General features: G+C 59.0%; 209 protein-coding genes and 4 tRNA genes (2 of these 213 only partly in view). 77 read left to right on the top strand and 136 right to left on the bottom strand.

Going from position 1 to position 230,686, the window contains the following annotated elements:
* Together UM93_RS01315 and UM93_RS01310 are read left to right on the top strand one after the other, a co-directional pair.
* Positions 1-189, top strand: the final stretch of a protein-coding gene (locus UM93_RS01315) for a hypothetical protein (RefSeq protein WP_234399354.1). 267 nt of this gene lie to the left of the window's left edge; 189 of the gene's 456 nt are visible here — the last part of the coding sequence; its start codon lies off the left edge, out of view; its stop codon occupies positions 187-189.
* Positions 186-1,685: a sodium/solute symporter gene (locus tag UM93_RS01310; protein WP_045073190.1), complete on the top strand. Its 1,500-nt coding sequence runs from the start codon at positions 186-188 to the stop codon at positions 1,683-1,685. Before UM93_RS01315 ends, UM93_RS01310 begins: the two co-directional genes overlap by 4 nt.
* Here UM93_RS01310 and UM93_RS01305 read toward each other — a convergent pair.
* The 7 genes from UM93_RS01305 to UM93_RS01275 form a co-directional block, all read right to left on the bottom strand.
* The gene (locus tag UM93_RS01305) at positions 1,657-2,232 is read right to left on the bottom strand and encodes a DivIVA domain-containing protein (RefSeq protein ID WP_045076680.1); all 576 of its coding nucleotides are present in this window, start codon (positions 2,230-2,232) and stop codon (positions 1,657-1,659) included. The two genes, UM93_RS01310 and UM93_RS01305, sit on opposite strands and share 29 nt — an antisense overlap.
* Before the next feature lie 31 nt (positions 2,233-2,263).
* A complete protein-coding gene (locus tag UM93_RS01300) occupies positions 2,264-3,172 on the bottom strand; it encodes a phosphatidate cytidylyltransferase (RefSeq protein ID WP_045076679.1) in 909 nt (302 codons plus the stop codon).
* Between the two features lie 389 nt (positions 3,173-3,561).
* Positions 3,562-4,119: a ribosome recycling factor gene (frr, locus tag UM93_RS01295; protein ID WP_045073188.1), complete on the bottom strand. Its 558-nt coding sequence runs from the start codon at positions 4,117-4,119 to the stop codon at positions 3,562-3,564.
* A gap of 44 nt (positions 4,120-4,163) precedes the next feature.
* Positions 4,164-4,904 (bottom strand): UMP kinase, encoded by a 741-nt coding sequence (gene pyrH, locus UM93_RS01290; RefSeq protein ID WP_045073187.1) that lies wholly within the window; start codon positions 4,902-4,904, stop codon positions 4,164-4,166.
* Positions 4,905-5,074: 170 nt separating this feature from the next.
* A complete protein-coding gene (locus UM93_RS01285; protein ID WP_045073185.1) occupies positions 5,075-5,542 on the bottom strand; it encodes an SRPBCC family protein in 468 nt (155 codons plus the stop codon).
* A 2-nt stretch (positions 5,543-5,544) separates the two neighbouring features.
* Complete coding sequence (locus UM93_RS01280) at positions 5,545-5,883, bottom strand: ArsR/SmtB family transcription factor (RefSeq protein ID WP_045073183.1); 339 nt, start codon at positions 5,881-5,883, stop codon at positions 5,545-5,547.
* A 96-nt stretch (positions 5,884-5,979) separates the two neighbouring features.
* Positions 5,980-6,888 (bottom strand): LysR family transcriptional regulator, encoded by a 909-nt coding sequence (locus UM93_RS01275; RefSeq protein WP_045073182.1) that lies wholly within the window; start codon positions 6,886-6,888, stop codon positions 5,980-5,982.
* A gap of 266 nt (positions 6,889-7,154) precedes the next feature.
* Here UM93_RS01275 and UM93_RS01265 point away from each other — a divergent pair, with 266 nt between their 5' ends.
* A complete protein-coding gene (locus UM93_RS01265) occupies positions 7,155-8,021 on the top strand; it encodes a PhzF family phenazine biosynthesis protein (protein ID WP_052663492.1) in 867 nt (288 codons plus the stop codon).
* 99 nt (positions 8,022-8,120) lie between these two features.
* Here the strand turns inward: UM93_RS01265 and tsf are convergent, their stop codons facing one another.
* Positions 8,121-8,969: a translation elongation factor Ts gene (gene tsf / locus UM93_RS01260; protein WP_045073177.1), complete on the bottom strand. Its 849-nt coding sequence runs from the start codon at positions 8,967-8,969 to the stop codon at positions 8,121-8,123.
* 160 nt (positions 8,970-9,129) lie between these two features.
* Positions 9,130-10,038 (bottom strand): 30S ribosomal protein S2, encoded by a 909-nt coding sequence (gene rpsB / locus UM93_RS01255; RefSeq protein ID WP_045073176.1) that lies wholly within the window; start codon positions 10,036-10,038, stop codon positions 9,130-9,132.
* A gap of 577 nt (positions 10,039-10,615) precedes the next feature.
* Here rpsB and UM93_RS01250 point away from each other — a divergent pair.
* Positions 10,616-10,972 carry a M23 family metallopeptidase gene (locus tag UM93_RS01250; RefSeq protein ID WP_234399353.1) on the top strand — a complete coding sequence of 119 codons (357 nt, stop codon included), beginning with the start codon at positions 10,616-10,618 and terminating at the stop codon, positions 10,970-10,972.
* Positions 10,973-11,023: 51 nt separating this feature from the next.
* On the opposite strand, the gene UM93_RS01245 is transcribed toward UM93_RS01250, so the two are convergent.
* Entirely contained in the window at positions 11,024-12,214 is a 1,191-nt protein-coding gene (locus UM93_RS01245; RefSeq protein WP_045073174.1) for an acyl-CoA dehydrogenase family protein, read from the bottom strand.
* 303 nt (positions 12,215-12,517) lie between these two features.
* Here UM93_RS01245 and UM93_RS01240 point away from each other — a divergent pair, with 303 nt between their 5' ends.
* From UM93_RS01240 to UM93_RS01215, 6 genes are all read left to right on the top strand, one after another.
* Positions 12,518-12,949 (top strand): DUF1761 domain-containing protein, encoded by a 432-nt coding sequence (locus UM93_RS01240; protein ID WP_045076677.1) that lies wholly within the window; start codon positions 12,518-12,520, stop codon positions 12,947-12,949.
* A 145-nt stretch (positions 12,950-13,094) separates the two neighbouring features.
* The gene (locus tag UM93_RS01235; RefSeq protein WP_082056963.1) at positions 13,095-14,474 is read left to right on the top strand and encodes a DUF4434 domain-containing protein; all 1,380 of its coding nucleotides are present in this window, start codon (positions 13,095-13,097) and stop codon (positions 14,472-14,474) included.
* Between the two features lie 448 nt (positions 14,475-14,922).
* Positions 14,923-15,507: a TetR/AcrR family transcriptional regulator gene (locus UM93_RS01230; RefSeq protein ID WP_234399352.1), complete on the top strand. Its 585-nt coding sequence runs from the start codon at positions 14,923-14,925 to the stop codon at positions 15,505-15,507.
* Positions 15,504-15,902: a cupin domain-containing protein gene (locus tag UM93_RS01225; RefSeq protein ID WP_045073171.1), complete on the top strand. Its 399-nt coding sequence runs from the start codon at positions 15,504-15,506 to the stop codon at positions 15,900-15,902. The genes UM93_RS01230 and UM93_RS01225 overlap by 4 nt, the downstream gene beginning before the upstream one ends.
* Positions 15,899-16,489: a DUF4865 family protein gene (locus tag UM93_RS01220; RefSeq protein ID WP_045073169.1), complete on the top strand. Its 591-nt coding sequence runs from the start codon at positions 15,899-15,901 to the stop codon at positions 16,487-16,489. Before UM93_RS01225 ends, UM93_RS01220 begins: the two co-directional genes overlap by 4 nt.
* Entirely contained in the window at positions 16,486-17,430 is a 945-nt protein-coding gene (locus UM93_RS01215) for a phosphotriesterase family protein (RefSeq protein ID WP_045073168.1), read from the top strand. Before UM93_RS01220 ends, UM93_RS01215 begins: the two co-directional genes overlap by 4 nt.
* Here the strand turns inward: UM93_RS01215 and UM93_RS18105 are convergent.
* The 9 genes from UM93_RS18105 to UM93_RS01175 all read right to left on the bottom strand — a co-directional run bounded on the left by UM93_RS18105 (position 17,357) and on the right by UM93_RS01175 (position 23,868).
* Positions 17,357-17,539, bottom strand: a complete 183-nt coding sequence (locus tag UM93_RS18105) for a peptidoglycan-binding domain-containing protein (RefSeq protein ID WP_157874068.1) — start codon at positions 17,537-17,539, stop codon at positions 17,357-17,359. The genes UM93_RS01215 and UM93_RS18105 overlap by 74 nt on opposite strands.
* Complete coding sequence (locus UM93_RS01210; protein WP_045073166.1) at positions 17,533-18,048, bottom strand: AAA family ATPase; 516 nt, start codon at positions 18,046-18,048, stop codon at positions 17,533-17,535. The genes UM93_RS18105 and UM93_RS01210 overlap by 7 nt, the downstream gene beginning before the upstream one ends.
* Positions 18,049-18,114: 66 nt before the next feature.
* The gene (locus tag UM93_RS01205) at positions 18,115-18,330 is read right to left on the bottom strand and encodes a hypothetical protein (protein WP_045073164.1); all 216 of its coding nucleotides are present in this window, start codon (positions 18,328-18,330) and stop codon (positions 18,115-18,117) included.
* A 605-nt stretch (positions 18,331-18,935) separates the two neighbouring features.
* Positions 18,936-19,682: a hypothetical protein gene (locus UM93_RS01200; RefSeq protein ID WP_157874067.1), complete on the bottom strand. Its 747-nt coding sequence runs from the start codon at positions 19,680-19,682 to the stop codon at positions 18,936-18,938.
* A gap of 373 nt (positions 19,683-20,055) precedes the next feature.
* Positions 20,056-20,129, bottom strand: a tRNA-Ile gene (locus UM93_RS01195).
* Positions 20,130-20,208: 79 nt separating this feature from the next.
* Positions 20,209-21,393 carry a glycosyltransferase gene (locus tag UM93_RS01190; RefSeq protein ID WP_045076675.1) on the bottom strand — a complete coding sequence of 395 codons (1,185 nt, stop codon included), beginning with the start codon at positions 21,391-21,393 and terminating at the stop codon, positions 20,209-20,211.
* 96 nt (positions 21,394-21,489) lie between these two features.
* Complete coding sequence (locus UM93_RS01185; protein WP_045073162.1) at positions 21,490-22,401, bottom strand: DMT family transporter; 912 nt, start codon at positions 22,399-22,401, stop codon at positions 21,490-21,492.
* On the bottom strand, positions 22,401-23,039 hold the full coding sequence (locus tag UM93_RS01180) for a CDP-alcohol phosphatidyltransferase family protein (protein WP_045073160.1): 639 nt from the start codon (positions 23,037-23,039) through the stop codon (positions 22,401-22,403). The genes UM93_RS01185 and UM93_RS01180 overlap by 1 nt, the downstream gene beginning before the upstream one ends.
* Positions 23,040-23,094: 55 nt before the next feature.
* Positions 23,095-23,868, bottom strand: coding sequence for a phage holin family protein (locus UM93_RS01175; protein ID WP_045076674.1), 774 nt, complete (start codon positions 23,866-23,868; stop codon positions 23,095-23,097).
* A 132-nt stretch (positions 23,869-24,000) separates the two neighbouring features.
* On the opposite strand from UM93_RS01175, the gene UM93_RS01170 reads away from it, so the two are divergent.
* The 4 genes from UM93_RS01170 to UM93_RS17605 all read left to right on the top strand — a co-directional run bounded on the left by UM93_RS01170 (position 24,001) and on the right by UM93_RS17605 (position 27,991).
* Entirely contained in the window at positions 24,001-26,475 is a 2,475-nt protein-coding gene (locus tag UM93_RS01170) for a bifunctional lysylphosphatidylglycerol flippase/synthetase MprF (RefSeq protein WP_045073159.1), read from the top strand.
* 114 nt (positions 26,476-26,589) lie between these two features.
* Positions 26,590-27,081 carry a hypothetical protein gene (locus tag UM93_RS01165; RefSeq protein WP_045073157.1) on the top strand — a complete coding sequence of 164 codons (492 nt, stop codon included), beginning with the start codon at positions 26,590-26,592 and terminating at the stop codon, positions 27,079-27,081.
* An 82-nt stretch (positions 27,082-27,163) separates the two neighbouring features.
* Complete coding sequence (locus tag UM93_RS17610; protein WP_045073156.1) at positions 27,164-27,571, top strand: hypothetical protein; 408 nt, start codon at positions 27,164-27,166, stop codon at positions 27,569-27,571.
* Between the two features lie 12 nt (positions 27,572-27,583).
* The gene (locus UM93_RS17605; RefSeq protein ID WP_045073154.1) at positions 27,584-27,991 is read left to right on the top strand and encodes a DUF488 domain-containing protein; all 408 of its coding nucleotides are present in this window, start codon (positions 27,584-27,586) and stop codon (positions 27,989-27,991) included.
* 138 nt (positions 27,992-28,129) lie between these two features.
* Here the strand turns inward: UM93_RS17605 and UM93_RS01150 are convergent, their stop codons facing one another.
* The 12 genes from UM93_RS01150 to UM93_RS01095 all read right to left on the bottom strand — a co-directional run bounded on the left by UM93_RS01150 (position 28,130) and on the right by UM93_RS01095 (position 39,594).
* Positions 28,130-29,005 carry a trypsin-like serine peptidase gene (locus UM93_RS01150; protein ID WP_082056961.1) on the bottom strand — a complete coding sequence of 292 codons (876 nt, stop codon included), beginning with the start codon at positions 29,003-29,005 and terminating at the stop codon, positions 28,130-28,132.
* 196 nt (positions 29,006-29,201) lie between these two features.
* Positions 29,202-30,032 carry an alpha/beta fold hydrolase gene (locus UM93_RS01145; protein ID WP_045073153.1) on the bottom strand — a complete coding sequence of 277 codons (831 nt, stop codon included), beginning with the start codon at positions 30,030-30,032 and terminating at the stop codon, positions 29,202-29,204.
* 106 nt (positions 30,033-30,138) lie between these two features.
* Positions 30,139-30,211, bottom strand: a tRNA-Asn gene (locus UM93_RS01140).
* 52 nt (positions 30,212-30,263) lie between these two features.
* Positions 30,264-32,162, bottom strand: coding sequence for a DNA primase (gene dnaG, locus UM93_RS01135; protein WP_045073152.1), 1,899 nt, complete (start codon positions 32,160-32,162; stop codon positions 30,264-30,266).
* Between the two features lie 91 nt (positions 32,163-32,253).
* The gene (locus UM93_RS01130; RefSeq protein WP_045073151.1) at positions 32,254-32,796 is read right to left on the bottom strand and encodes a hypothetical protein; all 543 of its coding nucleotides are present in this window, start codon (positions 32,794-32,796) and stop codon (positions 32,254-32,256) included.
* Between the two features lie 55 nt (positions 32,797-32,851).
* Positions 32,852-34,117 (bottom strand): deoxyguanosinetriphosphate triphosphohydrolase, encoded by a 1,266-nt coding sequence (locus UM93_RS01125; protein ID WP_045073150.1) that lies wholly within the window; start codon positions 34,115-34,117, stop codon positions 32,852-32,854.
* Positions 34,101-35,282: a tRNA dihydrouridine synthase DusB gene (dusB, locus tag UM93_RS01120; protein WP_045073149.1), complete on the bottom strand. Its 1,182-nt coding sequence runs from the start codon at positions 35,280-35,282 to the stop codon at positions 34,101-34,103. Before dusB ends, UM93_RS01125 begins: the two co-directional genes overlap by 17 nt.
* 167 nt (positions 35,283-35,449) lie before the next feature.
* Positions 35,450-36,058: a response regulator transcription factor gene (locus tag UM93_RS01115; RefSeq protein WP_045073148.1), complete on the bottom strand. Its 609-nt coding sequence runs from the start codon at positions 36,056-36,058 to the stop codon at positions 35,450-35,452.
* A 28-nt stretch (positions 36,059-36,086) separates the two neighbouring features.
* On the bottom strand, positions 36,087-37,298 hold the full coding sequence (locus UM93_RS01110) for a sensor histidine kinase (protein ID WP_045073147.1): 1,212 nt from the start codon (positions 37,296-37,298) through the stop codon (positions 36,087-36,089).
* Between the two features lie 14 nt (positions 37,299-37,312).
* Positions 37,313-38,122, bottom strand: a complete 810-nt coding sequence (locus UM93_RS01105) for an ABC transporter permease (RefSeq protein WP_045073146.1) — start codon at positions 38,120-38,122, stop codon at positions 37,313-37,315.
* 9 nt (positions 38,123-38,131) lie between these two features.
* Entirely contained in the window at positions 38,132-39,082 is a 951-nt protein-coding gene (locus UM93_RS01100) for an ABC transporter ATP-binding protein (RefSeq protein WP_045073145.1), read from the bottom strand.
* A gap of 11 nt (positions 39,083-39,093) precedes the next feature.
* Positions 39,094-39,594 carry a hypothetical protein gene (locus tag UM93_RS01095; protein ID WP_045073144.1) on the bottom strand — a complete coding sequence of 167 codons (501 nt, stop codon included), beginning with the start codon at positions 39,592-39,594 and terminating at the stop codon, positions 39,094-39,096.
* Between the two features lie 165 nt (positions 39,595-39,759).
* Here UM93_RS01095 and UM93_RS01090 point away from each other — a divergent pair, with 165 nt between their 5' ends.
* Positions 39,760-40,353: a GNAT family N-acetyltransferase gene (locus tag UM93_RS01090; protein ID WP_052663490.1), complete on the top strand. Its 594-nt coding sequence runs from the start codon at positions 39,760-39,762 to the stop codon at positions 40,351-40,353.
* Here the strand turns inward: UM93_RS01090 and UM93_RS01085 are convergent.
* Positions 40,327-41,589, bottom strand: a complete 1,263-nt coding sequence (locus tag UM93_RS01085) for a YibE/F family protein (protein ID WP_082056960.1) — start codon at positions 41,587-41,589, stop codon at positions 40,327-40,329. The two genes, UM93_RS01090 and UM93_RS01085, sit on opposite strands and share 27 nt — an antisense overlap.
* A gap of 132 nt (positions 41,590-41,721) precedes the next feature.
* Between UM93_RS01085 and UM93_RS01080 the strand changes: the two genes are divergently transcribed.
* The 4 genes from UM93_RS01080 (at position 41,722) to UM93_RS01065 (ending at position 45,308) form a co-directional block, all read left to right on the top strand.
* Positions 41,722-42,477: an alpha/beta hydrolase gene (locus UM93_RS01080; protein ID WP_234399351.1), complete on the top strand. Its 756-nt coding sequence runs from the start codon at positions 41,722-41,724 to the stop codon at positions 42,475-42,477.
* 3 nt (positions 42,478-42,480) lie between these two features.
* The gene (locus UM93_RS01075; RefSeq protein ID WP_045073141.1) at positions 42,481-43,305 is read left to right on the top strand and encodes a DUF1295 domain-containing protein; all 825 of its coding nucleotides are present in this window, start codon (positions 42,481-42,483) and stop codon (positions 43,303-43,305) included.
* Positions 43,305-44,114 (top strand): lysophospholipid acyltransferase family protein, encoded by an 810-nt coding sequence (locus UM93_RS01070; RefSeq protein ID WP_045073140.1) that lies wholly within the window; start codon positions 43,305-43,307, stop codon positions 44,112-44,114. Before UM93_RS01075 ends, UM93_RS01070 begins: the two co-directional genes overlap by 1 nt.
* Before the next feature lie 273 nt (positions 44,115-44,387).
* Positions 44,388-45,308 carry a cutinase family protein gene (locus UM93_RS01065; RefSeq protein ID WP_052663485.1) on the top strand — a complete coding sequence of 307 codons (921 nt, stop codon included), beginning with the start codon at positions 44,388-44,390 and terminating at the stop codon, positions 45,306-45,308.
* Between the two features lie 106 nt (positions 45,309-45,414).
* Here UM93_RS01065 and UM93_RS01060 read toward each other — a convergent pair whose 3' ends face one another.
* A complete protein-coding gene (locus UM93_RS01060) occupies positions 45,415-46,002 on the bottom strand; it encodes a M15 family metallopeptidase (protein ID WP_082057227.1) in 588 nt (195 codons plus the stop codon).
* 135 nt (positions 46,003-46,137) lie between these two features.
* Here UM93_RS01060 and UM93_RS01055 point away from each other — a divergent pair, with 135 nt between their 5' ends.
* From UM93_RS01055 to UM93_RS01040, 3 genes are read left to right on the top strand one after another with little or no spacing between them, the layout of a single operon-like run.
* A complete protein-coding gene (locus UM93_RS01055; protein WP_267884349.1) occupies positions 46,138-46,809 on the top strand; it encodes an NADPH-dependent F420 reductase in 672 nt (223 codons plus the stop codon).
* A gap of 57 nt (positions 46,810-46,866) precedes the next feature.
* Positions 46,867-47,514: a hypothetical protein gene (locus UM93_RS17600; protein ID WP_157874065.1), complete on the top strand. Its 648-nt coding sequence runs from the start codon at positions 46,867-46,869 to the stop codon at positions 47,512-47,514.
* Positions 47,515-47,552: 38 nt separating this feature from the next.
* A complete protein-coding gene (locus tag UM93_RS01040) occupies positions 47,553-48,185 on the top strand; it encodes a hypothetical protein (protein ID WP_045073135.1) in 633 nt (210 codons plus the stop codon).
* On the opposite strand, the gene UM93_RS01035 is transcribed toward UM93_RS01040, so the two are convergent.
* On the bottom strand, positions 48,157-49,032 hold the full coding sequence (locus UM93_RS01035; RefSeq protein WP_045073133.1) for a LysR family transcriptional regulator ArgP: 876 nt from the start codon (positions 49,030-49,032) through the stop codon (positions 48,157-48,159). The two genes, UM93_RS01040 and UM93_RS01035, sit on opposite strands and share 29 nt — an antisense overlap.
* Positions 49,033-49,106: 74 nt before the next feature.
* On the opposite strand from UM93_RS01035, the gene UM93_RS01030 reads away from it, so the two are divergent.
* On the top strand, positions 49,107-49,715 hold the full coding sequence (locus tag UM93_RS01030; protein ID WP_045076667.1) for a LysE/ArgO family amino acid transporter: 609 nt from the start codon (positions 49,107-49,109) through the stop codon (positions 49,713-49,715).
* A 59-nt stretch (positions 49,716-49,774) separates the two neighbouring features.
* Here UM93_RS01030 and UM93_RS01025 read toward each other — a convergent pair whose 3' ends face one another.
* From UM93_RS01025 to UM93_RS01005, 5 genes are all read right to left on the bottom strand, one after another.
* The gene (locus UM93_RS01025) at positions 49,775-50,782 is read right to left on the bottom strand and encodes a GNAT family N-acetyltransferase (protein ID WP_045073131.1); all 1,008 of its coding nucleotides are present in this window, start codon (positions 50,780-50,782) and stop codon (positions 49,775-49,777) included.
* Positions 50,782-52,170: a glycine--tRNA ligase gene (locus tag UM93_RS01020; protein WP_045073129.1), complete on the bottom strand. Its 1,389-nt coding sequence runs from the start codon at positions 52,168-52,170 to the stop codon at positions 50,782-50,784. The genes UM93_RS01025 and UM93_RS01020 overlap by 1 nt, the downstream gene beginning before the upstream one ends.
* A 127-nt stretch (positions 52,171-52,297) precedes the next feature.
* A complete protein-coding gene (locus UM93_RS01015) occupies positions 52,298-53,320 on the bottom strand; it encodes a lactonase family protein (protein ID WP_045073127.1) in 1,023 nt (340 codons plus the stop codon).
* A 138-nt stretch (positions 53,321-53,458) separates the two neighbouring features.
* The gene (asnB, locus tag UM93_RS01010) at positions 53,459-55,327 is read right to left on the bottom strand and encodes an asparagine synthase (glutamine-hydrolyzing) (protein ID WP_082056959.1); all 1,869 of its coding nucleotides are present in this window, start codon (positions 55,325-55,327) and stop codon (positions 53,459-53,461) included.
* A gap of 204 nt (positions 55,328-55,531) precedes the next feature.
* The gene (locus tag UM93_RS01005) at positions 55,532-56,491 is read right to left on the bottom strand and encodes a DMT family transporter (protein ID WP_045073126.1); all 960 of its coding nucleotides are present in this window, start codon (positions 56,489-56,491) and stop codon (positions 55,532-55,534) included.
* Between the two features lie 89 nt (positions 56,492-56,580).
* On the opposite strand from UM93_RS01005, the gene UM93_RS01000 reads away from it, so the two are divergent.
* The gene (locus UM93_RS01000; RefSeq protein WP_045076665.1) at positions 56,581-56,802 is read left to right on the top strand and encodes an RNA-binding S4 domain-containing protein; all 222 of its coding nucleotides are present in this window, start codon (positions 56,581-56,583) and stop codon (positions 56,800-56,802) included.
* On the opposite strand, the gene UM93_RS00995 is transcribed toward UM93_RS01000, so the two are convergent.
* The 15 genes from UM93_RS00995 to UM93_RS00925 all read right to left on the bottom strand — a co-directional run bounded on the left by UM93_RS00995 (position 56,786) and on the right by UM93_RS00925 (position 80,544).
* A complete protein-coding gene (locus UM93_RS00995; RefSeq protein WP_045073124.1) occupies positions 56,786-57,457 on the bottom strand; it encodes an alpha/beta hydrolase in 672 nt (223 codons plus the stop codon). The two genes, UM93_RS01000 and UM93_RS00995, sit on opposite strands and share 17 nt — an antisense overlap.
* Entirely contained in the window at positions 57,454-58,644 is a 1,191-nt protein-coding gene (locus UM93_RS00990) for an AAA family ATPase (RefSeq protein ID WP_045073122.1), read from the bottom strand. The genes UM93_RS00995 and UM93_RS00990 overlap by 4 nt, the downstream gene beginning before the upstream one ends.
* On the bottom strand, positions 58,641-59,168 hold the full coding sequence (locus UM93_RS00985) for a DUF2087 domain-containing protein (RefSeq protein WP_234399350.1): 528 nt from the start codon (positions 59,166-59,168) through the stop codon (positions 58,641-58,643). Before UM93_RS00985 ends, UM93_RS00990 begins: the two co-directional genes overlap by 4 nt.
* Positions 59,165-59,995, bottom strand: coding sequence for an inositol monophosphatase family protein (locus UM93_RS00980; RefSeq protein WP_045073120.1), 831 nt, complete (start codon positions 59,993-59,995; stop codon positions 59,165-59,167). The genes UM93_RS00985 and UM93_RS00980 overlap by 4 nt, the downstream gene beginning before the upstream one ends.
* On the bottom strand, positions 59,988-62,246 hold the full coding sequence (gene ligA / locus UM93_RS00975) for an NAD-dependent DNA ligase LigA (RefSeq protein WP_045073119.1): 2,259 nt from the start codon (positions 62,244-62,246) through the stop codon (positions 59,988-59,990). The genes UM93_RS00980 and ligA overlap by 8 nt, the downstream gene beginning before the upstream one ends.
* A 78-nt stretch (positions 62,247-62,324) precedes the next feature.
* The gene (locus tag UM93_RS00970; RefSeq protein WP_052663480.1) at positions 62,325-64,202 is read right to left on the bottom strand and encodes a CocE/NonD family hydrolase; all 1,878 of its coding nucleotides are present in this window, start codon (positions 64,200-64,202) and stop codon (positions 62,325-62,327) included.
* A gap of 231 nt (positions 64,203-64,433) precedes the next feature.
* The gene (locus UM93_RS00965; RefSeq protein ID WP_045073117.1) at positions 64,434-64,706 is read right to left on the bottom strand and encodes a WXG100 family type VII secretion target; all 273 of its coding nucleotides are present in this window, start codon (positions 64,704-64,706) and stop codon (positions 64,434-64,436) included.
* A gap of 144 nt (positions 64,707-64,850) precedes the next feature.
* The gene (locus UM93_RS00960; RefSeq protein WP_045073116.1) at positions 64,851-69,299 is read right to left on the bottom strand and encodes an FtsK/SpoIIIE domain-containing protein; all 4,449 of its coding nucleotides are present in this window, start codon (positions 69,297-69,299) and stop codon (positions 64,851-64,853) included.
* A 7-nt stretch (positions 69,300-69,306) separates the two neighbouring features.
* The gene (locus UM93_RS00955) at positions 69,307-70,017 is read right to left on the bottom strand and encodes a hypothetical protein (protein WP_045073114.1); all 711 of its coding nucleotides are present in this window, start codon (positions 70,015-70,017) and stop codon (positions 69,307-69,309) included.
* Between the two features lie 96 nt (positions 70,018-70,113).
* Positions 70,114-71,862 (bottom strand): serine/threonine-protein kinase, encoded by a 1,749-nt coding sequence (locus UM93_RS00950; protein ID WP_045073112.1) that lies wholly within the window; start codon positions 71,860-71,862, stop codon positions 70,114-70,116.
* Entirely contained in the window at positions 71,859-73,943 is a 2,085-nt protein-coding gene (locus tag UM93_RS00945) for an FHA domain-containing protein (RefSeq protein ID WP_052663478.1), read from the bottom strand. Before UM93_RS00945 ends, UM93_RS00950 begins: the two co-directional genes overlap by 4 nt.
* Complete coding sequence (locus tag UM93_RS00940) at positions 73,933-75,060, bottom strand: PP2C family protein-serine/threonine phosphatase (protein WP_082056958.1); 1,128 nt, start codon at positions 75,058-75,060, stop codon at positions 73,933-73,935. Before UM93_RS00940 ends, UM93_RS00945 begins: the two co-directional genes overlap by 11 nt.
* Positions 75,057-76,574, bottom strand: coding sequence for an RDD family protein (locus tag UM93_RS00935; RefSeq protein ID WP_082056957.1), 1,518 nt, complete (start codon positions 76,572-76,574; stop codon positions 75,057-75,059). The genes UM93_RS00940 and UM93_RS00935 overlap by 4 nt, the downstream gene beginning before the upstream one ends.
* Entirely contained in the window at positions 76,571-79,204 is a 2,634-nt protein-coding gene (locus tag UM93_RS00930) for a transglutaminase TgpA family protein (RefSeq protein WP_082056956.1), read from the bottom strand. The genes UM93_RS00935 and UM93_RS00930 overlap by 4 nt, the downstream gene beginning before the upstream one ends.
* Entirely contained in the window at positions 79,201-80,544 is a 1,344-nt protein-coding gene (locus UM93_RS00925) for a DUF58 domain-containing protein (protein WP_045073108.1), read from the bottom strand. Before UM93_RS00925 ends, UM93_RS00930 begins: the two co-directional genes overlap by 4 nt.
* Before the next feature lie 648 nt (positions 80,545-81,192).
* Between UM93_RS00925 and UM93_RS17595 the strand changes: the two genes are divergently transcribed.
* Positions 81,193-81,807 (top strand): hypothetical protein, encoded by a 615-nt coding sequence (locus UM93_RS17595; protein ID WP_157874064.1) that lies wholly within the window; start codon positions 81,193-81,195, stop codon positions 81,805-81,807.
* Positions 81,808-82,048: 241 nt separating this feature from the next.
* On the top strand, positions 82,049-83,476 hold the full coding sequence (locus UM93_RS00915) for a hypothetical protein (RefSeq protein ID WP_157874063.1): 1,428 nt from the start codon (positions 82,049-82,051) through the stop codon (positions 83,474-83,476).
* A gap of 45 nt (positions 83,477-83,521) precedes the next feature.
* Here UM93_RS00915 and UM93_RS00910 read toward each other — a convergent pair whose 3' ends face one another.
* The 6 genes from UM93_RS00910 to UM93_RS00885 all read right to left on the bottom strand — a co-directional run bounded on the left by UM93_RS00910 (position 83,522) and on the right by UM93_RS00885 (position 94,536).
* Complete coding sequence (locus UM93_RS00910) at positions 83,522-84,493, bottom strand: AAA family ATPase (RefSeq protein WP_045073103.1); 972 nt, start codon at positions 84,491-84,493, stop codon at positions 83,522-83,524.
* A gap of 48 nt (positions 84,494-84,541) precedes the next feature.
* Positions 84,542-90,661, bottom strand: coding sequence for an Ig-like domain-containing protein (locus UM93_RS00905; RefSeq protein ID WP_052663473.1), 6,120 nt, complete (start codon positions 90,659-90,661; stop codon positions 84,542-84,544).
* A gap of 207 nt (positions 90,662-90,868) precedes the next feature.
* Complete coding sequence (locus UM93_RS00900; RefSeq protein WP_234399349.1) at positions 90,869-92,098, bottom strand: adenylate/guanylate cyclase domain-containing protein; 1,230 nt, start codon at positions 92,096-92,098, stop codon at positions 90,869-90,871.
* Positions 92,079-92,717: a PH domain-containing protein gene (locus tag UM93_RS00895; protein ID WP_052663471.1), complete on the bottom strand. Its 639-nt coding sequence runs from the start codon at positions 92,715-92,717 to the stop codon at positions 92,079-92,081. The genes UM93_RS00900 and UM93_RS00895 overlap by 20 nt, the downstream gene beginning before the upstream one ends.
* Positions 92,710-93,597, bottom strand: a complete 888-nt coding sequence (locus UM93_RS00890) for a biotin--[acetyl-CoA-carboxylase] ligase (RefSeq protein ID WP_045073101.1) — start codon at positions 93,595-93,597, stop codon at positions 92,710-92,712. Before UM93_RS00890 ends, UM93_RS00895 begins: the two co-directional genes overlap by 8 nt.
* Positions 93,598-93,672: 75 nt before the next feature.
* Positions 93,673-94,536 (bottom strand): SDR family oxidoreductase, encoded by an 864-nt coding sequence (locus UM93_RS00885; protein WP_045073099.1) that lies wholly within the window; start codon positions 94,534-94,536, stop codon positions 93,673-93,675.
* 156 nt (positions 94,537-94,692) lie between these two features.
* Here UM93_RS00885 and UM93_RS00880 point away from each other — a divergent pair, with 156 nt between their 5' ends.
* The 9 genes from UM93_RS00880 (at position 94,693) to UM93_RS00840 (ending at position 105,039) form a co-directional block, all read left to right on the top strand.
* Complete coding sequence (locus UM93_RS00880) at positions 94,693-96,276, top strand: acyl-CoA carboxylase subunit beta (protein ID WP_045073098.1); 1,584 nt, start codon at positions 94,693-94,695, stop codon at positions 96,274-96,276.
* On the top strand, positions 96,273-96,578 hold the full coding sequence (locus tag UM93_RS00875) for an acyl-CoA carboxylase subunit epsilon (RefSeq protein ID WP_082056954.1): 306 nt from the start codon (positions 96,273-96,275) through the stop codon (positions 96,576-96,578). The genes UM93_RS00880 and UM93_RS00875 overlap by 4 nt, the downstream gene beginning before the upstream one ends.
* 62 nt (positions 96,579-96,640) lie before the next feature.
* A complete protein-coding gene (locus tag UM93_RS00870) occupies positions 96,641-98,317 on the top strand; it encodes a DUF885 domain-containing protein (protein ID WP_045073096.1) in 1,677 nt (558 codons plus the stop codon).
* A gap of 140 nt (positions 98,318-98,457) precedes the next feature.
* Entirely contained in the window at positions 98,458-98,892 is a 435-nt protein-coding gene (locus UM93_RS00865; protein ID WP_045073094.1) for a YbjQ family protein, read from the top strand.
* Positions 98,892-99,539, top strand: a complete 648-nt coding sequence (locus UM93_RS00860) for a Maf family protein (protein WP_045076655.1) — start codon at positions 98,892-98,894, stop codon at positions 99,537-99,539. Before UM93_RS00865 ends, UM93_RS00860 begins: the two co-directional genes overlap by 1 nt.
* 36 nt (positions 99,540-99,575) lie before the next feature.
* A complete protein-coding gene (locus tag UM93_RS00855) occupies positions 99,576-100,973 on the top strand; it encodes a sigma-54-dependent transcriptional regulator family protein (RefSeq protein WP_234399348.1) in 1,398 nt (465 codons plus the stop codon).
* An 81-nt stretch (positions 100,974-101,054) separates the two neighbouring features.
* A complete protein-coding gene (exaC, locus tag UM93_RS00850; RefSeq protein ID WP_045073092.1) occupies positions 101,055-102,578 on the top strand; it encodes an acetaldehyde dehydrogenase ExaC in 1,524 nt (507 codons plus the stop codon).
* 150 nt (positions 102,579-102,728) lie between these two features.
* The gene (locus UM93_RS00845; RefSeq protein ID WP_045073090.1) at positions 102,729-103,127 is read left to right on the top strand and encodes a DUF779 domain-containing protein; all 399 of its coding nucleotides are present in this window, start codon (positions 102,729-102,731) and stop codon (positions 103,125-103,127) included.
* Positions 103,128-103,257: 130 nt separating this feature from the next.
* Complete coding sequence (locus UM93_RS00840) at positions 103,258-105,039, top strand: acetyl/propionyl/methylcrotonyl-CoA carboxylase subunit alpha (protein ID WP_045073088.1); 1,782 nt, start codon at positions 103,258-103,260, stop codon at positions 105,037-105,039.
* A gap of 156 nt (positions 105,040-105,195) precedes the next feature.
* Here UM93_RS00840 and UM93_RS00835 read toward each other — a convergent pair whose 3' ends face one another.
* Complete coding sequence (locus UM93_RS00835; protein WP_045073087.1) at positions 105,196-106,593, bottom strand: MFS transporter; 1,398 nt, start codon at positions 106,591-106,593, stop codon at positions 105,196-105,198.
* Positions 106,594-106,873: 280 nt separating this feature from the next.
* Positions 106,874-108,289, bottom strand: a complete 1,416-nt coding sequence (locus UM93_RS00830) for an NAD(P)H-quinone dehydrogenase (protein WP_045073085.1) — start codon at positions 108,287-108,289, stop codon at positions 106,874-106,876.
* An 80-nt stretch (positions 108,290-108,369) separates the two neighbouring features.
* On the opposite strand from UM93_RS00830, the gene UM93_RS00825 reads away from it, so the two are divergent.
* From UM93_RS00825 to UM93_RS00805, 5 genes are all read left to right on the top strand, one after another.
* The gene (locus UM93_RS00825) at positions 108,370-109,176 is read left to right on the top strand and encodes a purine-nucleoside phosphorylase (RefSeq protein ID WP_422784945.1); all 807 of its coding nucleotides are present in this window, start codon (positions 108,370-108,372) and stop codon (positions 109,174-109,176) included.
* Positions 109,177-109,211: 35 nt separating this feature from the next.
* Positions 109,212-111,020, top strand: coding sequence for a phospho-sugar mutase (locus UM93_RS00820; protein WP_045073081.1), 1,809 nt, complete (start codon positions 109,212-109,214; stop codon positions 111,018-111,020).
* A gap of 34 nt (positions 111,021-111,054) precedes the next feature.
* Entirely contained in the window at positions 111,055-111,729 is a 675-nt protein-coding gene (deoC, locus tag UM93_RS00815) for a deoxyribose-phosphate aldolase (protein ID WP_045073080.1), read from the top strand.
* Positions 111,730-111,760: 31 nt separating this feature from the next.
* Positions 111,761-112,015 carry a hypothetical protein gene (locus tag UM93_RS00810; protein WP_324606741.1) on the top strand — a complete coding sequence of 85 codons (255 nt, stop codon included), beginning with the start codon at positions 111,761-111,763 and terminating at the stop codon, positions 112,013-112,015.
* A gap of 241 nt (positions 112,016-112,256) precedes the next feature.
* A complete protein-coding gene (locus tag UM93_RS00805) occupies positions 112,257-113,627 on the top strand; it encodes an MFS transporter (RefSeq protein WP_324606740.1) in 1,371 nt (456 codons plus the stop codon).
* 2 nt (positions 113,628-113,629) lie between these two features.
* Here the strand turns inward: UM93_RS00805 and UM93_RS00800 are convergent, their stop codons facing one another.
* Positions 113,630-114,508, bottom strand: a complete 879-nt coding sequence (locus UM93_RS00800) for a LysR family transcriptional regulator (protein WP_234399347.1) — start codon at positions 114,506-114,508, stop codon at positions 113,630-113,632.
* A 113-nt stretch (positions 114,509-114,621) separates the two neighbouring features.
* On the opposite strand from UM93_RS00800, the gene mmsB reads away from it, so the two are divergent.
* Positions 114,622-115,533 carry a 3-hydroxyisobutyrate dehydrogenase gene (gene mmsB / locus UM93_RS00795; protein WP_045073076.1) on the top strand — a complete coding sequence of 304 codons (912 nt, stop codon included), beginning with the start codon at positions 114,622-114,624 and terminating at the stop codon, positions 115,531-115,533.
* 16 nt (positions 115,534-115,549) lie between these two features.
* Here mmsB and mfd read toward each other — a convergent pair whose 3' ends face one another.
* The gene (gene mfd / locus UM93_RS00790; RefSeq protein WP_045073075.1) at positions 115,550-119,164 is read right to left on the bottom strand and encodes a transcription-repair coupling factor; all 3,615 of its coding nucleotides are present in this window, start codon (positions 119,162-119,164) and stop codon (positions 115,550-115,552) included.
* A gap of 374 nt (positions 119,165-119,538) precedes the next feature.
* Here mfd and UM93_RS00785 point away from each other — a divergent pair, with 374 nt between their 5' ends.
* The 3 genes from UM93_RS00785 to nhaA all read left to right on the top strand — a co-directional run bounded on the left by UM93_RS00785 (position 119,539) and on the right by nhaA (position 121,665).
* Positions 119,539-120,036: a DUF2505 domain-containing protein gene (locus tag UM93_RS00785; RefSeq protein ID WP_045073074.1), complete on the top strand. Its 498-nt coding sequence runs from the start codon at positions 119,539-119,541 to the stop codon at positions 120,034-120,036.
* Positions 120,033-120,257, top strand: a complete 225-nt coding sequence (locus tag UM93_RS00780) for an SCO4848 family membrane protein (RefSeq protein WP_045073071.1) — start codon at positions 120,033-120,035, stop codon at positions 120,255-120,257. The genes UM93_RS00785 and UM93_RS00780 overlap by 4 nt, the downstream gene beginning before the upstream one ends.
* Before the next feature lie 106 nt (positions 120,258-120,363).
* Entirely contained in the window at positions 120,364-121,665 is a 1,302-nt protein-coding gene (gene nhaA, locus UM93_RS00775) for a Na+/H+ antiporter NhaA (protein ID WP_045076652.1), read from the top strand.
* Between the two features lie 16 nt (positions 121,666-121,681).
* Here the strand turns inward: nhaA and UM93_RS16945 are convergent, their stop codons facing one another.
* From UM93_RS16945 to UM93_RS00735, 8 genes are all read right to left on the bottom strand, one after another.
* Positions 121,682-122,749 (bottom strand): signal peptidase I, encoded by a 1,068-nt coding sequence (locus UM93_RS16945; RefSeq protein ID WP_082056952.1) that lies wholly within the window; start codon positions 122,747-122,749, stop codon positions 121,682-121,684.
* Positions 122,746-123,336, bottom strand: coding sequence for a SipW-dependent-type signal peptide-containing protein (locus UM93_RS00765; protein ID WP_157874062.1), 591 nt, complete (start codon positions 123,334-123,336; stop codon positions 122,746-122,748). Before UM93_RS00765 ends, UM93_RS16945 begins: the two co-directional genes overlap by 4 nt.
* The gene (locus UM93_RS00760; RefSeq protein ID WP_045073069.1) at positions 123,333-124,001 is read right to left on the bottom strand and encodes an LPXTG cell wall anchor domain-containing protein; all 669 of its coding nucleotides are present in this window, start codon (positions 123,999-124,001) and stop codon (positions 123,333-123,335) included. The genes UM93_RS00765 and UM93_RS00760 overlap by 4 nt, the downstream gene beginning before the upstream one ends.
* Positions 123,998-124,576, bottom strand: a complete 579-nt coding sequence (locus tag UM93_RS00755; RefSeq protein ID WP_082056951.1) for a signal peptidase I — start codon at positions 124,574-124,576, stop codon at positions 123,998-124,000. The genes UM93_RS00760 and UM93_RS00755 overlap by 4 nt, the downstream gene beginning before the upstream one ends.
* Positions 124,573-125,151 carry a hypothetical protein gene (locus UM93_RS00750; RefSeq protein ID WP_045073068.1) on the bottom strand — a complete coding sequence of 193 codons (579 nt, stop codon included), beginning with the start codon at positions 125,149-125,151 and terminating at the stop codon, positions 124,573-124,575. The genes UM93_RS00755 and UM93_RS00750 overlap by 4 nt, the downstream gene beginning before the upstream one ends.
* Before the next feature lie 15 nt (positions 125,152-125,166).
* Positions 125,167-125,736: an alternate-type signal peptide domain-containing protein gene (locus tag UM93_RS16940; protein ID WP_052663466.1), complete on the bottom strand. Its 570-nt coding sequence runs from the start codon at positions 125,734-125,736 to the stop codon at positions 125,167-125,169.
* Positions 125,737-126,000: 264 nt separating this feature from the next.
* Complete coding sequence (locus UM93_RS00740; protein WP_045073067.1) at positions 126,001-127,374, bottom strand: aspartate aminotransferase family protein; 1,374 nt, start codon at positions 127,372-127,374, stop codon at positions 126,001-126,003.
* Positions 127,375-127,386: 12 nt separating this feature from the next.
* The gene (locus tag UM93_RS00735) at positions 127,387-128,886 is read right to left on the bottom strand and encodes a CoA-acylating methylmalonate-semialdehyde dehydrogenase (RefSeq protein ID WP_045076647.1); all 1,500 of its coding nucleotides are present in this window, start codon (positions 128,884-128,886) and stop codon (positions 127,387-127,389) included.
* 152 nt (positions 128,887-129,038) lie between these two features.
* On the opposite strand from UM93_RS00735, the gene UM93_RS00730 reads away from it, so the two are divergent.
* Entirely contained in the window at positions 129,039-130,688 is a 1,650-nt protein-coding gene (locus tag UM93_RS00730) for a PucR family transcriptional regulator (protein WP_045073065.1), read from the top strand.
* Here UM93_RS00730 and sufU read toward each other — a convergent pair.
* The 13 genes from sufU to UM93_RS00665 all read right to left on the bottom strand — a co-directional run bounded on the left by sufU (position 130,685) and on the right by UM93_RS00665 (position 143,980).
* Positions 130,685-131,134: a Fe-S cluster assembly sulfur transfer protein SufU gene (gene sufU / locus UM93_RS00725; RefSeq protein WP_045073063.1), complete on the bottom strand. Its 450-nt coding sequence runs from the start codon at positions 131,132-131,134 to the stop codon at positions 130,685-130,687. The two genes, UM93_RS00730 and sufU, sit on opposite strands and share 4 nt — an antisense overlap.
* Positions 131,131-132,417: a SufS family cysteine desulfurase gene (locus UM93_RS00720; protein ID WP_045073062.1), complete on the bottom strand. Its 1,287-nt coding sequence runs from the start codon at positions 132,415-132,417 to the stop codon at positions 131,131-131,133. The genes sufU and UM93_RS00720 overlap by 4 nt, the downstream gene beginning before the upstream one ends.
* Before the next feature lie 97 nt (positions 132,418-132,514).
* Entirely contained in the window at positions 132,515-133,015 is a 501-nt protein-coding gene (locus UM93_RS00715) for a hypothetical protein (protein WP_045073061.1), read from the bottom strand.
* Between the two features lie 247 nt (positions 133,016-133,262).
* Positions 133,263-133,847, bottom strand: coding sequence for an aminoacyl-tRNA hydrolase (gene pth / locus UM93_RS00710; protein WP_045073059.1), 585 nt, complete (start codon positions 133,845-133,847; stop codon positions 133,263-133,265).
* A 9-nt stretch (positions 133,848-133,856) separates the two neighbouring features.
* Positions 133,857-134,474 (bottom strand): 50S ribosomal protein L25/general stress protein Ctc, encoded by a 618-nt coding sequence (locus UM93_RS00705; RefSeq protein WP_045073057.1) that lies wholly within the window; start codon positions 134,472-134,474, stop codon positions 133,857-133,859.
* 269 nt (positions 134,475-134,743) lie between these two features.
* Positions 134,744-135,724: a ribose-phosphate diphosphokinase gene (locus UM93_RS00700; RefSeq protein ID WP_045073055.1), complete on the bottom strand. Its 981-nt coding sequence runs from the start codon at positions 135,722-135,724 to the stop codon at positions 134,744-134,746.
* 2 nt (positions 135,725-135,726) lie between these two features.
* The gene (gene glmU, locus UM93_RS00695) at positions 135,727-137,232 is read right to left on the bottom strand and encodes a bifunctional UDP-N-acetylglucosamine diphosphorylase/glucosamine-1-phosphate N-acetyltransferase GlmU (protein WP_045076646.1); all 1,506 of its coding nucleotides are present in this window, start codon (positions 137,230-137,232) and stop codon (positions 135,727-135,729) included.
* Positions 137,233-137,380: 148 nt separating this feature from the next.
* A tRNA-Gln gene (locus UM93_RS00690) sits at positions 137,381-137,452 on the bottom strand.
* 78 nt (positions 137,453-137,530) lie between these two features.
* Positions 137,531-139,354, bottom strand: a complete 1,824-nt coding sequence (locus UM93_RS00685) for an ABC-F family ATP-binding cassette domain-containing protein (RefSeq protein ID WP_045073054.1) — start codon at positions 139,352-139,354, stop codon at positions 137,531-137,533.
* A 64-nt stretch (positions 139,355-139,418) separates the two neighbouring features.
* The gene (locus tag UM93_RS00680; RefSeq protein WP_045073052.1) at positions 139,419-140,384 is read right to left on the bottom strand and encodes a 4-(cytidine 5'-diphospho)-2-C-methyl-D-erythritol kinase; all 966 of its coding nucleotides are present in this window, start codon (positions 140,382-140,384) and stop codon (positions 139,419-139,421) included.
* 75 nt (positions 140,385-140,459) lie between these two features.
* Positions 140,460-141,350 carry a 16S rRNA (adenine(1518)-N(6)/adenine(1519)-N(6))-dimethyltransferase RsmA gene (gene rsmA / locus UM93_RS00675; protein WP_045073050.1) on the bottom strand — a complete coding sequence of 297 codons (891 nt, stop codon included), beginning with the start codon at positions 141,348-141,350 and terminating at the stop codon, positions 140,460-140,462.
* A 189-nt stretch (positions 141,351-141,539) separates the two neighbouring features.
* A complete protein-coding gene (locus UM93_RS17895; RefSeq protein ID WP_045073049.1) occupies positions 141,540-142,706 on the bottom strand; it encodes a resuscitation-promoting factor in 1,167 nt (388 codons plus the stop codon).
* Between the two features lie 338 nt (positions 142,707-143,044).
* Complete coding sequence (locus tag UM93_RS00665; RefSeq protein WP_082056949.1) at positions 143,045-143,980, bottom strand: TatD family hydrolase; 936 nt, start codon at positions 143,978-143,980, stop codon at positions 143,045-143,047.
* A 101-nt stretch (positions 143,981-144,081) separates the two neighbouring features.
* On the opposite strand from UM93_RS00665, the gene UM93_RS00660 reads away from it, so the two are divergent.
* Genes UM93_RS00660 through UM93_RS00650 form a run of 3 tightly spaced genes read left to right on the top strand, consistent with a single transcriptional unit; the run spans position 144,082 to position 148,777 of the window.
* Positions 144,082-145,104 carry an AAA family ATPase gene (locus tag UM93_RS00660; RefSeq protein WP_045073047.1) on the top strand — a complete coding sequence of 341 codons (1,023 nt, stop codon included), beginning with the start codon at positions 144,082-144,084 and terminating at the stop codon, positions 145,102-145,104.
* Between the two features lie 2 nt (positions 145,105-145,106).
* Positions 145,107-146,468, top strand: a complete 1,362-nt coding sequence (locus UM93_RS00655) for a DUF58 domain-containing protein (protein WP_045073046.1) — start codon at positions 145,107-145,109, stop codon at positions 146,466-146,468.
* Complete coding sequence (locus UM93_RS00650; protein ID WP_052663463.1) at positions 146,465-148,777, top strand: transglutaminase TgpA family protein; 2,313 nt, start codon at positions 146,465-146,467, stop codon at positions 148,775-148,777. Before UM93_RS00655 ends, UM93_RS00650 begins: the two co-directional genes overlap by 4 nt.
* Positions 148,778-148,830: 53 nt before the next feature.
* Here UM93_RS00650 and UM93_RS00645 read toward each other — a convergent pair whose 3' ends face one another.
* Positions 148,831-150,309, bottom strand: coding sequence for an NAD-dependent succinate-semialdehyde dehydrogenase (locus UM93_RS00645; RefSeq protein ID WP_045073044.1), 1,479 nt, complete (start codon positions 150,307-150,309; stop codon positions 148,831-148,833).
* Between the two features lie 157 nt (positions 150,310-150,466).
* Positions 150,467-151,330, bottom strand: a complete 864-nt coding sequence (gene rsmI / locus UM93_RS00640; protein ID WP_045073043.1) for a 16S rRNA (cytidine(1402)-2'-O)-methyltransferase — start codon at positions 151,328-151,330, stop codon at positions 150,467-150,469.
* A gap of 197 nt (positions 151,331-151,527) precedes the next feature.
* On the opposite strand from rsmI, the gene UM93_RS00635 reads away from it, so the two are divergent.
* Together UM93_RS00635 and UM93_RS00630 are read left to right on the top strand one after the other, a co-directional pair.
* Positions 151,528-153,186: a dolichyl-phosphate-mannose--protein mannosyltransferase gene (locus UM93_RS00635; RefSeq protein ID WP_045073041.1), complete on the top strand. Its 1,659-nt coding sequence runs from the start codon at positions 151,528-151,530 to the stop codon at positions 153,184-153,186.
* Positions 153,187-153,206: 20 nt separating this feature from the next.
* Complete coding sequence (locus UM93_RS00630; RefSeq protein ID WP_045073040.1) at positions 153,207-155,036, top strand: AMP-dependent synthetase/ligase; 1,830 nt, start codon at positions 153,207-153,209, stop codon at positions 155,034-155,036.
* A gap of 66 nt (positions 155,037-155,102) precedes the next feature.
* Here UM93_RS00630 and UM93_RS00625 read toward each other — a convergent pair whose 3' ends face one another.
* Together UM93_RS00625 and UM93_RS00620 are read right to left on the bottom strand one after the other, a co-directional pair.
* Complete coding sequence (locus tag UM93_RS00625; RefSeq protein WP_052663461.1) at positions 155,103-156,323, bottom strand: TIGR01906 family membrane protein; 1,221 nt, start codon at positions 156,321-156,323, stop codon at positions 155,103-155,105.
* A gap of 78 nt (positions 156,324-156,401) precedes the next feature.
* Positions 156,402-157,394 (bottom strand): stage II sporulation protein M, encoded by a 993-nt coding sequence (locus tag UM93_RS00620; protein WP_045073038.1) that lies wholly within the window; start codon positions 157,392-157,394, stop codon positions 156,402-156,404.
* 55 nt (positions 157,395-157,449) lie between these two features.
* Here UM93_RS00620 and UM93_RS00615 point away from each other — a divergent pair, with 55 nt between their 5' ends.
* Entirely contained in the window at positions 157,450-158,247 is a 798-nt protein-coding gene (locus tag UM93_RS00615) for an RDD family protein (protein WP_045073037.1), read from the top strand.
* 97 nt (positions 158,248-158,344) lie between these two features.
* Here UM93_RS00615 and UM93_RS00610 read toward each other — a convergent pair whose 3' ends face one another.
* The 4 genes from UM93_RS00610 to UM93_RS00595 form a co-directional block, all read right to left on the bottom strand.
* On the bottom strand, positions 158,345-159,595 hold the full coding sequence (locus UM93_RS00610) for a L,D-transpeptidase (RefSeq protein WP_045073035.1): 1,251 nt from the start codon (positions 159,593-159,595) through the stop codon (positions 158,345-158,347).
* A gap of 126 nt (positions 159,596-159,721) precedes the next feature.
* A complete protein-coding gene (gene ahcY, locus UM93_RS00605; RefSeq protein ID WP_045073034.1) occupies positions 159,722-161,188 on the bottom strand; it encodes an adenosylhomocysteinase in 1,467 nt (488 codons plus the stop codon).
* Positions 161,189-161,197: 9 nt separating this feature from the next.
* Positions 161,198-161,407, bottom strand: coding sequence for a Trm112 family protein (locus UM93_RS00600; RefSeq protein ID WP_045073032.1), 210 nt, complete (start codon positions 161,405-161,407; stop codon positions 161,198-161,200).
* Between the two features lie 22 nt (positions 161,408-161,429).
* A complete protein-coding gene (locus UM93_RS00595) occupies positions 161,430-161,828 on the bottom strand; it encodes a DUF3499 domain-containing protein (RefSeq protein WP_199921787.1) in 399 nt (132 codons plus the stop codon).
* 132 nt (positions 161,829-161,960) lie between these two features.
* Here UM93_RS00595 and UM93_RS00590 point away from each other — a divergent pair, with 132 nt between their 5' ends.
* On the top strand, positions 161,961-162,473 hold the full coding sequence (locus UM93_RS00590; protein WP_082056948.1) for a metallopeptidase family protein: 513 nt from the start codon (positions 161,961-161,963) through the stop codon (positions 162,471-162,473).
* A 33-nt stretch (positions 162,474-162,506) separates the two neighbouring features.
* Here UM93_RS00590 and UM93_RS00585 read toward each other — a convergent pair whose 3' ends face one another.
* From UM93_RS00585 to UM93_RS17370, 3 genes are read right to left on the bottom strand one after another with little or no spacing between them, the layout of a single operon-like run.
* Positions 162,507-164,114 carry a DUF5719 family protein gene (locus UM93_RS00585; protein WP_045073031.1) on the bottom strand — a complete coding sequence of 536 codons (1,608 nt, stop codon included), beginning with the start codon at positions 164,112-164,114 and terminating at the stop codon, positions 162,507-162,509.
* A complete protein-coding gene (locus UM93_RS00580; protein WP_234399346.1) occupies positions 164,098-167,403 on the bottom strand; it encodes a glycosyltransferase in 3,306 nt (1,101 codons plus the stop codon). Before UM93_RS00580 ends, UM93_RS00585 begins: the two co-directional genes overlap by 17 nt.
* Before the next feature lie 29 nt (positions 167,404-167,432).
* Positions 167,433-168,011: a WhiB family transcriptional regulator gene (locus UM93_RS17370; protein ID WP_082056947.1), complete on the bottom strand. Its 579-nt coding sequence runs from the start codon at positions 168,009-168,011 to the stop codon at positions 167,433-167,435.
* 325 nt (positions 168,012-168,336) lie between these two features.
* On the opposite strand from UM93_RS17370, the gene UM93_RS00570 reads away from it, so the two are divergent.
* A complete protein-coding gene (locus UM93_RS00570; RefSeq protein WP_082056946.1) occupies positions 168,337-169,095 on the top strand; it encodes a TIGR03089 family protein in 759 nt (252 codons plus the stop codon).
* 1 nt (position 169,096) lies between these two features.
* Here UM93_RS00570 and UM93_RS00565 read toward each other — a convergent pair whose 3' ends face one another.
* Positions 169,097-169,633, bottom strand: coding sequence for a GtrA family protein (locus UM93_RS00565; RefSeq protein WP_234399345.1), 537 nt, complete (start codon positions 169,631-169,633; stop codon positions 169,097-169,099).
* A 217-nt stretch (positions 169,634-169,850) separates the two neighbouring features.
* On the opposite strand from UM93_RS00565, the gene UM93_RS00560 reads away from it, so the two are divergent.
* From UM93_RS00560 to manA, 4 genes are read left to right on the top strand one after another with little or no spacing between them, the layout of a single operon-like run.
* Complete coding sequence (locus UM93_RS00560) at positions 169,851-171,026, top strand: 5-(carboxyamino)imidazole ribonucleotide synthase (RefSeq protein ID WP_045073022.1); 1,176 nt, start codon at positions 169,851-169,853, stop codon at positions 171,024-171,026.
* A gap of 20 nt (positions 171,027-171,046) precedes the next feature.
* Positions 171,047-171,622, top strand: a complete 576-nt coding sequence (gene purE, locus UM93_RS00555) for a 5-(carboxyamino)imidazole ribonucleotide mutase (protein WP_045073019.1) — start codon at positions 171,047-171,049, stop codon at positions 171,620-171,622.
* The gene (locus tag UM93_RS00550; protein WP_045073017.1) at positions 171,619-173,226 is read left to right on the top strand and encodes an LCP family glycopolymer transferase; all 1,608 of its coding nucleotides are present in this window, start codon (positions 171,619-171,621) and stop codon (positions 173,224-173,226) included. The genes purE and UM93_RS00550 overlap by 4 nt, the downstream gene beginning before the upstream one ends.
* A 6-nt stretch (positions 173,227-173,232) precedes the next feature.
* Complete coding sequence (manA, locus tag UM93_RS00545) at positions 173,233-174,474, top strand: mannose-6-phosphate isomerase, class I (protein ID WP_045073016.1); 1,242 nt, start codon at positions 173,233-173,235, stop codon at positions 174,472-174,474.
* On the opposite strand, the gene UM93_RS00540 is transcribed toward manA, so the two are convergent.
* The 4 genes from UM93_RS00540 to glpX form a co-directional block, all read right to left on the bottom strand.
* Positions 174,464-175,477, bottom strand: coding sequence for a lipid II:glycine glycyltransferase FemX (locus tag UM93_RS00540; protein ID WP_045073014.1), 1,014 nt, complete (start codon positions 175,475-175,477; stop codon positions 174,464-174,466). The genes manA and UM93_RS00540 overlap by 11 nt on opposite strands.
* A gap of 34 nt (positions 175,478-175,511) precedes the next feature.
* Positions 175,512-176,453, bottom strand: coding sequence for an NBR1-Ig-like domain-containing protein (locus UM93_RS16935; RefSeq protein ID WP_052663452.1), 942 nt, complete (start codon positions 176,451-176,453; stop codon positions 175,512-175,514).
* An 88-nt stretch (positions 176,454-176,541) separates the two neighbouring features.
* Positions 176,542-177,549 carry an NBR1-Ig-like domain-containing protein gene (locus tag UM93_RS16930; protein ID WP_052663450.1) on the bottom strand — a complete coding sequence of 336 codons (1,008 nt, stop codon included), beginning with the start codon at positions 177,547-177,549 and terminating at the stop codon, positions 176,542-176,544.
* 99 nt (positions 177,550-177,648) lie between these two features.
* Positions 177,649-178,698 carry a class II fructose-bisphosphatase gene (gene glpX / locus UM93_RS00525; RefSeq protein WP_045073013.1) on the bottom strand — a complete coding sequence of 350 codons (1,050 nt, stop codon included), beginning with the start codon at positions 178,696-178,698 and terminating at the stop codon, positions 177,649-177,651.
* A gap of 134 nt (positions 178,699-178,832) precedes the next feature.
* Here glpX and UM93_RS00520 point away from each other — a divergent pair, with 134 nt between their 5' ends.
* From UM93_RS00520 to UM93_RS00500, 5 genes are all read left to right on the top strand, one after another.
* Positions 178,833-179,543 (top strand): DUF4245 domain-containing protein, encoded by a 711-nt coding sequence (locus UM93_RS00520; protein WP_045073011.1) that lies wholly within the window; start codon positions 178,833-178,835, stop codon positions 179,541-179,543.
* Positions 179,540-180,151, top strand: coding sequence for a carbonic anhydrase (locus tag UM93_RS00515; RefSeq protein ID WP_045073009.1), 612 nt, complete (start codon positions 179,540-179,542; stop codon positions 180,149-180,151). The genes UM93_RS00520 and UM93_RS00515 overlap by 4 nt, the downstream gene beginning before the upstream one ends.
* A 66-nt stretch (positions 180,152-180,217) precedes the next feature.
* Positions 180,218-181,636, top strand: a complete 1,419-nt coding sequence (locus tag UM93_RS00510; protein WP_045073008.1) for a class II fumarate hydratase — start codon at positions 180,218-180,220, stop codon at positions 181,634-181,636.
* A gap of 168 nt (positions 181,637-181,804) precedes the next feature.
* A complete protein-coding gene (locus UM93_RS00505; RefSeq protein ID WP_052663448.1) occupies positions 181,805-182,479 on the top strand; it encodes a TetR/AcrR family transcriptional regulator in 675 nt (224 codons plus the stop codon).
* A gap of 9 nt (positions 182,480-182,488) precedes the next feature.
* Positions 182,489-184,207 (top strand): MDR family MFS transporter, encoded by a 1,719-nt coding sequence (locus UM93_RS00500; RefSeq protein WP_045073007.1) that lies wholly within the window; start codon positions 182,489-182,491, stop codon positions 184,205-184,207.
* Positions 184,208-184,321: 114 nt separating this feature from the next.
* On the opposite strand, the gene UM93_RS00495 is transcribed toward UM93_RS00500, so the two are convergent.
* Positions 184,322-184,828: a prepilin peptidase gene (locus UM93_RS00495; protein ID WP_045073006.1), complete on the bottom strand. Its 507-nt coding sequence runs from the start codon at positions 184,826-184,828 to the stop codon at positions 184,322-184,324.
* Positions 184,829-184,887: 59 nt separating this feature from the next.
* Here UM93_RS00495 and UM93_RS00490 point away from each other — a divergent pair, with 59 nt between their 5' ends.
* Positions 184,888-185,640 carry a hypothetical protein gene (locus tag UM93_RS00490; protein WP_045076636.1) on the top strand — a complete coding sequence of 251 codons (753 nt, stop codon included), beginning with the start codon at positions 184,888-184,890 and terminating at the stop codon, positions 185,638-185,640.
* 51 nt (positions 185,641-185,691) lie between these two features.
* Positions 185,692-186,147 carry an anthrone oxygenase family protein gene (locus UM93_RS00485; protein ID WP_045073004.1) on the top strand — a complete coding sequence of 152 codons (456 nt, stop codon included), beginning with the start codon at positions 185,692-185,694 and terminating at the stop codon, positions 186,145-186,147.
* Positions 186,148-186,155: 8 nt separating this feature from the next.
* Here UM93_RS00485 and UM93_RS00480 read toward each other — a convergent pair whose 3' ends face one another.
* Together UM93_RS00480 and UM93_RS00475 are read right to left on the bottom strand one after the other, a co-directional pair.
* Positions 186,156-187,550: an RNA 5'-3' helicase PhoH2 gene (locus tag UM93_RS00480; protein WP_045076635.1), complete on the bottom strand. Its 1,395-nt coding sequence runs from the start codon at positions 187,548-187,550 to the stop codon at positions 186,156-186,158.
* Positions 187,551-187,800: 250 nt separating this feature from the next.
* Entirely contained in the window at positions 187,801-188,568 is a 768-nt protein-coding gene (locus UM93_RS00475; RefSeq protein ID WP_045073003.1) for an isoprenyl transferase, read from the bottom strand.
* A gap of 134 nt (positions 188,569-188,702) precedes the next feature.
* Here UM93_RS00475 and trhA point away from each other — a divergent pair, with 134 nt between their 5' ends.
* On the top strand, positions 188,703-189,389 hold the full coding sequence (gene trhA / locus UM93_RS00470) for a PAQR family membrane homeostasis protein TrhA (protein WP_082056944.1): 687 nt from the start codon (positions 188,703-188,705) through the stop codon (positions 189,387-189,389).
* Between the two features lie 64 nt (positions 189,390-189,453).
* On the opposite strand, the gene UM93_RS00465 is transcribed toward trhA, so the two are convergent.
* Together UM93_RS00465 and mca are read right to left on the bottom strand one after the other, a co-directional pair.
* Positions 189,454-189,807, bottom strand: a complete 354-nt coding sequence (locus UM93_RS00465; protein WP_422784944.1) for a hypothetical protein — start codon at positions 189,805-189,807, stop codon at positions 189,454-189,456.
* 72 nt (positions 189,808-189,879) lie between these two features.
* The gene (gene mca / locus UM93_RS00460) at positions 189,880-190,785 is read right to left on the bottom strand and encodes a mycothiol conjugate amidase Mca (RefSeq protein WP_045073001.1); all 906 of its coding nucleotides are present in this window, start codon (positions 190,783-190,785) and stop codon (positions 189,880-189,882) included.
* 235 nt (positions 190,786-191,020) lie between these two features.
* On the opposite strand from mca, the gene UM93_RS00455 reads away from it, so the two are divergent.
* Both UM93_RS00455 and greA read left to right on the top strand, forming a co-directional pair.
* Positions 191,021-191,389 carry a DUF4307 domain-containing protein gene (locus tag UM93_RS00455; RefSeq protein WP_082056943.1) on the top strand — a complete coding sequence of 123 codons (369 nt, stop codon included), beginning with the start codon at positions 191,021-191,023 and terminating at the stop codon, positions 191,387-191,389.
* Positions 191,390-191,587: 198 nt separating this feature from the next.
* Entirely contained in the window at positions 191,588-192,079 is a 492-nt protein-coding gene (greA, locus tag UM93_RS00450) for a transcription elongation factor GreA (protein ID WP_045072999.1), read from the top strand.
* Positions 192,080-192,184: 105 nt separating this feature from the next.
* On the opposite strand, the gene ilvA is transcribed toward greA, so the two are convergent.
* Together ilvA and UM93_RS00440 are read right to left on the bottom strand one after the other, a co-directional pair.
* Positions 192,185-193,444, bottom strand: a complete 1,260-nt coding sequence (gene ilvA / locus UM93_RS00445; RefSeq protein WP_045072998.1) for a threonine ammonia-lyase — start codon at positions 193,442-193,444, stop codon at positions 192,185-192,187.
* A gap of 120 nt (positions 193,445-193,564) precedes the next feature.
* Positions 193,565-194,455 (bottom strand): aldose 1-epimerase family protein, encoded by an 891-nt coding sequence (locus UM93_RS00440; RefSeq protein ID WP_045072997.1) that lies wholly within the window; start codon positions 194,453-194,455, stop codon positions 193,565-193,567.
* Positions 194,456-194,679: 224 nt separating this feature from the next.
* Between UM93_RS00440 and galT the strand changes: the two genes are divergently transcribed.
* Entirely contained in the window at positions 194,680-195,768 is a 1,089-nt protein-coding gene (gene galT / locus UM93_RS00435; protein WP_045072996.1) for a galactose-1-phosphate uridylyltransferase, read from the top strand.
* Positions 195,765-196,910, top strand: a complete 1,146-nt coding sequence (galK, locus tag UM93_RS00430) for a galactokinase (RefSeq protein ID WP_045072994.1) — start codon at positions 195,765-195,767, stop codon at positions 196,908-196,910. The genes galT and galK overlap by 4 nt, the downstream gene beginning before the upstream one ends.
* A gap of 109 nt (positions 196,911-197,019) precedes the next feature.
* Here the strand turns inward: galK and UM93_RS00425 are convergent, their stop codons facing one another.
* The 4 genes from UM93_RS00425 to UM93_RS00410 form a co-directional block, all read right to left on the bottom strand.
* Complete coding sequence (locus UM93_RS00425) at positions 197,020-197,910, bottom strand: Bax inhibitor-1/YccA family protein (RefSeq protein WP_045072992.1); 891 nt, start codon at positions 197,908-197,910, stop codon at positions 197,020-197,022.
* Positions 197,911-198,040: 130 nt separating this feature from the next.
* Complete coding sequence (locus UM93_RS00420; protein WP_045072990.1) at positions 198,041-198,916, bottom strand: SDR family oxidoreductase; 876 nt, start codon at positions 198,914-198,916, stop codon at positions 198,041-198,043.
* Positions 198,917-199,018: 102 nt separating this feature from the next.
* The gene (gene soxR, locus UM93_RS00415; RefSeq protein ID WP_045072988.1) at positions 199,019-199,474 is read right to left on the bottom strand and encodes a redox-sensitive transcriptional activator SoxR; all 456 of its coding nucleotides are present in this window, start codon (positions 199,472-199,474) and stop codon (positions 199,019-199,021) included.
* 98 nt (positions 199,475-199,572) lie between these two features.
* A tRNA-Leu gene (locus UM93_RS00410) sits at positions 199,573-199,649 on the bottom strand.
* A gap of 43 nt (positions 199,650-199,692) precedes the next feature.
* On the opposite strand from UM93_RS00410, the gene UM93_RS00405 reads away from it, so the two are divergent.
* Positions 199,693-200,181: a HEAT repeat domain-containing protein gene (locus tag UM93_RS00405; protein ID WP_082056942.1), complete on the top strand. Its 489-nt coding sequence runs from the start codon at positions 199,693-199,695 to the stop codon at positions 200,179-200,181.
* Between the two features lie 130 nt (positions 200,182-200,311).
* On the opposite strand, the gene UM93_RS00400 is transcribed toward UM93_RS00405, so the two are convergent.
* The 6 genes from UM93_RS00400 to eno form a co-directional block, all read right to left on the bottom strand.
* The gene (locus UM93_RS00400; protein WP_045072986.1) at positions 200,312-201,784 is read right to left on the bottom strand and encodes an NAD(P)/FAD-dependent oxidoreductase; all 1,473 of its coding nucleotides are present in this window, start codon (positions 201,782-201,784) and stop codon (positions 200,312-200,314) included.
* 31 nt (positions 201,785-201,815) lie between these two features.
* The gene (locus UM93_RS00395) at positions 201,816-203,135 is read right to left on the bottom strand and encodes a S8 family peptidase (protein ID WP_052663444.1); all 1,320 of its coding nucleotides are present in this window, start codon (positions 203,133-203,135) and stop codon (positions 201,816-201,818) included.
* A 61-nt stretch (positions 203,136-203,196) separates the two neighbouring features.
* The gene (locus UM93_RS00390) at positions 203,197-204,147 is read right to left on the bottom strand and encodes a Ppx/GppA phosphatase family protein (RefSeq protein WP_045072983.1); all 951 of its coding nucleotides are present in this window, start codon (positions 204,145-204,147) and stop codon (positions 203,197-203,199) included.
* Positions 204,144-204,773, bottom strand: a complete 630-nt coding sequence (locus UM93_RS00385; protein WP_082056941.1) for a DUF501 domain-containing protein — start codon at positions 204,771-204,773, stop codon at positions 204,144-204,146. Before UM93_RS00385 ends, UM93_RS00390 begins: the two co-directional genes overlap by 4 nt.
* 35 nt (positions 204,774-204,808) lie before the next feature.
* On the bottom strand, positions 204,809-205,573 hold the full coding sequence (locus UM93_RS00380; RefSeq protein WP_045072980.1) for an FtsB family cell division protein: 765 nt from the start codon (positions 205,571-205,573) through the stop codon (positions 204,809-204,811).
* Positions 205,574-205,638: 65 nt separating this feature from the next.
* A complete protein-coding gene (eno, locus tag UM93_RS00375; RefSeq protein ID WP_045072978.1) occupies positions 205,639-206,922 on the bottom strand; it encodes a phosphopyruvate hydratase in 1,284 nt (427 codons plus the stop codon).
* Positions 206,923-207,331: 409 nt separating this feature from the next.
* On the opposite strand from eno, the gene UM93_RS00370 reads away from it, so the two are divergent.
* Both UM93_RS00370 and UM93_RS17590 read left to right on the top strand, forming a co-directional pair.
* Positions 207,332-207,979, top strand: a complete 648-nt coding sequence (locus UM93_RS00370) for a PadR family transcriptional regulator (protein ID WP_045072977.1) — start codon at positions 207,332-207,334, stop codon at positions 207,977-207,979.
* A 5-nt stretch (positions 207,980-207,984) separates the two neighbouring features.
* Positions 207,985-208,152, top strand: a complete 168-nt coding sequence (locus UM93_RS17590) for a hypothetical protein (RefSeq protein WP_157874061.1) — start codon at positions 207,985-207,987, stop codon at positions 208,150-208,152.
* Here UM93_RS17590 and UM93_RS00365 read toward each other — a convergent pair.
* The 18 genes from UM93_RS00365 to UM93_RS00280 form a co-directional block, all read right to left on the bottom strand.
* Positions 208,149-208,649, bottom strand: coding sequence for a GNAT family N-acetyltransferase (locus UM93_RS00365; protein WP_082056940.1), 501 nt, complete (start codon positions 208,647-208,649; stop codon positions 208,149-208,151). The two genes, UM93_RS17590 and UM93_RS00365, sit on opposite strands and share 4 nt — an antisense overlap.
* Complete coding sequence (locus UM93_RS00360) at positions 208,642-209,211, bottom strand: MazG nucleotide pyrophosphohydrolase domain-containing protein (protein ID WP_082056939.1); 570 nt, start codon at positions 209,209-209,211, stop codon at positions 208,642-208,644. Before UM93_RS00360 ends, UM93_RS00365 begins: the two co-directional genes overlap by 8 nt.
* Positions 209,212-209,279: 68 nt before the next feature.
* The gene (locus tag UM93_RS00355; protein WP_045072973.1) at positions 209,280-210,404 is read right to left on the bottom strand and encodes an adenosine deaminase; all 1,125 of its coding nucleotides are present in this window, start codon (positions 210,402-210,404) and stop codon (positions 209,280-209,282) included.
* Between the two features lie 81 nt (positions 210,405-210,485).
* Positions 210,486-211,382 (bottom strand): alpha/beta fold hydrolase, encoded by an 897-nt coding sequence (locus tag UM93_RS00350; RefSeq protein WP_045072971.1) that lies wholly within the window; start codon positions 211,380-211,382, stop codon positions 210,486-210,488.
* Positions 211,375-211,923: a CGNR zinc finger domain-containing protein gene (locus UM93_RS00345; RefSeq protein ID WP_045072969.1), complete on the bottom strand. Its 549-nt coding sequence runs from the start codon at positions 211,921-211,923 to the stop codon at positions 211,375-211,377. Before UM93_RS00345 ends, UM93_RS00350 begins: the two co-directional genes overlap by 8 nt.
* A gap of 87 nt (positions 211,924-212,010) precedes the next feature.
* Positions 212,011-212,748, bottom strand: coding sequence for a DedA family protein (locus UM93_RS00340; protein ID WP_082056938.1), 738 nt, complete (start codon positions 212,746-212,748; stop codon positions 212,011-212,013).
* Positions 212,749-212,968: 220 nt separating this feature from the next.
* Complete coding sequence (locus tag UM93_RS00335; protein ID WP_045072967.1) at positions 212,969-214,291, bottom strand: thymidine phosphorylase; 1,323 nt, start codon at positions 214,289-214,291, stop codon at positions 212,969-212,971.
* The gene (locus UM93_RS00330) at positions 214,288-214,716 is read right to left on the bottom strand and encodes a cytidine deaminase (protein ID WP_045072965.1); all 429 of its coding nucleotides are present in this window, start codon (positions 214,714-214,716) and stop codon (positions 214,288-214,290) included. Before UM93_RS00330 ends, UM93_RS00335 begins: the two co-directional genes overlap by 4 nt.
* Complete coding sequence (locus UM93_RS00325) at positions 214,703-215,992, bottom strand: ABC transporter permease (RefSeq protein ID WP_045072963.1); 1,290 nt, start codon at positions 215,990-215,992, stop codon at positions 214,703-214,705. Before UM93_RS00325 ends, UM93_RS00330 begins: the two co-directional genes overlap by 14 nt.
* Complete coding sequence (locus UM93_RS00320; protein WP_045072961.1) at positions 215,989-217,317, bottom strand: ABC transporter permease; 1,329 nt, start codon at positions 217,315-217,317, stop codon at positions 215,989-215,991. The genes UM93_RS00325 and UM93_RS00320 overlap by 4 nt, the downstream gene beginning before the upstream one ends.
* On the bottom strand, positions 217,310-218,860 hold the full coding sequence (locus tag UM93_RS00315; protein ID WP_045076629.1) for an ABC transporter ATP-binding protein: 1,551 nt from the start codon (positions 218,858-218,860) through the stop codon (positions 217,310-217,312). Before UM93_RS00315 ends, UM93_RS00320 begins: the two co-directional genes overlap by 8 nt.
* A 112-nt stretch (positions 218,861-218,972) precedes the next feature.
* A complete protein-coding gene (locus tag UM93_RS00310) occupies positions 218,973-220,091 on the bottom strand; it encodes a BMP family lipoprotein (protein WP_422784943.1) in 1,119 nt (372 codons plus the stop codon).
* Between the two features lie 347 nt (positions 220,092-220,438).
* On the bottom strand, positions 220,439-221,503 hold the full coding sequence (locus UM93_RS00305; protein WP_045072957.1) for an LLM class flavin-dependent oxidoreductase: 1,065 nt from the start codon (positions 221,501-221,503) through the stop codon (positions 220,439-220,441).
* Positions 221,496-222,524 (bottom strand): NADP-dependent oxidoreductase, encoded by a 1,029-nt coding sequence (locus UM93_RS00300; RefSeq protein ID WP_045072955.1) that lies wholly within the window; start codon positions 222,522-222,524, stop codon positions 221,496-221,498. The genes UM93_RS00305 and UM93_RS00300 overlap by 8 nt, the downstream gene beginning before the upstream one ends.
* Positions 222,521-222,949 carry an organic hydroperoxide resistance protein gene (locus UM93_RS00295; RefSeq protein WP_045072954.1) on the bottom strand — a complete coding sequence of 143 codons (429 nt, stop codon included), beginning with the start codon at positions 222,947-222,949 and terminating at the stop codon, positions 222,521-222,523. The genes UM93_RS00300 and UM93_RS00295 overlap by 4 nt, the downstream gene beginning before the upstream one ends.
* Positions 222,950-222,978: 29 nt before the next feature.
* A complete protein-coding gene (locus tag UM93_RS00290; RefSeq protein WP_045076628.1) occupies positions 222,979-223,419 on the bottom strand; it encodes a MarR family winged helix-turn-helix transcriptional regulator in 441 nt (146 codons plus the stop codon).
* Between the two features lie 98 nt (positions 223,420-223,517).
* Complete coding sequence (locus UM93_RS00285; protein ID WP_045072953.1) at positions 223,518-224,720, bottom strand: amidohydrolase; 1,203 nt, start codon at positions 224,718-224,720, stop codon at positions 223,518-223,520.
* A gap of 180 nt (positions 224,721-224,900) precedes the next feature.
* Entirely contained in the window at positions 224,901-226,070 is a 1,170-nt protein-coding gene (locus UM93_RS00280; RefSeq protein WP_045072951.1) for a mannose-1-phosphate guanylyltransferase, read from the bottom strand.
* Between the two features lie 351 nt (positions 226,071-226,421).
* Between UM93_RS00280 and sdhC the strand changes: the two genes are divergently transcribed.
* The 5 genes from sdhC to UM93_RS00255 form a co-directional block, all read left to right on the top strand.
* On the top strand, positions 226,422-226,814 hold the full coding sequence (sdhC, locus tag UM93_RS00275; RefSeq protein ID WP_082057219.1) for a succinate dehydrogenase, cytochrome b556 subunit: 393 nt from the start codon (positions 226,422-226,424) through the stop codon (positions 226,812-226,814).
* Position 226,815: 1 nt separating this feature from the next.
* The gene (locus UM93_RS00270) at positions 226,816-227,280 is read left to right on the top strand and encodes a succinate dehydrogenase hydrophobic membrane anchor subunit (RefSeq protein ID WP_045072947.1); all 465 of its coding nucleotides are present in this window, start codon (positions 226,816-226,818) and stop codon (positions 227,278-227,280) included.
* Positions 227,281-227,322: 42 nt separating this feature from the next.
* Positions 227,323-229,086 carry a succinate dehydrogenase flavoprotein subunit gene (gene sdhA / locus UM93_RS00265; protein ID WP_045072946.1) on the top strand — a complete coding sequence of 588 codons (1,764 nt, stop codon included), beginning with the start codon at positions 227,323-227,325 and terminating at the stop codon, positions 229,084-229,086.
* Entirely contained in the window at positions 229,086-229,898 is an 813-nt protein-coding gene (locus UM93_RS00260) for a succinate dehydrogenase iron-sulfur subunit (RefSeq protein ID WP_045072945.1), read from the top strand. Before sdhA ends, UM93_RS00260 begins: the two co-directional genes overlap by 1 nt.
* Before the next feature lie 211 nt (positions 229,899-230,109).
* Positions 230,110-230,686, top strand: partial view of an HNH endonuclease family protein gene (locus UM93_RS00255; protein ID WP_157874060.1) — the 5' portion only. The gene runs 53 nt beyond the window's last position; only the first 577 of its 630 coding nucleotides appear in the window; its start codon is at positions 230,110-230,112; its stop codon lies beyond the right edge, outside the window.

The following is a 230,686-nucleotide window of genomic DNA, read 5'->3' as shown; positions in this document are numbered from 1 at the left end:
CTGGCTGCAGTGCCGACCGCTTTGGCGCTCTTTCCTGAGCTGAAGTCAATCACGCTCTGGCACATTCCGTTGCCCTGGTTGCTGCTCGGAGCGGCTCTCTATCCGGTGATCTGTCTGTGCGCCTGGCTCTATACCCGCACGGCCAAGCACGACGAAGAGACCTTCCACCGATTGGTTTCTGATCAATGAATCCGCTCAGCATCACCACCATCGGATTGGTGGCGCTGGCAACGGTAGTGGTTGGCGTCTTCGGGCTACGCATCTCTCGGACCACCAGTGACTTCTACGTCGCCTCACGCACCGTTAAACCCTGGTGGAATGCCTCAGCCATTGGGGGTGAATACCTTTCCGCAGCCAGTTACTTGGGGGTCGCTGGTCTGATCCTGCTCTCCGGCCCTGACGGTCTGTGGTACCCGGTGGGATACACCGCCGGGTACTTAATGTTGTTGCTCTTCGTGGCCGCGCCGCTACGCCGCTCCGGCGCCTACACCATTCCGGACTTTGCCGAATTCCGGCTGGCATCCCAGTCGGTTCGCAAGGTGACCAGTTGCTGCGTGATCTTAATCTGCTGGTTGTACCTCGTTCCGCAATTGCAGGGCGCGGCTCTCACTGTGAGTATCACCGCCGGGCTACCGAGCTGGTTAGGACCGCTGATCGTGATCTCGGTGGTCTGCGTCGTGGTGATGACCGGTGGCATGCGCTCCATTACTTTCGTCCAGGCCTTCCAGTTCTGGCTAAAATTCACCGCGTTGGCGGTGCCTACGGTCTTCTTGCTGATTGTGTTGATGGGTAATCCGCAAAGTCCTGAGCAGGCGGCTGATGCCTTCCAGATGGCAAGCATCCAGGGAGCAAGCAGCCCCTTGCGGACTATTTCCCTAATGATTGGCTTGCTCTTTGGCACCCTCGGACTACCGCATGTGCTGGTGCGCTTCTACACCAATCCGGATGGCCATTCCGCGCGTCGCACTACTCTCATCGTGCTGCCGTTACTCTGCCTGTTCTATCTATTGCCCACCACGCTTGGCACCCTCGGCCGGATGCACCCCACCGGAGGTAAAGCCGATGCCACCGTGTTGTTGCTGCCTTCGCAGCTACTACCCGGACCAGTCGGCCAAGCGCTGACCGCACTGGTGATTGCCGGGGCTTTCGCGGCTTTCCTTTCCTGTTCCTCTGGACTCCTAGTGTCATTGGCTGGTGTCGTGAGCCAAGACCTCTTCGGCGGAAGCGTGCGTGGTTTCAGGTTGGCCGCGGGGATCGGTTCCTTGGTTCCGCTCGCGGTCTCACTGTTCGCTGATTCCAGTGCGCTGGCGAGCAGCATTGGTGCCGTCTTCGCGTTCACCGCCTCGACTCTGTGCCCGCTCTTGCTACTTGGCATCTGGTGGCGTGGGCTGACCGATGTGGGCGCCATTGTCGGCATTGCGGTGGGAGCAGTGCTGTGCGGCGGTGCCTTACTCTTCGGTGGTCTATTCGCCATCGGTGTGTCGCCATCCGCTGGCGTTGTGGCCGATTTATTGGCGCAGCCCGCTATTGTGACGGTGCCTGCGGCTTTTCTCGCGATGATTGTGGTGTCGAAGCTGACGCCACATCGCTTGCATAGTTCGGTGGCGAAAATTCTCGCTCGATTGCATACTCCGGAATCGCTGAAAGCGGCCGAACTCAGTCGATCGCGGCCATCAACTCGATGACCCGATCCAGAAAAGCGTCAACTTGCTGTTCCTCGTAGCCTTCTTTGCCGCGCGCTGAGCCAAAGACCGCACGCCTAACGGTATCCACGCTCAACGGTTTATCCTGCTCAAAGTAGTCGAGCAGCTGGTGACATAAAGCATCGACATCGGCGGTCTGATAGCTCCGAGCATTCCGACGCGGTCGTCTAAAACGTTCGCCATCCGGACGGTGCAGACGCGCCCGTAACACCCCAGAGAGCCGACCGATCTGAGCGAGCCAGGCGTCCTCACCTTTAGCGGCAATCAAAGCGTCACGTTCTTGTTGAGCAAAAACGTCCTCTAGCCGGTCAAGAGCCGCATCCACTTCCTGCGGCTGGTAACCGCCGCGCACCGCATCAAAGGTCATTTCCCGCACATCGCGAGAGCTCAGCGACTTCGGCGACTGCTCGGTGGAGGTGTAAATAGCCCGCGCCTTTGCCAGGAACTGGTCGACTTGCTTGGTGTTATAGCCATAACTGGCCCGGTCGACCCGGGCAAACGGTGCCGTCGAGGTCCGTTGTTGTGTAATCTCCGCCACGTCGTTATCTTACCTTTCGCCGCTAAAGCAGCCCAAGCGCGGCAAAAACCAGGAATGCCATCGGGGCGGCAAAAAGAATCGAATCCAGACGATCCATGATTCCGCCATGACCCGGCAGGATGCTAGACATGTCTTTGACGCCAAGCTCGCGCTTCACCATCGACTCGGCCAAATCGCCTGCGGTGCCAGCGGCAACTATGGCCACCGCTAGCACGATGCCGAACCAGAAGGGCCTATCGAGCAGGAAAATCGCTGCCAGTACACCAATGATGAGCGCACCAAGTACCGAACCTGCGAAGCCCTCCCAGGACTTTTTGGGGCTGATTTTCGGTGCCATCGGATGCTTGCCGAAAAGTGCTCCCACCAGATACCCGAAGGTATCGCTGGCGACTGTCAGCAGCAACATGGTGGATACCTGCAGAGCTCCTTGTCCAGCAGGCCAGCTCTGCAGTTCCAGTACACTGGCGAGATGGTTCGGCTCACGCAAAATCAACACCGAGAAACTCAGCAAAAAAGGTACCCAAGCCAGTATGAAGGTACCGGCGAAGATGCTCTGACCGGCTCCGGGGACCGGGTCGAGGGTGCGCCATACCAGGACCGCTAGCGAACAGGCGACCAAGGCGAATAAGAGCCCCTCAGTGCCCACATAATAAGCCGAGACCGGCATCGCTAGCACACCGACCATAATGGGCAGCAGTGGCACCGCGACGCCTCGTTGCAACAGCGCTCGGCTCAGTTCCCAGACGCCAAGGGCAGCGGCCAGTACGACCATGGCCAGGAAGGCCGGTGGGTAAAACAACAAGCCACCAAGCACCACAATGAGTAGCGGTAGGCCGACCCCGATCGCGGCCGGTAAGTTACGGCCGGCCCGCGATGTCTTTTCTGGCTCGGCTGGCGGGGGTTCCTCCGCCGCTTTGCTCGGCAGTGCCAGCGTCGGTTCGGTCACCGGCGCGGCGACAAAGGCAGCCCGTGGAATTTCCGCCAGCGGACCCGAGTGCCGGGGAATTTCAGGTACCACTCGACCCTGATGGGCAGGGACCGCCGGAATCAGCCCGGTGAAGGACGACTTCCGGAGTTGCTGGCTGCGTGTCCCGGGCTGTGGCTGAGCGGTGGCGGTGGACTCATCCGATCTGGTCGGTGATTGCTGGGCCGCCGCTTGCCTTGACTCGGCGGTCGGGGCTGCCTCAGCGCCAGCCTGCTCTGGCGTGGAGTCCGCCTCGGCCCCTCGCTGCTGCCGGGCAGCCTGCTTCTGCGCCTCACGTTCAGCAGCGCGCAAAACCCTTCGGCTGGGCAGGGCAGGCGGCTCGGGCGTTTGACTCATCAGACCTCGAGCAGTTCGGCTTCTTTGCGCTTGAGCAATTCGTCGATGTTATCGGTATGCGACTTGGTGAGGCCGTCAAGTTCCTTCTCAGCCCGCGCACCCTCATCCTCGCCAGCTTCGCCATCCTTGACAATTTTGTCCAGGGTTTCTTTGGCTTTGCGGCGGATGTTGCGGATCGAGACCTTGGCGTCCTCGCCCTTGGCTCGCACGATCTTCACATAGTCACGACGACGCTCTTCGGTGAGCTCGGGGATCACCACACGGATAACATTGCCATCATTTGAGGGATTTGCGCCGACCTCAGAGTTACTCAGTGCTTTCTCAATATCAGCGAGCGCGCTGCGATCATAGGGACTGATCAATAAGGTGCGCGCTTCGGGGACTGAGAACGAAGCGAGCTGCTGCAAAGGCGTCGGCGTGCCGTAGTACTCAACCATCACCTTGGCGAAGAGGCCGGGGTTGGCTCGCCCGGTGCGTACCGAGCTGAAGTCCTCTTTGGCTACTTCAACGGCCTTGTCCATCTTCTCTTCGGCCTCGAGTAGGGTTTCTTCAATCACTGGTTTCCCTGTTTCTTTCGATAGTAAAACTGCTCATCTTCATCCTACGGCGTGACCAGGGTTCCTAAGTCTTCTCCCCGAATTGCCTTGGTGACATTACCATCGCCCTCCATACCAAAGACCAGCATGGAGAGATTATTGTCCTTGCAGAGGCTGAACGCGGTCTGGTCAAGCACCCTAATGTCGCGCTGTAATGCCTCGTTATAGGTCAAGCGGTCCAGCTTGACCGCGGCGGGGTCTTTCCTCGGGTCAGCCGTATAGACGCCATCCACGCCGTTCTTCGCCATCAGCACAATATCGGCGTGCACCTCGAGTGCCCGCTGCGCGGCGACCGTGTCGGTGGAAAAATAGGGCAAACCGGCACCAGCGCCAAAGATCACTACTCGGCCCTTTTCGAGATGTCGGATAGCGCGCCTCGGAATATAGGCTTCAGCCACCTGGCCCATCGTGATGGCGCTCTGCACCCTGGTCTCTACCCCAGCCTGTTCAAGGAAATCTTGCAAGGCCAAGCAGTTCATCACGGTACCGAGCATGCCCATATAGTCGGCACGTGAACGGTCCATACCGGATTGCGAAAGTTCTGCGCCGCGGAAGAAATTGCCGCCGCCGACCACCACGGCCACCTCAACCTCGCCGACCGTTCGCGCGATCTGCTCAGCGATTCCGCGCACCGTTGCCGGATCAACACCGAGCTTGCCGCCGCCAAAAACCTCACCCGAGAGCTTTAATAGCACCCTTCGTTTAGTCTTGGCCGGGATGTTCAAGGGTTCTTTGCTGCTCTCCATGGCGCCTTCCCTGGGACTCTCAGTGCTCTTGTGGGGCTTGAGCTAGATTATCCTGTTCTCGCCCTAGCGAGCGAACTCTGGGCAAGCACTTAGGCGTCTCGCCCACGGCTGAGCCTCCGGTCAGCTCTCGGCGAGCAGTCCTGGAGGCCCAACAGCGGGAGTTTCGAAGGCTAGCTGAGCAGCTCCTCGAGACGTTCGTACGACTCTTTGACCCCGTCAGCCATCCCCGACTGCAACATCATTTCCCGTACCTCGGCAGAGGGATAGGTGGCAGTCGAAGTGAGCCGGGTACGACCCTCGCCCAGGTCCTCGAAGCTCGCGGTCTCGACGCTGACTGCGTCCAGAGCGCCCAAGAACTCAAAGGTCTGGATAATCAGTTCATCGGTCCGCACCGTGTGGAAGGTGCCACGAAAACCATATTCGGTGCCATCGCTATCGATATGAAGATAGGCATAACCTCCGCCGCTCACCGCATTCCATTCGGAGATTTTCATCTCTAAACGACGCGGGCCAAGCCACTGCGCGACCAGTTCAGGCTCGGTGTACGCCTCAAACACCCGCGCGAGCGGGGCGTTCAGTTCTCGGATCAGGGTGATGTTCTGGGTTCCTGATTCGGCAATAACTTGTAATTCAGTCATGATCAATCCTTTTCGTTAGTGAGCAGCGCTTCCAGTCGTTGGAATTTTTGCTCCTGCTCGGTGCTGTATTCATTGATCCAGGCGGTCAGCTGAGCCAGGTTTTCTCTGATCAAATGGCATGGTCGACGCTGCGCTTCCCGGCGTCGACTGATCAGACCGGCGTTCTGCAACACCTGCAGATGCTTCGAGATCGCTTGCAGGCTGATGTCGAAGGGTGCGGCCAACTCATTGACGGTGGCATCGGAAATCGACAACCGCGCGATGATCTGGCGACGGATCGGGTCACTCAATGCTGCAAAGGCTCGATCCAATTCTTCAGCCGTAAGCTGGTTCTGATGCATATTCAACCAATCTTTTTATCAACCAATCGATTGATAACATAATCAAAGCAGTTCCGAAACACTTTGTCAACCAGTTGATTGAATAAGAGGCAGGCCTTAGCTTGCCATCAACGGTATGGTCACGCACTCGTGTAACAACTCAACCGCTCGCTTACCAATTGGGCGGTGAGCAATAGAGTCCTTGACCAATACCGAGATTTGCCGGATCGGCTCCGGATCCACCACCGGAATAGCGCAAACTGCTTCTGGCAGCTTGCGGGCCGCCAGGCTAGGCAGGATGGTCACCCCAATCCCCGCAGCCACGAAAGCGATCGCGGTGTGATGATCCTGAGCCTGCACCAGGAATCGCGGCGAGAAACCTGCCGCATCACAAGCCCCCATCATCACCTGACGGCAATGCCCATCGACGAAGTCGTTATCCACCCAGGCCTCCTCGCGCAATTCGCGCAGCGGCACCTCGCCTGCACCCGAAAGCCGATGGGAGCGGTGCACTACCGCAACATAAGGATCATCGGCCAGCGGCAGCTGCCGGTACCCCTTAGGAACGGCTCGCTGATGGTACTGAGACTGCACGATGACGTCGATATCTGGCAGGATCGGCTGCTGACCGGCCGGCAATTCGTTGAGGTTCAACTCCAACCTCAATTGCGGGAACTCGTCCATTAATTTGCGCGCCATCCACGGCACCCAGGTGGAACCAGCTGAGGAGAAATAGCCCAAGGTGAGGCGTCCGGTGACCCCCTCGCGCAAATCGGCAACCACCCCGGCCAACCGTCCGAGACTGGCGATCACCTCGTCACTCTCATTCGCCAGGGCGGTACCGTAGGAGGTTGGTACGATACCGCGTCCTGCCTTCTCAAAGAGCGTCAGACCGGTCTCACGCTGCAGCAAAGCCACCTGCTGACTGATCGCCGAAGGTGTGTAACCGAGATGAGAAGCTGCTGCCTGAATCGAACCATTAGCAATCACTGATCGCAGAATGCGCAGTCGATGTGGGTCTAACATGCTGCGATCATACAGCAATGCTTCATTGTTTGATAGAAATAATCGCTTGTGCTGAACAGTTGCTCCGTCTCACCATGGAATATGAGAACTTTTCAGGGATGGTTTAAAAATCAAACTAGGCGATCCGCGCTCAGCCAGGGGAATGCCGGTTTTCCGCTTGGCGCGCACACTCCGGCCGATCGGGATAATCTGCGGATCTCCCACGAGTTGCAGGCCTTGCAGCAGCATCGCAGCACCCCCACGAACGCAAAGGACCGTAAATAATAGTGAGCGAAGTTGAAGCCGCCCACTCCCCCGAGATTAAGCGCTACGCGGCATTCACCCGGCAGGGGCGCGGCGGGAATCCGGCGGGCGTGGTGCTGAACGCGGATGAGCTAGATGATGAGGCGCGGCTCAGCTTGGCGGCCCGGCTGGGTTATTCAGAGACCGCCTTTGTGGATCATTCCGATGCACCCGGGCACTACCGTTTGCGTTATTTCAGTCCGCAGGCGGAGGTTCCCTTTTGTGGTCATGCCACCGTGGCCACTGCCGTCGCGCTCAGTGATCTCAACGGACCAGGTGATTTCAGTTTCGAAACGCTGGCCGGGAAGATCACCGTGCAGACCCGCGCTGGCGCTGATGGCACCACCGCGACGCTACGAAGCGTTGCGACCCATGTTCGTGAGGTGAGCCCGGACGCCTTGCAGGCCGCGCTGCAAAGCCTGCACTGGCGAATTGAGGATCTGGACCCAAGATACCCAGTCCGGATCGCTTTCGCTGGGAATGATCACCTGGTACTCGCGGTGGCGCACCACGAACTACTCAGCGAGCTGGATTACGACTATCCGGCCTTGGAAAGCCTGATGGCAGCGCAGGGGTGGACCACTCTACAACTAGTCTGGGCAGAAACTGAGCTACTGTTCCACGCCCGCAATCCCTTCCCTCCGGGAGGCGTGGTGGAAGATCCAGCCACCGGAGCAGCCGCAGCTGCCTTTGGCGGTTATTTACGCGAGCTAGGGATCCTCACACCACCGGCGAAGCTAACCATCCGGCAAGGTGCCGAACTTGGCCGGCCTAGCGAACTGCTCGTTGAACTGAACCCGACTGACTCTACCGTGCGAGTCACCGGGGTGGCCGCAGAAATCAAGCACTGACAGGTGCCCACGATTGACAGAAAATAGCCGCCCCGCCTGAGTCTCAGGCGGGGCGGCTATTTTCTGCTGAAATTATTGCCCTAAATATTGCTTTAGAGCTTAGGAGCCGACTCGGAACCGGGCGAAAGCAACCGGCGTAGCCTTAGCTTCCTCGAGCACCTGAGCGATGCTCTTCTTGGCATCCTTAGCGAACGGCTGGTCGAGCAGCACGTTCTCCTTGAAGAAGCCAGTCAACCGGCCTTCAACGATCTTGGCCAAGGCGCCTTCCGGCTTGCCTTCGGCACGTGCGGTCTCATCGGCGATGCGACGCTCGCTCTCCACCAGTTCCGCAGGAACCTCGTCGCGGTTCAGGTAGTTCGGGGTGTAAGCAGCAATGTGCACGGCAACGTCGTGAGCAGCAGCAACAACCTCATCACCTTCGCCCTCGACAGCGAACAGCACGCCAACCTGGGCGGGCAGGTCCTTCGACGTCTTGTGCAGGTAAGCATCAACGGTTGCACCGGCAACCCGAGCCAAGCGGCGCACAGCCACCTTCTCACCGAGCAGGGCACCGGCTTCGATCACCAGTTCGGAGAGCGGCTTGCCCTCGACATCGGTGCCCAGCAGGCTATCGACGTCTTCAGCGCCGGAGCTCACAGCAGCGGCCAAAACTTTATTGGAGAATTCGATGAAGGGGGCCGACTTGGCGACGAAGTCAGTCTCGCAGTTCACCTCAACCATTACGCCGACCGACTGCTGACCTTCGGTCTGAACGGTGGCGGCAACCAGACCCTCAGCGGTGGAGCGGCCTTCGCGCTTAGTAGCACCCTTGAGACCCTTAATACGGATCAGTTCGAGCGCCTTCTCGGCGTCGCCGTTAGCCTCGTCCAGCGCCTTCTTAACATCCATCATGCCAGCGCCCGTGCGCTCGCGGAGAGCCTTAATATCAGCGGCGGTGTAGTTCGCCATGTGAACTCCTCGGTTATCTGTGAGTTGTCTATTGATGAGTTTCGATTAGGAGCAGTTGCAAACTGCGGAGGCAAAACCTCTGGTCGCAGAACTCTGCCGGAACACCAACCCGTTGTGGCGTGGCTAGTATCCCGGCAGCGTTCAGCAGTTAGTGCTTGTCTTACTTCTCTTCTGCCGGAGCTTCTGCTGCCGGAGTTTCCTCGGTGAAGGCTTCGGCAGCCTTCTCAGCTTCGGTGCCGGTGATGACCTCAGCAGCTTCCTCAGCGGAAATCGCCTCTGATTCGCTCTGCGCAGCGGCGTGACCCTCGAGCAACTCACGCTCCCATTCAGCCATCGGCTCGGCGGCGGTAGCGCCCTCCTCGGAGCCGGTCGCCTTGGAGTTACGAGCGATCAGGCCCTCGGCGACGGCGTCAGCGATAACGCGGGTGAGCAGGTTGACCGAACGAATGGCATCGTCGTTGCCCGGGATCGGGAAGTCAACTTCATCGGGATCGCAGTTGGTGTCCAGGATGGCTACCACCGGAAGGTTCAGCTTCTTAGCTTCGTCAATGGCCAGGTGCTCCTTTTTGGTGTCAACAACCCACACCACCGAGGGGACCTTGGTCAGGTTACGGATGCCGCCGAGGTTGGCTTCCAGCTTGGTCAACTCACGCTTGAGCAACAAGAGCTCTTTCTTGGTGTGACCAGAAGCGGCAACGTCCTCGAAGTTGATCTCTTCGAGTTCCTTCATCCGCTGGATCCGCTTGGCAACGGTCTGGAAGTTGGTCAGCATGCCACCCAACCAGCGGTGGTTGACGTAGGGCTGGCCAACGCGGGTAGCCTGCTCAGCGATAGCTTCCTGGGCCTGCTTCTTGGTGCCGACGAACAGCACGGTGCCGCCGTGAGCCACAGTGGCCTTGACGAACTCGAAAGCGCGGTCGATGTAAGACAGCGACTGTTGCAGGTCAATAATGTAGATGCCGTTGCGCTCGGTGAGGATGAATCGCTTCATCTTCGGGTTCCAACGACGGGTCTGGTGACCGAAATGTACGCCGCTGTCGAGCAGCTGGCGCATAGTTACGACGGGCATGCCGACGCTCCTTCAGGTTGAATTTTTACGGTTATTCCTAGTGTCCAGATGGCCTCTCCTCCGCCGAAATCACTGTCATAGACACTGGTTTCAAAGGACCGAAAGAGGCACATCCCCGGTCATCGGTCAAACCGATGCGCCGTGGAAATAGACACGCGTAGTCAACGCACATTACGCGCGCTGCGGTATTAAGTGTACCGCACGGCCCCAGCCGCGCATGCCACCATGCTCGGAGAAGTCCCAGCCCCCTCCAACAACTCCGGCCCAGCTATACATATTCATGAGGTTCATCAGATTCATCACATAGCTTCCCTTCGCCCTTGGCAGTCTCGGCGATCCCACCGAGGCTAGGAGGATGAGAACAATCATCACCAATCGGGCGCGAAAGCCATCAAAGTTACTGATGATTTTGACTTGCTGTCTCCTACTGTCGTTGGCGGCCTGTCTTGGACCGGGCGATTTCGCCCAGGCAAGTGCAGCGCACTCCGGCAGGTTTCAGACGAACTTTCGACAAACCGGCTGGAGCTGGCCACTTCGGCCAAAACCTCTACTACTCAGAGGCTTTGATCCACCGGCGATGCCCTGGCTGGCAGGGCATCGCGGCGTTGACTTGGCTGCATCCCAGGGCAGTCAGGTACTCGCACCGGCCAACGGCGTCATTAGCTTCGCCGGGCTGGTGGTCGACCGACTGGTCATCACCGTTGATCATCAGAACGGTCTCAAGAGCAGTTTCGAACCGGTGGAAAGCTCGCTACCACTCGGCACCGCGGTCAAAGCCGGTGACCAGATTGGTCGACTCAAAGGTGCCGGGCACTGCAGTTCCCAAGACTGCCTGCACTGGGGAGTGCGAAGCGGCGAGAACTATCTCAACCCCCTACTGATGCTCGGAAACCGGCAGCCCTCCGTCTTACTACCGCTCGTACCCGGCGGCTAACCCGGCGGGTACGAGGGCCACGCTTCTGGCCGGCAGCTCCTTGAACCTCGACTAAACGATCGCCGAAATTCCGGTAATAGCACGCGCGGTGACCAAGGTATTGATCTCATAGGTGCCTTCGTACGAGTAAATCGCCTCGGCATCGGAGAAGATTTTCGCCATCTCGTAATCGGTGACAATCCCGTTGCCACCGAGCAAGCTGCGGCCCAAAGCGACAGATTCGCGCATTCGCGCCGTGGTGTAAGCCTTGGCCAGGGCCGACTGCTCATCCTTGGCTTCACCCTGATCTTCAAGCTGCGAGAGCCGGACCATCATTGACATCGACGCCACCGCATTGCCCAGGATCTGGACCAGCTGATCCTGTACCAACTGGAAAGATGCCAGGGGGCGACCAAATTGAATCCGCTCAACGGCATAGCGGCGAGCGACATCGAAGGTTGCCAACTGTTGACCCACAGCCTGCCAAGCCACCGCAAGACGAGTAACCTTCAGCACTTTATTGGTATCCCTGAAAGAGTTGCCATTGGCGAGCTTGAACTCATCCGGAACCACCACGTTCTCCAGCGTGATATCCGCGTTCTGCACGCTACGCAAGGCGATCTTGTTCTCAATCTTGCTGGCCGAGTACCCCTCGGAGCTAGTGTCGACAAGGAAAGCCTTGACTTGGTTATCCGCCTCGTCGCGAGCGTAGATGACTACCCAATCGGAGAAAGTCGCATTACCAATCCAGCGCTTGGCACCGTTGAGGATCCACTTGTCGCCTTCGCGGCGCGCAGTGGTCCTGGTGCCGCCCGCAACATCTGAACCGCCGAGCGGCTCGGTGAGGCCGAAAGCGCCGATCTTTTTCATCGCGTAGATATCAGGCAGCCATGCAGCTTTTTGCTCCTCCGAGGCAAGCGCCTCGATTGACCCGGTGAAGAGGCCATCGTGGACACCCATAAACGTTGCGATCGAGGTATCCGCTCGGGTGAACTCAGCATGCATTAGACCGGCAAAGAGATTGCTGTAACCCTGCCGACGCACCGGACTCATCACATCAAGTTCGGCGATCTTGGGGATCAGGTCCATCGGGAACTCTGCGCGGTTCCAGTAATCCACAGCGATGGGCTTGACCTCTTTGGCGAGGAAATCGCGCACCTGCTGCAAGCGTTCGCGCTCGGCATCGCTGAGCAACTGCTCAAAGGAGTAAAAGTCACCGTCCGCGTACGGCAGGTCATTGACATCTACAACTTTTTTAGACATAGCAATCCTTTGCGGCGAAATAGGTAGGTTACTTATGAGTAACCTACCTCAGATCGAGCGCCTGGTAAAGCATCCGAAGGCAACCCTACAAGGTCGCCCTCGAGCCAGCAGGCACTAGCCTCGCCAAAGCCAGAGAACCCAGGGACCTCAGGGAACTAAGGGAACCCAGGGAACCCAGGGAATGTAGAGAACTCAGGCAGTTGACCTGGCGGCACGATCAAGCCCGCCCCCCGCTTCGCGATAAATTAACGCTAAGCAGAGGTATGATCTGCTCAGCTTAGAGAAAATCGAGAGAGGTCGATGATGATCCCGCAAATCAATTACTGGGCTGTTCTCCTCGCCACGCTCTCTTCGATGCTGGTCGGCTCCATTTGGTACACACCAAAGGTGTTCGGTAACTATTGGATGAAGGCTGCTGATGTCAAACCTTCGGGCCAGGCCAAAGACGCCATCGGCCCCATCGCGGTAACAGTTGTAGTGAGCTTTATAACCGCCTGGGTTTTGGCCGGAGCAACCTTCATTTCCTGGAAATTTTACGGCGGAAGCTACCTGCTCAATGCCGTCGTGACAGCCGTTGTACTGTGGGCTGGTTTCACTGCAGCACGATTCATCACCCATGATGCTTTTGATCGCCGAACCGTTGGACTGACGGTGCTTAACATTTCGCATGAGCTCGTCACGGTACTAGTGATGTCAGTCATTATCGGCGTCTGGCCGGCCTCCGGAACGGTCTAGATTTCGCCATTTTCTCGACGGCGATCTGTCATCCTCGCACGGAAAAATATTCAATAGTGAACTAAACGATAAAGCCACTGAGAATACAAACTATTTACTCTCCTGAGCTCTAGAACGGCCCGGGCAAACAGAGTAAATTCATGCCATGAGAATGACCGCGGCATTCCTCTGTTCGGTATTGCTGCTGCTCGCCCTCAATGGCCTAGCTGCGACGCCTGCGCAATCCGCTAGCACCCCGCCACAATTCTCTTCCAGCTTGCTCAGCTCCGGCCAAGCAGCCTCCTGGGACCAGCTCCGCTGGGATCGAGAGCTCGCCGCAATTCAGCGCCTCGGTATCGGCTCAATAGTTCTCACCGCCTCACTCTCGGATGCCTCAGTTGATCAAGCAGATAGCGGCCTCACCGCGAAAACCGCCTACTACCCAACGACCCTGAGTGGCTACCACATTGCCACCGCGAATGGTGCCCCCGTCGACGTCGTCGGATCAGCGCTGCGGGCGGCACAAAAAGCAGGAATGACCGTCTGGCTTGGCCTGCAAACCGACAATCCCACCTGGTTCAGCAGCGGGCAACTCGATGCCAGCTGGCTAGCAACCCAAGCCGAATTGGCTGGCCGACTGGCTGAGGATCTATGGGCGCAGTACGGGGCGGCCTATCATGACACCATTGCTGGCTGGTATCAGCCCTACGAGAACAACAACTACGACGCCGTGGTCTCCACCGGTCTCAACCGGCCACTGATAATGCACAGCTTCTTTTTACAGCTCGGCGAGGCTATCGACGCTGTCTCCACCGCCGCTCAGCGTTCGCCGTTGCCGATTATGATCTCGCCCTTCTACTTCAGCGCACTGCCTAATAGCGCGGACTATCAAGAGTTCTGGAGAATCAGCCTGAGTGGTACCAGCATTGACGTGGTAGCCCTCCAGGTTTACGCGGACATGACCACCAGTTATCAGGAAACCGATAGCTTCCGCGCCGCTCTGATCAGCGAGTGGACGGCCGCAGTCTCCCGCGGTGTCGCTGCAGCAAATAACGGCGCGCAGACCTGGGCAAATATCGAGCTATTCCAAAGCAACCCAGCGATCGGGGCAGCGACAGTAAAGTACGCAGTCGAGGCGATGAAAGCGGCAGCACCCTATGTCACAGCCTTTACCAATTTCAGCTTTTCCCACCACTGGAGTCCTTGGACCATCGGCTATGACTGGTTCAGCGTCGGATATCTCGATTATCTAAGTGGCGGCGCAGTGCCGGTGGCTAGCGTCCCCAGTCCTGGCAGTCCAAGCATGACACTTTCCAGTCAGAACACAGCCAAGATCAGTTGGCGGATTCCAGCATCAACGCAGTATCACATTGTCTATTTTGAAATTTTCAGCATGGGAAATAATCGACAGCGCATCTCCACCGCCAGCTGGGACTCAAACAACATCACCATCCCTGCTGACTTTGGCACAAAATTGGCAATCCGCAGCGTAGACGCTGCCGGAAATGTCTCCAGCCTGAGCAGCATTCGGCTGCTGAACCGATAGCTCAACTCGCGAGCAATGGCCGGCAAGCCAGCGAACCTCAGTCAAGTTAGCGCTCAATAGCTCTCGGCAGCCGCCTCACAAAGCGCAGTCCCGCGTTAAAGTCCTGCTTAAACAGTTGCCTACCGGGAGCAGTTTTGCTTTTATTAGTGAGCCGAAGTAATTCGGCTGCGTCGGCTCTCCCCCCGAGCTGGGAACGCCAATGTTGTGTTCTGAGGCCTCCGTTTCCCCCAAGCGCGGAGGCCTCCGCACTAATCCCTGATGAACCCTGACGAAGTTGACTCACGGTCCAGCGGCTCCCTGGCAGCTCAGCAAAATTCACTTCTGAAACGGTCTTCACCTTGAGGCATTGGAAACGCTCGCCAGCAACAAAGGCGGAGCGCCGGATGGTGTTGAGTCGCTCAATAAACAAGTCTTTTCAATTTATTTTGTAACTACTAGTATGTACATTATGACGAATCTGGCACGCGATCGACTTATCCAAAGCACCCAGGAACTGCTCTGGCAACGCGGCTACACCGCGACCAGCCCGGCGGCCATTATGAAACAGGCAGCCGTTGGGCAAGGCTCTATGTACCACCATTTCAGCGGAAAAACCGAGCTGGCCGCTGAAGCCTTTAGGCTCTCCGCCGAGGCCACTTATCGCAAGGCTAAGCTACTACTCGACAACGGCACACCAGCCCTCGATCGAGTTATTAGTTACCTGTTGAGGCAGCGAGATGTCTTACGCGGTTGTCCGGTGGGCCGGATGGCCGAGGACGCTGAGGTGCTCACCACTCCAGAACTCTTCGAGATATTGCAATCGACCTTCAACCGGCTGCGGGCACTGATTTCCGAGGTGTTGAGCGAAGGGGTCTCGACAGCAGAGTTACCGACCAGCCTGGCACCGGCTGAGCTCGCTGACACGGTACTAGCAATAGTTCAGGGTGGCTACGTGCTGGCCAGGGCAGAGAACGATCCGGCACCCTTCGAACGCGCCGTAAACGGTGCGGTGGCACTACTGCGCGCGGCCGCCGATGGGCAGGCTCGTTCATGAGGGCCGTCGACATGACCCCGACCACCTTCACCGATGACCCCCGGTTCACCGGTTCGGTGAGCGGGGCGGACTTCATCCCCAGCACCGACACCGCCTTGCACGCCTTCGTGGTTTCTTTCGAAGTCAATTCCCGTACCGCTTGGCATAGCCACGCCAATGGCCAGCTACTGATCTGTATCTCAGGGCACGGTTTTGTTGGCACTCGGGACGGACAGCAGTTCGAGCTCTCTCCGGGTCGAGCGGTCTGGACCGAGCCGGGTGAAGAACACTGGCACGGGGCTAGCCAGCACAGCGGAATGACACATCTCGCGGTGCAGACCAGACCGAGGGACGGGCAGCAACAAGAAGTTGATTGGCGGGAACCAGTCACCGATGAGGAGGCGAAAGCCGAATGAACGGCGCGGAAATTTCCTGGCTCGCCCAGTATCCACTTCGACTACCGGCCGATTATCAGATGGAAATCATTAGACGACGAGTCCGGGAACGAGGCTCGGCGCTTGACCAACGTGAAGGCCTGGGCTTGAAGTTCTACGCTATCCGCGAGGCGACCCAGCACGGTTCAACCGTCAACGAGTACGCACCTTTTTACTTTTGGCGGCAGGCCCAGGCAATGGCCGATTTTCACTGGCGCGGCGGCGGCTTCCAGGGAATCATTAAGGACTTCGGCCGACCCGCGGTACACAGCTGGCTACCGGCCACTATTAGTGGTTTCGAGCATTTCCCGGAGTGCAGTGCTGATCATCCGCTTTACCTCACGCTCCGCTCTTCCGAGTTATCGGCCGAACAGGAGTTGGGTTCGCAAGTGGCACAGCTCGTCGAACTCACCGAAAACCGGCACACTGCCACGGAAGCGCTGGGGTCAGCGCTGGGCGTCAATACCGAACGCTGGCAAAGCCTGCAGCTGGCGCTATATCACGACGTGCCCGAGCCAGAGACCGGCGACATTCTCTATACCGTACTTCACGTCAGCGCACCGCTATGAGCATCGTTCGAAGCATCCTGGGCGATTTGAAGAGCGACACACTCGGGGTCACCAACTCCCACGATCATCTGTTCTTCCGTTCGGAGAAACTGCCTGGCCAGGAGCTGCTGGATAGCCAGCTCGCCGAGGCGGAAGTGCGGGCCTTCCAGGCCGCGGGGGGCCAGAGCATTGTGCAGTGGACCCCGGCCGGTTTGGGGCGGCACCGTGCCGAGCTGGCGGCAATCTCTCGACGCACCGGCGTACATTTGCTGAGCGCCACCGGGCGACACCGCCGCGAGCACTACTCGATAGCGGAGCCTCCGCTATCGCTGGAAGCGCTGACCAGGAGGTTTATCGACGATATTCATGCCGAGGAGCTACCCAGCGGTCTGATCAAGATCGGCGTTGGCTTCCACCACTTGGACACCTTTGAGCGAACCTCGCTGGCAGCAGCCGCTGCGGCGCATGCCGCTACCGGAGCGCCAGTGGTGATTCATTTAGAACTCGGCTCTTCCGGTGCGCTGGTCCTCGACGAGTTGCTGGCCGCTGGGGTTAGCCCGATATCGATTGTGCTGGGGCACTTGGGTCGCAATCCCGACCCTTATTACCTTCAAGACCTGGCTCGCAGTGGTGTTTGGCTCGGCTTTGAGGGCCCCTCCCGCGCCAACCATGCCACTGATTGGCGGCTATTAGCTATCATCGAGGCCCTGGCCGCCGAACATCACTCGCAGTTGCTGCTGGGCGGGGACACCACCACCGCCGAGGCCCGATCGGTCAATTCAGGTCCCGGAATGCCCGCTCTGCTCACAACTACCGGGCAGCGGATCCGTCGGCTGCTGGGCGAAACGCTTTGGCAGGCGATCTTCGTCGACAACCCGGCCCGCGCTTTCAGCCTCCGGGGCCCATCTGCGGATAGCAAATCAAACTCCACACCTGGGGGCCGACAATTCCGTCCACGGTGAAGTTCCACTTTCGCTGAGTTGCAACGACTGCGTTGTAGGTCGCCGGACCAAAACTGTTATCAACGGCGAGCGGGGCGAAACCGACGTAGCGTGCCTGGAAATTCAGCAACTGCTGGATGTAGCCAATAAGATCTCATCGACAACTCTCGACAAAGCTAGGGAAGCGTCAATCCTCACTCCAGCTGCGGGGAGATCGACCTCGGTACGGTGCAAACGCTCGATGAGTTCGCGCTCCTCCCACCGCCCTCTCCCTCCCCATTCAGTCTCGTCCCGCTGGTCCAGCCTGCGCATTAAGGTCGAGCGGTCTACTGTCAGCACAAAGACTCCATCGAACAAATCAATAAATTCTGGGAAGTTCCTTGAGCCGCCGCAGAAGAACGTCACCGAATGGGAGTGGTCGACCACTAGCGCCCTCACCTTCTCGACGCACCAAAGGTGATGTTCATGAACGGCTACCCCCGTCACACCCTCACGGCGTTCGCCAGAAAATGGATCCCCCTGGTAGGCAAGCTCACGGTCACCGTGCACCACCTGGTAACCACGACGCTCAAGCTCGCGACCGACCGAGGTCTTCCCGGTCCCCGAAACGCCTTCGAGGAGATAATTCCGCACGCCCACAATGAGAACCTACTAAGAAACCGTTCGGACTGAGAAGAGATCCACAACAAAAGGTGGCGTTGGTGCTCAAATTTTGTGCTGCTCTTGCTTTCTGGCGAAGCGGTAAATGGCGTACGCGATCACAGCAATTGAGCCAATAAGCGGAACTAAGATCGCGCACGCCAGCACCGCGAACCTCCCGCGAAGCTGGAGGGAACGCCCGAAGATCAGCGCGACAGCTGCGACGACCCCGAGAACCCAGATAATCACCAGCAGGCCCTCCAGCAAGTTAAGGTTGAACATCTCTCACTCTTCGCTTTTGAAGCAGCTTCGTGGATACCTATGCAGGCTCAGCACGTTCTAGGAGGTCTGCTTGACGAAACTCCAGCGAACCACCGAAACGCCGAGATTATTGCAAGGCTTCACCCGGAAACTTTGCCCGTAGCCAACAGTGACGTAGTTACGATTCTGCACTCCGTTGGACACGCAAATGTAGTCGTAATAGATCTGCGTATCTGGCCGGGTGCCCGCACATGATCCGACTACATATCCGTCGGGTCCGCCGGTTGGCGGAGTACTGCAAGAGTTAGCAGCTGTTGCTGTCGCTGCCCCAGAAACGAGTATGCCGCCAGCAAGGGCCGTAATAGCGAGTAAGGTTCCTAATATTCGTTTCACCATGCGTTTTAATACATCACAAGGCGTAACTATCTGACAAGACTTAGCCTAGTTTCGAGCGTTGCAGCGGCCCGACACCGTATCAGGCGTCGGGCCACTTTCGTCGTGCTGAATTGCTCAACTGATCGGACTCGCATGAGGTCCTGGCCCAGCTGGCCGGAGCTACCGCTGAATTGGCAAGGCCTTCGGCGTGGGGAAGGTCTTAGTTCATTGGGCTTTCTGCTGGGGCCTTGTTACTGCACCTGGCCGATCTTGTTAGCAAACTCCTGCCAGGTTGCGCCGGCCTGGCCCTCCATGAAGTTTCGCATCGTGTCCTCGACTGACCCCCAGGATAGTTTGGGCCCGGTGGTGTGGACATTGAGCCAAGTCTTGGACGCTCCTGAAACGATGCGGAAGTTCATCACCGCGTCCTTCATGACTCCATCGATGCCGATGAAGGACACACCGTTGCTGCGCACCTCAATGACCTTGAAATGTCCGGGTGCGGGCAAGTCCGAGTGCAATGCTGCCGCATCGGACTGTAAGGATTTAACAAAACCGAGGTGGAAAGTTGAACCGCAGGTGAGATTGTTCATCGCCTTGTTCAGGTTGTTGTTTGTCCGGAGCCAACCACCATTCGGGGGCGCAGTATTGATCTTCTCATAGGTGACATCGGTGTAGTTATGAAGGGGGAAGACCGAGCCGAGCTGCGTTTTGGTCTTGGCCCAGATGTTATCGGCAACCTTCAGACCATAGGGGTCATTCTGGTACAGACGGCCCCACCCGGCGCTGGAGATCGGAATATCTTTGCCCATCTTGTAGGTATAGCCCGTGCCTTTATTCTGGTACGCGCCACACAGAGTCGTTCCCTGGGCCGCGTCTGCGTCCGGGGTGGTAAGGCCATCCCCTGGACCTGCGGCACTGGCCGAGGAGATCGGCCCCATCACAATCAAACCTAGAGTGATGGCAATGGCGGCGAGAGACTTCTTCTTCAACATCATTTCCTAACGTGGTGCTGCGACGGTTCACAGTCGTGTCAATATCAGATCAAACAGCGCCAGACGTACTGACGATATGTAAATCAATTGGCCATACTAACATGCGCTGAGATTACCCAGGCAAGGGGCGGGCTTGGCTGCAACCTCTTCAATTCGATCTATTGCTGCACTCTCGCCATTCAACAATCCGCTTTGGCTACCGCTCGCCCTGGAAACATGAGGTGTAGGCCGCTAAACCAGTCTTCTTGCTCAGCTCGACCGTCTGCCAGCCATCATTCGTGGGCTCTCGCTTGCGGCGGGCAACGATGGATCCACTCCGGTTCACTCAAAAGCAAAGTGCCCCTGCCCGGCGTTTCCGCAGGTCAGGGGCACTTTGTAGGGCTGCAGGGACTTGAACCCTGGACCAAAGGATTATGAGTCCTCTGCTCTAACCAGCTGAGCTACAGCCCCGCGTTGGCCCCCTGCGCAGCAGCGCGGAAACTCAACTTTCCCATCTTAGTGGAATCCGCTGGCGCTTGGCGCACCGCGTCTAAATGATCTTGTCCTCGTAGCTGGCACCGTAGTAGAGGTCCTCAAAGGTTTGCAGGGTTGCCTCAATGCTGTGCCGTTCAGCAACGGCACGACTCGCCGCTCCCATTGCCCGCTGCTGCTCGGCAGGCAAGGACAGAATCCGAGTGATTTTCTCCGCCAGATCCGTGCTATTGCCGGGTTCAAACAAGAACCCGTTCTTCTCGTCATCTATCAAATGAGGCAACGCCATAGCGTTCGCGAGCACCAGCGGCGTCGAGGCGCTGGCCGCTTCAAGAGAGACAAGTGACTGCAGTTCTGCGGTTCCCGGCTGCACAAATACCGCGGCCCGGATATAGGCCTTACGCAACTCTTCATCAGAGGCGGAACCCAGGAAAGTCACCTTATCGGCAATGCCCAATCGAGCCACCTGAGCCTCCAGCGCGGGCCGCACTTCGCCACCGCCAACAATCTCCAGTCGCGCTTTCAACTCGGCCGGCACCTTAGCAATAGCATCGATCAGCACGTCAACGTGCTTCTCTTCGGCAAGGCGCCCAGCGAAGAGCACCGAGGGACGATCCGAAGCTGCGAACTGCTCCCCCGGCTCCAACTCGTAGGCTGCGGCATCAATGCCATTGGAAACCGGCAGCACCTTGCGCAGGAAAGCATGGTCATGCATGGCCTTGGCTGCTAGCGGCGTCGGGGTGGTGACCACCGCGGCCTTACCCATGATCTTGCCCATATCGCGCCACGAGTTCTTCGCCACGATCTTGAGGAACCAGTCCGGGAAGGGTAGGAAAGGATTGAGGTTTTCCGGCATGAAGTGGTTAGTGGCGATCACCCTAATACCCCGGCGTACTGCCTCCTCAATGGTCGCCTTGCCGATCATGTAGTGGCATTGAATGTGCACCACATCGGGCTTCACCCGGTCGAAGAGCAAGGAGATGTCCCGTTTGATCTCCCAGGGGTAACACAGTCGGTAGGTGGGGTGAGTAAAAATAGAATGCGAACGCAAGCGATGCACCTGCGCCTCCGGGCGAATCTCGGTGAAACTCGGTCCGGTCTCGCTACGCGCGGCCAATACATGCATCTCGTGTCCCCGGGCGCCCATACCTTTAGCTAGGCGATAGCAGAACTGAGCTGCCCCATTGACGTCCGGCGGATAGGTATCCGCCGCGATCAGCACGACGAGTTTGTTCTCTGGCAGGTCCCCCGGCTGCTTTTGATGCTCTCTACTGTGCTTAGCTCTCGAACTCACCTATCACTCCTGAAATCACTGCCCCGCGGGCCGCTAGATTGGGCGCTACTTGCGCTGCGCCCGTTTGGCCGCATCTCTGGCATCTCGCTTCCGCTTCACCACATCGGGATGATGGCGCGAAAGCACAATGACTCCAACGATAGCAAGCAATGCCGCCACAACCATGGCAATTGCGATCACTGCGGGCACATTGGGCTGCAGTTCCTTCAGAATGGCGATGCCGATCGCGATGCCGACAATCGGGTCGATCACCGTCAGGCCAGCGATCACCAAATCGGGCGGGCCAGAGGAGTAAGCACTCTGCACGAACCAGGAACCGAGGCCGCCAGCCACCGCAATGGCAATGATGGAATACCACTGCACATTGAGCAGAAACAGGCCATTGGGATCGAAAAGCTGCTTGGAAATGATCCGGGTCAGCACCGCAACGAAACCGAAAAGCACTCCGGCGCCGATGATGTAGAAGAAAGCCTTGAGACGGCGTCGCCAGAGCAACACCGAACCGCCGAAAATCCCCACCACAATGATCAAGAGCAGCACGATGGTGAGCTCTTCCTCCACCGTGACGTGGGTGTTCTCCCGCACCACATTGACGGCAAGCAAGACAAAGGAAGCACTTCCGGTGACGCAGATAGTGATCGCCACCACGGTGGCACGATTGATCCGCAGGCCTTGGTCCTTGGAGTTCACGATCGTGGTGATCACCAGAGCAATAGCACCAATTGGTTGGATCACCGTCAGCGAGCCAAGACTGAGCGCCACCACGTTGAGCACCATGCCAGCACCGAGCAGCAGCAGCCCGAACACCCAGCGTGGGTTACCCAGCAACCGCATGAAGCCGTTACCGCCCAAAGCCAAGCCGCCGGTATTCGCTTTCACCGCACTGCCCTGGCGCTGTGCGCCAAAAGCTAGGAAGAACGCACCCGCTATCGCACAGGCTACCGCGAGCCACACCATTAGGCGTTACGCTCCGGGGAGTCGTGCTGCGCCGGCCGATGCAGTTCGTGGTGCTTGCGCACAATGGCCCAGAAATAGTTGTAGGCAGCGATCAGGTGCCCGACGATGCCGAGTGTGAGAGCGACCCAGGAGATCACTGTCAGTGTATTGGGCTCGTTGCCAATCGCCTTGGCCAAAAGCAGCATCGGGGTACCGACCAAAAGCGCCGCAGTGCGCAGTTTGCCAATAATGCTGACCGGCAAATCCGGATGCCAGCGGAAGAAAATCAGCGAAACAGTGAACAGCACGGCGTCTGGAATGATGATCACCGCGAGCAACCACCACGGCGCCACCTCAGCGAGCACCAGGGTAATCGCCACCGTAATAAGCGCTATCCGGTCTGCCACCGGATCTAAGATGCGTCCCAACTTCGAGGTTTGATTGAAGCGCCGGGCAATGTACCCATCAACCCAATCGGTGCTGCCCATGATTGCCAGCACTAAAACCCCCCAGCCGTACTCTTGCCGGGCGAGCACCAGCCAGACAAAGAGCGGTACGCCCAGAAACCGGATCACTGTGAGGATATTCGGTACCGTGACGATGCGGTCATGATCCACGATTGGCTCACCGGGGCGAGATCCAGCGCCGATCAACCTCATACCCCGCCCCTCCATTCCCGAATGATTAGTGTCAACCGCTTTACTCAGCTGAGTTTTACTTCTTGAACAACCTTCTCAGCAGAACGAAGAAAGTAGTGGCTGACACGGCGGCAACGCTCCAGGGAAGCCAATTTTGTCGAACTTTATTCACCGCTGAATCCGGATCATCGAGCAATTGCTGCGCCTGCTTTTTGACGTCCATCCGCTGCAAAAGGTCCTCCCGGAGCCCCAGCAGATGCTGTCGACGAACACTGAGACGCTCACGCAGCTCGGCATCGGTGGGTACCGGATCGGCGGCCGCCGCTTTTGCTTCGCGTTCCGCCTTAGCCTCTTCGGCCTTAGCTAGCTTCTCTGCCTTCAGAGCCTCTTTCTCTTCCTTGCTGAGCTCGGGTTTGACGAGTGTCTGCGGATCAAAGTTATTGCCCTCGCGCAGAATGCCAAGATCGTGTTTGAGTCCACGAATGGCTTCCTCTGGCAGCAGGGGAAGTGCCTTCTTGAAGCTGCGTAGCCCAAGCAGCGCCGCAATCGCGATCAGGATCAAGAAAAAGGCCGCCACGATCAAAGCAGCTAGCCAGGCTGGCATCACCGTAGCCAAACCCATGATGGCCGCCACCACCAAGGCAATCACCAGCAGGCTAACGATCAACAACGCGGCACCGAAGAGCGCCGCAGCAACCCCGACCTTGACGCCCTTGGCTTTGAGTTCCTGCTTCGCCAGCGAAATTTCATCGTTGATCTGCCGAGGCGCCAGGCGAATAATCATTCGAGCATTGCCCAGCAGAGAATCGTCGGTGGGCCGACCGGGAGATTGCGTTCGGGGACTGCTCATTGCTACTGCCTCCATGGCTGTGATGTTCCTGTAGAACTAGGCCTACCCCACAAAATTACCATTTGGTAGGCCTACATCCATTTCTCAGCTTCGACTACCAGTTTTCGGCCGCCCAGGCTCTAGCATTGAGTCGTGACTATTCCGACTCGCTCCTCAAGGAGTCAGCGCTGGTTAAGCCCTCGTACCCTGGCTCTGCCGTTGGCGTATTTACTCGTCTTTTGGTTACTCGGAATTTTCACCGGCTCGGTAGCTGACGGCCCGTCAGATGCCACCTTCACCGCCTTCGCCCTAGACTTCAGCACCGCGAGCGGACAGCCCTGGACGCTCATCACCTCGAGCTTTTTTGCCACTGGCTGGGCGGACTATCTGGTCAGCAGTCTGTTGCTGCTGATCGGGCTTGGCTTCGCCTGCCGCTTCGCTGGCGTCTGGCGTACCGCCTTAGCTTTCTTCCTCGGTGCGGTGGTGAGCTCCTTCGTGCTCAATCTGCTGCTCGACTGGGGAGTCAATAACGACGCTGAATGGCTGGGCTACCTAGGCGGCAGCTATCAGGTGGGTTGCTATGCGGGCTTGTGCGCCGCTGTCGGGATGACCACCGCGCAGCTGGAGATGCTTTGGCGTCGCAGGATCCGGCTTTTATTGCTCGCGGTAAGCATCATGTTCATGCTGTATCTCGGCGTCGGCCAAAGCATTCTGGCTTTCTTCGGCGCGCTGCTCGGGATTGCGCTCGGCCCATTATTGTCCCGGCGCAAAACGGACTTCCATCTCCGCCACTCCAGCACCCGTGAAACTCGAGTTCTGTTAGCCACTATCGTCGCGGTTTTCGCGATCGGCCCGCTGATTGCCCAGCTCACAGCGAGTTTCTCGGCCGGCCCGCTGTCCTTGATCAATCAGTTCACCCTGCAGGCAGGTCTCGACGCTGAGGCGGTCAAGGAGGCCTGCAATAACCAGGCAGCCTGCGAAAACCTGCAGTCTATAGTTGGCGCGAGTAGCCCAGGGGCCGTCCTGCTGACCCTGATTCCGGTGTTGCTCTCGTTGGTCTGCGCCGAAGGTCTGCGCCGAGGCCGCCGTCTCTCCTTCTGGATCACCATTGCGGTGCAGGGGTATTTGGCAGCACTCTGCCTCCTAGTCAGCGTGGTCTACCTCCTCGACCCGGGTAGTGACAGCACCTCGGAGGTCCTCAGCGTGCTAGCTGTCTACCTCGCCCCCATGGTGCTCGCCCCGCTGCTGGTGATCCTGGCATTGATTCTCAACCGGCACGCTTTTCAGGTGTCATCTACTAAGCAAAGCGTCCGCCAACTCGCGAAAACAAGCTTGATCCTCTCGGTGACGCTGGTTGTGGTGTACTCAGTGGCCTGGTTCGCCGAGGACAATCTCGATAATGACGTGCCAACTAGTTTGTTGGCACAGCTGCCGCACCTGCTGATCCCATTCCCCGGCCCTTTCGATAGTAATCTCCCGCAGGGGCTGATCTGCACCCTGCTGTACACCTTCGGGGCCGCAGCGATCTGGTTGGTGCTGCTTTACTTGCTGATCAGGGATTACTGGCGATTCAGTGGTCAGAACACCGACCAGGCGGCAGACCGGGAAAAGGCGGCGCAACTCATTCGACGAGGCGGCGATTCCCTGTCCCATATGGCGTTATGGGACAACAACCACTATTGGTTCAGCCCAGACGGTCAAGCCGGCATTGGTTATCAAGTGCACCACGGCGTGGCGCTCACCGTGGCAGGACCGTTCGGTGATCCACGCTGGCAAGCCGCTGCCGCTCAGGGATTCGTAGCCCACAGCATAGAACTCGGTTTGGTGCCCTGTTTTTACTCAGCCCCTGCCACCCTGGGCCCGGGTATTGCGGAACTGGGATTCCGGCCGCTCGAAGTAGCCGAAGAAACCAGGCTGCAGGTGACCTCACAGAACTTCCGGGGCAAGGAATGGCAGAACGTACGCACCGCTATCAATAAAGCTCGCAAGCTGGAGATCAAGGAACTGTGGGGCAGCTATGCTTCCTTCAGCCCCGGCGTCCGCGCCCAGATTGCCCAGCTCAGCGAGGAGTGGGTCGCCGAGAAAGCCTTGCCTCAGCTGGGCTTTACCCTTGGCGGACTGGACGAATTGAAAGATGATTCGGTGCTCTGCTGTGTCGCGTTGGACGACGCCGGCACCGTGCTCGCGGTCACCAGTTGGTTACCGGTCTATCAAGATGGTCAGATCAATTCCTGGACCCTAGACTTCATGCGCCGTCACCCGGATTCCTTCAACGGAGTGATGGAATTCATGATCGCTTCCGCAGTGAAGTACTTTCAGCAGCAGGTCAGCGAAATTTCGCTCTCCGGCACCCCTCTTGCGGGCTCCTTCAATCAGGATGGTGAACGTGCTGAGGACGCCATGACTAGACTCTTGGCGTTTCTCGCGGTCACCTTGGAACCGTTCTATGGTTTCCGCTCGTTAGCCGCTTTCAAGGCTCGTTTCCAGCCCACGCATCGCACCATGTATATGTACTACCAAGACCCTTTGGCGCTGCCCTCCATCGCGCTGGCGGTTACCGAGGCTTACCTGCCCGGGCAATCCGCACGGCAACGCACTCAGATGCTCAGGCAACTCCTCGCTAATTGACCTCATACCTGAGTCTGAGGGCTAAGCCCGCAGGATCATGCCGCGCGCTGAGGCGCTCAGCTCAACCAATCGGCAGAGTGGAACTAAGACTTCCACTCATCCGAAAGGTCCATCATGTTGCAGGCAGCTAGCAGCTCCGATTCACTCGGAAAGATTGCTCATCTCGGTGGCTTAGCTGGCGTCGGCTTAGTAGCCACAATCGGAATAGCGATCGCTTTAGTTACGGTGATTTTGATCGGTATGGTCGGTGTGCTGGCGCAGTATCAAACCGGACGGTTGCGAGGACGTTCAGCCATCTGCTGGGGCTTGCTGGTGATTGCGTTGCCGGTTCTCGGCACCCTGCTCTGGTCACTGACTACCGGCGGTCGAGGACGCCAATTCAAGGCCCCCCGGGCGGCTGAGGTGATTGAGAGGGTAGAGACAGTCGAGTCACGTCTCGCGGACCGGGCCAGCAATAAAACTTCTGCTCTGTCCTCGGCTACTCAGTCCCTGGCCGCTCAGTCCTTGGTTACGCCGTCCCTGGCTAAGCCAGCGCTGCCTACTCCGATGTCAGACACTGCCCGGCATTCAGGTTTGTCACGAGCGACTCTGGTTACCGGACGCTAAAAGCTCTGCACCCGTAGCGCCGGCCCCATATCCTGGCCCTGGCACTCTGGCCCTGGCACTCTGGCAGAGATAAAATTTTGCTGTGTCCACCTCTCGGTTCGAGGGTTCGTCACCCGCAGCCTGGCTTCGGGTGGATAACGCTCTGCTGCCGCTCTGGTGGCAGCGGCTATGCGAACAGTCCAATCCGGTCTCTGCGAGCAGTTTTGCCGCCGGACTATTCGCCGAAGATCGACGACGCCCCATCGCGCAGTGGCACAATCCGGCCCTGGATGCGGCGCTACTGGTTGCTCCGGAAACCGCACCCGAGTGGCCATTACAGCGCTTTGGCATTTTCTACGCCCCGCCAGGGCAAGGGGTCCTGCGGGTGCATAGCGCCGTCCACGGCTGGCAACCTCGAAATCCAAGCGAGCCAGGTGATCAAGAACTGGCCTTTCGGGAGGCAATTATTGAGGCTGAGAGGTTTCTTCAGCTGGAAATGGACTTCGTCTGAGATGCTGGAGCGATGGACGTCAAGCTGAAGAGAGTCTACGAAGCTGCTGAACCCGCCGACGGTTATCGCATCCTGGTGGATCGGCTCTGGCCGCGCGGGCTGAGCAAGGAACGCGCCGCGCTCGATCTCTGGCTCAAGGAAGTGTCGCCGTCACCGGAGCTGCGGAAGCGCTGGCATCAGGGAAACGAGCCCTGGCAGCATTATGCAGATGAGTACCGGGAGGAGCTGAAGACTAACCCGGCGGTACAAACCCTGCTCGGGTTGCTGGCCGAGCACAGCGGCGTCAGCTTGCTCTACGGAGCCGCCGATCCCGAGCATAATCACGCTCGGGTGCTACTGAGTCATTTAGAGGCACTAGGCGATTTAGAGGCACTGGGCGATCTGGAGGCATTGGGTCATCCGGGTGGGCTGGCGAACTGATCGTGCAGGGCGATGTTCGGAGCGTCCGCTAGGCAAACTCGTCAAACACACACTGGTAGGGCCCAAGGAGGGGCCGCTGTTGCCTCCTAGCCGCTAGGCCAGAAAGCAACAACAGCCCCTCGTCCTTGCAGGCCTTAGTTATTTCCGGAGCTTAGCCAGCGTGTTGAACAGTTCAGCAGTGATCCTGGTGGCTCCGTTACCTGAGCCGCCATTGCCCCAGACGTGAATGCCGTTGGACACGTCATTATTGGTGGTGGTGACGGCAGAACCACTCTGACCGCCTGCGGTATCAGTCTGGTAGTAGAAGTTACGACCAGTAGCCGAGTTAATCGTGTCGGTGTGCTGCCACATCGTCCCGCTGGGCTTGTCCCCCGGGTACCCAATGATGTGCGCAGTCTTCCCGCTCAGTGAACTCGGTGCTGCCGCTTGGATGCCGTACCAGCCGAGCTGAGAGCCAACCGGCTTATTGAGCTGAATGACTCCCCAGTCTCCGCCGTCAGCGTCCACCCCGCGACTATCTACCCAGACCTCGGTTGCGGTGAACGTGCCGTAGGGGTCAGTGGCACCATTGCGCGCGGGAGTGAAGGTGATATTCGTAGAGTCGCCACCATTCAAGCAGTGCCCTGCGGTCACCACAGTGCTCGCTGAGATCAGCCAACCCGTGCAGATGTAGGAGCTGCCGCCTTCTTTAAAGGTGATCTGACCGGTGCGACGGTAGGGGCTGGCAGTGGTGTTGGTGACCTTTGTCCGGCCATCCGGACCAATCACCGACTCAGCGACCGGCAGCGTCCCCGTTGAGGCTGCCGTGACGTTGTAGCCGACGTCGCCGGTGATTCCCGCCTTAGTAATGGGGTGCGCCTTATCCGGCACACCGTTCACCACGGTGTAGCCAACCGGCTGAATCGGCAGGTTCTCTACCGGAGTTGCCGAGGCGGTTTGTCCGGAGAGCATAGCCCCGGCAAAAACGGCAAGTGTGGCACCGAGGGTGGCTGTTGAACGAGCTAATGTTTTCATTCTGACGTCCAATTTTCTGTTGGGCTGAACTAGCTTCGGTGCATGATATTAAAGTCAGCGAAACTGACAGCAACCTGAAAAACCCCTCACAGTTGGGTGCCAAGCTGCTCAGCTTGGCACGACTGGATGACATCGGAAGTGAAAGTGAGCCTTCTGCCAGCTCGCACACCGGCGGCTGGTTAGAATTTCTAACAATTCACGACGTTACGGTTTGTAACCATCCGGTCAGCTCCGAAGCGAGCTCAGCCGGGGCGTCAAGCTGGATGAGGTGCCCCGCCCCCTCCAGAATGGCCACCGAGGCATGGGGTATGGCCTCAGCTAGCTGCAGTGCGCGGTCCCGAGGTATCCAGGTATCTTCTGCTCCCCAGATGATATGGGTGGGTTCTGATATCTCTGCGTAGCGGCTTTGGATCTGATCGGTAAAACCCTCGTCAGCTTGTTGAATTTGACGATAGAAAGCTCGTTGACCTTGTTCGTCGCTCCAAGGGCTAGTGAGGAGGGCCAGCTCATCCTCACGCAAACCCCGGTAACTGGCGCCCTGAATATAGGATTCAAGCACTCCCTGATGAATAGCTGGTGGCAGTTGTTGGAGGACCTGTCCATGCTCTTTGACCAGGTTGAAAAAGGGAGACCCCCAAGGCGAGAGTGCGACAACGTCTACTAGGCAGAGCGAAGCGTATACCGCGCCGTGCAGCAGCCTCGCGCGGAGGGCGACGGCCCCACCGAAGTCATGCGCTATCAGATGAGGACGATCTACCTGCCATTGATCGAGCAAGAAAGCGAAAAGCTCTCCTTGAGTGCCCAGATCCACAGCGTGAGAGGCGTCCTTGGACGATTCGCCGTACCCAGGCATATCCCATAAGTACACGGTGAATCGCCGAGAGAGTGCCTGAGCTATTGGCCGCCATAACGCTGAAGACCAGGGCGTGCCGTGCAGGAAGACCAGGTCCGGGCCTGAGCCGAAGACGTCCCATTTCACGGTCCGACCCTCCCAGGACGTCGCCCGAGTCAGCTGAAATTGTTTCATGACTCGATTCTGCCTTAAGCAGTAGCGTGCCGAGTGAACCAAAGGAGCGGAACGCCAACAAAAAGCCCGGTGTCACACCTTCGTGTGACACCGGGCTTTTTCTGGGCTCCTCCTACTGGACTTGAACCAGTAACCCTTCGATTAACAGTCGAATGCTCTGCCAATTGAGCTAAGGAGGAATGAAGCAGATATAACTCTAACAAAGGATTTCGATGCTGTGAAATCGAGCGTCTAGTCGGCCCGAAGTACGCGTCTCTGCACTTCTAAATCCATCAGCTCACGCTGCAAAAGCTGATATTTTTCCGGGTCGGTAGCTGGGTCCATCCGTTGCAGGGCACCGAGCTTCTCGGCCTTTTGCCTGGTCAGTTGCATTTCGAAGAGGCTGCGGACAATCGAGGTGCAATAGTTTCGCAAGCTCTCAGCTGAACTGGCGGGCAATGCCACCACGGTGAGTTCGGAGAGCAACGGCACTAGGGGCTCGGGTGTTTCCTCGGTGACTTTGTGAAACCAGCTCGCCGCTGACAGGCCCACGGGCGTACCCGCCGCCCTGATTGCCTCGTGAACCGCTCGATAAGCCGGCACCACGAAACTAACCTCGGCTAGCCGGAGCCAGTCCGCATCACTCAGCGACTCCGGCTGCTGCAGAATCACTTCGAGAGCCTGACGCTCCATTCGTGCCGCCGGATCGTGAGGGTCAGGGCGGCTATAACCAATTTGCTGATTCGCGGGCCCCGACTCGATGGCTTTCCCGGCGCCTTCGGCCGGTGCATCGGCCTGCTGGCGAGCTGCTCGGTCATGATTCTTGGCCGCGGCGTTGACCGACCTGAGCACCTCGTTCGGGTCGGCGATGCCAAGCCAGCCCGCGACCAGCTGACTGTATCCAACCTTCGTCGAGTTGTCCCTAATGTCTGCCAAGATCGGGGCGGCGGCGCGCAGACCACGCACCCTGCCCTCAACACTGCTCAGATCGAATTTGTTCAACTCGGTCCGCACCGCGAATTCGAAGAGCGGCTTCTTCAAGGAAATCAGATTCCGCACCGCCTCGGAGCCCCCCGACTGTCTCAGATCGCAAGGGTCCATCCCATTGGGTTCCACTGCGACATAGGTCTGTGAGAGGAAACGCTGGTCTAGGTCAAAGGCCTTGAGCGCCGCGTTCTGACCGGCAGCATCACCGTCGAAGGTGAAGATCACGCTGCCGCTGCCGTCGTCGGAAAGCAGTCTGCGCACCACCTTGACATGATCCGCGCCGAAGGCGGTGCCACAGGTCGCGACCGCGGTGCCCACGCCTGAGAGATGGCAGGCCATCACATCGGTATAGCCCTCCACCACCACTAATTGCTTATCTTTAGCGATCGTCTTCTTGGCAAGATCGATGCCGTAGAGTACTTGGGATTTCTTGTAGAGCGCGGTCTCCGGAGTGTTCAGATACTTCGGCCCCTGATCTTCCTCAAACAACTTCCGCGCGCCAAAACCAATCGTCTCCCCCGCGATATCTCTGATCGGCCAGATCAGTCTGCCGCGGAAACGGTCGAACAGCCGATTTCCCGAGCTACCGGTGGAAAACATGCCGGTGAGCCGCAGTTCTTCCTCGGTGAAACCCCGGCCGCGCAGGTGCTTCAACAGGGAGTCCCAGCCCTGCGGCGCGAAGCCAATGCCGAAATGCTCGGCGTCGGCCGGGCCAAAACCACGGCCGCTCAAAAACTGCCGACCGGCGGCGGCAGCCGGGCTGAGTAATTGTTCCCTAAAGAATTCGGCGGCTACTTTATGTGCGTCAAGCAGCCTCTGACGCCGACCTATCTCCTCGCGGCGCGGCCCGGAGCCACCGTCCTCATAATGCAGTTCAAAACCAATGCGAGCCGCCAGTTTCTCCACTGCCTCGGTGAAGCTGAGGTGATCCACTTTTTGGATGAAGGAGATCACATCGCCACCCTCTCCGCAGCCGAAGCAGTGATATTGCCCTACCTGCGGTCGGACATTGAAGGACGGGCTGCGTTCATCGTGGAACGGGCAGAGCCCCTTCCACGAACCAATACCCGCGCTTTTCAGGGTGACGTAGCCTTCAACCACTTCTTTGATATCGGTGCGGGCGCGGAGCTCCTCGATATCTTCGCGTTTGATCAGTCCGGCCACCCGAATAGTCTATGACAGCAGGCCGACAGCGTCGCTGGCTTTCGCTTTCAGCCTGCTCCGACGCCTCTGCGCTGCCTTTCCTTGGCTGGGCTTATTTCGCCACGTTGAGCACGATAATGATCGCCACCAGTACGGCGATCAGTGCCACCCCGACCCCGACGCCGGCAAAAATTAGCCCGAGCTTGGTGCTCTTGTCCATCTTCTTAGACCAACCGGAGGGCACCATCACCTCATCAACGAACTTTGACATCTCCCGGGTATCGAGGGTGTAGCCGTCGTAAAGCCCGCCTTTTTCCTGCACACCGGCAACTTTGGCGCTACTGATTTCCACCATGGTGCCCTTGCTCACCGTGCTGCTGAGCTCGAAATGTGGCACAAACCCAATCGGGCTGGCTCCCGCCCGCCAACTGACTTCCTTGAGCACCTGTTCCTTGGTGTAGCTCTGCGATGCCTCGTCGAGGAGCAGGTTAATGCTGTACTCCTTATCGAGTTTATTTTCGTAAAAAAGGGTGAGCCAATGCATATCCGCAACGTTGAGATGCACGCGTAAGCCGCCGTCAATCAAGGACACCGTGTAGGGGGTACCTTGCGCGCGGGCCAGCAATTGTTGGTAGATCTGCTCTGCTGTCGTCATAGCAACAGTCTATGCAAACAGAAATTTCCGCCGATTAACTCGGCCCAGTTCAGGGCTATTTGCCGAGCTCTCGATGCCAGGCGAGCGCCGAAACGTCGGTGAGCGAGGCGACTTGATCGATCACCACGCGAAGCCTTCCGGCATCATCAGTGGCGGCTCGCCAGTCCGCAGCGAACATGGTTTCCAGATGCCGATCGCCACTCGCCACTAAGGCCGCGACCAGCTCATGCAGAATTTCTTGCTGCCGCTGGTAGATCGGCTGACGACGGTCGGTGGTCATCACGAAGGTGGTGGCTAGGCCTTTCATCACAGCAATTTCCACCACTGTTTCCGGTGGCACCACAACATCCGCAGCGAACCTGGTCAGCGGCTGGTCGCCGTAGATCGCTCGAGTGGTGTCCAGGGCACTTTGGCAGAACCGTCCGATCAACTGGCTGGTCATATTCTTCAACGCCGCCATGGCGGCCCTTGAACCATCTGCCTGGGCGACCCAGACCGGTGTGGCTTCTAATCGGGACAGCGCGGCATCGATCTCGGCCGGGTCGGTGTGCGGCAAATACCACTGTTGGGTGTAACCGATCACCCGGTCACGGTTATCTTGCTGGGCAAGGTCTGCAAGCTGGAAGTTTCCGGCCACAATGGCGTCCTCGACATCGTGGACCGAGTAAGAGATGTCATCGGCAAGGTCCATCACCTGGGCCTCGATGCAGCTGTGGCCTTCCGGAGCGCCTTCGCGTAACCAACTGAAAATCGGTTCATCGTCGGTGTAGACCCCAAACTTGCTGGTGCGATGCCCGTGGATTAACGGGGCATCGGCCGCCAGCCAGGGGTACTTGCATGCGGCGTCGAGGCTCGCTCGGCTCAGGTTCAAGCCCGCCGGGGTACCATCGGCGGCGAGCACTTTGGGCTCCAACCGGGTCAGCAACCGAAGGGTCTGTGCATTACCTTCGAAACCGCCAATCGAGTGCGTCAGGTCATTCAGTGCGCTTTCGCCGTTGTGGCCGAAGGGCGGATGACCGAGATCGTGGGAAAGGCAGGCCGCATCGACCACATCGGGATCGCAGCCGAGCACTCGGCCCAGTTCTCGGCCGACCTGGGCGACTTCAAGTGAATGGGTCAGCCGGGTACGGACGAAGTCATCGGTGTCCGGGGCGACCACCTGAGTTTTGGCGCCGAGCCGGCGCAACGCCGAGGAATGCAGCACCCGGGCGCGGTCGCGTTCGAAAGGGCTGCGATAAGAGTTCTTCGCTGGCTCCGCTACCCAGCGCTCGGCATCGGCGGCCCGATAGCCCTCCCCCGGGCGCTCAGCCACCAGAGACATCCAGTTCTGCGGCGGCAATTCCGGCCCGCTGATCCTCGTTCAGATCCTTGCTGTTCAACCAGCCCTCCGGCAGCGCGGTGCGCTTCGGAGTGCCAGCTCGGCCGCGCGGACCTTCGGCATCGACGCCTGGATAAGGTGAGGCCATATCCAGTTGGTCGAGCAAGCCTCGCAGCACCTCCAAGGTCGGCACCGAAGCCAGCTTGGCTCGCAACTCTCCGCCCACCACGTAGCCCTTGAAATACCAGGCCATATGCTTGCGGATATCCCGTAGCGCCTTGTCTTCCTCGCCAAAAGTCTCAATCAGCAACTGGGCGTGCCGGTAAACGGTGTCTGCGACTTCTTTGAGGCCTGGCCGGAAACGCTGAGCATCCCCGTCGAAAGCGGCCATCAGATCACCAAAGAGCCACGGCCTACCCTGGCAGCCACGACCTATCACCACGCCGTCGACGCCGGTCTCCCGGACCATTCGGATCGCGTCCTCGGCACTCCAGATATCACCGTTGCCGAGCACCGGAATGTCCGGCAGTGCCTCCCGCAGCCGGGCTATCGCCGACCAATCGGCGACCCCCGAGTAGAACTGACTCGCCGTCCGGCCATGCAGCGCGACCGCGGCAACACCGGAATCCCGAGCGATTTTGCCAGCCTCCAGATAGGTCAAGTGATCCTCGTCAATGCCCTTGCGCATTTTGACGGTGAGCGGCAGCCCGCCACGCGAAGCTTCGCGAACCGCTGTCTGCACGATCGAGGTGAAGAGTTCGGTTTTCCAGGGCAGTGCGGCCCCACCGCCGCGCCGAGTCACTTTAGCCACCGGGCAGCCAAAATTCAGGTCAATGTGATCGGCACGGTTTTCTTCGACCAGCATCCGGACGGCGCGGCCCACGGTGAGCGGGTCGACCCCGTAAAGCTGTACGGAGCGCACCTTTTCGTCATCATCGTGGGAGATGATCCGTAGACTCTCCGGAGTGCGCTCCACCAGGGCCCGCGAGGTCACCATTTCGGCGACATAGAGGCCGCCGCCGTATTCACGGCAGAGTCGCCGGAAGGCGGTATTGGTGATGCCCGCCATTGGGGCCAGCACCACTGGGGTATCAATGGTGATATTGCCCAGCTGGAGCGGCGGCAGTTCCAGCCGGTCCGTCGGCGCGGGGATATCAGTAACAGTCACGGTTATATTCTCTCAAAGTTCTGTCAAACCCCGAAAATTCGGGCGAATCCCCTCGTCGAGTGTGCAGATCTACACCCTATGAGGCTCCGATAACGTGTAGATCTGCACACTCGACAGCATCCGACCGCTCCCCAGGACGACGAGTTCTTGGTTTGAGGAGCTTGAAACTAGAGCAACCAGCCATTTTCTTCGGCATTGTGCACTGCCTCGGCTCGGGTCCTTGCCGAGGTCTTACCCATCGCGCTAGAGAGGTAGTTTCGCACCGTGCCTTCGGAAAGGAAGGTAGCCCGAGCGATATCGGCGACAGTGCCACCCTGGCTAGCGGCGCGCAGCACCTCGGTTTCCCGTTCGGTCAGCGGACTTTCCCCGCTGGTCAAGGTCTCCGCCGCTAAGGTGGGATCGACTACTCGCAGCCCAGAATGCACGCGACGCACCGCATCGGCGAGCTGTTTTGCTGGCGTGTCCTTGACCACGAAACCGTTCGCTCCGGCTTGCATGGCTCGACGCAGATAACCTGGCCGACCGAAAGTAGTCACCATCAGAACCTTGCACTCAGGGAGCGCGCGACGCAGCGCGGCGGCAGCGGCAATACCGTCCAGGCCGGGCATTTCAACGTCGAGCAAAGCGACCTCGGCGGCAGCTTCAAGAGCAGCTGGCACCACTTCATCGCCTCGACCTACTTCGGCCACCACTTGAATATCGCGCTCTAAGCTCAAGAGCGCAGCCAAGGCACCTCGCACCAACGCCTGGTCGTCAGCAATCAATAGGCGAATCATCTGCCCAATCTATCCAATCTCGGCCGCTTCACAACTCGACCCGGAGCCGGAAACCGCCGTGCTCACCCAGTCCGGAGCGACCAATCGAAAGTGACGCCTGCTGAGCCTCAACGCGTTCTCGCAGCCCATTCAGACCATTAGCGGTCGACGGCGCATCATGCTGTAGTAACCCCACCCCGTCGTCGTCGATCTGGATGAAACCAGCCCCCATTGTCACCTTGGCGTGGCTCGCGGAGGAATGCCTGACAATATTCGTCACGCCCTCGCGCAGCGCCCAGCCGAAGAGCTCACGGTACTTAGCCGGTACCTCATCAGCCGCCCCCGGCAGCTCCGCTTCAATACCTGCCGCGTTCAGCGCTGATCTGGCGTTGGCCAACTCAGAAAGCACGTTGACGCCACGGTAACCACTGACCGTGGCTCGCACATCGGCGAGCGCACCCCGAGCCAGGTCTTCCACCTCCTGGATCTCAACCGCTGCGCGCTCGGGAGCGTCCTCCAGCAGCCGCCCCGCCAGTTCAGCCTTGACCGCGATCACGGTGAGCGAGTGACCCAGGATATCGTGCATGTCCCGGGCCACCCGGTTACGTTCTTCCTGAACCGCAACATCCGCCAACTCGCGTTGAGTAGCACGCAAGGTCCTGACCGCTTCTATCTGACGGGAAAAAGCAACCATCATTAGTCCAACTGAGCCAGCCACCGCGGCCATTGAGAAAGCATCTTCGAAAGACGCCCCCATCACCATTTGGACCAGGATGATCAGCAAGAACATGCCGGCCATAATGCCGAGTGCGGTGCGCCGCCGATACTGCTGCATGGCGGCGCACACCGTGATGAAGGTGGCGAACCAACCACCCGAGCGGCCAACGAAAAACAGCGACAGCCCGCCGAGCACAATCAGGAATCCCAGCACGCTCAGCTTGAAGGCTTCGCTGCGCCCCCAGCTGAGCGGCGGAATGAACATGAAACTCAGCAACATCACCACGGTGACAGCAATATAGCTAGTGATGGCCCCGGCCGAGCCTTGGTGACTGAGCAGGTTCGGTAGCGTGTTGAAACTCCAGATCAGCACCGCGAAGAATGCCCCGGTGTACCAGCGCCGGGCACCTCTGGCGGTCAGTAGCTCACGCCAATTCAGCGCCCGGCCGCCACCCTGAGGTATCCAGCTCAGTCTGCTGTCTAACTGTTCAGGGAGCTGCTCGGGGAGCTGCTCGGCTGCGGTTGAGTTCTGCTGGCCTGGCATACGGTTACTGTACGTCAGACCCGGCGAGTATCTCGGCGGAAAGCTAGCGCGGCTCCGGCGGCGAAAATAACCAACCACAGGGCGACGTTGGCCAAGGCCAACCAGTTGAAGTCCGCCCCAGTGAGCGGAGAACGGGCAATTTCGCCGATACCGTAGGTTGGCGTCCAGACTCCGACGTTCTTCATCCAGCCATCCAGCGGGAAGAACAAACCGCCAAACAGGGCCAGGAAGGCGATCGCCGGACCCATGAATTGCATCACGTTCTCACTCGGTACCAAGTAGCCGACCAGCAGACCCAGTGCGGTGAAAACCAGGGAACCGAGCAGCGCTGCGAGCGCACCAATCACCCAGATACCCACGTCCATCCGCACGCCAATGGCATAGCCGGCAATGTAAACAGCCGCAATAGCAATTGCGCCCAGCACCAGTGCGCCGACGATTTTCACCGCGATATTGGCGGCCGGGCTGAGCGGGGTGAGCCGCAGTTGCCGGCTCCAGCCCATCGACCGCTCAATCGCGACCGCGCCGCCAGCTGAAGTGGCGGTAATCATGCAACCGTAGACCGCCATCGAGAGCATGATGTAGGCGGAGACAGACTGTCCACCGGCACTGATCGGATGGCTCGGATCCAAGGGCGTGTCCTTGACCTGTAATCCAATAATCAAAAACATTGCCACCGGCAGCACCATCGCGAAAATAACGTTTCTGCGATTGCGTAGCCGGCGTTTCATTTCAATACCGAGCAGAGTGAGGTTGAAACCGCCGAAGGGCGGCACATGACGTTCGGTGGAAATACTTGAAGGAATACTATTCACGGTGGTCACAATGGTTCCTTAGTTGGTCTTGACTGAGTCGGCATCAGACTCGTCGGCGGTGAGCGCCAAGAAGGCGTCTTCTAGATTGTGTGAAGTGATCTCGAGGTCTTTGGCATCGGTGTTATTCAACAGATAACGTGCGACAGCGTCGGAGTCCTTAGCGTGAGCAGTGACAATACCGGCACGCAGCTCAACTCCGTCAACCCCGGGCAGCGCGGCCAGCACGGTCTGATCCAGGTTGCTAACGCTGGCTCGCACCGTGCGGCCCGCAGCCAGCGCCTTGATTTCAGCACTGGTGCCGTCGGCAACGATCTTCCCTTTCCGCACCAGAATGATCCGATCCGCATAAGCGTCTGCCTCGTCGAGGTAGTGCGTGGCGAAGATGACGGTACGGCCACGTCGTGCATCGGTGTGGATCGCGTTCCAGAAGTCGCGGCGTCCCTCCACATCCATTCCGGTGGTCGGTTCATCGAGAATCAGCAGGCCGGGATCGGAGACCAGGGCCATCGCAAAGCGCAAGCGCTGTTGCTGACCACCGGAGCATTTGAAGACCATCCGGTCGCCGATGTCCTTAATACCCGCGCGCTCCAAACATTCATCCACCGGACGGGACTCGGCGAAAAGCGAGGCGGTGAGTTCCACCGTTTCGCGCACCGTGAGGTCCTTCAATAACCCACCGGTCTGCATCACAGCAGAGACCTGACCGTGTGCGATGGCCTGACGCGGGCTCTTGCCATACACCGTAATGCTGCCCGCTTCCGGCTTGGAGAGACCAAGCAGCATGTCGATGGTACTGGTCTTACCAGCGCCATTCGGCCCCAGGAAGGCGACGATTTCGCCAGGCTTGATCCGCAGGTCAATGCCGTCCACCGCCTTGACCTTGCCATAAGACTTCTGCAGCCCTTCGGCGTCAACCGCGTAGAGACTTTGAGTCGGGGTTTCTTTGGTATTTCCTAGTAGTTGACTCATCAGGGGTCCTTTCAGCGAACCGGGCTTGCGGCGGGGATACGGGCGAGAGTGGCGAAACGCTGGGCGGCCAGCGCGACGGCCAGGTAAAGCATGATTCCGGTAGTGCCGAGAGCTTCGGCACCGGCGGTCTGACCGTTCGGCGAGAGTGCGACGCCAATCCAGTCAATGCCGAGATGCACTGCGATGCCCAGTACCCAGAGCACAATGGTGAGCCAGTTGCCCTGTCGCATCAGGGTGCCGTCGTCAGCGCGCCAGAGATGCACTAACCGACCTCGTAACCAACCGAAGGCGGCGCCGCTGAGCAGCCCGATTACGAGCGCTGCGTAGCCAATCGCCGAGATCTCTACTTTGGCGGTGAGCTGAGCAATTTGCAGCAGCCCCAGCACACCCAACACCAACATCAGGGTGTACGGGCTCCGTTCCTTGATTGGTTTGGCTTGGAGCTGCCGGTAAAGCACCCAACAAAGCACCAGCACCGCTAGCAGGATGTTCACTACGAGTTGCGCAGACATTTTCTGACTACTTCCTTCATGGTTTCTTGATGGTTTAGGCAACCTGCAGCTGCCTTCTAGAAAATCTTCCGGCCAACACCGAATTTTCGGCGCAGACGGCTGTCATCAACTCCGGGTGACAAATGTCATCACGAGGCTGTCGGAGGCATACGAGATACTGAAAGCATGCAAACTGAGCGTCTCCTTTTATCACCCCTCGGCCTTGCCGATCTCAACGAAACTCACCGGGTTTACGCCGATCCGGAGACCTGGCTTCACTTGCCTTCGGGACGGCACACCGAGTTAGCCCAAACTGAGCAGATGGTGCGGCGCGCCGAACAGGATTGGAGCGAGCAGGGTGCCGGCGCATGGGCGGTACGACTACGACACGGCGTGAACGATCTGGCCGAGGGCGCGTTCATCGGAACTGGCGGCATTAACGTCACAGTTGGCGGGGCATGGAATCTCGGTTACCGATTGACTCCGGCTAGCTGGGGAAAAGGACTTGCGACCGAGCTTGCGCTGGCGGCGATGGCCTTCGCCGCTGAGCTTTCGGCACAGACTCCGGTAACCGGCAGGGTGTTGGAGAACAACCCGGCATCATTCGTGGTGTTGGAGAAAGCGGGGCTGAAACTACGCTGGCAATACGCTGAGACAGCCTCGGACCACGGCAGCCAGCGAAGCGACGATCCGCATTCCACCATTGCCTTGCCGCGGCGAATTTACGCAGACCGCGAGATCGACGCTGATCTGCTAAACCAACTCATCGCTCTGGGCTGAGCGAACTAGGCGGCTCTTCCGGCCTGCTCCGCTCGCTTTCACCACTAATACCGCGACCGCGGTGGTGACCGGAATGGCCAGCACCAGCCCGATGGAGCCCACCAAGGTGCGCACAATTTCTTCCGCCAATTCAGCGCTGGTAAGCGCGTCGAAAATCGGTAGTCGATACAGCGAGACCAGGATCAGCACCGGTAGCGCGCTACCGGCATAGGCAAAGGCGATCGTGTAGACGGTGGAGGCAATGTGGTCGCGGCCGATTCGCATCGCTGAAGAGAATAGCTGGCGCGCACTGGATTCGGGGGCCAGTTCGTAAAGTTCCCAGACCGCCGAGGATTGGGTGATGGTGACGTCATTGAGCACCCCGAGGCCTGCGATGATCAAGCCACAGGTGATCACCCCGGAGAGCGAGAGCTGCCCCGCCACGGCCTGCAGTTGATATGCATTGTGGTCGCTAGTGCCGGTCAAATGAGTGAAACCGGTGGCCCAGGCGGCGAGGCCTGCCGTCATGGCGAGGCCGAAAAGGGTACCGATTAGTGCTGTCGAGGTCCGTGATGACAGACCGTGGGAGAAGTACAGCACGCCGAACATGATCACGGTGGAGCCGACCACCGCGAGCAGCAGGGCGGGCTTGCCCTCAACCAAGCCGGGGAGGATGAAAAAGGCCAAGACCAGATAGGCGGCAATCAGTCCCAGCAAAGCTCGCAGTCCCCGCCAACGGGCTACCGCTATCACCACCGCCGCGTAGATCAGGGCGAGCAAAACCATCGGCACCCCGCGCACGAAGTCCATGAAAACGTAGGCTGGCCCGTTTTGATTCTGGCCTAGTTTCGATAGGTTGACGTAGCGGATGGTGTCCCCGGCATTGACGCCGGGAGATTTGGCGATCTCAGGACTGATCAGCACCGGGACTGGGCTACCGCCGGCGTCCGGCTGGGTATAGGCCACTAGGCAGCTGGTGCCGGGGGTGTTGTTGCCCGGGCAGTTTTCCTGAGCGGTGCGTTGCACCTTGCCGGTGTCAATGCTGGCCCCGGGGGCTGCTGCATAAGGGCTGTTCAATTGCACATCTGCCGCCTTGCCACTTGGCCACAGCACGATCATCAGGATTAGCGCAGCCAGGCCGATCGGTACCAGAAAGATACCCAGCAGAACGGCTGAACGACGTTTCGCCTTCTTAGCCATCCGTGGCCTCGCGTGCTCCGAACTACCAGTGTTCAAATGCGAGTGTCCGTGTGTCATACCTTCACCTCCTTGCGAAGCCTACCTGAGAACCGGTCTCAAGTTGGCGGAACGTGTCAGCGGTTTGGGCCGTTAGGCTAGGAGACAAGGACTCGCCCCTCGCGGATGGTGTCATTATTCGAAAGAGGCAGTGTGTTCAAGCGCAAGATCAACGAAGCTGACGAATTGCCCAAGGGCTCCCTGGCGCATGCCCCAGTATTAACCATACGACCCGCTTCGGTAGCCGCCCGAGCCGTTGTTCTGGTCCTGCACGGCGGTCGAGCTAATTCTTACGAGCCAGTGCGGGCCAGGCACCTGAGCCCGTCTCGGATGATCCCTTTCGCCCGGTTGCTGCATCGCTGGGGAGCGCCTTATGGACTCGCCGTTTGGTCACTGCGAAATCGAGTACGGGGCTGGAACGGCGAGGAACGCTCCCCTGTTCAGGACGCGCGCTGGGCGCTAGAGAAAATTCACCGGGAGCACCCTGGCCTACCCATATACCTGATAGGGCATTCGATGGGGGGCTCGGTAGCTCTCGCGGTGGCCGATGATCCTTCGGTTCAGGCTGTGGTTTCGCTGGCTCCGTGGACTGATCCGAACAGTGATACCGAATCGGTACGGGGCCGAAAAGTACTGATCCTACATGGCGATCAGGATCGTTGGACCAGCGCTCCGTACTCCCAGCTCTACGCTGAGCGGGCGGCCCCCGCCGCCCGTGAATTGTTCTATGTAAAACTGCGCGGCGCCGGTCATTTCATGTTCAGTAAGGTGCCGATCTGGCACAAACTGAGCGCCTCGTTCATTCTGCGTGATTTTGCCAGGCGTTTTGAACTTTCTTTAGCTTCCAAAATCACCGAAGCCGCTGATCGGCTCTACCAATCGCCCTCCCGACTCCCGATAGAGAGGTAGCAAATGTTCAATGTATCGCTCGATTTCTCTGGCAGCGCTTTCACACTCAACCTGCTCTGGTCAGCGCTTGGAGTGATCGCTGTGCTCGCTGTTACCTTCCTGGTCGCACTGCTCCAGAAGCGGCACAGTGTCATCGATACCGCGTGGGGAGTGGGCTTTGTGGTGGTCGCTGCGCTGAGCTTCATTGCATCTTCCAGCACTACAGCCGACAACGGGCGCAGGCTTTTGCTGTTGTTCGCCGTCGCGCTCTGGGGGCTGAGGTTAGCCGGCTTTATTGGTTGGCGAGCTCGTGATGGCAAAGAGGATCCGCGGTACCAGGAGATGCTCAGTAAGGCACCCGGAAATCCAAATGTCTACGCACTTCGACGGGTCTATCTTCCGCAGGGCATCGTGCTGTTCTTCGTTTCACTCACCGTCCAGATCGGTATGTTCGCTACCGGGACGCTCGGCGTTATCGCCTGGATCGGCGCAGCCATCTGGCTGCTCGGCCTAGTCTTCGAAACAATTGGCGATTGGCAGCTCGCCCGTTTTAAAGCGGATCCGGCACGCCGTGGCACGGTGCTAAACACCGGACTCTGGCGGTACACCCGGCACCCTAACTATTTCGGGGACGCCGCAGTCTGGTTGGGCATCTTCTTGATTGTCGCGGACTCCTGGCCGGGCATTCTGAGCGTGCTCTCCCCTGCCCTAATGATTTGGGCATTGGCTGGCAAAACCGGAAAGCCGCTGACCGAGGCCCGGATGAGTCAACGCCCGGGGTACCGTGAATACGTTGAACAAACTAGTGGCTTCTTTCCGCTTCCACCGCGCAAACCCAAGGAGTCCTAATGGCCTGGCGCCCGGCACCGAATAACACCTTCTATCGCTTCATTGTCGGCACCGGGCTCTTTCTCCGCTGGCTCCTGCAACTCGATGTACGTATCAACGGTAGCGAGCACCTGCCCACCCCAGACCCCATTGTGGGCAAAGCCAGGAAGCCAGTTCCCGGCAAGGGCGCGGTCATTGCCATCACGCATTTTGGCTACCTGGACTTCGCAGTCGCCTCCCTGGTGATGTGGAAACACGGCAAGGTGCAAATGCGCTATCTCATCCACAAGGGGGCCGCCGAGCACTGGCTTGCCGGACCGGCGATTTCCGCAGCCGGGCACGTAGTGGTCGACCGAACAGCGGGTGCCGACGCCTACCAGCAGGCGGTGCAAAAACTTCGCGAAGGTGAATACATCGCGATCTTGCCAGAGGCCGGAGTCAGCAGGTCATTTACCGTACGAGAGTGCAAAACCGGTGCGGCTCGGATGGCCGCTGAGGCAGGCGTCCCGATAGTTCCGATCTCCATCTGGGGAGCTCATAGATTGATGACTCGGGGACATCGTTTCAATTTCTTACGGAGCTGGAAAGCTCCAATCCAGGTGCAGATTGGCGAGCAGCTACGCTTTTCCAGCACCGATGACGCCGTCACCAGCACCGAAACTTTGCGCAGCGCCTTACAACAGGGCATCGATCAGGCCAGTGCCAGCTTCCCGCTGCAAGCCGAAGCGGGTGCCTGGTGGGTTCCAGCTGCGCAGGGCGGCGGCGCAATGACCCTTGAAGAACAGCGTAGCGCCGATCAACAGGATCGAATCCGGCGCGGCCAGAACTAGGTTCCCTGGGCCAACCCCCTAACACCCCTCGGTGAACGATGGGCAAACCCTTTTCAATTTTTGGTGCTTATTTACGAAATCTAGATTTAACTTGTCAATCATTTTCAAACGTCGTAGGCTCGTGATTGCTTAGGCGACGCACAGCAGATTGCTACTGGGGGCAAAGCAAGTGCCCGCCAAAGCCGTTATCCGCACTCAACCAGCACCTTTGAGCGGCTCACAAGGCCAATCAGCAGTCCGAGAGAAAACTCATCAGACAGTAAAGGTGACACAATGATTCGCAAGAAATGGCTCCAACGGCTCGCTGCACTTCCGGTGATCGGCGTTGCCGCCGCTGGCATCGCGGTAGCAACCCCCGTCGCCGCCCAGGCGGCTTGCGCCGGAACCGGCATTTTCGCAGTGGGTGGCTACGGTGATCCCACCGGCGCGAACGCTTATGGCAACTTCGCCAATGGCGCCCGCCAGCAGGGTTACCACGTTGAACTGATCAACTATTCCGCAAATGTTCCGCCGATTATTGTGCAGCCTGCGCTTGATCAGTCTGTGGCCGAAGGCGAAACCAAACTCAAGAATGCTGTCAATGGTTTCCACGCAGCGTGCCCCGGCTCTCATATCCTGATCTCCGGCTATTCAGAAGGCGCTTTGGTGGCCGGCAATGTGATCGCCGACTATGCCGATCACCCCTCAATCCCCTACAACCAGATTGACGGCGTGCTTTACGGGGATCCGCGGCGCTGGCCCGCTGACGGCGTCGGCGGCATTATGGGCAACTTCCCCAACGTGATTCCGGGCATGCACATGACCGGCTACCGCGGTTTCGGCAATAAAATCGCTGTGCATGAGATCTGCAAGCAAAACGACGGCATCTGCCACTCCGAGAACATGATTACCAACGCGATCGGTTTCGCCAATGGCGTCCAAGGATACCTAACGATAGACCATCGTTACGACATCAATCCGCTGCGAGATCGCGGCAACGGCGACACGGTGATCAAGCAGGCGCCACAAATTCCTTATGGCCCGGCCCTACCGTTGCCGATCGGCACCCCGTACGAGATCCAGAAGGCCAACCCTTGGTTGATTCCGGGGTATATGAATATCGTCATCCCGAGTCTGACCAACGCCCTGGGCACAACCCAGAGCAGCCAGCTGAGCCAGGATCCATGGTTTGGACCTTATCTGGCAAAATACTGAAGTCTCAGGCGAGGCTCAGTGGGCATTAGTCCGCCCATGAATCAAACGCAATAACACTGAAGGGCTGGGTTGCCGATCGGCAACCCAGCCCTTCGCGGCCAATGCTTTAGCCCTTGATTTTCTTCACCAATGCTGGCAGCTTCGGGCTGCTCGGACCGACATTGATCTCAAAATGCATTTCGTCCTTGCGCCCGTTGTAATCCCCACCCCAGCGCACCACACCATCGCAGTAACTGATGATCTTGTGGATGGCGGCAACCTGGGCCTTCGTAAAGGTCCCTTCCTTGCCGAGCGGATGATCGGGAGCGTTGCAATCAATCGCGGTGCCGCTCGAGTGGTTCGAGTACTGGGTGCTGCCACTGATCTTGCGGTAGCTGAAGCCCCAGCACCAGCCATCATGTAATGGCTCAACATGAGCGTTGAACTGCTGAGCTACATAGGTCAGCACGACGGCCACATTGCCTTTCAACACCCCGGGCGGGAAATCTGCCTTACCGACTTTGATCGCGGTCAGCGGTAGTTTCTCGCTTGCCGGCCAGCCATTCTGCGAGGTAGCCGCAAGCGCCGGAACTGCCCCGCCCAGCAGCGCACCGCCGGCCACCACGGCAGCCGAAGCACCGCGGATCAGGGTACGACGACTCAGTGAAGGTTTAGTATCTTCAGCGGCGGTTGTTGGAATATGTTCTGAACACATGGTGAAAATTCTTTCGTCGATGGTTTTCATAGTCACCTCACCCCCGGGTCAATACTTCATAGCCTGATCCAGGCTGTCAAGGAAACAGCAAAAGCTGAAAATTTGCTGAAAAATTTCCTTGACGTGGAATATATTTTGCGCAGTTCGGTTGACAAAAATATGACAACTTTAGGATTGATCGGTAGCGGAAACATTGGCAGTGCGCTGGCAAAACTTGCGGTGAACAACGGCTATCAAGTGGTGTTGAGTAACTCTCGCGGACCGGAGACTCTGCAAGACTTAGTAGCGTCTCTCGGCCCGAACGCCCGGGCTGCTACCCCGGCCGAGGCGGCCGCGGCCGGCGATATTGTGGTAGTCACGGTGCCACTGAAGGCCTACCGGCAGGTGCCGGTGGAACCGTTGGCCGGCAAAATCGTGATCGACACCAATAATTACTATCCGCAGCGGGATGGCCAGATTGCCGAACTGAACTCAGAGGAAACTACTGTCAGCGAATTATTGCAGCAGCATTTACCCAGCTCCTCGGTGGTAAAAGCCTTTAATAATATTGCCGCCGCGGATTTGATCACTGACGGGACCCTGGCAGGCACCGAGCACCGTCGAGCCTTGCCAATTGCGGGCGACGACGAGGCCGCTAAGAAGACCGTCACTGACCTTATTGATCTCTTTGGTTTTGACGTCATCGACGCCGGAGCGCTCAGCGAAGGCTGGCGTTTCCAACGCGATACCGCGGCCTACGTTTCGAGTTTTACCGTGCTAACTTTGCGGGTCGCATTAGCCGCAGCCAAACGTTATTCTGAGGACTAAACTTTATTACGCTTGGCCGCTAAGGGAAATAAAGAGGTTTGAGAACAAGCTGATAGAGTGAAACTCATGTTGAGATTTCTGCATAAGGCTCGTCCGGTTCTAATAGCGTTCGCTGTTGCTATCCTCTTAGCCGAAATCATCTTCCTCATATTGTTCTTTACGAAGCAAATATCATTCGGCACGTTTAGAATCAATCCCTTGCCGACGCTAATTTTGTTTTTTCTCGGGATGGCAGCGCTAAACGCTTGCAACTTCATTAGTAAAACCTCCTTCGTCGATGAAAGATCTCCATATCGGCTCTGGGAACGTGGCGCAGAATGCGTTGGCGTAGTTTCTATCCCAATGAGCGCAGCTGAGGTTCACTCGGCGATGAAAGAGGTCTTGCAGGAGAACGGCAAGCTTCGCATTCATGCTGAACATCCGGACTGGATTTGGGTTTCACTAAGCAAGACCGCTGACAGAGTCGGCTATTGGATGGGAGCTTATTTCAGCACCGACGCTGCCGGAACTACTCTGACTCTTGGGATTTGGACAAAGACCTTCCGAGGCTACGATTACGGCCGGAGCCGCCGGAGAATCACTCGCCTGCTTAATTCACTGACCAGCAAGATCGCCCCGGCAGAAATGATTCCGCTAACGTATCAGCCGTCGGCCCCCGTACCGGTTTCACATTTCGCCCAGCAGCCTACTGAGCAGAAAATTTGATGTCTAGCAGAAGCTAATTTTTTGTTTATACTGTAGCTATGGGGAAATTCTTACACTACGCTCGACCTTGGATTGGGTTATTACTCGCCTTGTACGCGCTCTGGTGCGTGGTTTTTAGTGTTTTAAATATAGCCACCTTGTTTCAACACGAGCCAAAGCCTTCACCCGCCGCAAACCTGTATATTGCCTCAATGCTTCCCTTGCTCGGCCTGATCTGGCTCTTGAACCGAGCCAGCCGCTCAGCCCACTACGCTTACGAAACCGCCACGTATCGAGCCGTCGAGCACGGCGCTGAATTTACCGTCGCCGTTTCTATCCAAGCCCCCGCTGAACAAGTACGCAACGCCACCGCCGAAGCCATTTCAGCCGATACCAAGTTGCTGCTGGTAGATCAAGGCGAGGACTGGTTCCGAGCCTCGCTCGGGAAAAAGTATGATCGGGCCGGATACTGGTTAGCCGCTTATCTCCGGCCCGAAGCTGAAACCACCACGCTCATTATTGGGTTCTCCACCAGCACCGTCGCCTTTCAAGCCTTCCGCTTGAGCAAACGGCGAGTGCTGAAACTGCTCAAGGCGATTGAAGAGCGACTGTCTCCAGTTCCGTTACGGCCCGGCTTAACCGAAGCTGCTGATCAGCCGCTGGCTAGCGCAGGCCAGCAGCTGCCTCAATAACTCCAGCGGCCACCGCGTCGAGCGCCTTTGAGTGCAGCCGCCATTGTTGCCAGAAGAGTTGCACGTCGAGGTGATGCTCGCTGAGCGTCACCAACTGGCCACTCCGCAAGGCTTCCTCGCATTGCGCCTCGGGCAGCATTCCCCAACCCAATCCCCATTCAACTGCACGCAAAAAGTCGTGAGAGGACGGAATGTAATTGCGCGGTGGCTCCAAGCGATGAGCGGTCCGAAGCCGCAGGTAACGGTCTTGTAAGTCATCTTTTCGATCAAAAACCACCAACGGCGCCTCGGCCAGCGCCGCTGGTGAAGCGCCATTCAGAAACCAGCGTTCCGCGAATTCAACTGTGCAGGCTGGCAAGTACCGCATCGCGCCAAGCCTGCGGGAAAGACACCCTGGCATTGGCTCGGCCTGGGAGGTAATTGCCGCTACTACCTTGCCGGAACGCAATAGCTCAAGCGAATGATCCTGATCCTCCCGCAGCACTTCTAAACGATGGTTGCTGCTCAACTCGGCGAGCGCGGGAAGCGCCCAGGTGCTGAGCGAGTCGGCATTAACCACGATGGCAATGCTCGGTTCGACTATCTGACCGAACCCTAATTCGGTTTGCAATTCGACGGCCAGGAGCTCTAGCTGGCGAGCAAAACGCAGTACGACTTCTCCCGGCTCGGTCAGTCTCAGCGGCTTGTTCCGCCAGAGCACCGGCCGGCCCAGCTGCTTCTCGAGCGCTTTCATCCGCTGGCTAACCGCTGATTGACTCACTCGTAATTCCAGCGCGGCGGCCTCAAAACTGCCCAGAGTGGCTATCGCATTCAAGGTCCGGAGTTGCTCGAACTGTAGATCTAACATAAGTAGATCTTATATTCCTTCAGAAAAATTAGCTGTACTAAAATTGTGTCGTTCCCTAGCCTTGACGAGTGGACATTCTTGCTACGCTCTCCGGACTGGGCACCGGACTATCACTCATTATTGCCATTGGCGCCCAGAACGCCTTCGTGCTGCGCCAGGGTCTCCGCAGAGAACATGTTCTGCTGATCGTGGCAATCTGCGCAGGGTCGGATGCTTTACTGATTTTGCTCGGCATTTCCGGCATCGGCCTATTGATCGCGACCTCTCCCCTGGTACTGACCATTATCCGATTTGCTGGCGCCGCCTTCTTGATTGGCTATGGTTTGCTGGCAGCACGGCGGGCCTTTAGTAAGGAGAAGCTGCGTGGGGATCCGGCTGGCAAGCCACTCTCAGTCGCTGTTGCCCTCACCACCTGCCTGGCGCTCACCTGGCTGAATCCGCACGTCTACTTGGATACTCTTTTGCTACTGGGTTCAATTGCCAACACTCACGGCGAACCCGGGCGCTGGTATTTCGGTGGCGGAGCAGTGCTCGGCAGCGTGCTCTGGTTCACCGCGCTGGGCTACGGAGCGCGCCTGCTGGCACCATTCTTCGCCAAGCCGCTGGCCTGGCGAATTCTCGACGGAGTGATCGCCCTAGTGATGCTCGGCTTGGGTTTGCTGCTATTACTCAAACCGCTCTAAGCAGCAGCACATCAGCTGAAGCGCTGCCTCAATAGCGACGGTCCGCCCCAGGGCGGAGACTAGCCGTCGACAATGATCGTGGTGGTACTAAGTTGCTTGGCCTTTCCAGCCCCTAGCAAGGGCTCAACCAGAGCGGTCAACGGCGCCATGGAACTATCGACTTCCAGTACCACGGGATGCTGATAGGCCAAAAGGGATACCAGGTCTCGCACCGCGGCAGTAGCGTCCGCCAGTTCCAACTCGGGCTCCCAGCCGAGCAAGACATCAGCTGGCGGGTCCTCTGAAGGCGCAGCCGCCGGGTGCGGACCGTAGCTCACAGCAAACGCCCTAATTCTGCCCCTCTTGCTCGGTGCAACCGCACTGCCAAAGGCGCTTTCCGGCTCGGTGCGCAACACAATGGCCCCTTGCGCACCAGCCTGATCGTTAAGGAAATACGACTGAACCGTACCCGGGCTGATGGTCCCGGTCGGACTCCAGCCGCTATGCACGGCCTCGTACCAGCGTCCGACGACGTCGGTCAGTTCGACTGAGCCGGTAGCCAGATCTTGCACCAACTCAGAACCGGCATCCTCATCGGCCTGGTCCTCACGCTTCGGGAAACGCGGCAGCGCCAAGCTACCCGGATCGACCTGGATGAACCGTGAGGTCTGTACCGTCTGCCAGCCCAAAGCTTCGACAAAAGCGGCCCCGGAGGTACCTTCATCGACCTTGCTGGTCACCGCCCGGACACCGCTCGGCGCTTGCTCGGCCTCATGGCGCAACATGGTGAGCAAAGTAGCACCAACACCCTGACGGCGATGATCTTTGGCCACCTCGACATAAATCCACAGCTTGGTATTGTGCAGGCTCTGCTCCATTACCATGCCCGCAGCTACCGGGATACCCTGATCGGTCGCCACAATGCACCGTTTCCAATGCCGTCGTGAACCATCCGGCTGCACACCGCCGTCGGTGCTGGGCTCCAGGGTTTGCCGGTACCAGGTGACCTGATCACCCTCCGGGTCGCCCCAGATTTGCAGCAACTCCCGGTCGTCGCCCTCTTGCCAGGGTCGATATTCCAGCGCCATTATGCTCCTAGCAAGCGCTCGGCCAGGTAGCCGCGCACCTTATCCAGCGCCACCCGTTCCTGGCTCATTGAGTCGCGTTCCCGAATGGTCACGGCCTGATCATCCAAGGTGTCAAAGTCAACGGTGATGCAGAAAGGTGTGCCGATCTCGTCCTGGCGGCGGTAGCGGCGGCCAATTGCGCCGGCATCATCGAACTCGATATTCCAACTCTTACGCAATTCGGCACCCAGCGCCTTTGCCTTCGGCGACAGATCCTCATTGCGTGAAAGCGGTAGCACCGCCGCCTTGACCGGGGCCAACCTCGGGTCGAGTTTGAGCACGGTGCGCTTATCCACACCACCCTTGGTATTGGGTGCCTCATCTTCGGTGTAAGCATCCACCAGGAAGGCCATCATGGAGCGGGTCAAGCCAAAGGACGGCTCGATCACATACGGCGTGTAACGCTCATTGGTGGCTTGGTTGAAGTAGCTGAGCTCGGTACCAGAGGCCTTCGAGTGATTGGTCAGATCGAAATCGGTCCGGTTCGCGATACCCATTAGCTCGCCCCACTGCGAGCCTTGGAAGCCGAACTTGTACTCGACGTCGATGGTGCCCGCCGAGTAGTGCGCGCGGTCCTCTTCCGGCACGTCAAACCGCCGCATGTTCTCCGGGTTAATGCCGAGATCGACAAACCAATTCCAGCAGGCATCGACCCAGTGCTTGAACCATTCATCCGCCTCGTCGGGCGCGGTGAAGAACTCAATCTCCATCTGCTCAAACTCACGAGTGCGGAAGATGAAGTTACCCGGGGTGATCTCGTTGCGGAAGGCCTTGCCCATCTGACCGATACCGAACGGCGGCTTCTTCCGTGAGGTGGTCACCACATTATTAAAGTTGGTGAAGATGCCCTGAGCGGTTTCCGGGCGCAGGTAGTGCAAGCCCTCTTCGTTATCCACCGGGCCCAGGTAGGTTTTCATCAGACCGGAGAAAAGTTGCGGCTCGGTCCAGCTGCCGGGCTGGCCGGTGTCCGGGTCCTTAATATCGGCTAGGCCATTTTCCGGCGGGTGGCCGTGCTTCGCGGTGTAGGCCTCAATCAAATGATCGGCACGGTAACGCTTGTGGGTGTGCAACGACTCGACCAGCGGGTCGGTGAAGGTTTCGACGTGCCCCGAAGCCACCCAGGTGGGGGTGGGCAGAATGACGGAGGAATCTAAGCCGACCATATCGTCGCGGCCACGGACGAAGGTCTGCCACCACTGCTGTTTGATGTTCTCTTTGAGCTCGACGCCGAGTGGTCCGTAATCCCAGGCCGACCGTGAACCGCCGTAGATCTCGCCCGCTTGGAAGACAAAGCCGCGGCGTTTAGCCAGCGAAATAATCGGGTCGAGAGCGGATTTATTGGCGGCCATAATGGTCAACTCCTGGGATAGGCGAACAGCTGGATGCGGTACGCAAAATACGGAACGGAACGTCTTATTGTCCGATCAACTCAGATCGACACTGCAAGCCTACCGGCCTGCGGCACCGGGGTGAAGTTCAGCCGAGTACCAGGCAGACCGGTGTGCCGATAGTCACTTCTTGGAGCTTTTCAGCCAGCAGCCCATCTGATCCCAACGCGAAGACAACGATGTTGTCGGAAAACTGATTGGCGGCGTAAAGCACCCCATTTCCCAGCGCAAAGTGTCTGGGCCAAACTCCTTCCGTCGGCTGCTCCTGAAGCAGCAGCGGCATTTCGTCCCGCCCCAATGGCGTCAGGTCAAAAACGCTGATCTGGTCTTGGCCTCGCACACTCACATAAGCCAGGCGCTGATCGGCAGACAACTCGATATGGGCCGGGTAGCTTGTTCCGACGCTTTCTCTGCTGGCGAGCGGGACGCTCCCAGTGTAGTTCCAGTCTCCGGAAGCTTCTCGGCGTGGTCGTGCAAAGAGATGGAAACCACCGTCGAGCTCGCCGAGCACCAGAAGCCAATCAGTGGTTTCGCCGCGTCGGAAAACCAGGTGCCGTGGCCCGGCTCCGGCGGGTAATCGTAGGGTGGCCTGCGCTTCGAGCCGCTGATCGACCAGACGGAATTCGGTCACCGTATCCGAGCCCAGATCGCTGACCAGCAGCGTACCGTACGGAGTTGGCACCACTTGATGAGCGTGCGGGCCAACCTGACGCTCGGTCACCGGCCCCGAGCCGTCAAACTGCACGAGGTCTTGGAGTTCTAGACGATTAGTCGCGCTCAAAAGCACCACCGATCCAGAACCATAGTTCGCCGCAACCACCCGGCCATCGGTAAGCAGCGTCAGATGACAGGGATCAACACCGATCACCTCGGACTCGCTCACCAGTTCCAACGCCCCATTGCTTGGATCGCGCTCGAAAACCGCCACTTTGCCTTGCTGCTGCTCTTGTACCGCGAAAACCCCGTCGTCGGCGAGAGCCAGAAAGGAAGGATCGGAAATCTCGGCCAGTGTCCGCGGTTCGCCCAGTAACCCATCGGCTTTGATCGGGACAGCGCTGATCCCGGCACCGTGATTCTGAGCTGAAGTGTAAGAGCCGACGAGCAATTCCATCTTCGCAGCCTAACTGAAATGTCGCTGGCGGGGTGCTGTCCTCTCGAAGATGACAACACCCCGCCAGCAGCAGTCCCAGCTGTTCTAGCTATCCAATAGTTCCGGCCAAGCAGTGGTTCAGATCTAGCCGGTAGTTGGCTAGATCTGAACGTCGACGCCGTACTGCCGCACCCAGCTATCCATTTGCAGCACAGACTCGGCCTGATAGCGGGCGGCAGGACTCGCCGAGCCTCCGGTCCGGACCAATTCCTTCAGCACCGGAACATTGGCAAATTGCAAGGCCGGGCTATCACCACGGTCCAAGACCTCACCCAGTAGGTAGAACAGTGACTTGTTGTACTCCGGATCCTGGGTCGAAGGATAAGGGCTCTTCACCCGCTGTACCACTGACTCAGGCAGCAGGTGCTTAGTTGCGGCACGTAGCAACGACTTCTCCCGGCCATCGAAAGTCTTCATCGCCCACGGCGTGCCGTAGACGTACTGCACCAGACGGTGATCACAGAACGGGACCCGAACTTCCAGGCCAACCGCCATGCTCATCCGGTCTTTCCGGTCGAGCAAGATCGGCAGGAATCGGGTCAGATAGAAGTAACTCACCTCGTGCATCCGCGCTTCCAGACCGGTTTCGCCGGCCCGTCGTGGTACTTCTGCGAGCGCCCGCTGATATTGATCGTTCAAGTATTCAGGTAGTTTCAGCTTGCCCAGGAAATCAGCATTCCAGCTGCTCATCCCTTCGACGCCAAAGCCACGCGACATTACCCCGGCCAGCCAGGGGAAGGTGCCAGCATCCCGGGCTACCGGATCATGGAATTCTTTATAACCACCGAAGACCTCATCAGCGGATTCCCCGGACAGAGCTACCGTGGAATGCTGCCGGACAGCCTTGAAGAGTAGGTAAAGCGAGGTGTCCATATCACCCAGGCCCGGGAAGTCGCGGGCCGTGAGCACCGCGGAGCGCGCCGCCGGATCCATTAGTTCGTCATTATTGAGTACCAGATTGGTGTGTTCCGATTGCGGGTAAGCCGCTTTGAGGTGCTTGGCGACGTCAATAATGTATGGGCCGTCCGGGGTTTCTCGGAGCTCATCTGCTTTGAACTCTTCCTCATAGCCAGCGAAATCAACCGAGAAAGAACGAACCGCTTCACCGCTCAGATTGAGTTGCTCGGCGGCCAACGCGGTCAACGCCGAGGAGTCGAGACCGCCGGAGAGCAAAGTACCGATCGGCACATCGGCGATGAGCTGATGTTTGGCGGTATCTTCAAGCAATTCCCGCACGGTGGCGATGGTGGTTTCCAGATCATCGGTGTGTTCGTGGTCGTCCAGTGCCCAGTAGCGATGCTCGCTAATGCCGTTCCGGCTGATCCGCACAATGTGCGCCGGGGGCACCTCACGCATGCCTTTGAAAACCGCGTTGCTCGGGTCAGCGACGAACCCCATCAGCCGACGCAGGCCGTCCAGGTCCACCGCTCGCTCGGCGAGCGGATTCGCCAGAATGGCTTTGGGCTCGGAGCCGAAAAGTACGCCGTCCGCGGTTGGCAGGTAGTACAAGGGCTTGATGCCGAGCCGGTCCCGCACCAAGATGAGTTCTTCCTTGCTGGTATCCCACAGTGCATAGGCGAACATGCCATTGAAACGCTCAACGGCGTCCGCCGGGTTATCCGCGCCCCACTGAGCGTGCGCCTGCAGCACCACCTCAGTGTCGCTACTGGTTCGGAAGTGCCGCCCCGCACTCACCAATTGCTCTCTCAATTCACGGAAGTTATAAGTCTCACCCGTGTAGATCAGCACTTCCCTGGTCGCCTCCGCCTCATCGCGGAGCATCGGTTGCCGACCATTTTCTAGGTCGATGATGGAAAGCCGTCGGTGCCCAAGCGCCACGTGTTGATCAATCCAGAGACCTTCGTCATCGGGGCCTCTACAGATCATCGTTCGGGTCATAGCCAAGGCTGTCTGCCGTTCTTGCCTGAGATCTCGCTCAAAGGACACCCAGCCCGCAATTCCACACATAAGTTTTCCACCTCTCATATTTAGTTGCCTTAAGTAACCTAAATGAGATGGTGAGAAACATTCAAGAAATATTCAGAAGACCTAGCGAACTCCCAGTCGCAGTGCGGTCAACGTCCAGCTTCCCGCCTGTTGAGTGTCGAGATATGGGGCCTAAAGAGCGATTTTAAGCCTCACATCTCGACACTCGACGGTAGGAGGGGAGGTTTAGCCTTTGATCCGTCGTGGCCAGGGCAGTGTGGCGAGTACCATCGCCATCAGAGTGAGCAACGTACCTAACCAAGTAGCGACCGTGATCACCGTGCCGGACGCCGGGAAGATCAGATCGAGCATCAGCGAGCCCAGTAATTGACCACCGATCGTACCCAGCCCGGTCAGCAAAACCCCAAGCCCTCTGACCAGCCAGGCGCTCAGGCCGATGAAGAGGCAGCCAATGGCACCGCCAAGGTAGTACCACCACTCGGTAGGCAGTGCTTTGCCCAACCCGGACACGCCGACCTTGACCAGCCAAGCAATCACCAGCACCAGGGTGCCAGCCACGAAATTGAGCAACGTTGCGGTCAGCGGAGTGCCGTAGTGCATCGTCTGAGTGGCATTCATCGCCTGCTGAAAACTCATCAAAAAACCGGCGGCCAGCGGAAGCAACACCGGCAACAGCCAGTGAGCAATATCGTCCGCTTTAGCGAACCGCGGTGAAACAGCCCAGATCACCGCGGCAATCGTCAAGGCCGCAGAAATCACTCGGATCGGCGTAATAGCTCGCTTACCCGCTGGTGAAATCCCGATCCGGTCAACCAGCAGGCCGCTCAGGCTCTGACCGGTGACCACCGCAACAGTGAAGAGCGCGATACCAATGATCGATACCGTCAGGCCCTGGGCGAGCACAAAAAAGGCGCCAATCGCACCGGCGGCTATGTACCAGCGGGGGAACTTCTTGGCGCGCAAAGCGGGCAGCATGCTGCGCAAGCCGCGCCGCCCGGAGGGCAATAACAGTGAGGCCGCAATAATCACCACTAGGCCAGTGCCGAAGCTGACCAGGGCAGCGGCTAGACCATCATCAAGGCGCGCACCGAGAGCACCGTTAATCCTGCCCTGCGCCGCAATGCCGAGTCCGGCGACCACGGCGAGAGGCATCCCCACCGCAATGGGCAGTTTATGCGAGGTCATCAGGCTCCTTAGCTGGTGGGACAAGAACGAGTCCAGCAACGTTGCTAACCCGAGGTATCGGCTAGTTCGGATGGTGCATGATTGATGCTATGACTCATTCCGATGAAATCACGATCCGAGACGACTCTATTCGTCTCGGTCAGTTGCTGAAACTCGCCAACTTGGCTGAAGATGGCCTGCAAGCCAAGGAATTCATCGAAAATGGCCTGGTCAAAGTCGACGGCGAAATTGAAACTCGTCGTGGACGCCAGTTACACCCCGGCTCCGTGGTCAGCCTTAACGGCCAATCCGTCACTATCGCTCGAGACTAGCCCGCTGATCCAGCACACTCATGGTCAGGAATTCCCCCACGTGTTTGATCTCGGCTGGCGAGATACCGTGCCAGATCCCGGTGTAGAGCACCTTGGTGAGGGCCGTGTGCTGATTGAGCCACTCATTGCTGTATTCAACCAACGCTTGCGGCACCACCGGATCGGCTTGATCGCGTCCCCAGAAGAACGGTAACTTCCGCGCTGCCAGTTGCTCATCGGCAAAAAAGTCGCTGGGCTCCGAATCGGCAACGAAGCCAGAAAGCCCCACGATGGCGGCAAAGTCATCGGGCCGGTGCCTGGCTGCCGAACTAGCCATCACCATGCCCTGCGAGAAGCCAAGCAAGCTCACGCTGCTGTGCCCCACCCGGACTGAATCAATCCAATCCAGTAACTCGGTAACAGCGTGTTGCACATCGGCAACGCTATAGGCGAGTCCGCCGCTGCCGTCCGGGCCGAGCGGAAACCAGGCAAAACCTGGGCCTGCGGCTAGGCCCGCCCGCAGGGATACTACGGTGAAGTCAGCAGGTAGTGCTTCAGCCAGGCTGAACAGATCAGCCTCATTGGCACCGTAGCCGTGCAAAAGCACCAATAGCGGAGTGCCTTCGCGCTCAGCGGCTGGCTTAGACCAAAGACGTGATTCAGACTCATTCCTCATCTGCCCATCCTGCCACGAACTGGCCACGACCAAGGCGGCGCGTCGAGCAGCCCCTGCCCTTCCAGGATTGTTTCACCGAGACTTTTCACTAATTCGTGACGGTGCACCCGGCCTTGCCCGGCACCGGATCGCTCTAGTTCCTTGATCAGCACCGGGGAGTGACTGACCACGAGCAATTGGCATCGCGCTGAGGCGTCGACCAGTAACTTAGCCAGGGCGGGTAAGAGTTCGGGGTGCAGGCTGGTTTCCGGCTCGTTGATCACCATCAGTTCCGGCGGCCTTGGAGTGTGCAGCGCGGCACACAGCAACAGGTAGCGCAAGGTCCCGTCTGAGAGTTCGGCCGCGCTCAGTGGTCGGAGCATACCCGCCTGGCGCAAAGTGGTCTGAAAGAGTCCGTCCCGCACCTCAATCTGAAGCTGACTGCCGGGGAAAGCATCGGCAATGGAATCGGCTAACCGTCCGCCGCCACCGGCCTCAAGCACGGTTTGCAGAGCGGCAGCTAAATCATCTCCAGTATGACTGAGCACCGGTGTCCGGGTGCCGACCTGGGGTTGCCGGGCTGGCGCCAGCGAATCAGTGCGGAAATGATCGTAGAACCGCCAGGAGCGCATCATCTGGCGAATCCGGTAGAGCTCAGGAGAACGTAACGGGTCGGAGAGCTCGTTGAGCATTGATTCATCAGGGTTAATCGAACGGCTCAGTTCGGACCAGCCACCATCTTCGACTCGGCTACGCACCAGAGCCTCCGAACGGTCTGCCAGCACGGCGGCTCCCCGGGCGGTGCGGCCGGCAAAGATCTGTTCCCTCTTGATGATCGGGTCACGGCCAAAGGCGGTCTCGCTGGGCAACGGCAAACCCAGATCCATCAGATAGCCGAAGTCGTCAGAGGCAAAGCCCAGCCGTAGGCTCACCGATTCCTGTCGCACCGTGCCCTGCACCGCGAACTCCCCCGACCTCACCCCGTTACTGATTTTTTCCGGTCCAGCCCAGAGCACCGAGCTGAGCCCACCTTGCCGGGCCAAGGAGCCAATCACTTCCCCAGTGCCAGCATCGGCAAGCAATCTCAGCGCTCGATAAAGGTTCGACTTCCCGCTGCCGTTCGCCCCGGTAACTAAGTCGAAGCCGTGCAGTTCGAGTACCAATTCCCGAATGGACCGAAAGTTATGAATAGCCAGCGTGGTAATCATTGCGTCTCGCTGGTTTCCGGTACCAGCCAATAGGCTGAGCCATCAGCAGTCCGGCCGAGGAACTGCCAATCAACTAAGGCGCGACGCAGCCCGGAAATATCGTCGGTCACTACTCGCAGCAAACTATTGACTTCGGACTCAGAATACTGTCGCTGTACTTCAAAAAGCCGATCAGCCAAGAAACTAAGCAGTTCCTCCCGCTCTGCGGCCTTCTGCGGTAGGGCTCCAAGGCTGCCCAGCTGGAGATGTTTTTCCGGACCGGTGGGTTTGTGCTTCTCAGCTTCGGCCAGCGCCGCCGTGAAGAAAGCCGAGTTGACCCGCAACTCGCCCTGCTCATCCCTCCGCAACAACCCGACGCTAAGTAATCGGGAGACCGAAGCTGGCGACGCTGTAGTGTCCTGCTGAGCGGCGTCCTCCGCCATCACGAATCGACAATACTCGGCCAACAGTTCTGGGTGCTGCAAGGCTGCGAAGGCAGCCTGCCAGCTCACCCTGGCCGGATCTGACCCTGATCCGCCCCTCACGGCGTATAGGTCTCGGCGAGGCTGGGAATTGAAGCGGCAGTCCAAGCGGCCAGCGCCTCGCTACGCGGCGGCAGCCCTTCCAGGGCTGAACTCAGCCTAGGCCGCCGAACCCAGGCACCAGCCTGCTCCGCGATGAGTGCTCCGGCGGCAAAATCATGCTCGTACAGGCCGTACTCCAAGTAAGCGTCCACGCCACCTTCAGCCACCGCACAGAGTTCGAGAGCAGCTGAACCGAGGCGCCTGAAGTCACCAAAACCTTCAAGTCGCGCCTCCAGCTCGTTGATCAGCCGAGCCTGAATCTCCGGCTCGTAGGTTAGACCGGTGGCCAGCAGACGGCCAGTGCGCTGCTGCCGCGGGCCGTTGAGTTGATTGGTTCGCAGTTCACCATCGGCAGCACGTTGTTCGAGCCAGGCACCGCCATCCTTACTGGCATAGTAGGTCCGGCCCAGCGCCGGTGCGGCCACCACCCCCGCCAGCCATTCACCGTCGGGCCCGGCAACCGCCACCGAGGTGCAGTAATAAGCGATATTGCGGATGAAATTCATCGTGCCATCGAGCGGATCCACTGACCAGCGATATCCCGAGCTCTGGGCAGAAATTGCCGGGGCGAGTTCCTCACCGGTAACGGCATCCTGGGGCCGCAGACCATGAATAGCTTCGCGCACCGCCCGCTCAGCGGCCACATCAATTTCGGTCACCAAATCGGTTTCGCCGCTCTTCACGCTCGCGGTGAAAGTCTGCGGATCTCGCTGAGCTAAGATCGCAGCACCTGCCGCAGCAGCGTGCTTGGCCACTTCAAGCAATTCAGCGATTGTTGGCTCAGTCATCGCTCGCCTGCTCCCCGCCATCAGCGCTCTCGAGGCCAGCCTGATCCGCCTCGCCACTCGGGTCTGCATCAAGGCTCGGCCCGTTTTCTAGCAACTCAGCGAAGCCCGCCTCATCGAGAATGGGCACCCCGAGCTGCTCGGCCTTATCTCGTTTTGAGCCAGCGTTTTCGCCGGCCACCAGGAAGTCGGTATTTTTCGACACCGAACCGGCGGCCTTACCGCCGCGACTGATCACCGCTTCCTTCGCCTGATCTCGGTTGAAGTTCTGCAAGGAACCGGTCACCACGATGGTCAAACCCTCAAGGGTACGCGGCACCGACTCATCACGTTCATCAGCCATCCTGACGCCAGCAGCAGCCCACGCCTCAACGATTTCTCGGTGCCAGTCCTCGCTGAACCACTCCACCAAGGCCTGCGCAATAATCGGACCGACCCCGTCCACCTCCGCCAGTTCCTGCTCGCTGGCGGCGCGAATAGCTTCCATTGAACCGAAAGCACTGGCCAGGGCTCGCGAAGCGGTTGGACCCACATGCCGGATCGATAAGGCAACCAGTACTCGCCATAGCGGCTGACTCTTGGCCTTTTCCAATTCGTTGAAGAGCTTGAGCGTATTTGCGGTCGGCTCGGAAGGCTTTTTAGCGGTACCCCTGCTGTAGAAGTAGGGAACCAGCTCCTTCTCTTCGAGCACCTCCCCCTTCAGCCGTTTATGCCGTTCAATCTTGACCTCGGCTAAATCTTCCGGTTTCAGCGCGAAAATATGGGCCTCATTGCTGACCGGCGGCACCTCGGGTTCGGCGGGTTGAGTCAGCGCAATCGCGGCCTCCCAGCCCAGTGCCTCAATATCAAAAGCGCCGCGGCCGGCTAGGTGGAACACCCGCTCGCGCAACTGCGCAGGGCAAGAACGCGCATTGGGGCAGCGAATATCAACGTCGCCCTCCTTGGCTGGCGCGAGTGTGGTTCCGCAGGCCGGACACTGGGTGGGCATCACGAACTCGCGTTCGGTGCCGTCGCGTAGTGCCACCACCGGGCCCACGATTTCCGGAATCACGTCCCCGGCTTTGCGCAGCACCACGGTATCGCCAATCAGCACGCCTTTGGCTTTCACCACGTCCTGATTGTGTAGCGTGGCCATCTCGACGGTTGAGCCAGCCACCTTGACCGGCACCATCACCCCGTACGGTGTCACCCGTCCAGTACGACCAACATTGACCTCAATATTGAGCAGCTTGGTATTAACCTCCTCCGGCGGGTACTTATAGGCCACGGCCCATCGCGGCACCCGAGAGGTGTAGCCCAGCGAACGCTGGGTGTCGAAGTCATCGATCTTGACCACGATGCCGTCAATCTCATGCAACAGATCGTGCCGATGCTCACCGTAGTGTGCAATGAAATCGAGGATCTCTTGAAAGCTGGAAAGCACCTTGAAGTACGGGCTGGTGGGCAAGCCCCATTCCTTGAGCAAAGCGTAGCTTTCGGATTGGCTGCTCGCCTCAAAGCCTTGCCGCGCACCAATGCCGTGCACCAGCATGCTCAACGGGCGTTTGGCGGTCTCGGCCGGATCTTTCTGACGCAGCGAACCTGCCGCCGAGTTACGCGGGTTCGCGAAGGGGGCCTTCCCCGCTTCCACCATCTGTTCGTTGAGCGTGATGAAATCTTTGCTGGCGATGAACACCTCACCGCGAATCTCGACTTCTTCGGGGAAGTTTGTGCCCTTGAGCTGACGTGGGATCTCTTTAATGGTGAGCACGTTATGTGTGATGTCCTCACCGGTGACGCCATCGCCGCGGGTGGCCGCCTTCACCAATTTGCCTTGGCGATAGAGCAAGTTGACCGCCAGGCCATCGATTTTGAGTTCGGTCAGCCAGCGCAGCGGGGCCTCAGCCAGTCGAGAGCTGGCAAGCTTTTCGGCGTTGACTTGCGCCTTATTGACCCAGGACTCTAGCTCTTCAAGGGAAAACACATCTTCCAAGCTGTACATCTGGCTCAGGTGTTTGACCGGGGAGAAAACCGCTGAGACCTCGCCGCCTACCTCTTGGGTGGGAGAGTCGTTGCTGACCAGTTCGGGGTGCAGCGCCTCGATCTCCTCAAGCTTCCGGAACAGCTGATCGAATTCGGCGTCGGAAACTAGCGGCGCGTCCTCGTTGTAGTAGGCGAAGCGATAACGTCGCACCTCTTCGACGAGGGAATCGTACTCTGCTCGCAGCCCATCCGAGGGGGTATCAACTTTGCTCACATCACCATCTTGCCGCATTAGACCGACATTTTTACGCCTTAGCGCCGGTGAATTCCGCTCAACTAGTTACTCCGAGGAACGTGACAGCGGATCTCCCTAGGGTTTGAGGTTCAGTTGAAAACTTGGCTTAATCGTTGGCAGCTTCGAGGTGTAACTGGAGATGTAATAGTCAAGATACGGTGAACGGTCGCCCTGGGTGGCCTGGTCCTGGCTGGTGGACTGCAGCGACAGCGATAGCTTCGCCGAGGTCAGCTGAACCTGCAGACTCCCCTTCGCCGCGCCCACCCGCACTGCGAGCGAATGCCCCTTGGCTAAGGCCCAATCCAGCGAGAGCAGCTCCACCCGGGTAGCTGCTCCGGAGTTCAGCGTCGAAACCATCGAGTTGATCAGCACCCCGGAGCCATCGGCAGCGAGATCGTAAAGTTCAACCGCAATATTGGCGCCCGCCGCCGCGCTACTCTGCACTGTCAAGCTCGGGGTGCCGGTGATCCGGGTCGCGCTAGCCACCGGCTGCGAGGCGGTCCAGAGCCCACCGCTTGCAGCTTTCGGGGTTTTGGCTGACGGTTTGGTTTTTTGCTCGGCAGCGGATAGCCCGGCCGGCGGGTTCAGTCCGGCCGATCCAAGGCTTTCAAGATCTTGGCCGTTGCTGCCAACGCCCGGGGGAAGCTGCTTGGCTGAACTCATCGGAGGCTGGGCAAACTTAGCTGCTGCCTCAGCGCTCGGCTGGGCGGCCGCCACACTGAGAGATTTCAGCGGGCTGCTGTAGCTGCCGGTCTTGAGGTCGACGGTGGGGCTAGCGCCAGCCTGCGGCCAGTTCGTCTGCTGCCGCCAGCTTCCGTCGCTGCCCTCAATAGCAAAAGCCGGATCCTGAACATTAGGAGCAGTCCCCTTCAAATGCTTGTCATAGAAACGCATTACCTCGTCGAACCAAGCGGCCCGGCCCATCTCTAACGCGCCGGAACTGTCGGTTTCATTGCCACGCACATGATCCCACTGTCCTAGCCAGCCACGCACTGGGCCTTTCAGACCCTGAAGAAGTTCCTGCACTCCCTCTGGCTTGGTGTTCGATTCAATGAACCCCTGAGTCAGAAAGAGCGGAACAGTTGAGCCCCGGGCCGGAGTGAGGAAATTGCGGGCCTTCCAGAAACTTGATTGGTGGTCCGGGTTTTGGGTCAGCGTGTCATTGTTCTTGACGCACTCCGGATGCGAATCCTCGTAGGCCGCGTTCTGAGCATAGTGCGCATCATCGCCGTTGACGCCTCCCACCGGTGGCAATTGAGAGATGCCGTCATAGGCTTGCGGGGTGCCGAGGTGGTTGGGGCGTGCTAGTCCATTGGTGTAGAGATAACGGTAAGCATCGTAGACGGGCTCCTGGGAAACCACCGCCTTGAGGCTGCTGGCGCCTGAGCCTAGGCCAATCAGCCCGGTGGCGGCATCATAAGACTTGCCATACATGCCCACCTGCCCGTTGGACCAGGGCTGCTGCCCAGCCCAGTCCAGAGCTGCCTTGACGTCGCCTTGCTCGCCGGGGCCCATCCAATCCAGGCAACCGGTGCTACCACCGAAGCCGCGTAGATCCACCATCACAAAGGTGTAACCGCGTTCCATCAGCTTTCCGCCGACCACTAGGTCATTGAACCGGGTGGAAGGACCGGCCTGAGTTTTCCCCTCATCGCCGGTTGAACCAAAATGACTGAAATAAGGTCCGATGGAAAGGATAACCGGGGTTTTAGCGTCCGCCGGCAAATTCTTAGGACGTAATATATCGGCATGCAATTCGGCTTTATTAGTTCCGCTGCCGGAGTTGAAGTATTGCTGAGTCCAGACCGCACCGTCCGGCACGTAGGGGTTAGCCTGTTGCGCTGCCACCGCGGCGGGGGCGGCGGTCGCCACCGAGACCGGGCCAAGCAGCGCGGCTAGTAGAGCAGCGGGCAGGGCAGTGGAGATGGCGAAACGATGAAGCTGAAACGGCACGATCGGCCTCCATGACAGTTAATAATCAAGAATTAATGGAGATTATTCTGTGCCGTAAATAAGGTTGTCAACCTTATAAAATTCCCGCCATATTCAGGTCATATTTTCGGATAATTTTCAGTTTTCAGGACTATTCTGCCAATGGGTTTTCTAGGTTAAATGCTGGTGGGGTCGTCATCCGAGGATGACGACCCCACCACTTTGGAGCGGACCAACCGCCCCAAACACCAACTAGTGACCGGAAGTGTCGATCTGCTGCTGACGCTGCTTCTGTACCGTCTGACCAACCTGATGCAAATCATCAGCAACCTTATTCAGGTTCTGCTTATGCTGCGGCCACTCAGTGTGCTTGAAGTTATTAGCATCCGGACCATTCCACTGCACCGAAGTAGCCTTGGAATCCAAACCATTAACAGCCTGATGAATCTGATCAACAGCCTGATTGATCTTCGTGATCAAATCCTGCATATCTTCCGGATTGCTACCGAGGAATGCTTCACCCATGAGACGCACCTTTCGTATAAGAGCCCCGGAAGATCCGGCAAACTCTGAACCCAACCGGCCCATCCGGCTGAGCGACTAATAAGAATCTATAAGAGACTAACTACCGATGTCGATGGGGAGGACTCCCCATCGGGTGTTGACCGCTCAGGAGCGGTCGAGAGTATTGGCGATCTGGACTTTGAAAGCCTTACCTCGGCCGACGATATAGCCACGCCCGGGAACGAATTTATTACCCCGGAGCCTGCCCAGCGAGGTGTTCATCAAGGTATCGCCCTCGGTGTCACCCGGGTTGAGTAGCACCCCTCGGCGCCCCGCTTTGAATAAGCCCGCTAAGTTCCAGGCCGCCGACCAGGTAGAGGTCTCCGCTTCACCCACCACCCATTGACCGGTCTTGACCGCGCTCTTGATCAGCGTGACCAAATCCATCTCGGCAGGCGAATCGGTGAACTCGGTTACTCCTTCAATGAAGAAGGCCACGGTATCAGCGTTCTGCTCGGTCAGCGCGGTAAGACGTTCGAGTTCCTCTTTGACCAACGCCGGAGTCGCATAGGCCTCGTCCCAGACCCCGAGCGAGGCAATAGCTGACTTCCGAGCACCGAAGTAGACGCGTTTGGTTTGCGGCGAGGAACGTTTGAGCGCTTCCGCCAAGGTGACCAGGGCGGTGGTGCGCCCCGAACCTGGCGGCCCGGTCACCATCAGGGCACCGGTTGCGGCGACCCCGGCCGGTTCTAGGTTGAAGTCGTCGACGCCAATAATCGCATTACCCGGCGAGCCGGCAGGCAACACGTCCAGATCCATATTTTCCGGTAGCGCGAGCACTCCTGGCGCTTCCACCACCCCTTGCCTGCGCATCGACTCGGCGAGCTTCTCCACCTGGCGCGCCTGCAAAGCCAGGTTGGCGTTGCCGCCGAAAATGGCCAACTGCACTTCCTGCTTCTCCAACAGGCCGCGGCCTGGAGGCGAGGAGGCGCTCAACACATCGCGTGGCACACCCATCGACAAGTAGTCGTCGGTGTTCGCCATCCGCAGCACTAAACGACGCTGGATTGACGCGGCCAACGAAGGCGGCAGCGACTTCGGACTGTCACCGGCCACCACCACGTGCACGCCCATCGGCCGACCGTCGGTGGCGATTTGCTGCAGGGTTTCGAACTGCGTCATACCGGCTTTGAATTCGTAGGTCTCGCGGAACGCGCCAAGCCCGTCAATCAGCAAAATGATGCGCGCTTCGTCGGGCTTATTGGCCAATCTACGATACTCGGCGATGCTGCCCGCCTTGACTGCGGCAAAGGCCTCGGTGCGTTCTTCCACGATGTCACGTAAATAACGCAGCAAGCGGCCGGCGCGCTCGTGGTCGTCACCGGCAATGATGTCGCCGACATGCGGCAATTGCGCGAGCATCTGCAAGCCGTTGGAAGCCGCATCAATGCCATAAACCTGGACCGGGCCACCACGCGGGGTGATCGCAGCCGCAATCGCAATGGTGCGCAATGCCGCTGACTTACCGCTACCGGACGCACCGACAATCGCCATATTGCCGTCACGGTCCGGCTCGTAGAAAACAGTCGGCTGCGCTTGATTGGCTGGGTCATCCACCACGCCCAGCAATAAGCGCTCATCGGTTCGCGGGTTCGGCAGCAGGGAGAAATTGTAGGTGGTGGCAAGTTCCTCCATCCAAGGCTTTCTCGGCGGTTTAATAGCCAGCTCAATGGCTGCCTGAGAAACGTTTGCCACCACCTTGGCGATGTCATTAGGGCCAGCATCTGCCTCTACCGGAGCTTGCTGGAGCTCTTGCTCCCACTGCGCGCCCGAACCGAAATCCATTTCCACAATATCGATCCGCGGCCGTTGCGGAATTCGAGTGGTCCAGCCACCGGCATAACCGGTTTGGAAACCTTGGATGCGACCCGGACCAGTCTTCGCCGCGCCACGCCCCGGGATGGTGGGACTGAAGTAAGCGGCCATTGGATCGCCCAGAATATCCCGTGAATCATCGACGTCGGCCATCCGCAGCGCTATTCGCATATTGGTGTTGGCACGCAAATTGTCTTTAATAACACCGGCCGGACGCTGGGTGGCCAGAATCAAGTGCAGGCCGAGGGATCGGCCACGAGCGGCCACATCAACCACGCCGTCGACGAACTCCGGGACTTCCTTAGCCAAGGCGGCGAACTCATCGACCACAATGATCAGCGAGGGCGGGGTATCCGGGTCAGCCTCGCGCTCCATCGCCAGCAAATCCTTGGCTTTCTTCCGGTTGAAGAGATGCTCCCGATAATGTAGTTCGGCGCGCAAGGAAGTCAGCGCTCGCCGCACCAGGTGCGGGGAGAGGTCGGTGACCAAGCCAACGGTGTGCGGCAGCTTGACGCAGTCGGCAAAGGCGGCGCCGCCCTTGTAGTCGACGAAGAGGAAGGTCAGGCGGTCCGGACTATAGGCAGCGGCCATGCCGAGCACCCAGGCCTGTAAGAACTCAGATTTACCGGCACCGGTGGTGCCACCAACGAGGGCGTGTGGCCCTTCGGTCTTCAGATCAAGGTACATCGGTTCGACGCCCTTGGAACCGACCAAGGCCCTGAGAGAACCCTGATGTTTCCGGTTGGGCACCGCGCTGGAGGCAACCGAGTTGTTCTCTTTCCAACGATCGGCAATCGGCGAGGTGGCTTCGGTGATCTCAATACCGGCCAAGGTCGCCCAGGAAACTGACTGGGGCAAATCGGAGTCATCGTCCACCGGTTTGGAAACATCTACCACCGGGGCGAGCATTCTGGCCAGCTGCACAGCGAGTTCAGCGTCCACGCTTTCGCAGCTCACCGGGTAGCTGAGTTCACCGAGACGCACCTGGCCGGTGGTGTTACCCGCTTGGCCGTCCACCTGCATGAAGTCCCGGCAACTAGCTGGCAGCGCCGCCACCGAACCGGCCAGCCAGATCACATGAATGCCAAAATCGGCACCGTGCTCAGCCAATCTGGCCAGCCGACCGCGATCTACCTTGGCGTCGTCCTCGACAATCACTAGGATGCTCGGCAGCACCGGGGTGGGCAGCTTATCGTCTTTTTTCTTCTCCAGCAGGCCGCGTAACTCGGCCGAGTTCGCCAGCAACGAGCCACCTCGAGCGACCATCAGATCTTCAAGCTTGGACAGCAAGATCCCACCGGCACCCGGTCCGGCCGCGAGGTGGTCTCCGCCGAGTGGTGAATGCGGGGAACCGACATGCGGCAACCATTGCAGCCAACTCCAGCGGGTTCTTGATTCGGTGCTAGTCAGCGCGGTGACCACCAGCTCAGCTGGGGAATGCAAGCCAACCGCTTGCAACACAATGCCGCGAGCGACGTCGTCGAGCACTTCGCGCGAACCGGCCAGGCCGAGCGCCCCGGAGGTGCGAAGCTGCGAAACCACCGGAACCGCCTCGATACTTGCGTACTCCGATTTGGTCTGGTTGATCACCTGCTGAATTTCGGCCACCGTGTTATTGGCGTTGGGCATCTTGATTGGAATTCTGGAGGGCTGTTGGCCCAGGCCGAACCGCACCGAAAGGAAACCGTTGTGTTCCGGTCGATGCGTCCACAGTAGCGGTCCCAGCTTGTAAATGCTGTCAACCGTTTCGGCGACCGAAGGACTCTCTGCGACCCGCACCGCGCGTTCCAGCAGTTGCAGCTTGCCCATCTGGTTCTTGAAAACTTCAAGGTTTTGGTAGAACGATTCGGTGCCCAGCCGCAGCAGCTTCTTCGCGTTGACTCGCTGGTCCACATAACCGGCAATCAGCATCAACGGCATCATGAAAATGAAGATTAGGCTGAAGAGGTTCTGGGTGACGGCAAACATCACGCCACCCATCAGTACCGGAGCCAATAACATCACCAGCGGGAATCTGGCCGGTTGCGGGCGTTGCGGGCCTTCCGGGATGGCCTGCTCATCCGGGTCAAATCTGGCCACCACTCTCGGTGACCGGTTGAACTCGACCAGCGGGCTGGTCGGTGCGGAGCCGCCGCCACCGCCGAGCGAGACCACGCTCAGCGTGCTATCGCCCAGCGTGATTTCATCGTTTGGCCCCAGCACGGCGCGGCCAACCAGCAGACCTTCCATGGTCAACCCGTTGGCCGAGTTGGTGTCGACGATTTCGATCGAGTCACCGATGGTGATCCTGGCATGCCGCTTCGACATCATCGGGTCGCTCAACCGAACATCCGCATCGCGGTCCCGTCCGATGTAGCTGGTGCCGACCGGGAGTGAGAATTCCTTGCCGACGTCCGGGCCGGCGATCACTCGAAGCGTGGCCGCTGCCGGTCCACGGTTCTGCCCCGGTGTGGCGAAGTGCTCACTGACCTGGGTCAGCGAAATGGTGGAGCCGGGGCGCAGCCCGGACTCCATGAGGTTCCCTTCGGGGTCGAGTGCGCGGCCCTTGACACTGCCACCTGCCATTGGGGCGTCATCGACGAGCAGGGAAAGCTTCTCCGGGACCGGAGAACCTTGCCTGGCCGGGTCAGCGGAGAAAAGCTCGGTCGCGATGTCGCCCACTGTGGCTAGACCGTCAACGGTGACGGCAAGGTCTTTTGCGGGTTCGGGATCTCGGCGCAGGGTCAGTCGGATTCTCACGAGTCCGTTACTCCTCGTCTTCTTGTTGCATCTTCATGCTTTCCAAAAGCGGTAAATCTGCGGCGGTCACCAAATGCGAGGTGACCGCGTGTTCGACCAGTCTGGCCCGTCGATTGGTGGCCAGTTTGCCGCCACCACCGCGCAAGCCCACCACGCCGACACGGTCCAGTTTGTCGCAAACATTATCGAGTTTTCGGTTGAACCTGGTCAGCGCCCAGCCCAATCGCTTCGCGGCTTCCGCCGAGGAAGGAATGGCCGCGAAGCCGGTGCCCTCACGGCGCAGCATCGGCTCGGCCAGCGCGACAATCAACGCCTTCTGGGAATCGGTGAAAATCACCGGGCCAATGGTGGTGTCCCCCACCGCATCGGACTCGGAGCTCTGCTGTTTGAATGCGGGCGTGTTCAGGTGAACGGAGAATTCATAAGTGGTCGGCCCGGCGGTAAAGACCACATTGGTTTGGCCGAAAACCAGCGGGATTCGGGCGCCCGGCGCTAGCCAAGCCTGCATACCGCCGCCGGCATCGGCGACCGTAGCGGAGAGGATGCTGCCGGCATTGGTTAACCACCAGATGCCGTCGTAGTAGGCGATCTGCAAGAACTTCCGGTGCAGATAGGGGTTGTCGTCGACCTCTAGGTCGCCTTCCCGGCCAATGCTGAAAACCTCCGATTGGGCCGGTTCGTACCACTCACCGCAGAAATCAATACTCAGATCGGACATTGCCACTCGCTCTCTGCTCGAGACCACGGCTAAATTCTCTTCTGTGCGCATTTCCGTGTAGTCGCTGATCGGACCCCGCTTCGTGCATCGCCTGATTCACTTGCCAGCCTCAGGGAAGCATTTTCTGACTTCCGGCGAGCCTGTACCGTTCTTGCGAACCAGGATGACGGAGATACAGGATTGATTACTCGCATTATTCCTAATGAAGACGGACGCGGTCTTGATTGGTTTCGGGGTATCAGTACCGAGCAGGCTTACTGAAGCATACTGGTACTGATCCCCCTCTTTGGGGTCCGGATTGGTCCAGGTCCAGGTCGCTCCGCCGTCACCGGCTTTGGCCTTCAAATTGGTCACCGCCGGCACCGCCTCACCGAGGTTCACCGAAGTGGGTTTCGAGGTATTTGCCACCGGCGTGCTCGGATTATTGGTGGGCAGACCGTTGGCGTTCACGATCACAATAGCCACCACCACTGCGCCGACCAGAACCAGGCCGGCGATAAGTGAGAGCCAGAGTCGGGCTCGGCTTGGCTTTTTGACCGGTGCTGCCGGAGCCTCCGCGGGAGCTTCCGCCGGGCGATTGACGGTGGCCGCGAGCTCGGCGTCTTCTAGGTCAGCTGAACTCGGCGTCCAGCCCTGTGGGGCCGTGGTGAACCCTTGCTGGGCCCGAGCGGCATTGACGCCGGGCACTGCGCTAATGCTCGGCCCGGCGGTCGCACTAGCGGCCGGAAATGCCGGGTTCTGCTGTTGACCGGCCTGACTGGCCGGGCCAACAGGGCTGCGGTCGGCGGTTGGGTTGCGATCAACGGTGCCGGCCCGATCGGCCGCCGAGTTCCAATCCATCGCGGGGAAACGAGGACCGGTGCGCTGCCCGGTACCGCTGCCCGTGGTGGCATCGGGGTCAATCGAAATGACGCTGCGCACCCTGGTTTCTTCGGTGTTGTCATCATCGGAGACCACGTCGTCGAAATGCACATCCTGCTGCACCTCGAAGGGTGTGACAGACAGTCCTAGCTCCGCCTGGATCCTTTGCAGGGCACGAGCGAAATCCTGGGCCGAGGCGTACCGCGAATCCACTGACTTCGCCATTGCGGTGGCCAGTACCAGTTCGAGCGACTCCGGCACATCAGCCCGGCCGAGCTTGGGCAGCGGCGCGGTACTAATCCGATTGATGAGCTCTCGTTGAGAGTTATCGGCCCCCGGGATCACGAAAGGGGAACGTCCGGCCAGCAGGGTGTAGAGAGTCGCGCCCAGCGCCCAAACATCGACCTTGACACCGTCGACATTGCGTCCGCTGAACGACTCCGGCGGGGACCACGGAATTGACATACCAGCATCGTCATCATCGCTGGCATCGGTGGTGCCGGAAATGCCAAAGTCGGTCAGCGCTGGTCGGTTGTAGTCGGTGACGAGGATATTGGCTGGTTTGATATCGCGGTGCGCAATACCGGCTCGGTGGGCGGTCTCGACCGCGGATGACACCTGGACACCGACCGCAAGCACCTCATCGACGCTGAAGCGAGCTCGCCGATACCTGACGTCCAAACTCGGCCGGGAGCAATACTCCATGGCCAAATAGGAATGCCCGGCAGCGGTCACCTCGGCTTCATAGATGGTGACAATATAAGGATGGCTGGAAAGCTGCGCCATCAAGTTCGCTTCGGACTCGAAGCGACGTCGGGCGCCTTCGGTTTTGAGGTCTGAAATCAGTACCTTGACGGCTACCTTACGACGCGGTCGATCCTGCTCGTAGAGGAAAACATCGGCGAAGCCACCGGAACCGAGCAGCGAGATGTACTGATAGCCAGGAATATCAGGCGGTGGTGCTGGTGGTCGTTTGGCACTCACAATAGTCCCTCAAACCTCAAGGAAACGTCCTCCCCCAATTCGGCGATATCGCCGTTCAACAACAATGCCTGCTCGCCTTGGCCGAGCCGACGCGGTGGCTGCCCTTCCCGCACGAGAACCGTGCCGTTAGTGGCTTTCAAATCGACCAGCACCACGTCCCAGCCTTCCAACCGGATTTCGACGTGTGAACGAGAAATGTCGCCGGCTTGGCTTTTCACTTGGATCAGCCTGGGCATGCCCTCCCCATTGACCCGGGAGACCGAGGGCTGCCGACCGATAATCAGCGAACGATCCAGATCAATCACCTCGCCGCTGGAAATCCGCATCTGGCCGAGCACCGGGCGGCGTACCTGGAAGGCCTCGCCCATAATTGGCTGTCCACATTGGGCGCAGCGCGCATAGGTCGGCGGGTTGGCGTGCCCATTACCGCACAGTCTGGCCAGCACCATCGCTCCGGTACCAGGTGCTGTCGGGGCGCTCTGCGGCGGGGCCGAGGGCGCCTCGGGGACCTCTAGCTCGCTCCGCATCACGGTATGACCGTCATGGTCGGAATCCACTGCCGAGTTCGCTGCTACGCTCGACGGCCCGGCCGGAGGAGCTGATGGAGCAACCGGGGTTGGCTGCGCCGATGGTGCCGATGGCGCCGAACTGAAACCGGCCTGCGCGGAAGTCTCGGAAGGCAGTGGGTTGCTCGTTTTCAACCAAGGAACCGAATCAATCAAGGCGCCACCCGGAGCTGCCACTGGCGCTGCCGGAAAACCCGAGGCGCCAATCGGTCCGCCCGGCGTCGAGGCTGCGGTCGGCGCCTGAGCCGGAGTTATCGGCGCCGGGGTCGCTGGTGTTGTAGGTGTTGTCGGCGTCGTCGGGGCGGGCGGTGCCGGAGCCTCGGCACCCTGAGGGGGTTGCACGGCTCCCGGAGCCGATGATCCAAGGTTTTCGGCAACCCCGCTGGCGGCTTCGGTGGAGCCTTCAGGGTTTTCTTCGGCTCGGATGGCGGCGTCCTCGACCGAGCGGGAAACCGTGCGGTCCCACAGGTGATCGTAGCTGGTGGTGTTATCCGGGGCTTCGGTGAAGAGTGGCTCGTCAGGTTCTGCTTGGCCGACTGAGGCTTCGTCCTGTGTAGGCGCGCTTTGTTCCTTGGTGCCCTCCGCGTTATCGGCCGCCGCACCGTTGGCATCGAGGGGCAGTTCAGCGGATCCCGGTTCGCTAGCTTCGACGACTCCGGCAGCTTCGCTGAGGTCCGAACTGATCAGGGTTTGGCTTAAGTCCAGCTCGGCAACGGAGGGGTCGGCTGATTCCGCCACTTGCTCGGCAGCAGAGTCAGCACTTATGGTTTCGGCCGTCGCAGCTTGATCAGACTTTGGCGCCTCAGGTTCGACCAGCCCTACTGGCTGAATGGGGTCCGCTGGCTGCGCGGGTTCTACCTGCTCAGTGGGCGCTAGCGCTTCGATGGGCTCTTGCCGTCCAGCTGCTTCGCTGGTGTTGTTGGATTCACCGGATTGGGCCGCACCGACCAATCCCTCAGTGGGCAACGCCGGATCGGCGGCAAAATGCGGCCCGGCGGATATTGGCTGCTGCGCCGCTAGTTGATCTGCCGATTCAGAAGCAGCCTTCACTGGCGGAATAGCACTCGGCAATTCGGCTTCAGCGTGAGCCACCTGCAGCCCGGCCAGTTTGACCACGCCTTCGGCCAGCGGCAGCTGCAGCTCGCCCTCCTTCAGCTGGCCAAGCCGCAGGCTGAAAAGCTCAGCAGCGGGCAGCGAACGCTCGCTCCAGGTGGTTACCTCCCGCCCGGAAACCTCCAGCTCGGTATTGCCATTGCGGACCGTCAGGGACATCTCCCCGCGCAATACCGCGCGAGGTTTGGCGCCCACGGTAAGAATGCCGAAAGAGGGCATTCCGGTCAGCTCGGTACCAAAGCTCGCTGTCACCTTATTGAGCACTTCGTGGATCTGTGGACCGCTGCCGAGGAAATCCCACAGTTCCCGGACGATGTCGGACGGAGTATTTTCGTCAAGCACAATGACGGTGGCTGATCGGATAATGCCTAGCCAGGTCCCCGGGGTGTAATTAGTGTTCACCCTTCTCCTCACCGCCCTCTGCACCGTTTTCGGTCTGTTCGGATTCATCGAGCAAATCAGTGATCAAATCCAAGGAACTCGATTCAACCTCGGACTCCGCCGTGTCCGCTTCCTCCAATGGCTCCGGCGCAGGCTCATTAAAAACAAACTCGTTCGCTGCCGCTTCGGTCCCGGTTAGCCCCGAGGGAGTCGCCGGCTCCGCTACCGGCTCAATTGTGGGTAAGCCCCGTGGCAAAGTATCAGTCTCGGTTTCCGGACGCGGAGCGGTGGTGAGCAAATCAGCTTCCTGTAAAACATCGGTGGCATCAACCACAATCACCGTGACATTATCTCGACCGCCGGATCGAAGTGCTGCCTGCACCAATGAGTCGGCGGCCTCCTGCGGCTGCCCCAGGGTCGAAAGCGTTCGGAAGATCTGCTCATCGGAGAGCTCAGCGGTCAGACCGTCTGAACAGACCAGGTAACGATCACCGTCCTCCACCGGGATAAGCCAATAATCCGCTTCAATATCGTCACCGGTGCCAAGCGCCCGGGTAACCACGTGACGACGCGGATGCACTAGCGCTTCGGCACTGGTTATTTGCCCAGCATCTACCAGCTCTTGGACCTCTGAGTGATCGACACTGACTTGTTCGAAAGTGCCCTTGCTGAGCCGATAGGTTCGGGAATCACCGACATTGAAAACCAGCCAATAAGGATTACCGGCCTCCTCCACCAGGACCACGCCGGTCGCGGTGGTGCCTGCCCGGGCATTAGTCAGTTCGCGAATCCTGCTATCGGCTTTCAAAAGTGCTGCCTGCACATCGGCAGCCCCGGCATCTCGGCGCCCGGCAGCCAGCTCAGGTGTCTCAATCAGAGTATTGATGCATTCACGGGAAGCCACTTCTCCGGCCTCATGGCCGCCCATCCCATCAGCGACAGCAAAAATTGGGTCAACCGCGAGGAACGAGTCCTCATTCAGTTCACGACGCAGGCCGCGGTCGGTTTGCGAGCCAGAGCGCACAGTGATTTGGTGTTGCACCGAGTGCTCCTGAACACCCTGGGCAGGGCTTTCGGGCTCGAGGTTCTTAATGGTGTCCGCGTCATCGAGAAGATGATGCTTTGCTGAATCGTTCATGCTTTGGCCACACTCAGGCTTCTATCGCCGAAGCGTACAGTACTGCCCAAGGGCGCTAGCACGGCATCGCCAGGAGTCAGTCGGTTAGTGACTCCGTCGGCGCCAATCACAGCGCTGCCGTTTGTCGATTGGCGGTCGGTCACCCAAAGTCCTTCATTAGCGACGCGGACATGTAAATGAGTCTTGGAGATGGAGCGGCTCTCATCCGGGATCGCTATTAGCTGGTCAATCACTTCACCATCGTATCCAGAGGGATTGCGACCGATCAGCGCGGCACCGTCTAGATCGACAATTCTGCCGTCGTCAAAGATGAGTTTGAGCGTCTGGGCGCTGGCTCGCGGCCGAAACTTTGTTTCACCGGCCAACTCATCCGGATGCGGTTCGCCCGGCGTCGGCAACCAGCCCGCGGTACCCGCCGGATCGGCTGGCGGTTGCCATTGATTGGGATTATGCGAGGCCTGCTGCTGAGGTTCGAAACCGGGGATGACCGTCGGTTGCTGAGCGATCGCGGGGTTCGGCTGCGGCTCTGGGGAAATCACCACGGGCTGCGCACTCGACTGCGGCCCGGTGGGTTGCGATACCGCGGGCTGCGATACCGCGGCACCAGGCGACTGCGGAGCTTGCTGCGGCGGCGTCGGGGCGAACTGGGCGCTGTCCGATGGGACCGCGCTGGATTGCTGATTCGGCGCTGCGACGGGCTGTCGGCCAGCCACCGGGGAGCTGACCGTGGTGGTCGCCGGAAGCTGCACCGGGGCGAACGAAGCCGGCCCGTCGATGCCACCGGAGGTCAATGTGTCGCGCCCCGCTTTAATGTCGAAAACCAGGGTGTGCGCGGCTTTGTCATGCCAGCCTTGGCGCTTCTGATTCTTGTCCCACAGATTGGAAATCATCAGCACCACCCCACCAACCACGGCGATCGCGAAGGCAATACTGATCAGCAGATTCCGGACAAAGATGGCCAAAATGCCGGGCGGCAAGCCCTTGAGATCGGTAGTGCGGATTTTCAGCAGCAGATTCCCCGGAGTCTTACCGGTCTTGGCTTCCCAGAACCAGAGCAGCACCCAGTAGACCAAGCTGAGTAAGCTGGCCGCCCCGAACCAGACCAGTAGCCAGGTCGAGTCGATGGAGACCGCTTGATCATTGAGTCGCGTCACCGAAATATTAAGCGCCCCGACAACGCCGCCAACCACCGTAAGCACGGTGGGGATAATCATGTCGATCAGCTTGGCAGCCAGGCGTTTGCCAGCACCCGCACTGACTATATGCAACCGCGCCATGCTCTCTCCAAGCTCATCCACCGCCGGCACCAACGCCGGACCCCGGCTATAGGGGGTAACCGGGATAATACCCGGAATTTGCAGCTTAGGAGCATTTTCGTCAATGGCTTGTTGTTCAGCTTGTTGAGCCGTGCGCCCAGCCCGGTTATAGACTGCGGCACCGCAAAGCGTGCAGAAGGAGGCACCAGGGGCCAATTCCGTTCCACAGTTACGACACGTCAATGTGGCGGGACTCATTCGCTTCCTTGCTGGTCGTTGCGTCGGCGAGGACGCGCTACAGTATCTTCGCTGGCTTCAATAGCCTGGGAATTACCATAACTGCCAAGGTTTTCCCGCCCAATATTACCGTCAGCAAAGCTGACGCCAGTTTGTGCTTCCGGGCCACCAAAGACCACGGCTTCGGTGGCCTTTGCTGGCTTGGACGGCTTCAGTTTGCTGCCCGCCCCCCGCGAGGCCAGGGCCACTCCAGCGTCGCTGAGCAGCGAACGCGGCGAGAACCTGGCCCGCAGCCTGTGCCAGCGGCCAACCGAGTCATTCATCCCCTTCAGAGAGTCATCAACGATGCCCCAGAACTGCTGAACCTCGGCTTCGCTGGGCTGCCCAGCACCGAAGATCGCGGCATCGGCCCGCTCGGCGAGCGCCGTCGTGGTTGACTGCGCGGCTGGGAAAGCCTCATTTAGGCTGCTTGCGGTCTCCCGCCGAGTGTCCTTCGGGTTGATGGCCGCGCCCAGGTCAGTGGCCAACGAGAGCATTTCGCTCCAGCCGCCGCCGACACGTTGCGCCGCATCGCCGCGGCTGAGCCGTTTCTTCCGGCGGCGCGACTTCAAAATGGCGATCACAATAAAGGGGATTGCCAAAATCACCAATGGAATAGCGGCCAGACCGATAATGCCGAGGATCTGCCAGAGAATCGCCCAGGGGTCGGTTTTCTTCTTATCGCTATCGGCAGCCTGCGGGCTGCTGTCCGGTGGCAATTCCGCTTGTTCTTGCGGCGGTGGCGGCGGCTGCAGGACCTGAGGCTTAGGCGAGGAAGCGTTCTGCGGGTCCGGTGGATTCGGTTCGTGGTCCTTATCCGGGGTCGGATCGAAAGGCACCCAACCGAAACCTTGGAAGTTCACCTCAATCCAGGCGTGCACATCGGCGCCTTTGATATCGATGCTATCGGCACCATAGGCCGGGCTTTTGGCGTCAGGATAAAAACCCATCACCACTCGCGCCGGGATGCCGAGGTGATTAGCCATCAAGGCCACGGCGACCGCATACTGCTCATCATTTCCGACTATCTGCTTGCCGGAAAGGAATTTGGTGATCCGGGCCGCACCGTGACCGGAGAGGCTAGGTACCGCCGGTGGCACGCCGGTGCTGTACTTACCGGCCTGACGGAAGTAGTTCACCAGTTTATTGACTTTTTCGATCGGAGTGGAGGCGTCCCCGATGATGTCGTTGGCTTTGGAGCTAATCACCGGTGGCACGTTCTCCAGCTTCGGGGTAGCCACATTGCCAAAGCCCACATTGCTGAGCTGTTTGGGGTCAACCCGCTCCGGGAAAGCTACTGCAACACTGTATTTGTCGCCGGTTTTCACGCCGTCGAGCTTCACCGCGGTGTCGGATTCACTGTTCAGGTAAAGCGGGCTATTCCCGCCGTCGGCCTGGGTGTATTGCAGCGAACGAGCCACCCGGGCGTCGGGGATATAAACACCCGAGTAATCCTGGATAGTGAAGTCAACCTGAGCGGTATCGCCACCCTGCGAAGAGTTGTTTAATGCCTTCGGATCGCCGATAGGAGCAAAAGCGCCTGAACTCGGGCCGTCGACGTTGAAAACTATGCCGTCATAATCGTCCAGCGCGGCCAGCCGGATCCGACCGTCCTTGGGCAGGCCGACGACGTTGAACAGTACCTTTTCCTTATCGGTATCCAGGTAGCGCCTGAAATCCGTCAACGGCGAAGGCAGGTTATGCGGATCCAGCGGAGGAATCACCACATCACGGAGCACCTGCCGGTCTTCGGCCTGGCTCAGGGCCGGGGTGACCGCTACTGTCGCGCCGCCTGCCAGCAGCACCACAATGCCGCCAGCAATCAACCGGCGTCGGCGGTCCGCGTTGACCACCGCCTGATTTGCCGCTGGCTGCAAAGCTGTGGCTGATTGGCCGCTGCGCTGCGACACTTCGCGTCGATAGGCCAGCCAGACAATAGCGATGATGCCCAGCAGCGCACCCCTGATCACCGGGAAGTATGGCTCGGAGGTGCCGAAAGCGATACTGACGATGAACAGTGCAAGAACCGGGAGCAGGGTCCAGTAAGCGCGCCGCAACCGCCAGGCTAGCGTGCCGGCCACAATGGAGCAGAATAGCGCGGAGAGGAAGGGCACCACCAGCACGTCGACCGAAGTGCCCACCGGGGCGGCGATGGTGAGCAGTTGCTTCCAGGAGAACACGACGCCCAGTAGCAGTCCGCGCAGCGAAGCCCCGGTCGGGATGAAGCCAAGCAACGATTCCTTAGGAGCAGCCAGCACATTGCCGAGCAACATATAGGCGACAAAGCTCAAGGCGGTCAGCAGCAACAAGCCGAGCCGCCAATGTGCCCCAGCCGCAGCCAGTGCGAGCCCAAGTACGACGCCGCCCAGCCCGGCGATCAGATAGTGCGGATCGCCGCCAAAGGTCGGTGCGAAACCGAGCACCGCGATACCGAGCAAGAGCACCAGCACTGCGACGTCGAGCCAATTGCGAAAAGCACTGCGTCCGGCAAACGCTGAGGCCTTGACCGGTTTCGGCTCTTTTTTCTGCCGAGCCTTTTTCTGCCCGGGCTGCTGGGCAGCATTATTTTTGCCGTAGGGGCTGCCGGGTGCACTGCTTTGTTGGTAGCTCATGCCGCCGCCTTCCGGAGAATCAGCGGAAGTTCGCTGAGTTCGCCCAGGGTCATCACGGTTAAATCGGCGATGTTGTTTCTTGCCGCCTTGGCGCCGGGGGCACAACGGATCGCGAAGGTGCGCACCCCTGGTGGCACCGAGGCCGCAGCGGCCCTCAGCTGGCGAGGTGTCACGAGGGAACCGACCACGAAGAAAACCACCGAGGCGTTGGGCACTGCGTCGGCCATTTCGCGTGCCAGCTCGACCGAGTCTTTCAAGCGGCTACTGCCCTGGATCCGGGTCATATCGTCCATCAGGGTTCGTCCGGTGGCGCAGTGCAGCGGACCTCGCTGATCGTGCACGCTCAGTTCACGCTGTTCTCTGATCGCTTGCCGACCAATTGAGGCCGCCGCCGAGATCGCCAGCTCAAAGGCTTCCTCGTTTTCGTATTCTGCGGTGTTAATGCTGAGTGCAATAGCGATGTGCGCGCGCCGGGTCTCCTCGAATTGGCGGACCATCAGCTTGCCGGTGCGGGCGGTGGTCTTCCAATGGATATGCCGCCGGTCATCGCCGGGGATGTAATCCCGGAGCGCATGGAAGGAGACGTCTGCACTGGAAAGCTCAGTGGTTGGTAGACCTTCCAGGTCCTTCAGGAAACCTGCCGCCGAACCGATCAGCGCGGTGGTGCGGGGGTGCACATAGAGATCGGTGGGCTCGGTCCAGAGCACCTGGCGGCGCAGCAAACGCAGCGGATCCGCGCGCACCGAACGCACCGGCCCGACCACGATCACGGCGCGCCGGACGGTGGGAATGGTGAAGAGATCTTCATGGACCTCTTGCGGCTTCATTCTGGGCAGGTGGAATACCGCGGTATTGCCGCCGACCGGCAGCTCTAGACTAGCCGGAAGCAGTGCCCGGTTCGAGGTGTTTGAGACCGCGACGCTACCGACGGCTTGATCGCCCACCGCCACTCGGGTGCGGGCCAGGTCTAGCACGATGCCGTAGGAGGAACGCCCCAGGATAAAACCGATAGCAATCAGCAACAGCAGGCTACCGAGCAGTGCCACTGCCTGAGTTTCCAACCAGCCGAAAATACCGCCGACGATCCACAGCGCGATCACGGTGAGCAGCACCATCCAGCCGAGCGGGCTGATCGGAGCGAAGACCGGGCCGAGGTACTTCTTAACCCAGCCCCAGACCTTAGCCCAGATCGGGCCGAAAAAGGCCCCAGCGACCTGACCGGCCTGGCCGAAAAGCGAGGCCGGGTGCAGCCGAGTGCGCTGACCGTTGCGGCGGAACGGTTTACGCAAGGTGGCCCAGGTGTTGGACGCCACCTTCGAGGCCGTGGAGCTGATTGACATTGCGGGGCTTTCTGGAAAGGCTCTGAAATGGATCAACTATAAAGGCTACCGGTCACGCTGACGGGAGGCTAGGGGCAGGACGGCCAGAACTCCCCATTGACATTTGCCAAATCTTAAGGATGCGAGACTTCATCACGGCGGCTAACAGGACAAGGCTTCATTGGTCCCATAAAGCGGGGGGCAACGTATTCGGGCAAATCTTGCCCAAAGACCCGGCTATGATCTATCCAAGTTAGATTTAGAGAAGACAAAATCCATTTAAAGGACTGACCTCACATGCACCCACCTAGATTAGCTGAACGCGTAACCGCCACCTTCTCCGTGCTCACTTTCCTATTATTACTGTTGATCGGCGCAAACATAAGAACGCCTCTCTCTACGCTAGGCGTCGATCCTCAAAACTCGCAGCAAAGAATCTACGACAACACATCGGAGCTCCGCGAATATTCGAACTGCATAAGCTGCGGGTAGTCGAGACTTCAGATCATGAAGCTTCATCTAAACCGGTGCTGATACGCTACCGGCCTGCTCTCGCGAACTTCTTCTACTAGCTTGAATTGGGGAATTCAACAGTGTCCTTCCTCTTGCATAAGTCAAAACTTAGCGAATACACTTTATACATCATATTGATATTCAAAAGGAGATCACATGCGAAGAACTGCTCTAGGTGTGACCAGCGCAGCGTTGGTTGCGACAGCCCTGCTCACCACAGTAACAACGACAGCTTCTGCTGCGTCATTCGACCCCAAGGAGGCGCTATCTCAGACGACTCAGAACTCTCTAACTATCCACACCGTTCAGGCCCCCCTAAATGGGCACCCCCAGCCCGAAGTGACAGGATCGCTCGGAGGGGAAAATGTCACTCATACCATGGAAGCTTCCAACGGCGGCAATGAGGTCTGGAATAACTTCAAAACCGAATATACCGTTGCAAACCTGGGAACATTTGTGCGCATAAACAAGGGACAGTCCATCTCCGAATGGATGCTCGGTGAGCCTACTTCGAACCCGAGAGTTGCTGCCGGCGAGATGGAAACAAAAATTTGGGCGACCGGACTTGGCATTAGCGTGAGCGTTCCAGCTGGTGCCACTGGGTCAATATTCGAGCAGACGGTGACATACAAGGCAACGGTGCCGAATAATTATGTAATTATTGACAATTATGGTGGCGCGGAATTTTCAGGCCCGTTGCTGACAATTAATCAAAACGTGACTGGTTCTTGGACCGAAGGGTCTACCACCTACCGTTGGACCACGAACTAAATAGCAGTTGAATAATAAACACAGAAGAGGCGCACGTCCCGACAAGACCTCCAAGTCCAGTCGGGCGTCGTTCCTTCATACGTCAGTCCTTGTATTCGCATTAACAACGACGCTGATTTCGTGCTCCTCGGTTGAGCCACGACCTGTTGAGTTGAGAGCTCCAGCCTGCGCAGCGGCGAACCTCCTGGGACCCATCTCGAACACAGAGCCTTGGTTTCCTTCGCCTCTGTCCCAGGGAGCTGTGGAAAATTATGAACAAGCTCCCTCCCAATACCTGAGCATATGGTCCTTGAAGTTGCAGGCCGAAGGTTATGCAGATCCACCACCCGCCCAAAGGCTCTCTAAAGTTCGTGACACCCTATTGTCCGTCCTTTCTCCTCAGCAAACATCAGAGTTAGGCAGCCGACCCAATGTCCTCTACCTGTCCACAGTTGGTCAGGACTTAAAGGCTCTGACCGATCAAGACGCGACTGCCCTGGAGAGTGCAACCAAATCCATCATAGTAAAAGAAAAAGATCGATGGATGTCCCTCCTCGATAACGCGAAAATCTCCCTCTTTGAACAAAAGTTTGGATTAAGTGCGAAAACAGATCGAATTGAATATCTTAGGGAAAATACGCTTCTTACTCATTCCCCGGAACCGACTGATGCCGTTCAGATAGAGGCAACGGCCACCGCGCTCCTGGCACTTAACACAACAGACCAGAAGGTGAGAGAGGTAGTCACGGCCGATCTAATCAGCAAATGGGTAAAGATTTTGACAAAAAAGCGCGGTGAGCTAGATTTGGCTGGCCTTGCGGCTACAGCTACACTGGTCGACCTCGCAAAAGCAGCCAACGTTAAAGCCGATATCGAAATTCCACAGATCTCTTCGCAAATATCAACATTCGGAAACGGTTGGTACGGGCTGAAAGGATCAAGCACTCCCGATCCCCAACTTACCTATTACATACACAAAACAGGAATCGATAAGCGTAAACTACGGTTGACGAGTGGCGCAGTTGCTGGCGGATGGATCCCCGTATCACCGCCAACTATTAGCGACACGGTTCTTTGGGCATTACTGCAGGAAACCTGTGGTTTACCTCTCGGCATCTCCGCCGAAAATGTCGACAGAAGTTTTTCAGCTGAGACCAAAAATAATGTCGTCCTAATGTCGATATTAAAATCACTTGTAAATTCTGGAACTGCATCAGCTCAGGCGGTGGAAAACTATCATGAACAAACTCAGCAGGCTTTGAGTAATCGTTCCCTCGCCACCGCAGCGAGACTTGTGGCCGCTCAGCAACGCATGGGCGATACCCCAGGAACGTACAAGCAGCCATTAGACGTACCCGTACCGTCGAAGATGGTCGAGATTTATGCAGCCTGGTACTTGCAGAAAAACACGAATCTTAGATGGAATTTCAATCCCGTTTTCTTAGCTGAAAAACTAAGGAATAAGGACGGCAGCTATAAACAAGAAGCTGCGGCTACCGCTGGAGATTTAGCATCAACCACCATGGCTGGATTTATCACCGATACGTCCTTCAGCTTAGATCCCTTCTTATCAGATACGCACGTGTGCAAACGTCCCAAAGCTGCTCACCAAGCTTGCAGTTCCGATGTCTTTATCATCATGACCGCCGTGGCCGCAGAAAAAAGAAACCCTCTGTTGCTGGTCTTCTAAATGGTGAGCTTAATGACGCCTTGGACGAAAACAGTCGTAGGGCGATTAGGCGCTGGCGCGCTGCTGCGGGGCGGCTACCTCGGAGAGCACTCGTTTGAGCACCACATCGGGGGTGGCGCCGGCGAATTCGGCCTCCGGGTCCATCACCAGACGGTGCGTCCAGACCACCGGAGCGAGCTCCTTGACATCGTCGGGGAGCACAAAGTTGCGGCCTTGGGCCGCAGCCCACACCTTGGCCGCCCGCACCATCGCAATGGCACCGCGCACACTCACGCCGAGGCGGGTTTCCGCGGCATTGCGGGTCTCCTCACAAAGCCTGGAAATGTACTCAAGCACCGCCGGGTCGGTGTGCGTAGTGGCGGCTAGATCAGCCATATCCGCCACCGCCGCGGTGGTGATAATGGGTTGCATATTCGAGGTACGGTCACGCTGACTGGAACCACCGAGCACTTGCACCGTCGAGGCGTGATCCGGGTAACCGATTGAGGTTTTGATCAGGAAGCGGTCCAACTGGGCCTCTGGCAGCCGGTAGGTGCCCGCCTGCTCGATCGGGTTCTGGGTAGCCAGCACCATAAAGGGCCGGCCCGCCTCATAGGTGACACCGTCCACGGTGACCCGCGACTCTTCCATCACCTCGAGCAACGCCGACTGAGTCTTCGGTGAGGCTCGGTTGATTTCGTCGGCCAGCACGATAGTGGCGAAAATCGGGCCCTTGTGAAACTCGAACTTCTGCGTTTTCTGATCGTAAATAGTGACACCGGTGACGTCCGAGGGCAGCAGGTCCGGGGTAAACTGGATCCGCGAGTTGGTGCCCTGCACCGTGGCCGCGAGCGCCCGAGCCAGCATGGTCTTACCGGTCCCCGGGGCATCCTCGAACAGCACGTGGCCCTCGGCCAGCATCGCGGTAAGCGTCAGGCGCACTACATGGGACTTGCCGAGCACGGCCTGGCCAATATTGCTCACGAGCTTCTCGAAAGTACCAGCAAACCAACTGGCCTGCTCTGTGCTCATTGTCATTTAGGGTGTCCTCTTTGTTGTTCTCGTTATTATGCCGTGCCTTAAAGACTAATTACAGGTCACGCTGTCGCCTTTTCGATCAACCGTAGCTGCTTTAACCCATCGACCATTCTGCGGACCGGAAGTCATGTGATACCAGGTCTTACCGCCGCCACCCCATGGGTTGCCACACTTATCAACAGTGACAGGGCCGTCGGCGGTGTCCAACCAATGCCCGCCTAGATTCACGTCCCCACCAGGCGAAACATTTCCGTCACAAGTAGCAGGATTATCTGAATAGACCCCATCCGATCCATTGGTAGTGCACGAATGCCAAGTACCCGCCTGTACTTGTACCGTGGTCACCGGCGGATTATCCGGACCGGCCTTTGCAGTAGTACTCGCAATTGGGCCTGGATCGCCTTTCGAGTTGAAATTCTGAACTTCAATTTTGTGGATTTCACTGTAGTTTCCACCCTTGGTGGTATTACCACTTGCTGCTACTGTCTGCCAAGCGCCCCCATCAATACGAATCTTGGTCGTTTTGACATCGGCGTTGTCCGGAGCCGACCAGGTGAAACCGACAGTCCTATCACCTTTACCACCGTCCTGCCCGCTCACTGAGGCAGCCTTCGGGCTCCCATAGGGAACGACTGCGTTAGACGGGGCAGAAGCGTTACCACCCCCACCTGCATAGGCACTGGAGACAGCATAAACCGAGACAGTTGTTGAATTGCCATTACTCGCAGAAATCACATCTCCCGGATTCACCGGCATGTTGGAACCACCCGGGCTGACGTTTGCATAATAGGTGATTTCATTGGGGCGGGAGCCATGGAGTTCAGACTGGCTTAGCGGGCTGAAGTTAACTTTCACTCTCTGCCCAGAACCAGTTGTATTAGCGGCAGCAATGTTTGGTCGCCCAACGGTACCTGGCCTACTAATCGAACGTTGCTCGGCCGACTGAGGACTAGACGCTGAAGTTCCTGCCTTGTTCCTCGCGGTCACTGAGAAGAAATAGCCTTCTTGGGCGTTCGGTAACGTCACTGTTGCCGCTGTCGCAGTAGTCGCGGGTAAGGTCTGCACCACACTTCCACCGCGATACACCCTGAGCACGTAGCTCATATTGTTATCACCATTTCCGTCCGGAGCTGTCCAATTCACTTGGGCCTGATTGCTATTACCCACCTGGCTGGTGGCCTTGGAAGTCGGGGCAGCCGGAGCAGCCGGCGGACCCGCTGGAATCTGCTTAGCTGAGTAGGCGCTCCAGGCACTCGGATCCTTGGCCTTATTGATGGCCTGCACTCTGAAGGTATAGGCCGTGCCATTGCTCAGACCACTCCACACCAGGCTGTTCCCAGTAACCCCCGTCTTCTGCGGGTTTTGCCCCGCTGGAGCGGGAGAAATCTGCACGTTGAACTTAGTCACTGGTGTGAAATCGCCTACCGGAGTACTCCAGTTCACAGTGATTTGCTTATCGCCGAATTTTGCGGACGGAGCAGCTGGCGCATCGGGCGCACGATCAGGAGTCGCCGAGGCCGAAATAGACGAGGGCCCCGAGGCACCGACGGCGTTGTTGGCAATCACGCTGAAGGTGTAGCTACGACCGTTAGTCAATCCAGTTATCAGGCAGGTGTTGCTAGCGCATTCCTGCTGCCCTCCCCCCGAAATCCGTACAGTATAGCTCGTAATCGGAGAACCATTATCGGCTGACGGTGCCCAGTTCAGGAGCACCGACTTATCTTTAGCCTCCACTATCCGAGGAGCAGTGGGGGGCTCGGGCTTGCCTTTAACGTTGAGGTGGATGCGCCCCTGAACTCGTCGGGACGAGTCCCCAGTCGCATCCTCAACGGTATAACGAACAGTTACCGTCCCCTTGAAATCCTCATTACTCGTGATATCAACTTTGTCGCCTTTGATGGAAGTAGCGATGGCGCTACCACCGACCTCGACCACCACATCGCTCAATGAAAGCGGAGTCTCCGGAAAAGGATTCACGTCATTGGCAAGTACCGCAACAGAGTTCGTCTTACCTGCTTGGGCGTCATCGACGAAGTCATCATTAGCCACGGCGAGCGGCTTATTAGTCGAGGTTGCCACCACGGTGAGCTGCGCCTTGACCTCCGGGCTCTTACCATCGGTCACCTTGAGCGGCACAATTCCATTGGCTCCGGCCTTGACATCGCCCTTGACCTGTAGCTTGAGTGTCTTATCGTTGAGATCCACATCGAACCCTGCGGGCTTCTCACCATCCAGGCTGAATTTCAGATTGGCATTGTCGTCCTGGTCGGGATCCTTGGCCAGTGTGCTCAGATCCACCTCCTTGGTCTCGCCTTTAGCCACCTCAACACTCGAACTAGTGAACTGCGGCGGGCGGTTATGGGAAGGATCTGCCTTGACATCGACCAGCACAGTCAACGTGGACTTGAGGACATCCTCGCCTTGCGGATCACTGCCGTCCATCACCTCGAAAGTGATGGAACCAACACCGTAGAAATCGGACTTAGCGTGGTAAACCACCCCGGTACCGTTGCCTGCCACCACGTCGCTGCCCTTGTCAGCACCAATCAGCGCGATCTTATCGACCTGGGTGAGCTTAGGAGAGTGTCCGTCCCGAACTTTAACCCACTCATTCAAGTCCATCGTGACAGTTTTACCAGCCACTACCTGCAGATGATCGTTCTTCGAAAGCACCGGGTACTGCTTACCTAGGCCAGGGACCCAGATAATCGCCGTTGCCTTGAGTCCATCAACGTCAGTCACCGTGTAGGGAATGAGCTGAGGATCCTTGGTCAAGGTGACATGAATATTGCCAGCACTGCCAACACTCGCCGTCGGGTGGTCTCCGTCAAAGCTGAGCTTGAGTTCATCTGCCACCCCATCGGGATCTTCGTCGTTTTTCAGCACAGGCACGTCGACAGCTGTCTTACCCAGCGTCTCTTGCTCCGTCACGTGATCGTCCCGGCCAATCGGCGCGCGCAGGGGCGCAGTTGCAGTCACTTTCATCTTGATATTGGCCCGCGCGGTGGCCTTGCCGTCGGTGATGGTGTAATTCATCGTGTAGGTGCCCTCGCTGGTGGGCGAAGTTAGAATGACTCGTCCTTGCTCACTGAGGCGTGGCTTCATCGAATCCGGGCCGGTGAATCCGTTCTTGTCGACGGCGAGAACATCTCCATCAGGGTCGGAATCGTTGAGCAGTACATCTAACGCCACGTTGCGACCGGGACGCATTGAAATCTCGTCGTCATTAGCGACCGGCGGATGATTTATGATCTCAGCCGCTGCGACGCCAACCCTTACGGTCCCGGTAGATTCCGCCCCCAAACGATCACGCACCCGGTAGGTGAAGGTATCAGTTCCTGAAGAGGACGCCGCCGCGAGATAGGAGATGTAATTACTTCCCACCGTTGCGGTGCCAAGGCTTGGCGGGCTATCAATCCCGACTAGCTCCACCGAGTCACCGTCCGAATCGATACCGTCAAGCGGCACCTGAATCTGCTGACTGGTGCCAGCAATTACTCGACCAGTCAATGGCTTAGGCGTTGGTGCGGAGTTATTGCTTGGATCCGCCGGCAGCACATGAATGACGATTGCCGCCGAGTCCTTCTGTCCGGAGGCATTGGTGATCTCATAAATCCCCTGGAAAGTGCCAGCAGTTGAACCCGCTAAGAACCGCAGCTGATCCTGATCGACGAACAATTTTCCCTTCGCCGGATCCGGCGCGCTAATGATCTTCGGACTCTTCAACGGCTGACCATTAGGATCAATGTCATTTCCGAGAACCTTGATGTTCACCACATCGCCAACCCGAACGGTAGCCTCGTCAGGCTTTGCCACTGGCGGTAGCTGCTTGGACGGCGCCTGGATAGGCATGACACTGACCACGCCAGTGGAAGTGCCAGCGGAGTTAGCCACCGTGTATTTCAACTCAACCGGGGCGTTAAGGCCTCGAAGATCATTAACTTTCACTACGTTGTGGTCGAGCACGGTGGCTGAAATCGGCGAGCCCGCAGGAACTTGGACGGACTTCAGCACCAGTACGCCTCCACCAGGATCGGTGTCATTAGCCAGGGCGTCAACCAGTGCCGAACCTCCAGCGGGCAGGAGCGCCATATCTTTCACTGCAACAGGAGGCGAATTTTGGTCTTTACCGGTAACCTCAATCCGGATCAAACCTGTTGCACTCTGCGGCCCATTACTGACTTGATAGGTCAGATAAACCGACCCCGCAGTAGTCCCGGTGAAAGTGAAAGTGTTGTCGTCGGCAATGTCCGAGAGCTTGACCGTGTTGTTACGCTCAACGCTAGCCAAACGCAGTTCGCCGCCTGAGGGGTTCACATCGTTTTTCAACGGCGCGATAGTTATCTGCTGGCCTGCGACGGCCTTGAAGAAATCAGCGTTTGCCACTGGCGGAGCGCCGCCCGAGGGCTTCACATTAACTTTAAGCTGCTTGGTTGTTGTGGTGCGACCGTCGGACACCACCAAAGTCACTGTCTTAATGCCTGTCGTCTTACCCAGATCGTCATAGGTAAGTTCTCCGGAAGGCGTGGTTTTAATCGTGGCCGAATCATCATCCGATTTAGCGCTCACCAAAAAAACGTCGTCGCCATCAGGGTCGATCCAGTCGGTCAAGACGTTCTGAGTCAGCGACTGGCCTTGCTCCAATAGCAGAGTGGTGTTACGCCGCAGCGTGGGTGGGCTATTCTCCGACTCCGGCACCACTCTGATCGAAACCGGCGCGGAGGCACTGCCGCCTCGACCGTCCTCGGCAGTGTAGCTGTATTGATCCGAGGTGATGGTGGTGTTTGCGGGAACAGTTACCTGGAGCCCGGTACCGCCATAAACGGTCTGCAATTGACCAATTTCCGGTTGCTTACTGACCGGCTGCACGGTGAGGACGTCACCGTCAGGATCAGAATCGTTGTACAGCACCGGCAATAGAGTCGTGCGACCGGCGCGCACGCCAAACTGGTCGGGTTTCACTTCCGGCGGGCGGTTCGGCTTGGTGCGGTCCGGCAAGGTGTTGACGAAATTAGGATCAGCCGAGTCTTTTTTGGAGTCGGCATTGTTCTTGGTTTGCGTTTCCAAGTCCTGCCAGTTGTCCACCAGCACCATATTGTTATTGACCAACCAGATCTTGCCGCCGTTGGTGTCGTTGAGCACCACCACATCGCGGTTCTGTCGGAACGTCAGCAGCGCTCCAGCCGGTGCCTGCGGCACCGAAACCGGGGTGTTCTCGCCGCCTTGGCAATAGTGCAAGTATTTCGCCACCCCGGACCAGGCCATGTGAATACAGCCGCCCTGCTGGATCGGCTCGGCCGGTAAGCCACTGGACTTCAAATCGAAGTTCTGCGGGCTGGAGCCATCCAAGGGCTGGCTGATCAAACCGTTAGAGGTGCCGATGGCGACGAAGTTCGCCTCAGTGCCGTGTTGCTGCAGTTTGGCACCGCTGGCCTGGTTGACGTTGACCGTCTTATTGCCTGGTAAGTAGAGTTTGCCGGCTTCGGAGTCGAAAACCACCGGCTTATCCCCGACCACGGTGATTTGCAGTTGCGCATCGGTATTCAGGCCGTCGATCTTGGAGTTCTTCTGTTCCTTGACTTGACCGTTATCGTCCACCGTAGTGGTCGTCAAGGTGCCGCTTTTGCCGTCAACGGCGTAGACGGTGTCGTTGAAACCAACCACCACAGCAGGGTTTTGCTGGTCGATCAGGATGGGTTTGCTGGTCTTATCGTCGAATGAACCCGCAATGGCGGCCGTGGTGGCCCAGACGCTCTTCTTTGAGCGATCCACCAGTGCAAGCACCGAATTGCCCAGCGAGGTTTGCTTCCCGCCGCCCAACTTAGTCTCGGGCTGCAAGGCCATATCGGGCACACTGACCGGGGAAAGCAAAGAACCCGCGTCATTGTTCATAAAGACATTGCTTGCCTGCTGCAGCACATCGAAGCCGCTCGTGGTGGCGTTAAAACCGCCGTCCAATACCTGCGACTGATAGTTGAGGTGACCAACCAGATTCTTGCTCTTATTGGTCACCCAGACGCTACCGTCGTTGAGGTTGACATTGGCTGTTGTGAAACCGGGGTAAATAATCGCACCGGCTACCACTACCGCCCCCACCAGGCCCAACGTGCCTGCAGCAATGTAGCGAGATTTGTTCTTGAGTCGCGCACTAATGTTCGTCAAGGCCATGATCGTTTACGTTCCGAACTGTTTTTAAGCGGGCAAAGCTATGATTTTGCAGGGCAGTCCCTGAGCATCTACCAGTTTGCCCGTCATTTAGCATTATCGCAATGGGGAGTGCTCCCCATCGACTACCACCCATCAATCGGGCTGCCAGCGGAGAACTCAGCTGAATAACAGCAGTCGCCACCGGCCGCTACTAACCGAGAGCGGCTACTAATCCAAGACCAGACCGCTGCCTAGGCCACGGCTCAGCAGGATCGGCTGAATATCACCAAAACCTCTGACATGCTCGGCTGGCAACTCGGTGAAAACATACCGCTGATCGCTGCGTAGCGCCGCCGCGGTCATCTCATCGACCAGCACGCTGCCGGGTTCGGCGAGCGCGGTGAGTCGGGCGGCCAGATTGACTGTCGGTCCGTAAATGTCGCCGAGGCGCGAGAGTATGCGCCCCCAGACCATCGACACCCGGGCTTGCGGCAACACCTCGTCCTCGGTGAAGGCCTGGGCCAAGGCGAGGGAGATCTCAGCGCCGGCAATCGGAGTCTCCGCGGTGTAAAGAACTTCATCGCCAATGGTCTTAATCAGCCGACCGCCGCCCACCGAGATGATTTCCGCACATTTATTCTCGAAACGCTGCACCAGCTGGGCGAGAGTTTTCTCGTTCATCCGGCGCGACAACGAGGTATAGCTGACCAGATCGGCGAAGCCCACTGCCCGAGCCAACGGCAGCGGAGCATCGTCCTCGTCACCGTCGCGGCCTTCCTCGCTTGCATCGAGACCGGCCTGGGCCCGCACCGCCATCCTTTGTACACCTGCGGCAAGCTGTCGCCGCCAGGCGTAGACCAGGATCTCCTGCAGGGGTTCAATGAGCTCGGGCAACGAGGTGATCAATTCCTGCCGAGCCTGGGCGTCACTCAGGCCGCGCTGCGCGACCAGGTCTTCAACCATGGCCTCGACTTGCCAGACCACGATCCGATCGGTCATCTGACCCACTGCCCTCGTCAGCGAGATGGCGGCATCCTCGGTGAGCTTGCCCTCACGCACCAGGTTAATAATGGTGCTGAGCGCCACTTCATCACTTGGCGTGAAGGCTTTGTCTTCATCACCAAGGTTCGGGAAGCTCAAGGCCCGCCATATTTTGCGCGCCGAGAGCAGTGAAACACCGGCACCGGCGGCCACTTCACGGCGTCTCAGGCTGCGCTCGCCGCCCAGCAGTGTTGACTCAAGCGCCCGAATGTTTTGCCGCAATGCGGCTGGCACCGGTTCCTCGGCGGGGATCTGTTCCTCAAGGCTGGAACCATTGTGAAGTGTTGGGGGCTGTAGGGGCTGGTTGCTAGCTGTTTCCTCGGACGCCGATGGTGCCTTCAAACGGTCAGCGAGAAGACGGGCATTGGCATCGTCAATATTGCCAAGTCCGGTGAGCTTAGTTTCGGGGATGTCCATGCTGCTCCTGCCCATGGTGATGCCTTGAGGACTGCCCTGACTGGCTAAGGCCGACCTGCTGTGACACCCATTCACTCCCGTTCAGTTCAGTTTCGTTGATTCCCACGCTGTCTAGCACCGAGTGCGGCAGCTCAGCAATGGCATCGAGCACCAAGCTCTTGAACGCCATCACCTCAGGTACTTCACGCACAATTATGGTCTCATTCATTCCTGAGACCAAGGTTATATTCCCCGAATGAGATATTCGTTGCAGTAACCGCTGCCGAGCATCAAGGGCGCGCAGGCTAGAAAGCGGAACATCGCGGTGCTTGCGGCTCAGAATGCCCTGGCGCACCACTATCCGGCGACTGGTCAGAATGATCTTAGTGGATAACCACTGTAAATAACGCCGGACTGGATAGAGCAGAATGAGCACCCCCGCCAGGATGAGCAGCGCAACCCACACCGGGACTCGCCAAGGTTCTGCGCCGCTGCTCCAGCGTGCCCGGCTAAACCAGGCACTCACCAGTCCAAGCACCGTCGGCAACAGGATTACCGCGAGCGCGGAGCCGAATAGGACGCGCGCATGCGGCCGGCTCACCACAATCATTTGCTCGCCGGGGAGTAACCAGCTACGCATAGCTGCCCTGCGCCCTTCGCAAGTGCACCACATCGGCTGCCGATACTGCGGTAGTGGTTCCTCGTACGTCGGTGATCAGCAAGGCGCCGCTGAGATCTAGTCCGGTCGCGGTACCGGTCAAAAATTTGCCTCCCGGCAGCTCGGCGCGCACCTGCTGATTCAGGCTAATCATCAGCGCACTGATTTTGTGCAGGATGCTCTCGTCCTCGCCACTTGACCGTTGTGGATCGCCAGCAGCCTCGCGGAACTGCTGATATAACCGAGTAAAGGAATTAACGTATTCCTCAATCAGAATATTTCTATCCAAGGTGCTCCCAGCCGAGCAAAAAACCGATGTCGATGTTTCGGTCGGCAGTTCTTCAGCTTGCTGAGAGATATTGACACCGGTTCCCACCACGACGGCCGGCGGTTGGCCGGGGGCGCTCACCAATTGGGCGAGCACACCGCAAATCTTCTTCGCTATGCCCTCGTTATCGATCACCACCACGTCGTTCGGCCATTTGATCCTGGCCTGCAAACCCGCCCTCTGCTGCAACATCTGGCAGACTGCCAGCGCACTGAGCATACTGAGCCAGCCGAAACGCTCAATGGGCAACTCGGCGGGCCGCAATAAGACGCTCAGGGTCAAAGCAGCGCCAGTTGGGACCTGCCAGCCGCGATCCAGTCGGCCACGCCCTTGGGTCTGCACCTCGGCAGTGACTAAACTCAGGTCCGGCCAGCTGGCCGACTCGTCGAGGGCATACTGGGCAAGCAGCGGATTAGTGGAAGCGGTTTCCGCCAGCCAGTCCAGTCGCTGTAGCGGACCACGCGGCGACACTAAGCGCGAGCTGAGCCCCTGCACTTCAAGCGGCAGACGCGACCGGATGACGACATCATTCATACCCTGATCCTATCCACCCGGAGCCTGAGGGTAGCTCAAACCCTCGGAGGCTGCACTTGGTGCCATGGGACGTCTTCAGTCCAGGAAGAAGTCCTTGATCAGCTTGTCCTCGGGCGCCCCCAAGCTGTAACCGGTGAAGTCGGTAATGCCTTCCTCGGTCAGCACGGCTTCGTCAGTAAAGAAATTCCCGGTTGACTGACCCCGCGGCCGAGTAAGTACAGCGTGAGCCGCATCGGCCATAATGTCCGAACTCCGGGAGAGCCTGGCCGAAGATTCACCGCCCAGAATATTCCGGATTGCTGCCGTGTCGATTGCGGTAACCGGCCAGAGTGAATTGACCGAAACTCCATCAGCTTTGAGCTCTTCAGCCAGCCCCAAGGTAGTCATGCTCATACCGTATTTCGCCATCGTGTAGGCCAGGTGACCAGCGAACCACTTGGGATTCAAGTTCAGCGGCGGCGATAGGGTCAGGATGTGACCATTAGCGGATTCCCGCAAAGCAGGCAGCGCCAGCTTCGAAAGCAGAAAGGTGCCCCGGACATTGATATCGGCCATTAAGTCGTAACGTTTCATGGCCAGCGCATCAGTACCGGAAAGGTCAATCGCGGAGGCATTATTGACCACTACGTCTATGCCGCCGAAGGTCTCAATTGTGGCGGCGACGGCGTCAGCTACCGATTCGTCATTTCGGACGTCGCCCACCACGGGCAAGGCCTCACCGCCCGCTTGGCGAATCTGCTCGGCGGCGGTATGTACGGTGCCTTCCAGAGCCGGGTGCGGTTGATCAGTTTTCGCCAGTAAGGCGATTTTGGCGCCATCCTGCGCGGCACGCAAGGCAATCGCCAGCCCGATTCCTCGACTGCCGCCGGACATCAGGATGACCTTGCCTGCCAAGGAACGCCCTTCAGCGGGTCGATAGGCACTGTTCTGTTCGCTCATAAGCCAAGACTACAATCTTCTGCGGAAAAATGTTACTGATAAGTAACTTGTTATGGTTTTTGATGAAATTTGTAGGTTTCCTACAGTCGCTCCTGGAAGGATGCTGACTAAGCTGGGAAGGATTTAGAGGAATTGCCCAAAGGAGCCGGTATCACGATGAGCCATGACCTAACCACCACCGCGGGAAAGATCGCTGATTTCCGCGACCGGATTGCGTTGGCGGCCCAGCCCTCCGGGCCAGAAGCCATCGAAAAACAGCACTCCCGCGGCAAACACACCGCCCGCGAACGCATTGACCTCCTGCTCGATGAGGGCTCCTTTGTGGAGTTCGACGCCTTAGCCGTGCACCGCTCCACCGCGTTCGGGATGGAAAAGAAAAAGTTATTGGGCGACGGCGTGGTCTCCGGCTATGGCACCGTCGACGGTCGTCTAGTGGCGATCTACAGCCAAGACTTCTCCGTCTACGGCGGCTCACTGAGCCAGGTTAATGGCGAGAAAATCGTCAAAGTTCAAGAGTTCGCGCTGCGTAACGGCTGCCCGGTGATCGGCATCAACGACGGCGGCGGTGCCCGAATTCAAGAGGGCGTTGCCTCGCTGGCAATGTTCGCCGATATCTTCCGTAATAACGTGCACGCTTCCGGCGTGGTACCGCAGATCTCGCTCATTATGGGACCGTGCGCGGGTGGCGCAGCCTACTCCCCCGCACTCACCGACTATGTGGTAATGGTCGATAAAACCAGCCATATGTTCATCACCGGCCCCGACGTGATTAAGACGGTCACCGGCGAAGACGTCGATATGGAGACCTTGGGGGGTGCCCGGCAGCACAATGCCACCACAGGAACCTCGACCTACCTGGCTTCCGACGAAGCCGACGCCATCGAGTTCGTCCGTGAACTGCTAGATTTCCTGCCCTCCAATAATCTTTCCGAGTCTCCGCTCACCGATCATGATCAAGTGGCCGAAATAGCTGATGCCGATCTCGCCTTGGACACTCTGATTCCAGACTCGGCCAACCAGCCCTACGATATGCGCACCGTGATCGAGGGCATTATTGACGACGGGCATTTCTTAGAGATGCAATCGCTCTACGCCCCGAACGTCATTATTGGCTATGGCCGGATCGAAGGTCATACGGTTGGCATCGTAGCCAATCAGCCTATGCAATTCGCCGGCACGCTAGATATCAACGCTTCGGAAAAGGCTGCTCGATTCGTTCGGCACTGCGATGCCTTCAACGTGCCGATCGTGACCCTGGTCGACGTTCCCGGCTTCCTGCCCGGTAAGGACCAAGAGTTCCAAGGCATCATTCGTCGTGGTGCGAAGTTGCTCTACGCCTATGCCGAGGCGACCGTGCCCAAGCTGACCGTGATCACCCGCAAGGCCTACGGCGGAGCGTACATCGTGATGGGCTCCAAGAAGCTCGGCGCAGACCTCAACCTGGCCTGGCCCACCGCGCAAATCGGTGTGATGGGTGCACAGGGAGCGGTAAATATCCTCTACCGCCGTGAACTGGCGGCCACCGCTGCCGAGGGTGGCGACGTCGAAGCCAAGCGTGCCGAGTTTATTCAGCAATACGAGGAAGAGTTATTAAACCCCTACCAGGCGGCCGAATTGGGCTACATTGACGCCGTTATCGCCCCCTCGGAGACCAGAGTGCAACTGATTCGCGGACTGCGCGCCTTCCGCGATAAGCGGGCTTCGCTGCCGGCGAAGAAGCACGGGAACATTCCCCTATGATCCCCAGCGACCCCCTCGCCTCGCCAGCTCAGCCAGGGAACCCCGCCGCTGTGGCCCCATCCCTCGCTTCGCAGGCTCAGGCTGATGAACAAGCGGATTTGCCGCTGCTCCAGGTAGTTAAGGGCCAGCCGAACGCCGAAGAGCTCGCCGCACTGACCGCCGTCGTGCTTGCTTTGTCCAACGAAAACGAAGAGCCGGACACCAACCAGCCCGGCTCCGGTCGAAGCTGGGTGCGGCGCAGCAACTTGCGGCTTGCACCCGCTCCCGGACCGGGTGCGTGGAAACGTAGCAGTTGGCGCTAACCAGCACGGCGAGTAATCGTGCCGAAGTGGCCTCTTGTGACACATACCACTAGGCTCGCTGTGTGACTGAGAACACCAAACCCACTCGCACCCCGTCCGCCATCGACGCCGCCGCTGAAAAATATGCTGAGCAGCTCTTCGAACTAGTCCCAGAACTGGCTACCAGCCTCGGCTTCCCGGGGCATGAGACCGAATACCACGACCACTCCCCGGCCGGCCTTGCCGCGCTCGCCGAGCTGGACCAACGCACCCTTGACCTCTTGAACACGCTGGACCCGGTCGACGCTGTCGATCAGGTAACCCTCGACGCAATGCGTGAACGACTCGGCCTGAGCTTAGAAGCGCATGAAAGCGGCTGGGACCTGGCAACGCTGAACAATATCGCCTCCCCGGCCCAGGGCATCCGAGCCGCCTTCGATCTGATGCCCACCGATACCCCAGAACAGTGGGGCCACATCGCGGGCCTGATGAAGAACGTGCCAACCGCGATCGACGGCTACCTGCAATCGCTCGCCACCGCTCGGGATAACGGCAAGGTCGCCGCCTCCCGGCAGGTCAAAATTGTGATCGAGCAGACCGGCAAATACGGCGCGGACGGAGGCTTCTTCGACAAGCTAGCCGCCGACGGCGTTCAGCAAGCCGCAGAGCATCAGCAGGCGCTCGAGGAGGGTGCGCAACAGGCTAAGGCGGCTTATCTCAAGCTCGCCAGCTTCCTGGAGACCGAGCTGCTGCCCTCGGCTCCGGCCAAGGATGCTGTCGGCCGGGAGCGCTACGCACTCGCTTCCCGTGAGTTCCTCGGCGCCACCGTCGATTTGGAAGACACCTATCGTTGGGGCGTCGAAGAGCTGGACAGGATTATTGCCGAGCAGGAGGCCGTAGCCGAACAGATCAAGCCCGGGGCCAGCATTGAGGAAGCCAAAGCAATCCTCAATAGCGATCCGGAACGCCAGCTCAAGGGTACCGAAGCGCTAACCGCTTGGATGCAGCGACTCTCCGACACCGCTGTCCAGGAGCTTGCCGGGGTTCATTTCGACATCCCGGACATTATGAAGAAGCTCGAATGCAAGATCGCCCCCACCCAGGATGGCGGCATTTACTACACGCCGCCGAGCGACGACTTCTCCCGCCCGGGCCGGATGTGGTGGTCAGTTCCCGAAGGTGAAGACAGCTTCACCACCTGGAGCGAAACCACCACGGTGTATCACGAGGGCGTGCCGGGCCATCATCTGCAGTGCGCCACCGCGGCTTATCAGAGCGAACTGCTCAATATGTGGCGACGTAATCTCTGCTGGGTCTCCGGGCACGGCGAAGGCTGGGCGCTCTACGCTGAACGTTTGATGGATCAGCTTGGCTACCTGAGCGATCCGGGCGACAAGATGGGCATGCTCGACGGTCAGCGGATGCGCGCCGCCCGGGTAGTTTTCGACATCGGCGTGCACCTCGAGCTGGAAATTCCACAACGCTGGGGTCAGGGCACCTGGACGGCGGAGACCGGCCTGGAGTTCCTCCGGAAGAATCTGGATATCAGCGAAGGTCAGCTCAATTTCGAGTACCTGCGCTATCTCGGTTGGCCTGGGCAGGCGCCGTCCTACAAGGTGGGCCAGCGGATCTGGGAGCAAATCCGGGACGAGCGGGAACAGCGCGAAGGTGAGAACTTCGACGTCAAAAACTTCCATACTGAAGCGCTGAACCTAGGCGGCCTGCCCTTAGACGTACTCAAAAAGGCGCTGCTGGGCTGAACAACTAAGTCAGCGAAAGGCTGCACCAGCTGAACAATTCAAATGGGCTTCAAAGCTAGCCCAGAGATGTTGCGCTGGTGCAGCCTTTGCTGCGGAGATACTCTAAGCGCAGTCACTAATTCACGATCCAAGGGGAAAATATGATCATCGTTACCAGCAATGACGTTCCGGGGTACAAAATCGATGCCATCTTCGGCGAAGTAATGGGCCTGACAGTGCGCGCCCGAAACATTGGCGCAAACATCACCGCGGGCTTCCGTTCACTGGGCGGTGGCGAGCTGCCCGAAATGACCAAGGCGCTCTATGAGAGCCGCCACGAAGTGATGAACCGGATGGTCAATGAAGCCCAGCAGAAAGGTGCCAACGCGATTATTGCGATGCGCTTCGACACCTCTGAAATGGGCCAGACCTGGACCGAGGTTTGCGCTTACGGCACCGCTGCCTTCGTGATTCCACTCGCTGCTGGCGAACCCGGCGCCACCGGACAGTCCGCCTACTTGGCGCAAAATCCGCAGGCACCCGTGCAGCAGCCGCAGGCACCTCAGATGCCGCCGAACGTCCAGCAAGCCTGGTGATTCCGCGGCTAGTCCTGGCCTCGGCCTCACCCGCTCGAACAAAGTTACTCAGCGACGCCGGAATCCGGCACACGGTGCGGGTCTCCGAGGTGGACGAGGACGCGGTTACCGCCCAGGCCGGTGTGACCACACCCTCTGAGATCGCGCTACTGCTTGCCCGGGCTAAGGCCGAGGCGGTCGCCGGACTGGCCGAAAGCCGGGATGCGCTGGTCCTGGGCTGCGACTCGGTCTTTGAGTTTGAGGGTGAGGCTTACGGTAAACCGTGGGAACCCGAGGTCGCTAAGCTCCGAATCAGCAATATGAGTGGACGTTCCGGAGTGTTGCACACCGGCCACTGGTTGGTAGACAACCGTGACGGTGGCGCCAGCGGCGCTGGAGCGACCGGGAACGGGGCGCTGGCCTCGGCAACCGTCAGCTTCGCTACCCTCAGCGAGGACGAAATCGACGCCTATGTGGCCAGCGGCGAACCACTCCAGGTCGCTGGCTCCTTCACCATCGATAGTCTGGGCGGTGCCTTCATCACGAGCGTCAATGGCGACCCGCACGCAGTGGTTGGGCTTTCGGTCTCCACGCTGCGCGAGCTGCTCAGCCAGCGCGGAGTCGGAATTACCGAACTTTGGCAGCTCAAGAGGCCCGAGACCCCCTAGACTTGAGGGAATCTCGGTCGAAGGGGACGAGCTACCGTGAGCGTGCCAGCCATCAATCCTGCAAGCTGGGCCTTCAGCCAGCAGTATCAGCTGACTGACCTGAATTTTCAACGTGAGGTTCAGCTCGCACATCAACGACTTGTCGAACGCCAGGTCGTCGATAGCAGCCTGCGCTCGGTGGTGCGTGCTTCCTGGGAACGTTCACTGCGTTATGCGAGTGCTAACCAATCGCCAGCTCGGCGGTCGGCTTGGGATGAGCGCCAACTCCGGGACTATCGGGAACGGCATCCGCTGGCCGCGATTATGCCGGTGGTCAACCAATTACTCGTGGATCCCGGTAAGGACAGCGGACTTCTCATCGCGGTAGGCGATCAACACGGGCGACTGCTCTGGGTGGAGGGAGACCATCGGCTCGGCGCGATGGCGGAGAACGCGGGATTCTTGCCGGGCACCGACTGGTCCGAAGCGGCAATGGGGACCAGCGCGCCGGGCACCGCGCTCGCCACCGGCCGAAGTGTGCAAATCGCCGGAGCCGAACACTTCAGCCAACTGGTTTTCTCCTGGAATTGCACGGCGGTGCCCATTAGGCATCCAGAGACCAATGAACTACTAGGCGTTATTGATATTTCAGGTGGCAGTCATGCCGTCGCCGGGCATTCGCTCTCGCTGGTGAAGGCCACGGTGGCGGCCGCACGCGCCGAACTCAGCCTGCAAAAGCTACGTAACAAACATTCCCCCGGTGCAGCCTCGACCGGCGGGCAGCGACTTGTTCAACCAACTCAGGGCGGCGGCGAAGTGCACACCGGAACACGGAGTCGAGGAACCCGGAGTGGAGACACGCTGAGTCGAGGCATGCTGAGTTTGCAGACACTGGGCCGGGATCGTGGATTGCTACGACGATCCGGACGGTCCACGGCGCTAAGCGAGCGGCACACCGAGCTAATGGTGCTGCTCGCGATGCATCCGAGCGGTTTAACTACCGAGGAGCTCAGCGAGATGGTCTACACCGAGCACACCCCGGCCAGCACTGTGCGCGCAGAGCTACTGAGACTTCGGCGACAGTTAGCTAGTTTCGACACCGCCTTGACGCTGCAGTCCCGACCCTATCGACTGCCCGAAGCAATGCAACTTGACCTGCAAAAGGTACTTGGCTTCCTCGACCGGGGCGCACACCGAATGGCTTTGACCGAGTATTCGGGTTTACTGCTGCCACGCTCGGAGGCCCCGGCCATTGTCGAGCTGCGCAATAGGCTGAGTCATCAGCTCCGGGAGGTGATGCTCAGCGATGCCGCCCCCGAGGTGCTCTGGCAGTACCTACAATTACCGGAAACCAGTGATGACGCCCAAGCCTGGCAAACCGCGCTACGGGTCTTGCCCGCTCGCTCGCCACGGCGTGCTGCCGTGGTGGCCCACCTGGAGCAGTTACTGAATTGAGCGATGCAACCTCAGTGCAACCCTTAGCTTCCTAGCCTGATGATAAGACGACGAGGTCTTTTCACAGTCAAGGAGTTAGCGATGAGTGTTTACACCCCTCCAGGTCAACCGGGTGCCAAGGTTGAATTCAAGAACCGCTACGAAAATTGGATCGGCGGCGAGTGGGTTGCCCCGGTCAAGGGACAGTACTTCGAGAATGTTTCGCCGGTCACCGGGAAGGCGTTCTGCGAGGTGGCCCGGGGCACCGCAGAAGACATTGAGTTAGCCCTCGATGCCGCACATAAGGTGGCTCCAGCCTGGGGTAAAACCTCGGCTGCCGAGCGTGCGGCAGCGCTGAACAGCATCGCTGACGTGATTGAGGCGAACCTCGAATTGCTGGCGGTTGCGGAAAGCTGGGACAACGGTAAGCCGATTCGCGAGACGCTGAACGCCGATATGCCGCTCGCGGCCGATCATTTCCGTTACTTCGCCTCAGCGATTCGAGCTCAGGAGGGGCATCTCTCTCAGCTCGATGAGGACATGACGGCCTACCACTATCACGAGCCGCTCGGCGTAGTAGGCCAAATCATTCCGTGGAACTTCCCCATCCTGATGGCTGTCTGGAAGCTCGCTCCCGCGCTGGCCGCAGGTAACGCGGTAGTCCTCAAACCTGCTGAGCAAACACCGGCATCGATTTTGGTTTTGGCCGAGCTGATCGCAGATATCCTGCCGCCTGGGGTGCTCAATATTGTCAACGGTTTTGGCGTCGAAGCTGGGAAGCCGCTCGCTTCCAGCCCGCGGATCAGAAAGATCGCTTTCACCGGCGAAACCACCACTGGTCGGCTGATCAGCCAATATGCCAGTGCCAACTTGATCCCAGTCACCCTTGAACTCGGCGGCAAGAGTCCGAACATTTTCTTCGAAGACGTTGCGGCTGCCAATGACTCTTTCTACGACAAGGCTCAGGAAGGCTTCACACTCTATGCCTTCAACCAAGGAGAAGTTTGCACATGCCCTTCCCGTGCCTTGATCCAAGACTCGATTTACGACAGCTTCATGGCAGATGCGCTGGAACGAACCGCAAAGATCATCCAGGGCAATCCGCTGGATACCGAAACTCAGCTGGGTGCCCAGGCCTCTAATGATCAGCTGGAAAAGATCCTCTCCTACATCGATATCGGCAAGCAGGAGGGCGCGAAACTGCTTAGCGGCGGGACCCGAACTCAGCTGGAGGGTGACCTTGCCGAAGGCTTTTATGTGCAGCCCACTATTTTTGAAGGCCGGAACAGCATGCGAATTTTCCAAGAGGAAATTTTCGGTCCGGTGGTCTCGGTGACTCGATTCAACGATTACGCGGAGGCGATGCAGATCGCCAACGACACACTGTACGGCCTGGGTGCCGGGGTGTGGTCTAGGAACGGCAATGTCGCCTATCGGGCTGGCCGAGAAATTCAGGCCGGCCGGGTCTGGGTGAACAACTACCACGCTTACCCGGCCGGAGCAGCTTTCGGTGGTTATAAGTCTTCCGGTATTGGCCGGGAGAACCACGCAATGATGCTCGACCACTATCAGCAGACCAAGAACTTACTGGTCAGCCACGGCGAAACCAAGCTGGGCTTCTTCTAGAGGCTGAGCCCCAAGTCACCGTTGGGAGGCCCCCTCGACATCGCCCCTGAAGTCGCGGGGCCTTCCAACGGTTCTCGGCGTCCCAGCCACCCAGAGCCTCAGCCGAGGCGTCGTCAAAACTGCGAGCGGAAACCCAGTGAGTAGGGCACAATGCCAGAACTAGCAGCCTCCATAACCATCGAGGGTGAGAGCCAATCCAGACTCGCGCTTAGCGAATCTGCCCAAGAATTGCTCGCCAACCTCTGGCAGCAGCATGGGCCGCTGATGTTTCATCAATCTGGCGGCTGCTGCGACGGCTCCTCACCAATGTGTTTCCCCGCAGGCGAATTCATTACCTCAGCCGCTGACGTACTGCTTGGTGTCTTTACCCTGCCCGAGGGGCCGTTGGAATTTTGGATGTCGAAGGAACAATTCAACTACTGGAGCCATACTCATCTGACAGTCGATGTGGTGAAAGGACGTGGCAGCGGCTTTTCACTCGAGGCCCCGGAGGGTGTCAGGTTCCTCATTCGTTCGAGACTGGTCGACGGCTTCCGGGCCGATGGTTGAACTCTTACCGCTCCGGTTTGTAGCTTCCCTACAATAAAATAAAGAAATACCCGCAGATTTGGCTGATGTCTCAGCGAAACCCTCACAAAAGCGCTAGGCTCCAAGCTGGAAAGATGTAGAAGGAGTCTAGGTGTCGAATCACAGCGTGCCAACCATTACCAAGGTACTCATTGCTAACCGCGGCGAGATTGCAGTTCGGGTCGCCCGTGCGGCACGCGACGAAGGCATCGCCTCGGTAGCCGTCTACGCCGAACCGGAACGTGAGGCGCTGCACGTCAGACTGGCCGATGAGGCCTGGGCTTTGGGCGGCCAAACCGCAGCCGAGTCTTACTTGGTGATGGACAAACTCCTTGAAGTAGCCGCGCAGTCTGGGGCTGACGCCGTGCACCCCGGTTATGGTTTTCTCTCCGAAAACGCTGAATTCGCACAGCGAGTCTTAGACGCCGGGCTGATCTGGATTGGTCCTTCCCCCGATGCCATTTCGAAACTGGGCGATAAAGTGCAGGCTCGGCACATTGCCGAAAAGGTTGGCGCACCCCTGGTGCCGGGTACCAAAGACCCGGTGCAGAGCACCCAAGAAGTGCTGGATTTCGCTGATCAGCACGGACTTCCGTTAGCCATTAAAGCCGCTTACGGTGGCGGCGGCCGCGGTATTAAAGTGGTCCGGGAGCGCGCCGAAATCGCCGAGGCCTACGAATCAGCGGTCCGTGAAGCAGTGGCCGCTTTCGGCCGCGGCGAGTGCTTCGTCGAGCGCTTCTTGGATTCACCCCGGCACGTTGAGACCCAGTGCTTGGCGGATGCGCACGGCAATGTCGTAGTGGTTTCCACCCGGGACTGCTCGCTGCAACGTCGTAATCAGAAACTCGTCGAAGAAGCTCCGGCCCCCTTCCTGAGTGAAGAACAGAACACTCGGCTTTACGAAGCCTCCAAGGCCATTCTTCGGGAGGCGAATTACCAGGGCGCTGGCACCTGCGAGTTCCTGGTGGGTCAGGACGGGGTGATCTCCTTCCTGGAGGTTAACACTCGTCTGCAGGTTGAGCACCCGGTTTCCGAGGAGGTCTCCGGCATTGATCTGGTGCGCGAGCAGTTCCGGCTGGCGCGCGGCGAGGAACTGGGCTATCAGGACCCCGAAATTCGGGGCCACTCCTTCGAGTTCCGCATCAACGGCGAGGACCCCGGCCGCAACTTCATGCCAGCCCCAGGCACCGTCGAAACGTTGAAACTTCCTACCGGTCCTGGGGTCCGGGTTGATTCCGGCATTGAGTCCGGAGAGGTGATTGGTGGCAATTTCGATTCAATGCTCGCCAAGCTCGTCGTCACCGGCGCCAGCCGGCAGCAAGCCCTGGAACGCTCGCGTCGCGCGCTCGCTGAGTTCGAGGTCACCGGGATGCCAACCGTGTTGCCTTTCCACCGCCTGGTAGTCAGCGATCCGGCCTTCACCGCAGAGCCATTCCGCGTGCACACTCGCTGGATCGAGACCGAGTTCGTCAACGATCTGCCTGCTTTTGCACCCGCTGCGGTCAGCGATGCCGAGGACGAGTCCGAGCGTCAGCGCGTCACCGTCGAAGTTGGCGGGAAACGACTTGAAGTGGTGCTGCCCGCCTCGCTCGCGGCGGCCGGGAGCAGAACTGCCCCAGCTAAGGGCAAGGGTAAGAAGCCGGGGCGTTCACGCAGTGCAGCCGCGACCGTGGCCGATGGCGATGCGCTCACCTCCCCGATGCAGGGCACCATCGTGAAAGTTGCAGTGGCGGACGGCGATCAGGTCGCCGAGGGCGATCTGATCGTGGTGCTGGAGGCGATGAAAATGGAGCAGCCGCTGACCGCTCACCGTTCCGGCACCATTAGCGGTCTGAGCGCAAAGCCCGGTGACACGGTGTCGGCCGGTGCTGTGATTGCCACCATCGACGAATAGGACGGCAGCCCCGACGGGCCTCGTCAAGCCTTAAACGCCGAGTGTGCAGATCTGCAGGTTATGAACGCTTCATAACCTGCAGATCTGCACACTCAATCTTTAACAAGGCTCTTCTTACCGGCTGCAGAGGCTGCCCGCCCCAGCATCCCGTTCGGCTTAGGAGCTGAGCTCCACCAGATCCTTATCCTTGGTTTCCTTGGAGAGGAACAACGCGATCAGCGTGAGCACCGCCATCGCGCTGAGATAGATGCCGACCAGCCAAGTGCTGCCGTGAGCGGCCTGCCAGAGTGCAACGGCGATGAACGGCGCCACCGCGGCACCCAGGATGCTGGAGACGTTGTAGCTGACCGCTGAGCCGGTGTAGCGGACATTAGTCGGGAAGAGTTCCGGCAGGAACGCTCCCATCGGCCCGAAGGTCAGCCCCATCAGAGTGAAGCCAATAATCAGCCAAGCCATCGCGCCAACGAATCCGCCAGCCACTAGGGGCACGAAGCATAGCCCGAAGACGAAAATCAGCGCGGTGATCACGATCAGGGACTTGCGGCGGCCGTATTTCTCCGCGAGCGGGCCAGCCACCAGGGTGAAAATACCGAAGAACACCACGCCGACAATAAGCATCAGCAGGAAGTCATTACGAGTGTAGCCAAGGCCCGGCACGAAGGCATCAATCGCGGCCTGAGTCATCGGCTTACCGGCTTTCACCGCAGCAGCCTTAGCATCATCAATGCTCGCCGCTGTGGTGCCGAAGGTCAGCGTGAAGGTGGTCATTAAGTAGAACAGCACGTAGGTCGCCAGCATGATGAAGGTGCCAAGGATCAGCTGCCACCAGCTGGTCCGGAAGACCCGACCGATCGGCAGTTTAGAAACTTCCCCCTGCTCGACGATCTTCTGGAAAGCCGGGGTCTCCACCAGCTTCAGCCGAACATAGAGGCCGATGATCACCATCACGGCGCTGGCCAGGAAGGGAATCCGCCAGCCCCATGAGCTGAAGGCCTCAGCGGAAAGCGTCAGATTGAGCACTAGGAACAACACATTGGCCAGAATGAAGCCAATCGGTGCCCCCAATTGAGGGAAGGTGCCATAGATCGCGCGCTTGTTCTTAGGCGCGTTCTCGGTGGCCAGCAGGGCGGCCCCGCTCCATTCTCCACCGAGCGCCAGACCCTGTGCGAACCGCATCACCACTAGCAGAGCGGGTGCCCAGAAGGTCCATCCAGCGACCTGTGCGGTGGGCAAACAGCCAATCAGGAAGGTGGCAATGCCCATCGTGAGCAGTGAAGCGATCAGGGTTCCCTTGCGACCGATCCGGTCGCCGAAATGGCCGAAGAGAATCGAGCCAATCGGCCGGGCAACGAATGCGACGCCGAAGACGGCGAAGGAGCTCAGCAGCTGGGTGACCCCGTCGGCATTGGGAAAGAAAAGCTTGGGGAAGACCAAAACCGCTGCGGTGGCGTAGACGTAGAAATCGTAAAACTCGATCGACGTGCCAACCAGACTGGCAATGATCACTCGCCCCCGGGTATTGGCCTTGGGAATAACGACATCGTTCACTGACATGTGCGAGCTTTCCACTAACGGCAGTCCAGCTGTGCCCCAACGACCGCTACTGCGGCTGCCTAATCCTCAATAGATTTAGTCATCGTAGTCCTGAGCAGCCCACAATCTTTCACTCTGTGGACGGCGAGTCCACAATGCGGACATCATCAGCCACCGTCGCTCTGGGCCTCCATCCAGCGCGAGTTCGCGGTTAAGTCTCGGATTCGCTAGTAATTTCTAGCGAATCCGAGACTTAACCGCGAACTCGGCGGTGACGAAGCGAAGGGCAGCCCCGCGAACGCTACATGTGGACGTGCAGGCGGCGGGCTGCTTCGGAGATTGAACCTGTTAGCGAAGGATAAACGGTGAAGGTCGAGGCAACGTCGTCTACGTGAAGCTTCTGCGTCACCGCGAGCGCGATCGGAAAGATCAGTTCGGAGGCATTAGCGCCCACCACAACGCCGCCGATCACTGTGCCGGAGCCCCGGCGCGCGATGATCTTCACGAAGCCATCGGTGGTGCCGCGCATCTTGGCGCGCGGATTGGTTTTGAGCGGAAGTTTGATCACATCACCTTGATAACGGTCGGCCAGCACATCCGCCTCCGAAACACCCACCGAGGCGATTTCGGGTGAAGTAAAGATATTTGATGCCACCTGCATCAGCTTGATCGGCCGCAGTCCGTCCCCAAGCAAATGAGCCATCGCAATCCGTCCCTGCATGGCGGCAACCGAAGCCAAGGCAAGTACCCCGGTGCAGTCACCGGCCGCATAGACGTTCGGCGCGGTGGTTCGGGAAACACCGTCGACTTTGATGTGCCCGGCTTCGGTGAGCGCCACCCCCGCATTTTCCAGCCCAATGCCTTCAGTGTTGGGAATCGAGCCGACACAGACCAGGCAGTGCGTACCGGTCACGGTGCGACCATCCGCGAGGGTGACCAGCACGCCATCGTCGGTGCGCACCACGGACTCCGCGCGGGAGCGGGAAAGCACAGTCATGCCGCGACGGGCGAAGACGTCTTCAAGTACTTGAGCTGCATCGGGGTCCTCGCCGGGAAGCACCTGATCTCGGGAGGAAATCAACGTCACCCGTGAACCCAGCCCGTCATAGGCTGAGGCGAACTCCGCACCGGTGACGCCCGAGCCGACCACGATCAGCTCCCGTGGCAACTCGGTCAGCGAATAAATTTGCGCCCAATTCAGAATTCGTTCGCCGTCAGGTTTAGCGGAGGGCAGTTCGCGCGGATGCGCGCCCACCGCGAGCAAGATGGCATCGGCGGTGACAATTTCGACCCCGTTGTCGCTAGTCACCTCAATAGTGTGATTATCGAGCAGCTTGCCCTGGCCGATCAGGATCCGCACCCCTGAAGTTTCCAAGCCAGCTTTGATATCAGCAGATTGCTCCTGAGCGAGCCGCATCAACCGATCATTGACTTCTTTCATATCGGCTCGCATCAGCGGGACGCAGTCACCGCCGTCAACGTCGAAGCGCACCCCCAAATCGCTTGCCCCGGCAAAACGATTCATCACATCGGCGGTGGCAATCAAAGTTTTCGAAGGCACTACGTCGGTGAGCACCGCGGAACCGCCCAAACCCGCGCGCTCAATGATCGTTACCTTGGCACCGAGAGCGGCCGCCACGGTTGCCGCCTCGTAACCGCCAGGGCCACCACCAAGAATTGCCAGGGAGGGAATTTGCAAATCAGTTTGGATGCTCACAGTGCACTATTCTCGCGCATTCAGGAGCCTGCTCCAAGCTCAGGGTGTGCCAAGGCTGATCCTGCCGGTATGTTATGACGGTGAGTAATTTTCAGGAAGCTTTCGACGCCGCAGCTGCGGCAGCCCAGTACATTGCCGAACACACCGGGGTGCAGAATCATGATGTTGCCCTGGTTTTGGGCTCTGGCTGGGGCGCAGCAGCCGATTTGATCGGTGAAACCACTGCCACATTGGACGCAAGCGATGTGCCTGGCTTCTCGGCACCTGCGGTGGCGGGACATGTCGGGACCATTCGGTCCGTGCTGACCAAAGAGGGCAAGCGTGCCCTGGTGTTGGGAGCCCGCACTCACTATTACGAGGGCAAAGGAGTGCGCGCCGTGGTACACGGGGTGCGCACCGCGGCAGCGACCGGGGCGAAGACCCTAGTCCTGACGAATGGCTGCGGCGGCCTCAACCCGCAGTGGGCTCCAGGCACACCGGTGTTGATCAGCGATCACATTAACTTGACCGCCACCTCGCCGCTTGAGGGCGCCACTTTTGTCGACCTCACCGATCTGTACTCAAGCCGCTTGCGCGACCTTGCCCGCGAAGTCGACCCCACCCTGGATGAGGGGATCTACGCCCAGTTCACCGGCCCACACTATGAAACACCGGCCGAGGTGCAGTACGCCAAGACCATCGGCGCCAGCCTGGTAGGCATGTCCACCGCGCTGGAAGCGATTGCCGCCCGGCACGCCGGAATGGAGGTCTTCGGTATCTCGCTGGTGACTAACCTGGCGGCAGGGATCTCCGAAACCGCGCTCAGTCACCAAGAAGTGATTGAAGCCGGCGAGGCAGCCGGACCGCGAATCTCCGCACTGCTCGCCGCTATTATTAGTAAGCTCTGATTCGCCTCAAAAGTAAATCCGGATAGGTTTGAACCATGACTGCCGTTGACGCCCAGTTACTCGCCCGCGCCCAGGAATGGGCGAATGCAGACCCCGACCCGGCAACCGCCGCGGAATTGCGTGCCCTGCTCGAGGCAGTCCAATCAGCGCAAGATCCCAGTATCACTGCTCAGGCGGTGCAGGAGTTGCAGGACGCTTTCGCCGGTACCTTGCAATTCGGCACCGCTGGACTGCGCGCAGCCCTGGGGGCCGGACCAAACCGGATGAATCGTGTCGTGGTGCGCCGTGCGGCAGCCGGCCTTGCAGCGTTCTTGCTCGCACAGGCCAGCGAAGCAGCTGAGCCCTATCGGCCACGTGCTGTGGTCGGCTTCGACGCCCGGCACAATTCAGATATTTTTGCCCAGGAAACCGCTGCTATTTTTACCGCTGCCGGCATCGAAACCTTCCTGATGCCTTCCGCGCTGCCGACCCCGTTGCTGGCCTTTGCGGTGCGTGCGCTGGGTTGTGAGGGCGGCGTGATGGTGACCGCGAGCCACAATCCGCCCCAGGACAACGGCTATAAGGTCTACCTAGGCGGCCGAGCCGTCGACGAGTCAGGCCGCGGCTCACAAATTGTGGCACCCTACGATGCGCTGATTGCGCAGCAGATCGACGCTGTTGGCCCGCTGGATTCGATTGAGCTGGCCCCGAGCGGTTGGCAAACCGTGGCGAGCGAAATAATCGCCGCCTATGCTCAGGGCCTGCTAGAACTGCTCAAGCCAGAGCAATTCCCGGCCCGTGAACTGAAAATCGTGCTCACACCGATGCATGGGGTAGGCGGCGAAACAGCCGAGCAAGTACTCCGGTCAGCTGGCTTTAACGATGTCAGCCAGGTCAGCGCGCAGGCCGCACCAGACCCTGACTTCCCCACCGTCGCATTCCCGAATCCAGAGGAACCCGGGGCCTTGGACCTCGCCTTGCAGACGGCGGAACAGCTCGGCGCGGATATCGTGCTGGCGAATGACCCCGATGCGGACCGAGCCGCAGTGGCCGCGGTCGACCCGAGCAGTGGACAATGGCGGATGCTCCGGGGTGACGAAGTGGGTGCCCTATTGGGCGCTCATTTAGTCGCTCGTAGCGCCGCCACTCCGGCTCATCCAGCCGCTCCAGCTCATCCGGATAGCCCTGCCCTTCCGGCCGCTGAAGGCGAAACCGCAGTTCCGCGCGGCGTCTTCGCCAACTCAATTGTCTCCTCCCGGCTGCTGGCCCGAATTGCCGCCGCTAACGATTTTGAACATCACCAAACCCTCACCGGCTTCAAATGGATTTCCCGGGTGCCCGGGCTGAGTTATGGCTATGAAGAAGCTCTAGGCTACTGTGTCGCACCGTCCCTGGTTCGCGATAAGGACGGAATTTCCGCTGCACTGTTGATTGCTGAGCTCGCGGCCGACGCCAAGGCTCAGGGTCGCACCATCTTCGACGCGCTCGACGATTTGGCGTTACGGCACGGGCTGCACGCCTCGGACCAGTTGAGTGTTCGGGTCGCCGATCTGGGCTTGCTGAGCGCCATGATGAATCGACTACGGGAGCATCCACCGCAGAGTTTCGGCGGCTCGGCGGTCGATGCCGCAATCGACTTGGCGGCCGGGAGCGAAAGCCTCCCTCCCACCGATGGCCTGCTCTACTTGACTAAGAACTCCAGCCGGGTGATCATTCGACCGAGCGGCACTGAGCCCAAACTCAAGTGCTATCTAGAAGTCATCGTGCCGGTTGATTCGGCAGCCGATTTGCCAGCGGCTAAACGCGCCGCCCGGGCCGAATTAGACAGCGTGCTAGACGATGTACGCGAAGCACTCGGTCTCTAGCTCCAAGCTCACGAAAACCTGAGAGAATAACCACATGACTGAAAACCTAGCCAGCTACATTGATCACACGCTGCTGAAGCCGGAAGCCTCCCGAGAAGATGTGCTCAAAGTCTGCGCCGAGGCCATCGAATATGGCTTCAAGTCGGTCTGTGTTAATCCGATCTGGGTCAAGACCGTACACAATGCACTGCGCGACTCCCCGGTGTTGAGCTGTTCGGTGATCGGTTTCCCGCTCGGTGCCACCCCCACCGATGTGAAGGTTTTCGAAGCCCGCGGCGCCACCCTGGACGGTGTCGATGAGGTCGATATGGTGATTAATATCGCCGCCGCACGAGCCGGCGATAAAGGCGCCTTGGTCGACGATATTGCCGCTATCGCCGAAGCCGTGCACGCCGGTGGAGCGATTCTCAAAGTGATTATCGAAACCTCACTGCTCAATGATGAGCAAAAAGTACTCGCCTGCGAAGCCGCCGTCGAAGCCGGTGCAGACTTCGTGAAAACTTCCACCGGCTTCAACGGTGGCGGTGCAACAGTGGAAGATGTCGCTTTAATGCGTTCAGTGGTCGGGCCCGAGATCGGCGTCAAAGCCTCCGGTGGAGTGCGCAGCCGTGAGGACGCCGAAGCAATGATCGCAGCTGGGGCCAGCCGAATTGGCGCTAGCTCCGGGATTGCGATCGTGACCGGCAGCACCGGCAGCAGCTCGTATTAGAATTATGATGAACCGACTTCAGGAGGAAGCCTTGTCCACCAACGAACCAGAACGCGAAAACAATCTCTTTACCTCGATTGTGCTGTTCGTGGTCTTTCTCGTCCTCTTCCTCGGCGGCATCTACGCCTTCTCCTGGGGAAGCCTGAACAACGTCTGGCCATTCGCGATTGGGATCGGCTTGTTCTTCCTCTCCTTCTGGATTCCGCAAACCTTCATGGGCCGCTCGGACAGCTCGCGTCGCGCCATGGTGCGTTCGCGCACCCGGAAACCGTCCGGCGAGTTCTAAGCGATTCGAACAGCAGCCTGGGTCATCCGCAAAGGTATGACCCAGGCTTTTTCATTGCCTAAGTGGCCCTCACTCCAGTTCCCGGCGGCCGAGTAGACATTTTTGCACCATAGACATGCAGAAAACTCGCTTGTTGTGCGCGGAACGAAACTGAATACTCCTAAACTAGAAAAGTGTTCTAGATCACAGTTGACAGGGTGCTGCGTTGGGGCGGCCTCCTGACACTACGAGGAGGTAGTCAGTGGCGAACAGCAATCAGCTCGCACCGGAGGGTAATACCGCAATAACTCAGCCAAGTGGCCTCAAGCGAGTGGTGCTGGCATCAATGGCCGGCACCGTGGTCGAATGGTACGAATTTTTCCTCTACGCCACGGCTGCCACCCTGGTTTTCAGTAAAATCTTCTTCCCCGATACCGGCAATGTCCTGGATGGCATTATCAAAGCCTTCCTGACCTATGCCGTTGGTTTCGTTGCCCGGCCAATTGGCGGCGTCGTTTTTGGTCACTTTGGTGATAAGTATGGCCGGAAGAAGCTGCTGCAATTCGCCATTATTCTGGTCGGCGTCACCACCTTTCTGATGGGTTGCCTACCCACCTTCGGGCAGGTGGGCTACCTAGCCCCCATCCTGCTAGTGGTATTGCGCTTCTTCCAGGGCTTCGCCGTGGGCGGTGAATGGGGTGGCGCGGTGCTACTGGTTGCCGAGCATTCCCCCGATAAGCAGCGCGGTTTCTGGGCCAGTTGGCCACAAGCCGCAGTTCCGATGGGGAACATTCTGGCTACCTTGGTGCTGCTCATCCTCTCCGGCACGCTCAGTCAAGAAGCATTCCTCTCCTGGGGCTGGCGGATTGGTTTCTGGCTTTCGGTAGTGATCGTGGCGGTGGGTTATTACATCCGCTCCCGGATCACCGATGCACCGATCTTCCAGGAAGCCCGCAAAGAACTCGAACAGAACCAGAAGGCCGGCTACGGCGTCTTCCAGGTTTTCCGGCTCTACCCACGCGGCGTATTCACCGCGATGGGGCTACGGGTTGGTGAGAATATCCTCTACTACATGGTGGTCACCTTCTCGATCACCTACCTGAGTTCGCAGCTCAAGATGGTCACCTCGACGATTCTTATCCTGCTGCTCGGGGCACACGTACTCCACTTCATCGTGGTGCCGATCGTGGGTCGCTTCACCGACCGGATTGGTCGGCGTCCGCTCTACGCGCTAGGTGCCGGGCTGATGATTGTCTGGGGGTTCATCTGCTTCCCTCTGTTCAATACCAAGAACGACTGGATTATCCTGCTGACCGTTTGCCTAGGACTGATGGTGCATGCGCTGATGTATGCCGGCCAACCGGCGATTATGGCGGAAATGTTCCCGACCAGGATGCGCTATTCGGGTGTCTCGCTGGGCTATCAGGTGACTTCGATTGTGGCTGGCTCACTGGCCCCGGTGATCGCCACCTGGCTGCTGAGCATTTACGGCAACTGGGTGCCGATCTCGATTTATATGGCAATCGCCGCGGTGATTACGCTCATCGCGGTCTATTTCCTGCGGGAGACCAAGGGCAGTTCACTGCACGCTTTGGACGAGGCAGACCGGCAACGCCTGCGCGGAACCGCCTAGCGCTAAGCGAGGGACTGCAGGGTGCGTAGCGCGGCCGCCACTACGGGGCTGCGCATCGCCTCCTGGCGGATTACCACCCAGTACGAGAGCGGGTGGCAGTAGTCCTCGGCCAGTAGCCTGAGAAGCCCGCTGCGCTGCTCGGCCAAGAAGGTCGGCAACAGGCCGATGCCGGCCCCCGCCTCGGTAGCGGCGACATGCGCGAACACGCTGGTTGAGTCGATGCCGCGCCGGCATTGAGGCAGTTCCTCGGTCGCCCGATCAAGATCGTCGATCTGCAGTGCGGATTCAATATAGAAGTTAATCCGGTGATCGGCCAATTCGGCAATACTCTTTGGCTCGCCGTAGCGGTCCAAATATTCGGCCGTGGCGTAGAGACCGAGCGCATAGTCCATCAGATGCAAGGCGGTCGCCTTGTGCACCGAGGGTTTCCCCACCACTACCTCAAGGTCAACTCCTGAACGGTTTTGTCGAACCCTTTGGGTTGCACTGATCAGCTCAACGCTCAGCCCCGGATGTTCGGCTTGCAGCAGGCTTAGCGCCGGAGCGGCAAACTCGGTGGAGAAGGCATCCGGTGCCGCGACCCTGACCACACCCTTCATCTCCACCCCATTGCTGTTTCGTTCCAGCGAAGCGAGCGCGCCCTCCACTTGTTCAGCCGCCTGCATGGCTTGACGCCCTAGGGAGGTGACTTCCCAACCCGCCGGCGTCCGGCTCAGCACCCGGCCGCCCATTGCCTTCTCCAGGGCTCTAATCCGACGGGACACCGTTGAGTGATTGACTCCGAGTGCTTCTCCGGCAGCGTTATAGCGACCGAGCCGGGCAACCGCCAGGAAGGTCATTAGTGCTTCCAGGTGGCGGTGTGAATCCACGAATTCTCTCATCCGATCATTGTGCATTAATGCACAAATCGCTTGCAATAATGCCGCAATTGCGTGCGTTGATTACCAGCTACACCGTCCCTAGAGTGGTTTACACCACATCGAGGAGGCTTCTAATGACGAACTACGGCTGGATCGGCTTAGGAAATATGGGCGGGCCGATGACCGCAAATCTGGCCAAAGCAGGTCATCAGGTGCGCGGCTTCGACCTGAATCCGGAAGCCAGTGCGGCAGCGGCTGCAAGCGGTGTGCAGATCGTCGACAGCATCGCGGAGGCGGTGGCCGGGGCCGAGGTGATTTTTACCATGCTGCCCAAGGGCGAACATGTCAGAAGTGTTTTTGACGGCCCGGACGGGATCTGGGCCAATGCCGCACAGAGCAGCCTGCTTGCCGACAGCTCAACGGTGGATATTGAGACCTCGCAATTCTGCCATCAACGTTCGACTGACCTCGGCTTCCACTTCGTGGATTCACCGGTTTCCGGCGGAATCAGCGGAGCCGCCGCGGGCACCCTTGCTTTTATGCTGGGCGGAGAGCCCGAGGACACCGAGCGCGTGCGCGACTATGTGGCGCCGATGTCCGGCAAGACGATTGTGGCCGGTGCGGCTACCGCCGGTATTGCGGCGAAAATTTGCAATAATATGATGCTCTTCATTGACTTGATGGCTGCCTCCGAAGGTTCCCAGCTGGCTGAGCACCTCGGTCTGGATCCGCAGGTGTTCTGGGAGATCGCTTCGGTTTCCTCGGCACGCTCCTGGGCGCAGCAGACCTGGTATCCGGCTCCAGGCGTCGTACCGACCGCAGCGGCCAATAATAATTTCGACGCCACCTTCCGGGTCGACCTGGCCCGCAAAGACGTCGGTCTTGCCTTGCAAGCGGGCCTCAGCACCGGCGTCAAGCTTCCAGCCGCCGAGCTGGTCAGCGCACAGCTCGATGAGCTCATCAACGAAGGGCTCGGAGATAAGGACTGCTCACTGATCGTTAAACATGCCTCCCCGGACGGTACCGTGCGGGGTTATACGCCGTAGGAATAGTTGGTCCGATTCAGGCCTCGGGTCCGTCGCTAAAGATCGCTGTCAGTACCTGCTCGGCCCAGCCGAGAATCTCACCATCCACCAGATCACGACCACCGATCCGCGCCGTCTTGGGTTTGGGAATGAGGATTTGCGAGAGCGCAGGTTTCACCAGCGAACCGGGGTAAAGCCGCTTGAGCCGCATCGCCTTGGACTCCGGTAGATCCGCCGGTGTGAACTTCACGAAGTTACCCTGCACCGCCACATCGCTCAGGCCCAGCTCCCGAGCAGCGACCCGGAAGCGGGCCACCGCGACCAGGTTGTTCACCGCGAGCGGCGGCTCACCATAGCGGTCAACGAGCTCTTCGAGCACCTCGTCAATTGCTTCTGAATTCTGCGCGGAGGCGAGCTTTCGGTAAGCCTCCAACCTGAGTCGATCCCCCGGCACATAGTCGTGCGGCAGATGTGCATTGACCGGCAGCTCGATTTTCATCTCCGCTGCCTTGTCTTCGGACTCACCTCGGAAGTTAGCTACTGCCTCGCCGACCAGCCGAATATACAAGTCGAAGCCGACCCCGGCGATGTGGCCGGACTGCTCGCCGCCGAGCAGATTGCCCGCACCGCGGATTTCCAGATCTTTCAGAGCTAGCTGCATACCAGCACCGAGTTCATTATGCGCCGCCACCGCCTTGAGTCGTTCCAAGGCCACCTCGCCAAGCGGCTTTTCCGCCGGGTAGAGGAAGTAGGCGTAGGCGCGTTCCCGGCCACGTCCCACCCGGCCACGAAGCTGATGCAGTTGAGAGAGGCCGTACTTATCCGCGCCGTCCACAATCAGCGTATTTGCATTGGAAATGTCCAAGCCGGTCTCAATAATGGTGGTGCAGACTAAGACGTCGAAACGCTTCTCCCAGAAGTCCACAATGATCTGTTCAAGTCGAGATTCGCTCATCTGACCATGTGCCACCGCGATCCGCGCTTCCGGCACCAGTTGCTGCACGTGCGCAGCAATTCGCTCAATCGAGGACACCCGGTTATGCACAAAGAAGACCTGACCTTCGCGCATCAGCTCGCGCCTGATCGCCGCCGACGTTTGCTTATCGGTGTACGGCCCGACGTAGGTGAGCACCGGGTGCCGTTCCTCCGGTGGGGTGGCCAGCGTGGAGGTCTCGCGGATACCGGTCAACGACATTTCCAAGGTCCGCGGGATCGGCGTCGCACTCATCGCCAGCACATCGACATTGGTGCGCATCTTCTTGAGCTGTTCCTTGTGCTCCACACCAAAGCGCTGTTCCTCATCGACAATCACCAAGCCCAGATCCTTGAAATGGAAATCTTTGGAGAGCAGCCGGTGGGTGCCGATCACCAGGTCTACCGAGCCATTAGCCACCCCTTCTGCGGTCTCTTTCGCCTCCTTGCCAGTTTGGAAGCGGGAAAGCGGTTTGACCCGCACTGGGAAGCCGGAGAACCGTTCCGAAAAGGTTTCGTAGTGCTGCTGTGCGAGCAGGGTGGTCGGCACCAGCACGGCGACCTGCTTGCCGTCCTGGATGGCTTTGAACGCGGCCCGGACCGCGATTTCTGTCTTGCCGTAGCCGACGTCGCCGGAAACCAGCCGATCCATCGGGATCTCCCGTTCCATATCGGCTTTGACCTCATTGATGGTGGTCAGCTGATCCGGCGTTTCAATGTAAGGGAAGGCTTCCTCAAGCTCCCGCTGCCAGGGTGTATCCGGGGCGAAGGCGTGCCCCTTAGAGGCCATCCGAGCGGAGTACAGCCTGATCAACTCACCGGCAATCTCCTTGACCGCCCGGCGTGCCTTGTTCTTCGTCGAGGCCCAGTCCGAGCCACCCATTTTGCTCAGCGCCGGGGTGTCACCGCCGACGTAAGCGGTGATCTGATCCAACTGGTCGGTCGGCACGAAAAGCTTGTCACCGGGCGCGCCACGCTTCGCCGGTGCGTATTCCAGTACCAGGTACTCGCGGTTCCCATCGGTACCCGCTACCCGGCGCTGGATCAGTTCAACAAAACGGCCGATACCGTGTTGTTCGTGCACCACGTAGTCGCCAGCCCGCAGCTGAAGTGGATCGACAGCATTGCGTCGCTTGGACGGCATTTTCCGCATGTCTTTCGTGCCGGAAGCCGAGGAACGGCCCAATAGATCAGCTTCGGTGAGCAGACCCAGTTTGAGTTCGTCAAACACGAAACCATGCCCGACGGCGGCGGTGGTCACCTCGATAATGCCCGGCTCGGGCGCGGCATCCAGGGTTTCCACCCGGCTCGCCGGAATATCGGCGTCGTGGAATAGTTCGGCGAGGCGCTGCGCCGGACCGGGACCGTCGGTGGCCACCACCACGCGCCATTGATCGCGAACCCTGGAGCCGATGAATTCGAGCATCTCGGCCACATTGCCTTGATAGCCGCGGGGTTCCCGCGCGGGAATGCTGAGCACGTCCAGCTCAGGGTTCAACTCCTGGTCGGTGCCTAGCGCTGAGACTGACCACCAGCTCAGTCCAGATCGCAGAGCCGCGGTGCGGGTTTCGGCCAGCGAAGCAAAACTTGCACTAGAAAGCTGCTGATTCAGTGCACCGACATCCAGCGGGGCGGCACCGCCTTCGGAGGCCGAAGACCAAGCAGCTTCCAGGAACTCCTCATTGGTGGCCTCCAAGTCGTGGGCCCGGCCGCGCACCCGCTCCGGTTCGAGCACCACGGCAATCGACCCCGGCGGCAGCTCGGAGACCACCGGCACCATGGCATCGACCAAGATTGGCGTGAGAGATTCCATCCCTTCCACCGCGATGCCCCCGGCGATTTTCTCCAGCATAGAAGCCGCGGCGGGGAACTGATCTTTGAGCTTCGCTGCCCTGGATTGCACCTCAGGAGTGATCAGCAGTTCCCGGCAAGGCGGCGCATAAAGCCGCTCCGGATGGGTAATGGTGCCACTCAGTGAAGTCAGCGAGCGCTGATCGGCGACCGCGAACCAACGCATTGAATCGACCTCGTCGCCGAAGAACTCGACCCGGATTGGGTGGCTCTCAGTGGCCGGGAAAACGTCGATGATGCCGCCGCGAACTGCGAATTCACCACGATGGGTGACCATATCGACCCGTGCGTAGGCGGCAGCCGCCAACCGCTGAACTACCTCGTCAAAAGCGATCAGCTGTCCCACAGTGAGTTCCACTGGTTCTAGATCGCCCAGTCCGGCGACAATGGGCTGCACTACGGCCCGGATCGGCGCGACCACGACGCGCAATTCGCCCTGCCCGGCGGCACCGTGTTTGAGCCTGCGCAACACCGCAAGACGGCGACCCACAGTGTCCGAACGCGGCGAAAGGCGCTCGTGCGGCAAGGTCTCCCAGCTCGGGAAGTCAATCACCGAGTCGGCAGGCAAGTAGGCGCGGAGCGCTTCGGTCAGGTCTTCGCTCTCTCTGGAAGTAGCGGTAATCGCCAGCACCACGCTGGAGCGGTCGGTCGGTGCTACCGCGGTTGCCATGCCCTCGGCAATCTCGGCTAGCAGTGGCGCACGCAAGCCATTCGGGGCACCAATTTGTAGATCTTCGCTGCGCTGGGCATGCGGCTGCTCAGCTTGTTGACGCACCCGGGTAACGCTCGAATCATCACGCAGTGACGCGCGCAAACCATTCAGACCCATCAAAACACCTCAAACAGAGCGACGACGAACAAGGAATCGCGACCAGCCAGCAGAACCGGCGGGCGTGATCGAAACAGTGCAATAGAACAAACAATCAGTGCAGCCAAACAGTGCAAAAACGACAGCACAAAAACCCGAAATTCCTAAGAATCCCGGGGGTACTTAGATCTTATCAACCCGCACCGACACTCTCCCAGCCGCAGCCGTTCCTTCGCACTGGTTCACATTCCTCCTCCTCGCCCCTCCGCCGTGTCGAGTGTCGAGTTATGGGGTCTAAAACACGGGTTTAAGCCCCAGAACTCGACACTCATCGGGAGGTGTTGCTCTGGAGAACGTAGAATGGTGGGGAGAAAAGATCCCCTTGAAGGAGCACTATGGCTTTGTCCACGTCCGCGTCCCTGCCCGCATCGGTCGAACGCATTGTTGAACTATTCAGCAGCGAAGACTTCGTTCGTCAGGTAAGTGAGGCAGCCGGCGGCACGCTGGAGTCCTACACGGTGACCGGAGATACCTCAGGAGCTTTCAGCACGGTGGCGGTCCGTTCGATGCCGACCGATCGGCTGCCTGATCTGGCCCGCAAGTTCGTGGGCGCCCAGTTGAATTTGCAGCAGCAAGAACATTGGTCAGCACCGGCCGCCGACGGTTCTCGGGAAGTGCAGATCAGCGCGAAGATCTCTGGCGCCCCGGTGGAAGCCAAGGCTGTACAACGCATTGTGGCCGAGGGTGAAAGTACCCGGATCGACCTGGAAGGATCGGTCACCTCGAGCATCCCGCTGTTCGGCAATAAGATCGTCCAGGCAGCCGAACCAGCCCTCGGCAAGGCGCTGAATCTTCAGGTCAGCGAAGCCCGCAAAGTACTCGAATCAGCATGAGCCTGCCACCGCTATTGAGCTGGGTCCTGATTATTGCTGGCGTCTGGTCGCTGCTAGTCTGGCCACCATTTCTGCGTAGGGTGCTCAAGGATCCGCGAGCCAAAGACGAATCCGGTAAGTACACTCGCTTCCTGATGGTGCACTTCATGTTGGTGAGTATTTCGATGATTCTCGGGCTCGCCACCGCGGTGATTGGGGTGCGCTCGCTGATCGGCGGCTAGGAAACAACCGCTGCCGGCGGGTAAAATAGAAAGTAAAGTGGTAAGTGGTGTGCCGGGAAGTCTGGTCGGCGTTGTTTTAGCAACCCAGATTCCAGTCAGGACCAGCATGATCATTACTCGCCCCGTACAGCGCATCCTGCGCCGCACCAGCCACCCCGAATATCTGCGCATTAGCGCTATTTTGCGCAAAGAAACGGTGGGTGGCGCGCTGCTCTTGGCGGCTACTGTGGTCGCACTGATCTGGGCGAACTCGGCCGGTTCGGCAAGCTACTTCTCGCTCCGTGAAACGTCAATCGGCGTTGACTTCCTGGGCCTCAAACTGAGCTTGGGCTCCTGGGCTGCCGATGGCTTGCTAGCGATCTTCTTCTTCGTTGCCGGGCTGGAACTCAAGCGCGAGTTCGTCGCCGGGGATCTGCGCCGCTTTGACCGCGCTATCGTGCCGATCGCGGCGGCAATTGGCGGCGTAGCGGTGCCAGCCATCATCTATACCTTGGTCAACCTCACGGCTGGACCAGAAGTGCTGCATGGCTGGGCGATCCCCACCGCCACAGACATCGCCTTCGCGCTGGCTGTACTGGCAGTGATTGGAAGTCATTTACCGTCCGCGCTACGTACCTTTCTGCTGACCCTGGCGGTGGTCGATGACCTGATCGCTATTGCGATCATTGCGATTTTTTACCCACACGGCTTAGAACCCCAGTATCTGGCGCTGGCTCTGATTCCACTGGGCTTGTTCACCTGGTTGGTGCAAAAGCGGGTGCGCAGCTGGTATTTACTGCTGCCGCTGGCCATTATCACCTGGGTCTTGATCCACGCCTCGGGTGTGCATGCCACGGTGGCCGGTGTGCTGCTCGCTTTCGCGGTTCCGGTGCTGCGCCGGGATCGTAATCCGGATAACGGTCCCGGCCTAGCGGAGCATTTTGAACATCGCTTCCGCCCGCTCTCCACCGGCGTCGCGGTGCCAATTTTTGCTTTCTTCTCGGCCGGAGTTGCCATTGGGGGCTGGTCCGGTCTGAGTTCCGCGCTGGGCGACTCGGTGACTATCGGCATCGTACTCGGCCTAGTACTCGGCAAGATGATAGGCATTTTCGCCGCCACCTTTATTGTCACCAAAACTACTCGGGCAAGCCTTGACGAAGGACTATCGTGGATTGATGTGCTTGGGCTGGCAATTTTGGCGGGCATCGGTTTCACTGTGTCGCTGCTGATCAGCGAACTCGCCTTCGGCGTCGAATCAGCTCACAACGATCATGCCAAGATCGCGATTTTGAGCGCCTCACTGATCGCTGCGCTGATCGCCACCGTGGTGCTCAGAATCCGAAACAGGCAGTACCGTCGAATCGCTGAGCTTGAGGCCCGAGACGATGACGGTGATGGCGTGCCCGATGTGTTCGCCAACAAGGACTAACAGGTATCAGCAGGTATCAACAAGTAAAGGATGCGATCACCACGGTGATGCTGTAGCCAATCGTTCTGCTGGCCACCGGGCTGACCCAGTTTGTACCCGAAATAATGGTGTCAACGTCCACATTGAGTCGGCCACTGCCCAGGCCTAAGCCACCGAGCAATGATCCTTGGAAGGTGTAACTGGTCGCGCTACCCAGTAGCACGGTGCCATTGATTAGCCCGCTGTAGCGGAGCCTAAACTGGGCACCGCTGGGTAAGGTGGCGGCGTTCCAGCTGACCTGCGCGGTAGAGGGTATCCCGCTCGCCGCGCAATTAGGCGGGTTGGGCGTCGGTTGTGGCAGGGTGGCGGAGCTGAAGGTGCCCGAGGCCGCAGCGGCGGTGTCCTGGAAGCTCGCCATGGTGTCCCTGACTCCCCCGGCGGCTAAGCCGGTGGCCAGTAAGGCACCAGCCACTAGTAAAGACAGCGCCCGACCGAGCCGTTGCCCGGCTGGTTTGTCGGCACTTTCATCGGCTTCGCTGCCCGGTGGACTATCCGAGGGCTCGATCAGAGTCGTTGGCTCAACCGGCTCCTCAGCCGCTTTCCGCCGAGTCGGGCGGAAAGCCAGGGTGAGCAGCACGCCCACTAGGAGACCGCCCAAGAAGATCACCCATGGGCTCTGCAGCCAAGCCACCAAGTAGCCAATACCGGGGACCGAGAACAACACCCTGTCCACTTTGCTGACCTGATAGCTCTGCAAATCGGGCTGCGGATTAGCGTCGCCCTTGAGGGTGAGCATCGCCTCGTTGGGGTTCAGTGATTGCACCGCGACAACCCGGTGGGTAACCCGCTCCCCGTCCGAGTTCTGCACGCTCACCACGTCCCCGCTGTGCACCTCATGCACCGGAACATTTTGGGCTATCGCCAGAGCTCCAGTATCAATTGCCGGAGCCATTGAACCGGAACGGAAAATAACCGGTGACAGACCAAAGAAGACCGCACCAATGGCGGCCAGCACACAGACCAAGCCGACCAGGGCGCCCAGAGTGAGACCTATTTCGCGGAGCCAGTGCTGCCAATTCTTCGCTGCTGGTTTCTGGGTCATCATGGCACCTGCGTCGCGGTAAAGGAGAGCGTCACGGTGCCATTTTGGCCTTGCAGCGCATTCGCTGTCGAGGCGTCGAGCCAGGCTAAGACGCAGAGTGGATCAGTGGCAGCAGCATTTAGCGTACGCGAGGCGGTGGCTGTGCCGCCGACCTTGCCGGAATACAGTGAACCAGCGGTGCCCTGTAGGGCGGCACTACAGCTCGAGGTGGCGTAAATCGCGATATTCAGACCGGTAGCTGCAGTCGCCAGGGTTCCCGAACCGCTCACCGCAATCTGGTAACCAAACGCCGTATTGCCGCTGTTCTTAGGAGTAAGAGCCTTTGCTATCGCGGTTCCATTGGGCACCATTCCGGTGCCGGTAAAGTCGCTGAACGCGAAATTAACTCCAATTCCAACAGCACCATCCGCCCCCGAGCTGGCCTGTCGTAAGGTCAGATCGAAAGTACCGGCGGTCAGCGTACCGGAGGTAGCCGTCGCTGAGTCTTGCCAGGCGGCGAGCGTACCGACCGCCCCTAGCCCCAGCACGGTGCCCAAGCAGAGGATCAGCCGTATCTTGAACCACCGCGAGCGCCCTTTGAACATGGTCATTGCAGTTCCCCCGGGATCATCGCTGCCCGATCTCGACGCCGCCGGGTGGCCAGCACCGCAAACCAACCGCCGACGAAGCAAGCGAAAGCTAGCAGCAGCGGCAACATGACTATCCCGGTGTTAGGTAGCTCAGGTTTCTGCGGCGGCACCGGGTGGTTGTCCCCAGCTGTACCGGCGAGAATTAATTGCAGATCAACCGGAACCGAACGCAGTTCGGTGTCATTCGCCGCAGCAACAGCCAAGCTGATCGTGAGGGTCAGTTTCTGGGTACCGCTCACCGGCAGATCGGCTAATAAATTGGCCGAGTTCGAAGCGGTTCGGCTGGCCGTCCAAACGGTGCCGTTGCTCGCGCTGACGCTCAGGCTGAGTAAATCGCGCTGAAACAGCTCGCCCAAGGTTGTCGAGCCGAGCTTCACTGAAAGCTGGGCAGCTGAAGGGCCTGAATTCCGTGCCCAGAACTCAGTTTTCAGTGAGCCTCCAGGCACCAACTTTTGTTGCGGATCGAAAAGTGGCGCGGCAATTGACTGTGCCCAGCGATTGCCGTCCTTGCTCAACTCAAGTTCGCCAGCGGCCTGCGCCGTGTTGGCGAACCCCAGCGTTAGAACGGCTACCATCACGAGCGCGAGCGAGAAGCGGCGGCGCATTGCAGTGAAAAATGTTGTCATTTTCGCACCCCTCGCCGCCTCTCCAAATAAGCGCTGACCAGCATAAACGCGGCATAACCAAGCAAACCCGCGACCGCTATCCAGAGCAGCCAAATATGTGCCTCACCGCTAATCGCGGTATTGAGATAACCGACCAGCGGCAGCGAGTACCAAAGCTTGCCTCGAATCTGCACTGGTCGAACGCTTTGCTCATCGGGGGCGTTATTGGCGTCGCCCTGAGTGATGAAGCGGAGCTGCCCATCGGTGCTCGCGGTCACTGCAATCACTCGGTGCGTCACCACAGCCGGTTCGCCGGATTTGATCTGATAAGTGACAATGTCGCCTATGGCCAGCTCAGCCGGGTCGATCGGTTTCACCACCGCCAAGGTGCCCGGCGGCAAGCCCGGTTCCATTGATCCGGTCAGCACCGTATAACTCTGGGCGCCACCGATTCGAGGGACCACAATAGTGGCAAGCACGGCAGCTAGTACCAATAATAAGAGCAACCAGGACAGGATCTGTCCGGCCCAATGCCACTGGCTTTTCTGCCTCCGCACTCGGCGGGCGGTCGGCTGGCTCTGCTGCACGACGCTCATCGGATTTGATCCGCTCGCCAGTTGAAGGTGAGCGCCAGCTGTCCGGCCGCAACCGTCACCGTGGCGCTGCTAGGCAAAGTAATCCGCAAACAGAGCACCATGCTGGTGCTGGGCAGTAAGTTCTGAACCGCGGAGAACGTGGCACTCGAGGAAACCGCGCCGTTGTAAAGCTGAGTGCCCGAGGCCGCTGCCCCATTGACCGGGCAAGCTGCGGTGTTTGCCACCGCGATAATGCTGATTTGCAGTGCACTCTGCAGCGCTACTGAAGCCGTGCCGACGGCATTACCGGTAATACCGGCCAGACCATAGGCGAACTTCGCTGTGCCAGCATTCCGAACGGTCAGCGGGGCCTGCGCGGAACCACCCGGCACCAAGGCGCTGGCGGTCAATGAGCTGAGCACCGTGTTTTTGACCTGGGTACTGGCATCACCATTGAGAATTATTAATGTACCGGTGCCCACCGTGCCGGCATTGATGGTCGCATTCGAGCGCCACAACGCGGCCGTACCGGCCCCACCCAAGAGGATGAAGGCCAGCACGACCGCTAAGGACGCGAAAATGAACCTCCGGCGCATGAACTAGGCACCCGCCTATGGACGGATCTGCTCCAGCTTGAGCGCCAGACCGTTCAGATTAGCCGTTTGATTCTCGATGGTTTCATCATCGGTGCCCGAAGCATTGGTTCCCTTAGCAAAGGCGACGGTGATACCGACGTTGAAGCTGTAGCTACCAGGTGCGGTGAAGGACAGCACGCCAGCATTATTTGTGATCCCGGCGGGCAGCCCGGAGGGTGCCACGGTGACCGTCACATAGGGTTGCCAGGCAGCCGGGATAGCCGCGGTAACAGTTGATTGATCAATGGTCAGCTGACCTTTGAGGTTCTGCCCATCAGCCAGAATTGTGACCCCTTGGGTGAACTGAATGGTGTCACCGGGGACGATTTTAAAGACCGCCGGGTCGATGGTCGGCGCACCGCTGACGTCCGAGGAAATGTCCTTCCAGGTGCCAGCCGCACCCAGAGTCAGCTTAAGCTGACCGGTCTGCACAGTGCCCGCATTGACTGTCTTGCTGTCCTGCCATAGTGCATAGGTTCCTGCGCCGCCGAGCAATAACAGCCCGGCGATGCCGGCAGAAATACCGGCTTTTGCTACTTTATTCATTTTCCTGTCCTCACCGTGTTCTGCTCAACGAAGCATCTCTTTGAAGATACCTCCACGCTGGAAAAGAAACTATGGGTTTGGGCAACTTTGTTTCAGAAATGAAATTCGTGACTGAAACGTCCGGTCCAAAATCAGGAAAACTCAATTTTAAGGTCGAATTTCACAGCTCTATACAAGGCTACATAAAGCCTTCAGTCAGCCAGTTACCCGATGCCTAGCTGGGTGAGCGAGCCGGCAGCTCACCCAGCTATCTGAACAGTACGACTAGCCGGTGACCAGGGCATCGGCCTGAACTAAGGCACGGTCAATAATGTCCAGGCCGCGGCGCAATTCTTCTTCGGAGATCACCAGCGGCGGCGCGACATGGACTCGGTTGAAGTGCGTGAACGGCCAGAGCCCTTCCGCCTTGCAGGCGGCAGCCACCGCATTCATGGGCGCAGCTGCCTCACCCGAAGCGTTGAACGGCACCAGTGGTTCCCGGCTGCTCTGATCTTTGACCAATTCGACCGCCCAAAACAAACCCCGGCCACGGATCTCACCAACGCTGGGGTGCTCCCGCTGCCAGCGTTCCAGCTCCGGGCGCACCACTCGCTCACCAAGGTCACGCACCCGCTGCACAATCTGCTCATCCTCAAAAACGTGCATAGTCTCCACCCCGACCGCGCAAGCTAGCGGGTGCCCCGAATAGGTCAGGCCACCCGGATAGGCCCGGTTGGCGAAAGTCTCAGCTATTGCATCGGAGATCAACACCCCACCGAGCGGCACATAACCTGAGTTCACGCCCTTGGCGAAGGTGAGCAGGTCGGGCACGACGTCGAAAGCGTCGACCGCGAACCACTCGCCGATCCGGCCAAAACCGACCATCACTTCGTCGGCAATGTAGACCAAGTTGTAGCGGTCGCAGATTTCGCGTACACCTTTGAGGTAGCCAGGCGGCGGAATCAGCACCCCATTGGTCCCCACCACGGTCTCCAAAATAACGCCGGCGATGGTTCCCGGGCCTTCCAACTGGATCACCGATTCAAGGTGTTCCAGGGCGCGCTGCGTCTCTTCTGCTGCGGAGCTGGCGTGAAAGGCTGAGCGGTACGGGTAAGGGCCGAAGAAATGCACCACCGAAGCGTCGCCCGGGTCATTCGCCCAACGACGCGGCTCACCGGTCAGGCTCATCGCTGTGGTGGTACCACCGTGGTAGCTGCGATAGGCGGCCAGAATTTTCCGCCGACCGGTGTGGTGGCGGGCCATTCGCACCGCGTGTTCATTAGCATCGGCACCACCATTGGTGAAGAAGACCTTGTTCAGGCTCCCCGGTGCTCGCTCGGCGAGCAAACGGGCCAATTCACCGCGCACGTCGTTAGCGAAGGCGGGTTGAATAGTTGCCAGCCGGTCTGCCTGCCGCTTAATTGCCTCAACCAGCCGCGGGTGCTGGTGTCCGAGGTTCAGGTTGACCAGCTGAGAGGAGAAATCAAGGTACTTCTTGCCCGAATAATCCCAGAAGGTCGAACCGGCACCACCGGCTACCGGCAACGGATCAATGAGCGCTTGCGCCGACCAGGAATGGAAGACATGATTCCGGTCGTCGGAACGAACTTGCGCCTCCGCGCTCTGCACCGCCTGCTGGGATGTGGTTTCAATGCTCATGCTGCGATCCTCTCAATGATTGCTGGGAAATCCCAGGTCCACGCTGGACGAGGCCGGGTCTGGCCAGCGGGTGGTCACCACCTTGCTTCGAGTGTAGAAGTGAATGCTCTCCGGGCCATAAATATGTGAATCGCCGAAAAGCGAATCTTTCCAGCCACCGAAGGAGAAACTACCGATCGGCACCGGGATTGGCACGTTCACGCCTACCATGCCGGCTTCGATCTCAAACTCGAACTGCCGGGCGGCGCCGCCATCCCGGGTGAAAATAGCTACCCCGTTACCGTATTGATTGCGATTGACCAGGGCAACCGCTTCTTCAAAGCTATCAACCCGCACAATCGAGAGCACCGGACCGAAGATTTCGTCCTGATAGGCCTTCATTTCGGTGTTGACATGATCCAGCAAGCTGACGCCGAGGAAGAAACCTGGCTGCGCGGCAACCGCATCCTGGCTGCCATCCACCACCACGGTGGCGCCCTCCGCGGGGGCGTTATGGACATAACTTGCCACCTTGTCTCGGTGTTCAGCGGTGATTAGCGGGCCCATCTCGGAGCTAGCATCGGTGCCATCGCCAATGCTGAGCTTGGCGATCCGCGACTGAATGGCCTCGCTCAGCGCATCCGCCACGCCGCCAACGGCCACCAGCACGCTAACCGCCATACAACGTTCCCCCGCTGAGCCGTAAGCAGCCGAGACCGCGGCGTCGGCGGCGGCATCCAGATCGGCGTCAGGCAGCACCACCATATGGTTCTTCGCGCCGCCTAGCGCCTGCACTCGCTTTCCTGCCGCACTGGCGCGTTGATAAATGGACCTGGCGATGGGCGTGGATCCAACGAAGCTCACCGCTCGGACGGTCGGACTCTCCAGGATCGTATCAACTGCTTCCTTATCACCGTTCACCACATTGAGCACCCCAGCCGGCAGCCCCGCCTGGCTGAAGAGTTCGGCAATCAGCAACGCTGCCGAGGGGTCCTTTTCACTCGGTTTAAGCACCACCGTATTGCCGCAGGCAATCGCATTGCAGACCATCCACAACGGCACCATCACCGGGAAGTTGAAGGGAGTGATGCAGCCGACCACGCCGACCGGTTGCTTCACCGAGTGCACGTCGACGCCGGTTGCTACCTGTTCGCTGTAGTCACCCTTGAGGTGCTGGATCAGCCCAGCAGCGAACTCAATGTTCTCCAAACCACGCGAAATCTCACCACCAGCGTCGGAGAGCACCTTGCCATGTTCGGAGGTGACCAGCGCGGCCAGTTCTTGCTGATGCTGGGCGACCAGGTGCCGCAGTTTGAAGAAGACATCAGCGCGCTTGGTCAAGGAGGTGGCACGCCAGCCGGGAAATGCTCGAGCAGCCGCCTCAATGGCCAGACTCACCTGAGCCGAGGAGGCGAAGGCTAGTTCGTGCTGCTGTTCACCGGTGGCCGGGTTATAAACCGCACCGAACCGTTGAGTCGATTCGGTGTCCGCTGCTACCAGCGATCCATCGATATAGTGCCCAATTTTTGCCATCTCGCCGCCTTCGTTGAAATTTTGCCTACCGCCAGGGAAATTGCTTGAACCAGTACGTTTTGTATGATTCACTCGATTTCAATTATGGCAAGGTAAAAGTACTGGCCACTCAGGCAAGTTGTTAGAACTTCCCCCAAAACAGAACAGATTGTATGACTGCATTCTCAGAGCTTTCAGCGGCTTCAGCGGCTACACCAGAATCTCTGGCGCAAAGCCCGGCGCTACCAACTGTGCGCGAGGTACTGGCTTTCAGCGAATTTCAGCGTGGTGAGCCCGAGGTACTTGCCGCCCGCCAGACACTCGACAATCCGGTGCGCTGGGTGCATATTCTTGAAACCTCCGAAATACACTCGCTCTTGCGTGGCCAAGAACTGGTGCTCAGCACCGGTGCAGCTTGGCCGACCCGGCCGGACGCCTTGCGCTCGCTGGCCGCCGCCCTGGCCGAAGCCAAGGTCTCAGGTTTGGTGCTAGAACTCAGCGAACGGCTGCCGCACGCGCCGCGGGTGCTAGTGGAAGCCTGCCATCAATTCAAAATACCGCTTGTGGTGTTGCATCGGCAGATTCAATTCGTTGTCGTCACTGAGCACGTGCACAGCATGATCACCGCTCAGCAGATGGCGGTCTTACAGGCTCGGGAGGCAGTCAACCAACGCTTTGCCGAGATGATCTCCCGCGGCGTTTCCAGCACCGCGATCTTGCAGCAGTGCTATCAGCTCCTGGGTTCGCCCGTGGTCTTAGTAGATATCGCGGAACGGGTGACTGGCGTGCAATGCGCAGACGGTGAGACGGAGTCAGTAGTGCGCGAACTATTGAGCAATTCAGCGCTGTGGGCTAATTCGGCGATTACCGCGCACGGTCAGCACTGGGGCAGCCTGAGGTCTCGATTATCGTCTCCGCAGGCCTCCTCGCCGTCATTGAATTCTAGCCAGCCGCTCAATCCCAGCAGCGCTGGAGTTGAATACATCCTCAGCCAAGCAGCCCTCACCCTGGCCGTTGATCGGCTAGCGGCTGGCAGCACCAACCCCTGGCGAACCGCCCGCGACGCCCAGCTCATTGGCGCGCTCAACAACCATGACTTTGCCTCCGCGGACGAGTTCAACCAGCTTGCCGAAACGCTCGGCTTCCCAATCCGCAACCAGAACTGCGTTGGGATCGTCGCGGAAATACCTCTACAACCCGCCACCACCGGAGTAATTCCAACCGCCGACACACTAGCCGAGGCCGTCGAAGCGAACGGGCTGAAGGCGCTGGTAGCCGTCGATTCCGGAAACCTCAAACTGACTCGGTTGATTCTGATCCTGCAAGACAGCAATCAGCTTGACACTCTGATCTCCTCAATCCATGCGCATTGGCCAAAGGCAAAAATCGCGGTCGGACGGTCAGCCAACGACGCCGACCAGCTCAGTGGATCGGTCCGCGAGGCGATCAGCTTGCTCAACTTGCCGGTAATGGAATCGAACAGCCAAGCACCAGCACCGATCCGCTATGCCGAGACACACCAGCTCAGGCTGTTGATCGGCGGACTGCGCCATCAACACAGTCTGCAGGCTTTTGTCGAGCTGACGCTCGGCAAAATACTGAGCTGGGACGCCCAGCACTCAGGCGATCTCCTAGAAGTGTTACGCGCTTATCTGAGGCACCCCGCCAACCGCACCGAAGCCGCCGCTGGCAGCCATCTGTCGCGTTCGGTGTTCTATCAGCGGCTGGCCCTAATAGAAGAAATCCTCGCCGTGGATCTGAGTTCAGGAGAGGTGATCTCCACGCTTTACTCCGCAGTGCTCGCCTACGACGCGCTCCGCTAGAGCTGTCGCAGTGCGTCCTCGGCAGCCACCCAGGACAACATGGCGCATTTCACTCTTGCCGCGTAACGCGCTACGCCGCCAAAAGCTGCCGCCTCACCGAGCACTTCCTCATCCGGCACGAGTTGTCCACGCGAACGCATCACGGCGCGAAACTCCTCAATCAGCTCCATTGCTTCGGAGCGGTCGAGGCCATCGAACAGATCGCTGAGCACCGAAGCCGAAGCCATTGAGATGGCGCAACCAGCACCGTCCCAGCGCACACTTTTGATCTTTTCACCGTCCACTTCAATCCGCAGGGTTATTTCATCCCCGCAGACCGGATTGAGTTGATGCGAGGAGGCAGTGGGCAGCCCCGGGGCTGCCGGGTGCCCTTCCAACGGCGAACCGTGCCGAGCCTTGGAATGCTCCAGGATGATGCTCTGATAAAGCGAATCCAACCCGCTCATTGAGCCGCCCCAAAGTAGCCGCGTACCTCAGCGACAGCAGCCAGAAAGGCTTCCACATCGGCAAGGCTGGTGTATAAATAACTACTCGCCCTGGTACTCGCGGTCAGACCGAGTCTGCGGTGTAGCGGCTGCGCGCAATGGTGTCCGACCCGGACCGCAATGCCACGATCATCGAGGAACTGGCCGACGTCATGAGCATGCACGCCAGCCACATCGAAAGCCGCCAAGCCGAGCCGCTCGGTGCCAACGCCGGGACCGAGCACTCGAACCCCCGGTATCTCTGACAGTCCGGTGACCAATAACTGCCCGAGTTCAGCCTCCCAAGCAGCGATTCTGTGCATCCCGGTTTCACTGAGGTAATTGGCCGCAGCAGCCCAGGCAATTGCCTGTGAAATCCGCTGAGTGCCCGCCTCAAAGCGCTGCGGAGCCGGTAGGTAGCCAGCGCTCTGCATGGTCACCGAAGTGATCATCGAACCGCCGGTCAGGAATGGCGGCATCGCATCGAGCAACTCTGCTTTGCCATAGAGTGCGCCGACACCGGTTGGCGCCAGCATCTTATGGCCGGAGAACACCGCGAAGTCAATGCCGAGACTGACAACATCGACGGGTAGGTGCGGTACTGACTGGCAGGCATCAAGAACCACCAAGGCGCCGACGCTATGCGCCATTTCGGTGAGCGAGCGCACCGGGTTAATAGTGCCCAGCACATTAGAAGCATGGCTAAAAGCGAACACTTTGGTGCGTTCGGTCAACAGGGCGGGCAGATCGGTTAGCTCGAGCTCGCCCTGATCGGTGATCGGCACGAACTTCAGCTCAGCACCGGTGCGTCGCGCCAATTCCTGCCAAGGAATCAGATTCGCGTGGTGTTCCATCTCGGTGACCAGAATTTCGTCCCCGGGGGCCAGCGCAAAGCGCCGGGCTTCCGCTGAGACCTGGCCGATGCTGGCGTTCGAAAATGAGTAGGCCAACAGATTGATTGCCTCGGTGGCGTTAGAGGTCCAGACCAGCTCGTTTTCCTGCGCCCCGATGAATTGAGCCAATACCGCCCGTGAGGTTTCATAAGACTCAGTGGCTTCGACGGCCAACCAATGGGCACCTCGGTGTACCGCCGCATTACGCTGTTCATAAAATTCTTGCTCGGCTTCCAGCACGCTCAGCGGGTTTTGCGAGGTTGCACCAGAGTCCAAATAGACCAGGGGGTGTCCATTGACTTCTTGATGCAGAATCGGGAAATCATTGCGAATCCGTTGAACTTCAATATCGGTCAAAGCAGGCTGAGTCACTTCTCAATTGTCCCACGCTTCGGCTCGCTCCCCCAGCTGAGGTTTCTTAGCAGGTCGGTACCAGTACCGCCAAGGTCGGCGGCGCAGAGCAAGCCCGCTAGGTTTGGCAGCTCAGCATGCGCTGACCCAATAGTCCAGTTAATGACACTTTGGTTGAGGCCACCAAGAGCTCGGTATCACTATCGGCCAGCGCGCTACGTAGCGTAGCGGCCTGTTGAGCGGCCTCCGCTCCGGCCAGAATCAATGTCACCGCGCCGGTCGCCCGAGCTATTTCGACAATTTTCTCGGAGCTTCCCAGCACGGGAATGCGGCCGAGCCGTTGCGGGCGGCCAGTGAGATACCGTTCAGGTATCACCGCGGCAACCAGGTACTGATTGGCGAAGGATCGACTGCTGCCCTGGCGCAGCACGGCCCTAATCTCCTCGGGCTCGCCCAGCAGCAGCACGGTACCGGTCTGCTGGCCCGGCTTTGTCAGAGCAGCGGATTGCCGACGCCGCCACCGGGCCCAGCCAAGCAAGCCCAGCGTTGACCCTAGCAACAGCCACGCCAACCAGCTCACCGCTCGCCGCCGCCCTACGTCCGCAAAAAACACCACCATGCCCCCAGATGTCAGCAATGTTTCGCTGTTGCCACCTAAACCTCGGCGACCTTAGATTCGCAGCGGGACAGATCCATGCCGCAGGAATCTATGATTCAGCGATTTCAGTTCTCGTACCCGAGTTAATCAGGATGCGGGAATTAAATCTACTCGAGTAGTAGTGAAAAGATGTGGGAACGCTTAAAAAGGCCATTAAATTTGTAAACTTATCGCCAACCAGCGAGGCGTAGAAATTCTGAGAAAAAGATCACTTAGGTGCGTGAAACCGTTGCTGCGCGCTCAGCAGATCTGAAGTGATTAACATCTCAACTGCATCGGCGGCATCGTGAATCAGAAAGGGGAGTTCTTTTTTCTCCACCGCCGAGAACTCTTTGAGTACATGGCTAGCCGCATCTCCGTGGCTGCCGGGCGGTCGCCCCACTCCGACTCGCACTCGGAGATAATTCTTACTGGTCATTGTCCGGCTGATGTCCCGCAGGCCATTGTGGCCGCCTTCGCCACCACCAATTTTCAGCTTGATCTGATCAAACGGAATGTCTATTTCATCGTGTACCACGATTAGGTTTTCCAGCCCGAGATCGAAGAATTTTGCCAGTGCCGCGGTCGGTCCGCCGCTGAGGTTCATAAAGGTTTGCGGCTTCGCCAATACTATTTTCGGTCCGCCCATGCCGAGCCGCCCCTCGGCGACCAGGGCGCGAGACTTATGGCTTCGGAAACTGGCGTGCAGCCGCTCGGCGAGTTCCTCGACCACCATGAAACCGATATTGTGCCGAGTACGACTGTAGTCGGGCCCGGGATTCCCGAGCCCGACTACCAGCCAGGTATTGCTCATCGCAGCAGATTACTCAGCGGCGGGCGCTTCTTCAGCAGACTCTTCGCTGCCAGCCTCGGCTTCAGCTTCAGCGTCCTCGCCCAGATCCTGCGCCACCGGCTCGGAGACGTTGACGATCAGGGTCTCAGCATCGGTCAGCAGGGCTACGCCCTTCGGCAGCACCAGATCGGAAGCGTGCACGTGCTCGCCCGGACCACGACCTTCGATGCTCACCTCGAGGGCGGAAGGCAGGTGGGTAGCTTCTGCCTCGACGCTCACCGAGGTGGCCTCCTGGTTGGCGACGGCACCCGGAGCAACTTCACCGGTCAGGGTGACCGGAATGTCAACGGTAACCTTTTCGCCGCGACGAACGGTCAGCAGGTCGATGTGCTCGATGATCTGCAGCACCGGGTCACGCTGAATGTCCTTGACCAGTGCGAGGTGCTCTTCACCCTGAATGTCGAGGGTGAGCAGGGCGTTGGCGTTACGGGCAGCACGGGTGGTCTCGCGCTCCGGCAGGGCGATGTGCAGCGGCTCAGCACCGTGACCGTAAATAACGGCGGGGATCTGGTGAGCGCGACGGGCCCGACGGGCAGCGCCCTTGCCGAATTCGGTGCGCAGCTGTGCTGCAAGCTTATTTTCAGCCATGAGGAACTCCTTCTAAATAATTAAAGCAAGGACGACGGGGCCGACCCCTGGAGAAGGAGTGCAAACCAATGTCGATCACGGAAAACTCATTCTCGAGTTTTCCCTCGCCAAGGTACCCATAAAGTTTAGCAGCTTCGACGTCGTGCTCCCACATCCGTAGCCCTTCCCCAACACCACGGTCCCACCGTGAGTTCGTTGTTTTGTCTCGGATTCGCTAGTAATTACTAGCGAATCCGAGACTTTACCGCGAACTCGCGCAGGACGGGAGCTTAGGCTTGGCCGTCGAAGAGTGAGGTCACCGAGCCGTCTTCGAAGACTTCACGGATAGCGCGGGCAATCAGCGGCGCGATCGAGAGCACTGTCAACGATTCGAATCGCTTCTCGGCGGGAATCGGCAGCGTATCGGTCACCACAACTTCCTTGGCGCCACAATCCGCCAGCCGCTGCGCAGCAGGATCGGAGAACACCGCGTGAGTGGCGGCAATAATGACATCCCGAGCGCCAGCGTCCTTGAGCACCTGCACGGCGCCGGCAATGGTGCCACCGGTATCAATCATGTCGTCGATCAGCACACAGGTGCGGCCCTCGATCTGACCAACCACCTGCTTAGAGACGGCCTGGTTCGGCACGGTCAGATCGCGGCTCTTATGCACAAAAGCCAAGGGGGCGCCACCCAAGCGATCGGCCCACTGCTCGGCTACCCGGACTCGGCCGGTGTCCGGCGAGACCACAGTGATTTCCTCCACGTTGACCTTGGTGCGCAGATAGTCGGCGAGCAATGGGGTAGCCATCAAATGATCCACCGGGCCGTCGAAGAAACCTTGGATCTGCGCGGTGTGCAAGTCAACGCTCATCAGCCGGTCGGCGCCTGCGGTCTTGTATAGATCAGCGACCAGACGAGCCGAAATCGGCTCCCGGCCGCGGCCCTTCTTATCCTGTCGTGCATAGGGGTAAAAAGGTGAAACCACGGTGATCCGCTTGGCCGAGGCACGCTTCAAGGAGTCGATCAGAATGAGCTGCTCCATCAGCCAGTTGTTCAACGGGGCGGGGTGCGCCTGCAGCACGAAGACATCGGCACCACGCACGCTCTGTGCGGCTCGTACGTAGATCTCGCCATTTGCGAAGTCGTAGGCATCGATGGGCAACAGGTCCGTTTCCAGCTCAACGGCGATCTGTCGAGCCAGTTCGGGGTGCGCTCGACCCGAGGCCAATAGCAACTTCTTTTCGCCGTGCGCGGTAATTTCATTCATGGCTACTTGCCTTCCCCTGCTGGAGCGTCGATCGGTAATGCGGATGAGGCCTCAAGGCCTTGCAGCGCTGACTGCGCCAACTCGGCGGAGCGCGAGCCCGGACGGTGGTTTATCACCCATTCCTCGGCATTTCGCTGCGCAGCAATACTGAGCGCCAGGGCTCCGGGTGGCACCGACTTCCTTAGCACCGCACCGGCGCCACTGTAGGCGCCGTCGCCCACCTCCACCGGGGCGACAAACACGGTGTTCGAACCGGTGCGGACACCCGAACCAATCACGGTGCGGTGCTTCTTTTCGCCGTCGTAGTTAGCGGTGATGTTTCCGCAACCGATATTGGTGTCTTCACCGATTTCGGCATCACCGGCATAGCCGAGGTGGGACAGTTTGGAACGCGCCCCAATCCGAACATTCTTGGTCTCGTAGAAGGCTCCGATCTTGCCTTCCTCCCCGAGTACGGTGCCAGGCCGCAAGTAGCTGAACGGGCCGACCGAGGCACCGGCCGAGATAATCGCCCCGGAACCATGACAGCGGGTCACTGTCGCCCCCTCGCCGATCTGCACATCCCGCAAGGTACAGTCCGGGCCCACCACAGCGTCACGATCCACCGTGGTGTTACCGTGCAATTGGCTGCCGGGAAGCAAGGTAACGTCCTCGGCCAGCTTGACCTGGACATCCACCCAGGTGCTGGCGGGATCGATCACGGTAACACCGGCTCGCATCCAATACTCGAGCACCCGACGGTTCAGCTCTGCCCCTAAGGCGGCCAGCTGAACCCGGTCATTAGCACCCTCGACTTGCCAAGGATCATCGGTGACAACCGCGGCAACCTGCCCACCGTCGGCGGCGACGATACCCAGTACATCGGTGAGATACATTTCGCCCTGCGCATTATCCGTGCTGATTCGCGCCAATGCGGAGGCCAGCACCTGGGCGTCAAAAGCACAGATTCCGGAGTTGATTTCGGTAATCAGCAGTTCCGCTTCGGAGGCGTCCTTATCCTCGCGAATGCCGGTTACTGTGCCATCCCTGGATCGCAGGATCCGGCCGTAGCCGCTGGGGTCCTGCACCAAGGCGGTGAGTACCGTAATCGCGTTGCCCTGCTGCTGATGTGCGCGCACCAACTGCTGCAGTAGCTCGGAGCTGAGCAGCGGCACATCACCATAGCTGACCAGCACAGTCCCTTCGAGCTGGCTGGCTGACTGCTCGGCCAGCGCTTGCAGTGCTAGTTGCGCTGCTCGCCCAGTTCCCGGCACCTCGTCTTGATCGACGATCAGCGCTTCGGGGTCCAGTTGATTGATCTTCGCGGCCACCAGATCCCGCTCATGACGCACCACAGCGGCTAAGCGGTGTGGCTTGAGTGAACGCACAGCAACTAGGGCGTGTTCAATCATCGAGCGACCACCAAGCTCATGCAAGATCTTAGGGGTACGAGATTTCATTCGGGTGCCGGCACCGGCGGCGAGGACAATAACGGAGAGCTCAGCGCCCTCAGCGGTTTCGGACGGCACGGAATTCAACCTGGCTCCTGTAGTTCGCTTGGGTGGCTAGCCTGCGCTGGTACCCGCCGTTGGTAGCACGGCGAATACCGATGGTAATCAGTTTACCTAGAGCAACCGATCCCCACCCGCACACTCCTACCGACGCTGAGCGCCGGAGTTCCGCCCATAGGATTCGAACCTATACTCCACAGCTCCAAAGGCTGGGGTGCTGCCGTTACACCAGAGCGGACCGTGCACTTTTAGGCACGAACATCTAGTCTGCCATGACTAGCACCCGCGGCGCGAGTCGAGCCCGGCCGGAGAGGGCTCAGCCAAGGATTTCAGCGGCCTCAAGCCACTCCAATTCGAGGGCTTCTTTTTCGGCTTGCAAAGTTTGCAGGCTGGCATTCTGCTCGTTCAGTACATCGAATTCGCCGTTCGCTGATGCTGTCTCCATCTGCTGGTGAATTTTCTCTTCCTGCTGGGCGATCTTAGCCAATTGGCGTTCCACTCGGTTGGCGTCCTTACGAGCCTGACGTAGCTCAGCTTCGGATCGTCCGGAGATAGCCTCAGCCGCAGTAGCTTGGGTGGCCGTTGCCAACCCAACGGCCTCGGCACCCTGGGCCTGCTCAGCTTGCTGCCGCAATGTCAGGTATTGCTCCACACCGCCCGGCAGATCACGTAACTTAGCGTCGCCCAGCAGGGCCATTTGGTGATCTGTCACCCGTTCCAGCAAGTACCTATCGTGGGAGACCACCACCAAAGTGCCCGGCCAGCCATCGAGCAGATCCTCTACCGCTGCCAAGGTATCGGTGTCCAAATCATTTGTCGGCTCGTCCAGCATCAGCACATTGGGCTCGCCAACCAGCAGTCGCAACAGTTGTAGTCGCCGTCGTTCGCCGCCTGAGAGCTCACGCACCGGGGTCCACTGCTTGTCTTTGCTGAAGCCGAGCTGTTCCACCAATTGTCCCGCGGTGAGTTCCCGACCGGCAATGCTGACCACCCGTTTCTCGGCCTCGATAACCTCGAGCACGCGCAGCTCCGAAACATCATCCAGTTCGGTAACTTCCTGGCTGAGCACGGCTGTTTGCACGGTTTTGCCGCGTTTGAGCCGACCACTCGTCGGCGTGACTTGACCGTTCAGCAACCTCAAGAGCGTTGTCTTACCGGCCCCGTTGACACCGACAATTCCGAGCCGCTCCCCTGGTGCCAACCGGAGAGTGATATTTCTCAGTAATTCCTTATCGCCCAGCGTCAGGCTGACGTTTTCTAAGTCCAAGACGTCTTTGCCAAGCCGAGCGGTGGCCATTTTGTTCAGCGCCACACTGTCCCGGGCGACCGGCACATCGGCGATCAGCTGATTAGCCGCCTCAATTCTGAACTTCGGCTTAGCGGTCCGCGCCGGCGCTCCGCGACGCAGCCAGGCGAGTTCCTTTTTGACCAGCTGGACCCGCTTGTTCTCCACCACAGCGGCCATCCGGTCTCGTTCCGCCCTAGCCAGCACATATGCCGCGTAGCCGCCATCGAAGGCGTCAACGGTGGCATCATGGACTTCCCAGGTGCGGTTGCAGACTTCGTCCAAAAACCAGCGATCATGGGTGACCACCAGGAAGGCACCTTCATTGGCACGCCAGCGGTTTTTCAAGTGTTCGGCTAGCCAGGCGACGCCTTCTACGTCGAGGTGGTTGGTCGGCTCGTCGAGCATGATCACATCGTGGTCACCAATCAACAGCTTAGCCAGCGCCACCCGACGTTTTTGGCCGCCGGAGAGCGAAGAAACTCGAGCCTGCCAATCGACCTCGGCGATCAAACCACTCATCACCTCGCGGATCTTCGGATTGGCCGCCCACTCATGCTGGGCATCGTTCTGGTGCGCCCGCTCGCCGACAATCGCCGCACCCACTGTTGACTCGCCGTCCAACACATCGGACTGGTCCAGGTAACCGATATCCAGGCCACGGCGGGCCGCCACTCGCCCAGAATCCGGTTCCTGCTTGGCAGCCAAAAGCCGCATCAGGGTTGACTTCCCGTCTCCATTGCGGCCGACCATGCCAATCCGATCACCATCTTCCAGGCCGAGAGTAACGCCATCGAGCACGGTGCGGCTGGCAAATTGAACGGTGAGGCCTTCGCCTCCTAGTAAATGCGCCAAATCATCCTGTCTAAATAAAACTCAAGTAAAACTACTGAGTAGAAATTGTGACTTCTCATGAACCCTAATGAATAAGGTCCGAGACAATTTTCGCACCATGGACCGGCGAGTGCACAGCCAAGGCATGCTGTCCCGCCTCAGCCAGGCGATCGACCAGTTCAAGGGCATGGCTTTCCGAGGAGGCCAACATCGCCACGGTCGGCCCGGAGCCGGAGACAATCGTCGACAGGGCACCGTATTCGCTGCCCTGCTCCAAGACGTCCACCAGTTGTGGGGCCAGCCTGGTTGCCGCAGGCTGCAGATCGTTATGCAGGGTGTCGGCAAGCGCCTCAGCGTCCCCGGCACGCAAAGCCCGCAACACCGCCGGGTCAATTTGCTCGGGTTCTGCTGGTTCAAAACCACTCGCAATCCGGATCCGGTCCAGAGCGGCAAAAACCGTCGGTGTGGAGAGGCCGAAATCCGGCAGGACCAGCGTCCAATGTAGCGGGTTCGGCGCCAATGCGGGAGTGAGCTGATCGCCGACTCCCAAGCCAATCGCCGCCCCGCCGAGCAGCGAAAAAGGCACATCGGCACCCAGCTCGGCAGCCAGATGCGCAAGTTCCTCTCGCGACAGCCCGGCGTTCCAGAGCGCATCACAAGCCAGCAGGGTGGCTGCTGCATCGGCCGAGCCGCCCCCCATGCCCCCGGCTATCGGTACTCGTTTGGTGATCTCTAGGTGCACTCCACTGGGTTGCTCGCTGAGTTCAGCCATTAGCCGGGCCGCCCGAACCGCTAGATTGCTCTCGTCGAGTGGCATCTCCTGGGCGAGTGATCCCTTACGCAGGGACACCGTGATCTCACCGTCGTTGGTGGTGCTCGCGGCCACCTCTTCGTATAAGGACACCGCCAGGTAGACGCTGGCCACCGAGTGATAGCCATCCGGGCGCAGCGGCCCTACCGAAAAGGAAACATTAATTTTTCCCGGAGCTTTTACTCTGACTGTCCGGGAACGGGCTGAGCCAGCCTCAGGGGTGGCGCGTGAAGGCGTCATCTCCCTAACCTATCAACGGCCGGGTAATAAATCTGTTTCGCGACTCAGCGCCAATCGTTCAGCCTTGCTTGTGGCCTATTCAGAACTTTTCTTGGTTTCAAAGCTCTTCTTGGCGGCTGCGATACTGGCAAAAGCCGCCACATCGAGCACCTCTCCGCGAGCCACCGGGTCAACCCCGGCGGCCAGGATGATCTGCTCAGCCACCGCTCCGCTGCCCGCCCAGTCGGCCAGGGCAGCCCGCAAAGTCTTGCGGCGTTGCGCAAAGGCGGCATCAATCACCGCGAAGACTTGCTCCCTGCTGGCTGTTGTTTGCGGAGGTTCGCGACGCACGAATTCCACCAAACCGGAAGAGATTTTCGGCGCCGGCCAGAACACGTTCATGCCGATCACCCCGGCCTTGCGTACCGCGGCGTACCAGGCGGCCTTTACCGAGGGTACCCCGTAGATCTTATTGCCGGGGGTCGCGGCCAGACGATCGGCCACCTCATCCTGCACCATCACCAGACCATGCTTGAGCGAGGGGAAGTGTTCCAGTAAATGCAGCACCACGGGTACCGCGACGTTATACGGCAAGTTCGCTACCAAGGCGGTGGGTTTAAGCGGCAGCTCCGTCACCTTGAGCGCATCGGCAGCGACCACGTGTAATGAGTCGGCACGCTCTGGCCGGAATTCCTTGATCGTCTGCGGCAGCCGTTCGGCGAGTTTAGTATCGATTTCAATTGCCACCACTTGCGCAGCGGCGTCCAGCAGGCCAAGTGTCAGCGAGCCCAGGCCCGGCCCGACCTCCAGGACCGTCTCGGTCTCCTGCAGCTCGGCGACTCCGACAATTCGGCGAATCGTATTGCCGTCAATGACAAAGTTCTGGCCGAGTGTTTTGGTTGGACGCACGTCTAACTCTGCGGCTAATCGGCGTATCTCGGTAGCACCTAATAACGGCAGAGCAGAGTTTGACGGCGGCAGATTCACCTGAGCAGTCTATCCGGCGGCCGCACAGAACACCGCAGCGCTCGCAGTGGACTCTCCCGCTCCCCGGGCAGCTAGCGGCGACCAGCTGGATAGTGCCAAGCTCAGAACTGGCGGTGCCAAAGGGTTAAAACACCTTGGCACCGGACTCTCGAAAGAAACCGGTGCCAAGGCCAGGAAAACAGTCAGGGACTAGCCTGCGGCGCCTGCACAGCCCCAGGGAGCCAGCCCAGCCTTCGCATAGTAGGTGTTTGCCACCGCGATTTGTTGCGCGCGGCTGGCCAAATCGGCACGCGGCGCGTAAGCACCGCCACCATTGGCAAGCCATGAACCGGCATCGAACTGCAGACCGCCGTAATAACCGTTGCCGGTGTTGATTGACCAGTTACCGCCGGACTCGCACTGCGCGATCCGATCCCACATTGCGTCGTTAGCGGTGGGCGGCGCGGCGGCGCCGGTGTTACCGGACTTCGCCTCGGCAGTCTTAGTTTCTTCCTTCGGGCGATCCTTCGCTCCGACGGTGACCTTCTGAGTTACCGGTTTCAGTGTGACGCTCTGCCCGTTCAGTGTCCGCTTCACCTCGCGGCCGTCGATGGTGGTGACGCTGTAAGTTTTGGTGAGAGTGCCAACCACACCCTGCTGGGTGACCTTCTTCTCGTCTTTGAACGCCTTCGGATCAACCGTCTGCTCAGTTTGGAACGGCACATCCTCAGTGCTGGTGGCCACGCCGTCGGACTTCAACCGGGAGACCTTGATCACCATATCGGCAACCACCGGCGCAGCCGCGGGAACTGACACCAAGTCCTTAGCGCCGAGAGTGATCTTGGCCGATTTGAGCACTTCACCAACGGTAGCCACTGCGGTAACCTGCGCGGTCCGTTTGCCGTCGGCGAGGACCAAAACCTTTTTCGGCGTGGTGATTTTAAGTTGAACACCGTCGGTGTTGAGCGGGGCGTCCTGAGAAACATCGACCACCGCATTGGAGGCAACACCGAGTTGGCTGATCAGTCCGGCGACATTGCCGGCATGGGTCTGCACAGTGGTCTGCGCACCGTCCAAGGTCACCTTCACATCTTTAGCGGTGTTCACCGTGATGTTGGTGCCGTTGGCGACCGCCGAATCAAGACCGGGCGACACCTGGTCCTCCGAGGAGGTCTTCACATTGGCGCGCTGCAGCACATCTTTGACCGAACCGCCAAAGGTTTGCACCGAGCTTTGTACGCCGTCAACGGTCAGACTGACGGTCTTATTAGCGGTTACAAAACCGACCAGACCGAGCACTAGGGCCACTAAAACAAGCGATTGCCCGCCAATTTTTAGCCAACTCAGTTTGCCGTTGGTGGTGAAGATATTGCTCACAGGTGCTCTTAACTACTCAAGTGTCCGGGCACGGGAACAAGCACGGCATCTTTGCGGGTCTCAGTTGAACTTGATCAAGTTCAGCTTTACCGCAGCAACGCACGCGCCGCCTACACCTGAAAAAGGCCGCGAAAAACTAGGGCAGCAGTACTTATAACCCCTCGCAGCACGCTCGACGCGAGTCGAAAACGTAAAGGAACTTCAAGTGCGACGTTGTCCGTAGGTCTTCCCCGACCCCGGCTATCGCACTCTACTGTAACCGAACTGTTACCTATCTTCCAAGAAAAATCACAAAACGGTGTGATCTATAACACTTTTTGGTTCGACGACGGTGCGATTCAGGCCCAAGAACCGTAAACAGCCTCAGTGTTTTCGCGTAGCCTCAGACAGAGCCCAGCAAGGTCAGCGGAGAGCACTTCACTCATTGCACGAACCGTATAAGGCACCAAGTAGCTGGCGTTGGGCTGGCCTCGGAAAGGGTGCGGGGTCAAAAATGGGGCGTCCGTCTCCACCAGCAGTAATGATCTCTCCGCAACACGCAAGGCCGCTCGCAATGGTTCGGCGTTTTTAAAGGTCACCGTGCCAGCGAAGGACATATACCAGCCATGCTCGTTGCAGATTCTGGCCAGCTCAGCGTCACCGGAAAAACAGTGGAACACCACTTTCTCCGGAGCGCCTTCTTCAAGCAGGATCCGCACCACATCATGATGGGCATCACGATCATGAATCTGCAGAGCCAGGCCGAGCCGTTTCGCCAGCTCGATATGGCGTCGGAAGGAGTAGTGCTGATGGGCCTGACCAGTGATATCGGTTCGAAAATAATCCAAGCCGGTCTCGCCGATCGCCCGCACCCGAGGATGCGCGGCCAACTCAGCAAGTTCAGCCAAGGCCGCCTCCAGGCCATCTTCCGCGGCGAGCAGCGGAGCATCGTTAGGATGAATCGCAATGGCGCCAAGCAGCCTGACGTCAGCCTCAACAGCGGCAACGGTGAACCGGGCGGAAGGCAGGTCGAAGGCGACCTGAACAGCCCCCTGCACGCCCACCTCGGCGGCAGCGTCGAGCGCCTGTGCCACCGAAACTTCGACTAGGCCATCGCGGAAGTCCAGATGGGTGTGATTGTCGATCACGGTCTCGGGTAGCGGTTCCGGAGCGGGCGGATAGTCGAGCTTGCGCCGACGCCCTGACTCATCCTGCGCAGTTCGTGCCGGGCCCGGCACGTCTGCGCTTAGGTTTTCCGATTGTGACCGGTAGGCCGGAGGCACCTCAAAACTCATATCATCCACTCTAATCAGGCAGAGCAACTACACGGCAGTCGGAACAAGATAGTAACCTTGATCACACCGGTCTTCAGAGCGGATCAACGTGGGGAGATTCAGTGAGCCAACCGCAATTCCATACCGAGCAGTCACGAGATGTCGGAAAGGCTCCGGGTGGCGGCTTGCCCGCCGAGCAGTTTGAGCAATTCAGCACCGGCATTCTGAATGAAATCAATATCGTAATGGACGGTAAAGCGGAAGCCTCCAAACTAGCTCTCACGGTGCTTTTAGCACAGGGCCACTTGCTCTTGGAGGACGTACCTGGCGTCGGTAAGACCATGCTGGCGAAGACTCTCGCCCGGGCGATTGACTGCTCGGTAAGCAGGATTCAGTTCACCCCGGACCTGCTGCCTTCGGATGTCACCGGCGTGTCCATTTTCAGCCAGGCTTCGCATGATTTTGAGTTCCGGCCAGGCGCGGTATTTGCGAATATTGTGATCGGAGACGAGATCAATAGGGCGTCGGCTAAGACCCAGTCGGCGCTCCTGGAATGTATGGAGGAACATCAGGTAACCGTTGATGGGAAGTCCTATCCGCTCGCCGAGCCCTTTATGGTGATCGCTACCCAGAACCCGATCGAGATGGAAGGCACCTATCCGTTGCCAGAGGCGCAACGTGATCGCTTTATGGCCAGAATCTCAATGGGCTACCCTGATGCCAATGCAGAAATTGAAATGTTGGAAACCCATCAATCGATTTCACCCCTGCAGCAAGTCCGCCCAGTGGCCAGCGCGGCAAATATCGCCGCGATGATCAAGACCGTGCAAGAGGTTTATGTCTCTGCAGCGGTGAAGGAATACCTGGTTTCGCTTGGGCAAAGCACTCGCGAACATGCCCAAATCAGGCTCGGTGCTTCCCCCAGAGCCCTGCTGCAATTGCTCAGGGCAGCCAAGGCTACCGCCGCTTTAGCACAGCGGGATTTTGTGTTGCCAGACGATGTTTCAGCCATTGCCGCCCCGGTGCTTTCGCACCGTATCATCCTGGACCGCAGAGCTATCGGCGCGGGTGAAACCTCAGCTGGCCTGATTACCTCGATACTTGCCAAGTTACCCGTTCCGCAACACACCGCAGCCCGAGGCTAGGGATGAACTTCACCGGCGTCCGATTCCTCACCACCCGTGGCTGGGGAATGCTGGGCGCTGGCTTCTTCGCGATCTTGTTGGCTCAAATCATGGGCCGGAAAGATCTGCTAACCCTCGGCTTATTCCTTGTGCTGTTGCCGTTGCTGGCTGCGTTGGGGATCCGCTTTGTGGCACCGCGATTCAGTGTGCATCGCGAGTTCAGCCCAGCAGTGCTGGAAACCGGAATGACCACCACAGTCGACCTAGCCGTCGGTGGCAGCAGCAAATTGGGTTCCCGGGTGAAAATGCGGGAGGCTCTGCCGCAAAGCTTCGGACGCTCACCGGAGTTCAGCTATCCGGGACGGGTACAGACCACTCTCGACGTCGGCGTGCAGGGCTCACGGTATCAGTATCACTTGCGCTCCAACCATCGGGGACAGTATTCCATCGGCCCGGTAAGCGCCCAGTTGGGCGATGCTTTTGGTCTGAGTCAGCACCTGCAATCACTGCACGGCACCGACACATTGACGGTGACTCCACGAGCCATTGAGTTACCGTTCAATCGTCTCTCCGGGGCCCGCGGCACCGACGGTTCTAGCGCCACTCGACAACAGGCAAATCCCAGTGACGATGATGTGATGACCAGAGAGTATCGGCACGGCGATCCAATGCGCCGGGTTCATTGGCCAGCCACCGCGCGACATGGGCAGCTGATGGTGCGACAAGAGGAGTCGGTCACCACCCCGGAAGCGGTACTGCTGATCGATCAGCGCTCGTCCAGCTTTGAGCAGAATAGTGCGAGCCCGCACCGGAGAGCGGAAAGCGAGGCGAATTTGCGCAGCTCAAATCGCTTTGAGTGGGCAGTGATTGCGATTATGTCGATCGCCACGCACCTCATTGAGCACAATTACGATCTGCGCTTACTCGATATTTTCGCCAGGCCTGGACTGAGCACTTCCCGCTCCTCCCCCGAACCAATGACTGAAGAATATGCTGGCAACGCCGGCCTAGCCAGCATCGCCGAAGCTTTGGCTGCCATCGAGCTTGAAGAGACCAGCAATCTCACGCCATTTAACGAGAAACTCTTCGACCGGCTCTCGCTCAGCCGGCAGCGTGGACCGCTGATCGCCTTTTTGGGTGATATCTCGGTCTCCGAGGCACTGAGTTTAGCGGCTGCTGCAGAGGGCAACACCGCCGCGCTGGCGATCATTTCTACCGCCCAACCGAGCCGAGCTGAGGAAGCCGCAGCTGTGCTTCGACGTGGTGGCTGGCAGGTCGCGGTGAGCGATGCAGATAGTTCACTCGCCGAAGTCTGGCGTAATTTCGATTCAGAGCCCGCCGACGAGCCTGGGCTTCAGGACAGTAGCAGGGCTGGTCAGCGATGACCGCCACGATGAGCCGCACGCCTGCCGAGACCGGTTCAAAGCAGCCAAAGCCGCCGAAAAAGCGGCGCGAAAAGGTGGGTTCTGCGCCATGGAAGATGGCGGCTGCCATCTGCTTTGCCTGCTGTGGCACCGCGGTCGGACTCACCGGGGTGGTACGCAGCGGTGGCTGGATATTGATCCTCACTTTCACCGTTGCCACTGTGCTCGCCGCGATGACGCTGAGCCGCAGTTTGCGGTTACCGGGCGGCTGGGCTCCGGTATTCGGGGTAACCGCGCTGCTGGTGCTGCTCAGCGGGATGTTCCTGAACAGCACCGCCTTTTTAGGGTTCATCCCAACATCGGCAAGTTTCGACCAACTCGGCGGGCTGTTTACTGAGGCTTCCGAAGCAGTGATTCGCGGAGTCGCCCCGATCCCGGCTAGTCCGGGTGTGGTACTTGTCATTTGTTTAGGCATCGGCCTGGCAGCTATTTTGACCGATATCCTCGCAGTTGGCCTGCTGATGCCCGCCACCAGTGGTCTGTCACTGCTGGTGATCGCACTGATTCCAGCGATCGTCAAAGTCGACAGCCTGGGGGTGATCGGTTTTGTGCTGGGCATCATCGGCTATTTGTTGATCCTGGTGCTCAGTGGTCGGTTACGGCCAGAGACAGCAAATAACGCATCAGCTATCCCCTGGGGGAAAGTTGCCGGCATTGGCTCCATCACGGTAGTGCTCTCGCTGCTCGTCTCGATGCTGATGCCCGGCTTCAGCGTTGGCACTTTCCCTCAGGGGTCTCGTTTTAACCCCTTCGGCCCAGTGGCCGGATTGAGCCCGTTCCTTTCTTTAGGAAGCGATCTACGCAACCCCTCCGGCACCGGTCAAATCAACTACGCCACCTCGGCAACGAGTCCGCCATATTTGCGCACCGTGACGATCGAGAACTTCGACGGTGAGAACTGGGAGCCGACCGAGCGTGGTGACGGCATTCAGCTCAGCGAGCAGCCGATTGCTAACGACCTCGACACGAGCGGAGTCGATTTCAGCACCAATATCACGCAAATCAATGCCATTGGTTTCTCCAATAGGTGGTTGCCGGCACCTTACCTTCCGACCCAGATCAACGGATTGAATGGCCGTTGGAACGTGGATCCCAAAACCCTCAGTATCAAGGCCATCGATCAAGACACCCTGGGCCAGGTTTATACCGTGCTCAGCCTCGTGCCTAAACTCACTCCGGAGTTGCTCCGTAAAGCGACCTCCCGACCAAAGCCCGGTTTCGACCCGATCTTCATGACCCTGCCGCAGAACACCCCCGGCATCGTGAAAGAGACCGCGCTTTCATTGACCTCCCGCCAACCGACTCCTTACGACAAAGCGATGGCAATTCAGCAATATCTTCGCGGCAGTGAATTCAGTTATTCCCTTCAGGCCCCGGTCTCCGGAGGTTACGACGGCAGCAGTATGGATGCCCTCGCTAAGTTCCTGCAGCAGAAGAGCGGTTATTGCGTGCATTTTTCTGCAGCGATGGCGGTGATGGCCCGCGAAGCTGGCATTCCGAGCCGGATTGCGGTGGGCTTCTCGCCCGGGGCGGCCAGCGGGGACACCCAATACGTGCTCGGGCAGAAGCTGAGCAGCTACACCGTCGACGGGCGACTCGCGCATGCTTGGCCGGAGCTATATTTCGAAGGTTTGGGCTGGGTGCCATTCGAACCCACTCCCTCGCGGGGTCAAGTGCCGAGTTACGCGATACCGCCGAGTGCCCCGCTGCCTACCGACTCTGCACCGGATGAGCTGCCGCGCCCCACCGCGAGCAAGTCCAGCAGTTCAGCCGCGGCGGCACCGGTGCCTAATATCGGCCAGAGTCCAGCTAGCCAAGGGGTGGATTTCCTCTGGGTTATCTGGCCGGCGCTCGTCCTGGTACTTCTGATCCCCGCCTTGAGTCGGCTGCTATTGCGGCGTCGCCGTGAGCGCCTGGCCACACCAATGAGCCTGTGGCAGGAGTTGCGGGACACCGCCGTCGATTACGGGCTACCTGCAGAGCGCAGCGATACGCCTCGCCGCTTTGTCAGGCGGATTAAGGACTCGGGCCTGGCTGGCACGCCCGGACCTGAGCTGACCAACTTACTGCGTGAAGTAGAGCGGAGCAGCTATGGCCGCCCCGATGATCTCAGTTCTAGCAATCAAGCCAGCACAGAGCTGGCCCGAAGCCGTGAATCGTTCCGACTCATTTCGGCTCCGGGCCAACGCTTCAAAGCGCTGTTAGCGCCAGCTTCAACACTTCGCCGCTGGGCTGAAGCACTGTCCCGACCCTTCCGGCGACGTCACTGAATTCACGGCGGCGGGATTCACGCCGCCGCGCTCGCTCAGCCGCCGAACCCGGCTCAGGCGTTGGGATCAGCGATGCCGATGTACTGGGTGTAAAGATATTCTTCAATACCTTCAAGGCCGCCCTCACGGCCCAAGCCAGACTGTTTGACGCCGCCAAACGGTGCCGCCGCATTGGACACCACGCCAGCGTTTAGCCCCAGCATCCCGGTCTCCAGCTTTTCGCCCATCCTCAGGCCACGGTTTAAATCGCGGGTGAAGACATAGGCCACCAGGCCGTATTCTGTGCCGTTGGCCAGTCGGACGGCTTCATTCTCGTCTTTGAAGGTCACCACCGGAGCAACCGGACCGAAAATTTCTTCCGCCAAGATCCGCGCTTCGGCAGGCACCTGGGTCAGCACAGTGGGTTGGTAGAAGTAACCGGGGCCATCGACCGGGGCGCCGCCGGTGAGCGCGACCGCCCCGGCTGAAACAGCATCACTGACTAACTCATGAACCTTTTCCCGGCTCTTCTGGTCGATCAGCGGCCCGACCTTGGTGCTGTCCTCAATGCCGGGTCCGGTGGCCATTTCGGCAACCTTAGCGGCGAACTTGCTGCTGAACTCCTCGGCGACGCTCTCGTGCACGATAAAGCGGTTCGCGGCGGTACACGCCTCGCCCATATTCCTCAGCTTGGCGACCATCGCTCCGGCAACTGCAGCGTCTACATCAGCATCCTCGAACACCACGAAGGGCGCGTTTCCACCGAGTTCCATCGAGGTTCGCAGCACATTATGCGAAGCATCGGCCAATAACCGCTGACCGACCTCGGTGGAACCAGTAAAGGAAAGCTTACGAAGCCGCGAGTCTTTGATCAGACCACCAGTGGTCTGGCCCGCGGTACTGGTGGCGACTACATTCAACACTCCCGCTGGCAGCCCGGCTTCTTGCATCACCGCGGCAAATAGCTGCGAGGTCAATGGCGTTAGCGCGGCCGGTTTGAGTACCATTGTGCAACCTGCGGCGACGGCGGGTGCGATCTTACGGGTAGCCATTGCCAAGGGGAAATTCCATGGGGTGATCAATAGGCAGGGGCCAACCGCTTTCTTCGTCACCAACAAACGTGACTTACCGTCCGGGGCAATCGAATAACGGCCGAAGGCACGGACCGCTTCTTCCGAGAACCAACGCAAAAATTCAGCACCGTAGCTCACCTCGCCCCGCGCCTCAGCCAATGGCTTGCCCATCTCCAAAGTCATCAGCAAGGCAAAATCCTCGGCCCGAGCGGTGACCGCTTCGAAAGCACGACGCAGAATCTCTCCGCGCTCTCGCGGCGCGGTAGCAGCCCAAGATTGCTGGGCGGCGTCCGCCGCATCGAGCGCGGCGGCGGCATCTTCGGCTGCCGCATCAGCGATGCTGAGCAACACCTCACCGGTAGCCGGATTGAACACATCGAGGGTTTTACCGCTGGCCGCTGGCCGCCACTCACCATTGATGAGCAAGCCGGTCGGCACCGAGGCGAGAAGATCTTTAATCCGAGATTCGGAGACGGTCATGGCTCGTCCTTTTCTTTGAATTTCTTTGAATTTCTTTGAATTCTGAACTGCTTTGACCTCACGTTATTGCCGGCTCTAGCCGGTGTCTATGAGATCAATGCCTTATTAATAGCAAATCTGTTGTGCATTCGAACAAACCAAAGACAAGCCGAGCAGATCAGTGGCTGGTGCGCGCCGCCAGCACTGCTTCATAAAGTTCCCGTTTGCTCAATGAGGCGGTTTCGGCCACCGCAGCAACCGCGTCCTTCAGGCGCATCCCGCTCTCCGATAATTCAAGCACCGCAGTTACCTGTTCCTCGACCGAGCCCACTGCACCATCGCTGCCGCCGACCACCACGGCAATCTCACCCCGTACCTCAGAGTTGTTGGCCCAGTCTTGTAATTCCCCGAGACTGCCGCGCAGCACTTCTTCGAAGGTCTTAGTGAGTTCCCTGGCCACAGCCGCTTGTCGTGCCGGGCCGAAAACGTCGGCAAGCGCCGAAAGCATCACGGCCAAGCGATGCGGCGCTTCAAAGAAAATCATAGTGCGTTGATCGTTGACCAGACTGAGTAGTTTCTCCCGGCGCTCGCCTGCCTTACGAGGCAGGAATCCCTCGAAGCTGAAGCGATCTGTCGGCAGGCCAGAGAGAGCCAAAGCGGTGAGCACAGCTGAGGGACCCGGAATCGCGGTGATCCGTACCCCTGCGGCGATCGCCGCTTGCACCAGGCGATAGCCGGGGTCCGAGACTGCTGGCATCCCGGCATCGGAAACCATTAAGAGCTTGGCCCCGGCACGAACCTGCGCAATCAAGTCCTCGGTCCTGCTGGCCTCATTATGTTCGTGATAACTGAGAATGCGTCCGCTCACGGTAATCTCTAGGGCAGCAGCCAGCTTCAGCAGCCTACGCGTGTCCTCGGCAGCAATCAGATCAGCTGTTTCCAACCAATCGATAAGTCTCGCCGAGGCATCCGCTGGATTCCCGATCGGCGTGGCCCCAAGAATGATCTGGCCAACCGAATCGGCCTCCCGCGAAGACTGCATAGCGCTAAGCCTACCGCCAGGGTCCCCTAACCGAGCCTGCGAGGTGAGGGCAGGCGGTAGGCGCTACCGCCAGGGCCCCCTAACCGAGCCTGCGAGGTGAGGGCAGGCGGTAGGCGCTACCGCCAGGGTCCCCTAACCGAGGGCCCCCAACAGCAGGGTTCCCGGTGATCTGCCGTCGTTCCCGGTAGCATGACAAGGTGAGTCTTAACCTCCTCGACCCTGCTCCGCCGCGGCAGAGCAGCCGCCCGGATCGCGGCTGGCTAAGCGAGCCAAGGAACGCGTTTAGCTATCGCAAGTTGCTCCAACGACTTCAGGGACCGCGCTGGCGCTTCCTCGAATTCCCGCTCTCCTTACGGCTCTGGTATTGGCTCACTCCGCTGCTGGTCACCTTGCTAGGCGGGTTATTGCGCTTCATCCGGCTCGAGGAACCGAAGTCCTTGGTTTTTGACGAGACCTACTACGTCAAAGACGCCTATTCCTTCTTGATCAGCGGCTACGAACGTAGCTGGGCCGATAATGCTAATGAGAACTTCAATGCCGGAAACTTCTCTGGCCTCTTGGATTCCCCTGAGTACGTGGTGCACCCGCCGGTTGGCAAGTGGATGATCGCCTTCGGAATGTGGCTCTTCGGGCCTAGTAACACCTTTGGCTGGCGGTTCAGCTCTGCATTGGTTGGCACCCTGGCCATTCTGGTGATTGCCCTATTGGCTCAGAAGATCTTCCGCTCCACCATACTTGGCGGCATCGCCGGGCTGCTGCTCGCGGTTGACGGTCATGCCATCGTGCAGTCGCGGACCGCTCTGCTAGATAACTTCGTCATGTTCTTTGCCTTGCTGGCCTTCGCCGCATTGGTGATGGATCGCGATGACGGCAGGAAACGACTGGCTCGAAAGATGGCGCGGAAGCTGGCTTTTGAACCGAAAAAGACTGACTCCAGCTTGCTACTCTACGGACCCTGGTTGGGCATCAGGCCCTGGCGGATTGCCGCCGGGGTGTCCCTCGGCCTGTGCGCTGGAACCAAATGGTCGGGGCTTTTCTTTATCGCTGGTTTCGGGCTGCTCACGGTATTTTGGGATATCAATGCGCGGCGAATCGCAGGTATCCGGTATTGGTTCACCGGCGCGTTATTGAAGGATTCGCCGATTGCCTTCCTGAGCATTGTTCCGGTCGCCCTGGCCACTTATTTGGCCAGCTGGACCGGCTGGCTGCGCTCATCGGATGCCTGGGGCAGGCAGTGGGCAGCCACCAATCCGGCCAATGGTTGGGACTGGATTCCCGGGCCGCTGAGGTCGCTCTGGAATTATCACCAGCAGGCTTATACCTTCCACACCGGCCTGGATTCCGATCATCCCTATAAGGCCAACGCCTGGTCTTGGTTTGTGATGGGTCGGCCAACTTCGTTCTATGCCGAGTATCCGGATAATCAGTGCGGTACCGAAAAGTGTGCACAAATCGTCACCTCGCTCGGCAATCCTTTAATCTGGTGGGGCGGCAGTGCCGCGTTAATCTTCCTGGTGGGTTATTGGATCCTGCGTCGAGATTGGCGGGCGGGGGCCATTCTCTGCGGCTGGGCGGCTGGCTATCTGCCCTGGCTGATGTACCCGAATCGCACCATCTTCTTTTTCTATGCGATCGCCTATGAACCCTTTATGATCCTGGCCATTGTGTTCTGCCTCGGGCTAATCCTGGCCCCTAGCACTGCACCACCCTGGCGAAGACAGCAGGGCGCCGCTATTGTCGGCGGTTTGGTGGTGCTCGCAGTCCTACTCAGCGCCTTCTTCCTGCCGCTTTGGACTGCCGAAACCACGAGCTACGACTATTGGCGCAGTCATATGTGGATGCCGAGTTGGGTATAGATCGGGAAAAGGAAAAGTCCATGATTGAAGCGAGCACCGAGCTGCTGGTCGAATTGCCAGCCGAGTCAAATATCACTGACCTGCTGCTTGAGCGTGTCCGGCTAACCCCAGCAGCGGCACTCTACGAACGCAAAATTAACGGCGTCTGGCAGCCGGTCAGCGCGACAGACTTTCTGAAACAGGCGAAGAGCCTCGCTAAAGGCTTGGTAGCTTCCGGGGTCTCCAGCGGTGATGCGGTGGCAGTGATGTCCAAGACTCGCTATGAGTGGAGCGTGCTCGATTTTGCCATCTGGTTCGCCGGTGGCATCACGGTGCCAATCTACGAGACCTCCTCATTAAGCCAGATCGAATGGATCTTGGCAGATTCTCAAGCAAAGCTGGTGGTGGTCGAAGACGCGGAGAAACTTTCACAATTACGCACCGTCATCACGGATTCGAAGCTTCTTGGTCAGGGCCCTGTCTCGCTATGGTGCATCGAGGACGACGGCGACTCACCCCATCTTGCTGCCTTGGCAGCGGTCGGCGACGGGATCAGCGAAGCCGAATTGGAGACGCAGCGGTCGGCAGCGAACCTCGAATCGGTCGCATCTCTGGTCTACACCTCGGGCACCACGGGTCGTCCCAAAGGCTGCCAGATCACGCATGGCAACTTTGCCTTGGTCGCCAAGAACACTCCCCCGTTTCTTGGCGAGCTCCTGCTCACCGAGAACTCTCGAACCTTAATGTTCTTGCCGTTGGCCCATGTCTTGGCTCGCGCTGTGCAGCTGGTCAGCCTGAGCGCTGGTACCACTTTGGGGCACACTAGCGGAGTGAAGGAATTGCTCGATGATCTGGGGAACTTCCAGCCGAGCTTCTTGCTGTGCGTGCCTCGGATTTACGAAAAGGTGCTCGATGCTGCCCAACTCAAAGCGGAACAAAGCGGTCGTGGAAAAATTTTCGCCCGTGCGGTAACGGTGGCGATCAGGTTTTCTGAGGCAATGGACCGGCGACAGCGTGGCACGTCCAGAGGAGCTTCTCCGGTATTACGTCTGCAGCATTGGTGTTTCGACAAACTGGTGTATGCCAAGCTTCGCGAGGCCTTCGGCGGCAAGGCGCATTACACCGTCTCCGGGGCGAGCGCGCTCGGTGCTCGCCAAGCACACTTCTTTCGTGGTGCCGGGGTGATGATTTTGGAGGGCTACGGCCTGACCGAGACCACCGCTCCCTGCACGGCAAACATACCAAGCCAGACCCGGGTCGGCACAGTAGGTATTCCGCTACCAGGAACCACTATTCGAATCGCTCCGGATGGCGAAATCCTGGTCAAAGGGATCGGTGTTTTCAAGGGGTACCACGCCAACGAGGCGGCCACCGCCGAGGCTTTTCTGGATGGTTTCTTCCGCACTGGCGATTTGGGGCAGCTGGATGATGATGGCTTTTTGACCATCACGGGCCGAAAGAAGGACATTCTGGTCACCGCTGGCGGGAAGAATATCGCCCCCGGCCCGCTCGAAGCCACGCTACGCGATGCGCCGCTGATCTCTCAGGCGGTTCTGGTGGGCGAAGGCCGACCGTTCATCGCGGCCTTACTTACCTTGGATGTAGAGTCTTTCGAACGTTGGAAACAACAGCAAGGCATTGAGCTGAGCCTTACAGACGCCAACTCTTCAACCCCGTTGCGCGAGCAGCTGCAAAAGGCCGTTGATGCCGCCAACGCTGGTGTCTCCCGCGCTGAATCGATCCGCAAATTCACCATTTTGCCGGAAGACTTCAGCGTCGAATCGGGACAACTCACCCCATCACTGAAGGTGAAGCGAGCAACGGTCCTGCAGGACTATCAAGCTCAGATCGACGATCTCTATCAGCCCTAAGCTCACCAGCCCCAGGCCCGGCACCCCACAGCGCGTTGGGAGGAGAGGCTATGAGCCCTACCTGACTCAGACGGCTGCGCGACGTCCTTGGCTCGGCTTTTGCGCTTTCGCGGCGAGCTGCCGGCGACGCTTCGTCGGCCAGCTAAAGATCAAGGTCAGAATGGACACCAGCAGTACTAATACCCCGATGCTGGCCGCTGAATCAGTCCAGAACTGCTCCGGGAACAATCGGATCAGAGTATCGGAAAGCCGGAAGGTCCAGGTGCCATTGGCGAAGAAAAGCTGGTGGAAGTCGGTGAAAAAGCGATCCCAGCCGAGCAGGGCAAACACGCCAATACCAATAATGATCACCACGGTGGCAATCGATCCGGCAAATAAGGCCCGTCGGTTGCCGCCAACGCTACGCCGGGATAAGTAGAACATGCCAACCACCATCAGGACGAGCAGCAGCAGGCCGATCAGCATCGAGATTTGATAAACACCCTTCACATCGGCCATGTGACTGACTTCAGAATCTTGGAAAAGCTTAGCTCCTTGGCCACCCACCAGGTCACCGAGAAAACGCGAACCAGCGAAGTTATTGAGGTAATCCACCGCATAGGACCCGAAAGTCGTCCGGTCGTCGCTAGTAAAACCAAAGCTGTCTGCGGGGAAGCCCGGTCGGTTGTATTCGATCCATAAGAACACCGGCGAAGCAATCGCCCGGATCGCCAACGCTAACAACACGATCGGGAAGAATATTGCGATTAAGACTTGCCAGATCCCTGGCCACACCGGGCGTGACTGCGCTGCCTGTTCGCGCTCCGAAACACGTCGGTCGACTTCCTCGGCGGGCGGGCGCACTGCCAACATCGTGGTTCTGGTGGAAACCTCTGGCTGGGTGAGCGGCTGCGCCTGGTGCGTGGTCGAGCTATCCAGCTTCTCGCTTTGATTCGCTGACTCTGGCTTGGCCAGCGGCTTTCCGCTAGCCTCTGTCGTCGGTTTCAGCTGCGGGTCCGCGCCTCGCTCAGTCTGGTTTCGCTGAGCCTGATTTTGCTTAGTCTGATTTTGCTCGGCCTGCCGGGGCTCGCTCTGCTGCTGCCCAACGGACTTAGCTACCGTTTCGGATGCGTCTTTCGACGTCGCCGGGGTGCCGCCGGCCATCCAGTCAAAGGCGGGTTCATCGCTTGCGGCGGCCTGGTGCTCGGCCAGTGCTTTAGCTAGGTCTTCCTGCGGCCCAGCATCTGGCGAAGCCTGCGGTCCCGGCTTCTTTTGCTCTGCATTCTCGCGCTGCTCTTTTTCGCTCACACTGTGAGGCTACCGGGCTGGGCTGCTGGGTTCACGCTGCCACCCCGAGCACAGCCAAATCAGCGCTGAATAGGTCAATTAGACGGTTGGCACAGTAGCACCGGCGTCTTGTTCGGCCAGATCGGCACTGTAACCGGCCTTGGCCGCCCGCCGGCCAAGGATCAGGGTGTAGCACCAGTAGGCGGCCAGCACCAGCGCACCAATGCTCAGCTTGAGCCAGAGCGGCATCGGTGAGGGTGTGACGAAACCCTCCACCAGGCCGGAAATCAGCAAGATCAGCACCAAGCCCAGCGCCGTAGTGATTAACGACCGCCCCTCGACCGCCAGAGACTCCGAACGGCGACGCGGACCGGGTGAAATCCAGGCCCAAAAAATGCGTAGTCCAGCAGCCCCTGCAATGAAGATCGCAGTCATCTCCATCATGCCGTGCGGCAGGATGTAACTGAAGAACACGTCTCCCCGACCGTAGGAAAACATCACCCCCGCCGACATGCCCAAACTTGAAGCATTTCCATAAATAACCGAAGGCACAAAAATGCCAGTAATACCAAAGGCCACTTCCTGGGCGGCTATCCAGGCGTTGTTCGTCCAGACCTGGCCGGCAAAGGAAGCCGCCGGGTTCTCCGAATAATAATTAACGAAGTCTTCCTCAACATAGCGTCGGAAATGCGCATCGCTGCCAAGAGCTTTCAAGACATCCGGGTTTCCTGCCACCCAGATCGCATAGAACACGGTGATCAGCACGAAAGCAGCACCAATTGCCAGCGTCAACCATCTAATTCGATAAAACGCTAACGGCAAGGTGAGCACGAAGAAGTTTGCCACGTCTTCGAAGACGTTCGATCTTGCCCCGGTGAATCGGGTTCTGGCCTGAGCTAGGAGCGTGGAAAGCGAAGCGGAAAGTGCACCTTCTGGCGAGACCGAACGGATCATCGACAAATGCGTTGAGGCACGTTGATACAGCTTGAGTAATTCGTCGGCCTCAGCCCCGCTTAGCCGACGCTGTGCAGCGAGTTGCTTAAGCCGCGCCCATTCCTCACGGTGCACCACCGTGAAAGCATCAAGATCCACAACTCAACCCTACTGGATTAGCCCATCGGATCGACAGAGGCCTTAGGCTGGGTTCATGAGCAGTATCGTCACCGGCGAAGCCGTCGTCCTAGAACTACGGCCAGCCTCTTTTGCCGCCCGTAGCCTGGGCGCTTTGATTGACTTAGCCGTCACCCTGATCGCCTATCTACTAACCCTGTTCTTGGTTTTCAGACTGCTCAACAATATTGATCGGGCCGCGGGGACAGCGATTATTACCAGCTTGCTCATTTTCTACACCGTGTTACTGCCGGTACTGGTAGAAACCATGACGCGTGGGAAGTCGCTGGGCAAGTATGCGATGGGCTTGCGAATCGTGCGGGATGACGGTGGCTCGATCCGCTTCAGGCAGGCATTTATCCGCGGCTTGCTGGGCTTTTTCGAATTTTATCTTTGCCTCGGCGCGATCGCTTTTCTAGTCTCGATCTTCAATCAGAAATCCAAGCGGCTTGGCGATATGGTGGCGGGGACCTATTCAATGCGGGAACGAGTCCCGGCCACCCCGCTATTGACGATCAATGGTCCACCTTATCTGCAAGGCTGGGCTCAGTTAGCCGATATTGGCCGGTTGCCGGACGGCCTGGCCCGGCGAATTTCGCAATTCCAACAGCAGGCGGCAAAGATGACCCCAGTCTCGCGGGATCAGCTTTCTCGATCGCTCGCCGATGAAGTAAGTTCCTGGGTCTCCCCGCCGCCTCCCCCGGGCACCATGCCCGACGCCTTTTTGGCTGCGGTAAGCGCCGAACGCCGTGATCGGGACTTCCGTCGACTCACAGCGGTCAAGGCTCGAGCGGACGCACTCGGGACACGGCTGAGCAAACTGCCGTACGAGTAGTCATCAGAGCGCGTCCGGAGCCCCTTTAACAGCGCAGTGGGCGGTGGCATCCAGGATGCCACCGCCCACTGCATTAGCTAAATTCAGCTGCTAAGCCTTACCGGGCAGCGTACTGCGCGAAAGGAATGTTCCAATCACCAAAGCCGTCATCATTGGCGATGGTCTCCTTGGTGGTCGAGTTGACCACATGAACGGGAGAACCGAAGAGGAAGTTATCGAACATGAATTTCGCGTTTTCCGCATCCATGCCAATGCAGCCATGTGAAAGGTTGGTCTGTCCAATATAGGGCAGCGCACTATCGGTGGCCTGGTGGATAAACTCGCCACTCAGGCTCAGCCTGGTCGCATGCCGCACCGTGATGGTGCCATAGTCGGCCGGGTCACCCGGCTTCAGGCCGATGGTGGATGCCTTGAATACCGCTGGATCCTGCTTATCCCGCAGTACCACGAGGTAGCCTGAGGCGGAGGGGAAACGGAGATCACCCATGGTAACCGGGATGGTCTTCACCAGCTTGTCATTGACATAGTACTTAGCCACGTGGGCGGCAGCATCCGCTTCGAGCACCTGCTTATCACCGACCTTCATGGTGATCTTCTTATTGAAGTTGCCAATCTGGCCATTGCCGAAGTCCACCCCGAAGAGCTTCATATCGACGGTTACCGTACTACCAGCTTTCCAGAAGCTCGCTGGCCGGTAACGCAGCATGGTGTCTCCGTACCAGCGGAAGGCACCGACCTGCCCCGAGGTCGAGCTGACCTTAATGGCCTTTTCAACCGCCGCCTTATTGGTCACCGGCTCACTGAAAGTGAGCTGCACGGGCTGCGCAACGCCAACCACCGATCCATCTGGGGTGTAGCTGGTGGCGTCAGCCTCATGGGTGGTCGGCACCGTGGTGAAGGTCTGAGTTTTGGAGGTTTCACGGTTAACCTGATCAACCACGGTGAATTTGTAGGTATAGCTGCTATTGAATTTAAGCGGTTCGCTCGCGGTCCAGGTGGAACCATCGGCGCTTAGGCTGCCCGGTACGGCAACGCCACTGGCGTCCTCCACCAAACTCACCTTTTTAACAGTGCCATTTGTGGCTTTGACCACGGCCGGAGTTGCCGGGTTGACTTGCAGAGCACCATTTGTCGGGGTTACCCCGAGCACCATCGGCTTGATCACCGGAGCTGCCAGACTCGGTTCGCTATTGGCGGGCTTCTGAGTCTCCGAGGCCACGGTGTTATTGGCCCAAGTGGGCACCGTAGCAGCACCCACTCCACCGGCGGCGGCGAGAACGCAGACGCCGGTAACGACCGCGATCTTCCACCCTTTACGACTCTGCTTAGCCTGTCCCAGCTCTGTCATGCCTACTCCCCGCAACGCAGCCCACGCCAATAAATCCGGCGAAAATGTATATTTTATTTTAGCTCAGGAAAGTGAGCACACAGTGCAATGCCGGGTCTCAGTACGACAACGAAATTCTGTGAGTAATTAGTAACGGTACTGCTCTGCTTTATAGGGCCCAGCAACATCGACATCGAGGTACTCTGCCTGTTCTTTGGTCAACTCGCTCAGCTCCACGCCGAGCGCATCAAGGTGCAACCGCGCCACCTTCTCGTCGAGGATCTTCGGCAGCACATAGACCTGCTTTTCGTACTCGTCCTGATCACGCTTGGTGTACAGCTCAATTTGGGCGATGGTCTGGTTAGCAAAGGAGTTGCTCATCACGAATGAGGGGTGACCGGTAGCGTTCCCCAGGTTGAGCAGCCGACCCTCCGAGAGCACGATAATTGATCGCTCATCATCCTGGCCGGCGTCAAAAACCCATTCATGAACTTGGGGTTTGATTTCAATTTTCTGCACACCATTGACTCTGCCGAGGCCGGCCATATCGATTTCATTATCGAAATGGCCGATATTGCCAACAATCGCCTTATTCTTCATGGCCAGCATCTGCTCAGCCATAATGACATCCTTATTGCCAGTGGTGGTGATAAAGATATCGCCCTCGGCAATCACCGAATCCAACTTAGCCACCTGATAGCCATCCATTGCGGCCTGCAGGGCACAGATCGGATCGATCTCGGTAACAATCACCCGGGCACCTTGACCCCGCAGCGCCTCCGCAGCCCCCTTGCCGACGTCGCCGTAACCACAGACCACCGCGACCTTACCGCCGATCAGCACATCGGTGGCACGGTTAATACCGTCAGGCAGTGAATGCCTGATGCCGTACTTATTATCGAATTTGCTCTTCGTCACCGAATCGTTGACATTGATCGCCGGGAAGAGCAGTTTGCCTTGTTCAGCAAGTTGGTAAAGCCGGTGCACGCCGGTGGTGGTTTCCTCGGTGACGCCTTGGATTTGGGCCGCGATCTTGGTCCATTTCTGCGCGTCGACGGCACGCGACTCCCGCAGTCGATGCAGGAAAATCCGCCATTCCTCCGAATCATCCTCGGCATCGGAAGGTACCCCGCCCGCCGCTTCGAACTCAACGCCCTTATGCACCAGCATGGTTGCGTCGCCACCATCGTCGAGGATCATATTGGGGCCTAGCTCGGGGTTTTCTGCGGCTCCAGGCCAGCTCAGGATCTGATCAGCGGTCCACCAATATTCCTCAAGGGACTCCCCCTTCCAAGCAAATACCGGCACGCCAGCAGGGCTGTCCACGGTGCCGTTGCCCACCACAACTGCGGCGGCAGCCTCATCCTGGGTGGAGAAAATATTGCAAGAGGCCCAGCGCACTTCGGCACCCAGGGCCACCAGGGTCTCAATCAGCACCGCAGTCTGCACTGTCATATGCAATGAACCAGCGATCCGTGCACCCTTGAGCGGCTGAGCTTCCCCGAATTCGGCGCGAAGCGACATCAAACCGGGCATTTCATGCTCAGCTAAACGGATCTGATGCCGTCCGGCTTCCGCCAAGGTAATATCGGCAATCTTGTAGTCAAAGGACACGTGGGCTCCTCAGCGGCTTTTGTTGACGTCGTTGCCGACGGGGTGGGTTTCTGGTTCTTGGGGCAGCAAGATCGCGATGCCATCATGCACCGGATAGCGTGGGAAAACCCCGGTGGGGTCCGCTCGATCGCTGATCAACTCTGCGTCCCGCTGATGTAAGCGGCCTCCGGTGATAGGGCAACGCAACACACTCAGCAACTCGCTCCGAATTCGGGACATCTCCTTAGAATACTGCTTCCGCTCAATCCCGAAGAATCCGCAAATGTGCTTTCCGATTCGCGTGACTGGGGGCGTTAGACCGATCCACCGGCGATTCCAAAGGTGTTGGAGTACTGCGCTGCACCGGTGGCGAAACAACTTCCTTAGGTTCGGCGGCCGCTTCTCGCACCGCATCGGCGAGCGCCAGGAGATCATCGGGATTGGGCGGCGGAGGCGTATCCGGCATGGCCAGTCGCAAAACATCCCAACCGCGCGGAGCAGTGAGCCGTTCGGCGTGCAAGGCACACAAATCGTAACTATGTGGTTCGGCAAAAGTTGCCAACGGGCCAAGCACCACAGTGGAATCTGCATAAACATACGTCAAGGTGGCTACCGCTGATCGCTGGCAACCGGACCGTGAACACTGACGCATCTTTCCCACGAATATGTAGCCTACCCGCAGTGACAGACAGTTCGCCTCAAGCGAAGCCCAATAACGCGAAACGATCAAGCGAAACGGATCAAAACAGCAGGAAAGTAGTCCGAAATTGAAGATCGGGACTAGCATCGAGGTATGCAGTTCGCCCGGGTTGAAGGATTGTCTTTCACGCTCTCCGCGTTCTCCTCAGCGGAGCCAGTTATTGCGCCGACACGCCGAAGCTTCCGTGCCAGACGCCGCGATCGACATGGACGCGGACTGCGTGGCCCGCTGATGCTCACGCCGCTACCAGGCGCACGAAGCCGTTCGGAGCGATTTGATGATCTTGTAGTGGACTCCGCCGACCGCTTGGAGGAAATCTGGGGAGCCGCGATGGATCGCGTGCAATTCGCGGTGGAGGAGATTCCCTCCGATTTGGAAAACCTGATCAGTCTCGGCGAGAAGGCCCCTTTGGCCGCATTTCGAGCGGCTGACGCCAAGCAAGCCGCAACCATCACTGTCTATCGCAAACCGATAGAGCAGTGCACCGAGAGCGAAGAGGAACTTCGCGAAGTGGTGCATGACGCGGTGGTGGAGCAGGTCGCGGTGTTCCTGAATCTCAGCCCGGAATCGGTGGATCCGAGCTACGGCAGGATGCGTCGGTTCTGAACCATTCCTGAACTACATCTAGCTCAGGAGCTACTAATACCCCAGTGCGATTTCGCTGTTCGGCTGGCTCACCACGCTGCGCGGAATACTCAGCACGGTGAGTCCGACGCCGCCGCTCTGGCTTAGCAATTGTGCACCGTAGGCCTCGCCGCTGGATGAGGCGAGAAAGCCCACCACCGCACTTCCGGCCAGGGTTGCCGGATCGATGATCACTGTAGTCGCGGTCCTCAACTGAAGCGCCTTGGCCGGCAGCAGGCTACCATCGCTCTTCACCGGCACCAGAGACAGCGTTGCCGCTCCCGTCGGTGCGCTGAAGCTGAGCTTGCTACTCGCTCCGGAAGGCAGCACGATCATTTGATTGTCGGTGATTTTGCTAGCCGCCGGGGCGCTGGCCAAATCGATCGGTGCGGCAACTTTAGTGCCGTTCACACTGCGCACCGAGGCGGTAACCTGTGCTTCCGAGCTGAGATCTACCGTGTAGTTTCCAGCGGCCAGGCCGCTCAACGGCAGCTCTGTCACCGAACCGGCTTTTGCCGTCAGCACTCCACCATTGGGCAAAGCGACCGGACCACTCTGACCATAGACTTTCACTTGCACAACCGTATCGCTGCTGCCCGGTACTGCCACTTGGAGGCTGGTCTGGGCATCCTGATAATCAGCTTGTCCGGAAATCTGAGCCGCCAGCGCCGGAGCCAATGTTTGAATCCCGGTGATCACCTGGCGCTGGCTGGGAGCCGCCACCGGGGTCAGGTTCTCCACCCCACCGGCGGTCAGACCACGCAGCACCGACTGTTGGATAGTCGCACTGACCGGCCCGCCGCTCGAGCGCAGGTGGACCGCAAGGTTCTTCTGATCCGGCGCCAATCCCGCCAGCACAATGGCTCGACTTGCGCCCGGGGCGACGAGCAAGCCACGAGCCCCCGAGCTTTGAATCTGCCCGGCCGCACCGAAGAGATCCAGATTCACCGTCGCAGGCGTGCTCGATGAGTTTGAGATGTTCAAGATGGCGGTGCGGCCGACCTGGGTATTCCCACCGACCAACCAGAGTTCATTCGCAGGCGGTTGACAGCTGGAACCTGCCAGCCCCTGCAAATCGCCGTCCGAAGCGCTGAAGAGCTGCACCGCGGCGGCCGGAGTCCGACGATCGTTGAGCGGATCGACGCGCAGCACCGATGAAGAATTTACTTCCTTGGCCGGCAGCGCTGCTGCCTTGGGCTGCGCCGGAGCTGCACCCGGGCTCGGGCTCGGGACGCTGCTGGGCTGGCTAGAAATGGTCGCCAACGCGCTAGCTGAAGCATCAGCACTCAAGGGCGCGAGCACCCCATTGGGCAACACCGCTTGATCGTTGCTGCCCACCAGGGCGGTGATCTGGTTCTTCGCAGTGGCCGAAGCGGGTGAGAACTGCGGATCGGTGCCATTGCCAGTGCCCTGCAGTAGCTGCGCAGGGCCCAAACAATTGGCCACGGTCTGTCCCGCTGGCAGCTGTGCTGAACCGGCTTGCAAAGGTTTACTAGCGGCCGGACCGGGGAACACCGTGCCCGCCCCCACCAAGGCACCCGCCACCACGGCAATGCCAACTCCGCTGAGCACCCCCACCAGCAATCCGCTTCGAGAGTGGTTCTTCTTAGCTCGACTCATCATCGTCCTCTACGGATTTCCTCATGCTGCGTTGCTGCCGACGTGCTGCCGCCAACCGCAGCGCCTTAGCCTGGCCCGCCCGGCCTCGGCTGGCTGGCATCGGAATAGCCAGCAGCACCGTCAACGCGATCACCACGAGTTGCACGATTGACCACAGCGGCGCCCAGGGCTGCTGGTAGCGGACTTCTAAGCTGCCGCCGGCAGCTGGTAATTCGAAGGCCTGAGCCCACGCTGCGCTGGTCGGGGCTGCCGAAGAGTTCAGCTTCTTCCCGTTCAGCCAAGCACTCCAGCCCGGATCCGCACGCTCTGCCAGCACTAGCAACCGACCTTCCGGCCCGGCACTAATCGAGGTGTTGACGTCGTTCTGGCTGGAGGGCAGATAGCCAAGAACCCCGCCCTTACCGTCATCGATCCGCACTCGACTAATCGCACTTGAGCCTGCCTGCTGAGCATCGGCTCCCTTCGCCAGCACTGGGGCGACCCGCCATAGCCAACCCTGATCGGTCGGTCCCACAGTGGCTAGGCCAGGTACCGCATCGATCTGGCTGGCGAGCAACTCAGCCGAGGTATCGCCCTTCCGCAGCACCACGAACCCGACACCGAGATCGTTCAGCTGCGGTCCGGGGTTGACGCCGGTGCCGGCCACCACGGCCGCTACCGCATTGCGCACCGCAGCAGCAACCAAATCATCTTGGCCGACAGTTTCTGCTCCTGGCAGCCCGCTAATGCCCTGCGCCTGAGCGATTGTGGATAGTGCATCCAGGGTGGTGCCGCTGCCGCGCATCAGGCTGGCCGTGTAGCTACCGTCCGGAGTGATGGTGATCACCAGGGAACGACTCTGATCCGGCCCTAACCCTCGATCGGTGGCGGTGGCGGGTAGGCTATGCGCACTTCCAGCCTGCACGCTCAACGAGCCGGCGAAGTTTTGAGCCGTCCAAAGCCCCAACGACAAAATCGGAGAAAGGATGAGCAGCACGGTCAGCACGCCGGCGACGGTACGCGGCAGCCGACGCTCAGACTGCTCTGCTAAACGCCAGCGCTGTACGCCGTCCAAGCCGATCATGGCGGCACCAAGGAGGGCGAATACCAGTACTGAAACTGCCGGGCCGCTAAACGGAGTGACGAGTTCACGCTCACCGACTGCGGTGGCAATCAGACTGCTGGCGTAACCGAGCGCAATGGCAAGGATTGCCACACCCCAAAGCACCCGCACAGCGACCGGACGACGCTTGGGCCAGACCAAAGCGGCGAATGCCAGTAGGACCAGCGGGCCGCCAATAACAATGGCGAAAAGCCAGGCCCAGGGGAATCCGCTCGGCAACCAGCCGAGACCGCTCAGCGCAGCGTTGGCATCAATGGTTTCCGGCTGACCGAGTAGCTGCAACCAACTCGGTGCGTTATTGAAACTCAGCGGCACACCGGGGTCGCTGAGAATAGCTCGCGGACGATCAAGGGTGGAGAGGATAAAGGGCAGGAAGAGTGCCGCGGTTGGCAGCAAGGTCCACCACAAGGTGCGCGCCCGTCGACCGCCGAAGATCATCAATCCGATCACCAACAGCACAGCTAGCGGCAATAAACTGGGCGCGCTGGCGGTAACGAAAGCGAGCGCCAGGCCGGTGGCAGCAGCGGCAGTCCAGGAGACCCGCTCCCTGGCCCCTTCTCTACTCAAGGGCAAGGCAGCGGTATTGGCCGGATCCGCAGAATGCTTCGGCAGTGCAGCGCCCATTGCACGAATAAAGCCAAGAAATACCCAGGGAATCAGAATATGAGCGATCAAGCCGCCCAGCCGCCCTTGGCCCAAGGAAATCAGTAGTACCGGCGCGCCAGCCCAGATCAGTGCAGCCAGAAACCGCGGCCAGCGACTCTTGCTCAATGCGCCAGCGCAGAACCAGGCACCCAGTCCTGCCAATGGCAGCGCGAGCAGCACCAACCAGACAACGGCGTTGGAGCCGTTCCCGAGGCCAAATACGCCCAAGAGCCAAAGCACTAGGTCGAAGGGTTCACCGTGCCCGGGCCAGCCCGCACCCAGGTTGATCCACCAGCCGGTGGCATTGTGCCAGATGTCAGCCAACCGATCGGAAAGCGGCAACAAAGCACCACCACGCAATGCCTCTGCACCGATGAATCTGAACAATACGACAAAGGAAAGCGCTGCAAGCAGCAATACCGAAACAACTGCCCCAGTACCTACCCACAATCGCTTAGAAGTGGCTAAGGCAGCAAAATCGTCGGTGGCATCACCGGAGGGAATGTACTCGGTCTGCTCGACCGATTGGTCCTCAGCATCACCAGCATCCCCGATCAGCGACTCCAGCAGGGCACGGCGATAACTTCGCACCTCCGGCCCGCTAACCTGAAGACCCTGAATCACTGAACGGGAAACCCGCCGACTACGGTTTGCCACCGACCTGCCGCGAAAGAACGCTCCAGGCCGGAACAAGGCCGCAAAGGTGGCCAAGAGCTGACGGAAGCCGTGCCCCGGATCCTTGAATAAGATCCCCGTCAAAAGACGATAGAAACCGCCTAGCAGCGCACCAATCCAGAGGAAAGGAACCTGCCACCAAGGTGCGTGCTTAAGCCGTAGATGAATCTCAGCCTTACGGGCCGCTTGCAGGGTGTTATTTGTCCCAGGTCGGTTTCGCTGATGAAGCATCTTGGCGGCGGGCACCACCACCACGCGATGCCCAGCAAGCCGGTTGCGCCAGCAGAGGTCGACGTCATCGCCCACCCCGGGCAGCGCCGGATCGAAACCACCCAGCGCTTGCCAGACATCACGTCTGATCAGGATGCCCGCAGAATTGACAGCGAAAATGTCGCTTCGGCCGTCGTATTGGCCTTGGTCCTGCTCGTCGTTTTCGATCATGGTGAGTCGCTCTCCCCATCGGGAGGTACTCAAACCCACGTCAATCAAACTTCGCGGATCGTCCCAGTCGAGCTGTTTACAGCCTGCGATGGTGACTGAGGGGGCGCGCTCCACGGCTTTGAGTAGTTCTGCGAGCGCCTCCGGCTCAGGAGCCGAGTCGTCATGCAAAAGCCAGAGAAACTCGGTTTCCGGAGCCGCTGGCGGTTTATCTAGCCGATCCAGTACCGCATTCACAGCTGAGCCGAAGCCACCGGCGCTTCGCGATCCCAGGGTGAGCACCTGTGCCGCGCCTAGCGAATCCTGAAGCAGCTTCGCCGCGGCATCGCCGTTACTCGAATCGACACCGAGGACCCGGTCAGCCGCTCGGCGCTGAGCCTCAATCGCTTTGAGAGTGCGGGGTAAATACGACAAGCCGTTGTGGGAAACCACAACGGCTGTGACGCGAATAGATTCAGAAATTAGACCGCTCGCTTCCGTAACCGGCGTCGCTCTCGTTCTGAGAGGCCGCCCCAGATACCGAATCGTTCATCATTTGATAAGGCGTATTCCAAGCATTGGGAGCGCACGTTGCAAGAGCCGCACACCTTCTTGGCATCCCTAGTTGAACCACCCTTTTCCGGGAAAAAGGCTTCCGGGTCAGTTTGGGCACAGAGTGCGTCGGCTTGCCAACCCAACTCGCCCTCATCGGCAGGGTCACCGACGGCAATCCCTGGTAGGCCAATCCAAATGGCCTGGCTCTGGCTCGACTTGCTGAGATCGAGTTCTGGTTCCGCCGCCCAAATCTCGGTGCTGCTCTGCTCACTGCCGGCCAGAGCTTCATGAGCCGCTAAGAAGGCGGTGGCCGTATCTTCCAGCGAGTTCTCTTCGGCTGCACGATATCGTTCAGCCGCTGAGGGGTCGGCCGGATCGACAAACCAGTCACTCGGCACACCGCGTGAACGGTAAACCGCAGCCGCTTGCGCGGCGATCGCGGATTCATCATCGAATCCGGTGACCTGCCCATCCGGAGTGATTTCACTACGCTCCGCTTGCCCCATGCTGGTCCTCCTGGTCGTGCCGCAGCTGTGTTGCTTTGGTCTTGCTTGGTATCTCGCTAATACAGGTTCTACTGCTGCAGCTTCGTCTTCTAATTACAACGGTGTAATACGATGCTCGTCAAGTGCGGGACGGGAATTTTAGCCAGTTTGGGGGGGAATTCTCAGGATCGCCACGCCCGGGATTTAACGAAAGGATGCGGCGTGTTGGGCTCCGGAATCTTTTCTTTATTCTGATTCATCGACTGAACCAAGCTTCGAGGCAAATCCCGCGCGCAAGACGCACCGAAGCTAATGCCGCTGAGAGCACGTATCCTGGGATTCCCCACTGCGTCCTAAGCCGCAGCTCCACCGAGCACCGGGAAACGCTCCCGACAGATTTGGAAGAGAGCAAAACATCATTACCAGCATCGACACTCTGCTAGCCGATTTTCGTCGGGTGAATCCCGCTTCGCCGCGGCTAACCTGGTACGGCAGCACTGGGGAACGCATTGAGCTCTCCGGCAAGGTTTTGGACAACTGGGTCGCAAAAACTGCTAACTTTCTGGTCGACGAGTTCGACTTCGGTCCTGGGATGAGCCTCAGCCTGGACTTGCCAGCGCACTGGAAGTCCCTCTGCATCCTGTTGGGTGCCCTAGCTGCAGGCGGCACAGTGACCTCCGCCCAAGGCGGAACACTGCTGGCGAGCTCCGATCAGCAGCGCCTTGAGCTGGACCAGCGCCCGGCCATTGCTGTTTCGCTCGCCGCCTTAGCGCTGCGCTGGGACGGTGAACTGGGCCCCCAGGTTCGCGATTACGCGGCTGAAGTCAGGATGTTCGCCGATAGCTTCGAACGTTTTGACGACCCGGCCGAAAGCCAGCTCGCCTTGAGCATTGGCGAACTTCAGTGCGAGTATCAGCAGCTTTCCGAACTTCGTCAGGAATACTCGCAAGCGGATCGCATTGCCCTCGACTCGACCGTCGGCCTGTCAGCGGTGGCAACGACGGCATTAGGGATTTGGCAATCGGCGGGTTCCCTAGTGCTTGCCGAGCATCGGAGTCTGTTGACCGCTAGCTTGCTCAGTTCGGAAGCGGCCAGGCTGCGCTGAGCTAGGACACCGGATTGCGTTCCGGCTGCGTTGCCGAGGCCTTCTTCTGCGGCGCTTCCACCAGGGCGTGATCGCCCGCATACTCCGGTTCAGCATCGAGCTCTTCAGTGAAGACAAAGAAACGATACGTCAGGAACCTGAAGATGGTGCCCAGTATCAGGCCAATCACGCCACCGGCGATAAAGTCAGCGGTGACCGTCTGGAATCCCAGCACATAGCGGGAGATGTACTGGCAGCCTACTGCGATGCCGAGCCCCATCAGACTCATCACAATAAAGAGGAAGAACTCACGCCACGGCTTATTGCCCCGTCGGTGCCGGAAGGTCCAATAACGATTGGCGAACCAGGAGAACAGAATGGCAATGCTGGAGGAGACGACTCTTGCTTTAATAGTTCCGTCAGAGAGAATGCCGTGGGCCAGAATGAAGAAAAGGCCGTTATCAATTACCCAGCCAAGCCCGCCGACGACGCCAAATTTGGCGACTTCGCGCCATAGCAGCTGAATTAAGCCAACTGCTCGTTGAAAAACTGACTGCACTATTGATTCCTCCAGCGAGTTGCCGATGAGACTTATTGCGGACAGCGCTGCCTCGTCGACCGCTCGATCTTTGCCTAACCTGCCACTTTACCTGGTTTAACGAGCTCTCCGAATTTTTCGCCGGCGACACCCTGACTCCGCTGTGAAAACTTGATGGCTCTGCTGTTCGCCGCGCCGGAAAAAGCATCGTTGTCAGTCAATCGGTACTCTTGACCTTGTGACTTTTCCAGTGATTGGTGTGGTGGGCGGCGGCCAGCTTGCTCGCATGATGGTTCCGGTCGCAGTCGAGCTTGGCTTCGAGCTGCGGATACTTGCCGAGGGTGATGACGTCTCCGCGGTGAGCGCCGCTCGCTACGCTCCGGTCGGCGATTATCGCGACCTGGAGACGCTACGTGACTTCGCCCAAGGCGTTGACGTGCTGACCTTCGACCACGAGCACGTACCGACCGAGCACCTGCGGACCCTGATTAGCGAGGGGGTCAACGTTCAGCCGGGCCCCGAAGCTCTACAGCACGCTCAGGACAAATTGGTGATGCGGGCCGCGGTGGAACGGCTTGGGTTACCGAATCCGGCGTGGGCAGCGGTTTCCTCGCCGGCGGAGTTGATCGCCTTTGCCGATAAGCATGGCTGGCCGGTGGTACTCAAAACGCCTCGCGGCGGTTATGACGGCAAGGGGGTCCGAGTGGTGCAAAACCCCGAACAGGCCATTGAAAGCGCCGACTGGTTTGCCGCCATGACCCCGCTGTTGGTGGAACAGAAGGTGGATTTCAGCCGCGAGCTTTCCGCGCTGGTGGCGCGACGCCCCAGCGGCGAGGCCCGGGCCTGGTCGGTGGTGCAATCCAATCAGCTCGATGGGGTGTGCGATGAGGTGATCGCACCAGCCCCTGAACTTGATGAGCGAGTGGCGGTGGCCGCTCAGAATGCTGCCTTAGAGATTGCCGAGGAGCTGGGGGTGACCGGCGTGATGGCGGTGGAATTATTCGAAACTCCGGGCCTGGGACCGGGTTTTCTGATCAATGAGCTGGCAATGCGGCCACATAACTCTGGTCATTGGAGTATGGACGGCGCCCTCACCGGCCAGTTCGAGCAGCATCTACGCGCCGTGCTTGATCTGCCGCTCGGAGATCCGCAGCTGCTCTGCCGTACCGTGATGAAAAACATTCTCGGCGGCAGTAACCATGACCTAGCTGCCGCGCTTCCGACCGCTTTGAGCAGCGAACCAGCGGTTAAATTCCACGGCTATGGTAAATCCGTCCGGCCGGGCCGGAAAGTGGCTCATGTGAACGCTCTAGCTAAGCAGGGCGAGTCTCTCGACGCGCAACGACAGCGAGCTGAACGCGCCGCCCGAATCATTCGGGATGGCAGCACGGCAGTAAATCCGACCCCTCGCTGATCGCAGCAGAAAGGCCTCTGATGAGCACACAAAAACAAGACCAAGCACGGCAGGCGCTGGTTGGCCTGGTGATGGGTTCCGACTCGGACTGGCCGGTTATGCAAGCCGCTGCCGAGGCTCTCGAAGAATTCGGCATCCCGTTCGAAGCCGATGTGGTCTCGGCACATCGGATGCCAGTGCAAATGATCGACTACGGCCAAAACGCGGCCAAACGTGGTTTGCGGGTGCTGATTGCCGGGGCAGGCGGAGCCGCCCATTTACCGGGCATGTTGGCCTCGGTGACGCCATTACCAGTCATTGGTGTGCCGGTACCGCTAAAGACCCTTGATGGTATGGACTCGCTGCTATCAATTGTACAGATGCCCGCGGGTGTGCCGGTGGCAACGGTTTCGATCGCCGGAGCAAGGAACGCGGGCCTGCTCGCGGTCAGGATCTTGGCCGCAGGGGCTGATCCACTGGCCGAAAAGCTACGCGCCGCGCTTGAATCCTTCGCCGTTGAACTCAAGGCCCAGGCGGAGCAGAAGGGCAGTGCGCTCCGCAGCCGAGTCGGCGAAAGTTTCCCGGGCAGCGTCGCTGCGAAGGAAGGCAGCCTATGAGTTTCAGCTCACCTAAAACCACGAAGGCTTCCAACCGACCGGCCGTTCTGACCAATCCGGTGCGTTATCCACAATCGGCAAACGCCCCCATGCGCACTAAACGCGCCTTCCTACTCTTGATCCTCAGCCTGTTCGTGCCCGGTAGCGCCCAATTGGTCGCCGGCAATCGCAGGCTGGGCAGGATCGCACTGAGAATCACCATAGCGATCTGGGTTCTGGTTATCCTGGCGGTTCTCTTTTTCTTGTTTTCCCGCTCCCAATTCGTCAACTTACTAGTCAACCCGATCGTCTCGCTGCTGCTCATCGTGATGCTTATCGCCCTGGCCATCGGGTGGGCGGTGATCTTTATCGACACGCTGCGCATCATCCGCCCCGTGATGCTGGCCCCAGGGTTACGGGCGGTGATCCCCGCCGCAGTGGTGGTGTTGATGGTCATCACCTCAGGTGGACTCGGCTACGTCGCCTGGTTGGTCAACTCGGGTCGTAGCGCGATTGGAAACATTTTTGCCAGCGGACCGGATATGGCCCCGGTGGACGGCCGGTATAACTTCCTGGTGATGGGCGGCGATGCCGGCGCTGACCGGATCGGTCGACGCCCGGACAGCATTATCGTCATTAGCGTCGACGCCAATACGGGCCAATCCGTAACCATTTCTATTCCACGAAATCTGCAGAACGCACAGTTCAGCCCCAAGTCGCCGATGCGACAGATTTACCCCGACGGCTATAACTGTGGCGATGACTGCATTATTAATTTCCTCTACACCGAGGTCACCGAAAAATATTCAAAGCTCTACCCCGGTGAGGCCGATCCCGGCGCCCAGGCCATGATGGACGCCGCTGGGGGCACTCTAGGGTTGACCATTCAGGGTTATCTATTAGTAGATATGGCTGGCTTTGCTCAGCTGGTAGACGCTCTTGGCGGCGTTAAGATTAACGCCGGTGGTTGGGTGCCCATTAGCGGTGCAGCCACCGCCGATGGCGGACATCTAGCCCCCGAGGGTTGGATTGCGCCAGGCCAGCAAACCCTCAATGGCCAGCAGGCGCTGTGGTACGCAAGATCCCGCGAATGGGTCAATGACTATGCTCGTAGTCAGCGTCAGCAATGCATTCAGCAGGCTATTCTGAAGCAGATGGACCCAGCCACAGTGCTGACCAAATTCGATGCTATTGCCAGCGCGGGGGCCAAGGTCATCGAATCCGATATTCCGCAACAGCAGCTGGGCAGCTTCCTCGATCTGGCGATTAAGGCAAAGTCTCATCCACTGGAAAGGTTGACGATCGGGCCACCGGATTTCGACATCCAGTTCTCCACCAACCCCGATTTTGCTGTTATTCATCAGAAGGTCAAGGACTTAATCGCTGGCAAGACTGCTGCGCCGAGTAGTGCCACGGCGGCCAACGACGCAGATCAGACTCCGGCCAGCTCGGCTGCCAAGCCACCCGCAGCGAAGCCTGCCACGGTGAACCCACCTGCCCAGCAAGCACCAAAAACCCAGGCTCCGCAGCTGACCAAGGAGTATTTGCAGCAATTAGCGGTGAATGGAAATCAGGCCGAGCTGATCAGCCTGCTCGCCAATAACGGCAACTGCACCCCCAGTTAGGACGCCATGTATAAACTCAGCAACACGATTCGCCCCTACCCCTGGGGTTCGCTTAACGCGATCGCTGGATTGCTCGGACGAAAGCCAAGCGGTGGCCCGGAGGCAGAACTCTGGATCGGCGCTCATCTGGGTGCGCCGTCCATGGTGCTCAGCGAGGGCCATAGCGTGCCGCTGAACGAGCTGATCGACCAGGACCCGGAGCAGACCCTGGGCACAGATTCGCGGGCGGCCTTTGGCGATCGGCTGCCTTTCCTGCTCAAGGTGCTTGCCGCGGATAAGGCACTGTCTTTGCAGGTTCATCCAACCCTGGCTCAGGCTGCTGAGGGCTTCCAGGCCGAAGATGCGGCGGGAATTCCGCGCGACGCCGAGAACCGCAACTACAAAGACGATAATCACAAACCTGAAATGATCTTCGCGCTTACCCCCTTCGATGCGCTCTGCGGTTTTCGTCCCGTCACCGAAACACTCGCCATTTTTCGGCACTTAGCGGAGCGGTCAGATTCCGACTCCGGCGGCTTCCCAGCGCTGCTCAGCCAGGTCATTAACTGTTTGCTGAATACCGACAGTTCAGCGGCCTTGCGCGACGCTTTTGAACTGCTGATTAACGGTGCCGAAACCACCACAGCCGCGGTTAACTGGTCGGTGACACTATTGCGGTCAGGGGTGTCCAAGCAGCCGTTTGAACGAGAGTTTGACACCCTGTTAGAGCTAAACGAGCAATTCCCGGGTGACCCGGGAGTGCTAATTTCGCTGCTGCTCAACCGGGTCAAGCTATCCCCGGGTGAATGCCTTTCGATGCCAGCGGGGAACGTACACGCCTATCTGAACGGTCTGGGCATCGAGGTAATGGCTAGCTCGGACAATGTCTTGCGTGGCGGGCTAACCACGAAATTCGTCGATATCCCTGAGTTGCTGCGCATCGTCGACTTTCATGAACTGCCAGCTCCCGAGGTGACTGCAAGCAGCACAGCCCTGGGGCAAGAACTTTACATCCCCGGTTTCAACGAATTTCAACTGCAACGGATCACCATCCAGGCTGGCACAGAACCAGTGCCGCTCGCTCAACATGGCCCTGTGCTGGTGCTGATCACGGAGGGAGCCGCATTCCTCGACTCACCCCGTGGCGATCTAGCCCTGGCACATGGTGAAAGCGCCTTTATTGCCGCGGCGGAGAGCCCGGTTTTGCTGCACTCCCAGCAAGGATGCACTGCCTTCGCGGTAACCACAGCGCTCTCGTCTACCGTTTGAGTAGACTGCTGAACTTTCGTAGTCCTTTTCGCGCCATCGGCAGGGCTTTGGCATAAAACGGGTAGAAAGCTGAAAGAGGTTTATCCCAGCTGCCCACCAGCAAGTTTTCATGATCCGCGAAACCGAATTTGAACTGTGAGACGCCGTCGTTAAGTAAGCCATTGAAGTCATAGCGATGTACACCGCGCTCGCGCATGGCTTGGATCGCTGTCCACTTAAGTGCGTAATTAGCTCGTAGCTGCGAGCCTTCATCGGTCATTCCACCGTAAAGCTCGAAAGCCGTATCGGCGCTGTGCGCCAACCAGAGGAAGGCGACCACCCGGTCCCCTTTAAAAGCCCCAAAGACTGGCGAACGCGCGGCTAAATTCTCAAAAATATCTAGATAATAGGCATCTTGGTGGATGTTAAAAGCCGCTCGCTGGGCGGTCTGCTGATACACCTCAAGGCACTGTTTCAGCTCTGCTTGCTCGACCAGGCGGAAGTCAAGCTCCTCACGGCCCGACTTCCGAATGTATTGCCGGGTTTTTTTGGTCATTGCGGCGAACAGTTCCTCGTCGCTGCGATTCAGATCGAGAATAAGGGTACGGGGTATCAGAATCTGGGTAGCCGCTTTTTGCCAGCCGCTAGCCGACAACACGGACAACGCCGGATCGGTCGACTCCCAATCTGGTTCGGCGGTGAGGACCACTGCACCGCTTCGCTTCACCACCGATTCGATGGCGGAAAGCACTTCAGCTAGCCGGCTCAGCTCTGCCTGAGGACCGCGAGGAATATAGGCAAGCGACCGGAACGGAAAGGGCAAGCTTCGGTACAAGACTTGTGCTGACCCGACCAAATCCGCCCCGTCACGGACCAGCAGTCGCTCAGCTCGCCAGCCATGCTGTGCTTTTGACTCACCCCATCCCCAAAGCTGCATGGGATGGCCGCCTTGGGCGTCTACAGCTGCGTCCCACTCATTTCGATCGTGGCAAGGCTTAGCGTCCAAGGGAGTCTTCACAGTCATGTCTTAAGCCTAGCTGGCCGCGAGGTGGGAGAATTCACTGCTCTTTTCGCCAGTGCAGTCCTCGGCTTTCCACGGCTACTGAAAGACCCAGCGGATAGCTATTCGGCCAGCATAAGTTTCCTCGCTCATCGACCATCTTGAACCGCACAATGGCAATACTCGGGTATCGATTCACCGTCATTTCCAGCGAGATAACTACGCTCTCGCCAGGCATCGTATCGGCCAGCCGCACTGTCTCCGCAGAATGCGGATAGGTCGGCGTGTTAGGCGTCATACGTCGGATAGTGCGATTGATCCAGGGCACTTCGCCACTGTTCCGCAGGGTCCATGATTTCGTGAAAGTAGCACCGAAAGGAAAAATCGTGCCGTCCGGGACAGTTTCGGAAATAATTTCTGAACTATCCACTAATTCCCGTCGATCGCTAGCAACAAGGCCGGTCGCAGCACCTCCGCTTATTTCGTCCGCCGGGATCTTCGCTAGCCCTTCCCGAAGCCTAGCGAGATCAGTCATCGAGAAGTTGACCGCGCGTAGGATGGCGTCTCGAAAAGCCACCCGCTTAGTCCTTCCCGATTTAGCCGTATAGCCAATGTTCGGATTCCGCTGTAAGGCACGCTTATAGTTCATGAAGGCCCACGCGTCTCGCACCTGTTTGGTGTTAGTTTGGGAACCCTTGAGGGCGGGGTTGACGGTACGGATCAAAAAGAGGTCATGATCATTGGGCAGGTAACCACACAACAGGTAGGCCAGACCACCTCGGATCAAAGCACTTTCCTCAACAGAGGTAGGCGAGGCTAGGTATAACTTGCATACTGCGAAGAGGAATTTTGCTATTAATTGATCATCACCAAGGTCGGCCGCTAACTGCTCCTTGGCAATGGCGGTGAGACTTGGGCAGTTGGCAGCCGAGAGCCGCGGATCGTTGCGATTCGACGCGAAGCGATCAGAAATTTCAGTAACAGCGGCTGCCCAAACCATGGTAGCTACTTTATCGCGGAGCAAGGCGGCTCGATTACGCCAGCAGCACCAGCAAAACCTTGCCGATACTTACGCCCTTGCGCGGCTCTCAACCATCCCAACGCCGATGCGCATTTCCGGTTTCACGTTGCGTCCAAACTAATTTCCTCGTTTCGATGGCCATCAGAGCGCCGTGCGGATACTCATCGGGCCAGCAAAGATTCCCCTCTGAATCGACCATTTTGAACTTGATCTCGCTAAACCCGACAACGCTACTCGTGGTGACATCTACGGCGATAACCACAGTCTCCCCTGGCAAAGTGTCGGCCACCGGCACCTCCAACGCTGAGGCCGGATAGGAGGCGCTCAACGGTGTGATTCGCCGAAACTTGCGTCCAATCCATGGCACTTCACCAACATTTTTCAAGGTCCACGTCTTGGTCACGGTGGTATTGGTTGGTAAAAGAGAACCGTCAGGAATGGACTCGGTGACAAATTCCGAGGCGTCAACTCTTTCAGACCTGGTCTGGTTACTCCGGCTTGTCGTTTCCACCTCATTGGGTAGCGCCAGGAGACGACGCGAACGCTGCTCCAAAAGCATCTCGGCAGTCGCCTCACGGAACTCCGACAAGTTTTCCATGGCATAGCTAAAAGCTGTCAACACCGCGTCCCGGAAAGCCGGGCGCAGGGTCTGACCAGGTTTAGCCGAATAGCTCTGCTCCGGATCAAACAACAAACTTCTTTTGTAGACCATAAAGGCCCAAGTATCTCTGACTTGTTTGGTCTTCGCATTCATAACTCGGGTTCGAGGGTTAGCTCGCTGTATCAAAGCATAATCATGCTCATTCGGCTCATACTGAATGAGGAGGAAGCCCAAGCCAGCGCGAAGCAGGGCCTTCTGTTCAGCTGTTTTGAGTTGCCGCTCGTAAAAAACCGCGGCGAACTTAACCAAATTCTCCAGATCCCGCTCGCGGATAGCTGCCAGGCCAAAAACGTCTTCAGAAATCTTTCTCAGCGCCGGATTGGCTTCCAGATGAAAACAAATGTTCGCTTCGCGAGGAGCAAACCGCGTGGCGAGTTCCTCAGCTCCTTGCGCTAGGAGTCGTTCTTCCATCATCTCCCCCGTCTACCAAAACATCAGTCTGTAAAAAGATACTCCTAACCGATTGCAAAACCGAACGGTTGCCCTGTTACGCCGGAGATTGTTAGCGATGCGTTATCGCCGCGCGTAGGACTCCCACTTATTTGCGTGGTGTTCGGCATCAACGAAGCGCACGGTTCCCGATTTAGAACGCATCACGATCGACTGAGTTACCACCCGGTCCTTGGTGTAGCGCACGCCGCGCAGTAAATCGCCGTCGGTGATGCCGGTAGCCGCAAAGTAGCAGTTGTCACTGGCCACTAGATCGTTGGTGGAAAGCACCCGGTCCAGATCGTGCCCGGCGTCAAGCGCCTTCTGTTTTTCTTCATCCGAGGTTGGCCAGAGCCTGCCCTGAATAACGCCTCCCAGAGCCTTAATGGCGCAGGCCGCCACGATCCCCTCGGGTGTACCACCAATCCCCATCAAGGCGTCGACCCCGGTATTGGATCGGGCAGCGGCGATGGCGCCCGCCACATCACCGTCCATAATGAAGCGGGTACGCGCCCCGGCTGCCCTGATTTCCTCCACCAGCGGCTTATGCCGATCCCGATCCAGCACCATCACATTGAGCTGATTGACCTTGACACCCTTAGCTTTGGCAATCAGATGAAGGTTCTGTTTCACCGGCAGCCGTAAATCGACCATGTCAGCGGCTTCGGGGCCGGTAACCAGCTTTTCCATATAGAACACGGCCGAGGGGTCGAACATGGTGCCGCGCTCGGCCACCGCAAGTACCGCAAGCGCGTTATTGATCCCTAGCGCAGTCAGCCGGGTGCCATCAATAGGGTCAACTGCGACATCAACCTCGGGGCCGGTGCCATCGCCAACTCGCTCACCGTTAAAGAGCATCGGAGCTTCGTCCTTTTCGCCCTCACCAATCACCACAACACCGTTGAAATGAACGGTGTGCAGGAAGGAGCGCATTGCATCAACAGCCGCGCCATCAGCTTTGTTCTTATCGCCGAAGCCAACCCAGTGTCCGCCAGCGATCGCCGCTGCCTCGGTCACCCTGACCAGTTCGAGCGCGAGGTTGCGATCCGGTTCGTCGTCGCCGACAGCAAGCGCCGAGGAGAGAGTTGAGTATTGGGCTTCTTCAGGAACAGCAGAAAATTTGGGCTCTGGCACGGTAATTCCTCATCATTGAGCGGTCACGTCCCCTCAAGCATAGTTTGGCTTGGACCACCGAAGAACTCCCGGCGAGCTATTGTGATGCATGCCTCAAATGGTGTTCCGGTGCCAGAGTGCGAGAACATAGAGCTATGAGTGATGCTTCTCCCGGCAGTAAGTCGGCCAGCGCTGAGGCGAATAACGCTGCCCTGGCCTCGGCAGAGAGCGCCGAGACTTCCGCTCCAGCACCGCCCGCCGAGGGGGCAGGACCCTACGATGGCGCATCGCCCATCCTGCTCCAGCCAGCGGCTGCTAAGCGGGCTAACGCCACCGTGATCGGGATGCTGGTCGCGGTGCTACTTTGCCTGGTTCTCGCCTTGCCACTGGCCTTTTTCACCGCTAAGCCCGCAGGCCAGAGCTACCGGCCAGCAGTCGACGTCAGCGCAGCCGCTATCGATGCCAAAGGCGTCGCCGGATTCATCCCGGTGGCACCGGCGCTGCCCAGTGGTTGGACAGTAAATTACGCCCGCTGGAACCCAGCAGGCAGCGATGGAGTGGCTTTCTGGGAAGTCGGCTACGTCACCGCAGCTCAGCAGTTCATTGTGCTCACCCAAACCGCACAACCCAATCCGACCTGGCTGGCTGGGCGCACCGATAATGCCAACGTGACCGGGGATCGACCCGAGCAGGGCACCAGTTGGGAGCTCAGGGATAAACCCGGTACCTCAACCTCATTGATTCTGACAAACAAAACCACTGTCGTGCTGCGCGGCGAGTTCAGCAACGGCGCGGTGCCGTTGAACGATCTCGACCAGTTGGCTGTCGCGGTAGTCAACTCACTCAACGGAGCGGCTGGAAAATGAACCAACTCACGCCACACGATGCTTGGCTCAAGCTGCACGAAGGCAATGAACGCTTTGTCTCCGGCAGCTCACAACACCCCAACCAGGATTCCGCACATCGCGAGTCGCTGGTCGAAGGCCAGAATCCGTTTGCGGTGATTTTTGGCTGCTCGGACTCCCGCCTAGCCGCAGAAATTATCTTCGACCTAGGGCTAGGTGACGCCTTCGTGGTGCGGACCGCTGGGCAGGTGATCGATCTGGCCGTACTGGGCTCGATTGAATACTCCATCTCGGTACTCGGCGTGCCACTGATCGTGATCCTCGGCCACGACAACTGCGGCGCGGTCACCGCCACTAAGGACGCGGTGGAGAGCGGCGAGATGCCCAAGGGGTATTTGCGCAATCTGGTCGAGCGGATCACTCCTTCGGTGCTAGCTTCACAGCGCGATGGCGGTCAGGGCGTGAACGATTTTATGGTCGAGCACATTAAACAGACCGCAGCCAGATTGGTTGAAACCTCCCGCTCGGTGGCCGATGCTGTCGAACGCAAAGAGGTCGCCGTGGTCGGCCTGGCCTACCGCTTGGAGGAAGGTCGCGCCGAACTGGTCAGCAGCTTGGGGCAGCTCTAAAACTTTGCTTAGCTGCCCCGCTTAGCCGAAATTGTCCGGAGCGGATGGCCCGGATAATCTATAACCATGACGCAGACTGAGCCAGAATTTCGGATCGAACACGACACGATGGGTGAGGTCCGAGTTCCGGCCAATGCCCTCTATGCCGCCCAAACGCAACGCGCTGTGGAGAATTTCCCCATTTCGGGCACCACCTTGGAAAGCGCTCACATCGAGGCGTTGGCTCGGATCAAGAAGGCCGCCGCCTTGGCGAACGCTGAATTGGGGGTGCTCGACGAGGAGCGCGCCCAGGCCATTGCGGCCGCTGCCGAGGAAGTTATTTCTGGTAAGTACGACGGCGACTTCCCGATTGATGTGTTCCAGACTGGCTCCGGTACCTCCTCGAATATGAACACCAATGAGGTACTCGCGGCGCTGGCTAATCGCTCCTTGGCAGCTGCTGGCAGCGAGACCCAAGTGCACCCGAACGATCACGTCAATGCCTCACAGTCCTCCAATGACGTCTTCCCGACCTCTGTGCACGTGGCGGCAACCTCAGCCCTGGTCAATAATTTGGTGCCCGCACTGCAGTACCTGGCCGATTCGCTCGGTCGCAAAGCCGAAGAGTTCAAAGAGGTGGTGAAGTCAGGACGTACTCACCTGATGGACGCGACTCCGGTCACGCTAGGCCAAGAGTTCGGTGGCTACGCTGCTCAGGTGCGTTATGGCATCGAACGTATTGAATCTTCGCTCCCCCGGGTTGCCGAGGTTCCGCTTGGCGGTACCGCGGTAGGCACCGGAATCAACACCCCAGCTGGCTTCCCGCAACGAGTGATCGCCCTGCTCGCCGAAGACACCGGCCTGCCGCTGACCGAGGCCCGCGACCACTTTGAGGCTCAGGCGAACCGCGACGGACTGATTGAAGCCTCCGGCCAGCTGCGCAATATCGCTTATTCGCTCATGAAGATCAACAATGATTTGCGCTGGCTGGGCTCGGGCCCGAACACCGGTCTGGGCGAGATCGCGATTCCTGATCTGCAGCCGGGTTCCTCAATTATGCCGGGCAAGGTCAATCCGGTGATCTGCGAGGCATCGATTATGGTCTGCGCTCAGGTGATCGGCAATGACACCACCATTGCGCTCTCCTCCACCAATGGAGCCTTCGAGCTGAACGTCGGCATCCCGGTGATGGCCGCCAACCTCTTGCAGTCGATCCGCTTGCTCAGCAATACCGCCAAGGTGATGGCTGACAAGATGATCGACGGGATCACCGCGAACGTCGAGCGCGCACGCTTCCTCGCCGAGGCTTCACCCTCGATCGTTACTCCGCTGAACAAGTTCATTGGCTACGAGAACGCCGCCAAGATCGCCAAAAAGGCAGTTGCCGAAGGCCTCACCGTCCGCGAGGCAGTTATTGCCCTCGGGTACCTGGAGCGCGGCGAACTCACCGAAGCGCAGCTCGACAGCGCGCTCGATGTGCTCTCGATGACCCGGCCACCGCAGTAGTCAAACGGTATTAGCTCAGCCCGGCGGCGCTCCACGGTTCAACCCGTGGCAGCGCTACCGGGCGCTTGCTATTTAAGCCCTCATGGCTTCAGCTTCGGTTCAGTTAAGTGACACAACTCATGTCGATTAATTTTGCACTATTCGACACATAGTGCAAAACTTTACTTCGTGAAAGATAGTGCAATAATTTCCGTTGAGTCGCCGACCGAGGACGATTCACTCGGCTTGCGTGAACGGAAGAAGCAGGCGACCAGGGCCGCCATCGTGAAGGTGGCACAAGATCTCACCCTGGAGCACGGCTTTAATGGATTCACCGTCGAGCAACTGTGCGAGAGTGTCGGCATCTCCCGCCGCACCTTCTTCAACTATTTCGCCAGCAAGGAAGATGCCGTGCTGGGCTGGGACGGCGGAGACTTCCCCGAGGATCTCCAAGCTAGGTTCGTGGCAGGACAGTCAACCGAGCATCGGCCCGGTCAGCTATCCAGCACCTTGCTGCAAGACCTGCTCACCATGTTCGCCGAGAATACAAACCGGCTTCCCCGCACTCCGGAGGAACACCGGAAGCTGCACAAGGTGATTCTGAGTGAACCGCAGCTCCTCGCCAAAGCTCTAGATAGCTTCGAGAAACGTGAGCAGACCTTGCGCGAGTTGATCGCCAAGCGAGAATCTTGCGAAGCCGAGGACCTTCGGGTCCAGATGGCGGTAGTGCTGGTTGGTGCGATTCTTCGCAAATCCTCCGAAGCCTCCTTCCTCCCCGGTACCACCGAAGAGATTCCTAGCATCATGCGGCGCTACACCCGAGCAATCAAAGACCTCATTGAGAATTCCACGCTAGAAGACTAAGGACAAACCATGACAACTCTCAGCGCAGCTCAACCGCTGCTCCTGACTAAACGGCGAATCTGGACGATTTTCGCGGCGCTCATCGCCGGGATGCTGCTCTCCAGCCTCGACCAGACCATCGTCTCCACCGAGATGCCAACCATTGTTGGCAAGCTCGGCGGCGTCGAAAACCAAGCCTGGATCACCACGGCTTACCTTTTGGCGACCACCATTGTGATGCCAATTTACGGCAAATTCGGTGATGTGCTGGGGCGGCGGAACCTTTTCCTCATCGCCATCGCGCTCTTCACCCTAGCTTCAGTGGGTTGCGCCTTCGCCGGTGACTTCTGGATGTTCGTGGTCTTCCGCGCCCTGCAAGGTTTGGGCGGCGGCGGTCTGATGATCCTCTCGCAGGCGATTATTGCCGATATCGTACCGGCCAGCGAACGCGGTAAATACATGGGCCCGCTCGGTGGCATCTTCGGCCTGGCCGCCGTGGCCGGGCCGCTGCTGGGCGGCTTCTTCGTCGATCACCTTACCTGGGAATGGGCTTTCTACATCAATATCCCGGTCGGCATCGCCGCCTTCTTAATCGCCGTCTTTGCACTACGACTGCCCAGCAAGAAGGCCGAAAAAAAGATCGACGTTCTTGGCGTCGTCTTGCTCTCGATCGCCACCACCTGCCTGATCTTCTTCACCGACTTCGGTGGCAAGAAAAACGCTCCTGGCGAGAATCTCTACGGCTGGGGCGCCTGGGGCACCTGGGCCTGGGGCATTGGTTTGATCGTGGCAGCTACCCTGTTCGTGCTGGTCGAGCGCAAGGCTGAAGATCCGGTCATCCCGCTTAGCCTGTTCAAGAACCGGATCTTTATCAATGCCACCGCCATTGGCTTCACCCTAGGCCTCGGTATGTTCTCGGCACTGGCCTTCATTCCGACCTTCCTGCAAATGTCCTCCGGGGCTTCCGCCGCCGGTTCCGGTTTGTTAATGCTGCCGATGATGGCGGGCCTATTCGCCACCTCGATCTACTCTGGTATTGCGATCAGCAAGAGCGGTAAGTACAAGATCTACCCGATCATTGGTACCTCGCTGACCATTCTGGCCATGCTCTGGATGACCACGCTCACCGCGGACACTCCGCTGTTCCTCATCTGCGTGCAACTCTTCGTTTTCGGCGCAGGTCTTGGCTTGATCATGCAGGTGATCGTGATGGTGGTGCAGAACGCGGTACCGGCCACCCAAATCGGCACCGCGACCAGTACCAATAACTACTTCCGTGAAGTGGGTGCATCGTTGGGTGTCGCGGTCTTCGGCACCATCTTCACCAGCAGGTTGACCGAGTCGCTCACGAATGTGTTCGCTGGCTTGCCGGGCGGTGCGGCGAATGCTTCGCAGTCTGCGGCCACCCTCGATCCGCAGAAACTCGCCACCCTGCCAGAGGGCGTGCGGGACTCGATTGTGAACGCCTACGCGGACTCGCTGGCTCCGGTGTTCTGGTACCTGGTGCCGTTCATTGCCATCGCTTTGATCTTGGCAATTACCCTCAAGCAGATTCCACTCTCCGACACCTCAGGGATGGTGGCACGTGGTGAGGCAATTTCGGGCGAAGAGGCCGAACGCCTGGAAGCTGAGCTGGCCACGCAGAAGTCCGGAGTGCCCGCTGGGATCGGAGCTAGTGCTGGCACAGTTCCCTCGGCGCCGAACTCTGACGACGACGGTGGCGCCGAGTTAGAGGACGCCCGCCGCTAATATCCGTCGGTTCGAGAAGCCGTGTTCGCGAGAACGCAATGACTTCGGGATAGTCCAACAGCAAGTAACTGGGCTATCCCGAAGTCATTTGGCTATCTTGAACCACTTCGAAGGTTAGGCCGGGGTGAGCAACGCAAGTATCGTGCCGGCGAACATTAGCGGCCCAAAAGGCAGAGCAGTTTTCAAAGTGCCCTTGCGGCTGAGCAGCAATCCAACGCCCACCAGACCGCCCAACATAAAGCTAAGGATGCTGGCATAGAGCAGGTGCAGCCAGCTGAGGTACCCCAGATAACAGCCGAGCAGCACCGCCAATTTCACATCCCCTAGCCCCATTCCCGCCGGATAGATCGCGCGTAGGAGTAGGTAACCGAGCCCTAGAACCACCCCACCGAGTAGGACGCGGAGCGCAGTTCCAGCGTCAGCGGCTAGCAGAGCAGAGCATCCCAGCAGCCCCAGGGCTACCGCGATTGAGGGGTAAACGATCCGGTTTGGGAGCAGATGGCTGCGTAGGTCAATTATGCTCAACCAAACAGCTATCACCAGCAAATAGGCACAGGCTAGCGCCGTCAAAACAAAACTCAACGGGTATTGGACGATCAATTGGCAAAGCCTCGGGATCATGCTGGGATGCTACTCGAAAACACCGCTACTCCGCAGCCCCGCCAGCGTACACTGTGGATATGGAGCTTACCGCCGATGTTTTCCGAGCGTTGTGTCGATCTTCGCCGTGGAAATGGCGTAGCTTGCGCTTCCAGGTGCGCTGGTTGCCTAATGACTCGGCGGCGAGCACAGTCAACGGCTGGATCCGCCGCCCACTCGCCCTGCGCATTGAGGCGCTGGACGGCACCGTCTTGCAAAGCACAGCCGGTTTGAACGACTCAAAGGATTCGCTTTTCACCTCCGGGTCGAGAAAACCTTGGTTACTGCCGCCGCATCTGGTCACCCCGCTGTATCAGGCTGACGGTTTGGTAAGGCGTCGACCCGAGGCGCAGTATGGTGAGCCTGGCTTCGGTCTTGATCAGCTGAGTGCCGCCCGGTTCGCCGCCTGGTTCGACCCGGTCGAACTGGCTGGCAACGCGCCGGTGCCGATTGAGTTTCCGTTCGCCAATGTCACCGAACCCATCGAACTCCGTTTCGTCGACCATGAAGGCCGAGAGGCAGTGGAGGCGGTACTCACCGCAAACCATAGCTATCAGCCACGTACCGTCGGCGCCGCCATCCTCTTTCCAGGCCGCACCGCGGTACGGATCGACGTGGAGACCGGGATTTGCTTGGCAAGTCAATCACTAGATGGGGCAACCGCCGGGCAAGGCCATTGGATCAGCGTGCTGGCAGTGGATGAATACATGCTCGACGATTTATTTACCCAGGACTCCTCATTACTCACGGACGTTCGCCAACACATCGAATGGGAACTGCCGCAAGCCCAGTAGCTCGGAGAGATAGCGCTGTTAGCGCCGCTCCCATTGTGGTATTGATTAGCCATGACTGATCCTTGGACTGCCACCGCGAGTATCGTCTCAATTGTCAGCGCGGCTCTTCTCGGCGGCGTCTATCTAGCCTTTACCAGCATGGTGATGCCGGCACTCAAGCGCACCGGGAGCAGAGATGCCGCCGGAGTTATGAATAAGATCAACGTTGCTGCCGAACAGCCGGGTTTCCTTTCGATCTTCGCCCTCGGCGCACTCTCGGCGGTAGCTGTGCTGCTGCTCAACCTGCCTCAATTGGGCGAAACAGCTGCGCTCTGGCGTATCGCTGGGGCGGTGCTAAGCCTGTTTGGCACCTTGATCACCATGGTGCACAACGTGCCACGTAATCGTCGGTTAAGTGCCGAACCCGATTTCTGGCCCCGCTTTGCCACCGAATGGTCCCGCTCGAACCTGCTCCGAGGCCTTAGCTCTGGCCTCGGAGCAGTATTCGGGGTGCTTGGCTTGCTTTAGTCTCGATCTTAGATTTCGGCACCTTCCAACAGATCGGTGACCAAAGCTGCGATCGGCGAACGCTCCGAGCGGTTCAAGGTGATGTGCGCGAAGAGCGGGTGACCCTTGAGCGTCTCCACTACCGCAGCGATACCGTCATGACGACCCACTCGGAGGTTGTCTCGCTGCGCGACGTCGTGGGTAAGCACAATCTTGGAGTTCTGCCCGATCCGGCTCATCACGGTGAGCAGCACGTTCTTCTCCAGCGACTGAGCTTCGTCCACAATGACGAAAGCATCGTGGAGGGATCGTCCCCGAATATGGGTCAACGGCAGCACTTCGAGCATGCCCCGATCCATCACTTCTTCGACCACTTCTTGGGAGACTAAGGCACCCAAGGTATCGAAAACTGCCTGCGCCCAGGGATTCATCTTCTCTGTCTCAGAGCCCGGCAAAAAGCCGAGTTCCTGACCCCCTACCGCGTAGAGCGGCCGGAAGACCATCACTTTGCGATGCTCCCGACGCTCCAGCACTGCTTCCAAGCCCGCACAGAGCGCCAAAGCAGATTTACCGGTACCAGCCCGGCCCCCGAGCGAGATAATGCCCACCTCAGGGTCCATCAGCAGGTCAATAGCCAGCCGCTGCTCTGCAGAGCGTCCATGCAAGCCAAAGACATCGCGATTGCCCTTCACCAAGCGAACCTGCTTATCCGCGCCGACTCGGCCTAGCGCCGAACCGCGGTTCGAGAGCAAAACCAAACCAGTATTGGTCGGCAGCTCCGCAGCGGCCGGCACGAAGACCGGCTCGTGGTTGTAAAGAGTATTGACCTCTTCCTCAGCAACATCGAGCTCCGCGACACCGGTCCAGCCGGAGTCCTGGACCAGCTCATTGCGGTATTCCTCAGCCTGCAAGCCCATCGCCGAAGCTTTGACCCGCATCGGTAGGTCCTTGGAGACCACCGTGACGTCGAAACCCTCATTGGCCAGGTTCTTTGCTACCGCAAGAATTCTGGCGTCGTTATCGCCGCTGCGAAAACCTGCGGGTAACACTTCGGAAGAGATGTGGTTGAGTTCAACCCGTAACGATCCGCCCTCTTCCCCGAGTGGGATCGCCTTGTTCAAACCACCGTGCTCTACCCGTAAATCGTCAAGCAAACGCAAAGCTTTCCGGGCAAAATACCCCAGTTCTGGGTCATGCCTTTTAGCTTCGAGCTCGCTAATCACCACGATCGGCAGAATGACTTCATGCTCTGCGAATCGGGTAATCGCGCGAGGATCAGAGAGTAGAACCGAAGTGTCCAATACATAAGAACGCGAAAGACCGGCAGCTGCTAACGCTGATCCGGTCTTCTTGGTCTTAGTGGTTTTGGCGGGGCCTCGCTTGCCGCGAGCGGCAGGCTGTTCGGCTGCGGATGGTGTATTCATGAGGGCCACGTGACTCCAGACCCTGAGCCAGAGCTCAGTTTCCTAAGATGCGGCGGGGTGCTGCGGAGCACGACACAAGGCCAGCTTCCGCTCGATGCTGCGATAGTTCGCATCTTTGGCCTCCCCGATCAACGCCCTGGGTGAGCATCGATGAATCACAATCTACGCCTTGCACTTGAGGCTGCGAGTAGCCTCCGGCGGCGTGTCGGTTAACTCCGCGTGAACTCTACATCCGGGTCGTGAGCGAAGCTCAGGAGCCGTAGCGACGATGCCGGCCAGCGTAGTCGCGGAGCGCGCGTAAGAAGTCGACTCGGCGGAAGGCCGGCCAGAGCACCTCGCAAAAATACATCTCGCTGTAAGCACTCTGCCAGAGTAAGAATCCGGAGAGCCGCTGCTCCCCTGAGGTTCTAATCACCAGATCGGGATCGCGTTGACCCCTGGTGTAGAGAAAACGAGAGATGTCCTCAACATCGAGGGTTTCCGCTAGTTCGGCGATATCACGCTGTTGTGCGACCGCGTCGCGCAGCAGCTCGCGTACTGCGTCGACAATTTCGCGTCGGCCACCGTAGCCGACGGCAAGATTCACATGCAGCTTTTCGGTGGTCGGAGTGCGTTGGGTCAAGCGGATCAGGCGTTCCGCTAGATAGTCGGGTAGCACCTCGGGCGCGCCCATCGCGCTGACGCTAATCGTATCGTCTGAATCGAGTCGATCCATCATGGTGGCGATAATGACAAGTAGTTCGTCGAGCTCCTCTTTCGAGCGACCAATGTTCTCGGTGGAGAGCATGTAGAGAGTGACGACTTTAACACCTAGCTCCTGACACCAGCCCAAGAACTCGTGGATCTTTTCCGCACCGGCCTGATGCCCATGGCCAACCGAAGCATTGAACTGCTTAGCCCACCGGCGATTCCCATCCACTGTCATCGCAACGTGTTCTGGAATTTTCTGGCCGCGTAGCGATCTTGCCAGTCTGCGCTCGTAAAGACCGTACAGCGGGTGCGGAATTTTCCACGCCATCCGCACACCACCTCCTGATCCTCAAGCGTCGAACTTTTCGACCTCTCCATAGGTTACCCGCAGATAGCAGAGTGCAATGCCAAATAAATATTACTCACAAGTAACTTATTCGCCGATTGAGCTACCATAGAAGAATGGTGCGTCAAGCTTCTAGCCCAGTGAAACCCCCACCAGTGCCGCTCAAGCCAACACTAGGGGTTAAACCAAGCTGGCGTGGCTGGATTCATTTGGTGGCCACTCCGCTAGCGATGGCGGCCGGGATTGTCTTGATTTGCGTGGCACCAACGGTGCTTGGCAAAGTAACCTCGGCGATATATGCATTTACTGGAATGCTTCTTTTCGGGATCAGCGCGCTCTACCATCGTGGTAACTGGAAGCCCACCGTCAAAGCCGTGCTGAAGCGTTTAGACCACACCAATATTATGTTGGTGATCGCTGGCACCTACACCCCGCTGGCGGCGCTACTCTTGCCACCGGAAAAAGCGACTCTTCTACTCTGGGCGATCTGGGTGGGCGCGATAGCTGGAGTGGCGTTCCGGGTACTCTGGGTTAGTGCGCCACGCTGGCTTTATGTGCCGATCTACTGCATTCTCGGCCTAGCTGCAGTCTTTTTCTTCCCCGACTTTTTTGCCGCTTCCATTCCAGCCGCAGTACTGATCTGCGTTGGCGGCGCCTTCTATATCGCGGGCGCAGTGTTTTACGGGATCAAACGACCGAATTTCTCCCAGGCACACTTCGGCTTCCACGAATTTTTTCACGCCTTCACCGTGGTCGGGTTCACCTGCCACTTCATCGCCATTATGTTCGCGGTATTTTCGTAGGTGTCGTCGTTCTCGTCGTTTTTGCCCTTTGCCCTGCTGACAGAGTTCTCACCTTGAGTTGGCGCTACTTCGGGCTGGATTTGCCGTTAGCTGACTCCTCCGGAGCTTCTGCTGGCGAGCCTTCAGCGGTGGATTGCCCACTTTCCACTGTTTCACCGTCGGTAGCGGGGTGAGCTTCCGGGATTACCGGTGCCGCTAATTCGCCGGCTACCTGGGCTCGGTAACGTACCCTGCGGATTCGACGCACCATATCGACAATCAGGAAAACCATGATCACCACAATGAAAAAGGTGGCTAAGAACCCTAGAAAACCCGGACTCACCTGATCGGTAGTCAAACCGTCCTTTAACGAGGGCGTCGGCGAAGGGGTTGGTGAGGCTAAGGGCACTGTATTAAAGAACATGATCACGGGGCGCACCCCACCATTCTCCCGCTAAGCAGCACCGAAGGCGAAATCAGTGGTGTCCTGCGCCCCGGACACCGTCAAGACCTAACGCAATCCCGCGAAGAGATCCCGTTCCGGCAACTCAGTGGGCACAAGTGATTCGATCAGCGAATAATCTTCCCAGGGCCAAACCTTGCGCTGCAGATCGAGAGACACCGCGAAGAAAAAACCTTGCGGATCAACCTGGGTAGCATGGGCACGTAAAGCGTTATCGCGCACCTCAAAAAAATCTCCGCACTCAATCTGCGTAGTCGCCGGATGCTGGCCCCGAGCAGGCTTGTTGCCCTCCGCATCAGCTTCTAACCAAGACGCGATCCACTCAGCATAGGGTGAGTTCATGCCAGCTTCCTCCAAAGCATCGTGCAAGGCCCTGAAACGTTGCGGATTGAAGGCTAAATCGTAGTACAGCTTGCTCGGCTGCCAAGGCGCGCCGGCGTCCGGATAGCGTTCTGGGTCCCCGGCAGCATGGAAGGCCTCCACCGCCACCCGGTGGGCCATAATGTGGTCCGGGTGCGGATAACCACCATTTTCGTCGTAACTAACAATCACCTGCGGTTTGAATTCGCGGACTAGCCGGACCAACGGAGCGGCGGCACGCTCCAGCGGCTGTAAGGCAAAGCAACCTGGAGGCAAGGGCGGTAGCGGGTCACCTTCCGGTAACCCGGAATCGACAAATCCCAACCAGCGATGCTCAATACCGATAATCGAGGCAGCCTTGGCCATTTCCAGCCTTCGCGCGCCAGCCATATCGCGAAGCGCATGGGGGTCCGCCGCAAGCGCTGGATTCTGCACATCACCACGCTCACCACCGGTACAGCTGGCCACCATTACCCGGGCACCCTGGGCCCGGTAACTGGCCATCATCGCGGCACCTTTGCTAGATTCATCATCCGGATGCGCGTGTACCGCCAATAGCCGGAGCTCACCCTGCTTCACCTGTTGCGCCGCCAATCCGTTCCCCTTCCCCTGGTCTTCCCTCGGGCTTCCTCTGATTCGATGTCAAGCTCGACCGCCAGACGAATTAGACTGGAAGGTGAAGCTTTGGACATGAACAACTCAAAGCTATGTTACTGCTACGTGAGTTTTCAGAACGGCGGGAAGAAGAGTGCCTCAGCCAGCCTCTGCGCAACAGGTATCCCCCAGCCTAGCTAATCGCTATGGCTCCCCCCAACGCACCCTCAAGGGAATGAGCAAAGGACGAAGGATCCTGCTGATCGGCGCAGTGGCACTAGTGGTGCTCGCGTTCGTCAGCTGGTTGACTTTTGGTCGCGGCCCGGGCGCCGACCTCAAATTAATTGGCTTCACCGTGGTCAACGACTCGCAGACCACCGTTGATTTCCAGGTCACCAAGGACCCAGCCTCCACGGCCCAGTGCGAGGTTAAAGCCTTAGATGACAGCTACACAGTGGTTGGTTGGAAAATTGCCACCGTGCCGGCTAATCCCGTCGATCAAGGCACTGAACAGGGCCGCACAACTCGCCAGCAGGTCCAGCTGCTCACCGATTCCCTCGCGGTCTCCGCGGTCGTCGATAGCTGTTGGATCGTGCAGAACTAGCCCTCGCATTCGCCATCGCGAGATTGCTTTTCGGACACAATGCCACGCTTAGCGCGAACACTCCTTGGGTTATTCCAACGTCTTGACTACACTGGTGAATTATCTTTACCCCGCTTGACGGCTTCTTGACGGCATTGGACTGGTTCGGAGGCCACGGCAGGCGGGGTCTTTGCTTGTCAAACTACGAGGAGGACACCCGTGTCTACCCCTAGCGCACCCACTGCCTGGCTTACTCAGGAAGCATTCGATCGGCTAAGCGCCGAGCTGGAGGAGCTTTCCGGGCCTGCTCGCGTCGAAGTGGTCAAGAAGATCGAACAAGCTCGCTCTGAGGGCGATCTGAAGGAAAACGGCGGCTACCACGCGGCCAAGGAAGAGCAGGGTAAGATCGAGGCGCGGATTCGCCAGCTCACCGAGCTACTGCGTGATGCTCATGTTGGCGAGACTCCGGCTGACGACGGTGTGGTTGAACAAGGCATGCTGGTTGTCGCCAAGATCGCTGGAGAAAAGACCACCTTCCTGCTCGGCAGCCGCGAAGTAGCAGGCGATACCGATCTGGATGTTTTCAGCGAAAAATCACCGCTCGGCGAAGCCATTCACGGGCACAAAGTGGGCGATAAGCTCAGTTACACAGCACCAAACGGCAAAGACATTAAAGTCGAGATTGTCTCCGCAAAACCTTATACGGGCTAGCCGATCGGACCTCTGTGTGCTCGCCCGCTACTCGCGGGCGAGCACACACCATTTAAGCGGTTATTTGGCGAGGAACTCCTCGCTACGGTTACTGAAACGCCGAACTCAGTGCACCACGATGGGCTGGAAGCCCTCGGCTCTCAGGTTCAGCAAGACTTGCTCGCAATGTTCGTGACCTTTGGTTTCCATATTTACCGTGATGGACACGTCGCCCATACTGATCGAGCCACCGACTCTGGTGTGATCAACACCGGTGACATTGGCATCCGATTCAGCGATGATCCGGGAAATCGTGGCGAGTGAACCAGGCCGGTCATCCAACAGCATTCGCACCGTCATGAACCGGCCAGCCGCCGAAAGCCCGCGCTGGATGACCTTGAGCATCAGCATCGGGTCAATATTGCCACCCGATAAAATCACCGCCGTGCTGCCTGGCTTAGCGCCAGCGGTGTTGAGGGTGCCATCGAGCAATGCCGCAACCCCCACCGCCCCCGCCGGCTCGACCACCATTTTGGATCGCTCCAGCAGGAAAATCAGCGCCCGGGCGAGCGAATCCTCACTCACCGTCACCACATCATCGACCAGTTCTCTAATAATGGAAAACGGAATCTGGCCCGGTCGGCCGACCGCAATACCGTCTGCCATCGTTGACACCCGGGCGAGCGGGACCAGGGCATCTGCGGCGAGCGAGGGCGGGTAGGCAGCCGCGTTTTCCGCTTGCACCCCAATAATCCGAATCTCACGCCCCAGCTCACGGGCCATCGACTTAATCGCTACCGCGACCCCGGCCAGCAGACCTCCGCCACCGACACCCATCACCACCGTGTCAACATCGGGAATCTGGTCCAATATCTCAAGTCCGATAGTGCCCTGTCCCGCCACGACATCAACATTGTCGAACGGATGCACGAAAACCGCGCCGCTTTGATCGGCATAATGCTGAGCCTCGGCGAGTGCCTCGTCAACGTTCACCCCGTGCAGCACCACCTCGGCACCGTGACCACGGGTTGCCGCCAATTTTGGCAGTGCTACGCCGAGCGGCATATAGATCCGAGCTTGGATGCCGAGTGCTTTGGCAGCCACCGCGACACCTTGCGCATGGTTGCCTGCGGAAGCTGCCACCACCCCCCGGGCGCGTTCCTCCGGGCTGAGTCGCGCCATCCGAACGTAGGCCCCGCGGACTTTGAAGGAGCCAGCGCGTTGCAGATTCTCACACTTGAAGAAAACGTCTGAGCCAATAATTCGAGACAGCGCACGGGAGCTCTCCACCGGGGTCCGCTCGGCAATCCCAGCGAGCAACTGCTGGGCTTGGCGGATATCCTCAAGATTGACTGGAAGCTGCGGGAGCGCTGTTGTGGAGTTCACTCTGTTTGCTCTTTCCGTGCGATCGTCGAACCGTCATTGACCACGGGCCGTACTGAGTCACATCATTCCGCAGTCGGCATTAATTGCGAAATCTGCTCGCTTAATAGAACGCACCGAGCTCTAGAGCACTGATTCGATGCCCCATTCAATAGCAAATTCTTCTCCCGGAGACAGCCAGTGCAGCCCACGAGCACTATTGAAACTATTGGCAGGAGCGCTCATTGGTTCAATCGCCACCGCCTTATTCCGGCCAGGGAATCCGGTCGAGACATATATATGCACATATTGGCATGCTTTATCTTGCCAGAGCGTCACCGAGCGCCCGTCAGGCGCGCTGAGGGTATGCCGGGCGAGGCCATCCGGGGCGAACGCCAGATCGGTGTAACTGCGATCCATCTCCAATTCCGCCACCCTCCTACCGCGACGCAAATCGGAATCTGCTGATACCGAAGCAGGCTCGATGGGGATCATTTTCTCATCGACGAGGAGCTCAGTCCCGGCCTGGACGCTCAGTCTGAGTTCCTCGGTGGGCAGCTCGGCAATTCTCAAATAGGGATGGGCGCCCAGCGCCACGGGGGCAGCGAGCTGCGAATCATTGTGCAAGCTTTGCGAAACCCGCAGCGACTCGTCGGGCTCAAGTCGATAGCTCACTCGATGCGTGAGCTGAAAGGGATAGCCGTGCTGTGGGTAAATCGTCGCCACCAGGCGAACTTCACTCTCGGACCGCGATTCGACGGCATAGCCGGTATTACGCAGCAGGCCATGAATGGCGTTTCCACGGGAAACCTCAGTGATATCGAGCTGTTGCACCTCGCCCTCAAGCACCCAGCGCCCCTCCGCGATCCGATTTGGCCAGGGCGCCAAAGTCAGACCTGAGCCACCGGGCGCCACCGGATCGAGATTAGCTTCGACCAGATCGGCACCGTCACGGCTATAGCTTCGTAACGCCGCCGCCAATGGCGCAATAATTGCCCGTGCGGAGCCGCTGCGGAGGCTGATGAACTCACTCATGAAATCACGGTAGCATTAGCTAAACGATATTTTTTGTTATATTTTGTTTGAATAAGTTCAAAATTTAGCGAGGGTGCCATGTTCATGCCGCTGTCTATTGACCGCTCCCGTGCTGCGCAGGCCAGGGCAGATCGGCCGAGGAGGTCAATGCCTGGTATCGACCTCAGACCCGGCTGGGGACCCAATAACGCCGCAGCCCAGTTGCCGAACGGCATGAGCCAAGCATGAAACCGTTAATTACTAGCACTCGACTGGCCGACGGCCGCGAGCTGCTGTATTTCGATGAAACCGCTCAAAACCGGGAAGATACCGACACCAGGCCACTCGAGCGTCGGCGGGATGCTGACACCGGGCAAATTCGTTATGACGCCCTGACCGGAGATTGGGTTGCGATCGCCCAACACCGCGGCAGCCGCACCTATTTACCGCCAGCTAATCAATGCCCGCTGTGCCCTAGCACTGCCGAAAACCCTTCCGAGATTCCAGCTTCCGACTATGACGTCGCGGTCTTTGAAAACCGATTCCCTTCTTTGGGTCCAGCACTCGGCGAAGCGCCGGAGAGCCCCGGCTGGGGAACGCTCAGCACAGCTTTCGGCCGATGCGAAGTGGTGGCGTTCAGCAGTGAACACCAGGGTTCTTTCGGTACCCTGAGTGCCGAACGAGCGCATACAGTGCTCTCAGCTCTGGCCCAGCGCACCGGCTTCCTCAACGAACTGCCCGGCATCAAGCAAGTCTTCGCCTTTGAGAATCGGGGGAAGGATATTGGCGTCACGCTTCACCATCCACACGGTCAGATTTACGCCTACCCCTACCTGACGCCGCGCGCCGAGGTGATGGCGAAGCAGGCTCTTCAACACCATCAGCAAACCGGAAGGTACTTGCTGGCCGACGTTTTACGATCGGAACAAGATGCTGCCGATCGGATGATCTACCAGGGTCAACACTTCAGCGCTTATGTGCCCTTCGCCGCACACTGGCCGCTGGAAATTCACCTCACCCCGCATCGCCAGGTAGCGGACCTCAGCGAACTCAACGATCAAGAACTCGAGGAACTAGCTCCGCTCAGTGTCGATCTGCTGCATCGGCTCGACCTGGTTTACGACTCGCCCACCCCTTACATTGCGGCCTGGCATCAGGCACCGTTAGAACCGAACTTACGCGCCACGAGCAGATTGCATCTTCAAATCACCTCTCCGCGGCGGGCCGCGGATAAGTTGAAGTATTTGGCCGGCAGCGAAGCCGCGATGGGGGCTTTTATTAATGACAGCTCCCCTGAGCAGATAGCAAAGACGCTGAGGGAGGCCGCGTTATGAGGATTCTTCAGGAGTTCCAGAAGATCTTTGGAACCGCCCCAGATGGCCTCTGGCAGGCCCCGGGTCGGGTCAACCTGATCGGTGAACATACCGATTACAACAAGGGTTTCGTGTTGCCATTCGCCATTGATCGGCAGGCCAGCGTCGCGCTGCGGCTGCGTACCGACCAGCGGATTTTGCTTCACTCACTCGATAGCCGAGCGGAGGCGGTACAGACCTCGGTTGACCGCTTGGCGGAGGCGACCGGCTGGTCGGCCTACGTCTTAGGGGTGGCCTGGGTCCTTCAACAGGAAGGTTTGTCCCTTCCGGGCTTTGAACTGTTACTGGATTCAACAGTGCCCAGCGGAGCGGGCTTGTCCTCCTCGGCTGCGATCGAATCCGCAGTCGCCTTGGCTCTCAATGATTTGCTCGGTGGCGGGCTGAGCCGCGAGGAGCTGGTTCTGGTGGGTCAGCGGGCGGAGAATGAGGTGGTAGGCGCACCGACCGGGATTCTGGACCAATCCGCTTCCCTACTCGCCGCCGAGGGCAAGGCGGTCTTCCTTGACTGTCTGAGCCGCGAATCGCGCCTGGTGCCACTGGATCTACCGGCTTCTGGCCTCTCTATGTTGGTAATAGACACCAAAGTCTCACACGCCCATGCCGATGGCGGCTACGCTGACCGTCGTGCCTCTTGCGAACGTGCCGCCGAACAGCTCGGGGTATCTTCGCTGCGCGAACTGGGGGTCGAGCAGTTGACTCAGATCGAAACGCGATTGGATCAGGAGACCTTCAGGCGGGTTCGACATATCGTCACCGAGAACGCCCGGGTGCTCAAGGTTGTCGCGAGCTTGGCCGAAACCGGTCCCGAGGCAATTGGGGAGCTACTCAATAGCAGCCACCTATCGATGCGGGACGACTTCGAGATCTCTTCTGCCGAACTCGACTTGGCCGTGCAGACTGCTCAGCAGCACGGTGCGTTGGGGGCGAGGATGACCGGTGGTGGCTTCGGCGGTTCTGCTATTGCTCTGATCCCACAACACCGCGAGGTGGGGATTCGGCAGGCCTTACTACAAGCTTTTGCGGACGCCGGATTTGGCGAGCCAGATCTTTTCACTGTGCTTCCCGGCCCTGGTGCCCAACGGATCATCGTCCCGAACTGCTAAGCCGAGCAGTCAAACCGAGCAGCTGAACCGAGCAGCTAAGCCAAAGTGAGAGGCCCCGCTCAGTTGTCTGAGCGGGGCCTCTCACGGTCGTTCTTTGGGCGGTTCGGCCCTAGTCGTTACCTCGTAATATTGCTAGCAGTCGCAGGATCTCAACGTATAGCCAGACCAAGGTTACGGTCAGCCCGAAAGCGGCGGACCAGGAGTACTTTGCCGGTAACCCATTCTTGACGCCCTGATCGATCGAGGTGAAGTCCAGAATCAGCGAGAAGGCCGCTAGACCAATCGCGACGATGCCGATGATCACGCCGAGCGGAATGCCGAAGATATGAATGCTGCGCATCCCCCAAGGATTGCCAGCCATTCCACCGAACAGCATGATGCCGAAGTTCACCAGCGAGAAGAGGGCGTAACCGCCGAGCGCGATCATAAAGAATCGGGTCATCTTGGGGGTCGCCCGGAACTTGCCGCTCCGGTAGAGCACCAGGGTCAGCGCGAAGACAATCAGGGTGCCTAGCACCGCTTGAATCACGATGCCCGAGTACAGCTTTTCAAGGAAGCCGGAGAAGCCGCCGAGGAAGAAGCCTTCGAAGAGCGCATAGCTCAAAATCAGGATCTTGGACGGTTCGCGTTTGAAAGAGTTCACCAAGCCGAGCACCAGGCCGACGATCGCCCCCGGGATCATCAGTGCCGGCACAAACCAGCCGATGGCTGCACCGACGATGACCAGAGCGAGCGTTGCCACCGTCTTAATGATGACGTCATCGAAGCTCATCCGCCCCATCTGGGACTGAGATGCCGGCGGCTGGTTGTACATCTGCTGCAGCTGCTCAGGCGAGTACTGCTGGCCGGGCTGAGCATAGCCAGTTTGAGCGTAGCCGCCTTGCGTCGGAGCACCCGGGTAGCCCTGTGGGTAGAGCTGCGGCGGCGCACCCTGGAATTGCGGCGGCTTATTGCTGAAGTTCTTATTATTGGCAAATACCGGGTTTCCACCGAATGCCATGGTTCGTCCTCTTTTCTTGGGCGAGTGATTAATCAAGCCTAACAACTACACGTCCCGCGAAGGCTGAAAGTTCCTTACAATCCGGTCAAGCTTTGGCCTGTTTCGGCGCAACTTGCCCAGTCTTTGCTGACTAAACCAGACGGAATCCGCCGTCGCTGGTGAGTACTTGCCCTACCACCCAGCGCGCTTCATCGCTAATCAGCCAAGAGATTAGCCGGGCTGGATCATCCGGGGCACCGAAGCGCCCGAAGGGCAGTTTCTGCAGCACCTGCTGCAAGGCCTCAAGCGGCCGGTCAGTAGTTTCCGGGTCCATGTACCCGGTATTCACCGGCCCAGGATTGACGGTGTTGAGAAGTATTCCACGGCTTAACAACTCGCTGGCGACCGTGCTAGTCGCCCCGGCCAGCGCAGCCTTGGACGCAGCGTAGGCGACCTCTGCCGGCATGGGACCGTCCAGCTGCCCCGAGGTCATCCAGATCACCCGAGCGGTATCGAACTCGTCCTGTGGAAGCTGTTGCTGCTTTACCCCGGGCTGGCTGTGCCGCAACTCTTGCGGTCTGAATTGCTCGGCAAAGAACTTGGTCAACAATAGCGTGGAGCGGGCGTTGACGGACCAATGCGAGTCGAGCGCCTCGGCTGTCATTTCAAAGATTGAACCGTCACCGCCGCTGCGAGCGTGGTTGCAGATCAGGGTATCCAATCGGCCCAGCGCGGTCGAGGCAGCGCCGATAAGTTCCTCGGCGGCGCTGGGCACACCCAAATCCAAAGAGAGGTCACCGAAACCCGCCGTTGGCGCTTGAGCGGTGCGCAATTCCGCTATTAGTTCAGCCACATTGTCGCCACCGGTGGGCTGCTCAAGATCATGCGGGCTGAAGTGCTGAATAAAAAGACTGGCCCCCTGCTCGGCAAGCCGTCGAGCGATTGCAAAGCCGATACCGCGCCGCCGTGAGACGCCGGTAATCAGAATATTGCGGCCGAGCAACGGGCGGTTGACAGGGTTACTCATGAACTCAGGCTACCAATCATGTTCGCTTGACTGGGTCGGGACGGGATGGCTGACAGCCACAGCATCTCGGCTCACGCCAGCCCACCTATCCCCAGCCCGAACTTAGATATCCAATGGCGGCAAACGCCGCGCACCTGGGCCTTCCTCGGCCAAAGCATCGGCCGGGTTCAGCAACCGGCAGCGGTTCATCGACAGGCAGCCACAGCCAATGCAGCCGGTCAGTTCCTGTTCTAGGCGTTCTATTTCCTGTCGTCGCGCCTCAAGGTGTTGCTTCCAGCGTTGAGAAATGACATCCCAGTCCTTCTTCCGCGGAATCCTGTCCATCGGAAGAGCAGCGAAAACCTCGGCCACTTCAGCGAGTGGAATGCCTAACCGTTTCGCCACCTGCACCAGGGATATTCTGCGCAGCATATGGCGCGGATAGCGGCGCTGGTTGCCTGAGGTGCGCTCTGCGTAAATCAGGCCCTGGTTTTCGTAGAAGTGCAGCGCGGAAACCGGCACCCCGGTGCGCCTTGACACCTCGCCAACGGTCAACAGATCTTGCGGTCGCAGCGGCATCGTTCCCCCTAGTAACCTGAAGCTTGCTTAAGGTTACCGCGAAGACTAACTGAATGCCTGGGCAGAATCGGTGTTTCATTTTCTGCCCAGTTCTTCCTTGGTACCCCAGGTGGGACTCGAACCCACACTGAACAGATTTTAAGTCTGTTGCCTCTGCCGATTGGGCTACTGGGGCGCAGCGTCTAGTCTAACAATTTCTTGCACTCTACACTTTAGCCATGACTCACCCTTCAGTCGTAATCGAGCAGGGCTTGGCTCGTTACGGCTATGCGCCGATGATCGACGGCATCATCGCCCTGCTGCAGGGAAACACCCCAGAGATAGAGATACAAGCCTTCGCAGGCACCACCGGCTGGGCACCGTACTGGCTGCCCACTTGGGGCGCTAGAGCTTGTCTCTACCTCTGGCATGAGGACTGCACCGAGCCGATACTGGCGGGTCTTGGTTCTGAGTATTGGCGAGTTCGTGAGATGTGCGCCAAGGTCTGCCGTTATCGTGAGATCGGCACTGACGAGCTCGCTCCGTTACTGGAAGATCCGACTCCCCGGGTCCGCGCGGCAGCAGCACGGGCGCTCGGGCAGCTCGGCGAGGCAGAACATGCCGCCGCGGTCCAGGAACTGCTCAAGGACGCAGAACCCCTCGTGCGAGAGGCTGCACAAGCTGCTCTGAAGGCCCTGGCGGCCAGGCTAGAGCGCAATTTCGACTAACGGCCGGCGCAGAACTCCAGCTTGGGTCCGGACAGCGTGTCAGCCCTTAGTTGCCGCAGACAGCAAGGAGGGCACCGCGGCGAACCGCGGTGCCCTCCCTCAAAGCAACTAACTATTTGGCTTCGATCGGCTATTTGGCTTCGGCCGGCTGTTTCTGCTCAGCTGGAGCCTCGGCCTGTGCGCCCTCAGACTTGGGTTCCACTGGCTTCGCAGCCTCCGGTGCCTGCGCAGCAGCCGGCTTGGGTGCCGGGGTCGCGGCGGCGCGGAAGGCGGCACGAGGCTGGTCCAGATCCATTAGCTCGGCAATATCGCGGCCCATGAAGAAGCTCAGAATCCAGTTCCAGATCACCCGGACCTTGCGTTCAAAGGTCGGCATCGCCAAGCCGTGGTAGCCACGGTGCATCAGCCAGGCGATCGGGCCGCGGAAGCCGAGCTTGCCGACCTTAGCGACACCCTTCCACAGTCCGAGGCCGGCTACCGCGCCGAGGGTCTTGTGCTTGTAATCCTTCATGGGCTTATCCCAACGGGATGCCCAAAGGTTCTTCGAGAGGCGCTTCGCCTGACGGATGGCGTGCTGTGCGTTCGGCACGCAGAAGCCGCCCACACCGCCGCCGGTCAAGTCCGGCACAGCTGCCACGTCACCGGCTGTCCAGGCGTTCTCGATCGGGCCGAACTCTCCGGTGATCCGCAGATCGGCGCCAGCCTTCACCCGGCCGCGTTCGTCGATCGGGAAGTCGGTGTTCTTGGCGGTCGGGTTGGCCTGCACACCAGCGGTCCAGATCAGGGTGTCCGTCTCGAACTCATCGGCAGCCGACTTATCCGGCATATTGATCAGTTTCAGGTGGCCACCATCGGCGTCGGCGAGCGAAGTGTTGAGCAGCACCTCAACATTGCGTGAACGCAGGTGATCGACAACCCATTCAGCCTGGCTTTCGGTGACCTCCGGCATGATCCGGCCCATCGCCTCAACCAGCACGAAGCGGAGTTCTTCCACATCGATTCGGGAGTTCTTGGAAGCCAAGTTTCGGGCCAGATCCTCTAACTCGGCGATGGTCTCGACACCGGCGAACCCGCCACCGACCACGACGAAAGTCAAAGCGCGCTTGCGTTTGGCCGGATCGGTTTCGGTGGAGGCCAACTCGATCCGCTCAATCACCTGATTGCGCAGTGCCACGGCCTCCTCGATGGTCTTCAGGCCAATACCCTGCTCAGCCAGTCCATTGATCGGGAAGGTGCGGGTGATCGAACCCGCCGCCATCACCACATCGAAATAAGGAATCTCGAAGGGCTCGCCACCATCGGCCGGGGCGATCACCGCGGTCCGGTTAGCGTGGTCGACCTTGGTGACCTTGCCCTGAATGAACTCGGTCTGCGGTAGGTGCTTGCGGAAAGACACCACGGCGTGCCGCGGTTCGATGCTGCCGCCGGCCACTTCGGGCAGGAACGGCTGGTAGGTCATATAGGGCAGCGGATCCACCACGGTGACGATGCCACCTGATTTGGCGATCTTCTTCTGCAGTTTGAACGCGACGTAGAGACCGACGTAGCCGCCGCCAACTACGAGTACGCGGGGACGGTCTTCAAGCTTTGGGGTGGTAGCCATGCTTCAATTCTAGCTCACTTTGTGAAAAAATTCACGAAGTGTCCTGAGATCGTCGTTCTATGACGGAACGACGTCTTAAAACGGTCAAATGTGCCGCTCCTGCTAGCAGGACCAGAAGCAGCAGAACGCCAAATCCGATCACGATGGTTGCCGGCAACGCCGAGTCAAGTTGTGAGGGCGGCAGGGCGACCGGAGTGGTGGCTTCCGGCTGCATTGGGGCGGGAGTTACCGGTGGTTGCGCAGCTGGTTTGGTCACCGTCGGAGTGGGCTGATTGCGCCGATGAATGGTGATCCAATCCTGCAAGCTTGGCAGTGGACTCACCGTCACCGGAGCGATATCAGCATTGAGAGCCGCATCCGCATCCAAGGCACCGTAGCCATAGATGCTGTTGTGCCCCGCGCTTCCCTTATGCTTGGCCGAAAGCAGAAGCCGGTTGATCACCTGCGCAGCTTTCATATCTGGGTATTTGGCCCTGATCAGCGCAGCCACTCCAGCGACAATTGGTGCTGCACCACTGCTCCCACTCCAGTTCGCATAGCCGCCGCCCGGCACCGCTCCTACTAAGGCCTCCGCCGGGGCAGAAACGGCAATCGTGATGCCCTGAGTTGAAGAATCCTGGGAAGAAGTGCCGTCCTTTTTCAAGCCGGCGACCGCGACAACTCCCGGGATCGTGGCGGGAGCACCCACCTGAGTCAACCCTGACTCGCGGTTACCGGCAGCAGCAATAATCACCACATCGTGCTGTTCGGCGTAAAGGAAGGCGCTGTCCCAGCTCTCCGGCCAGGCCGGCGAGGTGCTGCTCAATGACATATTGATCACTTTTGCGCCCTGATCCACGGCCCAGCGAACAGCCTGCGGAATTTGATCATCAATGCTTTTCCCGGCCGGGTTCGGGCTGCCCAACCAGGTGGAGACGGTCAACAGCTGGGCTTCCGGGGCCACGCCCACCACACCGTCCGGCTTTGGGCTGTCATCAGCCTTACCGCCGTGCCCGCGGCCCGCCAGCAACGAAGCCACCAAAGTGCCATGTACCGGCTTATCGCCGATCCCCTTCTGTCCATTCTTGGCACCAGCACCCGAAACATCGGCACCGCCGACAACGGCTCCTTTGAGATCCGGGTGACTGCCGTCCACCCCACTGTCAATCACCGCAACCTTGACGCCGGCCCCCTTGGTGCTCTCCCAGGCCTTAGTGATGCCATATTCATCCAGCCAGTACTGGTTATCCCGCATCTCGTCGGCGCTCGCTGGTGTAACGCTGGCGACGCTCAGTACCCCCAACAGGCTCAACACGGACAGAGCCATCGCGGTGGTTACTCTGAGAGTACTTCTGCGGGTGGTTGTGGCCATAGCCTCGTGGGTACCTTCATCTAGCCGTGCGTCTAGCCGGGGCTGAACACACGAGCGGTTGCTAGCCCATTGACAGGGCAATTCCATCAAGAATATCGTGTTCGCTTGCGGTAGCCTGGCGGAGCGCACCAGCACTCAACTCGGCGAGGTTGCGCAAAATCGTGCCCCAGAGCAACGCACCGGCACCAATCACATCAACGCGACCCGAGTGCATATAGGGCAATTCCGCCCGTTCGGCTCTGCTCATCGCGGTCAGCGAGTCAGCAGCTTCCTGCAATTGCTCGAAACTCAAGGTACTGCCATTGATCCGCTCCGACTGATAGCTGGGCAGCCGCAGAGCATGCGCGGACACCGTGGTGATGGTGCCAGCCACACCGATCACCCTTTGCACCTGGCTGAGCGGAATCTGCTCGGCCACCTCGGCAATGATCCGATTCGCCTCCTCAGCTGCCGCCATCAGTTCCTCCGCGGTGGGTGGATCGGAGCGCAAGTATCGTTCAGTGAAGCGAACGCAGCCCATATTCACACTGCGCGCGGCCTCAACTCGCGCGCCGTCGCCAATCACGAATTCGGTACTGCCGCCCCCGAGGTCAACGACCAGGGTTGATTCCCCCGGCGCGCCGGGCAGCACGCTCACCGCCCCGGAATACGACAGCGCGGCTTCCTCCTCACCCGAGACCACATCGGGGCTGACCCCTAGGCGGGAACGAATGCCGTCAATGAAGGCATCACGATTTCCGGCGTCTCGAGTCGCAGAGGTGGCGACGAACCGTACCGTTTCGACGGCGTTTTCGCGGATTAGCTGAGCGTAAGCGTCCACCGCTGTAAAGGTTCGGTCAAGGGCTTCGACGGCAAAATTGCCGGTGGTATCGATGCCCTGCCCGAGCCGGACCACTCGCATCTCTCGATGCACATCGCGCAGCTGTCTTGAACCATCCGGCGCGGTCAGCAGGTCAGCGATTAAGAGCCTGATCGAGTTCGTCCCGCAGTCAATGGCAGCCACCCGGCTCATGCTTCTGTCACTTCCGTTTGGTTCTGCTCACCGAGGTGTCTGACGTGCCGACTCAGATCTTTGGTAGGTACCGGAGCGTCCACGTCCCAGGCACCAACGCAGTAGCAACGCTGCGCGGTCCACCAGGGTTCAATGAGCACTACCGTCTCATCCCCCAGTTGGTTCACTCCGGGCCCGGCCGCGAGCGAATGCCCTACCAGCACGTGCAGGCACTTCACCCGATGAGGCATCCCGCCGGCCGAGATACCGTCAATTTCCGGGACCGGCCCGGTGCCAGCGATAGCGGCGATATCGGCCCGGGCGGCTAAATAGGATTGGTGGGCACGCTGATGAGCGGCCGCCAGTTCCGCATCCACGGCCAGCCTTTCATTCATCTCGTTCATCACGCCATCGGCTTCCAGCCGGGAAACCGCCGCGGTAATCACCGGGTGCGTAAGGTAAAAGGTCGTCGGGAACGGAATACCGTTACTGAGCCGCGGCGCGGTGGCAGCTACTAGCGGATTTCCGCAAACACAGCGCGCCGGGATACTCACCACATTGCGCACCGGGCGGCCTAGCTGAAGGCTGAGAGTGTCGAGATCATGAGCGCTCGGTTGATCATGGTTTGGCCGTTCGGCGCTATTCACTCGGTAACTCCTGAATGTCGATATTAATGCACTGACTACTCGGTCGCAGATCTGACAATTGATTGCCAGAGACCCTCAGTCCAGGGCAGCGAATCCGGGTTGCTGCTAGTTCCCGCTTGCTGCGGTGCCGCCGGGGTGTCAGAGCCGCCATAGACCCAATAACCTGTCTCACCAGGCATCATCATATTAACCCGATCCCGGGCTTGTTGCTTGATATAGGCCGGATCATTCCAGCGCGAGATCTGATTTTGCAGATCTTTCTGCTGCTGTTGTTCGGCAGCGATCTCGGCCTTGAGCGAGGCGATATTCGCCCTTTGCTGCAGATACGTGTTCAGTGAGGGTGCCAGGATCACGGCAACGGCGGCAAAGACCACGAGCAAAGCAATCAGGCGACCGGAAAAAGAACGAGCGGGAACCGGGGCAGCCGCGGCTTTTGCCGTTGAACCTTTGCGTTGCACAGATTGCCGAACCGTTCGCACCGCTGATTTCGCACTCGAACTGGCAGCTGTCGCCCTAGCCCTGGCCGCCTGGGTACTGAGCTTTTGTTTTGCTGGATTGGCTGGTTTGACCGTTCGCGAGGTATCAGGCTTCGCAGCCGACGACTTCTCTTGACCCGCGCCGCCAGACCTCGTCGAGGGCTTGTGCTTCGTTATCGGTTCTACCGTGACTTTCGGTTTCGCTGAAGCCCTTTCAGCCACCGACTCCGTCCGCTCGTTCGGGCCGTTTTGCTCTTGCGCTGCTCGCGATGTCGCCTCGGTCGGTCGAGAGGTGTGCGGCACCTTGGGACGACGTGTGGCCATAGTAAAACCTTCTTCGGCAGAGCATGGGCTGGCTAAGACTCTTTCAGCATAGCCAGCCCACGCTGCTAGTTGGCCGAGAAACGCGGGAAGGCGCTGCGACCGGCGTAGCGGGCTGCGTCGTCCAGATCCTCTTCAATGCGGAGCAACTGGTTGTACTTAGCCACCCGGTCCGAACGAGCCGGTGCACCAGTCTTGATCTGACCGGCGTTGGTGGCCACCGCAATATCGGCGATGGTGGTGTCCTCGGTTTCACCAGAACGGTGCGAGGTGATCGTGGTGTAACCGTTGCGCTGCGCCAGTGACACGGCCTCCAGCGTCTCGGTCAGCGAACCGATCTGGTTGACCTTAACCAGCAGAGAGTTAGCGGTCTTGGCATCAATACCGCGCTGCAAACGCTCCGGGTTGGTGACGAACAGGTCGTCGCCGACAATCTGCACTTTGTCACCGATTTCATCGGTGAGCGTCTTCCAGCCCTCCCAATCATCCTCATCGAGCGGATCTTCAATCGACACTAGCGGATAATCGCGAACCAGCTCGGCGTAATAGGCACTCATCTCGGCTGCAGATTTCGACTGCCCTTCGAACTGGTAGGCCCCATCCTTGAAGAATTCACTTGAGGCAACATCAAGTGCCAGCGCAATGTCTTGACCAGGGGTGTAGCCAGCCCGCTTAATGGCTTCCAGAATCAGATCGAGCGCCGCCCGGTTGGACGGCAGGTTCGGCGCGAAGCCACCTTCGTCGCCCAGACCAGTTGACAAGCCCTTCTCATTGAGCACCTTCTTGAGTTCGTGATAGACCTCGGCCCCCCAACGTAGCGCCTCGGAGAAGGTACCAGCACCGAGCGGAACCACCATGAATTCCTGAATGTCGACGTCGGAATCGGCATGCGAACCGCCGTTCAAAATGTTCATCAGCGGCACCGGCAGCAAGTGCGCGTTCGGTCCACCCAAGTAACGGTAAAGCGGCAGATCAGCTGAGTCAGCGGCGGCGGCGGCCACTGCCAGCGAGACACCGAGGATCGCGTTGGCGCCCAACTTTCCCTTATTTGCGGTGCCGTCGAGGTCAATCATGGTCTGGTCGATGGAACGCTGATCAGTGGCGTCAAAGCCCAGTAGTGCTGGCGCGATCACGTCGATGACCGCAGCAACCGCTTGCTGCACACCCTTGCCCTGGTACCGGCCCTTCTCACCATCGCGCTTCTCTACTGCTTCAAAAGCGCCGGTAGAGGCGCCGGAGGGAACCGCAGCCCGGCCCACCGAACCATCGTCGAGTCCAACCTCGACCTCAACCGTGGGGTTACCACGGGAATCCAGAATTTCGCGTGCATGAATGGCGTCAATAATGGCCATGAAGTGCTCCTTGAGCTCTCAGCGGTGTGCCTGCGCACCAGCGCCTGCACAAAGGACAAACCTATCGCCCTAAGCCTATCTCCCGAGGGGCCCCAGCTGAACTTGTGAAGTTGGGGAGGGAGATAGGCGCTATCTCCCGAGGGGCCCCAGCTGAACTTGTGAACGATCACTGCTTCCCCTCGGCAAAAAGCCGCCGACGGGTCCCTCGCAGTTCTCTTGGGGAGGGAGATAGGCGCTGCCCCATTTCCGTCCCACAGCTCGTGCCTCGCTGCGGGGCCCTCGGAAACGTGGGCCCACTCCGAGGGGCCCCAGCTGAACTTGTGTTCTTTCTGTTGACAAAAGTTATTCAGCGATATATCGTTGACGTATCGCGATAGCATTCGTGATACCCACTAAAGAAAGTTTGATAATGAGAAACGAAAATCGATATCAAGAACACCGCCATCACCATGATCCACGCGGTGGCGACGAAGGAAATCAGAATTTTGCCGGCCGAGGTGGCCGCGGTCCACGAGGTGGCGGTGGCTTTGGCCCCCGTGGACCTCACCGTGGCGGCAGAGGCTTTGGTCCAGGATTCGGCCAGGGCTTCCCACCCGGTTTCGGCTTCGGACCGGCGGGGCGCGCTAAGAAGGGTGATGTCAGAAACGCCATCCTTTCGCTGCTGAGCCAGTCCAGCTACAACGGCTACGGTCTGATCAAGGCGATCGCCACCCATTCTGATGGTGCCTGGCGACCCAGCCCAGGTTCGGTTTACCCGGCGCTGACCGCACTACAGGGAGAAGGTTTGATCATCTCCGTTGGCGAAGGACGACGTACCGAATTCGAGTTGAACGACGCCGGACGCGCCTATGTCTCCGAGCACCACGATGAACTTGCTGCGGTCTGGGACGAGGTCAACGAGGAAGCCGGAGTAGCCCAAGATCTGCGGATGAGCATTGGCAAGCTGATGGGCGCAGTGCACCAGATCAGCCTGGACGGCAGTGAAGAACAACTACGCACCGTCACCGCTTCGCTCGACGAGGCACGGCGCACCATTTATAAGTTGCTCTCGGACTAATCACCATGACCACCCCATTCATCGCCAAGCAGCTGGCGGCGAGCCATGCCGTGGAAACCTCCCGGCGTCTCGCCGCCCGCCCACAATGGCCTTGGCTAAGTCCACCGGTCCGAAAAGCCGCGGCGGCCCAGGAAGAAGCAGCGATGGCGGCGAGGGGCAACGAGTCCAGTTAGAGGAGGAGCTTCATACCTTCATGGCTAGCCTCAAAGCCCAAGCGCTGATAGAACCGATGCGCATCCACTCGTTGCTTATCGGTGGTCAATTGGACCAATGAGCAGCCGCGACGACGGGATTCGGCAATCGCCCACTCAATCATTTGACTGCCCACTCCGCTGCCCCGCAAGCTGTCGGCAACTCTGACCGCTTCAATCTGGCTTCGCAATGATCCCCGTCGAGCTAAGCCCGGGATGAATGACAACTGCAAGGTAGCCACCAAATCGCTCTTCTGGACTCCGACCAACAGCAACTGGCTGGGGTCGGCATCAATCAGGTCAAAAGCGCGCAGATAAGGGGCCAAATCGCCCCCATCACGCGAGGCGCCAATCTGGTCAGTAATCAGGAGTTCTAAAATACCGGGCAGATCGTTCACTACTGCCCGGCGAAATGAAACATCACCAACGCTGAACAGCTCCGGCTCCCCCTGGACTTCGGTTTCGGCTCTCTCACTCATGGTGGCTCTCCTGCATCCGGCGAACCGCTAATCGCAGCGCTCGCTCCGCGTCAACATCAGGACTGCCGCGGAGGAGCTCCAAGAGCCGCTCACCTAGTTGAATTTCGGCCTCAGCTCGAGCGGTTTGCTCAGCCCCAGCCTCTCGATTCTGAAACCCTTCAGCCACTCTTTGTAGCGATTTTTGCGCCAGAGCGAGCGCCGGAAGGGTAGCGGGAATACCCTCGAAACGCCCACGCTCCGGCTTTTCAGATGACTTAGCTTGGTGCCAGCTGGTCACGATCTGTTCGATAGTGGCCGGAAACTCTGATCTGAGCTCCCCGCTGGGAGTAAAGACGTGTTGGTTGCGGCGCACCATTTTCTCGGTCAAGCCGCGCACCACATCGGCGAGCACGAATTCCCCTGCTTCTTCGGCTAATCTCGCGTGCAGCACCACTTGCAGCAAAATATCTCCCAATTCGCCGCGAACCTCGGCTGGTGGATGCGATTCTTCAATCGCCTCCACCAGCTCGTAGCTCTCCTCAATCAAGTACTTCAGCAGCGACTGGTGCGTTAACGTCGCCATCCACGGACAATGCTCGCGGAGCTGTGCAATAACCTCGACGAGGCGATCTAGTTCGGCGGACAAGGAGTTCAGCGCAGTTCTGAGTAGGCCTCGGTGATCTGCTCGACCAGGGCTTCACGCTGCTCCAGGGGTAAGAAAGCCGCCTCGGCAGCGTTCAGCGTGAGCTCAAGCAAATCATCGAGGTCATAATCGAAGGTGTCGATCAGGAGCTCGAATTCGTCGCTCAGGGTAACCGAGCTCATCAGTCGATTATCGGTGTTCACGGTGACCCGGAAACCGGTTTGGTAAAGCAAGTCGATGGGGTGCTGATCGATCTCCTCACCCCACGCCGAGATAGCGCCGGTCTGTAAGTTCGAGGAAGGGCAGATCTCCAACGCAATGCCTCGATCGCGCACCCAAGCCGCCAGCGGGCCGAGCGTGACCATGCCCAGGTCAGCCTCATTGGCCTCGTCGGTGGTGAACTCAACGTCGATGTCTTCGGCAATCCGCACGCCATGGCCAAGCCGCAAGGCTCGTCCGTCGACCAATGCGGACTGAATGCTCTCCAGGCCAGCAGCTTCACCGGCGTGCACCGTGGTGGGGAAATTCTGCTCAGCCAAGTAACGAAACGCCTCGGCAAACCGGGACGGCAAGAAACCATCCTCAGCGCCGGCAATATCGAAGCCAACAGCTCCCCGATCGCGATGTCGAACGGCAAGCTCAGCGATCTCCTGACCACGGTCGGCATGCCGCATTGCGGTGATCAACTGACCAATTTGGATCCGGTATCCACTAGCTTCCACTGCTTCTTCAATGCCAGCCTGTACCGCCTCGACGGCTTCGTCCAGGCTGAGCCCCTGGCTCAGGTGTTGCTCGGGCGCCCAGCGCACCTCACCGTAAACCACGCCGTCAGCGACCAGATCTTCGACGAACTCGCGGGCCACGCGTTGCAGACCTTCACGAGTTTGCATCACCGCGATGGTGTGATCAAAGGTCTCAAGGTAGCGCACCAGGGAACCGGAATCAGCTGATTCACGGAACCATTCGGCGAGCGCCACCGGGTCAGTCGAGGGCAGGGTGTGGCCGACCTTGGCCGCTAAGTCAATAATGGTCGCCGGGCGTAAACCACCGTCAAGGTGATCGTGCAGCGAGACCTTGGGAAGGTTGCGAATGTCGAAGGGAACATCGGGGGCAATTTCAGCTGCTGTAGTCACGGTTCAACTCTACTTCAGCTAGACCGGCCCGCGACCGGCAAGATCGCCGGTTACTAGTGAATTCATACCCAATCACAAATTTCATTTACTGGTTTCCTCGAGAAAGGGCAGTAAAGCCGCCAATACCCGCTCCGGCACTTGGCGTTGTGGGAAATGCCCCACTTTCTCCAGCACCTCACGGTGGTAAGCGCTGGTAAACAGCGCCTCTTTACCGGCGGAAGTTTGCGGGGCGTTACAGGGATCGACGGCCCCGTGTAACAGCAGGGTGGGTACCGCGATCAGCGGATTCTGCTGCATCGCCAATTCAGTTTCTCGGTAACGTTCCTCCGGTACCGACCAGCCCCAACGCGAACGGTATGAGTCGAGGGTGACCGCTGCCCAGTCTGGATTTTGAGCGGCATCGATAACTTCTTCAACTGCTGGTTCGGGGACTTGGTAACCGGGGTTCCAACTCTGCCAAAGATAGCGAATGAAACTTTCTCGGTCTTGCTCCACCAGTCGGGCACCGCGCGGGGTGGCCATCAGCCAGTGATACCAGTAGTTTTGTGCTTGCTGCAAAGAAATGTGCTGCTCCGGATCGTTGGTCCCCCAGCCGACCGAAAGCGCGGTGAGCGAGGTCATCTTCTTGCCACCGTCGAGATTGGCCGCAATATAACCGGCCCGGGCACCCCAGTCATGACCGATCACTGCGTAGCTTTCCAGCCCAAGAGCCGTTGCGAAATCCAAAATATCTTGACCAAGAGCGACAAGCTGTCCCGAGCGTTTCGTGTCGTGGTGCCTGAATCGGGTGTTGCCGAAGCCTCGAACATCCATTGCATAGCTGCGGAATCCGCGCTCGTGCAATTCGGGCAGCAACGCGTCCCAGCTCCTTCGGCAGTCCGGCCAACCGTGTACTAAAAGCACCGGATGGCCACTCGCTGGGCCAGCGACCTGATAACTCACCTCGAGCAGTTCGGTGGAGATGGTCTGATCAGTCATGGTGAGCCTCCTGCGGTTGATTTTGACGAAAGGCGCGCACCCTCCCCCGGCTCGCGCAGGCCGGCGTCGGGCACCAACGGCGCCGGCCGCTCGGATCTCTAAAAGCACGACGACAATCCGGTTCAGCGCAAAGGCTCAGGTTTTCCGGATGCTGCCAGGCGATAATCGCTTGTTCAGCGAACTCGGCGAATACTGCTTGAGGGGAGGAAAAGTGCTCAAGCGTGAGCGCGGCAGAAAGCGTCCGATGTTCGCGGTAGCTAAGCATCTCTCGGATAAATCGATCATCCTGCTCGGCGAACGGTTCGCGATTCAACAGCGCAGCCGTGCAATTCCGAAGTGCTTCGCGGAGCCCCCGAGCAAGGAATACGTCGCGCTCCGTTGCCGCTTCACGCGGGCTAAGTTCCATTGCGATCAGCCAGCCGGAGAGAGCCTCAGCGGAGAGGAGTCGCTCTTCGGGCTCACTCGAATAACGCCGACCGAGTGTACTGAAGAGGTCAAGCCAGGTTTTACCGCCGTCAAAGCGAAAAGAATCCACCGCCATAGGGCGATACTACCTCAGTTGTAACGCTTCCTACCGTTACAACTTCGTGGTCCCCAACTCGCAGACCCGCCCTTCGCAGACCCGGTCTTAGATATGCGGTTCGCGGAGCCTGGTGTGCTGCGATGTTGAGGATGCCGCTGTGCCGGAGGAGTCTGCTTCTGCGGACGAAGATGTGTTCTCCAATCCAGCTTTCCTGCGTTCCGCCCGATTACCTAACCAGCGGTGGAAGAGTTTCATGAGGTGATCAACAATGAAACCGATAATGATGGCAAAGACAATCGCGATGCCCACCCCGAGTAGGTGGTTGTTCTTAATCCAGTGCCCGGCAAAGGTACCAATCGCCACCCCGTAAGCTGCCCAGGTGACGCAAGCAATGGCATCCAGCCAAACGAATTTACGCCACGGATACCGAGTGGCCCCCGCTGTAAAGTTCACCGCGACGCGACCAACCGGAATGTATCGGGCGGTCAGCACCAGCACCGCACCGCGTTTATCCAGCTCCATCCGTGCCCATTCCATCGCTTTGGCGACCTTGGGCCGACGCATCCATTTGAATCCGGCGGTGCCCACCTTACTGCCGATCCAATAGGCCGTGTTGTCGCCTAGGATAGCTCCAATTGCGCCGCCGGCCATCAGGTACCAGACATTCGGTTCACCCGTATGCAAAGCCACCGCAGCCAGCGCAACGATCGCCGTTTCACTAGGCAGAAACAGGAAGAAGCCATCGATATAGCAGAACAGCGTCACGACGGGAACGACCCACCACTGGCTGGCCGAATGAGCGATCAGCTCATTGAGGCTGCCGAAGAATGCAATAAGGTCCACCGGGGACGGCTCCTAGAATTGTGCGAGATTACTACAATCGTCCCACGCTGACCGAGCCCACGCCATCGTTCCTAAGAGTGAACCCTGGGACCGGACGACTCACCCCACGGTATGAGTTGCCCGGTGATCACCGAGCAACAGCACCAATCTATCGAGTTTGGAGATCTGCACGTTTTCAGCGTGCTATTCAGTGCAGATCTCCGAACTCGTTGCGTGAGGCTCAGGCGATCCGGTCAATGATCAGCTGCTGAGCGGGGCGCGATCCCTCGGGTGCAATGGTGACCGCATCCGCGAGCGCTTCCTTGGCCCGATCGAACTTCTCCGGAGTATCGGTGAGTAGCGTCATTAACGGCTCTCCCGCCCGTACCAGAGCCCCCGGTTTGGCGTGCAAACGCACGCCAGCCCCGGCTTGCACCTGATCTTCCTTGCGAGCACGTCCAGCACCAAGACGCCAAGCGGCCACCCCCACGCTGAGCGCATCCATGCCAACCAGCACACCATCGGCGGGCGCGTAAATAACCTCGGACTCCTTAGCCACCGGCAGCGTAGCCCGTGGGTCACCACCCTGCGCCTCGATCATCCGGTTCCAGGCGTCCATCGCTCGGCCGTCCTTAAGCGCCGCAGCCGGGTCTGCCCCGCGCACGCCAGCGGCTTCCAGCATTTCCTCGGCTAATCGGACAGTCAGCTCCACGACGTCCTCCGGACCGCCGCCAGCCAATACCTCAACTGATTCCTCCACCTCAATAGCATTACCTGCGGTAAGGCCCAGCGGAGTATTCATATCGGTCAGCAGCGCCACTGTCTTCACACCGGCGTCGGTACCCAGCGCAACCATCGTCTCAGCCAGTTCGCGAGCCTGCGCCACATCCTTCATGAAGGCACCCGAACCAACCTTGACGTCAAGCACCAAAGCCCCGGTGCCCTCGGCAATTTTCTTGCTCATAATCGAGGAGGCGATCAGCGGGATGGCCTCCACCGTGCCGGTGACGTCGCGCAGCGCGTAAAGTCGCTTGTCCGCCGGCGCCAAGCCTGAGCCCGCCGCGCAGATGACCGCTCCGACATCCTGCAGCTGGTCCATCATCTCGTCATTGCTGAGCGCAGCCCGCCAGCCCGGGATAGCCTCGAGCTTGTCCAAGGTGCCACCGGTGTGGCCAAGTCCACGGCCCGAAAGCTGCGGTACGGCGACGCCAAAAACAGCAACTAGTGGCGCCAACGGCAGGGTGATCTTGTCCCCCACACCACCGGTGGAATGCTTATCTGCGGTCGGCTTCGAGCCGCTGGCACTCGCCGGGCCGCCCGGCACCGGGCGCAGCGCGGAAAAGTCCATTCGCTCACCGGAGGCGATCATCGCCGCCGTCCACTGCGCGATCTCCGAACGGTTCATGCCGTTCAGCAAGATTGCCATATTGAGCGCCGACATCTGTTCCTCGGCGATCACGCCACGGGTATAAGCGTCGATGGTCCAGGCGATTTGCTCGGCAGAAAGCACACCACGGTCGCGCTTGGTGCGGATCACATCCACCGCATCAAATTGTTCAGTCACTTCTGCTGCTCCTCAACTTCTAAATTTTCCGGTCCGAAGGCATCCGGCAAAACTTCGTCCATGGTCTTCACACCCGATACCGTCATTAACTGCATGCCGGCTGCGCGGTGCTCATAGAGCAGCTGCCGGCATCGGCCGCAGGGCATCAAAATATTGCCTTCGCCATCAACGCAGTAGAAAGCAGCTAACTTGCCGCCGCCGCTCATCTGCAAGGCGCCGACCAGGGTGCACTCAGCGCAGAGCGTCAAGCCGTAGGAAGCATTCTCCACATTGCAACCACTGATCATCCTGCCGTCTTCGGTCAGCGCCGCAGCGCCCACCGGAAAGCGAGAGTATGGCGCATAGGCGTGTTGCATGGCGGCCTGGGCGGCGACCGCCAAGGCTTGCCAGTCAACCTCAGCAGCTGGCTGATCAGCCCTTGACATAAGGCTCGCCATCGGCCGCTGGAGCACGTGATTTGCCGACCAGGCCGGCCACCGCGAGAATCGTCAAGGCGTAAGGCAGCATGGCCAGGAAGGCGCCATCCACCGGGGTGACAGCAATCGACAGAATGTTCTGCAAGTTGCCCGCAACGCCAAACAACAAAGCCGCCAAGAAGGCACCAATCGGGTTCCAGCGACCGAAGATCACCGCGGCCAAGGCGATAAAGCCCAAACCACCCGACATTTCCTTACTGAAGGAGCTGACCGCCACCAGGGTGAAGTAGGAACCACCAATACCGGCGACCACGCCGCCCAAGGTGACATTCCAGAACCGTACTTTGTTGACCTTGATACCCACTGTGTCAGCAGCTTGCGGGTGCTCCCCGACTGCCCGGACGCGCAGCCCCCACTTGGTCTTGAACAGTGCGAACCAAATCCCGAAAACCAACACCAACATGATGTAGCCGAGAATCGACTGATCAAAGAACATCGGCCCAATCACCGGAATGTCCTTCAGCAGCGGAATGCCGATCGGCGAAAGGTGCGGCGGCTGGTTGTACTGCTGAGCGCCCGAATCCTTCATCAATTTATCGAAGAGGAAGCCGGTCAAACCGGAGACCAGCACATTGAGCACCACACCGACAATAATCTGGTTCACCACGTACTTAATACTGAAAACTGCCAGGATCAGCGAAACTACGACGCCAGCGAGCGCCGCCGCGATCAGCGCGACAAAGGGATTCCCGGTCATCGTGCCGACCAAGGCCGCGGTAAAAGCACCAGCCAATAGCTGACCTTCAATCGCGATATTGACCACGCCAGCTCGTTCGCTGAGCACGCCAGAGAGTGAGCCGAAGACGATCGGCACCACGATCAGCATTGAACCAGTCAGCATGCCGACCAGGCTCACCGTTTGTGATTGAGTGCCGCCGACGATCCAAACCATAAAGCCGAGCACGAAAGAAACCGCGAAGATGGCGGTCACCCAGCGCCGAGTGTTACCCACCGCTTTGACTTGGAAATAGCTCATCACCGCACAGGCCGCGCAAATCAGCGCGAAGATCCAGCCGAAAACTTTCGCACTGACAGCTACCGGAGCCAACTGCACGACGTCCTGGTCTTGGGAGAGACGGAAGGTTGCGCTGCCATTAGCGCCGAAGATGGCGAAGGCGATGATGGCAGCGAGCGCCAAGACGCCTAAGGCAATCGGGGTCTTCCAGTTGCGCAGCCGTGGGCCGCTCTGCGCCGCTGTCTCGCGAGAAGGAGTTACTGTGCTCATGCTGCCACCTGCTCTTTGCTCGCTTCAACCTTGCGTTGTCGTTTTGTCCGGCCCAGGCCGAAGATGCCACGCACCAACGGTGGAGCCGCGATGAACAGGACGATGAGCGATTGAATGACCAGCACAATATCGATGCTGAGTCCGGCCTGCACTGCCATCGACTGGCCACCAGCCTTGAAAGCGCCGAAGAGCAGCGCAGCGAAGAAGGTGCCCCACGGAGTTGACCGGCCAAGCAGCGCCACCGTGATGGCATCAAAGCCGATACTCCCCGCCACGTCGCCATCGAGCGAGCCCTCGGTACCGGACAACTGGGCGACGCCAGCCAGACCAGCCAGGGCACCGGCAATCGCCATCACCAAAATGTAGCCCTTACCAATCAGCATGCCAGCGGTGCGGGCAGCATTTTGGTTGGCACCAATGGCGCGCAATTCGAAACCCAGGGTGGAACGGTTGATCAGCCAAGCGACCAAAATGACGGCGATAATCGCCATGATGAGGCCGTAGTTGACTCGGAAAGTGTCACCAAACAACGGCGGGAACATCGCATTTGGGCCAACCGGGGCGCTAATCGGCTGTTCGCCGCCGGGGCTCTTGTACGCGGTACGTAGCAAGAAATCCAGGAAGTACTGGGCAATGTAGTTCAGCATGATGGTGACAATCACCTCATGCGCTCCGGTGCGCGCCTTGAGTAGGCCAACGACGCCACCCCAAATCGCACCGCCGACGGCACCGCCAACAATCACCAACAGCAGATGCACCACCGGAGGCAGGTCAGCACCGAAGCCGATGCCACCGGCGAAGATGGCGCCCAAGATGATCTGACCTTTGGCACCGATATTGAACAACCCGGCGCGGAAGGCCACCGTTACCGAAAGACCGGCCAGGATCAGCGGGGTCGCTTGGGTCAGCGTCTCCATAATGCCGAATTTACCGGTTGCGGTGCGCGAGGACGGGTTGAAGGTGGCGCCCTGAATGAGTGCACCGTAGGCTTCGGAAACCGCTTTCCAGGCGGCCGAGAAGGTATCCCCCGGCCGTGAGAAAAAGTAACCGGCGCTCTTTGCCACATTGGCATCAGTCAGGATAATCAGCAGTGCACCAACGATCAGCGCCAGCACCACCGCGAGCACCGAAATCAGTCCCGGTCCGGTAGTGATCTCGCGAAGGATCTGCTGGGCCTTACCGCTACCTGCTTCAGCCGAAGCCGCTGCCTTTTCGGCAGTTTTCTCGGTGGTGTTCCCGGTGGTTGTCTGAGCTGAAGTATCGGCGGGCACCGGCGGCGGCGTTTTAGCCGGCTCTGGCGTCAGTTGGTCATTAGGTTCAGTCATGGCTTCCTGGCTCCTTGCCATCGCTCAATTGCGATTCCGCTTCTTCGGCGGTCATCCCGGCCATCATCAGGCCGAGCATCTCTCGGCCGGTGTTCCCCGGCACAATGCCCATAATCCGACCAGCATGGAATACCGCAATCCGATCAGCCAGCTCGGCGACTTCTTCAAGTTCGGTGGAGACGATGATCACCGGAGTGCCGTTGTCCCGCTCAGCAACGATGCGGCGGTGCAGAAACTCAATCGATCCGACGTCGACGCCTCGAGTTGGCTGGCAGGCAATAAAGAGCTTGAGCGGCCTGGAAAACTCCCTGGCCAGCACAACTTTCTGCTGATTACCACCGGAAAGCGTCGAAACTTTAGCTTCGGCTGACTGGGTGCGAACATCAAATTCTTCGACCCGGGATTTAGCGTTTGCCTTTATAACGTTGCGTTTTAGCGTGCCAGCGGAAGCGAATTCCTGGTCTTTGTAGAGGTTTAAAATCAAGTTCTCGGCGATGCTGAAATCGCCGACTAGCCCGTCCACGGTGCGATCTTCGGGCACGAAGCCCACCCCGGCGTCGATCACTTGGCGCACCGAGCGCCCGAGCAGTTCCTTGCCATCCAGCTTCACGGAACCGAAAACGTGCTTCTGCAAGCCCATAATGGCCTCGGCCAATTCGGTCTGCCCGTTACCTTGCACGCCAGCGACGGCGAGAATCTCGCCCTTAGCGACATCGAAACTGACACCGTCCAGCAGCCGTTCTCCGGCCTCGCCGAGCACGCTGAGATCTTTCACCGCAAAGGTTTTCTCGCCCGGCACCGCGGGGGTTTTATTGAGGTTCAAGCTGACCGCCCGGCCAACCATCAGGTTCGCCAGCTCGGTTGCCGAAGCCGACGGCTCGGCAGAACCAACCACCTTGCCACGGCGGATCACGGTAATAGTGTCGGCGACAGCCTTCACTTCACGCAGTTTGTGAGAGATGAAAACCAATCCCTTACCGGAGGCTTTGAGCTGAGCCATAATTTCGATCAGCTCGTCGGTCTCCTGCGGAGTGAGGACAGCGGTGGGTTCGTCGAGAATCAGAATCTCGGCATCCCGGACCAGAGCCTTAATGATCTCCACCCGCTGCTGCACGCCAACCGGAAGATCCTCGACCACGGCATCGGGGTCAACATCGAAGCCATACTGATCGGAGATGTCTCGAATTCTTTTCCTGGTGGCTTCCAGGTTCATCACGCCGCCAAAACCGGTGCTCTCATTACCGAGCGCCACGTTTTCCGCCACCGTGAAAACTGGGATCAACATAAAGTGCTGATGCACCATGCCAATTCCGGCGGCCATCGCGTCTCCGGGGCCTTGGAATTGGACTTCCTTACCGTCTATCTCGATGCTGCCTTCGGTCGGTTCGTAGAGACCGAAAAGCACGTTCATCAAGGTAGATTTGCCTGCACCGTTCTCGCCGAGCAAGCAGTGTACTTCGCCAGGGTTTACCACCAAATCAATATGGTCATTGGCCACCAGAGAGCCGAACGCCTTGGTGATCCCTTTGAGTTCAAGTTTCACTTCTACGCCAATCATCAGTTGTGGGCAGCGCGGCGTACACTCTAGCACACGCTGAGCGCTGTCTACTGGACCGTTGATGGTTCAGCAGACAGCGCTCAAAGGTATTGGTTGCTTATTTAGGGCTAGCCGCGGATTCAACCTTGATGGTGCCCGAGATGATGTCCTTCTTGACCTGGTCGAGTTCCGACTTCACGTCAGCCGGAACCGTGGACTCAAGATCGTGGAAAGGTGCAATGTCAACGCCCTGGTTTTCCAAGGTACCGACGTAAGGAGTGGCGTCGAACTTGCCGTCCAGGTCAGCCTTGACGACCTCCTCAACGGCTTCCTTCATCTTCTTCACCACGGAGGTCAGGATGATGGACTTGTACTTCGGAGCGGTCAGGTAACCGTCGGAATCAACCCAGATCAGTTTGACGTCTTTGCCATTCTTATTCGAAGCGAGTACGGCATCGCCCGCACCGGTGCCGAGCGGCCCGGCGACCGGCATCACGACGTCAGCGCCTTCGTTGATCAGGTTCTGAGCGTTCTTGGTACCTTCCTGGATGATGTCGAAGGTGTTAGCAAAAGCGCCCTGCTGGCTGCTCTTGTTCCAACCGAGGACCTGAACATTCTTGCCTTTTTGCTTGTTGAAGTACTGCACACCGTCGTAGAAACCGTCCATGAAGATGGTCACGGTCGGGATCTTAATGCCACCGAAGGTGCCAACCTTACCGGTTTTGCTGCTGCCGGCGGCGGCGTAGCCGGCCAAGAAGGCGGCCTGCGCCGTGTTGTAGATGATCGGCTTCACGTTGGGAAGCTTGATCTGGTTGTCATCGATGATCGCGAAGTGAGCTTCTTTGTTCTTTTCCGCGGTGGACTTCGTTGCTTCGGAGAGCAAGAAGCCAACGGTGACGGTCAGATTGCAGTTGGCCTGCATCATCTGGTTGAGGTTCGGCACGAAGTCAGCCTGAGCTTTTGACTCCGCCTGCTTCACCTTAATGCCCAGATCAGTCTCGGCCTTCTTCATTCCCTCGTAGCTGGACTGATTGAACGACTGATCGTCAAAACCACCACGGTCAGAGACGATACAACCGGTGTAGTTCGGGTTTGACTGCGCACTGCCGCTGCCAGATGCGCTCGGGTCGCTGCCCGGTGCGGCACCACAGGCGGTCAGTAACAAGGCGGCTGCGGTGAGGGTTGCGGTGCCAATAGTGGCCCCGCGAACCGCAGTGCGTCGCGACAAATTCTTCAATTTTCCTCCAGAAAGTCCCAATTTAAGATGCGAGTCCACAGGAAGTCTCAATGAGTGGCCGTTCCCCCTGGCGCGATGCGTCAGAAGCATCTCTGTTTTCACTGAATGCCTTCGTGGTGTTACGCCTGGGCCCTTACTCAGGAGAGTCCCCCGACTAAGGTTGGCGCAATAATCACCTTATCTTAGTGTGACGAGGCCCACTGAGAAAAACCCACCTACCACTTCGGAACGCATTGTTGGGAATTCGTTACCAACTATGAGCCCCGCGCGAACGCTAGGAGCGAGTCCCCCGCTCGTTCTCAGCGCACGGGAGGGCAGGTTCACCGTCACCAGGATGGAATCAGTGATTACCAGTTCCGTGCGAGCGCTTCTAGGGTATTGATCCGGTCTTCAACCTCGTAGGTGTAGCCGGTAACCATCAGTTCATCGGCTCCGGTCTCGGCGACCAGAGCGCGCAGTTCCGGAATCACCGTTTCCGCGGTGCCGACTGTCTTGATCGCTGGCAGATTCTTCATCGCGGCAAGCTCAGCCTCGCTGAAGACTCGTTCTGCCGCTTGCTCCGGGGTGACGATCGGCCCGAGCATGCCGGTGCGCAAAGCTAGGGCCTGCACCCGACTAGGCCCGGCCAGGAATTCCGCCCGTTCCTGACTTTCCGCGATCAAAGCGCTGGTAGCGATCATTACGTGTGGCTCCGCTAACACCGCCGAGGGTTGGAAGGAGCGACGGTAAAGGTCGACGGCGGCCAGCGCATCGGGAGCAAAATGGTGCGCATAGCTGTAACGCAGCCCGAGCATGCCTGCCATCTGCGCGCTATAACCTGATGAACCGAGCAACCAGATCTCTGGATAAGACTCGGCATTCGGTGTTGCCGCCAACGAAGCCCGCGGTCCCCGGAGGGAAGAATCAGCCTCCATGAGCTCCGGTCGAACATCGCCCAGCATCGCCATGGTCTCCATCACGTGCAGCGGAAAGTCCTCGATGCTCATCGCACCCCCAGAGGGAGAGTAATGCCGCCTTAGGGCTTGTGCAGTGAGGCCGTCGGTGCCAGGTGCCCGGCCAATACCAAGATCTATCCGTCCCGGGTGCAGGGCCTCTAATAACGCGAATTGCTCGGCGACCACCAATGGAGCGTGATTGGGCAGCATCACCCCGCCGGAGCCAAGCTTAATTCGCTCGGTGGCAGCGGCAAGGTGCGCCATTAAGACCGGCGGATTAGTGGACGCCACAGCGGGCATATTGTGGTGTTCGGCCACCCAATAACGGGCATAGCCCAGCCGATCAGCAGCCTGCACTAAACGGGTGGAGGCGGCGAGCGCCTGCGCAGAACTGCGTCCCACCCCCACGCTGGCCAAGTCCAGCACCGAGAGCGGGACCTTAGTTTCGTGGGCGTGGGGCGCAGCTGCTTCAGTCAAGGGTGATGACCATCTTTCCGGTATTGGCGCCGCCGAGCATATCGATGAAGGCTTGCGCAGTGTTCTCAATACCGTGCACAACGGTTTCTTCGTAGCGAATCTTCCCGTCCGCCAGCCACGGTGCAATCAGAGCGGCGTATTCATCCGCATACTGCGCGTAGGAACCGACGATGAAGCCACGCAGCGTGAGTTGCTTACCAATGGCAAGCGCCAGATTGCGAGGGGCGGTTGGTGCCTCGGTACTGTTGTACTGGCTGATTGCTCCACACAAAGCCACCCGGCCAAAGGGATTGAGCGTCGAAATGGCCGCTTCGAGGTGTTCGCCGCCGACATTGTCGAAATAGACATCAATGCCGGTGGTTCCCGCCGGAGCCTCCGCTAAGGCCGCTCCGAGTTGATCCTTCACCGGGCCGTCGTGGTAATTGAAAGCCGCATCGAAACCTAGCTCCAGCAGCTTGGCTACCTTTTCGGCGGAGCCCGCACTACCGATAACCCACGAGGCTCCCATTGCCTTAGCGATCTGACCAACTAAGGACCCTACCGCTCCAGCCGCGCCAGAGACGAAAACAACGTCACCTGCTTTAAAATCAGCTACTTTTACCAAGCCCGCATAAGCGGTCAGCCCGGTCATCCCCAGCGCACCGAGGAAAGCCGTTTCGGGCGCCAGCGAGGCGTCGACCTTCTTGACCGATCCGGCGTCAAGCACCGCATATTCACGCCAGCCCAGGCCATGCACCACGATATCCCCGGCGATCAGACCCTCGGCCCGACTGGAGATCACTTCACCAACCGCACCGCCTTCGAGCGGTTGGTCAAGTTGGAACGGCGGCACATATGATTTCACGTCGTTCATCCGGCCCCGCATATACGGATCAACCGAGATGGCATGGTTCTTTACCAGCACCTGACCTTCGCCCAGCTCGGCTAGCGGCGCCTCGGCTAGCCGGAAGTTCTCCAGCGTCGGCCATCCCTCAGGTCGCGAGGCGAGTTCAAACTGCTTAGTGCTCGTCGGCAGGCTCATGCGGCTACCTCGGCAACGTTCAGTTCGACCTCGATATTGCCGCGGGTGGCGTTGGAGTAGGGGCAGACCTGGTGAGCTGCCTCGACCAAAGCCTGAGCGGTGGCAGCCTCGACCTTGGGCAGCGAAACGTCAAGCTGGACCGCTAGGCCGTAACCGCCCTGACCATTCGAGCCAATGCTCACTTTCGCCAGCACCGTCGAGTCGGAAACGTCAGCCTTCTGGCGCCGGGCTACCACGCGCAGCGCCGAGTGGAAACAGGCACCATAACCAGCGGCAAAGAGCTGTTCCGGGTTAGTCCCCTCACCACTGCCGCCCATCTCGACGGGGGTAGCTAAGGTAACCTCAAGCTTGCCGTCCGAGGTGCGAGCCTGACCGTCACGGCCATCTCCACTAGCTAGGGCTTCTGCTGTGTAAAGCGCTTTCATGATGCTCCTACTTGTTTCTCGATGAATTTTTAGTTGGCTGTTATTTGGCGCACCGAGGCATTGAGTTTGCCTAGAGTGGCGCACAGTTGCTGAAGTTCTTCGGGGCTCACCCCGGATGCCTCGGCAAGTCTTTGTGGAATCAGGCTGGCCCGTTGCCGCAAGGCGACGCCGTCCTCGGTGAGTTCGATTTCCACTCGTCGTTCGTCCTCTGCCGAGCGGCGGCGACGAATCAGGCTCGCCGTTTCCATCCGCTTGAGCAGCGGCGAAAGAGTGCCCGAATCGAGCTGCAGGGCCTCACCTAGCTCGTTGACGGTGGCCTGGTCCCGCTCCCAGAGCAGCAATAGCACCAGGTATTGCGGGTAGGTCAGCCCGAGCTCTTCGAGCATCGGCCGATAGAGAGCGGTGAAGGAACGCGATGTTGAGTACAGCGCAAAGCACACTTGGCTTTTAAGGACTTGTCTTTCGCTCATATAAACACAGTAGACCACAATTAAATTGTGCACAACTCAATTACCTATTGAACTCCAGCTGAACGCTGCCATGCAGCGCTCAGCAAGGCATTCCTCAGCTAGCGTAGATCGCGAATGGTGCGCAGCGCTGCGGCCGCGAGGACCCTAATGCCGTTGGCCAAGGCGTCCTCGTTCACGACATAATCACCGCGATGCAAGTCATACACTTCCCCACCCGGAGTGTGCGTGCCCAAGCGCATCATGGCGCCAGGGATGTCCTGCAGGAACCAGGCGAAATCCTCGCCGCCCATCGACTGCGGAGTCAACACCACTGCGTCTTCGCCGAGCTCAGCCCGCGCCGCCGCTTCAATGATCGCGGTTTCGTGTTCCGAGTTGACCACCGGTGGCACACCACGAATATGTTCAAGGTGTACGTCGACCCCGTACGGCGCGGCAACCTGCTGAACCACATCGTCGAGCAGTTCCCCGGCCGAATGCCAAGCATCACGATCGAGGCAGCGCATGGTGCCAGCCATAAAACCATTAGCCGGGATCGCGTTGGGGGCGGCCCCCGCCTGAATCTGGCCCCAGACCACCGAGACTCCGCTGCGTACATCGACCCGGCGAGAAAGCACGGCGGGGACATTGATGGCGATCTGAGCCAGCGCGAAGACCAGATCTTCGGTCAGGTGTGGTCGTGAGGTATGCCCGCCGCGCCCGGTCAACTCGATCTTAATGGTGTCCGAAGCCGAGGTGATCGAGCCAATTCTGGTGCCCACCTTCCCCACTTCGATCCGCGGGTCACAGTGCAGGGCCATAATCCGAGGTACCCCTTGTAGCGCGTCCTGAGCAATGCAGTCGAGCGCGCCGCCGGGCTGCATCTCCTCGGCGGGCTGGAAGATGATCCGGATCGTGGCGCCGAGCGGATCTTTGCGATGCATCGCATCCAGCACCAAAGCAATGCCGAGCATCGTGGTGGTGTGCACATCGTGACCGCAGGCGTGGGTCACGCCGTGGTTGGTGGAGGCAAAGGCGAGGCCGGTCTCCTCGATCACCGGCAGCGCATCAATATCGCCGCGCAACGCGGTGGCGATCGGGCCCTCACCGATGTCGATAATGACTCCCGTGCCCTCCAAACGCCGCGGCTCAAGTCCCGCCGCGCTGAGTCTTTCCACCAGCTTGTCGGTGGTGCGATGCTCCTGGCGGGAAAGTTCCGGGTGTGCATGCAAATCACGACGGAATTCCAAGAGTTCCGGGAGCAGAGGTTCCAGCCAGGGGCCAATTGCTTCGGTCGGTTCCGCCTCATGGGAGTAGTTACGCACAACGAAACTCTAGCGACTGGAGGTCATTTCACCGGTAATGAGCAGGAATTCGACGTAATCACCGTGTAACAGGCAATCGTCCTCAATCCCCCGTGAGTTCGCGGGTACCTCTCGGATTCGCTAGTAATTACTAGCGAATCCGAGACTAAACCACGAACTCGGCGGACGGGCACAACCGAGTTAGAGCACGTCCATATCGCCATTGGCCTTGAGCGCGTCGACGGCGGCTTTGACTCGTTGGGCGTGCGCAGTGGTGGTCACCAAGAGCGCGTCCGGGGTGTCGACTATCACCACGTCGTCGATGCCGATCAGCGCGATCACTCGTTTGGTATCGGTCACTACAACACCGGAAGCATCCTCGGTGAAAACTCGGGCACCTTCACCCAGCACAGTGACGTCGTCGACCTCGTTAGCACTGTTCAACCGACCAATAGCGGCAAAGTCGCCGACGTCATCCCAGCGGAACGCGGCTGGGATGACCGCAACGTCACCGGCCGCTGCGGCCGGCTCAGCAACCGCGTAGTCAATCGCAATCTTGGGCAGCGTCGGCCAAATTCGAGCGGTGACCTCCCCGCGCTGATCGGTATCCCAAGCCTCGGCGATCTCATTCAGGCCGGCGTACAGCTCGGGCTCATTCTTTTCCAGATGCTTGAGCATCAGCGCCACCGGGGCGACGAACATGCCCGCGTTCCAGCTGAAATCGCCGCTCTTCAGGTATTTTTCAGCGGTAGCCTGATCCGGCTTCTCGACGAACTCCACCACCGAGTGGGCATGCGGTGCGCCGGCGACCGAAAGAGCCTCACCGATCCGGATATAGCCGAATCCGGTGGATGGATGGCTCGGCTCAATGCCGATGGTAACGATCTTGCCTTCCGAGTCCTCGGCAGGGGCGGCGGTCAAAATAGCCTCGCGGACCGCAGCCTGAAAGGTTTGGTCGGGGCTAATCACATGGTCAGCCGCAAAGGAACCCATGATGATCGAGGGATCCCGGCGGTGCAGGATGGCGGCGGCCAAGCCAATCGCGGCCGCCGAATCCTTCGGCTCACTCTCCAGCACCAGTTCGGAGTCTGGCACCTCGGGCAGCTGATGGCAGACCGCTTCGCGATGCGCCACCCCGGTCACCACCATCATCCGGTCCCCGGCAAGCGGGTGCAGTCGATCGTAAGTTGCCCGCAATAAAGTACTGCCCGAACCGGTCAGATCATGCAGAAATTTAGGTGCGGCGGCCCGGGAAAGTGGCCAGAGCCGAGTGCCCACGCCGCCCGCTGGAATTACCGCGTGAAAGTTTTCGAGCGCGGTCAGTTGGCTGGGAGTCAGCGCCGGGGTATCGGTTGAGTCATTGGAAGTCATTGCGGATAACTTTAGCCCACCAAGCACTCCCCCGCCCTGATATCCGCTCACACCCTAAGGCTTGAGTGTCGAGTTGTGGGGCCTAAAACTGGGTTTTAGGCCCCACAACTCGACACTCGACGGGAAAAGAGGAGGGTAAATCGGTGGCTAAGGTACGGAGATGAGCTGCAACACGGTGGCTTGTGATCTGCTGCACAGAGCAAGGGAAGCCTAAGTTGAGTAAGCTGTGAGCGAAGCCTAGATTTAGGCTTGAGCTAGCTGAACTAGCGCAACTGCGGCGAGCTATTTGTCGAGCGCGATTTGCCGCTCAGTAAGAGTTGCGTGCAGTTGCATTACCGGGAGGTTTATTCAGTGCCGACGAAACCAGCTGGCACCCTATATCGCGGCCACGAGGGCATGTGGTCTTGGGTGGGACATCGTGTTACCGGTGTGGTGATCTTTTTCTTCTTATTGGTGCACGTCCTGGACACCTCCTTGGTGCGGGTCTCACCGGAAGCCTATGACGCCGTAATCGGCACCTATAAGAACCCGTTGATGGGACTCGGCGAAGCAGCTCTGGTAGCGGCCATCGTGTTCCACGCCTTCAACGGCATTCGAATCATTCTCGTTGATTTCTGGAAGAAGGGGCCCAAGTACCAGCGTCAGCTGCTCTGGGGTGTGCTCGGCCTCTGGGTTGTCACCATGGTTCCCTTCCTGATCCGCCAATTGAGCATTGTGCTCCCGCCACTCTGGGGAGGTCACTAAAATGACGACCATTGAAGCTCCGCGGAGCGGACGCAGCAAAGTCAATTACAAGCGCAATAAGGGCTCGGGCTCCAAGTTCGAGATGTTCGCCTGGCTCTTCATGCGGCTCTCCGGCGTTGTGCTGGTGGTGCTGATCTTCGGCCACCTATTCGTGAACCTGATGGTTGGCGAGGGCGTGCACGCTATCGACTTCGGCTTCGTGGCCGGTAAGTGGGCCAGCCCGTTCTGGCAGATCTGGGATCTGTTGATGCTCTGGCTCGCGATGCTGCACGGCACCAATGGCGTCCGCACCATCATTAACGACTACGCCGAGAAATCCGGCACTCGGATCACTCTCAAGACGGTGCTCTACATTGCCACCGTGGTGATCATCACGCTCGGCACCCTGGTGATCTTCACCTTCGACCCCTGCGTCGTCGGCGCCGACGGCGTGCCGCTACCGGGCAGCTTCTGCCCCGCCCCCTAATTTCTCTTCGATTTTCTTTTTTGCCTCTCAAGGAGTGGTTGCATGCAGGTCCATAAGTACGATGTGGTGATTGTCGGAGCCGGCGGCGCGGGTATGCGCGCTGCTATTGAATCCGGCCAACGCGCTCGAACCGCCGTGCTGACCAAGCTCTACCCCACCCGCTCGCACACCGGTGCCGCCCAGGGTGGCATGTGCGCCGCACTGGCGAACGTTGAGGAAGACAACTGGGAATGGCACACCTTTGACACCGTCAAGGGCGGCGATTACCTGGTTGACCAAGATGCCGCCGAGGTAATGGCAAAAGAGGCAATCGACGCCGTGCTGGATCTGGAAAAGATGGGCCTGCCGTTCAACCGGACCCCGGAGGGCCGGATCGACCAGCGCCGCTTTGGTGGCCACACTCGCGACCACGGCAAAGCGCCGGTACGTCGTGCTTGCTACGCTGCCGACCGCACCGGTCATATGATCCTGCAGACCCTGTATCAAAACTGCGTCAAGCACCAGGTTGAGTTCTACAACGAGTACTACGTGCTCGACCTGCTCACGGTGGAGGATGCCGACGGCCAGAAGCGAGTCGCCGGCGTGGTCTCCTACGACCTGGCCTCCGGTGAACTGCATGTCTTCCAGGCCAAATCGGTGGTTTTCGCTTCCGGTGGCGCAGGCAAAGTATTCAAGACCACCTCGAATGCGCACACCCTGACCGGCGACGGGATGGCAATTGCCTTCCGCCGCGGCATCCCGCTGGAGGACATGGAGTTCTTCCAGTTCCATCCGACCGGTCTGGCCGGGCTCGGCATTCTGCTCTCCGAAGCCGCGCGTGGCGAGGGCGCCATCCTGCGTAACTCGGACGGCGAGCGTTTCATGGAGCGTTATGCCCCCACTATCAAGGACTTGGCGCCGCGAGATATTGTCGCCCGGTCGATGGCCAATGAAGTGCGCGAAGGCCGTGGCTGCGGCCCGAACAAGGATTATGTGCTGCTGGATCTGACGCACTTGGAACCCGCTCACATTGATGCCAAGCTGCCCGATATCACCGAGTTCGCCCGCACTTACCTCGGCGTCGAACCCTATACCGAGCCGGTTCCGGTCTTCCCCACCGCGCATTATGCAATGGGCGGCATTCCGACCAACATTTCCGCCGAGGTCTTGCAGGACAACGACACTGTGATCCCGGGTCTCTACGCCGCCGGTGAGGTGGCCTGCGTTTCGGTGCACGGCTCCAACCGGCTCGGCACCAACTCACTGCTGGATATCAACGTTTTCGGCAAACGCGCCGGTATTGCCGCCGCTGAATACGCCAAGACGGCTGATTTTGTTGAGTTGCCGGAAGACCCGGAAGCCTACACCGTCTCCCTGCTGGAGCACGTGCGTAACTCCGATGGCGGTGAGAAGGTTGCCGCGATCCGCAAGGAACTGCAGGACACCATGGACGCCAATATGCAGGTGTTCCGCTCCGCCGAAACCCTGGATCAGGCGCTTAAGGACATTGCTTCACTCGAGGAGCGTTACTCCCGGATCACCGTGCAGGACAAGGGCAAGCGTTTCAACCTTGATCTACTCGAGGCCGTGGAACTCGGTTTCTTGCTTGAACTGGCCAAGGTGATGACTGTTGCGGCTCTGCACCGTCAGGAATCCCGCGGCGGTCACTTCCGCGAGGACTTCCCGGACCGCGACGATGAGAACTTCATGAAGCACTCAATGGCTTATCTGGATAACGGTGCCGAATCAGAGCACATTGCTGGCATTCGTTTGGACACCAAACCCGTCATATTCACCCGCTACGAGCCCATGGTGAGGAAGTACTAATGACAACCGCGATTGAGACCGCCGAAACCGCCCCGGAACCGGCATCAAAGGTTACTTTGCCTGCCAGTGTGGGCGGCGGTGGCGAAATCCCCACCTTCGATATCACCCTCAAGGTGCGCCGTTACAACCCTGAAGCAGGCGGACCCGACGGCGAGGAGGCGCACTGGGATGAGTGGAAGCTCACCATGTACGGCACCGACCGGGTGCTTGATGCGCTGCACAAGGTGAAGTGGGAGCACGACGGCTCGCTGTCCTTCCGCCGCTCCTGCGCACACGGTGTCTGCGGCTCGGATGCGATGCGAATCAATGGCCGGAACCGCTTGGCTTGTAAGACGCTGCTGAAGGACCTGGACACCAGCAAGCCGATCACCGTGGAGCCAATCAAGGGTCTGCCGGTGGAAAAAGATCTGATTGTGGATATGGAGCCGTTCTTCCAGTCCTACCGTGAGATCATGCCGTTCTTGATCAACAAGGGCCATGAACCGACCAAGGAACGCCTGCAGTCCGCCGAAGAGCGCGAACGTTTCGACGACACCACCAAGTGCATCCTGTGCGCCGCCTGCACCTCGAGTTGCCCGGTGTTCTGGACCGACGGCCAGTACTTCGGACCGGCAGCGATCGTGAATGCACACCGTTTCATTTTCGACTCCCGCGATGACGCTGGAGATATGAGGCTGGAGATCCTGAACGATAAGGAAGGCGTCTGGCGCTGCCGGACCACCTTCAACTGCTCGGAAGCCTGCCCGCGTGGCATTCAGGTCACCAAGGCCATCTCAGAGGTCAAGCAAGCCATCCTGAGCCGCCAAATCTAGCTCTCCACCACCCGCCGAGTTCGTGGTTTAGTCTCGGATTCGTTAGGAATTACTAGCGAATTCGAGACTCTACCACGAACTCGCGGTGTTTAACCGGGAACCCCCAGCTTGCGTTGTGGCCAGCGTCGTCAGACGTTCAACTGCCCGTCACCTGGACTGAATAATTTGGAAACCGCTTTGCCCGTTTCGGAATTACCTCAGCAAAGGACCTATGATGCTCAAACGCCTCGGCTTCGTGATCGGCGCCCTGCTCGCCCTGATTCTCTTCATCCCGGTGGGAGCGGCAAACGCTGTGCTGCCGACGCTGCCCTCGGTCGCCACCTCCCAGCAATCGCTCAACGCGCTCACGGTGGCGGCGGAGGGCCCGATGACCGGTTATTCTCGTTCGGAGTTCCCTACCTGGATCACCATTTCCGGAACTTGCGACACTCGCGAGACGGTGCTCAAGCGGGATGGCAAGAACGTGGTGACAGATTCGGCTTGTAAAGCGACCTCGGGGAGCTGGACGAGCGCTTACGATAATGTCACGATCACCGATTCCTCATCGCTCGATATCGATCACATGGTGCCGCTAGCTGAGGCTTGGCGTTCCGGTGCCGCAAACTGGAGCATCGATGACCGGAAGAAGTTTGCCAACGACCTGACTCGGCCGCAACTGCTAGCGGTTTCTGCTTCCGCTAACCGCTCCAAGGGCGATCAGGACCCGGCACAGTGGATGCCCACGAACTCCAGCTTCCGCTGCGACTACACAAAGGCCTGGATCGCGGTAAAGTCCTACTGGAATCTCA

Source organism: Psychromicrobium lacuslunae, from assembly GCF_000950575.1.
Classification (GTDB): domain Bacteria; phylum Actinomycetota; class Actinomycetes; order Actinomycetales; family Micrococcaceae; genus Renibacterium; species Renibacterium lacuslunae.
This window is presented reverse-complemented; position numbering and strand designations above follow the sequence as displayed.

What these genes read in the sequence shown, in the direction of transcription:
- pyrH (WP_045073187.1), bottom strand. Translation starts at nt 4,904, where the DNA reads ATGGAGAGCAGCAAAGAACCCTTGAACATCCCGGCCAAGACTAAACGA.
- UM93_RS01200 (WP_157874067.1), bottom strand. Translation starts at nt 19,682, where the DNA reads ATGATGTTGAAGAAGAAGTCTCTCGCCGCCATTGCCATCACTCTAGGT.
- manA (WP_045073016.1), top strand. Translation starts at nt 173,233, where the DNA reads ATGTATAAACTCAGCAACACGATTCGCCCCTACCCCTGGGGTTCGCTT.
- UM93_RS00270 (WP_045072947.1), top strand. Translation starts at nt 226,816, where the DNA reads ATGACGACCATTGAAGCTCCGCGGAGCGGACGCAGCAAAGTCAATTAC.
- UM93_RS00755 (WP_082056951.1), bottom strand. Translation starts at nt 124,576, where the DNA reads ATGAGCGTCGTGCAGCAGAGCCAGCCGACCGCCCGCCGAGTGCGGAGG.
- UM93_RS00895 (WP_052663471.1), bottom strand. Translation starts at nt 92,717, where the DNA reads ATGCGTAGCTGGTTACTCCCCGGCGAGCAAATGATTGTGGTGAGCCGG.
- UM93_RS01005 (WP_045073126.1), bottom strand. Translation starts at nt 56,491, where the DNA reads ATGACCTCGCATAAACTGCCCATTGCGGTGGGGATGCCTCTCGCCGTG.
- UM93_RS01020 (WP_045073129.1), bottom strand. Translation starts at nt 52,170, where the DNA reads ATGGCCGCCAATAAATCCGCTCTCGACCCGATTATTTCGCTGGCTAAA.
- UM93_RS00370 (WP_045072977.1), top strand. Translation starts at nt 207,332, where the DNA reads ATGAGAAACGAAAATCGATATCAAGAACACCGCCATCACCATGATCCA.
- UM93_RS00380 (WP_045072980.1), bottom strand. Translation starts at nt 205,573, where the DNA reads ATGGCCACACGTCGTCCCAAGGTGCCGCACACCTCTCGACCGACCGAG.
- UM93_RS17590 (WP_157874061.1), top strand. Translation starts at nt 207,985, where the DNA reads ATGACCACCCCATTCATCGCCAAGCAGCTGGCGGCGAGCCATGCCGTG.
- ligA (WP_045073119.1), bottom strand. Translation starts at nt 62,246, where the DNA reads ATGCGGCAAGATGGTGATGTGAGCAAAGTTGATACCCCCTCGGATGGG.
- UM93_RS00360 (WP_082056939.1), bottom strand. Translation starts at nt 209,211, where the DNA reads ATGGCGACGTTAACGCACCAGTCGCTGCTGAAGTACTTGATTGAGGAG.
- UM93_RS00800 (WP_234399347.1), bottom strand. Translation starts at nt 114,508, where the DNA reads ATGAGAGAATTCGTGGATTCACACCGCCACCTGGAAGCACTAATGACC.
- UM93_RS00995 (WP_045073124.1), bottom strand. Translation starts at nt 57,457, where the DNA reads ATGAGGAATGAGTCTGAATCACGTCTTTGGTCTAAGCCAGCCGCTGAG.
- UM93_RS00785 (WP_045073074.1), top strand. Translation starts at nt 119,539, where the DNA reads ATGGCTTTGTCCACGTCCGCGTCCCTGCCCGCATCGGTCGAACGCATT.
- UM93_RS00455 (WP_082056943.1), top strand. Translation starts at nt 191,021, where the DNA reads ATGAGCAAAGGACGAAGGATCCTGCTGATCGGCGCAGTGGCACTAGTG.
- UM93_RS01275 (WP_045073182.1), bottom strand. Translation starts at nt 6,888, where the DNA reads ATGTTAGACCCACATCGACTGCGCATTCTGCGATCAGTGATTGCTAAT.
- deoC (WP_045073080.1), top strand. Translation starts at nt 111,055, where the DNA reads ATGACTGAAAACCTAGCCAGCTACATTGATCACACGCTGCTGAAGCCG.
- UM93_RS00420 (WP_045072990.1), bottom strand. Translation starts at nt 198,916, where the DNA reads ATGAGTAACCCTGTCAACCGCCCGTTGCTCGGCCGCAATATTCTGATT.
- UM93_RS00650 (WP_052663463.1), top strand. Translation starts at nt 146,465, where the DNA reads ATGACCGCCACGATGAGCCGCACGCCTGCCGAGACCGGTTCAAAGCAG.
- UM93_RS01165 (WP_045073157.1), top strand. Translation starts at nt 26,590, where the DNA reads ATGTTGCAGGCAGCTAGCAGCTCCGATTCACTCGGAAAGATTGCTCAT.
- UM93_RS00475 (WP_045073003.1), bottom strand. Translation starts at nt 188,568, where the DNA reads ATGGCGTGGAAAATTCCGCACCCGCTGTACGGTCTTTACGAGCGCAGA.
- UM93_RS00500 (WP_045073007.1), top strand. Translation starts at nt 182,489, where the DNA reads ATGACAACTCTCAGCGCAGCTCAACCGCTGCTCCTGACTAAACGGCGA.
- UM93_RS00485 (WP_045073004.1), top strand. Translation starts at nt 185,692, where the DNA reads ATGACTGATCCTTGGACTGCCACCGCGAGTATCGTCTCAATTGTCAGC.
- UM93_RS01090 (WP_052663490.1), top strand. Translation starts at nt 39,760, where the DNA reads ATGCAAACTGAGCGTCTCCTTTTATCACCCCTCGGCCTTGCCGATCTC.
- tsf (WP_045073177.1), bottom strand. Translation starts at nt 8,969, where the DNA reads ATGGCGAACTACACCGCCGCTGATATTAAGGCTCTCCGCGAGCGCACG.
- UM93_RS00440 (WP_045072997.1), bottom strand. Translation starts at nt 194,455, where the DNA reads ATGAGTGAGTTCATCAGCCTCCGCAGCGGCTCCGCACGGGCAATTATT.
- UM93_RS01000 (WP_045076665.1), top strand. Translation starts at nt 56,581, where the DNA reads ATGACTCATTCCGATGAAATCACGATCCGAGACGACTCTATTCGTCTC.
- galT (WP_045072996.1), top strand. Translation starts at nt 194,680, where the DNA reads ATGAAACCGTTAATTACTAGCACTCGACTGGCCGACGGCCGCGAGCTG.
- UM93_RS00835 (WP_045073087.1), bottom strand. Translation starts at nt 106,593, where the DNA reads ATGTCAGTGAACGATGTCGTTATTCCCAAGGCCAATACCCGGGGGCGA.
- galK (WP_045072994.1), top strand. Translation starts at nt 195,765, where the DNA reads ATGAGGATTCTTCAGGAGTTCCAGAAGATCTTTGGAACCGCCCCAGAT.
- UM93_RS00935 (WP_082056957.1), bottom strand. Translation starts at nt 76,574, where the DNA reads ATGAGTCCCGCCACATTGACGTGTCGTAACTGTGGAACGGAATTGGCC.
- UM93_RS17595 (WP_157874064.1), top strand. Translation starts at nt 81,193, where the DNA reads ATGCGAAGAACTGCTCTAGGTGTGACCAGCGCAGCGTTGGTTGCGACA.
- UM93_RS00900 (WP_234399349.1), bottom strand. Translation starts at nt 92,098, where the DNA reads ATGGACATCCCCGAAACTAAGCTCACCGGACTTGGCAATATTGACGAT.
- UM93_RS00290 (WP_045076628.1), bottom strand. Translation starts at nt 223,419, where the DNA reads ATGAGCGAAAGACAAGTCCTTAAAAGCCAAGTGTGCTTTGCGCTGTAC.
- UM93_RS01040 (WP_045073135.1), top strand. Translation starts at nt 47,553, where the DNA reads ATGGGGAAATTCTTACACTACGCTCGACCTTGGATTGGGTTATTACTC.
- UM93_RS00345 (WP_045072969.1), bottom strand. Translation starts at nt 211,923, where the DNA reads ATGGCGGTGGATTCTTTTCGCTTTGACGGCGGTAAAACCTGGCTTGAC.
- UM93_RS01130 (WP_045073151.1), bottom strand. Translation starts at nt 32,796, where the DNA reads ATGACGACAGCAGAGCAGATCTACCAACAATTGCTGGCCCGCGCGCAA.
- UM93_RS00510 (WP_045073008.1), top strand. Translation starts at nt 180,218, where the DNA reads ATGACGCAGACTGAGCCAGAATTTCGGATCGAACACGACACGATGGGT.
- UM93_RS00295 (WP_045072954.1), bottom strand. Translation starts at nt 222,949, where the DNA reads ATGAAAGCGCTTTACACAGCAGAAGCCCTAGCTAGTGGAGATGGCCGT.
- UM93_RS01310 (WP_045073190.1), top strand. Translation starts at nt 186, where the DNA reads ATGAATCCGCTCAGCATCACCACCATCGGATTGGTGGCGCTGGCAACG.
- UM93_RS00365 (WP_082056940.1), bottom strand. Translation starts at nt 208,649, where the DNA reads ATGAGTGAGAGAGCCGAAACCGAAGTCCAGGGGGAGCCGGAGCTGTTC.
- UM93_RS00845 (WP_045073090.1), top strand. Translation starts at nt 102,729, where the DNA reads ATGCCAGAACTAGCAGCCTCCATAACCATCGAGGGTGAGAGCCAATCC.
- UM93_RS01215 (WP_045073168.1), top strand. Translation starts at nt 16,486, where the DNA reads ATGAGCATCGTTCGAAGCATCCTGGGCGATTTGAAGAGCGACACACTC.
- UM93_RS00760 (WP_045073069.1), bottom strand. Translation starts at nt 124,001, where the DNA reads ATGACAACATTTTTCACTGCAATGCGCCGCCGCTTCTCGCTCGCGCTC.
- UM93_RS01225 (WP_045073171.1), top strand. Translation starts at nt 15,504, where the DNA reads ATGAGGGCCGTCGACATGACCCCGACCACCTTCACCGATGACCCCCGG.
- UM93_RS00910 (WP_045073103.1), bottom strand. Translation starts at nt 84,493, where the DNA reads ATGACAATGAGCACAGAGCAGGCCAGTTGGTTTGCTGGTACTTTCGAG.
- UM93_RS01015 (WP_045073127.1), bottom strand. Translation starts at nt 53,320, where the DNA reads ATGGAATTGCTCGTCGGCTCTTACACTTCAGCTCAGAATCACGGTGCC.
- UM93_RS00655 (WP_045073046.1), top strand. Translation starts at nt 145,107, where the DNA reads ATGAACTTCACCGGCGTCCGATTCCTCACCACCCGTGGCTGGGGAATG.
- UM93_RS01070 (WP_045073140.1), top strand. Translation starts at nt 43,305, where the DNA reads ATGGCCTGGCGCCCGGCACCGAATAACACCTTCTATCGCTTCATTGTC.
- UM93_RS01145 (WP_045073153.1), bottom strand. Translation starts at nt 30,032, where the DNA reads ATGAAACAATTTCAGCTGACTCGGGCGACGTCCTGGGAGGGTCGGACC.
- UM93_RS00680 (WP_045073052.1), bottom strand. Translation starts at nt 140,384, where the DNA reads ATGACGCCTTCACGCGCCACCCCTGAGGCTGGCTCAGCCCGTTCCCGG.
- UM93_RS01025 (WP_045073131.1), bottom strand. Translation starts at nt 50,782, where the DNA reads ATGGCGCTGGAATATCGACCCTGGCAAGAGGGCGACGACCGGGAGTTG.
- UM93_RS00735 (WP_045076647.1), bottom strand. Translation starts at nt 128,886, where the DNA reads ATGGCAAAAATTGGGCACTATATCGATGGATCGCTGGTAGCAGCGGAC.
- UM93_RS00520 (WP_045073011.1), top strand. Translation starts at nt 178,833, where the DNA reads ATGAGTGATGCTTCTCCCGGCAGTAAGTCGGCCAGCGCTGAGGCGAAT.
- UM93_RS00515 (WP_045073009.1), top strand. Translation starts at nt 179,540, where the DNA reads ATGAACCAACTCACGCCACACGATGCTTGGCTCAAGCTGCACGAAGGC.
- UM93_RS01285 (WP_045073185.1), bottom strand. Translation starts at nt 5,542, where the DNA reads ATGACTGAATTACAAGTTATTGCCGAATCAGGAACCCAGAACATCACC.
- rpsB (WP_045073176.1), bottom strand. Translation starts at nt 10,038, where the DNA reads ATGCCCGTCGTAACTATGCGCCAGCTGCTCGACAGCGGCGTACATTTC.
- UM93_RS16940 (WP_052663466.1), bottom strand. Translation starts at nt 125,736, where the DNA reads ATGAATAAAGTAGCAAAAGCCGGTATTTCTGCCGGCATCGCCGGGCTG.
- UM93_RS01115 (WP_045073148.1), bottom strand. Translation starts at nt 36,058, where the DNA reads ATGATTCGCCTATTGATTGCTGACGACCAGGCGTTGGTGCGAGGTGCC.
- UM93_RS00540 (WP_045073014.1), bottom strand. Translation starts at nt 175,477, where the DNA reads ATGACTGTGAAGACTCCCTTGGACGCTAAGCCTTGCCACGATCGAAAT.
- UM93_RS00930 (WP_082056956.1), bottom strand. Translation starts at nt 79,204, where the DNA reads ATGAGCTACCAACAAAGCAGTGCACCCGGCAGCCCCTACGGCAAAAAT.
- UM93_RS16945 (WP_082056952.1), bottom strand. Translation starts at nt 122,749, where the DNA reads ATGATGACCCAGAAACCAGCAGCGAAGAATTGGCAGCACTGGCTCCGC.
- UM93_RS01060 (WP_082057227.1), bottom strand. Translation starts at nt 46,002, where the DNA reads ATGTGTTCAGAACATATTCCAACAACCGCCGCTGAAGATACTAAACCT.
- UM93_RS00980 (WP_045073120.1), bottom strand. Translation starts at nt 59,995, where the DNA reads ATGACTGAGCCAACAATCGCTGAATTGCTTGAAGTGGCCAAGCACGCT.
- UM93_RS01185 (WP_045073162.1), bottom strand. Translation starts at nt 22,401, where the DNA reads ATGGTGTGGCTCGCGGTAGCCTGTGCGATAGCGGGTGCGTTCTTCCTA.
- mfd (WP_045073075.1), bottom strand. Translation starts at nt 119,164, where the DNA reads ATGGGTCTGAATGGTTTGCGCGCGTCACTGCGTGATGATTCGAGCGTT.
- UM93_RS00890 (WP_045073101.1), bottom strand. Translation starts at nt 93,597, where the DNA reads ATGAATGATGTCGTCATCCGGTCGCGTCTGCCGCTTGAAGTGCAGGGG.
- UM93_RS01250 (WP_234399353.1), top strand. Translation starts at nt 10,616, where the DNA reads ATGCCCTGGCTGGCAGGGCATCGCGGCGTTGACTTGGCTGCATCCCAG.
- UM93_RS00740 (WP_045073067.1), bottom strand. Translation starts at nt 127,374, where the DNA reads ATGAGCATTGAAACCACATCCCAGCAGGCGGTGCAGAGCGCGGAGGCG.
- UM93_RS00395 (WP_052663444.1), bottom strand. Translation starts at nt 203,135, where the DNA reads ATGGCCACAACCACCCGCAGAAGTACTCTCAGAGTAACCACCGCGATG.
- UM93_RS00765 (WP_157874062.1), bottom strand. Translation starts at nt 123,336, where the DNA reads ATGACCATGTTCAAAGGGCGCTCGCGGTGGTTCAAGATACGGCTGATC.
- asnB (WP_082056959.1), bottom strand. Translation starts at nt 55,327, where the DNA reads ATGTGTGGAATTGCGGGCTGGGTGTCCTTTGAGCGAGATCTCAGGCAA.
- UM93_RS00600 (WP_045073032.1), bottom strand. Translation starts at nt 161,407, where the DNA reads ATGTCCCGAATTCGGAGCGAGTTGCTGAGTGTGTTGCGTTGCCCTATC.
- mmsB (WP_045073076.1), top strand. Translation starts at nt 114,622, where the DNA reads ATGACGAACTACGGCTGGATCGGCTTAGGAAATATGGGCGGGCCGATG.
- UM93_RS00615 (WP_045073037.1), top strand. Translation starts at nt 157,450, where the DNA reads ATGAGCAGTATCGTCACCGGCGAAGCCGTCGTCCTAGAACTACGGCCA.
- UM93_RS16930 (WP_052663450.1), bottom strand. Translation starts at nt 177,549, where the DNA reads ATGATGGAAGAACGACTCCTAGCGCAAGGAGCTGAGGAACTCGCCACG.
- UM93_RS00260 (WP_045072945.1), top strand. Translation starts at nt 229,086, where the DNA reads ATGACAACCGCGATTGAGACCGCCGAAACCGCCCCGGAACCGGCATCA.
- UM93_RS01075 (WP_045073141.1), top strand. Translation starts at nt 42,481, where the DNA reads ATGTTCAATGTATCGCTCGATTTCTCTGGCAGCGCTTTCACACTCAAC.
- UM93_RS00300 (WP_045072955.1), bottom strand. Translation starts at nt 222,524, where the DNA reads ATGAGCCTGCCGACGAGCACTAAGCAGTTTGAACTCGCCTCGCGACCT.
- nhaA (WP_045076652.1), top strand. Translation starts at nt 120,364, where the DNA reads ATGATCATTACTCGCCCCGTACAGCGCATCCTGCGCCGCACCAGCCAC.
- UM93_RS00425 (WP_045072992.1), bottom strand. Translation starts at nt 197,910, where the DNA reads ATGGCATTCGGTGGAAACCCGGTATTTGCCAATAATAAGAACTTCAGC.
- UM93_RS00885 (WP_045073099.1), bottom strand. Translation starts at nt 94,536, where the DNA reads ATGAGCGAACAGAACAGTGCCTATCGACCCGCTGAAGGGCGTTCCTTG.
- UM93_RS00350 (WP_045072971.1), bottom strand. Translation starts at nt 211,382, where the DNA reads ATGACTGATCAGACCATCTCCACCGAACTGCTCGAGGTGAGTTATCAG.
- UM93_RS01205 (WP_045073164.1), bottom strand. Translation starts at nt 18,330, where the DNA reads ATGTTCAACCTTAACTTGCTGGAGGGCCTGCTGGTGATTATCTGGGTT.
- UM93_RS00330 (WP_045072965.1), bottom strand. Translation starts at nt 214,716, where the DNA reads ATGTCAAGGGCTGATCAGCCAGCTGCTGAGGTTGACTGGCAAGCCTTG.
- UM93_RS00965 (WP_045073117.1), bottom strand. Translation starts at nt 64,706, where the DNA reads ATGGGTGAAGCATTCCTCGGTAGCAATCCGGAAGATATGCAGGATTTG.
- UM93_RS00940 (WP_082056958.1), bottom strand. Translation starts at nt 75,060, where the DNA reads ATGAACGATTCAGCAAAGCATCATCTTCTCGATGACGCGGACACCATT.
- UM93_RS00585 (WP_045073031.1), bottom strand. Translation starts at nt 164,114, where the DNA reads ATGATGAGTCGAGCTAAGAAGAACCACTCTCGAAGCGGATTGCTGGTG.
- UM93_RS01240 (WP_045076677.1), top strand. Translation starts at nt 12,518, where the DNA reads ATGATCCCGCAAATCAATTACTGGGCTGTTCTCCTCGCCACGCTCTCT.
- exaC (WP_045073092.1), top strand. Translation starts at nt 101,055, where the DNA reads ATGAGTGTTTACACCCCTCCAGGTCAACCGGGTGCCAAGGTTGAATTC.
- UM93_RS00705 (WP_045073057.1), bottom strand. Translation starts at nt 134,474, where the DNA reads ATGGCTGAAAATAAGCTTGCAGCACAGCTGCGCACCGAATTCGGCAAG.
- UM93_RS00820 (WP_045073081.1), top strand. Translation starts at nt 109,212, where the DNA reads ATGACTGCCGTTGACGCCCAGTTACTCGCCCGCGCCCAGGAATGGGCG.
- UM93_RS00715 (WP_045073061.1), bottom strand. Translation starts at nt 133,015, where the DNA reads ATGGTGGTGTTTTTTGCGGACGTAGGGCGGCGGCGAGCGGTGAGCTGG.
- UM93_RS01280 (WP_045073183.1), bottom strand. Translation starts at nt 5,883, where the DNA reads ATGCATCAGAACCAGCTTACGGCTGAAGAATTGGATCGAGCCTTTGCA.
- UM93_RS01180 (WP_045073160.1), bottom strand. Translation starts at nt 23,039, where the DNA reads ATGAGGTTGATCGGCGCTGGATCTCGCCCCGGTGAGCCAATCGTGGAT.
- UM93_RS00405 (WP_082056942.1), top strand. Translation starts at nt 199,693, where the DNA reads ATGACTCACCCTTCAGTCGTAATCGAGCAGGGCTTGGCTCGTTACGGC.
- UM93_RS00480 (WP_045076635.1), bottom strand. Translation starts at nt 187,550, where the DNA reads ATGAATACACCATCCGCAGCCGAACAGCCTGCCGCTCGCGGCAAGCGA.
- UM93_RS00550 (WP_045073017.1), top strand. Translation starts at nt 171,619, where the DNA reads ATGAGTTTCAGCTCACCTAAAACCACGAAGGCTTCCAACCGACCGGCC.
- purE (WP_045073019.1), top strand. Translation starts at nt 171,047, where the DNA reads ATGAGCACACAAAAACAAGACCAAGCACGGCAGGCGCTGGTTGGCCTG.
- UM93_RS01035 (WP_045073133.1), bottom strand. Translation starts at nt 49,032, where the DNA reads ATGTTAGATCTACAGTTCGAGCAACTCCGGACCTTGAATGCGATAGCC.
- UM93_RS17605 (WP_045073154.1), top strand. Translation starts at nt 27,584, where the DNA reads ATGGACGTCAAGCTGAAGAGAGTCTACGAAGCTGCTGAACCCGCCGAC.
- UM93_RS00750 (WP_045073068.1), bottom strand. Translation starts at nt 125,151, where the DNA reads ATGCGCCGGAGGTTCATTTTCGCGTCCTTAGCGGTCGTGCTGGCCTTC.
- UM93_RS01230 (WP_234399352.1), top strand. Translation starts at nt 14,923, where the DNA reads ATGACGAATCTGGCACGCGATCGACTTATCCAAAGCACCCAGGAACTG.
- UM93_RS01235 (WP_082056963.1), top strand. Translation starts at nt 13,095, where the DNA reads ATGAGAATGACCGCGGCATTCCTCTGTTCGGTATTGCTGCTGCTCGCC.
- UM93_RS01085 (WP_082056960.1), bottom strand. Translation starts at nt 41,589, where the DNA reads ATGACACACGGACACTCGCATTTGAACACTGGTAGTTCGGAGCACGCG.
- eno (WP_045072978.1), bottom strand. Translation starts at nt 206,922, where the DNA reads ATGGCCATTATTGACGCCATTCATGCACGCGAAATTCTGGATTCCCGT.
- UM93_RS00610 (WP_045073035.1), bottom strand. Translation starts at nt 159,595, where the DNA reads ATGACAGAGCTGGGACAGGCTAAGCAGAGTCGTAAAGGGTGGAAGATC.
- UM93_RS01095 (WP_045073144.1), bottom strand. Translation starts at nt 39,594, where the DNA reads ATGTCTGCGCAACTCGTAGTGAACATCCTGCTAGCGGTGCTGGTGCTT.
- UM93_RS01125 (WP_045073150.1), bottom strand. Translation starts at nt 34,117, where the DNA reads ATGTCTCTGGTGGCTGAGCGCCCGGGGGAGGGCTATCGGGCCGCCGAT.
- UM93_RS01220 (WP_045073169.1), top strand. Translation starts at nt 15,899, where the DNA reads ATGAACGGCGCGGAAATTTCCTGGCTCGCCCAGTATCCACTTCGACTA.
- UM93_RS00700 (WP_045073055.1), bottom strand. Translation starts at nt 135,724, where the DNA reads ATGAATGAAATTACCGCGCACGGCGAAAAGAAGTTGCTATTGGCCTCG.
- UM93_RS00280 (WP_045072951.1), bottom strand. Translation starts at nt 226,070, where the DNA reads ATGACTTCCAATGACTCAACCGATACCCCGGCGCTGACTCCCAGCCAA.
- soxR (WP_045072988.1), bottom strand. Translation starts at nt 199,474, where the DNA reads ATGCCGCTGCGACCGCAAGATCTGTTGACCGTTGGCGAGGTGTCAAGG.
- rsmI (WP_045073043.1), bottom strand. Translation starts at nt 151,330, where the DNA reads ATGCAGTCTTCGCGGGAGGCCGATTCGGTTGGCCAGATCATTCTTGGG.
- UM93_RS00495 (WP_045073006.1), bottom strand. Translation starts at nt 184,828, where the DNA reads ATGATCCCGAGGCTTTGCCAATTGATCGTCCAATACCCGTTGAGTTTT.
- UM93_RS01110 (WP_045073147.1), bottom strand. Translation starts at nt 37,298, where the DNA reads ATGCCAGGCCAGCAGAACTCAACCGCAGCCGAGCAGCTCCCCGAGCAG.
- UM93_RS01245 (WP_045073174.1), bottom strand. Translation starts at nt 12,214, where the DNA reads ATGTCTAAAAAAGTTGTAGATGTCAATGACCTGCCGTACGCGGACGGT.
- UM93_RS01100 (WP_045073145.1), bottom strand. Translation starts at nt 39,082, where the DNA reads ATGAGTCAACTACTAGGAAATACCAAAGAAACCCCGACTCAAAGTCTC.
- UM93_RS00490 (WP_045076636.1), top strand. Translation starts at nt 184,888, where the DNA reads ATGGAGCTTACCGCCGATGTTTTCCGAGCGTTGTGTCGATCTTCGCCG.
- sufU (WP_045073063.1), bottom strand. Translation starts at nt 131,134, where the DNA reads ATGAGCGGGTTGGATTCGCTTTATCAGAGCATCATCCTGGAGCATTCC.
- UM93_RS01150 (WP_082056961.1), bottom strand. Translation starts at nt 29,005, where the DNA reads ATGAAAACATTAGCTCGTTCAACAGCCACCCTCGGTGCCACACTTGCC.
- UM93_RS00645 (WP_045073044.1), bottom strand. Translation starts at nt 150,309, where the DNA reads ATGACCGTCTCCGAATCTCGGATTAAAGATCTTCTCGCCTCGGTGCCG.
- UM93_RS17370 (WP_082056947.1), bottom strand. Translation starts at nt 168,011, where the DNA reads ATGGGGCAAGCGGAGCGTAGTGAAATCACTCCGGATGGGCAGGTCACC.
- UM93_RS00730 (WP_045073065.1), top strand. Translation starts at nt 129,039, where the DNA reads ATGACTGCATTCTCAGAGCTTTCAGCGGCTTCAGCGGCTACACCAGAA.
- UM93_RS00925 (WP_045073108.1), bottom strand. Translation starts at nt 80,544, where the DNA reads ATGTCAATCAGCTCCACGGCCTCGAAGGTGGCGTCCAACACCTGGGCC.
- UM93_RS01175 (WP_045076674.1), bottom strand. Translation starts at nt 23,868, where the DNA reads ATGAGCAGTCCCCGAACGCAATCTCCCGGTCGGCCCACCGACGATTCT.
- UM93_RS00630 (WP_045073040.1), top strand. Translation starts at nt 153,207, where the DNA reads ATGATTGAAGCGAGCACCGAGCTGCTGGTCGAATTGCCAGCCGAGTCA.
- UM93_RS00325 (WP_045072963.1), bottom strand. Translation starts at nt 215,992, where the DNA reads ATGAGCACAGTAACTCCTTCTCGCGAGACAGCGGCGCAGAGCGGCCCA.
- UM93_RS00990 (WP_045073122.1), bottom strand. Translation starts at nt 58,644, where the DNA reads ATGATTACCACGCTGGCTATTCATAACTTTCGGTCCATTCGGGAATTG.
- UM93_RS00955 (WP_045073114.1), bottom strand. Translation starts at nt 70,017, where the DNA reads ATGTCCGATCTGAGTATTGATTTCTGCGGTGAGTGGTACGAACCGGCC.
- UM93_RS00320 (WP_045072961.1), bottom strand. Translation starts at nt 217,317, where the DNA reads ATGACTGAACCTAATGACCAACTGACGCCAGAGCCGGCTAAAACGCCG.
- UM93_RS00865 (WP_045073094.1), top strand. Translation starts at nt 98,458, where the DNA reads ATGATCATCGTTACCAGCAATGACGTTCCGGGGTACAAAATCGATGCC.
- UM93_RS00590 (WP_082056948.1), top strand. Translation starts at nt 161,961, where the DNA reads ATGCAGTTCGCCCGGGTTGAAGGATTGTCTTTCACGCTCTCCGCGTTC.
- UM93_RS00780 (WP_045073071.1), top strand. Translation starts at nt 120,033, where the DNA reads ATGAGCCTGCCACCGCTATTGAGCTGGGTCCTGATTATTGCTGGCGTC.
- UM93_RS01065 (WP_052663485.1), top strand. Translation starts at nt 44,388, where the DNA reads ATGATTCGCAAGAAATGGCTCCAACGGCTCGCTGCACTTCCGGTGATC.
- trhA (WP_082056944.1), top strand. Translation starts at nt 188,703, where the DNA reads ATGGTGCGTCAAGCTTCTAGCCCAGTGAAACCCCCACCAGTGCCGCTC.
- UM93_RS00875 (WP_082056954.1), top strand. Translation starts at nt 96,273, where the DNA reads ATGATCCCCAGCGACCCCCTCGCCTCGCCAGCTCAGCCAGGGAACCCC.
- UM93_RS00390 (WP_045072983.1), bottom strand. Translation starts at nt 204,147, where the DNA reads ATGAGCCGGGTGGCTGCCATTGACTGCGGGACGAACTCGATCAGGCTC.
- UM93_RS00905 (WP_052663473.1), bottom strand. Translation starts at nt 90,661, where the DNA reads ATGGCCTTGACGAACATTAGTGCGCGACTCAAGAACAAATCTCGCTAC.
- UM93_RS00665 (WP_082056949.1), bottom strand. Translation starts at nt 143,980, where the DNA reads ATGAGTTTTGAGGTGCCTCCGGCCTACCGGTCACAATCGGAAAACCTA.
- UM93_RS00400 (WP_045072986.1), bottom strand. Translation starts at nt 201,784, where the DNA reads ATGGCTACCACCCCAAAGCTTGAAGACCGTCCCCGCGTACTCGTAGTT.
- UM93_RS00880 (WP_045073098.1), top strand. Translation starts at nt 94,693, where the DNA reads ATGAGCCATGACCTAACCACCACCGCGGGAAAGATCGCTGATTTCCGC.
- sdhA (WP_045072946.1), top strand. Translation starts at nt 227,323, where the DNA reads ATGCAGGTCCATAAGTACGATGTGGTGATTGTCGGAGCCGGCGGCGCG.
- pth (WP_045073059.1), bottom strand. Translation starts at nt 133,847, where the DNA reads ATGAGCAATACCTGGCTGGTAGTCGGGCTCGGGAATCCCGGGCCCGAC.
- UM93_RS16935 (WP_052663452.1), bottom strand. Translation starts at nt 176,453, where the DNA reads ATGGTTTGGGCAGCCGCTGTTACTGAAATTTCTGATCGCTTCGCGTCG.